This window comes from Achromobacter ruhlandii, assembly GCF_002082135.1.
GTDB classification, from domain to species: Bacteria; Pseudomonadota; Gammaproteobacteria; order Burkholderiales; family Burkholderiaceae_B; genus Achromobacter; species Achromobacter ruhlandii.
This window is the reverse complement of the sequence record NZ_CP017433.1, coordinates 2,302,210-2,532,895: the sequence shown is the minus strand read 5'-3', so window position 1 is coordinate 2,532,895 and position 230,686 is coordinate 2,302,210. Positions and strand designations below refer to the sequence as shown.

Genomic DNA, 230,686 nt, shown 5'->3' with positions numbered 1-230,686 from the left:
AGTATCGTGAAAACCAGCCCTTCGCGCCTGGAGCCCGCCATGTCCGACGACACCCCCGCCATCGAGGCCAGCGCCTCGCAATTGGGCAACCTGACGCAGTTCCTGATCTGGGTTGCCGAGCGCCCTCGCACCTATGCCGACATCATGGAGGCGTGGCGCACTTCGTGTCCGCGCCTGTCGGCCTGGGAAGACGCCACCAGCAACGGCCTGGTGGACCTGGCGCGCCGATCTGCCGGCGACGCCGGGACCGCCGTGGCCACGCTGACGCCCAAGGGCCGCGCCTGGCTGGCCGCGCGCCAGGCCGGCATGATCGCGACGCCGCGCCAAGGCGCTGGTGTCGCGCCGCTTTCGCACTAACTGCGCGGGCGTCGTACCGCTCTCCCAATAAAGGCGCGGGCGCCGCGCCCCGCTTCCGCTAAGGCGCGGGCGTCGCGCCGCTCTCCCGCCAACGCGCCGGCGCCGCGCCGCCGTCCGCTTGCAGTTGCGCGCGCAGGCTGGCGATGAAGGCCTTGGCCGCCTCGGGCAGCACGCGTCCGGCCAGCGTCTGCACCTCGAAGTGGCGTTCGTTCATTTCGCGGTCGCGCAGCGGCAGGGCCACCACCTGCCCGGCGCGCAGGCGATATCGGATCGCCAGTTCGCCGCAGAACGCCACGCCGCCGCCCGCGCCCGCGAACGCCACCAGCGCGTCGACGCTGCGGCTGGAGAACATCGGTTCGCATGACAACTGCTGGCGGCTGCAGCTGATGTCGATCAGTTGCCGCAGCGTCGAATCGGCATCGGGCAAGGCCAGCGGATAGGCCATCAACTGGGCCAGCGATACCTCGGACCGGCCCGCCAGCGGATGGTCGGGCGCCACCACCGCGCGCACCGGCGCCGGCATGCGTAGCTCGACCCGTACGTCATGGTGCGAGGTCAGGCTGAGCGTGACGCCGATATCGGCCGTGCCGTCCCGCACCCGGACGGGCACCTCGCGTTGCGAGCACACGTCCAGCGAAAAACGGATGCCGGCGTATTGCCGGCGGAAAACGGCGATGGCGGCCGGCAGGAAGTCATGCGCGAAGCCTTCGGTGCAGACCACCCGCACCAGCCCCTGGCGCAAGCCACGCAGGCCCATGATCTCGCCGGCAACGCGCTCCACGTCCTGGTGCGCGCGCTTGGCGTGGGCGGCCAGCAGTTCGCCGGCGGCGTTGAGCGCCATGCCGCGCGAGCGGCGCTCGAACAGCAGGGTGCCCAATTCGCGTTCGAGCCGGGCGATCTGGCGGCTGACCGCCGACGGCGCCACGTCCAGCCGCTCCGCCGCGACGCTGACGGAGCCGCAGCGCGCCACTTCCAGGAAGTAGCGCACGGCCATTTCCTGCAGAATTTGCGGGTTCATCGGGTTTGCCCTTGGTTTGCGTAAAACGCAATGAATGATTCTAGCAATTCATATTGCCGCAATACGGAGCCCCCGCCTAGGATGTGACCGTTGCATGACGCTCCCTCTATGGAACACGCAGGCATGACCCCGTCCCAGGCTTCCGTTCCCGCTTTTTCATTGCAGGCGTTGCGCGCGGCGCAACCGCTGCTGTGGACCCGCCCCGATGGCGGCGCGGCCGACACCGGCGTCCCCTTCGGCCTGGCCGACGTGCAGGCGGCCCACGACCGCTTCACGCGCTTCGCGCCGTTGCTGGCGCAGTTGTTCCCCGAACTGGAAGCCTCGGCCGGCGTGATCGAGTCGCCGCTGCGCCAGGCCGCCGCCATGCAGCAGGCGCTGGGCCTGGCGCCGGATGGCGGACGCCTGTGGATCAAGGCCGACCACGCGTTGCCGGTGGCCGGTTCGATCAAGGCGCGTGGCGGCATTCATGAGGTGCTGGAGTTCGCCGAGAAGCTGGCGTGGGCGCAAGGCCTGGTCGCGCCCGGCGATGACTACCGCAAGCTCGCCACGCCCGCGGCCCGCGCCTGTTTCGCGCAATACCAGGTGGCCGTCGGATCGACCGGCAACCTGGGCCTGTCGATCGGCGTGATCGCTTCGGCGCTGGGTTTTCGCGCCGCCGTGCACATGTCGGCCGACGCCAAGGAATGGAAGAAGGCGCGCCTGCGCGCCCGGGGCGTCGAGGTGGTGGAACACCCCGGCGACTACGAAAAGGCCGTGGCCGCCGGCCGCCGCCAGGTCCAGGCCGATGCGCGCGGCTACTTCGTCGACGACGAGCGCTCGCCCTCGCTGTTCCTGGGCTACGCGGCGGCGGCGTTGCGGCTGCGCGACCAGATCGCGCAGGCCGGTATCGTGGTCGATGCCGAGCATCCGCTGTTCGTCTACCTGCCCTGCGGCGTGGGCGGCGCGCCCGGCGGCATCGCCTTCGGCCTGTCGCTGCTGTACGGCGCGCACGCGCACTGCTTCTTCGCCGAACCGGTGCAGTCGCCTTGCTTCTTGCTGCGCATGATGGCCGGCCATGGCCAGTTGCCCGGCGTGCCGGTGCCGCCGTCGGTCTACGACATCGGCCTGACCAACCAGACCGAGGCCGACGGCCTGGCGGTGCCGCGCGCCTCCGACCTGGCGTATGCCGCCGTCGGCCAGTCGCTGGCCGGCGTCTACACCGTCGCCGACGACGCCCTGTACGGCGATCTGGCGCGGCTGCATGACAGCGAGGGCCTGCGCATCGAGCCGTCGGCGGCGGCCGGGTTTTCCGGGCCGCGCCACTTGCTGGACAGCCCGGCCGGGCAGCAGTGGCTGCGCCAGCGCGGTCTGCTGCCGCATCTGACGCGCGCCACGCATCTGGCCTGGACCACCGGCGGGCTGTATGTGCCGGCCGAAGAGTACGACCGATTCCTGAGCCGCGGGCAACGACTCGCGGCCGCCCCCCAGGCGCCGACCGACGCGCCGTCCTTCCACCTCTCTCGTCGAGCATGAACATGAAGACTGCCTTGATTGCCCTTGGTGTCACCCTGGCTGGCGCCCTTGCCGCCCCCGCCCCAGCCAGCGCCCAGGCCGGCTATCCGACCCGCCCCATCACGCTGGTGGTGCCATTTCCGCCCGGCGGCGCGACCGACGTGCTCGGCCGCGTCATCGCGCAGAAGCTCGGCCAGGAACTGGGCCAGACGGTGGTGGTGGAGAACCGCGCGGGCGCCGGCACCGCGATCGGCGCCGGCTACGTCGCCAAGGCCGCGCCTGATGGCTACACGCTGCTGGTCAGCTCGGGCACCACCTTCACGGTCAACCCCGCGATCCAGGCCAAGCTGCCGTATGACCCGGTCAAGAGCTTCGAGCCGCTCGGCATCGTGGGCCGCACCGGGCTGGCCTTGCTGGCCAATCCGCAAGTGCCGGTCAAGGACTTGAAGGAACTGGTGGCCTACGCCAAGGCGCGCGAGAAGGAACCGCCCGCCTACGGCTCGTTCGGCGCCGGCACCACCGCGCATTTCGTCGGCGAGGCCTTCCTGGCCGCCGCCGGCATCAAGATGATCCACGTCCCCTACAAGGGCAGCGCGCCGGCCATGACCGACCTGATCGGCGGCCAGATTCCGTTCTCGGTCGACACCGTGGCGGCCGCGCTGCCGCAGAGCAAGCTGGGCAAGGTGCGCGTGCTGGCGGTGTCGGCCCCGACCCGCTCGGCCTTCCTGCCTGACGTGCCGACCTTCGCCGAACAGGGCTATCCGTCGGTGGCCATGGACACCTGGCTGATGTTCACCGCGCCGCGCGGCCTGCCAGCGGACGTCAAGGCCAAACTGGAAACCGCCCTGCGCGCCACGGTCGAATCGCCCGACGTGCGCAAGAGCCTGGAAGCCCAAGGCTTCGAGGCGGCCTTCTCCAGCGCCGCCGAGGGCGAAGCGCTGATCCAGAAGGAACTGCCGCAGATGCGCGACGTCGCGCAGCGCGCCAACATCAAGATCGATTGAAGGAAGCTCTCATGACCCTGGACGATTCGCTCGTCTCATTATCCGCGGTGGAATTGCGGCGCCTGATCGGCGCGCGCCAGCTGTCGCCGGTGGAACTGCTGGAGGCGTGCATTGCACGCATCGAGGCGGTCAACCCGTACATCAACGCCGTCACCGCCACCGCCTTCGACCGCGCCCGCGTCGAGGCGCGCGCCGCCGAGCAGGCGGTGATGGCCGGCGACACGTTGGGCCTGCTGCACGGCCTGCCGCTGGGCGTGAAGGACCTGGAGCCCACCGCCGGCCTGCTCACCACCTTCGGTTCGCCGATCTACCGGGACCACGTGCCGACCGAGGACGTCACGCTGGTGGCGCGCCTGCGCCACGCCGGCGCCATCGTGGCCGCCAAGACCAACGTGCCCGAGATGGGCGCGGGCGCCAACTCGCGCAACACCGTATGGGGCGCGACCGGCAATCCCTTCAACCCGAACCTGAACGCCGGCGGCTCCTCGGGCGGCTCGGCCGCCGCGCTGGCCAGCGACCTGTTTCCGCTGTGCACCGGGTCGGATACCGGCGGCTCGCTGCGCATCCCCGCCGCCAAGTGCGGCGTGGTCGGCTTCCGGCCGTCGCCGGGCGTGGTGCCGAGCGTGCGCAAGCCGCTGGGCTGGACGCCGATCTCGGTGGTCGGCCCGATGGGCCGCACGGTGGCCGACGCCTGCCTGCAGATGGCCGCCAGCGCCGGCCCAGACGCCGGCGACCCGCTGAGCTATCCGCTCGATCCGCTGCAGTTCCTGGCGCCAGGCAACGCCGACCTGGGCCGCCTGCGCGTCGCCTATACGGAAGACTTCGGGCTGTGCGACGTGGACGACGGCATCCGCGCCACCTTCCGCGCCAAGATCGCCGCCATGCGCCACCTGTTCGCGGCCTGCGATCCCATCGAGATCGACTTCGGCGAGGCCCACCGCTGCTTCGACGTGCTGCGCGCCGAAGCCTTCGTGGCCGGCATGCGCGAGGCCTACGAGAAAGACCCGGCCAGCCTCGGCCCCAACCCCCGCGCCAATTTCGAGATGGGCGCGGCCATGAGCCTGAAGGACTGCGCCTGGGCGCAGGCCGAGCAGACCCGCCTGATCAAGCGCTTCCAGCGCGCCTTCGACGACTACGACCTGATCCTGTCGCCCACCACGCCGGTGTCGCCGTTCCCGTGGACACAGCTGTATGCCGAGGCCATCAACGGCAAGCGCCAGGAGAACTATTATCGCTGGCTGGCGCTGACGTATGTGATCACGCTGACCACGCATCCGGCGCTGACGCTGCCTTGCGGGCGGGATCACCAGGGGATGCCGTTCGGGTTGCAGATCGTGGGACGGTTCCGAGGCGATCGCGAGGTGCTGGCGGCGGCGCAGGGGATGGAGTCCGCGTTCGCGGGCAATGAGGAACTGCGGCGCCCACGGCCGGATCTGGCCGGGCTGAAGGCGGCGGAGCCGGCGCTGACGTCGATCGTGACGGCGCCGCCGGGGGTGGCGCGGGGACCGTCGGCGGCTGAAGTTTCGGCGGTATAGGCAAGACCGTACCCCAGCAGACGCGCATGGCACGGCGGCGGACTCGGGCATAATCCCCCCGCCCGCCGGCCTGGCCCGGCTTTGAAAAGACACCGCTCATGCGCGCTCTGCCCCACGCCCTTCTCGCCTGCGCCCTGCTGGGCGCCGCTTTCACCGCCCAGGCCGGTGATGTCGACAAAAGCAGCTGCACCTACAAAGGCATTCCGCTGCGCGGCAAGGTCAAGATCGTCAGCGCGTTTCCCGACATCCGCGTCAAAGTGGTCGACGCCTTCGCCGATATCCGGGTGAAGAAAGTCAGCGCCTTCGCCGACCGCTGCGGCGAATGGAAAATCGTCGATGCCTTCCCGGACTTCAAGATCCAGTTCGTGGACGCGTTCCCCGACGTGACGGTCAAGTGGGTGGATGCGTTTCCGGGCACCGACTGACGCGGGGCCGCCGCGTCAGCGCTGGCCGGCAGCCCGGGGCGGCGCGCAGCAGTGGGCGGTGTCGATCACGCGGTCGCGGCAGGCCGCCAGCTTGGGGGGATTCCTGCACAACAGCGCGCTGGCCGGCAACGTGAACTGGAAGCCCCCATCGAGCATGCACAGCTGCGCGGCGGCGATATCGTTGAGCAGCATGTCGTCGCCCGGCTCGATTACCGAGGCGTAGCCGCACGCCCGCATGGCTTGCTGCACGCGCTGCGCGTCGGCGTCCGGCCGGGTCCATTGTTCATAGGCGGGCGGACGTTGCCGTGACCCCGCCGCCGCGGCGCCGTCGCTTGCCGGGCAGGCCGCCAGATGGGGATGGGCGTCACAGTAGGTGTGGCGCTCCTGGTAGGCGAAGCCCTTGCCGAGCATGCACTGCTCACCCCGTGCATAGTCGTTATTGGTGATGGTCGTGCCGTCGACATGGCTGGCGCTGGGAAAGCCGCAGTCGAGCAGCGCGTCACGCACGCCTTGCTGATCGACGCCGGGCTTGGCCCACAGGGCGTACAGCGGCGGCGGGGGCTGCATCGGCCGGCCATGAATGCAGGCGCCCAAGCCCAGGCAGAGCAGTACCGCCACCGGCCTATAGAGGCGGAGGCGTCCATCCGTGCCGCCTTGCCGGCCCCCCGCCCCAGGCGTGGCGCGCCGCGCGTCCGATACCGGTCGTCCCCTTGCCATGCTTTCCCCATCAAAGTTGCCAGGATTGAACCGCCAGGCGAGGCGTCATGCTATTGCAATTTCCTTTCCCATGAGCAGACGAGCGTTGTGCCGGCAAACAATCCGATAATGTGTTGACTCGACCCTTGGGGCCGCCCCCAAGCTGGCTGCACCTAGTCAACACAAGGACGGTGAACCCATGAGTTCTTCCAATTCGTGGCTGAATGCTTCCGAAGCAGCCAGACGGCTTGGCGTATCGATCAAGGCCTTGCGGCTATACGAGCAGCATGGCTTGATGACCCCCGGGCGTACACCAGCGGGGTATAGAACCTATAGACCTGACGATATCGTCCGCGCGACCGAAATCGTGACGCTGCGCACGCTCGGACTCAGCTTGGCTCAAATCGCGCGCGTACTGGGCGGTGACGTCGAGAGTCTGAGCGCGGCGTTGTCGACACACGAAGCGGTGCTCGACAAAGATATCCAAGCGCTTCTTCACCAATTGGACAGGCTACGAAGTATCCAGGCAAACCTGGCTCGTGGTCGGATGCCATCGGATGGAGAATTAACCGGCTTGCTAGATCGATCGACCGAAACCCGCGCGGCGTTTGCGCTCCCCTGGCCTTGGGGAGGGGAATGGTTCGAAGTTCGGGATGTGCGTCCCCTGAATTACATCATCGGCCCGTTAGGCAGCGGAAAGACCAGGCTGGCCCTTCGTCTCGCGCAGGCCCTGCCAAATGCGGCCTTCGTTGGCCTGGATCGGCTCGACAATGGATGCGCCGCGGCGAAGGCCATGTTGGCAACGGATCCCGCTCTCGGATCGCGCATTGCCAAAGTCATGGCGTGGCTCGTCGACGAGGGCGCAAGAGAATCCGATGCGCTGACGGCTTTGCTCGTTGCATTGGAAACGGAAGGCCCCGCGGTGCTGGTGATCGACATGGTCGAACAGGGCCTGGACCAGCCATCTCAGGAAGCCTTGATGGCGCACCTTCGTCAGCGCGCGAAGGCCGCAGGAAAGCCCCTCTTCCTGATGACGCGCTCGTCGGCGATCCTGGATCTTGCCGCCGTTGGACCCGACGAAGCCATTCTGCTTTGCCCGGCGAATCACAGTCCGCCAAGCCGCGTCGTGCCTTACCCCGGCGCGCCGGGCTACGAGGCCGTCGCGACGTGCCTGGCCTCGCCCGAAGTGCGCGAGCGGATATCGAGGCGCCCCCAACCGGCGTGATCGCGCGTGCGTCTCGTCGTGCTCGAAATCCCCCCAGAGTCCCCCAGCCGGAGACGGGCGGCCCTAGGGTAATCCCGTAAGTCGTTGAAATAACGCGAAGTCATGACAGGGCATAAGGAAATCCCGATTAGGGAATTTGCTTATGCCCTTTAATTATTTGCCGGGCGCATACTCGATACGCAAGAATTCGTCCTTGGCATAAAGCAAGACAGATGGAACTTCGTCAACTCGAGGCCTTCGCGGCCGTCATGTCCACGGGCAGCGTCACCGCTGCCGGGCGTCTGCTTGGCCGCTCGCAACCCGCGATCAGCCGCCTGCTGCAAGAGCTGGAAGCCGAGATCGGCTATGCCCTGTTCGCCCGCAGCGGGCCGCGCGTGACGCCGACCGAGCAGGGCTTCCTGCTCTATGACGACGTCGAACGCGCCCTGTCCAGCCTGCGCCAGATCCGCGACCGGGCCGAGGAAATCGCCCGTGGTCAGGCGCAACCGCTGCTGTTGGCGGCCACTTCAGCGCTGGCCGCCGGGCTGGTGCCGGACGCGCTCAAGCGCATCGAGCCGCACGCCAACCTGGCCCCCCGCATCGAACTGCGTAGCGCCTCGCCCGAGCGCGTGGTGCACGCCGTGCTGAGCGGCGCGGCGCAATTGGGCGCGACCAGCCTGCCGCTGGAGCATCGCGGGTTGACCGTGCACTGGATCGGCCAGGCGCCCTGTGTGGTGGCGCTGCCCGAAAACGATCGGGCCGCGCGCCATGACGTGGTGCCGGTGGCCGAGCTGGCCGGGCGCCGCGTCATCACCATGGCCAATCCCTACCGTCTGCGCCGCCGGCTGGACGCGGCGCTGGGCCATGCCGCCGGCGCCATCGAAACCAATTCGTCCGTCAACGCCCTGGCCGCCGTACGCGCCGGCCTGGGCGTGTCGGTGCTGGAACCCATTACCGCCTACGGCGCGCCGATGGCGGGCGTGGCGATCCGCCCGATCGACCTGGACATCCCCTTTTTCTTCGGGGTCATCACCTCGCAGTCGCAGCCCCTGACGCCGGCCTGCCAGGCCATGGCCGATGCGCTGGCGCAGGCCGCCGCGCAACTACTGCCCGGCTTCGTGCTGCACGACGCCTGCCAGCACGGCGCGCTGCTGCAGTCGATCTACGGCGATGACACCCCTCTTACGGATACCCCCGCATGAACCAACCCCTCGCTCCCGCCCCGCAAGGCCTGGCCGCGCTGGAAGCGCGCCTGCGCCAGGACCTGTCCTGGCTGGAAATCCCCGCCAAGCCCTGGGTCACGCCGCGCCTGGTCGACGGCCAGCCGGTGCTGGACGTGGCCATCATCGGCGGCGGCATGGCCGGCCTGGCCGCGGCGGCCTCGCTGACGCACCTGGGCATCGTCGCGCCGATCTTCGACCAATCGCCCGAAGGCTATGAAGGCCCGTGGGCCACCACCGCGCGCATGGAGACCCTGCGCTCGCCCAAGCAGTTGACGGGCCCCGCGCTGGGCCTGCCCGCCCTGACCTTCCGCGCCTGGTTCGAGGCACAGTTCGGCGCGGAGGCCTGGGAGGCGCTGGACAAGATCCCGCGCCTGCAGTGGATGGACTACCTGCGCTGGTACCGCCGTGTGCTGAACCTGGACGTGCGCAACCAGCACCGCGTGCTGGCCGTGCTGCCGCGCGCCGACCGGCTGGTGCAGCTGGACATCGAAGCGCCCACTGGCCGCCAGACCGTGCTGGCGCGCCGCGTGGTGCTGGCCACCGGCCGCGACGGGCTGGGCGGCGCCTACGTGCCGGACTTCGCGCGCAAGCTGCCGCGCGACCGCTGGGCGCATTCGTCGGACGTGCTGGACTACGCCACCCTGGCCGGCAAGCGCGTCGGCGTGGTGGGCGCGGGCGCGTCGGCCATGGACAGCGCCGCCACCGCCCTGGAAGCGGGCGCGGCCAGCGTCGACCTGCTGATCCGCCGCGACGACATTCCGCGCATCAACAAGGGCAAGGGCGCCGGCAACCCCGGCCTGACCCACGGCCACCTGAATCTGCCCGATGAGTGGAAGTGGAAGATCCGCCACTACATCAACGCCGCCCAGGTGCCGCCGCCGCGCGGCAGCACGCTGCGCGTGTCGCGCCACCCGAACGCCCGCTTCAACCTGGGCTGCGGCGTGCAGGACCTGGCACTGGTCAATGACGAAATCCGCGTCACCACGCCCAAGGGCGTCTTCACGCTGGACTTCCTGGTGTTCTCCACGGGTTTCCGCATCGACTGGACCGTGCGTCCGGAATTCGCCGCGCTGGCGCCGCACGTGCGCGCCTGGGGCGACCGCTACACCCCGCCCGCCGGCGAGGAAGACCAGGAGCTGCATGACTCGCCCGACCTGGGCGCGGCCTTCGAGCTGCAGGAAAAGACCCCGGGCGCCTGTCCCGGCCTGGACCGGGTGCACTGCTTCTCGTACCCGGCCGCGCTGACGCACGGCACCGTGTCGGGCGACATCCCCGCCATCAGCGAAGGCGCCAAGCGCCTGGCGCAAGGTATCGCGGGCCTCTTCTACCGCGAGGACGTGGCCACGCACTACGCCAACATGGAAGCGTTCGCGGAACCCGAGGTGTTCGGCGACGAATGGACGCCGGCCCCGGCGCCCGGCGCGGCCCGGCAGGCGGAGACCGCGCAATGACCGGCTGGCTGCTCCGCCGCGTGGCGCAAGCCGCGGTGGTCGTGTTCCTGATGACGCTGATCGTCTTCGTCGGGCTGCACGCCATCGGCAACCCCGTCGACATCCTGATCGGCCAGGACGTCGACCAGGTCGACCGCGCCCGCATCATCGCCGAACTGGGGCTGGACAAGCCCCTGTGGCAACAGTACCTGGGCTTTCTGAACGGGGCGCTGCACGGCAACCTGGGCAACAGCTTCGTCTACAACATCCCCGCCGTGGAACTGGTGATCCAGCGCCTGCCGGCGACCCTGGAACTGGCCATCGCCGCACTGCTGCTGGCGGTGATCATCGGGCTGCCGCTGGGCCTGCTGGCCGGGCTGTATCCCGACAGCCGCTTCTCCAAGCTGGTGATGGCGGGCAGCATCGTCGGCTTTTCGTTGCCGACGTTCTGGGTCGCGCTGATGCTGATCATGACCTTCAGTGTGTCGCTGGGCTGGCTGCCGGCCAGCGGCCGCGGCCAGACGGTGGAATTCCTGGGCTTCCAGTGGTCGTGGCTGACGGCCGACGGCTGGCGCCACCTGATCCTGCCGGCGCTGAACCTGTCGCTGTTCAAGATCTCGCTGGTGATCCGCCTGACCCGCGCCGGCGTGCGCGACGTGATGCCGCTGGACTTCGTCAAGTTCGCCCGCGCCAAGGGCCTGTCGCCGTTCCGGGTGGTCTGTGTGCACGTGCTGCGCAACACCATGATCCCGCTGGTGACGGTGCTGGGCCTGGAGCTGGGCTCGACCATCGCCTTCGCCGTCATCACCGAAAGCATCTTCGCCTGGCCCGGCGCCGGCAAGCTGATCCTGGACAGCCTGAACGCGCTGGACCGCCCGGTGATCGTGGCCTACCTGATCGTGGTGGTGTGCCTGTTCGTGACGCTCAACCTGATCGTCGACATCCTGTACAAAGTGCTGGACCCGCGGGTACGGCTGGAGGCCGCGGCATGAGCGCTCCGAACACTCCCCAGGCAAATGCCATGCAAACCGCCGCCCCCGCGCTGAAGCGTGAATCGCCCTGGCGCCGCAACCTGCTGGAATTCCTGTCGTCCAAGACGGCGGTGTTCGGGCTGGTGATCGCCACCCTGCTGATCCTGGCCGCCATCCTGGCGCCGTGGATCTCGCCGCAGAACCCCTACGACCTGCTGCAGATCGACGTGCTGGACGCGCGCCTGGCGCCGGGCACGATGAACGGCCTGAACACCTTCCACTACTGGCTCGGCACCGACGGCCAGGGCCGCGACCTGCTGTCGGGCATCCTGTACGGCCTGCGCATCAGCCTGATGGTGGGCGTGGGCTCGGCGCTGATCGCCGGCATTATCGGCACGCTGCTGGGCCTGCTGGCGGCGTACGCCGGCGGCAAGGTCGACGCGCTGATCATGCGGCTGGTCGACCTGATCCTGTCGTTCCCGTCGATCCTGGTGGCCATGATGATCCTGGCCTACCTGGGCAAGGGCGTGGGCAACGTGGTGCTGACGCTGGTGATCCTGGAATGGGCCTACTACGCCCGCACCGCGCGCGGCCAGGCCCTGGTCGAGCGTCGCCGCGAGTACGTCGAGGCGGCGCGCTGCCTGGACATCCCGAACTGGCGGATCATGCTCAAGCACATCCTGCCCAACTGCCTGCCGCCGCTGATCGTCATCGGCACCCTGCAGATCGCGCGCGCCATCACGCTCGAAGCCACGCTGAGCTTCCTGGGCCTGGGCGTGCCCGTGACCGAGCCGTCGCTGGGGCTGCTGATCTCCAACGGCTTCCAATACATGCTGTCCGGCGAATACTGGATCAGCTTCTACCCCGGCATCGCGCTGCTGATCACCATCGTCGCCATCAACCTGGTAGGCGACCGCCTGCGCGACGTGCTGAACCCGAGGACCCACAAATGAGCGCCGCCCGTCCCGTCGCGGCGCCGGCCGCCGCCAACGTGCCGACCCTGGAAGTGCGCAACCTGCGCACCCACTTCTTCACCCGCGCCGGCACCCTGCCCGCCGTGGACGACGTGTCCTTCACGTTGGAGCGCGGCAAGATCCTGGGCCTGGTCGGAGAATCCGGCTCGGGCAAATCCGTCACCGGCTTTTCCATCATGGGCCTGGTGGACGCCCCCGGCCGCGTGGTCGGCGGCCAGGTGCTGTTCCAGGGCCGCGACCTGACCCAGCTGGCCCCGCGCGAGCTGCGCAAGCTGCAGGGCAACCGCATCGCCATGATCTTCCAGGATCCGATGATGACGTTGAACCCGGTGCTGCGGGTCGACGTGCAGATGATCGAAACGGTGCGCGCCCACAACAGCATGAGCAAGGCGCAGGCGCGCGAGCTGGCCCGCGACACGCTCGGCATGATGGGCATTCCCAGCCCGGAAGAACGGCTGCTGGCGTATCCGCACCAGTTGTCCGGCGGCATGCGCCAGCGCGTGGCGATCGCCATCGCCATGCTGCACCGGCCCGACCTCATCATCGCCGACGAGCCGACCACGGCGCTGGACGTCACCATCCAGGCACAGATCCTGTCCGAAGTGCAGAAGCTGGCGCAGCAACACGGCACCAGCCTCATCTGGATCACCCATGACCTGTCGGTGGTGGCGGGCCTGGCCGACGACGTGGCGGTGATGTACGCCGGCCGCATCGTCGAACACGGCAAGGTCGACGACGTGCTCGACCGTCCGCAACATCCCTACACGGTGGGCCTGATCGACAGCCTGCCCAGCAACAACCAGCGCGGCCAACGCCTGCGCCAGATTCCCGGCATGACACCCAACCTGCTCACCCTGCCCGCCGGCTGTGCCTTCGCGGCGCGCTGCGCGCGCGCCACGGCGCAATGCGGCCAGCAGCCCGCCATCACCGACGTGCTGCCCGGCCACCAGGTGCGCTGCTTTCATCCGTCGCGCCAACCGGGCGAGGTGGCGGCATGAGCCAGACGACGATTCCGGACACCCGCGACGGCGCCCACGCGGCGCCGCCCTCGGGCACCACAACGGGCGACGGCGCGCACGCCGCTGCCCATCCCGCACTCGGCGCCCACGCCGATGACCGCGGCAGCGCCACCCCGCTCATCGACCTGCGCCAGGTCAGCAAGCGCTTTGGCGAACGCCCCGTCGGCGCCGCCGGCCGCGCCTTGCAGCGCCTGGGCCTGTCCAAGCCGCCCGCCATCACCCGCGCCGTCGATCATGTGGACCTGCTGGTGCGCCCCGGCGAAGTGGTCGGCCTGGTCGGCGAATCCGGCTGCGGCAAGTCCACGCTGGGCCGCATCGCGGCCGGCCTGCTGACGACGTCCGGCGGCGAGGTGCTGATCAACGGCCAGCGCCCGGCCGACATGACGCCGGCCCAGGCCCACGCCGCGCGCCTGAAGGTGCAGATGATCTTCCAGGACCCGTACGCGAGCCTGAACCCGCGCCTGCGCGTGGACGAGATCGTCGGCGAGGCCGCGCGCATCCACGGCCTGGTCGGCAACGGCGACTTCGACGACTACGTCAGCGCGCAACTGCAACGCGCCGGCCTCGACCCGGCCCTGCGCCAGCGCTATCCGCACCAGTTCAGCGGCGGCCAGCGCCAGCGCATCGGCATCGCTCGCGCCCTGGCGGTGCAGCCGTCGATGCTGGTGTGCGACGAGGCCGTGGCCGCGCTGGACGTGTCGATCCAGGCGCAGATCCTGAATCTGTTCATGGACCTGCGCGAACAGCTCAACCTGACGTACCTGTTCATCAGCCATGACCTGGGCGTGGTCGAGCACCTGTCGGACCGCGTGGTCATCATGTACCTGGGCCGCGTGGTCGAGACGGCGCCGGTGGACGAAGTCTTCCGCCGCCCCAACCATCCGTACACCCAGGCGCTGCTGGCCGAGATCCCCAACCTGAAATCGCGCCACAAGACCTTCACCGCCATCAAGGGAGAGATTCCCAGCCCGCTCAATCCGCCCGGCGGCTGCCACTTCCACCCGCGCTGTCCGCATGCGATGGCGCGCTGCAAAACCGAGGTTCCCACCCTGAAGGGAATCGCCATCAACCACCTGAGCGCCTGTCACCTGAACGACATGGCCTGACGCTCGCGGGCCGCGGCGCCCGCGCCGCGACCCATGGACCCTTTTACTGCTCGTTCCCCCTCACCAAGGACCCCGAACATGAAACGCCTGATTCTCTCGACCCTGACCGCCGCCATCCTGGGCGCGTCCGCCGCGGCCTCGGCCGACAACCTGTCGATCGGCTTTGCCGATCCGCTGTCCTCGCTCGACCCGCAACTGAACAACCACGCCGGCGACCGCTCGGTGGCCCTGCACTTCTGGGACCTGCTGATCGAGAACAAGTGGAACAAGCTGCAGCCCGGCCTGGCCGTGAGCTGGAAGCCGCTGGACAGCACCACCTGGGAATTCAAGCTGCGCGAAGGCGTCAAGTGGCAGGACGGCACGCCGTTCACCGCCGACGACCTGATCTACTCGTACACCCGCGCCCGCGCCGTGCCCGGCAGCGTGGCCACCTACGCCGGCTACCTGCGCACCATCGACACGATGACCGCCAAGGACCCGCTGACCCTGATCGTCAAGACCAAGGCGCCCAACCCCGACCTGCCGCTGAACCTGGCGTCGGTGCACGTGGTCAGCAAGCACGTCGGCGAGAAGTCCACCACCGAAGACTACAACTCGGGCAAGGCCATGATCGGCACCGGCCCCTACAAGTTCGTGTCCTACACCCCCGGCGACCGCGTCATCATGGAACGCAACGACGGTTACTGGGGCGAGAAGGCCACCTGGGACAAGGTCAACTACCGCTACATCAACAACGCCGCCGCCCGCACCGCCGCGCTGCTGGCCGGCGACGTCGACGTGATCGACAAGGTGTCGGTGTCCGACCTGGCCAAGCTGCAAAAGGCTGCAAACATCTCGGTCTATCCGTACGACGGCCTGCGCGTCATGATCCTGCAGCCCAGCTTCAACCCCGCGCCGAATCAGTACATCACCGACAACAACGGTAAGCCGCTGGACAAAAACCCGCTGCTGGACGTGCGCGTGCGCCAGGCGCTGAACCTGGCGATCAACCGCAAGGCCATCGCCGACCGCATCCTGCAGGGCGCCGCCACCGAAGCCAACCAGTGGATGCCCAAGGGCACCTTCGGCTACAACCCCGACGTCAAGGACATCCCCAACGACGTCGAGAAGGCCAAGAAGCTGCTGGCCGAAGCCGGTTTCCCCGACGGCTTCAAGCTGACCATGCACGTGCCCAACGACCGCTACCCGCAAGGCCCGGAAACGGCCCAGGCGGTGGCGCAGTTCTGGACCCGCATCGGCGTCAAGACGCAAGTGGAAGTGGTGCCATGGGCCGTGTACTCGGGCCGCGCCAACAAGAACGAATTCGCGGTCAGCATGCTGGCCTGGGGCAACGGCACGGGCGAAGCCAGCTACGCGCTGGTCAACATCCTGGCCACCGTCGACGCCAAGAAGGGCCTGGGCGCCTCCAACTGGGGCCACTACAGCAACCCCAAGGTCGACGCCGCGCTGGACCAGTCCACCTCGGAATTCGACGTGGCCAAGCGTGAAGCCATCCTGCGCGACTCGGTCAAGATCGTGTCCGACGACGTCGGCATCATCCCGCTGTACCACTACAAGAACATCTGGGCCACCAAGAAGGGCCTGAAGGTCACCCCCATGACCAGCGACCGCACCGCCGCCATGATGGTCACCAAGGACTCGGCCAAGTAAGGCGCGCATCATGGTTCCTACCCTGAGCATCCAACCCGCCGACGCGCTCATCGACGTGCCCCGCCAGATCCGGGTGGAGCACGTCGCGCCCGGCCAGACGGTGGAGATCACCGCCCTCACCCGTCGCAACGGCGTGCTGTGGCAAAGCCACGCCGCCTTCGTCGCGGGCGAGGACGGCGCGGTCGACCTGACGCGCGACGCGCCCGTCTCGGGCGACTACAGCGGCCTCTCGCCCATGGGCCTGGTGTGGTCGCAGTCGCCCGTGGACTCGCCCAGCCGCGAGCACTTCAACCACCCGGTCAGCGAGCCGCTGGTCACCGAAGTAGTGGCGCGCGTGGCCGGCGCCCAGAGCGTGGCGCGCTTCACCCAGCGCCTGGCGGCCGACGGCGTCACCCGCCAGGACGTGCGCGAGGAAGGACTGGTCGGCACGCTCTACCTGCCGCCCGGCGCGACGCCCGGCTCGCATCCCGCCGTCCTGATCCTGAACGGCTCGGGCGGCGGCATCAACGAACCGCGCGCCGCGCTGTATGCGTCGCGCGGCTACGCCGCCTTCGCCCTGGCCTACTTCAAGGCGCCGGGCCTGTCGGACTACATCTCCAACACGCCGCTGGAGTACTTCCAGACCGGCCTGCGCTGGCTGCGCAAGAAGGTCCAGCCCAGGCACGACTTCGTCGCCATCAGCGGCCAGTCGCGCGGCGGCGAACTGGTGCTGCTGCTGGGCGCCACCTTCCCCACGGAAGTGTCGGCGGTCGTGGCCTACGTGCCCGGCGCCGTGGTCCACAGCGGCCAGAACGCCTGCGACCCCAAGATCGGCCGCGAAGGCCCGACCTGGCTGTTGGGCGGCAAACCCCTGCCGCACGTCTGGGAAAACAACCGCACCGCCACCTGGGCGCCGTTCGACGAAGGCCCCGCGCCGCATCGCCACGAAAAGGCCATCCTCACCGCGCTGCAGGATCCCGACGCCGTGGCCCGCGCCCGCATCAAGGTCGAGGACATCCAGGGCCCGGTGATGCTGCTGTCGGCCACCGACGACGGCTCGTGGCCGTCCACCCTGTACTCGAAGATGGTGCGCGACAAGCTGGCCGAGGTGCGGCATCCGTATCCGGTCCAATGGCTGGACTACGAGAACGGCGGCCACTCGATCCTGTTCCCCTACGTGCCCACCACGCAACTGGTCTACGCCCACCCCGTGTCCGGCAAGATCAGCACCAGCGGCGGCAACCCCAAGGACAACGCGCGCGCCGACGAGCAATCGTGGGAAGGCGTGCTGAAGTTCCTGGACGCCGCGGTCAAGGCGCGCGGCCAGGCCGCGCCGTCCGCGAGCCGCGCCGAAGCCGGCGCGGCCGCCACGCCCGGCAACGCCGGCTGAACGACATCCAAGGAGACTTTCTCAATGGCACAACCCCCCATCGTCTATGACGCCGCCCGCGACCTGGTGGACCAGCTCGTCGGCCTGAAGGCCGACAGCGCCACCTACGCCGTGCGCCACCAGCGCGACAAGGTCGCCGCCGCCACTCAGGGCAGCTACGACGCCCTGTTCGACCCGGCCCTGCCCGGCCTGACGCTGGCCGAGCGCCTGCTGGTCGCGCTGTACGCCGCGCGCCTGACGCCGTCGCCGGCGCTGGCCGCGCACTACCGCCAGCGCCTGGTGGACGCGGGCGCCAGCGCCGCCGACATCCAGGTGGCCGAGTCCGGCAAGCCGGCGGACGCCGCCGACCCGCGCCTGGCCGTGATCCTGGAGTTCACCCGCAAGCTGATCGAAAAGCCCGTCGAAGGCGACGAAGCCGCCCTCAAGACCTTGCCGGCCGCCGGCGTCTCCACGCCCGCCGTGGTCACGCTGTCGCAACTGGTGGCGTTCCTGTCGTATCAGGTGCGCCTGGTCGCCGGCCTGCAGGCCATGCTGGCGCTGGAAACCAAGCCGATTGCGGCCGGCACCCCGCCCGCGCCCTTCCCGGCCAACACCGCCGCCACCGAACCCGGTGACGTCATCAAGGCCCACGGCTTCACCAACGAAGTGCTGGAGTGGAAGGCGTGGCTGGACGTGGTCCAGGTCGACAGCGCCACGCCCGAGCAGATCGCGGTGCTGGAAGAAAGCCACCCCAAGGCCAAGGTCTCGGATTACTACCTGTTCCTGGTGCACCAGCCCGAGATCCTGCGCCAGCGCTCCACCGCGTTCAACGCCATCATGTACGCGCCCAGCGGCCTGTCGCGCGCCGAGCGTGAACTGGGCGCGACCGTGGTGTCGCGCGTCAACGGCTGCGTCTACTGCGCCTCGGTGCACGCGCAGCGCTTCGAGCAACTGGCCAAGCGCAATGACGTGATCGCGCAGGTGTTCGAAGACCCGGCCACCGCCGGCACCACCGCGCGCGAACTGGCGATCGGCAAGTTCTCGATCCAGATCACCGACGCGCCGGCCTCGGTGGATGCGGCCAGCATCCAGGCGTTGAAGGATGTGGGCCTGAGCGACGGTGAAGTGCTGGACCTGCTGCATTCGGACGCGATCTTCGCGTGGGCCAACCGGTTGATGTTGAACCTGGGCGAGCCGGTGGTCGTGCAGGTCTGACGATCGCGCGCGCATCGCGCCGCGCAGTACCTCGGCAGGCCGCGTTTTAGCGGCCTGTCTGCTTTGCGGCTCGCGGTTGATGCCCGTCATCCGCAGGCGGCCGACAACGCAGCGGCGTGCCGGTTGAACCGCGCACCCGCCTACTTCTGCCGCGCCTCCACCCGCTGCGACAGCAGGTCGTAGAACAGCCGCGCCACCGGATTCAAGGTCTTGCCGCGCGGATGGATCAGCCCGATCGTGCGGCTCACGGCGGGATTGCGCAGCGGCACGCTGACCAGCGTGCCGTGATCCTCGTCCGGCATCGCCAGCCGCGGCACCACGCCCACGCCCAGGCCCGCCTCCACCATGCTGACCAGCGCCGGCACGTGCTGCACCTCGCAGAAATGGCGCGGCCGGCTGCCGCTGTGCACCAGCGCCTGGTCCATCAGGAAACGATTGCCGCTGCCCTGCGCCAGGGTGATGTACGGATGCGCCTCCAGGTCGGCCCAATCCACCGACTTGCGTTTGGCCAGCGGATGCTTGCGGCTCACCGCGGCCACGAACGGCTCTTCCAGCAGCGGCTTGAACTCGATCTCCGCGTCATTGGCGCCGATGTAGGTCAGCCCGAAATCCGCGTCGCCGCGCGCCACCGCCGTCAGCACCTGCGAGGACGACTCGTCGATGATGCGGATGCGGATGCGCGGATAGCTGGCGTGGTATTCGCGGATCACATCCGGCAGGAAATACGCCACCGCCGACGGCACGCAGGCAATCGTCACCATGCCCGACAGGCGCTCGGCCACGTCGCGGATGCCGACCAGCGCGCTCTCCAGCTCATTCAGCACGCTGCGGGCGCGCGGCACGAAGCCGCGGCCGAGGGTGGTCAGCTCGACCTTGCGCGTGGTGCGCGTCATCAGCTGCACGCCCAGCGCCGCCTCCAGCTTGTCCACGCGGCGCGACAGCGCCGACTGCGACAGGTGCAGCGCCTCGGACGCGGCGCGGAAACTGCCCAGGTCGGCCACCGCCAGGAAGGCGCGCAGATCGGCAAGATCGAAATTCATGCGTTTTCATCAAGAATTGAACGAATTTTTGCACTTTACTCGATTCCGAGGGCGGGGCACGATGTCTCCCAGCCGCAACCAATAGCGGCCCGAACAGGAGACCCACCCATGAAGCCGTTACGGAGAGCCTGCCTGCGCACCGCGCTGGCGCTGGCCGCCGCCCCCTTGTTGTCGTCCGCCCCCTTCTCGGCCCACGCCGACGCCTGGCCGCAACGCCCCATCCGCCTGCTGGTGCCCTACGGCCCCGGCGGCAGTTCCGACGTGGTGGCGCGCGCCGTCGCGGTTGAAATGTCGCGCGACCTGGGCCAGCAGGTCATCGTCGAGAACAAGGGCGGCGGACAGGGCAGCATCGCCACGGTGGAAGCGGCGCGCGCCCGGCCCGACGGCTACACGCTGATCCTGGGCCACGTCGGCACCCTCGCGGTGAACCCGACCATGATGCCCAACCTGTCGTATGACCCGCGCCGCGACTTCGCCCCGATCATCCTGCTGGCCAAGCTGCCCATGGTGTTCGCCGTGGGCGCCAAGGTGCCGGCCGCCACCCTGCCCGAATTCGTGGCGCTGGCGCGCGCCAAGCCGGGCGTCCTGAACTACGGCTCGGCCGGCAACGGCAGCGCCGGCCACCTGGCCTTCGAAATGCTGAAGACCGCCGCCGCCATCGACGTGGTGCATGTGCCGTACAAGGGCACCGGCGCCCAGGTCACCGACCTGCTGGCCGGCAACATCGACGCCGCCGCGGCCGGCATCCCCGGCCTGCTGCCGCATGCGCAGGCCGGCAAGATCAAGATCGTGGCCGTCGGCTCGGCCCAGCGCCTGCCGATCCTGCCGGACGTGCCCACCGTGGCCGAGCAGGGCTACCCCGGCTTCGAAAGCTCGCAGTGGTTCGGCCTGCTGGCCCCGGCCGGCACGCCGCAGGAAGCGATCTCGCGCCTGCAGGCCGCCGCCCAGCGCGCCCTGCGGACCGACGCCGTGCGCCAGCGCCTGGCCCATGACGCCGCCGAGCCTTCCGGCGCCGGCCCGGCCGAATTCGCCGCCTTCATCGACGCCGAAGAGCGCCGCTGGAGCCAGGTGGTGAAAGACGCCCGTCTTTCCGCCGAATAAGTCCCCCTCTTTTCTCACACAAGGATTGCTGATCATGGCCGCCACTGCTGGCTCCCCCTCCCTCGTCCCGGAAACCGAACTGCGCGAGCTTGGCGTGCGCGCCTTCGAAGGCCTGGGCCTGCCGCGCCAGGACGCCGTCGACGTGGTCGACATCCTGGTGCTGGCCGATCTGTTCGGCCTGTCCACCCACGGCCTGTCGCGCATCGAGTCGTATGGCGAGCGCCTGCAGGTCGGCGGCATCAACCGCCAGGCCCGCATCCGCGTGGACAGCCCCGCCCCCGCGCTGCGCCTGGTCGACGGCGACAACGGCGTCGGCCCGCTGGTCGGCATGCACGCGCTGCGCGCCGCCATGCAGGCCGCCAGCGAATGCGGCGTGGGCCTGGCGTTCGCCCGCCAGAGCAACCATTTCGGCCCGATCTCGCCCTACGGCCTGATCGCCGCCGAGGCCGGCTACGCCAGCATCATCGGCAGCAACGCCACCACCACCATCGCCCCCTGGGGCGGCACCGACGCGCGCGTCGGCAACAGCCCCATCGGCTTTGCCGTGCCGAACCCGGACGGCGCCCACTTCCTGCTCGACATGGCCATGAGCGTGGTGGCCCGCGCCAAGATCCGCAACGCCCTGAAGGCCGGCCAGGCCATCCCCGACACCTGGGCCACCGACGCCCAGGGCTGCCCCACCACCGACCCCAAGCAGGCGCTGGACGGCTTCCTGCTGCCGATCGGCGGTCACAAAGGCTACGGCCTGGCGCTGATGGTGGACCTGTTCGCCGGCCTGCTGTCCAACGCCGCCTACCTCACCCACGTCAAATCCTGGGTCGACGCGCCCGACGAACCGCAGAACCTGGGCCACTTCTTCCTGCTAATCGACACCCGCCGCCTGGGCTCGACCCAATGGCTGGCCGAACGCATGAACGACTTCGCCGCCATCCTGCACGCCAGCCCGGCCGCCGACCCGGCCCGCCCCGTGATCCAGCCCGGCGAGATCGAACTGGCCAAGCTGGCGCGCCAGCGCGCCCACGGCATCGAAGTGGCCGCGGACGTCCTGGCCCTGCTGCGCCAACACGCCGGCCAGGGCTGAGCCGGCATCCCGGAGGAGACCGACAACATGAAGAACATCGCCCGACTCACCCTGGTCCTGGCGGCGGCGCTGGCCGCGCCGCTGGCCGGCGCCGCCGACTATCCCAGTCAGCCGATCCGCCTGATCGTGCCCTACGTGGCCGGCGGCGCGGCCGACATCACCGCGCGCGTGGTCGCCGCCCGCATGGCCAAGACCCTGCAGGGCACCATCGTGGTCGAGAACAAGCCCGGCGCCAACGGCATGATCGGCACCGACTTCGTCGCCAAGGCCGCGCCCGACGGCTACACCCTGCTGCTGGACGCCAGCGGCCCGCTGGTGGTCAACCCGTCGCTGTACAAGAAAACGCCCTATGACCCGCTGAAGGATTTCGCCCCGATCAGCCAGATCACCAGCTACCAGTACGCGCTGGTGGTGCCGCGGCAATCGCCCGCGCACAGCATCGACGACCTGCTCGCCGCCGCCCGCAAGAAACCCGGCGCCGTCACCTACGGCTCGGCCGGCCTGGGCGCCGGCGGCCACCTGGCCGGCGAATTGCTGGCCCTGCGCACCGGCACCCAGCTGACGCACGTGCCCTACAAGGGCAACGCCCAGGCCCTGACCGACGTGCTGGGCGGACAACTGTCCTTCACCTTCGACACCACCGTCACCGCCACCCCGCACATCCAGTCCGGCAAGCTGCGCGCCTACGCCGTCACCGGCCCGCGCCGCGCCTCCAGCCTGCCCGACCTGCCCACCATGCAGGAACTGGGCTACAAGGACTTCGTCATCACCCAGTTCCAGGGCCTGTTGGCGCCCGCCGGCACCGATCCGCGCATCATCGCCACCCTGCATGACGCCGTGGTCCAGGCGGTGAAGGACCCGGAAGTGGTGCGCAAGCTGGCCACCGAAGGCGGCAACGAAATCATCGCCGGCACGCCCGAGGAATTCACGCGCCAGTTGCGCGACGACCTGCAACGCTACCGCCAGCTGATCAGCGAAGCCCACATCACCGCGGAGTGACCCCATGTACCAGATCGACATCCTGATCCAGGGCTACCCCGGCCGCGCCGTCTGCCATGGCGGCCTGGGCTGGAGCACCAGCACCCTGCTGCGCTCGGACCGCCACAGGATCCTGGTGGACGTCGGCGCGTTCGGCGTGCGCCACCTGCTCGGCCGCCACCTGGACGCCTGCGGCGTCGCGCCGGCCGACATCACCGACGTCGTCCTCACGCACGCCCACTACGACCACGCCGTCAACTTCACGCTGTTCCCCAACGCCACCGTCTGGATCGGCGCGCGGGAAATGGAATGGGCCGCCGCGCAACCGCCCGGCTTCAACCCGCTGCCCGAACTGTACGTGCGCGAACTCGACCGGCTGGACCGCGTGCGCCGTATCGGCGACGGCGACGCCTTCCTGCCCGGCATCACCGCCATCGCCGCGCCCGGCCATACCCCGGGCCACCTGCTGTTCTACGTCGACGATCCGCGCCAGCCCATCCTCTTCACCGGCGACGCCGCCAAGAACCGCGCCGAACTGGTCTCGGGCCAGGTGGTCGACACCGCCGACGCCGCCGCCAGCCATGCCAGCCTGGAACGCATCTGGGAATGGTGGCGCAAGCGGCCCGGCACGCTGCTGGTGCCGGGCCATGACCTGGGCATGAAGCTCGACGCCGATGGCGCGCCGGTCTATGTCGGCGAGCGCCGCGCCGCGATCAATGCGTGGTTCGGGGATGACCTGGAGCCGCAACGGATCGACCTGTGCTGTGCGCCGGGTGCTGGGCGGTACAGCGTGTGAGTTGGCGGCTAAACGGAGGGGGCCATCTGCTATCACCCTTCAGCCGTCGTTGTCGCCTCGTGAACTATCCGCTATGGCCTTGAGCCGTCCGCAGCCGCCTGTGAGCCTTCCGCCACGGCAGGCTGCCATCCGCAACCGCCTTTGAACCTCCCACTGCCCTCCGCGAACACCACCATGACTGCGCTTTCCAGTACCGCCGCCCTTTCCAACGCACCCGCCCATTCCGGCGCCGCCAACATCCCCGCCGACATCGTCCAGGCCTTCACCCCCACCGGCGTGCTGCGCGCCACCATCAACCTCGGCAACCCCATCCTGGCCACCCGCGACGCCAGCGGCGCGGCCGCCGGCGTCTCCGTCGACCTGGCCCGCGCCTTCGCGCAGCGGCTCGGCGTCGCCCTGGAACTCATCGTCCTGGACAGCGCCGGCAAGGCCGTCGACACCGTCAGCCAGGACGCCGCCGACATCGGCTTCTTCGCCATCGACCTCAAGCGCGCCGCCGGCATCGCCTTCACCGACGCCTACGTCCTGATCGAAGGCGCCTACCTGGTGCGCAACGATTCGCCCCTGTGCGAGATCGCCGAGGTCGACGACCCGCGCCATCGCGTCACCGTCGGCCTGGGCAGCGCCTACGACCTCTACCTGACCCGCGAACTGCAACGCGCCGCCATCACCCGCGCCGCCACCTCGCCCACCGTGGTCGACACCTTCCTGCAGACCGGCACCGACGTCGCCGCCGGCGTGCGCCAGCAACTGGAAGCCGACGCCCGCCGCCTGGGCGGCCTGCGCCTGCTGCCCGGCAGCTTCATGACCATCCGCCAGGCCATGGGACTGCCGCGCGGGCGCGGCGAAGCGGCGGCGCGCGTCCTGGCCGACTTCGTCGAAGACATGAAACGCAGCGGCTTCGTGGCCCAGGCCCTGGCCCGCCACGGCATCGACGGCGCCGCCGTCGCGCCGGCTGCCGGCCGATAGCCACCGGCTAGTCGGCCGACCCGCGCACGGCTCAACGCCGAGCAGGCCCGCCCTGTCGGCTGCCGGACGGAAAGCCACCGGTTTCGTTAAAATGACGCTTTCCGCCTTCCACTGCGCCCCGCCCCACGCGGGGCGCATTGCCTTACCCCCATGTCCGACAAAACCCACGACATCCGCCCCGGCCAGTCGATCGAACTGCTCAAGGCCCTGCACATCCTGACCCGCGACGGCAAGATGAACCAGGACAGCCGCCGCAAGCTCAAGCAGGTCTACCACCTGTTCCAGTTCATCGAACCGCTGCTCAAGGACGTCCAGCAACAACGCGGCGCCGTCACGCTGGCCGACCACGGCGCGGGCAAGTCGTACCTGGGCTTCATCCTGTATGACCTGTTCTTCAAGGAACAGCCCGAGGCGCTGAAGAACGGCTCGCACATCTACGGCATCGAAACCCGCGAGGAACTGGTCAAATCATCGGAAGAACTGGCGCAGCGCCTGGGCTTTGGCGGCATGTCGTTCCTGAATTTGTCGGTAGCCGAATCCATCACCTCCGACAAACTGCCCGCCACCATCGACGTGGTCACGGCCCTGCACGCCTGCAACACCGCCACCGACGACGCGATCCATTTCGCGCTGGAGAAAAAGGCCAAGTACATCGTGGTCGTGCCCTGCTGCCAGGCGGAAGTGGCGTCGGTGCTGAGGAAGAACAAGGCCAAGGCGCTCGCCGATCCGCTGGCGGAGATCTGGCGGCATCCGCTGCACACGCGGGAGTTTGGCAGCCAGATCACGAACGTGCTGCGATGCTTGCAGCTGGAAGCGCATGGGTATCAGGTCAGCGTGACCGAGCTGGTGGGGTGGGAGCATTCGATGAAGAACGAGCTGATCATCGCGCAGTACAAGGATCTGCCGCGTCGGAAGCCGGCGGAACGGCTGACGGAGATGCTGGATCGGATCGGGTTGCAGGAGTTGAAGGATCGGTTTTTCCTGCCGCAAGCGGCTTGAGAATTGAAAAAGGACCTTGCGAGGTCCTTTTCTTATTGAACGCTCGTCTCGGATAGGGATGAGAATGTCACCCTTGGCATTGCTGCCAATGTGCGTCACGCCCATACTCATCTTGCGATCGCAACAACGATCGTCCGGATTGACAGCCGGAATAGCAAAGGCGGATACCCGCCGCAATAGCGGCGTTTTCATATCCGAAGGCTGACGCACGTCCCTCCATGGGCGAGCCTTGGCTGGGGCACGTTCGCGTGCGCTGGTTGCCTTTGCTACCGGTCTGTCAACCCGGCCTTGCGCTCGCCCGCCCCGACCGAGGACGGGGCGCGAGCTTAACGACAGAGGCAGCCGCGATGAACGACCACTCCTATACCCTTGACCGCTGGGCCACGCCGGATGATCCGGAGAGCGTCCCTATTCGGTTTGCTGATCTTCGGAAGATTGAGCGAGCTTGCCAGGGAATCTGGGCCATCGCCCGGATTGTGGGAAACAGCGCGACGGAACCCGAGAGTACCGGGGCGGCGCCACTGGAGCCTTGGGTCAGCGCCAACTTGCTGGGTGGGGTCGAGAGCCTGTGCGATCACATCATGGATCTTGTGGACACGGCGCTTGATGGGACAGGGTTGGAGCTTGGGGGCGTGGCGCCGACGGGGTCAGTGCATTGAAGGGCGTGGCGGCGGCGGGCCGGAATTATCTTGAGGCCTGCCCACCGCAATAGTGAGCGATCCCGAGGATCGGAGGTCAACCGTCGCGCCACCCGTCGCCTCGATAACGACGGCCTGAACACGACGGCCGGAATACGCCTGGATTCAATCCCCAGAGCTTCGACGCAACCGATCCGTCGACTGCTTGTTCAGCCGCTTCGCCTCGGCTTCCGCGTAGTCTTCCTCGCCCTGTTCGTATTTCCCGTCATACATGCAGCTACTGCGAACCAAGCCGCATTCGCCGATGATTGAAGAACAGCCCGAGCTCAACGCAGCGAGAAATAGCACGATACCGTAACGGCCTAGGTTTTGAATCGACATGGAACTCCTTGGTTGTCGAAGTAGTGTACGGGATGGGCGAGAACGGCAACGAGACCCGCACTTACGCGTCGGTCTCGGATCAAAAAAAGAAAGCGTTTCATCACCCGGCGTATGTATTTTGCTGGACAGGCGGGCCACCTCTGCAAATGCAACGCCAATCATTACATTTGGAATTCTTTTTTGTAATTCGTGGTTTTGATTTTCTACCGTGGGCCGCAGATCAGGCATCATCTGCGCCACTGTCCCCCGATCGGCTCCCACTCGTCAGGTAGATCCTTGCGCACGCTCACCACCATCCGCCAAGACCTCCGCGCCCTGGTCCAATCCCGCGCGTTTTCCCAAATCGACGCCTACTACGCCGACCTGGAACAACAGGATTGGTCGCTCCCTGCCAACCAGATTTCGGCGTATTCCGAAGCCGTCCTCTCCGGCACCCTCTTCGACTACAGCACCGTCCCCTACCCGCAAGCCGCCGACTTCCTCCAGGCCTGGATCGCCGCCTGCCCCGACTCCTACCACGCGCACCTGGTCCTGGGTAACTTCTGCTTCGGCCGCGCCGCGGATATCCGCGGCTTTGGCTGGGCAGACAGCGTGACGCAGGATCGCTGGATCGGCGCCGCCCTGGCCTGCGAAACCGCCGCCGCCGCGTTATTGAAAGCCATGACGCTGTCGCCGCGTCCCGTCGCGGCCTGCGTGACCCTGATGCAAATGGCGGCGCATTTCAAAGAGCCGTATTGGCTGCGCCAGTTGTTCGAAGGCAATCCTCCGGAAACCATTACCCACGACGATGTCGAGGAACCCGGCCTGATGGACGCCGCGCTGGCGCATCTGGCGGAATACGGCGTGCCGCGCCTGCAACCGGATCAGGCGCCGCAGTCCCTGCCCGCATGGCTCGCGCCGCGCGCCGAGCACGAAATGGAACAGGGCAAGGATTACTGGCTGCTGCGCGCGCTGGAATTGCGCCCCGGCCACCTGGAAACGCTGATCGCGTATGCGCAGTATCTGCAACCGCGTTGGGGCGGCAGTTACGAGGATATCGACGGCCTGGCCAGCGGCCCGCTGTGCGAGACGCTGACGGAACCGCAGCGCAACGCGATCCGCTGGATCGGCCTTTGGGACGAGCTGAGCGATTTTCCGGAATCGGAAGAAACGCAGGCGGTGCAAGCCCATCGCCAGGCCTTCGAATCGTTCCTGCAGCGCGATCTGCGGCCCCAGGAACGCGGCGAGGCGCTCGGTCGATTCGCGAATTTCGTCAGTTATTCGCTGGGCGACCATGCGCGTGCCCGCGAGCTGCACGCGCAGAGCGTGGCGGCGTTCCCGGGAAATATGTATTTTGACGAAGTGGACGGGCCGTTCCGCAGTTTCGCGCACGTGACGCTGATTCACCACATCCCGGACGACGACGGCGCGTTCAAGCGCGTGCTGGAATGCATGAGCGGCTGGAACCGGTTGGCGACGCCGCTGGGGTTGGTGGCGGTGGCGCATCAGTTCGGGCTGTGGGGATTTGAAAAGGATCCGGCCAAGGCGCAACAACTGCTGGACCGCGCCGCCGAACTCGGCCGCGACCAGACGGACGACAGTTTCAACGTGCTGGCGGCCGCCGCGATGCTGTGGGATGGCGGCGCGCACGAGGAAGGTTATTTCCTGACACGCCAGTTGGCGGATCGGCGTTTTCCCGACGCGGCCAGCAGCATGTACGACATTCACCGCGGCTTCCGCGACAACACGCCCGACCATTATCTGGACGAGGCGGTGCGCGACGAATGGCTGCAACGCGCGGTGGACGATGGTTCGCCGCTGGCCAAGTACAACATGGCGCATCGGCACCTGTTCGACGGCAAAATGGATTTCTCGCGTCGCGAGAATGTCGAGACGGTATTGCGGCTGCTGCAGGAATCGCGCGAAGAACCGCGCGCCGACGGTCTGGCGCGCTTGCGCATCGGGGTGCTGCTGCGCGACCACGGCACCGACGCGGAAAAACAGAGCGGTGTGCGCGATTATCTGCGGCCGCTGGTCGACGAAGACGACGACTGGCGCGCCGCCCGCGCCAGCGCCGAAATCGGATTGGCCTATGCGCGCGGCCACGGCGCCAAGAAGAACCGCTTTGCCGCCATCGAATGGGTCGGACACGCCAGCAAGCTGCAACCGGACGACGAGGGTATCGACGAGATCCATGGCGAGGTGATGAACTCGCATAGTCTGGTCAAGACCATCGGCACGGTGTTCGGGGCGTATCTGGGACGGGGCGGCGTGACGGCGGAGGATCTGCCGCCGAAGCCGGCTGAATAAACTGTCTGGCGGGAAAACGGAGGCGCCTTTCACGGCGCCGCCAAAACAGAACGGCAATCCGGCTCGCCCGGCATTGCCGTTCTGCTTTATTGTTCTACCCTTCGACCATGCCTGTCCCGCTGTCGCCATGCTCGCGCTGCCGACAGACGTAATGACTCCGGAGCCCGTATGTCGCCAGTTTCGTTTTCAACGCCCCAACCCGGCCGCGACGAGCGATGGCTGTTGATGCACAGCCGCCAGGCCGCGCAGGCGCATGGCTCGGATCAAGTGCTTTTCTACGATGCGCCGCCGGATGCGGCCACGCTGGCGACGATCGAATACGTCCATCTATGGGCGCCACCTCTGGACCCGGTGCAGGAATTGCCGGACTTAATCTCCCGACTACCAGCCCTGACCCATCTGTCCATCGGACCCGGCAATATCCAGGCCTCGGTGGTCAAGAACCTGCGCGCCGAGATGCTGCCGGCCAGCCTGCGGCATCTGTCGATTTTTGATTGCCCGGGGTCATATACCTGGTCGGCGGGGCCGATGCCGCAGTTGGAGTCGCTGGAGGTCAACGTTCCGATGCGGTTCAAGGCGGAGGATTTTCCGGCGCTGAAGTCGCTGTCGATGTTGCCGGACAAACCCGGCAAACTGCTCGATCAGGCCTTGCGGCTGCCGCTGCAGGAATTGAAGCTGTTCAATGTCCCGTTCGATGAATCGCTGTTTGCGCGCATTGCGGCGTTGCCCCTGTTATCGCTGGGCCTGATGGCGGGGCGCTCCTTGAAAACGCTGGCGGGAATCGAACAGCTTTCCGGACTGCGTTCGCTACGGCTCAAGAATCAAGGCCTGTTGGAAACCATCCGCCCGATTGCCGCCCTGCCGGCGTTGGAACAATTGAATATCCAGTATTGCAAGCGGATCACCGATATCAATACCCTGGAGGCGCTGCCCGCCCTGCAAGACCTGACCCTGGTGGGCTGCGGCAATATCGGCCTGGGTGTACTGGAAGCCAAGCTGAAAACCAAACTACGACATTCCAACATCGCGGCAACGACATAGCTGCATGAGCGCTCGGCCCCCGCATCATGGATTCGAAAACCTCGAACGCGGGCCGTCCACCGACGCGCCCGCCCCGCCATCAATCCGCCAGCCTCACCACTGATACCCCACCTTCAAACTGACCACCCTTCCCGCCCCCGCGAAGCAGCCGTTATCCAGGTCATAGCATCCCCCGCTATACCGCTTGTCCGTCAAGTTCGACACATTCAACTGCACCTTCGTCCCTTTCAAGCTGGGCACCTGCCGCCCCAGGTCGTAATGCAGTTGCGCATCCACCAAGGTGTATCCCGGCACGCGGAAATCCTGCAACGTCTGGTACCCGCCCCAGCTTCCCCCGTTATGCCGCACCCCCAGCGCCGCGCCCAGGCCGGAGGGCGCATCCCACGCCAGCCAGACGCCGCCAAAGCGCGTCGGCACGCGCGAGGGCGTCCTGCCCACTTCGTTGGCATTGCCTTTGGTGTATTCGACGTTCTGCCACGTGTAGACCGCAATCACGCTCCACTGCGGCGACAGCCGCGCATGCGCTTCCAGCTCCAGCCCGCGCGAGCGGACCTCGCCCGACTGCACGGATAGGCGCGGGTTGGCGGGGTCGGCGCTCAGCACGTTGGTCTGGGTCAGGTGGTAGATCGCCGCGGAGAACAGGGCGTCCCAGTTCTCCGGCTGGTACTTGAGGCCGGTTTCGAACAGCTCGCCCCGGGTCGGTTTGAACGGCTCGCCGCTGGCGGACAGGCTGTTCACGGGCTCGAAGGACTGCGCGTAGGTGGCATACGGCGCCAGGCCATTGCCGAAGCGATACAGCGTGCCGACGCGCACGGTGGTTGCCTGGTCCTTCTGGGTGAAGCCGCTGTGCCATAGCCTGTCGGTGGAATCGATGGTAGACCAGTCCTGGCGCACGCCGACGGTGGTGTGCCAGTTGCCCAGTGCGATCTGGTCCTGCACGTAAAGGCCGGTCAGCGTCGAGCGCATGCCCTTGTCCATGACCGTGGGCGGGACGGGCTGCGGCGCGCCGTAGACGGGGCTGTAGAGATCCAGCTTGGTGCCGTTGTAGGTCGTGCGGTAGTCGCCGTCGCCGCGCATCTGCTCCCACACCAGGCCGGCCAGCAGTTCGTGGCGCGCGGCGCCGGTGGCGAAGCGGCCTTTCAACTGGTTGTCCAGGGTGAAGCTGTCGTAGCGCTCGGTGGAACCGAGCACCTGGCGGTCGATGGTGCGCAGGTCCGGTTGCAAGGCCGCCAGGACCACGGCGTCATAGTCGCTGTCGACGCGGGTGTAGCGGCCGTTCAGGCTCATCGACCAGTCGCCCGCCAGCTTCTGGTCGAACTGGTAGCCCACGGCGCGGATGGTGCGCGCGAATGTGTCGTAGCCCGGCTCGCCCACGTTGAAGCGGGGCGGCAGTTGGCCATGGGGGTTGGGCAGTACGCTGCCGATGCCCGGCACCGACGAGATCATGCCCAGGCCGGGATCGTCCTGGTAGCGCGCGTACAGCGTCAAGCGGGTGGCAGCGCTGGGTTGCCAGGTCAGCGAGGGCGCGACCGCGCGGCGGCGCAGCCAGGTGCCGTCCAGTTGGCCATCGCTGTTCATGGCGGTGCCGACGACCCGGAACAGCAGCGAGCCGCGTTCGTCGGCCTTGCCGCCCAGGTCGAACGAGCCGCGACGGTAGCGGCGGGTGCCGCCCTCAAGCTCAATGAGGCGCACGGCGTCTTCGCGCGGCAGCTTGCTGGTCAGCGCAATGACGCCGCCGGGCGTGGAGGTGCCGTACAGCACCGAGGCGGGGCCGCGCAGCACTTCCATGCGTTCGAGCAGGAAAGGATCGACCTGCTGGCCGCCGAAGACGACGCCGCGGTTCAGGCGCATGCCATCCAGGAAGGTGTCGACGGGGCCGTTGCCCGTGCTGAAGCCGCGGATGCTCATGTCGTCGTAGGCGGTGACGGCGCCCCAGGATTCGGTGGCGACGCCGGGCGCGTAGCGGAAGGCCTCGTTGACCGAGCGCACGTTGCGCGCGTCCATCTGCTCGCGGGTGATCACCGAGAGGGACTGCGGCGTCTCGATCAGGGGCGTGTCGGTGCGCGTGGCGGAACTGGAGCGACGCGGCACCACGCCGTCGTCCTGCGGGATGCCGACGACCTCGACGGACGGCAAGGTGCGCGCGTCCCCCGCCTTGGCCGCTGCGGCCGCCTGCGCCGCGCCGGGCTGGGTCCAGGCCAGCAGCAGCAAATGAAATCCGACGGTAAGAACCCGGGGCGATGCGCATCTGGCGCGGGATTGGAAGATCATGAGCGTGGTCCGTTTGTTTGATGGCATGCATCCCGAGACCCGGCGCGTGTCGCCGGGCGCGATGTATGGGCATTGCTTGGAAGCCGCTCCATTTAATATTGCGTCTCATTCCTTTAACTACCCGGATCGGGTCGTCACCCCCGAAACGGTTCCCCGGCACCGCTTTATGAAGACCCACCCCGACATGCCGCGCCACGTCGCCCCTTCCACCCCGCCCGACTTGCCCACGTCCTCGATGTTCGACACGGACTTCCTGGCGCACTTCCTGCCGGGACAACGGCACCGGTTGGTCTACGTGCAAGTGGCGGAAGGCATCGAGCTATGCCATTGGCAAAGCGCATTCGAGCAGCCGTTCACCGTGCACACGCGTGACGACGGCGACCGCGTATTGCTGTCGTACCAATTGCGCGGCGAGACCGATTGCTGGCTGGAAGGCGGCGTCGCCGGACAGGGCGAGGCCATCAGGGAAACGTCGGGCTGCTTGTACTACACGCCAGATCGCCGTGGACACTTTGCCCAACATGGGGTGTGCGAGAGCCTGACCGTTGCGCTGCGGCCGGACGTGCTGCGCACGTGGATCGAGGACGAAGAGGACGCGGCGCTGCGGCGCTCACTGGACTCCGGCAGTTGCTTTCGCACTGGCTACCGCGGCGAAAAGCTGCATCGAGCCGCGCTCGCCATCAGCCGCGAGTTGAAGCACCTGCGCACGCCCGTCTGCGACACGCCCGGCGCGCGGCTGATCCGCGAAGCGCAGGCCATGATGCTGACGGGGCTGTTTCTAGAAGCCGGCCACGCGGACCTGCGCCGCGCCAATGCCGCCGCGCCGCAACGGCAACGCCTGATGGCGGCGCGCGACTATCTGCTGGCCGACCTCGCCCACCCGCCCACGCTGGCGCAGATGGCCGCGGAGACGGGCTTGAGCGCCATGCGCATCAAGCGCGGGTTCCGCGAGTTGTTCGGGCACAGCGTCTATGGCTTGTTCCAGCAGACGCGGATGCGCGAGGCGCAGCAGCGGCTGCGGGCGGGCAAGGTGACGGTGATGGAGGTGGCGTTCGACCTGGGGTATTCGAATCCCAGCCACTTCGCGGCGGCGTTCCGGAAGGAGTTTGGCGTGGGGCCGGGGGAATACAAGCGTGGCCTGTCGCTTACCCCGGCTGGCTCAACGCCTTCGCAATCCGATGCCGCCCCACCGTCGTCTTCGGCACCTTGAACGGAAACCAGCTTCGCACGTCCTCGTCCAGCCCGATCCCGTGCATGTAGTTATAGATCGCCTTCTTCAACGCCCGCCCCAGCGCGTCGTGATCCACCCCGGTCGGGTCGTCGAAGCCGATGTCGTTCTTGGCGAACGTCACCTCCGGCAGCGGCCGCAGCGTCACGCCGTATTCCTCGGGGTTCAGCCCCACCGGGGAATGCACCGTACAGGCGAAGCGGTGGAAGAACCCGCTCTGGATACAGCCGTTCTCGAATAGCTGGCGCACGTACTCCAGCGCGTCGACCGTGTCCTGCACGGTCTGCGTGGGAAAGCCGTACATCAGGTAGGCGTGCACCAGGATGCCGGCGTCGGTGAAGGCGCGGGTGACGCGCGCCACCTGGTCGACCGACACGCCTTTCTTCATCAGGTTCAGCAGGCGGTCCGAGGCGACCTCCAGGCCGCCGGAGACGGCGATGCAGCCGCTGTCGGCCAGCAGTTCGCACAGCTCGGGAGTGAAGGTCTTCTCGAAGCGAATGTTGCCCCACCACGAGATGCCGGCGTTGCGCGCGATCAGTTCGGTGGCCAGGGCCTTGAGGGACTTGGGCGGCGCGGCCTCGTCGACGAAGTGAAATCCCGTCTGGCCGGTTTCCTGCACGATGGCCTCGATGCGGTCGGCCAGCACCGTTGCCGAGGCGCCTTCGTAGCGGCCGATATAGTCGAGGCTCACATCACAGAAGCTGCACTTCTTCCAGTAGCAGCCGTGGGCCACGGTCAGCTTGTTCCAGCGGCCGTCGCTCCACAGGCGGTGCATGGGGTTGAGCATGTCCAGCAGCGACAGGTAGCGGTCCAGCGGCAGGCCGTCCCAGGTGGGCGTGCCGACCTCGGCGAAGGCGACGTCGGGCTCGACCAGGTTGACGTAGCGCACCGCGCCGCTGTCGGCGTCGCGCAGGAAGGTGCGCACCAGGCGCTGGCGCGAGCGCTTGCCTTCGACGTGCTCCATCAGCGCCAGCAAGGGGCGCTCGCCGGCGTCGAGGCTGACGAAGTCGAAATAGTCGAAAACGCGCGGGTCTTTCAGTTCGCGCAGCTCGGTGTTGACAAAGCCGCCGCCCAGCACGGTGATGATCCTGGGGTCTTGCGCCTTGATGGCCTGGGCGATGCGGAAGGCGGCGTAGACGGCGCCGGGGAACGGCACCGACAGCAGAACCATGGTGGGCTGGTGGCGCGCCAGGGCCTCCAGGGTCAGGTCGCGCAGGGTGTCGTCGACCAGGTTCAGCGGCGCGGCCAGCGCTTCGGCCAGCGGGTCGAAGGTCGGCTGGCTGCCGGCCAGCGACTCGGCGTAGCGCACGAATTCAAAACGCGGATCGATGGCGTCGCGCAGCACGTCGGCCAGGTCGTTCAGGTACAGCGTGGCCAGGTGCTTGGCGCGATCCTGCAGGCCCAGGGCGCCGAAGGCCCAGCCCAGCGGGTCGCCGCCCTCGTCGTCGACGTACACGTCCAGCGAAGCAAAGCGCGGGCCCTCGGGCAGGAAGTGGCGGCCGACGATGCGGTGCGCCAAAGTCGAGTCGCGTCCCTGCAGGAAGGCGATCACCGGGGCGATGGTGGCCAGGTAGCGCGGCTGCATGGCGACGAAGGCCTGGATCGCGGGGGTGTGCTTGTCCAGCGGCAACGCGTCCACCTTGGCCGCCACGGCGCGCAGGCCGTCGGGCGACAGCAGGCGCAAGACCAGCGCCAACGCCAGGTCTTCCTGCGTGGCCGTGACGCCGCGGGAGCGCAGGAAGCCGGTCAGGTAGGCGGTGGACGGGTATGGCGTATTGAGCTGCGTCATCGGCGGGATGACGGACAGCACGCGAAGGGGCGTGGCGGACATGAGACACGGCGGGAAACGCCGTCAAAGCGGGGATCGAGGGGGGATTATAGTTACCGGCGAGTTCTCATCGGCGTAACACGGGAAATCAAGGGGCATAACGTGGGCAACCGGCTTCCCCCATTCTTCCCTCGACCACGAGGAGTGTTTCGTGCCGAACCGGGAACGACATAAACAGCGATTTATGATCCTGCATTGGAAACAGAGGCGAGCAGTCGAGATATGAAACCACTCACCGTTGTATCAGTAGAAAGATACGCACCAGACGACGATGCTGCCTCGGTCACGCTTCGCAGCGACCAAGGGGAAGTCACCGTTTTCTGCTGGCCCTGCTCCGTCAAGGCCGGTGACGTCGTCATGAATCGCCTGTCTGCAATGGATGGTGAAGTCGGCGGCGCCTACGGAGTTGACTGGCCTCAGGGTGAGAAAGACGCCGCGTCGGCGGAACAACTGGAGCGTACCGGACATTATGCCTATCGAGGCCGCGGGCGCGTAGCCAAGGCGTCTGAAGGCTTGGTTGAAACGATGGGATTCTTGATCGAATTCGGAGAAACACCCGAGACCGGACACGTCGAATTTGATATTGCCCGGCTCGATTGCGGGTGCGATACCCTCGATTGACGCACCCTAACTCTCTCGCTATTCGTACAGGACTTCCCGTCGTTTCAATTCATGCTGTATTTGACGATACTGCAGCAGTAGGGATTCGGTACTCACGCGAGTCAGATCTGCGTCACCCATCGACGACCCAAGCCCTTCAAGAATCGAGCCATAATTTTTGAACAGGAGTTGATCCAAAAATGCAGGCGTGATGCCAAGCGGTTTGCATACATCCTGCGCGAGAAGAGTCTCGACGGCGGCATATGAGGTTGCAGGTACCTTTGTTGGAAGTTCAGGAACGATTCTGTTCACCACTCCCATGACCCGGCTATCCAATGCAATGCGATCAGTGGCCAGACCAAAGCCGGATGTAAGAAAGTCACGCGCTCCCTTGTTCTTGACATAGGCCAGAGACTTCGCAACATATTGCCAGCGTTCCTCTGACGTTTTCAGCGCCACCACGTAGCGTATGAAACCGCTCGGCCCGCCCTTGTACGCCTTCAGAAAGGCGAAGTTCTTTATCAGGGCAAGGACCTTTGGCGAAAGCTCCGGATTAACGTCGGACACATAGCGCGCACCTATTTCACGCAACACTTCGCCAAGCACCATTGCCACCTGGGCTTCGGGCATGGCACATAGACGTTCGTAGTTCAATTTTTCCCGGATGGCGGCCTCGGAAAGCCGCTTGGCGGGATCGGATTTTCCCACCACGACAACCTGGCTTACGACGCGGATCCAAATATCGGTATCGGACATCGTTTTCCAATGATCCGCTGGCGGCAGTCGGATATCGTGCCCAAAGCGTTCGCATATCCATCGGAACTTGCCGACTTGTTCTTCCGTAAGCGTAGGGAGCTGCATAAGCTTGCATTATTAGGAAAGCGAGCAATCTTACACTGCCAACATCTAAGCGCTATGGAATTCCCATTATCAGGCAGATAACGGTATCTGTTCGCCATTCGCGCCTAAAACCTCAATTTCCCCCGCCAAACAAATCCGCCCCCCGCACCTCCGCCGGCTCCAACACATACCCAATTTCCCCCGCCACCTCGCGCAGAATCCCCTGCGCCAGGTTGAACGCGGTATTGGCCGCCGGCACGCCCGCGTAGATCGCGTTCTGCAGCAACACCTCCTTCAGTTCATCCGGACTCAGCCGCGACTCGTCCTTCGCCGTCAGCGCGGCGCGCACGTGCAGCTCGAATTCCTCCCAGCGGCCCAGCGACAAGGTCACCGCCAGCACCATCATGCGCCGCGCCTTGTGCGGCAGGCCCGGCCGGCTCCAGATGTCGTGCCAGGCGTAGCGGGTGATCAGGTTCTGGTAGTCGGCGGTGAAGGTGGTGGCGCGGTCCAGCGAGCGCTGCACCCATTCTTCTCCCAGCACGGCGCGGCGGTTGGCCAGGCCGCGCTCGAAATCGTCTTCCCGGCTCATTGCGGCATCTCCCCTTGGGTGCTTGCGTCGGCGGGGCGGGCAACGGCGCTGCCCCGCCCCGGCCGATCAGTTCACGGTGATGTTATTGGTTTTCACGACCTCGGCCCAGCGGACCTGTTCGGCGTCGACGAACTTGGAGAAGTCCGCGGCGCTGCTGCCGACCGGGGTCAGGCCGAGCTTGGCAAGCTTGTCGCGGGTTTCGGGGCGGGCCAGCGCCTTCTGCACCAGCTCCTGCAGCTTGGCGACGACCTGCGGATCGGCGCCGGCCGGCAGGAAGAAGCCATTCCATTCGACGACGTCGAAGGCCTTGACGCCGCCTTCGCTGACGGTGGGCACGTTGGGCAGGTCGGGCATGCGCGCGGCCGACGAGACGGCCAGCGCCTTGAGCTTGCCGGTGCTGACGTAGTTCAGGCTGGACGCGGCGTTGGCGAAGTACACGTCGACCTGCCCGCCCATGACGTCGACGATGGCGGGCGCGCCGCCCTTGTACGGCACGTGCACAATGTCGATCTTGGCGTCCTTCTTGAGCAGTTCGGCGGCCATCTGCGCCAGGCTGCCCGGACCGTACGAGGCGTAGGTGTAGCGGCCGGGGTTGGCGCGCGCGGCCTTGACGAAGTCGGGCAGGCTGTTGAAGGCCGAACCGGTGGCGGCGACCAGGATGTTGGGCACGCTGACGGCCTGCGAGACGGGAATGAAGTCCTTCTTGGCGTCGTAGGGCAGCTTGCGCAGCACGGGGTTGATGGAGAACGCGGAGGCGTCGTACAGCACGGTGTAGCCGTCCGGTTTGGCGCGGGCCACGTAGGCGGCGCCGATGGAGCCGCTGGCGCCGCCCTTGTTTTCGATGACGACGCTCTGGCCGGCGACTTCACCCATGCCTTGCGCGATGATGCGGGCGGCGTTGTCGGCGCCGCCGCCGGCCGAGTACGGCACCACCACGGTGATGGGCTGGTCGGGGTAGCCGGCGGCCTGGGCCGCGCCCAGCGTGGAGGCCAGTGCCAATGCGGCGGCCACGGGGCGCAGTGCGGCCAGGGCCGCGTGACGGGTTTTCTTCATGTGTGCTCCTCACGTCTCCCCTGCGGGGGATGTTGAATCGATCAAGGATCGTGGCGCGGTCCGTCCGAGGTCAGACGGTCGCGATGGGGTTGACCGGCGCGCCCACCAGGCCGGGCACGTACATCGGTGCGGCGGTCAGGAAGAAGGCGTGGCGGTCGTGCTGGCGCAACCAGTGCGCCAGCGGGGTCAGGTGCCAGAGTTCGCCCAGCGGCAAACCCAGCTTGAACAGGCATTGTTCGTGCAGCGGCAGGAGCGGCCCGCTGCCGCTCTCCAGATGATGATTGCGCAATTCCACCGCGTGGTTGTCGGCGGCGATCGCGGCGATGCGGCTGTCCCTGATCCAGGCCAGCAATTGCGCGTCGGCGCCGTCCAGCACGCAGCAACTGGTCTTGAGCCGGTCCTGCTCGTCATCGCCCAGCGTGAGCGCGAGGTCGGCCAGGCCGGTATGCAGGCACAGGATGTCGCCGGGGCGCACCTGCACGCCGTCGGCGTGCATCACGTCCATCAGGTCCTGGTACGAGACCTTGCGATGCGCGTCGCCGAAGCGGGCGCGCAGGTCGACCATGACGCCGCGCCCCTGGATGCCGTGCCGCGCCATGGGCGCGATGGACAGGTCCTGGGTGCCGGTGAAGCCGTCGACGCGCGGTTCGCTGACTGTAAAACCGTTGTAGCCGGTCGGCTGCGGCTGGCCTGTGCCGTGGGCGTCGTACATCGCGCCGACGTGACCCAGGGCGTCCCATTGGGTGGAGTACTGCGGCGACAGCGTGACGCGGTCGTCGCTGACGACGTCGGTGGCGCCCGGCACGTCGCGCGCCAGCGGATAGCGGTAGACCGGCACGCCGTTCTTTTCGGCGGGCTGGATCACCGGGCCCTTGCGCCGTGGGTTGAGCACGGGCGCGCGCGGCACCGTCAGCGGCAGGCTCAGGGAAAACGACAGGCCTTCGCGGATTTCCGCGACGGCGGCCAGGCGCGCCTGGCGGTCCAGGTGGTTCAGGGTGCCGAGCTGGTCGTCGTCGCCGAAGTCGCCCCAGTTGGAGCCGTCGGGACGCTGCTGGTAGCGTGGACGCATTTTTTTGTCTCCTCGTTCTGTCTCGGACGAGTCTTATGATCGTTGTGGCGGCTATTGCACCACCGAGGATTGCCGTAAATGGGCGATTTCGGACGCGGTGTATCCCAGGGCGGACAGAATTTTTTCGCTGTGTTCGCCCAGACCGGGCGCGCCGCGCCCTGCCCGGGACTCGCCGCGCGCTGCCTCGGACTCACCGCGCCCTGCTCCAGATTCGCCGCGCCCCTCCCCCGACTCATCGACAGGCGCTGGCGCGGCGCCGCCGAAGTGGGCCCATTGCGCCAGGCCCAGGTAGTCGCCGGCCTGCGGGTTGTGGTACGGCCGCATGAGTCCCATGGCCTCGACCTGGGGATGATCGAACATGTCCTCGACCGGGCGCACTTCGGCGCAAGGCACGCTCTGGCCGAAGCGCTCGGCCCATTCGCGGGCCGAGGCGCGCGCCAGCGCCTGGCGCACCAGGGGCACCAGCACGGCGGCCTGGGCGGCGCGTTTCTTGACGGAGTCGTAGTCAGGGTGTTCGGCCAGCTCCGGCAGGTCCAGGTGGCCGCACAGCGCGCGCCAGAAGTGCGGCGTGTTGGCCGACAGGTACAGGTAGCCGTCGCGGGTGGGATGGATGCCGGTGATGCCGCCCGAGCGCATGTCGCGCTCGATATGGCGCGGTTCGCCATCGGCCCAGACCAGGCGGGCCGACTGCATCGCCAGCGCGCTGCCCAGCAGCGAGACCTCGATCGCCTGGCCACGGCCGGTCTTCTCGCGGCGGTAGAGGGCCGCCGTCACGCTGTTGGAAATCAGCGCGGCGCCGTAGTAGTCGACCACCGAGCCGTACAGCACTTCGGGCGGACCGTCGGCCTTGGCCTGGGCGGCGCACATGCCGGTCATCGATTGCAGCACCTGGTCGTAGCCGGCGTGGCGCGCCATCGGGCCGACCGCGCCATAACCGGTCATGGCGCAATAGACCAGGCGCGGGTTGACCGCCGACAGCGTGGCGAAGTCGATACGCAGGCGCTCGGGCACGCCCGGCCGGAAGTTGTGGACCAGCACGTCGGCCTCGCGCACCAGCCGCAACAGGATCTCGTGGCCGGCGGCTTCCTTCAGGTTCAGGCACAGGCCGCGCTTGTTGCGGTTGATGCCCAGGAAGGCGCGGCTTTCGCTGGCCAGCGTCGACGGGTACTTGCGCAGGTTGTCGCCTTCGGGCGGCTCGACCTTGATGACGTCGGCGCCCATGTCGCCCAAGAGGGCGCAGCCATAGGGGCCGGCGATGTAGGCGCTCAGGTCCAGGACCTTGATGCCGGCCAGCGGCAGGTCGGCGGGGGATGCTTGTTGCATTGCGGATTCACTCAAAATCGGTAGCGCGGCCGCGTCAGGCGGCGCGGCCGGCGGCCAGCAGCATGTCCTGGGCGCGCCGCACGAAGGGGGCGTCGATCATCTTGCCGTCGAGCACGAAGGCGCCGACGCCGTCATGCTCGCGGCTGGCGGACACGATGCGCTCGGCCTGGGCGATCTCGTCCGCGCTGAAGCCGAACACTTCGTTGGCGATGGCGATCTGGCTGGGATGCACGCACGACTTGCCCAGGAACCCGAGCGAGCGCGCCAGTTGCGCCTCGGCCCGAAAGCCCTCGGCATCGCGCACGCGGGCATAGGCCGCGTCCATGACGTACTTGCCGGCACAGCCGGCGGCCAGGCGCAGGGACAGCATCACCGCGCGCAGCGTGTCGGGCTGGTAACGCTCGATGCCGAGCGGCTCGAACAGGTCGGCCAGGCCCAGTTGCAGGCCGGCGACGCGCGGATGGGCCGCCGCCAGTTGCGCGGCGTCGGCCAGCGCGCGCGGGGTTTCGACGGTGACCAGGAATTCACCGGCGAAGCCGACGTCCATGGCCTCGTCGATCGCGGCGCGCAGCGCGGCGACGCTTTCGACCTTGGGCAAGTTCAGCACGTCGATGGGCAGGCCGCGCAGCGCGGCCAGGTCGGCGGCAAAGTCGGGCGTGTCGACGGCGTTGACGCGGACGATAATTTTCTTGGGATGTTGCTCATGGTCGGCGGCGAACGCGGGTGCGGCCAGCCAGGCCGCCAAGGCGGCGCGGGCCTCCTGCTTGCGGGTCGGCGCGACCGCGTCCTCCAGGTCGAAGGACAGCGCATCGGCCGCGCTGGCCATGGCCTTGTCGAACAGTTCCGGACGCGAGGCGGGAACGAAAAGCTTGCTTCTCATTGATGTCTCCTGGCCGCATTGTGGCGCTGGAGACGCGTGATCGGGGACAGCCAAATTACGATAAGACGATAGAATATCTATCATCATGAACACCGACTTCCTGCACACGCTGGCCGCCGTGGCGCGCCATGGCTCCATGGCCGAGGCCGCCCGGCGCCTGGGGCTGACCCACGGCGCGGTGGCGCAGCAGATCCGCAAGCTGGAACAGGAGCTGGGCGTGGCGCTCGTGGCGCGCGCCGGCCGCACCGTGCACCTGACCGCCAAGGCCACCGAACTGATCGGGCCGATGCGCGAGGTGCTGGAACGGATCGAGAAGATCCGCTACCTGGCCCGTTCCGACGAAATGATGGGCGAGCTGCGACTCGGGGCCGGCAATACGGCGCTCAATTCGATGGTGCCGGCCATCCTGGAACACCTGGTGCGGCGCCATCCGCTCATCAACGTCGAGATCCAGCCGGGCCATTCGGCGCGCTTCTACCCCGCCATCGAAAGCGGCGAACTGGACGCCGCCATCGCGCTGCAAGCGCCCTACCCGCTGTCCAAGAGCCTGGGCTGGCAGTTGCTGCGCGAAGAACCCTACGTGCTGGCGGCGGCACCGCGCCATGCCGGTCGGCACCCGCACAGCCTGCTGACGGCCGAACCCTTCATCCGCTACCAGCGCAGCGACTGGGGCGGCCAGCACATCGACGATTACCTGCGGCGCGTCGGCATCACGCCGCGCGAGCGCTTCGAGCTGAACGCCATCGAATCGATCGCGGTGATGGTCAGCCGCGACCTGGGGGTGGCGATCCTGCCGCGTTCCACCAACGGCGCGATCGAACGGCTCGGCCTGCTCGCCCTGCCGCTGCCCGAGCCCTGCGAGCCGCGCCGCTTCGGCCTGATCTGGTCGCGTGGGTCGCCACGGCTGGCGCTGATCCGCGCCTTTCGCGACATTGCCGTTGTAGAGTATGCCAACGCGGGCGGCTGACCCGCGCTCTACAAGGGGAAAGCATGAAGAAGACCATTCTGTCGACGCTCGTCGGCTGCTCGATGTTCGCACTGCCGCTGGCCGCCAGCGTGGCCGGCCAGATCGGCTACCTGGGGCCGGCGGGTTCGTGGACGCACCAGGCCTGCCTGGATCTGTTCGGCCCCGCTGACCTGGTGCCGCTGACGCGCGACGACCTGTTCAAGGGCTACCAATCCGGCAAGATCGAACGCGCCTGCGTGCCCGTGACCACGTCGGTGGTGGGCGTGACGCCGTACCTGGACGCCGTGCTGGACCTGCCGGACGTGATGATCGTGGCCGAATATCCGAAGATGCTGGGTTACAGCCTGCTGGCCAAGCCGGGCACCAAACTGGCGGACGTCACGGAGGTGCTGGCGCACCCGGTGGCGTTCGAGGAGGTCAAGCCGTGGGTCGACCGCGAGATGCCCAAGGTCAAGCGCACCGAGGCCGCCAGCGGCGGCGCCGCCGCCAAGACGGTGGCCGACAGCCCGGGCCATGACAAGGCGTCGTTCGGCCCCAAGGTCGGCGCGTCGGTCTATTCGCTGGTGTCGCTGGTGGACGGCATCGAGCAAGGGCCGCACAACGTGACCCGCTGGTGGGTGCTGGGCCGCGCGATGCCGGCGCCGACGGGGCGCGACAAGACCTCGCTGCTGGTCGATGCGTCCGACGACACGCTCAATGGCGCGCTGGCGGCACTGATCACCGCCAAGGTGCCGGTGCTGACGATCTACGAACGGCCCAGCAAGAAGACGCTGGACACGCATCGCTACGTGATCGAGGTGGCCGGCCACGCCCGGCAGGAGCCGTTGGCGTCGGTGCTGGCGGCGCAGCCGGGCATGCGGGTGCTGGGCTCCTACCCGCGCCAAGCCTCGCCGCGATAACAGGCGCGCCCGGCTATGGCCCGGGCCGTGCGCGCTCGCCCGGGCCCGGGTCGTCGAGAAAGGGGCGCACGGCCTCGACCCGCATGTCGGGCGCATCGGCCTCAATACTGATACCGCATCGTCAACGTCGCGCTGCGCCCCGCCGCCCACGCGCCCTGGCTGTAGAACCCGATCTGCGAGTAGTACTTGCGGTCCATCAGGTTGTTGATATTCAACTGCGCCGACAGGCTCTTATCGAACCGGTAGCGCGCCATCAGGTTGACCAGCGCGTAGCTACCCTGCCCCACGCGCTCTTCGCCATTGGGGCCGTTGGCGATCGTGTAGACGTGGCTCTGCCAATTGACGCCGCCGCCCACCGTCAACCGGTTCCAGTCGCCCGGCAATCGGTAGGTGGTGAACAAGCGCACCAGGCTGCGCGGCTGGTCGGTCTGGATGGGGCTGCCGTCGCCGTCGCGCGCGGTCCAGTGCGACCACCCCGCCGCCACGTTCCAGCCGGGCGAGACTTCGCCCGACACTTCCAGATCGAAGCCCCGGCTGCGCGTGCCATTGGCGGCGCGCGAGGCCTGGTTGAGCGTGCCGGGCACCAGATAGCCGACGTCGTCCTGCGCCAGATTGTCCTGGTTGATCTGGAATACCGCCGCCGAGGCATTCAGGCGGCCTTCGAGGAATTCACCCTTGATGCCGGCCTCGTAGGCTTTGCCTTCCAGCGGATCGAGCCAGTTGCCGTTGCGGTCCTGCTTGTCCTGCGGGTTGAAGATGCCTGTGTAGCTGACGTACGCCGTGTAGTTCTCGTTGATGTCGTACAGCAGGCCGGCGTACGGCACGAATGCGTCCTTGTCGAAGGCCTGCCGGCTGCTGCCGCCCCACCCTACCGCATCCGTCTTCCACGTGCTGTAGCGGCCGCCGACGATCAGCTTGAGCGGATCGGCCAGGCTGAAGCGCAGCGCGCCGTACCAACCGGCCTGCTTGGTGGTGTAGCGGCTGGCCAGGGTGGAGGTGTCGCTCCACTGCGGTTCGGGATACGAGCCGTCCCAGTCCAGGAAATTGCCGATGGGCGCCGGCGAGACCGCGCCACGGTTGCGGAAATCGGCGTATTGGCGGGTGAAGCTGGCGCCGACCACCGCTTCGTGCTGGCGGCCGAACAATGAGAATGGGCCGGAAGCCTTGAGGTCCAGGCTGTTCTGCTTGCGGTCGCCGTAGTAGCGCTGGGCCGAGGCACCCATTCCCAGGCCGGTGACGCGGTCGGGCCAGCCGGTCAGGTAGAGCAGCTTGCCGTCCATTTCGTGCTTGGAGTGCGAACCGACGGCCTGCACGCGCCAGCCGTTGTCGAAGCGGTGCTCCAGGCTGGCAAAGGCGCCTTCGGTGGTGCTGGCCCACTTGGTCCAGTCGGCGCCGGTGTTGAGCGAGCGTTTCCAGTCGGTGCGACCGCCGTCGGCGTACCACAGCGGGAACCCGCCCCAACTGCTGCGTTGCGGGTCGTTGTCCTGATGGTTGAAGCCGACGCTCAGGGTGGTGCGCGCGGTCAGGTCGGCGTCCACCACGCCATAGAAGATCTTCTTGCGGTTCTGGTAGCCGTCCAGGTACGAGTGGTTGTCCTGGTAGGCCGAGACGATGCGGCCGCGCACGCTGCCGCTGGCGTTCAGCGGCGAGGACAGGTCGGCGGTGGCACGGTAGGTGTCCCAGGTGCCGGCGCTGACGCTCAGGTCGGCGGTGAATTCGCGGCTGGTGGCGTGCTTGCGCACCAGGTTGACGGACGCGGACGGGTTGCCGGTGCCGGTCAGCAGGCCCGTTGCGCCACGCACGACTTCGACGCGGTCGTAGATGATGGGGTCGATGGATGATTCGCCCGCCGAATAGCCGGTCTCGAAGCTGGTGGGCACGCCGTCATACAGGTAATTGGTAATGGCGAAGCCGCGCGAGCTGAAGGTGTAGCGTTCGCTGTCATAGTTCTGCACCGAGATGCCGGGCGTGTTGCCCAGGATGTCGGTCAGCGAGCGCATGTCCTGGTCTTCGATGCGCTGGCGCGTGACCACGGTGACCGATTGCGGGGTTTCGCGCAGCGTCAGCGGCAGACCGGTGCTGGCGGCCGTGGCGCGCGGGGTGTAGGAACCCGTGCCCTCGGTGGTGGTGGGGTCGCCGTCGGCCTGGACCTGCACGGCGGGCAAGGTGGCGACGCCCGACTCCTGCGCCAGCGCTGTGCCGCTGGCCAGCGCCATCAGCACCAGGCTGGTGGTGCGCCGCAGGGCGAGGCGTGGACGAATGGGGAAAATCAGGCTGGCGGGCCGCGGGTCTTGCATGACGCTTCCTTGCAGGGTTGGTGAATAATTGGCAAGGAAGTGTAATGCGAACTCTTATCATGTGCATTTGTGTTGCGGATATGCACAATAGGGATTGTCCCGATTTGGCCGGGCCTTGTAGGAGATTTCGACGCGTGGCACGCGCGCGTCCGGGCTATGGTGCCGCTGTCCTGGTCGCGTCGGGCCTGGCTTGGCAGGAACTACTTCCCAACACCCTTCGGAACAAATAATGCGTGCGCGCCATTGGCCAGGTATGCCCCGTTCACGCCATCGAATCTGCGTGCCGCGTCCGGCCATGCAATGAATTTCCGGTCGACCCTGGTTCCACGCTGACCGGTAGCCGCGTCTATGGATACCAACTTCTCCGCGCGCGCCTTTGCCTCGCGCAGCACGATCGCCACGAATGCCTCGGTATCCTCGTCATCCGCCGGAATTGACGCCCGCAGCTCGCCGTTGAGAAGGGAATCCGGAAGAAAGTCCGCCGCTCTTGACCTCAAAAGGCTGACCAGCCCTGACCCAACCAGCGCGTAGATCCAGCCCTTTCCCGAGGGATGACGTTTCACGTAGCGATCGTGAAAATCCGCTTCGGAGATGATGGAGGAATCCACGATCGTTACATGAACCCCTTCACACGCATCGATTCGAGTCCTGTATCCCGGCCGCTCGACGTCCGGCTGCTCCTGCATGTTGATGAAGCGGATCGAGGGGCGGGCTTTCATGAGCGCGCCGGCGAATTCAGCCTCATCCACTGAAGTCATGAATAAGCACTGTTGAATCATCTTGGGGCCGGCCACGGGTCGCCCTATTCCGGTTGCGCAATGGATGCCCGCGCCAGGATCACCGGCATGAACCCTGCCCTCACCGATCCACCGACTTCATGTCGCAGGTCGTCTCCTGCACGTCGCACAGTCCCCGGAACCACGCCCGCCCCGCCAGTCGCTCGCCCTTGGCGCGCTCGACGATCTCGTCCTGCGGCGAGCGCTTGCGGTCCACCAGGTAATCCAGCAGCACCCAGTCCTCGTGGCAGGCGCGGATGCCCTGGATCTTGCCCATTTCGGTCAGCCAGTCGCTGCCCAGGTCCACCAGCCGCTGGCTGGCGGCGTCGGGCTTGGCATAGCCGCGCGCGGATTGGATGCCGACCCGCGCATCGTCCGCGAGGATCCAGCCTTCGCCCTTGTAGAGCTTGCGCGGCGCACGCTCCGGATATTCGTCATCGTTGTAAGCGTCGCTGGCATTGGCGATCCTGAGCCAGCCGTCCTTCGCTTCCTTCACGTCGAAGGTGACGCTGTAGGAATACTCCGGCTCGCCGGCGGCGGGCCTGGCGGGGATCTGGCCCAGGGCCTTGGCGCTGGCGGACGGCGCGTCGCGCACGGTGATCGACGGCTTGTCGTAGTTGGCCCAGGCGCTGAAGGCGCACGCGGTCGCGCCCGCGGGGGCTTCGGCTTGGACAGGGGCGGCGATGACCTGCGGCGCGGCCAGCAGCGCCAGCGTCAGCGCGGCGATCGAAGCGGTCAGACGGGGACGAATGTGCATGAAAACTCCAAAGCGTCGACGATCCGGGCCCGGGCGGTCCCCGACATCCCGCAAGCCGGATTGCTATCCAACTGACGGGCGGCGGTCCACCGGCAGGGTGTTTCTGTTTATCGGGCAGTTGCGCGACTGTATCAAACCCGCCGCCAGCGGCCGCTTCAGCGGAACCGCAGGTGCCGGCGCTGCAGCTCCGCCACCGTCCGGCAGCCCATCAGCTTCATCGCGCGCTCGATCTCCACGCGCATCTGCTCCAGCGCCCGTTCCACGCCGGGCCGCCCGGCGGCGGCCAGCGGGAACAGGTAGTAGCGGCCCAGCCCCACCGCCTTGGCGCCCAGCGCCAGCGCCTTGAGCACGTGCGTGCCGCGCTGCACGCCGCCGTCCATCATCACGTCGATGCGGTCGCCGACGGCGTCGACGATCTCGGCGAGCTGGTCGAAGGCGCTGCGCGAGCCGTCGAGCTGGCGGCCGCCGTGGTTGGACAGCACGATGCCGGTGCAGCCGATGTCGACGGCGCGTTCGGCGTCCTCGACCGACATGATGCCCTTCAGGCAGAACTGGCCGCCCCACTCGCGCACCATGGCGGCGACGTCGTCCCAGGTCATGGCGGGATCGAGCATCTCGGTGAAATAGCGGCTGATGGACATGGCGCCGCCGCCCATGTCGACGTGGCCGTCGAGCTGCGGCAGGCGGAAGCGCTCGTGGGTGGCGTAGTTGATGGCCCAGGCCGGCTTGATGGCGAACTGGGCGATGCCGGCCAGGTTCAGGCGGAACGGGATGGCGAAGCCGGTGCGCTTGTCTCGCTCGCGGTTGCCGCCGGTGATGCTGTCGACCGTCAGCATCATGACCTGCACGCCGGCGGCCTTGGCGCGCGCCATCATGTCGCGGTTCAGGCCGCGGTCCTTGTGGAAGTAGAACTGGTAGACCTGCGGGCCGCCGCTGATCTGGCGCGCCTCTTCCAGGCTGACGGTGCCCAGCGACGACACCCCGAACAGGGTGCCGAACTTGCCGGCGGCGGCGGCCACGGCGCGTTCGCCGTCATGGTGGAACAGGCGCTGCAGCGCGGTGGGCGAGCAATAGACCGGCATGGCCAGCTTCTGGCCCATGACGGTGACGGACATGTCCACATCCGCCACGCCGCGCAGCACGTCGGGCACCAGGTCGCAGGCCTCGAAGGCCTCGGTGTTGCGGCGGTAGGTGGTCTCATCGTCGGCGGCGCCGTCGATGTAGTTGAAGATCGGGCCGGGCAGCCGCTGACGCGCCATGCGGCGAAAGTCGTGGAAATTCTGGCACTGGCTCAGGCGCATCGGGGGACCTTTGTCTACGCTGCACGGACTACCGGAATGCCCCTTGCGACCCGGGCATGATGGGCCAAATTGTACCGGGGACGGCGTCCCATCACGCATAACAGCTTTGCCATCCGGGTGGAGCCTGCCGCGGCGCGGAAATCCTAGACTGGCCGCACTTCACAGCAGTCAAGGAGAAGGCGTTGCAGCCGCTGTTATCAAACCTGAAAGTGCTCGACCTGAGCCGCGTGCTGGCCGGCCCCTGGGCCAGCCAGATCCTGGCCGACCTGGGCGCCGATGTCATCAAGGTCGAGCGGCCCGGCCAGGGCGACGACACCCGGTCCTGGGGGCCGCCTTTCCTGAAGGACGAGCAGGGCCAGGACACGGCGGACGGCGCCTATTTCGTGGCCACCAACCGGGGCAAGCGCTCGATCACGCTGGACCTGCAGACGGCCGAGGGCCAGGCGCTGGTCAAGCAGCTGTGCCGCGACGCGGACGTGGTGCTGGAGAACTACAAGGTCGGCACGCTGGCGCGGCTGGGGCTGGACTATGCGTCGCTGTCGGCGATCAATCCACGCCTGGTGTATTGCTCGGTGACGGGGTTCGGCCAGACCGGGCCGCGCGCGGCCGAGCCGGCCTACGACTTCCTGATCCAGGCCATGGGCGGGCTGATGAGCGTGACCGGCGAGCGCGACGACCGGCCGGGCGGCGGGCCGCAGAAGGTGGGCGTGCCGATCGTCGACCTGACCACCGGCGTGTACGCGGCGCTGGGCATCGTGGCCGCCCTGCTGCGGCGCGCGCAGACCGGCCAGGGCGAGTACATCGACGTGGCCATGCTGGACGTGCAGGTGGGCCTCCTGGCCAACCAGGCCATGAACTTCCTGCTGGGCGGACGGGTGCCGCGCCGCACCGGCACCGCGCACCCGAATATCCAGCCGCAGCGCACCTTTGCCTGCGCCGATGGCGACATCGTCATCGTGGTGGGCAACGACGCGCAGTTCGCCACCCTGTGCGAGGCGCTGGGCCAGCCCGGCCTGGCGCGCGATCCGCGCTATGTCAGCAACAGCCAGCGCGTGAAGAACCTGGACACGCTCGATCCGCTGCTGGACGCCATTTTCATCGGCGAGCCGCGCGCCCACTGGCTGGACCTGCTCAAGCGGGCCGGGGTGCCGGCCGGCTCGATCAACACGGTGCCCGAGGTGTTCGAGGACCCGCAGGTGCTGCACCGCGGCATGCTGCGGCGCCTGCCCCACCCCGCTGCCGGCGAGGTGCCGCAGGTGATGAACCCGCTGCGCTTTGGCCAATCGGCGCTGCGGGTGGACCGCGCGCCGGCGCTGCTGGGCCAGCACACCGACGAGGTGCTGGCCGAACTGGGACTGAGCGCGGCGCAGATCCAGGACTACCGCGACCGCAAGATCATCTGACCGGCCCCACAGACCGGACCACAAGGAGACACACCATGACCATGCCGGAAAACCTGGCCGGGCCCTACACCGCGCTGGACGTCAGCCTCGACGGCGGCGTCGCCACCATCCTGCTGGCCAATCCCCCCGTCAACGCGCTCAGCACCGAGATGATGAACGAGCTGTCGTGGGTGCTGGACCGCATTTCCGAGACGCCCGAGGTGCGGGCGGTGGTGCTGTCGGGCCAGGGCAAGACCTTCTGCGCCGGCGCCGACCTGAAGAACCGCGCCGCCACCATCAAGGGGCCGGGCGACCTGCCGCAGCATTCGCGCCGCACGCGCGAGTGCTTCCATGCCATCCGCGAATGCGCCAAGCCGGTGGTGGGCGCCATCAACGGCGCGGCGCTGGGCGCGGGGCTGGCGATCGTGGCCTCGTGCGACATCCTGCTGGCGGCGTCCGACGCGGTGGTGGGCCTGCCCGAGATCAACGTCGGGCTGCTGGGCGGCGGCCGCCATGGCATGCGGCTGTTCGGCCATTCGCGGCTGCGGCGCATGATGCTGACCGGCCTGCGGGTGGACGGCAACGAGCTGTACCGGCTCGGCGTGGTCGAGGAAGCGCTGCCGGCGGACGCGCTGATGCCGCGCGCGCAGGAGCTGGCGCGCGAGCTGGCGTCCAAGAGCCCGCTGGCGACCATGCTGGCCAAGCAGACGCTCAACGCCATCGAGGACATGAGCCTGCGCGACGGCTATCGCTACGAGCAGGACATGACGGCGGCCATCGCCAAGACCGAGGACGCCATGGAGGCCCGCCGCGCCTTCCTGGAAAAGCGCGCGCCGGTGTTCCAGGGCCGTTAGCGGCACGGACCCCGCGCATAACAGCTATTGCGGCGGCGCCGTAGGTGCAAGGCCCGGCGCTGCCTACACTTCGCAAAAAAAGACAAGGAGACGACATGACGAGCGCGTTGGACGGCGTGAAGGTGCTGGACCTGAGCCGGGTGTTTTCGGGGCCGTGGGCGGCGCAGATGCTGGCCGACTTCGGCGCCGACGTAATCAAGGTCGAGCGCCCCGGGCGCGGCGACGACGTGCGCCACCAGGGCTATCCGCTGCCCGGCCGCGACGGCGCGCCGAGCCCGCAGACCTCGTCGTTCGTGGCCATGAACCGCGGCAAGAAGTCGCTGACCATCGACATCTCCCGGCCCGAGGGCCAGGCGCTGGTGCGGCGGCTGGCGCGGCAGGCCGACATCGTCATCGAGAACTTCAAGGCCGGCGACCTGCGCCGCTACGGGCTGGACTACGCGGCGCTGGCGGCGGTCAATCCGCGCCTGGTGTATTGCTCGATCACCGGCTTCGGCCAGAGCGGGCCGTACAGTCACCTGCCGGGCTATGACCCGATCTTCCAGTCCATGAGCGGGCTGATGAGCGTGACCGGCGTGCCCGACGGCGAGCCGGGCGCGGGGCCGGTCAAGGCGGGCTACTCGGTGTCGGACCTGACGGCGGGCTTTTACGCGGTGTGCGCCATCCTGGCGGCGCTGCGGCACCGCGACCAGGTGTCGGGCGCGGGCCAGCACATCGACCTGGCGCTGCTGGACGCGCAGATCGCGGCGCTGTCGCACATCGGCATGAACTATCTGGCCAGCGGCCAGTTGCCGGCGCGCATGGGCTCGGCCTCGCAGATCACCGCGCCGTTCCGCGCCTTCGAATGCCAGGACGGCCACCTGATGGTGGCGGTGGGCAACGACTCGCAGTTCCGCGCCTTCTGCGAGGTGATCGGGCTGCCCGAGCTGGGACGCGATGCGCGCTTCGATACCAACCCCAAGCGCGCCGCCGCGCAGCCCGAACTGTCGCGGCTGATCGAGCCGGCGCTGCGCGCCCGCGGCGTGCGGGACTGGAATCAGGCGCTGGCGGCGGCCAACGTGCCTTGCGGGCCGATCTACACCATGAACCAGGTGTTCGAGGATCCGCAGGTGCGCCACCGCGGCGTGCTGGGCAGCGTCGAGCATCCTCGATTGGGCGCCGTGCCAGTCATCCGCAACCCGATCCATTTTTCCGGCACGCCGATCACGGGCGGCCTGCCGCCGCCGCTGCTGGGCGAGCACACGGCCGAGATCCTGCGCGCCGAACTGGGGCTGTCCGACGACGAGATCGCCCGGCTGCGGGCGGAGGGCATCGTATGAGCGGCGTCGACCATGACCTGATCGAAGAGATCCGCGACAGCGCGCGCGACTTCCTGCAGCGGCGCGACCAGCGCCAGCGCAAGCGCGCCGAGGCGCCGCCGGACCGCGACTATTGGCGCGAGATCGCGGGGGTCGGCTGGCTCGGCATGAGCGTGCCCGAGACGCTGGGCGGCCTGGGCCTGGGCTGGCGGGCGATGGCGGCGGTGCTGGAGGAAGCGGGCCGCGCACAGTTGCCCGAGCCGCTGGTCGGCGCCGGCGTGCTGCCGGCGGCGCTGCTAGCGCGGATCGCGCCCGTCGATGCGGCGCGGCGCGACGCGCTGCTGCAGGCCGTGTGCGGCGGCGAAACGCTGCTCGGGCTGGCCTGGCAGGAAACCGAGGGCCAGTTGGAGGCCGGCGAGGCCGCCACGGCCTTCGGCGTCAGCGTGATCGAACGCGAGGGCGCGTACGTGCTCAATGGCGAGAAGCGCCACGTGGTGCCGGGGGCCGGCGTCGATGGCTGGCTGGTCACGGCCGATGGCGAGCGCGGCACCGCCCTCTTTTTCGTCGCGGCCGGCACGCCGGGCGTGACCGCGCAGGTCCACGCGCGCGCCGACGGCGCCGCCGCCTGCCACCTGGCGATCGAGTCGGCCGTGGTGCCGGCGGACGCGCTGCTGGCGCGCGACGGCGTGCTGGACGCGGTCGACGAGGCGCTGGACCTGGGCCGCCTGATGCAGTCGGCGGAACTGGTGGGGGTGGCGCGGCAGGCGCTGGCCGATTCGGTGGCCTACCTGAACACGCGCCAGCAGTTCGGCCGGCCGCTGGCGTCGTTCCAGGCCTTGCAGCACCGGCTGGTGGACGCGGCCATGCAGGTCGAGCTGGCATCCAACAGCCTGCTGGACGCGCTCGATACGCTGGCCGCGCAACCGGACGACGCCACCCTGCGCAAGACGCTGGCCAGCCGCGCCAAGGCCCGCGCCGCGCGCGCCGGCCTGGAGGCGGCGCGGCTGGCGATCCAGCTGCACGGCGCCATCGGCTACACCGAGGAATGCGACGTCAGCCTGTACTTCCGCAGCGCGCTGCACCTGGCGGCCTGGCTGGGCAATGCCGCCGCCCATCGCCAGCGCTACGGCGCGCTGGCGGCGCTGCCCGCGCCCAGCGTGGATGATGACGACGCCGCGCCCATCACGGACTTCCCGCGCGAGGCCGACTGGAACGGCATGCCGGAAGCCGACTTCCGCCGGCTGGTGCGCGGCTTCTTCCGCGCCCATTACCCCGAGCACCTGCGCCACGTACCGTGGCGGCTGCATTGGGACGAAATCAAGGACTGGTATTTCACGCTGTCGCGCCAGGGCTGGATCGCGCCGTCGTGGCCGCGCGAGCACGGCGGCATGGCGCTGTCGCCGGCGCGCCAGATCGCCTTCATCGAGGAAGCCGAACGCCACGGCGTGGCGCGCGCGCCGGACCAGGGGCTGGTGATGCTGGGGCCGATCCTGATCCGCCACGGCACCGAGGAACAGCGCGCCCGCTTCCTGCCGGGCATCCTGTCGGGCGAGGCGGTGTGGGCGCAGGGCTATTCGGAGCCGAATGCCGGCTCGGACCTGGCCTCGCTGCGCTGCGAGGCGCTGGTGGACGGCGACGACCTGATCGTGAGCGGCCAGAAGACCTGGTCGACGCTGGCGCAGGACGCGACCCACATGTTCATGCTGGTGCGCACCGACAAGACGGTCAAGAAGCAGGCCGGCATCAGCTTCCTGCTGGTGGATCTGGCCAGCCCGGGCGTGAGCCGCCGCCCCATCCGCACGCTGTCGGGGCATGAGGAATTCTGCGAGGTGTTCTTCGACCAGGTGCGCGTGCCGCGCGCCAACGTCGTTGGAGAGCTGAACGCCGGCTGGGGCATCGCCAAGGCGCTGCTGGGCTTCGAGCGCCTGTTCAGCGGCAGCCCCAAGCACGCCAACCATGCCCTGCAGCAGATCTTCAGCATCGCGCGCCAGCGCGGCCTGCTGGCCGACCCGGCGTTCGCCGACCGGCTGGCCGAGCTGCGGCTGGACGCGGCCGACCTGACCGCCATGTACTGCGTCTTCGCCGAGCTGGCCAAGGCCGGCCGGCCGCTGCCGCCCGAGCTGTCGCTGCTGAAGGTCTGGGCCACCGAGACGCACGAGCGGCTGGGCGCCCTGCTGATCCAGATCGCCGAGGAATACGGCGGCGCGGCGATGCGGCTGGGCTATGGCAACGGCCAGGTGCACGCGCTGGCGCCGTATGTCAACGCGCTGGCGGCGACCATTTTCAGCGGCACCAACGAGATCCAGCGCAATATCTACGCCAAGCAGTTGGGGCTGGAAGGCGCATGACAACGACGCGCCGGCCGCCAGCCGGCGCCACAGGAGAGAGACAGAATGAACAAAGCTACCGCACTGACGGCGGCCGCCCTGCTGCTGGGCGCCGCCTTTGCCGCCCCGGGCCAGGCCGCCGCGCCCTGGCCGAGCCAGCCGATCCGGCTGATCGTGCCCTACCCGCCCGGCGGCTCGGTCGACAACCTGGCGCGGCTGCTGGCGCCGGCGCTGGGCCAGCGGCTGGGCCAGACCATCGTGATCGAGAACAAAGCCGGCGCCAGCGGCACCATCGGCGTGGACGCGACGGTGCGCGCCACGCCCGACGGCAACACCTTCGGCTTCGGCGTGCCGGGCGCCATCACCGGCCTGCCGCACGTCATGAAGGTGCCGTACGACGTGTCCAGGATCCAGTACGTGTCGCTGGTGGCGCGCATCCCGCTGGTCATCGTGGTCAACCCGTCCCTGCCCGACGCCACGCTGGCCGACTTCGTCGCCAGCGCCAAGCGCCAGCCCGGCAAGTACAACTATGGCTCGGCCGGCAACGTCACCACGCCGCACCTGGGCGGCGAGCTGCTCAAGCAGCAGACCGGCATCGACATCATGCACGTGCCGTACAAGGGCGCCTCGCCCGCGGTGACGGCGCTGCTGTCCAACGAGGTGCAGATGTTCCCCGGCGACGCCTCGGCGGTGCTGGGCTTCATCAAGGCCGGCAAGCTGCGCACGCTGGCGGTGGCCAGCCCGACGCGCTTCGAGGGCCTGCCGGACGTGCCGACCACCAAGGAGGCGGGTTTTCCCGATGTGATCGTGGAATCGAACTACGGCATCATCGCCCCCACCGGCACGCCGCCGGAGATCGTGCAGAAGATGTCGCGGGCCATCGCCGAGACGCTGGCCGAACCGGCCCTGCGGCAGAAGATGATCGACCAGGGCGCCATCCCCACGGCCACCACGCCCGAGGCCTACCAGGCGCTGATGCAGGCCGAGTCGAAGAAATGGGGCGAGGTGATCCGGCGCGGCAAGCTGGGGCTGGAATAGTCCCATGCCGGCCCGCTTTTGCCGTACCCTTATGCCGTCTCTTTCGTTGCCGCGTTATCCATCATGCCGCCTGCCAAAGCCACGGGCCTGAGCCTGGACGTCACCGCCGACCTGCACAAGTGGCGGGCCTTCCTGGCGATCGCGGAACTGGGCAGCATCTCGCGCGCCGCCCTGTATCTGGACCAGGACCAGTCGGTGCTGAGCCGCCGCATCAACGCGCTGGAACGCGAGTGCAACGCGCGGCTGTTCAACCGCACCGGCCGCGGCGTGCACCTGTCGGAAGTGGGCGAGCGCCTGTTTCCGCTGGTGCGCACGCTGCTGGGCGACGCCGAGCGGCTGGAACTGGAGCTGAACGGCGAGGCGCGCGAGCCGGCCGGCGAGGTCACGCTGGGGCTGCTGCCGTCCACCGCGCATCCGCTGATCCGGCGGCTGTTCTCGCGGCTGCGCAAGCAGTTTCCCAAGGTGCACCTGAAAATCCTGGAAGGCTCCAGCGGCCAGATCGAGGAATGGCTGACCGACAGCCGCGTCGACATCGCCATCCTGTACCGCTATGGCGACAAATGCCCGCCGGGCGAACAGGCGCTGGCCTCGGTCGATTCGTACTTGGTGGGCGCGGCCGGCGACCCGCTGACGCGCGGCGGCGAGGTCGCCTTCGAACAACTGGACGGCCTGCCCTTCATCCTGCCCGGCGCGCCCAACGGCCTGCGCAATGCGCTGGACGGGCTGGCGCGGGCGCGCAAGATCAGCATCGCGCCGCTGATCGAGGCCGATTCGCTGCCGCTGATGAAGTCCATCGTCGAGCACGAGCACATGTACACGGTGCTGCCGCTGCACGCGGTCTGGCAGGAGGTGCAGGAAGGCCGCCTGGGCATCGCGGCGCTGCGCGATCCGGCCATGGGACGCATCATCTCGATGGCGTTCGCCCGCGCCAAGGGGCCGGGCCGCACCGTCACCGAGGTTGCCGCGCAGATCCAGAGCCTGGTGCGCGAGATCGGCGGCGAAGGCGTGTGGCACGCCAGCCCCTGACGGGGCCGGCGCTTCAATCGAAGCCGTAGAGCCGCGCGGGATTGTCGACCCAGACCTTGCGGCGCAGGGCGTCATCGCCCAGCCAGCGCTGCGCCACCGCCACCAGGGCGTCGGCGGACGGCGCAGACGCGCCCATGCGCACGAACGGCCAGTCCGAGCCCCACAGCACCTGGTCGGGGTTGGCGGCGACGAAGGCGTCGTGGAGGAGGCGCGCATTCTCGTAGTCCGGCGCGCTGCCGACGCGGCACAGCGTCAGCTTCATCCACAGGCGGCCGTCGGCCAGCAGGCCGCGCAGCAGCTGGAACGCCGGGTCCTGGTCGCCACGCGCCGGGACCAGGCTGCCCAGGTGGTCGATCACCAGCGGCAGGTCCAGCTTCGCCAGCGCCGGCAGGTGGCGCAGATAGGTATCGCACGGCGCCCACAACTGTGCATGCAGGCCGTGGTGTTTCATGCGCGGGGCCAGCGCGGCGACCTGGTCGAACCCCACGCTGCCCGGAAACAGATTGCCGGCGGGGTTGCGCGCCTCGACGAAGCGCAGTCCGCGCACGCCGCCGTCATACAGGGCCCGCAGTTGCGCGTCGCTGACCGACGGGTCGGCCACCGCGATGCCGCGCAGGCGGTCGCCGCCCTGCGCCAGCGCGTCCAGCAAGGCATCGGGATGCGTGCCATAGGGCGCCGGCTGCACCAGCACGCCGCGCGCGGCGCCCAGGGTGTCCAGCATGCGCAGGTAGCGCTGCGCCGACGCGTCGGGCGCGGCGTAAGAGGACGGATGCCACAGCGGGAAGCGCTCGTAGGGGCCGAACACGTGGCAATGCGCGTCGCAGGCAAGAGGCGGCAACGGTTCGGCGGGCGCTTGTGGCATGCGCGGCGTCTCGACGCTGTCGGGCGCGTAGGGTTGCGTGGAGTCGGCGGACGCGGTCATGCCTTGCCCTCCCCGGCCAGCGGCGCCAGCCGGCTCAGCGCCGGCCAGCCGTCCTGTTGCGGCACGTCCAGCGGCGCGGGCGCGTCGTCCGGCATCGGGATCTCGTGCGCGTTCAGCGTCATCGACACCATGGTGTAGTAGCCGATGACGGCGGTCAGTTCGACCACGCCGACGGCGGCCCAGCGCTGCACCGCCTCGGCGTACAGGGCGGGCTCGACCTGGCCGGTCTCCTGCAGTTGGCGGGCGTAGGCGTAGACGATCTCGTCGTCGCGGTTGTCGAATACGGGTTCGCGCCGCGCCTGGATGGCGTCCAGCACCGCGTCGGCAATGCCGGCGGCCCGGGCGGCCTGGGCGTGGATGTGCCATTCAATCTGGCTGTTCCAGCGGCGCGCGGTGACCACGATGGCCAGTTCGCTGACGCGCGGCGGCAGGCTGGTGCCAAAGCGCAGCAAGGCGCCCAGCGCCTGCCAGCGCTCGGCCAGCTCGGGGTTGTGCAGCGCGGCGCGCAAGGGGCCGACCAGCCGGCCGCGCGGGCCGGAGACGATGCGCTCGTAGACGCGCTTCTGGTCGTCGCTCATGCTGTCGGGCGTGGGCAGGGGAATGCGGCTCATCATGGTCCTTCGCTCAAGGCGTTTCGTCGGGTTGACTGCGCGCAACGGAGGGCCGCGCGCTGAAGTCCTGGTGCCAGGCGGCCAGCGCCGAATGGCCATCGCGCCAGGCCAGGTCCGGGAAACGATAGTCCAGATACGACAGCGCGCAACCGATGGCGATCAGGCCCAGGTCGAAGCGGCTGGCGCGCAGGGCCGGCGCCTCGGCCTCCAGCACGGCCAGCACCGCGCGGGTCTTCAGCGCGAAGGCGTCGAGCCAGGCCTGGGTCTGCTTCCCGGCCGGCTTGTTGCGTTCCTGCCGGTACAACAGCAGCGCGTCCAGGAAACCGTCGCCCAGCGCCTGGCGCCGCTCGGCCAGCAGGCGCGCGGCCGGGTCCGCCGGCAGCAGGCCGGCGCCGGCCAGGCCGTCCAGATAGGCGCAGATGACGCGCGAGTCGTAGACCGGCGTGCCGTCGTCCAGCACCAGCGTCGGCAGCTTGATCAGCGGGTTGTCGGCCACCAGGTCGAGGTTGGGCTTATCCATGGCGACCGGCGTGCGCACCAGCGTCACGCGGTCGGCGATGCCGGCTTCGTACAGGACGATCATCACCTTGCGCACGAAGGGCGAGCGCGGCGACCAATGCAGTTTCATCAAGAGGCTCCCAGGAAATTCGATATCGTGACGCGGTTCAATGGCCCTGCGCGGGCCGCACCGCCGGATCATTGGCGGCGTCCGGCGCGCGCATCTGGAACAGGTCGCTCGTGTGCGCGTACCAGCCGGCGCCGTGCATGCGGCCCAGCAGGCGCAGCGCGGGGGTGTCCACATGGAAGCGCTGCGCGTCCAGCAGCGCGTCGTCGCGCAGGTACAGCGCCACCACCCGCGCCAGCACGATGACGCGCTGTGGCGCGGCATCCAGCACCTGCCACACGCGGCATTCCAGCGCCGCCGGGCTGAGCGCGATGCGCGGCGGCGCGACCACCCGCGAGGGTTCGGTCGCCAGCCCGGCGCGGGTCAGCTCATCGACGTCGGCCACGTAGTCCAGGCTGGTGTGGTTCATCTGCGCGGCCAGTTCGGCCGACACCAGGTTGATGACGAACTCGCCGGTCTCCAGGATGTTGCGCGAGGTATCCTTCAACTGCCCGCCGCGCGGGCCGATGCCCAGCGCCACGATGGGCGGGTCGCTGCTGACCACGTTGAAGAACGAGAACGGCGCGGCGTTGCGTTGGCCCTGCGCCGACTGGCTCACCACCCAGGCGATGGGGCGCGGCACCACCACGCTGGAGAGCAGCTTGAAGGCGTTGGTGGCGCTGAGTTCGCTGAAATCGAAGTTCATGGATGCGTTCCTGGTGGCCGGCGCCGCGTCCGCGACTGGCCGGCGGCCGTGGGCATGCGGGGTCGTGTGTCCAGTAGCCGTGTTTTCATTTGGCCAGCAAGCCCAGCGTGCCCAGCAGCCTGCGCATGTCGGCCTGGTCCTTGGCGACGTAGGCGTCCGCTTCCCGCGGCGACAGCGCCATCAACGCTATCGCCTGCTCCTGCATGACGCGGCGGTAGTCGGGATCGTCGTTCACGGCCCGGACGGCGTCGCTCAGGGTGTGCACGATGTCCGCGGGCGTGCCGGCCGGCGCGGCCAGGCTGTACCAGGTGGCCGCGTCCGCGCCCGCCACGCCGGCCTCGGCCAGCGTCGGCACGTCCGGCAGCAGCGGCGAGCGCTTGTCCGACGCATAGGCCAGCGCCAGCAGGCGCCCCTGGCGGATGAACGGCAGGCTGGCCGACAGGTTCAGCATGGCCAGGTCGGTCTGGCCGCCGACCACGTCGTTGATGGCGGGCGAGGCGCCGGCATAGGGAATGTGGTTCAACTGCACGCCGGCGACCTGCTGGAACAGCTCGGCGCCCAGGTGCGTGGCGCCGCCCACGCCGGCCGAGCCATAGCTCCACTTGCCGGGTTCGGCCTTGGCGCGGGCGATCAGCTCGGACACCGAGCGGATGCCGCGCGACGGATTGACCACCAGCATGATGGGCTGCACCGCCACCACCGAACAGAAGGCGAAACCCTTGACCCCGTCGTACACGGTCTTCTGCATCAGCGGCGTGACCACGTGGCCGGCCGAGGTGCCCAGCAGCAGCGTGTAGCCGTCCGGCTTGGCGCGCGCCACGAAGCCGGTGCCGATGGAGGCGCCGCCGCCGGGCTTGTTCTCCACCACCACCGGCTGGCCCAGGCGCTTTTCCAGCGCCCGCGCCAGGCTGCGCGCCACCACGTCGGCGGGGCCGCCCGCGGCGTAGGGATTGACCAGGATGACGGGCCGGTCGGGATAGGCCGCCGCCGCGGACGCGGCGCCGATGGACAGGGCCACCGCCGCCAGCAGGGATCGAAGCATCAATCGCATGGGATTTCCTTCCAGGGGCCCGGCCGCCGGGCGGGCCGGGAGCCGGGGCCTCAATCGGCGCGCGCGCCGGACTGTTCGATGATGCGCGCCCATTTCGCCGTATCGACGCGGATGCGTTCGGCGAAGGCTTCGGGCGTGCTGTGGGTGGTCTGGATGCCGTAGCCGGCCATGCGCTCGACCATCCGCGGCGACGTCATCACCGCCTTGATGTCGGCGTTCAGGCGGTCGATGACGGGACGCGGCGTGCCCGCCGGCGCCAGCACGCCGGACCACAGGCTGACCTCGTAGTCCTCGAACCCCGGCGTCTCCGACATCGACGGCACGTCGGGCAGCGCCGCCAGCCGCTGGCGGCTGGTCACCGCCAGCGCCCGCACCTTGCCCTGCCGGACCTGCTCGATGAAGTTGGACGAGGTGTCGATCATCATCGAGATGCGGCCGGCCAGGAAGTCGTTGATGGCGCCCGAGGTGCCCTTGTAGGGAATATGGCGGATATCGGCATGCGCCGCCGTCTTGAACATCTCGCCGGCCAGGTGGCTGGTGGTGCCGTTACCCGAAGAGCTGAAGGTCAGCTCGCCCGGCCGCCGCCGCGCCAGTTCGGCCAGTTCGGCGACCGAGTTGACCTTCAGGTCGGGGTTGACCACCAGCAGGTTGGAGGTCAGGTTGGTCATCGAGACCGGCGCGAAGCTGCGCTGCGGGTCGTAGCGCAGCTTGGGGTACAGCGACGGGTTGATGGTCAGCACGCCCATGGTGGAGTACAGCAGCGTGTAGCCGTCGGGCGCGGCGCTGGCCACGGCCTCGGCGCCGATGGTGCCGCCCGCCCCGCCGCGATTCTCCACCACCACGGTCTGGCCCAGCTTTTCGCCCAGGCCCAGCGCCAGCGAGCGCGCCATCAGGTCGGTGGCGCCGCCGGCCGGGAACGGCACGATCAATTTGACCGGCCGGTCGGGATAGGCCCCGGCCGCCACGGCCGCCGATATCAGGCCCGCGCCGAGCCACAGGCTGACCGCGGTCAGCGCACTTGCCATTCTCATGCTGTCTCCACCCTGGGGGTTCTTGTGTTTGCAGCATGGTAGGCGCGGGGCGGCGATGGCGCTATGCGCGGGATCGCATATCTGCTTTGTGCGGACACCGCGCGGGCCGGCGCCCGCCGGCGTGGGTAACGGCTACCCCTGAACGGCCTGCGGCCGGGATCGGGTATCGTCTGAACCTGGCCCATCCGCCCGCGCCGTTCGCAATGCCCCAACGCCCCGACCTGTTCTCGCCCCCCTCCCGCCAACGCGCCGCCCGCGCCAATTCACTGCTATGGATCCTCGACCCGCTCGAGCGTGATCCCGGCTATCTGCGCCGCAAGATGTTCGGCTGCGACGCCGCCTACCTGGACGGCGCGCTGTACCTGGTGGTGGCCGACCGCGACATCCCCTGGAACGGCGTGATGGTGTGCTCCTCGCATGACCGCCACGCGGCGCTGCTGGCCGATATGCCGAGCCTGCTGCCGCACCCGGAACTGGGCAAGTGGCTGTACCTGCCGCAGACCGACGAGGCGTTCGAGACGCTGGCGGCCCGGTTGGTGGAACTGGCGTTGGCGCGCGATCCGCGCCTGGGCGTGGCGCCCAAGCCGCGGGCGCGGCGGCGCAAGTCCTGGCGGGGCGAGGAATAACGCGGGCCGGCGCGCCCTTGCGCCGCGCGCCATGCCCTGACGGCTGCCACCATGGCGACGGGCGCGAAATCATCCGAACGCTGCGGTGAAACGATAAAGCGGCCGAATTGGCTCACATCGATCCGGCCCGGTCGCCAAACACCTCGCGCCAGGGCCGCGACAGCACCTCGGCGTCCACCGTCGACAGGTATTGCGGCGCCCCCCGCGCCATGGCGGCGAACAGCAAGGCGTCGCTGGCCCCGTCCCACGGCGCCGCGAGCGACTCGTCGACCTCGCCGTCCTCGTCCACTTCGCGAATGAACGCGGCGTCGCCATCGACGGCCTGGGCGCGTTGCCGCAGCAGGCCGTGGATCTGCAGCAAGCCGCCATGCACGGGCGAACGCGCCCCGCCCCGGCGGCGCGCGGCGGCCAGCACGCCATACCATTCCGATTGCGGCGGCGCATCGGCAGGCGTGGAGATGCCCTCTTCGTCTTTCGACCAGCGTTCCCAGGCGCGGCCGTAGCGCTCCCAGCCGTCGGCAGGCAGATCGGCGCCCAACGCCCGCGCCTGTTCGCGTGTCAGTTCGGGAATGCGGGCCAGGATGTCGACCACCGCCTCGCCGTGCGGGCCGAACAGCGCGCCCAGCGGCAGCGGTTGCAGCAGTTCGATCGCGGCGGCGCGCCAGTAGCCGGGTTGCGCCACCAGGCCGGACATGTCGCCCAGCTGCGTCACGCGCACGCGCCACAACTGCCCGGGCCAGCGGCGGCCCAGCGTCATGGTGGCAATGGATTGATCGACGACCAGCCAGGGCGCTTCGGCGCGCGCCAGGCGGACGAGGTTACCGGCACGTTCAAGCGCCATGTCGGGATCGGCGGCGTCGAACCAGAAACCGTCGCGGTCGGAGGAAGCGGAATCGGTGGGAGGCGTCATGGCCGTCATTATCGATGCAAAGCGTCGATGCAAAGCGTCAGGGCAAAGCGTCAGGGCAAAGCATAGGCCCGTCCCTGAACGGCCCCGGGCATTTCGCCGCGCGGGCCGCGCCTCTGGCCGCGACGGCGGCGCCTCAGTCCGCGGCGGCGCGCTCGGGCGCCAGGGCCGCTTCCAGCCGGTTGCCGCCCAGGGACTTGGCGCGATACAGCGCCAGGTCGGCGCGCGCCAGCGCATCGGCCAGTGGCGGCACATCCTCGTCGAAATAGGCCAGGCCGATGCTGACCGTGGCGGCGATGCCCAGGCCGTCGGCCGGGTTGGCGATGGTGGTGGCAAAGCGCCGGGCCGCCGCCGCCCCCAATTGATGGGCGCGGCGCGCGTCGTCGCCCGCCAGCAGCGCGGCGAATTCCTCGCCGCCAAGGCGCGCCAGGATGACCTGCGGCCCGAGCGCATCCCGGGCTACCGTGGCGAACGCCGCCAGCACCAGGTCGCCGGTGTGGTGGCCGTAGCGGTCGTTGATGGCCTTGAACTGGTCCAGGTCGAACGCCAGCACGGCGACAGGCTCGCGCCCCGCGCTGGCCGCGATGAGGCGCGCGCCCTGCTCGAAGAACCAGCGGCGGTTGCCCAGCCGCGTCAGGTAGTCGGTCTGCGACTCGTGCACCAGTTGCACGTGGGTTTCCTCGCGGATCAGCTTGATCAGCGTCATCGGCAGCAGCACCGAATACAGCACCCCTTCGTACATGGTGATGTTGCTGGCCAGCAGTTGCACCCAGGGCCCCTCGGCGGCCACCCACCACGGCAGCAGGAAGGCGCGGCCGAAATAGATCAGCGCGTGCACGCCGGCCACCGCCACGGCGAAGTTGCGGGTTTTCGGCATTCCCATGGCATCGCAGCGCAGCAGTTCCCACGCGGTCAGTGCGCTGACGAGGGCGATGGGCAAGGCGCTGACGTATTTCCACACCACGTCCTGCCCCGGCACGCCGGCCGCCAGCCAGATCAGCGCCATGACCGCCAGCAAGCCCATCGAACGCTTGCGGTAGTGGCGCCCGCTCAGCGAAGCGACGCTGTCCAGCACCAGCAGGTAACCGCCAAGGATCACCAGGTTGCTCAGCGGCGCGCCGATCGCGGCCGGCAGGTCGGCGCGGAACAAGGCGCAGATACAGCCCAGCGCCAGCGTGCCGAAGCCGACCGCCAGGATGCCCAGCGAGCGGCTGCGGTGGGGGTGGGTTCGATACTCCCAGAACGTCAGGCCGGCACTGGCCAGCAGCGTCCCGATAGTGATGAAGTACAGGGTGAGGAGATCGACGTGCATCTCGGCCGGAAAGAGGTGGCACGCCAGGAGGAAATTGCGGCGGCGTTCGCAATTTTAGGGGGAAATCCGCCGCGGATAGGTGACGGGAAAGCGGTCGCCCCGGGGTCATAAGTCCCCAATTTGACCGCGCTCCCGGCGGGACGTCAGAACCGGTAGGTCACGCTCCCGATCACCGTGCGGCGGGTGCCGAAGAAGCAATCGCCGCGGGCAAGGCAGGTACCCACGTACTGTTTGTCGAACAGATTGGTGACGTTCAGCGCCAGGCGCATGGGGCCCGCGTCGTAGGCCAGCACGGCGTCATAGAGGGTGACGGCTGGCACGCCGTTCTGGCCGGTGCCGTCATCGCTGCTGCCGTTGTAGCGCACGCCCGCCCCCGCCAGGAAGCCCGGGGTTCCCATCACGCTGAAGCGGTAGTTGGCCCAGAACGACGCCATGTGTCGGGGAATGCTGGCCAGTTGGCGCCCCTCTTCGGCCGGCGTGCCCTTGGCCACCTTGGCGTCCAGGAAAGTGTAGGTGGCCACCAGATCGACATTGCCCAGCGACGCCAGCGCTTCCAGTTCGGCGCCCTTGGTGCGGGCCTCGCCCACTTGCACCGTGTCGGCAATGCCGTTGACCACGCCGGCGACCTTGCGGTTTTTCTCGGTCATGTCGAACACGCTGGCGGTGACCGTCAGGTTTTCGCCCGGCGGCTGGTACTTCAGGCCTGCCTCCCATTGCTTGCCGCGCAGCGGCTTGAACGCCTGGTTGGCACGGTTGAAGCCGGCCAGGCCCTGAAACGATTCCGAGTAGCTCAGATAGGGATTGAGGCCGGCCTCGGAGCGGTACATCAGGCCAAAGCGCTTGCTCATTTCGCTGTCATCGCGCGACCCGGACGGCGTATCGTCCACCGACGCGCGCGAGCGGTCATGGCGCAGCCCCAGCATCAGCAGCCAACGCTCCCATTCGAGCTGGTCCTGCATGTAGAGGCCCAGCTGGTTGCCGCGCGAGGTCGGCGCGCCGACCGTCGAGGTGGGCGGCGTGAAGTTGCCGTACACGGGGTTGTGCACGTCGATGGGCGCGACCGTGCCGCCCACTCCCTGGCGCGCATCCAGCACGGAACGCTGGTAGTCGATGCCGGTCAGCAGGGTGTGGCGGATCGGGCCGGTCTGGAACTTGAACTGGCCCTGGGTGTCGACCACGAACTGCTTGAGGGTCGGCTGGTTCTGGTAGATCACGCGGCGCAGCAGCGTGTCGCTGCCCGGCACCCAGCCGTGGCCGGCGCCGTTGAAGCCGGCGGTGTAGATGCTGCGATAGTCGACCTCGCTGTGCGTGTAGCGCAGGTTCTGCCGCACCGTGACGTTGTCGTTGAAGGCGTGCTCGAACTGGTAGCCCACCGCGCTCTGCCGGGCGGTGTACTTGTCGAAGTCGGGTTCGCTGACAAAGAAGTCCTGCGGGATGCGGCCGGCCGGCATGCTGGTGAGCGTGCCGCGCCAGGGGAAGAAGCCGACCATCGATCCGCTATTGTCTTTCTGGAAATTGGCCAGCAGCGTCAACGAGGTGGCGGCACTGGGCCGCCAGGTCAACGACGGCGCGATGAAATAGCGATCATCGTCAACGTATTTGACCGAGCTGTCGCTGTCGCGCCCCAGCGCGACCACGCGATACAGCCACTTGCCGTCTTCGTCGATCGGGCCGGTGAGGTCGGCCTGGATCTGCTTGCGGTTGTGGTTGCCGTAGCTGACGCCGATCTCGCGCATCGCCTCGGGCTGCGGCCGCTTGCTGATCTGGTTGACGATGCCGCCGATGGCGCCCTGCCCGTACAGCATGCCCGACGGCCCGCGCAGGATCTCGATGCGCTCCAGCGCGTAGGGATCGGGCCGGGTGTTGTTGTAGGACCCCACGGCGTTGAGCAGGCCGTCGAGGTATTGGGTGGAATCGGTGCCGCGGATCTTGATGGAGTCGCCGCGATTATCCGGCCCGAACGCGCCGGCCGTGACGCCGGCGGTATAGCCCGCCGCCTGCTGCACCGACTGGGCGCCCTGCAGCGTCATGCGATCCTGGGTGATGACGCTGATCGACTGCGGCGTTTCCATCACCGGCGTGTCGGTCTTGGTGGCGGTGGCGGCGCGCTTGGCGACAAAGCCCTGCACGGGGCCGACCGCGGTCTGTTCGACATCGCTGCCCGTGACGGTGACGGCGGGCAAGTGGACCTCGGCAGGGGCGGACTGCGCCAGGGCGGCGCCCGGCAGGCCCAGGCTGAATACGATCAAAGGCAATTGCCGGGCCCGGAAATGCACCGGGCGCCGGCGGGACGAAAGGCGTACAGCCATGGGAACTCCGCTCGCAAGTGAATGGCAATAAGAACCAGTCTTATTACATGTTGAGGCGGAATTATGGTCACACTGTTTCAGCTAAATGCCAGGGACGGGCCGTCCGCGCCAGAAATACCTGGTGGCAAATCGTGGCAGTCTGCAACCGTGCGCCAAGGCCGCCGCGGTTCAATAGCGCCTCGCGGCGGCCAGCGCCGCATCCGTGCCGCGCCCTTCCCCGGAGCCGGCGTCCCGTTTTCCTTCCCACGCGCCGCGCCCCCATGGCCAACCGATCCTATCTCTACAGCCTGAGCAATCGACCCGCCGCCTACGCCGACCGGCCCGAGACCATCACCGGGCTGTCCGAATGGCCCTACGCGGTGCCGTTCTCGTACCGCCTGCTGATGTCGGGCGATCCACAGTTGTGCGCCTCCCTGATCTCCGACGGCCTGGATAACGACGAACCGGAACAGCGCACCCCGCTGCACGCCATCAGCAGCCGCTTCGAGCCGGGGCTGGCGCGGATCAAGCGCTTTGCCGACATCGTGCGGACGACCGTGGCGCCGGGCGGCGCATCAGCCCCCGCGCCCGCCGCGCAAGACGTGGCGCAGAACCCGGAGCCGTCACTGCTGGAGGGCCTGAAGCGCTTGTTCGCGCCGGCCCGCGCGAATACCGAACCGGGCGCGCGGGCGCCGTCCGGACTGCTGGCGGCGCTGGACGAGACCATCGCCTTCCTGGAGGCGCATCGCAACGACTATCTGCTGCTGGAAACGGTCGAACTGGATCTGATGGCGGCGGCGGACAAAGCCGCGCTCAAGACCCAGGTGGAACGGGAGCTGGCGCGTTGCCGGCGCGCGGGCGAAGCGCTCGACGCCTTGCCGGCGGACCCGGCCGAGGCGGGCCGCCAATTGCTGGCGGCCACCCGCGAACGCGGCGCGGCGCCGCTGGACGCCTTCCATGGCCTGCGCCTGGATGACGGCTTCGACGGCGGCGGTAACCAGCGCGTGGATTACATCCTCGGGCTGGAATGGAGCGAGGTGCTGTACTTCGATCTGCACAACCGCGCGGAATTCGAAGCGCAGCGGCGGGAACCCGAAGCAGAGGCCTGATGGTCCGTGGATTGCCCGGCCCCGCCGAGGGGTCCGGGCCGGGTGCGACATCATGTCCCTTCCGGCGCGGGCGCGGCGCGGCGTGACAAATCCGTCACTCATCTACAATCCGGGGTCACCTTGGCCGGCCCGCATGGCGGCCGGTCCGTAGCCCCCAGGTAGCATGACCCGCGCGAAGAAACCCGCTCCCAGAAAGAGAAGCTCCCCCTCCCGATCCCAAAGCCGCGCCGCCGGCCGCGTCCCGCGCTTCCTGCGCGCGCTGATCGTCACCTCGCTCGCCAGTTTCGGCGCCGCCACCTATGTGCTGCATCCGCAATGGAAGATGCCGGCGGCGGTTGGCGACATGCTGTCGCGCCTGGAATGGCCATCGCTGCAGCGCAGCGCGCCGGTGGCCCTGCCCGCGCCCAACGCGGCGCTGGTGCAGACCGCCTTCAGCGACTGTCCGCAGTTCTTCCCGAATGCCCAGCCGCCCGCGGTGCCCGCCGCGCAACGCTTGCGCGAAGTCTGTTTCTCCTCGTTCGCCATCCTGCACAACGGCTCGACCAAGACGCCGGTGTTCGTGGCCGAGCGGCTGAACCGCGAGAACCTGGCGCAGGCCAAGGGACTGCACCGCACCGACAAGTTCTACGCCGAGGCGCGGGTGCCGCGCGCCGAGCGTTCGGAGCTGGATGACTACCGCGGCTCGGGCTACTCGCGCGGCCACATGGCGCCGGCCGGCGACATGGCCACGCCCGAGGCCATGGCGCAGAGTTTTTCGCTGGCCAACATGGTGCCGCAGGACCAGAGCCACAATGCCGGCCCCTGGAGCCGCATCGAGCAGGACACGCGCCAGTATGTGATGCGGGCGGCCGGCGATGTGTATGTCTTCACCGGCCCGGTGTATGGCGACCGTCCCAAGACCATCGGCGCCGGCGTGGCCGTGCCCACGTATCTGTACAAGGTCGTGTACGACGCCACCACGCACCGCTCGTGGGTGCATTGGCAGGCCAACAGCGCCGGCACCAAGGCCGGGCCGCCGATCGGCTACGACGAGTTCGTCAAGCGCACCGGGCTGCGGCTGCTGCCGCAGTAAGCGCGGGCGGGCCGGCCGACCGCGTCCGGCGGTTCAGTCCGGCGCCGTGTCGTAGATCACCGGCATGCGCCCGCGCCACCGCTCCCACGCCGCGCCGCCCACGGCCAGTTCGGCCATGAAATGCGCAACGTTGATGCGGCTGACGCGGCCGGCGTCGAAGATGGCGCTGCGGATGGGCGAAGGGTGCGTCTCGTAGGCGCTGACGGCGTCCCGGTCGATCAGGCTGTCGGGGCGCACGACGACCCACTGAATCAGGGGATGCGCCTGGCCGATGATGGTGCGCAGATAGTCGGAAGCCGCCTCATTGTCCGCGTGCGGCGGCACCAGCGCGCGCACCAGGGCGACCACGCCACGCTGCGCCAGCGAGACCGGCTCGCGCAGGTCGCGGTTGCTGTTGCCGGCGGTATTCATCAGGACGACCCTGACCGGCCGGGCGGGCGCGCTCGCCACGATGGCCCGGCACAGCCGGCGCAGCGCGTCGAGCACCAGCCGCCTGGGCTGGCCATAGATGCCCCGCAGGCTCATGGGATGGCCCAGGCACGATGCCACCGCCGAGCAACCCGCCACGTGGCGCGCCAACGTGGCCTCGTCCAGATCCAATACGCTGGCCTGGATCAGCGACAGGCGCGAATCTCCCCTTAGCGCACGCAGCGCGTCCGGAGATCGCAACAGAGCCCTTACCGGCTCGCCCCGCGCCAGCAATTGCCCGACCAACAGCCGCCCGGTCGCCCCGCTGGCGCCAAGCACAAGGGTTGTCATCGCCGATCCTCTTATTATGTGAATGTGCGATTGAGAACGGCGTCATTGTAGTGAAGCGCGGCGCGCGCGGGATACATCGTGACATGCTATTTGCGCCGAGGCGGCGGTATGATGCGCGCCGCATTCATGCACTCAGGGAGAACCATGAAGAACGTCATCCGGATGGGCCACCTCACCGCGGCGTTGCTGCTTGCCTGCCTTGCCGGCGGCGCCACGGCGGCGTCAACGCCTGCCGCGCCCGCGTCGCCCGCCCCCCAGGCCGGACCGGCCCAGCCCGACCTGACGGGCGCCGGCAACCTCGGTCCCATGAAAGAGCCGGAATACATGGCCCGCATGGAAGCCGCATTCAACAAGCAGGACATCAACGCCGACGCCTACCTGACGCGCGGCCCGCTCCTGCAGGAAGCCACGGCCGAGCAGATCACGGCCATGGATACCGATGGCGATGGCCGCATCAGCAAGGCCGAATTCCTCGCCTACGCGCTCAAGAATTTCAATAACCGCCCTAAGTTCGAGCAGAACCACAACCTGAAGCGATGACCGGGCGCGCGCCGCGCATTGCCTGTTAATTATTGATACACAAGATGGAATCGGCAATCAAGCGGTCGCGGGTGCGTGCTAAGTTACGTCCCCGTTAGCGGCCGCGCCGCGTGGACCTCCATCCCCGCGCGCTTTCCCTTCCCTTTCACACGACCATCATGCACACGAACCCAGATCGCGCCCCGGCCCCGGCCGGAAAGAAACGGATAGCCGGCCTGCTCGCGGTCGCCCTGGGCCTGGCCCTGGGCGCGACCACCGCCTCTTCGCTGGCGGGCGACCTGCCGCCGCGCGGCGGCGGCGCCACCCAGGCGCAGACGCAGCAACCCACGCAACAGCAAGCGCAGCCGCAGGACGAAGGCCGCCTGCCGCCGCGCGGCACGCCCGCCCAGCAGGCCCCGGCCCGCACCTCCGCCCCGGCCCCCGCGCAAGCCCAGCCGCAAGTCCAGGCCCCCGCCGGCGCGCAGCAGAAGACCGAGATCAAGAGCCAGGCCGCCTACGAACGCCTGCTGCACAACAGCGGCATCAGCGTGCAATGGCTGTGGACCGACGAGCGCGGCAAGCTGAACGCGGTTGACGACAACGACGTGGTGCGCCTGGAAGGCGGCCACGCCAACGAAAACGGCTCGGTGACGATCAAGGGCCAGGTGCTGTCGATCTCGGCGGACCGCTTCACTTTCCGCGGCACCATCCTGATCGTGGACGCGCCGGACAAGGGTCGCCGCTGCGAACGCACCGGTGACTACGAGTTCCGCGCCACCGGCAAGCGCAAGTACTGGCGCCTGCAGCAGATGGAAGCGTGCGGCGGCCTGACCGACTACGTCGACATCTACTATTGATCGACACGGCGGCCGCGATGCGGCGCACCTCCGGGCGCCACATCGGGCTCAACCTCCACGTTTCACAGATGCCGGTGGCTGCACGCCATCGGCTGGTCGACCATCTGCCCGATCGCCCGCGCCAGCGCCTCGGCGCTGCCCTCTTCGAGGCAGTTGGCGCGGATCATGCGGAACCCCAACGCCAGGCTGTAATGCCAGTCCAGGTCGAACAGATGGTATTCGCGCCCGTCCGCCGGGTTGCGCCAACGCACCGCCGGATCCTCGTACGCCACGCCGATGAAATCGACGTGCGAGCCGAACGGCGGCAATGCCTCCAGCGGTTCATCCGAGCCCGGCAGGCTCGGCACTTCCAGGTTCTCGCCCACGCCGACATACGGCTCGGGGCCCTCGTAGGCCAGCATCACCACGCTGAACCCGGCCGGGTCGGCGTCGTAATGCGCGCGCTGCGCCGGGTTGAGCAGCGCGCGGGCCGCCGGCCCCAGGCAGAAGTACGGGCCGCGCCAGCTGCTGCGCTCATCGTCGAACGCGGCATCGGGCGCCACGCCGTGCGCCGCCAGCAATGCCAGCGTTTCTTCCAGGGTGTCGCCGTGGCGCACCGGGATGTCGGACGGCAGATGGCCGGCGGACTGGTAGAGCGCGATCACGTCGCCGGTGGTGCGCAGGCCCTCGCGGTACTGGAACGAGCCTTCCTTCAGCCGGGCCAGCCCGTGGCTGAGGGTGTCCAGCGCCTCGCGCGGCACACGGTCGCCGCGCGGCTCCAGCAGATAGCCCTCGGCCAGCAGGCGCGCCTGAAGCGCCGGCCAGTCGGGCGGCGGCAGATGGGGGTAACGGGGAAAGATGAACTGATGATGTTCGGACATCCGGGGCGAACCTCGTAATAGCGTATTCTCTGACGTTCAGGCAACAGCAAGGATATCTGGAATGAACCCGACCGTAATCAAGTGGCTGTCCAGCGTCGGCTTCGGCCTGGTCATTGGCCGCGCCGCCTACGGCGTCATCAACTCACTACTGCAGATGGCCTTCGGGCTGGACCAGCCCGGCGCGCCGCTCGATCCGGTGGCGCTGGACCGCATGCTGATCACGGGCAGCGTGCTGTGCCTCGTGGTGGCGGTGGTGGTGGCGGCGGCGCTGCTGCGCGTGGCCGACAACCGGCGCCGCATTGCGTGGGGCTGCCTGGTGCTGGGCGTGACGCTGATGCTGACCCTGCTGGCCGCCCTGCCGGGAATGGACCTGGGCGGGCATGCCGCCGGCTCGGCCGAGGCGCGCGACGCCAAGACGGCGCTCTTCTTCTGGTTGTTGATCTTCGGCCTGCCCTATCTGGGCGGCGGCCTGGCGCTGACGATCGGCGGCGCGGTCATGCTGCGCAGGTTCCGCGCCCCGGCGAACCGCGGCCCCTCGGCCTGAAGACGGGAGGCGCCGCTCAGGCCGGCTTGGCGTGTTTGCGGGCGGCGGCGGGCGCCTTGCCGCCGGCGGCATTGAGCGCCGCGGCGGCGCGAATCAACGCCGTCAGCGCCTGCGCGTTGATGACCTCGCCCTCGCGGATGTCGATGGCGCGGCGGGCGTTGCCCTGCAGACTGGCGTTGAACAGGCCGGCGGGGTCGGGCAGCGCCGCGCCCTTGGGAAAAGTCAGCTTGACCGCGCGCTGGTAGGTCTCGCCGGTACACAGGATGCCGCCCAGCGACCACACCGGCACCTGCCACTTCCACTCCTCCACCACGCCGGGATCGGCCGCCAGGATCACCTCGCGCACCCGCGCCAGCAACGGGCCGCGCCAGTCGCGCAACTCGCGGATGCGGGCATCGATCAACTGCGACGGGGCTAGCGCGTTCGTGGCGCTGGGCATGGCGATTCCCTGTGGGCGGCGCCGGGCGCGGCGCCTGGCGATCTTTATACCCAAGCCGCCGGCATGCGTCCATGCGGCGGCGCGCCACGCCCTCCCCCCGCGACGTCCGGTCACCGGGTTTGCAGTCTGACACCATTTCCCCTGGGCACGGCCAACGCCCACCGGGCCATGCCGGTACAATTTCCCCCGCGTTTTCCCCTAGCCGTCCCACCTGTCGTCCAAGCTCCTCGCCCATGTCCAATCTCATCGTCCACGGCGGCACGCCCCTGCGCGGCCGCGTCATCCCGTCGGCCAACAAGAACGCGGTGCTGCCGATCCTGTGCGCCACGCTGCTGACCGACCAGCCGCTGCGGCTGCATGGCGTGCCCGACATCACCGACGTGCGCAAGATCCTCGACATCTTCCGCACCCTGGGCAGCGAAGTGCGGCTGGACGAAGCCACCCGCACGCTGGACCTGCACCACCGCGACACCACCTTCGACGCCGCCCGCCACCGCCTGCCGGAAGAGATGCGCTCGTCCATCATGCTGGTGTCGCCGCTGCTGGCGCGCTTTGGCGTGGCGCGGCTGGAAGACAACGTCAAGGGCTGCACGCTGGGCGTGCGCGAGATCGATCCGCACGTGGACATCTTCCGCTCGTTCGGCGGCGAGGTCGAACGCGCCAGCGGCTCGCTGCTGGTGCGCAGCGCCGGTCCGCTCAAGCCGACCCATCACTGGCTCGACTACGCCTCGGTCACCACCACCGAGAACTTCGTGCTGTGCGCGGCCGCCGCGGCCGGCGAATCGACGCTGACCAATGCCGCGTCCGAACCGCACGTGCAGGAGTTCTGCCGCTTCATGACGATGATGGGCGCCGACATCGACGGCATCGGCACCTCGCGCCTGACGGTGCGCGGCGGCGCCACGCTGCGCGGCGGCGAGTTCACCTTCGAGGAAGACTTCCACGAGATCACCACCTTCCTGGCGCTGGGCGCGATCACCGGCGGCGACGTGGTGGTGCGCAACAGCACGCCGTCGAACTTCCCGCTGATCGACCGCACCTTCGCCAAGTTCGGCGTGAAGATCGTGCATGAAAACGGCTGGTCGCGCGCGCTGCGCGACGGCCCGCTGAAGGTGCAGACGCCCTTCACCAGCAACGTGCTGACCAAGGTCGAGGCCGCGCCCTGGCCGTATTTCCCGGTGGACCTGCTGCCCATCTTCATCGCGCTGGGCGTATGCGCCGAGGGCAACGCGATGTTCTGGAACAAGGTCTACGACGGCGCGCTGGGCTGGACCGGCGAGCTGTCCAAGTTCGGCGCGCACGTGTTCTCCTCGGACCCGCACCGCGTCATCACCTTCGGCGGCAATCCGCTGACGCCGGCGGTGGTCGAAAGCCCCTACATCATCCGCGTGGCGATCGCGCTGTTCATGATCGCCAGCAGCATCAAGGGGCGCTCCGAGATCCGCAACGCCACCCCGATCCGCCGCGCCCATCCGCGCTTCGTCGAGAACCTGCGCAGCCTGGGCGTGCAGGTCGAATGGGCGGCCGAGGAATAGCGCGGGCGGTTTTCTATAATCCCGCGATTCCTTCAAACGGCGCCACGGCGCCTTTTTGCTTCCCAGGATCCCTCCATGCCGTCGATTGCCCGCCAGGATGTCCATGTGCCCACCCCGCAAGGCCGCCTGTTCGCGCGGCGCTGGGATCCGGCCGGGCGCGATGTGGACGCGGCGCCGATCGTGCTGCTGCATGATTCGCTGGGCTGCGTCGAACTGTGGCGCGACTTTCCCGAACGCCTGGCCATGGCCACCGGCCGCGCCGTCATCGCCTATGACCGGTTGGGCTTCGGCCGCTCCGATCCCAACCCCGCCACGCTGGCCACGGGCTTCGTCGAGGCCGAGGCCGACGGCGGCTTCCAGGACCTGCGGCGGGCGCTCGACATCGGCCCCTTCATCGCCTTCGGCCACAGCGTCGGCGGCGGCATGGGCATCTGCTGCGCGGCGGCCCATCCGGCGGATTGCCGGGCGCTGATCACCGAGTCGGCCCAGACCTTCGCCGAGGACCGCACGCTCGACGGCATCCGCGCGGCGCAACGCAACTTCGCCGAACCGGGCCAGCTGGACCGACTGAAGAAGTATCACGGCGACAAAGCCGCCTGGGTGCTGAGCGCCTGGGTCGACACCTGGCTGTCGCCGGCCTTCGCGCAGTGGAACCTCGATGACGCGCTGCGCCGGGTGCAATGCCCGGTGCTGGCGCTGCATGGCGAAGAGGACGAGTACGGCTCGACCGCCCATCCCGGCATCATCGCGCGCCTGGCTGGCGGCCGGCAGGCGCTGCTGGAAAACTGCGGCCACGTGCCGCACCGCGAGCAACCGCACATCGTGCTGGACCTGACCAGCCAGTGGCTGCGGGGCGCGCTGCCGGGCTGATTCCTCCGGCCCTCGCCGCTCCCAACGCCCCGCCCCTGGCGCCGCCCGGCCGGCGTCCGCGCCGTTCGCCAGCGTCCCGCGCGCCGCGCCTCCACCGGAAGGGAAAACCCCAGGGGCGATTTGGCGCAAAGGTTGTATACACTATTTGCACACCATAGTACGCGCCAGGCTCCGTCCAAGTGTTGCTGCTGTATTGGTCGGCCCGGCTTCCTTTACGGCCATGCCCACACGTGGGTCAGGGAGCTCGCCATCGATATCCGAAATCCGTCGCCCGGTCTCTACAACGAGGACCTGGCCCCCACCAAGGAGCGCCGCTGGGGCGCCTTCAGCATCTTCAACGTCTGGACCTCGGACGTGCACAGCCTGTGGGGCTACTACCTGGCCGCCAGCCTGTTCCTGCTGTGCGGCAGCTTCGTCAACTTCCTGATCGCCATCGGCCTGAGTTCGCTGGTGATCTTCTTCCTGATGAACCTGATGGGCTATGCCGGCGAGAAGACCGGCGTGCCTTATCCGGTGCTGGCGCGCGCCTCGTTCGGCATCTGGGGCGCCAACCTGGCGGCGCTGGTGCGCGCGGTGGTGGCCTGTTTCTGGTACGGCGCGCAGACGGCGGCGGCCTCGGGCGCCATCGTGGCGCTGCTGGTGCGCAACGACAGCCTGCTCGCCTTCCACCAGAACACGCAATGGCTGGGGCATTCGGGGCTGGAGCTGATCTGTTATGTCGGCATCTGGGCGCTGCAACTGCTCATCATCCAGAAAGGCATGGAGACCGTGCGCCGCTTCCAGGACTGGGCCGGCCCGGCGGTGTGGATCGCCATGCTGGTGCTGGCGGTGGGGCTGTGCGTGAAGGCCGGCGGCTTCAGCCTGGACCACGGCATTCCGATGGACGTGCTGCTCGACAAGACACGCGACGCGGGCGTGAACGGCGCGCCGGGCAGCTTCTGGGCGCTGATGGCGGTGGGCGCGACCTGGATCACCTACTTCGCGGCGCTATACCTGAATTTCTGCGATTTCTCGCGCTATGCCCGCGACAGGCAGGCCGTCAAGCGCGGCAACCTGTGGGGCCTGCCGGTGAACCTGGTGGCGTTCTCGCTGGTGGCGGGCGTCACCACCATCGCCGCCTACAAGGTCTATGGCGAAGTGCTGCTGCACCCCGAGCAGATCTCCACCAAGTTCGACAGCTGGGTGCTGGCGCTGCTGGCCGCGCTGACCTTCGCGGTGGCCACGCTGGGCATCAACGTGGTGGCGAACTTCGTGTCGGCCGCGTTCGATATCTCGAACGTGTTCCCCAAGCGCATCGACTTCAAGCGCGGCGGCTACATCGCGGCGCTGATCGCGCTGGTGCTGTATCCGTTCGCGCCGTGGGAAGGCGGCGCGGCGCACTTCGTCAACGCCATCGGCGCCACCATGGGGCCGCTGCTCGGCATCATCCTGGTGGACTATTACCTGGTGGCCAAGGGCCGCATCAATGTCGCGGCGCTGTATGACGAGCATGGCGAATACCGCTACCAGGGCGGCTGGAACATCAACGCGCTGATCGCCACCGGCATCGGCAGCGTGTTCTCGACCATCCTGCCCAACTTCACCGACCTGCTGCCGGCCTGGTGGGCCACCTACGGCTGGTTCTTCGGCGTGGGAATCGGCGGCAGCGTCTATTGGGTGCTGGCCACGCTGCGCCCGCGCGCGGTCCCGGCCCTGGCCTGACGCGTCCTTGCCCGAGCCGGCCGCCGGGCGCCGGCGCGGGCAGCCGCGACTCGACGTCCGGGGCGCGCTCGCGGTACCCTGCATGCGATATCCGCCCTACGTGGCATCGCACCCTTGCATGGAGACTGCGCCCCCATGAGCCACCTGGTTTTGCTGCTGCTCGGTGTCGACTATCTGCACAAGCGCGCCCGCGCCCTGATGATCGGCGGGTGGCTGATGCTGGGCGCCGGCGCGTTCGTGTTCATCGACGCGCTCGATAACGCGCTCTACTTTCCGCTGAATTTCTTCGCCGCGCTGCTGGTGGTCGAAGGCATCGCCACGCTGGCGATCGCCAAATCGGGGGTCGGTGGCCAGCGCGTGCTGCGCTACACCAAGGGCGTGTTCGTGCTGGCGGCCGGCACCCTGGTGCTGGCGGGCCAGCACCACGGGCATTTCGTGCTGTCGATGATCTTCGGGCTGCTGTTCCTGGTGGACGGGCTGATCCAGTGCATCGCCGCCTACGTGGTGCGCTACCAGCGCTGGCGCGTGGTGTTCGCCTCGGGCGTGGCCGAGGTGCTGCTGGCGATCTTTTTCTTTCAGCCCTACCCCACCCACTACGTCGGCACGGTGCCGTACTGCATCGGCCTGTTCCTGGCGATCTCGGGCGGCAAGCTGCTGTGGCTGGCGCGCCGCGTGCGCAACCTCGATGCCAACCCGGCGCTGGCCGCCAATCCCGATCCCGCCTTCATGCCGACGCGCGCCGACGGCCCGGCGCAGAAGGTGTTCGATGGCCCGCCCCAGGCCAGCGAGCGCGCCCTGACCGTGCATGTATGGACGCCGTCGGGCTCGGCCAGGACCGCAACCCGCCACTACCCGGTGGTCGACCGCTACATCGCGGCCGTGGACATCAATGGCGTCGTGTCCACCGGCCATGCCGCGCTGGAATCGCCCGAGGGCATCTACATCAGCCTGTACCCGGCGGTGGAAATCGACCACTCGCCCGAACAGTTCGGCACGCTGCTGCGCGCCACCGCCGACAACAACGTGCCCGGCGTGTACCAGCCCGACTACGCCACCGAGTCCCAGACCTGGTGCCCGTCGACCATGCAGGTGCGCATCCGCAATTACGACGCGGCCAAGCTGGCGGCGTTCTGGGACGAATACCGCAAGACCGAGATCTACAACCTGACCCACCGCAACTGTTCCAGCTCGGTCTCGGCCGCGCTGGAGGCGGCGCTGGATGGCGTGGTCGGCCGCCTGCATGGCCCGGATGCCGGCTGGGGGGTGATGTGGCGCCTGCTGTTCACGCCCGAGCTATGGGTGGCGGCACAGATCCGCAAGCGCGCCCTGACCATGGCCTGGACCCCGGGCCTGACGCTGGACTATGCGCGCGCGCTCAGCATGCTGGCCGACCCGCGCCCGTTCGGCTGGTGGAAGATGTCGCAGGCGGCGCTGCGCCAGATCGCCGCGCTGCGCGCCGGCTGGCGCCGCCAGGACCGCGAGGCCGTCGCCCGCAACGCCCAGACCCAGTCATGACGGGGCTGCTGGCGGCCGTGGTGGTCGCGGGCGCGCTGTGGGGCGCGCTGGCGCTGTGGTTCCAGTCGCCCGGCGGGGGCCGCGCGCGCGTGCTGGCGCCGCTGGCCTGGCTGGCACTGGCCGCCGCCGCGCTGGCCGGATTGGCCTGGGGATATCGGTTGCCCGCCGCGGTGTTCGCGGCAATGCTGCTGATTCTGCTGGCCTGGTGGATCTGGGGCATGCGGCCATCCAACGATCGCGACTGGATGCCGGAAGTGGCCCGCACCACCTACGGCGAGGTGGACGGCGACCGCCTGACGCTGCATAACGTGCGCAACTTCGACTGGCGCTCGCGCACCGACTTCGACGCGCGCTGGGAGACCCGCCGCTACGATCTGTCGAAGCTGGCCTCGGTGGACCTGGCGCTGTCGTATTGGGGCCGGCCGGCGATCGCGCATGCGCTGGTGTCGTTCGGGTTCACCGATGGCCAGTACGTGGTGTTCTCGGTGGAAATCCGGCGCAAGCGCAATGACACATTCTCGGAGATCGGCGGATTCTTTCGTCAGTACGAATTGTCGGTGCTGGCCTCGGCCGAGGAAGACAGCCTGCGCGTGCGCACCAACGTGCGCGGCGAGGACGGCTACCTTTACCGCGTACACATGCCGGCGGGCGCGCCGCGCAAACTGCTGCTGTCGTACGTGGACACGGCCACGCGCCTGCGGCGCCAGCCGCGCTTCTACAACACGCTGACGGCCAACTGCATCACCATCGTGTACCGGCTGGCCGACAAGATCGTGCCGGGACTGCCGCTGGATTACCGCCTGCTGCTGTCCGGGTATCTGCCGGAATACCTGTACCGGCTCGGCGCCCTGGCGGGCGCGGACAGCTTGCAGGCCTACCGCGACGCCGGCCGCTACACCGAACGGGCCCGCGCCACGCAGGACGCGGCGCGGTATTCGCGCAACATCCGGCGCGGCGTGCCGGGCGTGCCGCCGACCGAAGCGGGCACGTGACCATGGCGCTGACCGCGCGTCAGGTCAGGATCAGGCCGCCGTCCGACAACAGGATCTCGCCCGTCAAGCCGCCCCATCCGGGCGGCGGATGAACGCGGCGATGCGCGCGGTGAAGTCGGCGGGACGCTCCAGGCTCGGCAGGTGCGCGGCCCCTGCCACTTCCCAGGGCGTGCCATGGGGCAGCCGCGCCGCGACCAGGCGTGCCCGTTCCTGTATGTGGGGAAAGTCCAGGCTCCCCCAGGCCACCAGCGTCGGCGCCTGGCATTCGGACAAGCGATCGAAGGCGGGCACCGCATCGGCGCTGACGCCGACCGGCGCGGCCCGCAGCACGCGGCCGTTCATGTCCAGGAACTGCTCGCGCAGCACGCCGCCGACCCGGCCTTCGGCGGCCAGCGGACCATCCAGGAACAGCCGCGCCTTGAGCGCGTTGACGCGGTCGATGTCGCCGGCCGCTTCGGCGGCCTTCAGCGACTGCATCAGCGCCTGCATCGCGGGCGCCAGGTCGGCCTCGGGCGCGCCGGCCACCGTGGGCGATATCAACACCAGGCCCCGTACCCGGGCGGGGTGCATCAGGGCCGCGTCCAGGGCCACGCGAGCGCCTTGCGAACACCCCACCAGGACGGCGGGCGCGTCGCCCGTGGCCGCGTCCAGCACCGCGATCAGGTCGGCAACGGCCGAATGCGTCGCGGGCTCGGCGCGGGTGTCGCCGGCGCCGCGCCGGTCATAGGCGATGGCGCGATAGCCGGCGCCCAGGCCGTCGAGCTGGGCGCGCCACATGCGGCGATCGCATACCGCGGCGTGCAGGAAGACCACGGGAATGCCATCGCCCACGGCCTGCGCGGCCAATACGGCCTGGCCGCTCATCACGTCAAATACGGAATGCACGCATGACCTCGTCAAGGAGCCGGAGAGCGGCCATCTTACTCCCGCGCCGACGGCCCGCATGAAGGTCGCCGCGGCGCGGACCGCCGGGCTACTTGCGGGCCTGCCGGCGCGCCGGACCGGCGCCGCCCGCCAGGCTGTCGAGATACGCGCACAGCATATCGGCCAGCGCGTCCGCGTAGGTCTCGATCTCGGCCTCGGTGCGCGGGCTTTCCGAGAACTGCTTGCCGACGGCGCTGAGCGTGTGGGTGATGAGATCGCCGGCCAGCGCGCGGGTGGCGTCGCTGGCCTGAGGCAAGGCCTCGCCGAGAAAGGCGAGCACGATGCGGCCGCCCTCTTCCTTGGTGGCGCGCGCCTCGGGTGCGTCGCGGTAGAGCGGCGCGGCGTCGTTCAGGGCCACGCGCATCACGGCTTCTTCGCATTCCGAGCGCACGAAGGCATGCACCAGGTTGCGCAGCCGCCGGGGCGGCGCGTGGCGGGTGTCTTCGAGCAGGCGTCGCAACAGGTCGGAAGTCTGCTGCCATTCCTGCGTCTGCAGCCGGTACAGGATGGCGGCCTTGTTGGGGAAGTATTGATAGAGCGAACCGATGCTGACGCCGGCCTTCTCGGCCACGCGGGCAGTGGTAAAGCGCGTGGCCCCCTCCTTGGCCAAAACCTGAGCCCCCGCCTGCAGGATGGCCGCGACCAGCTCGGCCGAACGGGCCTGCTGCGGCTGTTTTCTCTCGGAAAGCCGGGTACTGCGGCGTGGGGTCATGGCGGCGCGCGAAATGCGAATAGGGAAATGCGACGAATTCGTCGTATTCTAAACCGGTGCCCTCGCCCCTTCAACGCCGACGCTTTCGCGCCGCTGGAGGGCGTTCATCCCACAGGCCGCGGCATCGCCCCGGCCGCCTTGCCCCCCGACTGGAAACGCATCACCATGACCAACACCCTGACTTCCGCTCCCCTGGCCCCGCTGCTCGACCGGCTGTTCACGCAGGCCGAGGCCTCCTGGGCCAGTGCCGACCCCGCCCTGGCCAACATGTCCGACGCCGAACAGGCGCGGCTGATGCGCAGCAAGACCGAATACCGCGAGTTCTACGGCCGCATGAAGGACCTGCCGCTGGCCGTATCGCCCGAGACCGGCACGCTGCTGTACATGCTGGCGCGCAGCACGCAGGCGCGGTCCATCATCGAGTTCGGCACCTCGTTCGGCATCTCGACCCTGCACCTGGCGGCGGCGCTGCGCGACAACGGCGGCGGCCGGCTGATCACTACCGAATTCGAGCCGTCCAAGGTCTCGCTGGCCAGCGGCCACCTGGCCGAAGCCGGCCTGGCCGACCTGGTGGAACTGCGCCAGGGCGACGCGCTGCAAACGCTCGCCACCGGGCTGCCGGACCGCATCGACCTGGTCCTGCTCGATGGCGCCAAGGCGCTCTATTCGGACGTCCTGGCATTGCTGGAGGACCGCCTGCGGCCCGGGGCGCTGATCGTGGCGGACAACGCCGATCATTGCCCGGAATACCTGGCGCGGGTGCGTTCGCCGGCGTCGGGCTACCTGTCGACGCCCTTCGGCGGCGACGTGGAACTGTCGATGCGGCTGGGGTAGGACGCGGCGCCGGCTCACGCCACCGGCATGCGCTCGCACAGTTTGCCGATGGCCGCGAGATCGCCCAGCCGCGCCAGGCGCTGCACCTGCTGGCTGAAATCCGCAAAGGCCGGATCGCGCGCCTGCACGGCGCGGGCCCAATCCATCAGGTCCGAGATGCCGCCGATGTCCAGCAGGCGCTGCACCTGTTCCAGTTCGGCGCGCGACAGGCGCGGCATCGGTGACGGCGCCGGGGCCGGCTCGCCGGCCGTCGAGGGCGTCGGCAGATGCAGCAGGCGGCCCAGCAAGTGGCGCAGCTCAACCAGATTGATGGGCTTGAGCAGGCTGGCGTCATAGCCGACGCCGTCCAGGGCCGCGGTCTCTTGCGGCGTGGCCGATACCGCCACCACCGGCAGGTCCGGCCAGCGCGCGCGAGCCGCCCGCAGCACGGCCGAGCCGTCGGCGCCTTCCATGCGGTGATCGGTCAGGATCAGGTCGGGCCGGCGCGCGTCGTCGGCCTGGATGCGCGCCACCATGCCGCGGCCGTTGGCCTCGCTTTCCACCTGGAAGCCCAGGCTGGCCAGTTCCTCGACCAGGAACTCGCGGATTTCCGGCGTGTCCTCGGCCAGCCAGATGCGCCGCCCGGATCCGTCCAGCTGGGGCAGCACATGCGCCGCGGCAGCGATGTAGTGGTGCGAGACGCGCGATTCGTCCACCTGCCTGAGCGGCAGCGACACGCTGATGGTGGTGCCCTGGCCCACTTCGCTGTCGACGTGGATGCGGCCGTTCATGCGCTGCACCCATTGCTGGACGATGGCCAGGCCTAGCCCGACGCCGGGCTGGCTCTCGGCCGCGCCCAGCCGCTGGAACGGCTCGAAGATGTGCTGCCGGTCGGCGGGCGCGATGCCGCATCCCGTATCGCGCACCGACAGCGTCAACCAGCCCGTGGCTTCGCCCGCGCCCGGGGCGGCATAGTCCGCCGTCAGCGTGAGCACGCCGCCACGCGTGAACTTGGCCGCGTTGTCGACCAGATTGGACAGCACCTGCCGCACCCGCTTGCCATCCATCTCCAGCACGGCGGGCAGCGTGTCCGACAGCCGCAGGTCGAAGCGATTGTCCTGCCGCGCCGCGATCGGCGCCGCTTCCTTGGCCACGGCGTCGAGCAGGGCGTGCACGTATTCGGGCGCCAGGCGCAGGGCCTGGCCGCCCGCGCCGGCGGCATAGTCGATCAGGTCGTTCACCATGCCCAGCATGTGGTCGGCGCTGCGGCGGATGACGGCGCCGCGCGGCGCGTCGTCGCGGCCGCCGGCCTGGATCAGGTCGGCGAAGCCGATGATCGAGGTCAGCGGCGTGCGCAGGTCGTGGCTGATGCGCGCCAGGAAGTCCTGGCGCACGCGGCCGGCCTCGTCGGCCAGGATCAATGCCGCCTGCAGCGCCTGGGTGCGCTCGGTGACGGCCTGATCCAGCCGCTGGTGTTCGCGTTCGCGCGCCTGCGCCAGTTCGCGCTGGGCCGCCAGCCGTTCCTGGCGATGCTGGCGCGAACGGCCATGCAGCAGCACGGCCAGCATCAGCGACACCGACAGCAGATCCCAGGCGACTTCCGGCCCGCCGATCCAGCGGCCCGGCAGCAGGCCCTGGATATAGGCCACCCGCAGGAACAGGCAGGAACAATAGATCGCAAACGACAGCAGGAAGATGCGCGCATTGGCATGGCCGCGGCGCCAGCCGTCCGCCATGGACACCAGCCATACCAGCGCCCACAGGAAGATCAGCCCGATCAGCGCCTGCGCCGCTTCGCGGTAGTCGCCCAGCGCGGCCCAGACCGCGCCGGCCACGCCCGCGGCAATCAGCGCCAGATAGACCCGGCGCCAGATGCGCACCCGATGCAGGTCGGCGAACAGCATCGCCATCAGCCCGAACAGCGACGCCGCCAACGTCGCCAGGACGCTGGGCGCGCGCAGCACCAGTTCGCCGCCGCCGGTCAAAACATACCGATACAGCAGCCCCTGGAACGACAGGCTGTAGAGGATTTCGACGAAGATGGCGCAGGACAGCAGCAGGTAGACCGGATCGCGCTGGGCCGCGCCCAGCACCCCGGCATACAGGCCCACCATCATGAGCGCGCCGATCAGCAGCGCCACCACCATGGTGTTGCGCTGGGTCACGCCGACGAAGGCCGCGGGCGTGCGCAGGGTGGGCTCCATGCTGATGGCCGAACGGCTCTGCACCCGCACCAGCACCGTCATGCGCTGGCCCGGTTCGAGCCGCAGCGGCACCACGGACACCGTGGCCGGCACCTCGCGCCGCGCCAGGGGCTCGCGGTTGCCCGCCAGCAGGATGCCCGACGGCTGCCGCTGCCCCGGCGCGAACAGATAGAAGCGCACGTCCTCCAGCCGGGGCACGCCGAACGAGAGCCAGCGTTCCTGGGCGCGGTCGGAGGTATTGCTGACCTCCAGCCTGAGCCAGAACGCCGAGGCGGAATACCCCCGGTTGAGCCAGCGGGCGGTCACCGGCTGCCAGGCGCCGTCCAGGACCTGACTGGCTTGCTGGTCGGCGGCCTTGTCCTCGATGCCCCGCAGCTCGCCGACCAGCGGCAGCGTGCCGCCCAACGTGCTCAGGTCGATGACGGGCTGCGCATCCTGCCCGCGCGCGGGCAGGCTCAGGCAGGACAGGGCCAGCCACAGCAACCAGGCCAGCCAGCCCAGGCGACGATCAGGCATGGGGATCCTGCTCCTGGCGCAAGGCGGTGGGCGCCATGCCGAAACGCTCGCGGAAAGCGGTGGAAAAATTGCCGCGGTTGCCATAGCCCACCGCCTGCGAAATGGCCTGGATGTCCAGGCCGGTCTCGCACAGCAGGCGGCGCGCCTCGCGCATGCGCTCTTCGCGCAGGAACTCGAACACGGTGGTGCCGGCGCAGCGGCGGAACGCCTGGTTCAACCGACGGGCGTTGGTGCCCAGCGCCTGGGCCAGGGCCACCAGCTCGGGCGTGTGGTCCAGCCGTTCACGCAGCAGCTTGCGCGCGGCGCGAAACAGCACGCCATCGAGCGACGTGCCGGTGGCGGCGGACGACGTCCCTTCCTCGGGCGCCTTGGCGGGCGGCGCCGCGGCTGGCGCGGGCGCCACCCGCAGATGTATCAGCAGGCGCAGGCGCACTTCCTCGAAATCGAACGGCTTGGCGACGTAGTCGACGGCGCCCGCCGACAGGCCCGCCACCCGGTCCATGGGCAGCGACGCGGCGGTCAGGAAGATGACGGGGATGGCGCGCGTGGCCTGGTCGGCCTTCAGCAGCCGACAGGCCGCGAGGCCGTCGCAGCCCGGCATGTTCACGTCCATCAGGATGATGTCCGGCTGCACCAGCTGCGCCTTGCGATAGCCGTCGTTGCCGTCCTCGGCCACGTACACCCGGCAGTCCTGGCTGGTCAGGAAATCCACCAGCAGCATGCGGTCCTCGGGGCGATCCTCGACGACCAGCACGCGCAGGCCGGCAAGCTGGCCCGGGATAAGCGGATAGGAGGCGTCATTCATGCCGCGCATTCTTTCATGCCGGCCGGCGGACGCGTTGGTACCAAGCGACAAAACCATGCCGGTTTTGTGAATATTTTTCCTTGTGGCAAACGTGCCGTGCATTCCGGCAAACCTCGCAGGCGCAATCATTATTCACACATGATAGTGTTTGTTACACGAAGCTACTCGTCCGTAATGGCGATTGCTTTCGTCCCCGGGCCGCTGTAGACCACGCCCTTCTCCGGGGGAAAACCCCAACCGGGCCGGCCGAATGGCCGCCGGCAAGAATCCCGCACTGCACCGTACTTGTAAAGAACTTTAGAAAGATTGTTTATAGAAGTCTAAGAAATATATCAAAAAATATCATTTAAATCCGAATGTAACGATTGCTGTCCGAGCACCCATGCGCCGCCTATCCGAACCCCGCCGTCCCGCCGTCCATTGCCAGCCCCCCTCTTCCCTGCGCGCCGGCCTTGCCGCCGTGCTGCTGGCGCTAGCCGCCGGACCGGTGGCCGCGCAGAACGTGCCCATCCAACTGCCCTCGGGCGCCGAACCGGGCCGCCAGTTGCCCCAGCCGGTGATGCCGGAAAGCACCCCCACCGCGCCGCCGGTGACGGTGCAGCAAGGCGGCGCCACCGAGGCGCCCGCCGGCGCCGACAAGCTGACCTTCACGCTGACCGACATGCGCATCGAAGGCATCACCCGCTACCCCGCCGATACCGTGCGTCCGCTCTACCAGGACCTGATCGGCAAGACCATCACGGTGGCGGACGCGTTCAAGGTCGCCAATGACATCGAGCTGCGCTACCGCAACGACGGCTACGTCACCACGCGCGTGATCGTGCCGGCGCAGACCATCGATGACGGCCATTTCCGCATCGTGGTGGTCGAGGGCTACATCGCCGACGTCAAGTACGACGGCGACATCGGCCCGGCGCAGGCGGCGATCGAAAAGCTGGTGCAGCGCCTGCGCGGCGTGCGTCCGATCAACGTGGCGGAAGTCGAGCGCCAGCTGCTGCTGGCCAACGACCTGAACGGCATGACCGTGCGCGCCTCGCTGGAAGCCTCGCCCAAGGACGTGGGCGGCTCGGTGCTGGTGGTGCACAGCGAACGCAAGGCGGTGGACGCGCGCCTGGGCATCGACAACCGCGCCTCGCCCTACCTGGGCTGGAGCGAAATGACCGGCCAGGTCACGCTGAACTCGTTCGGCGCGCGCGCCGACAGCCTGACCCTGACCGGCCGCGTGGGCTTTCCGGCCTACCGCAGCAAGGCCGTGGGCGCCAACTACGACATGCTGGTCACCGACAGCGGCATGACGCTCGACATCGCCGCCAGCTACGCCAAGAGCGAACCGGGCCGCGACCTGGCGCCGCTGAACGTGGCCAGCGACGTGCAGGCCTATTCGGCCACCGCCACCTATCCGCTGATCCGCTCGCGCCTGCAGAACCTGCGCGCCTTCGGCATGCTGGACGTGCGCAACGTCACCACCGACATCACCGGCATCCCCTTCACGCGCGACCGCCTGCGCGTACTGCGCGCCGGCCTGAGCTACGACCGCACCGACAGCTGGAACGGCATCACGGCCGTGCGCGGCACCGTGCACCAGGGCCTGGACGCCATGGGCGCCTCCAAGGAAGGCAACGAACTGGCCTCGCGCGCCAAGGGCCGTCCGGATTTCCTGAAGTTCACCGCCGAACTGACCCGCCTGCAGCAGTTGTCCGACCGCTTCAGCCTGGTGGCCACCTTCGCCGGCCAGTACAGCGCCAACCCGTTGCTGGCCAGCGAGGAATTCGCGCTGGGCGGCCCCAACTTCGGCCGCGGCTATGACGACGGCGAAATGTCGGCCGACTCGGGCATGGCGGCCTCGCTGGAACTGCGCTACGCCGTGTCCTCCGACCGCTTCCTGCCCAGCGGCGCGCACGTCTACACGTTCGTGGACGGCGGCCGCATCTGGTCGCGCAGCGAAAGCGCGCCGCTCACGCGCGCCAAGCTGTCCTCGTACGGCGCCGGCATGCGCGCCAACCTGACCAAGAACCTGTACGCCACGATCGAAGTGGCCAAGCCCATGAGCTCCGATGTGCTGACCCAGGGCAACAAAGATCCCCGCGTGTTCTTCAGCCTCTCGGCCCAGTACTAATCCGCGACAGAAAAGCGACCGACCATGACTCGTCAATCCCGCATCCTCGCCCAATCCGCCCGCCGCCAGGCCCTGAAGGCCCCGCCCCTGCCCGCGCTCACCACCATGGCGATGGTGATCGGCTCGCTGGTCTCCGGCGGCGCCCACGCCAACCCCACCGGCGGCAACGTCGTGGCCGGCGGCGCGACCATCAATGACCGCGGCAACGGCACGCTGGACATCAACCAGTCGACCGGCAAGGCGATCATCAACTGGAAGGGTTTCAGCATCGGCGCCAACGAGACGGTCAATTTCCGTCAGCCGGGCAGCAACAGCGTCACGCTGAACCGGGTGGTTGGCAATGATCCGTCGGCCATCTTCGGCCGCCTCAACGCCAACGGCAACGTGGTCCTGGTCAACCCGAACGGCGTGCTGTTCGGCAAGGGCGCGCGCGTGGACGTGGGCGGGCTGATCGCCACCACCGCCAACATCAGCGACAAGGACTTCCTGGCGGGCAAGTACAAGTTCGACCAGCCCTCGTCCAAGGCCAATGCCATGATCGTGAACGAAGGCACGATCAGCATCAAGGACAGCGGCCTGGCGGTGCTGGTGGCGCCGGCGGTGCGCAACTCGGGCGTGATCGAGGCCAAGCTGGGCCGCGTGGCCCTGGCCGGCGCCAAGACCGTCACGGTCGACTTCCACGGCGACGGCCTGCTGAGCTTTGACGCCACCTCGGCCGTCAGCGAGCTGCCCAAGGACGCCGATGGCAAACCGGTCTCGGCCCTGGTCGCCAACAACGGCGTGATCCGCGCCGACGGCGGCACGGTGCTGATGACGGCGCGCGCGGTCAAGGGCGTGATCGACAACGTGGTCAACACCGACGGCATCGTCAGCGCCAAGGCGGTGGGCACGCAGAACGGCAAGATCGTGTTGTCCGGCGGCGACGCCGGCACGGTCAATGTGGCCGGCACGGTCGAGGCCACCGGCGTCAACGCCGGCGAGCGCGGCGGCAAGGTGGTGGTGACCGGCGAGCACGTCAACGTGGCGCGCGGCGCCGCGATCGACGTGTCCGGCGCAGCCGGCGGCGGCGAGATCGCGCTGGGCAGCCTGGGCGTCGCGCCCGACAACGGCTCGGCCGCGTTCAGCGGCAAGTCGTCGACCGTCAAGGTGGCGGCGGGCGCCACCCTCAAGGCCGATGCGCTCATCAATGGCAACGGCGGCAGCGTCACGATGTGGTCCAACGACGCCACCGCGTTCGCCGGCAGCCTGTCGGCGCGCGGCGGCGCCCAGGGCGGCGACGGCGGCTTCGCCGAAGTCTCCAGCAACAAGAACATCGGCCTGACCGGATCGGCCGATCTGCGCGCGCCCAAGGGCAAGACCGGCCTGCTGCTGATCGACCCGACCGACCTGCGCATCGTCGACTCCGCCAGCGGCGGCGGCTCGCAGGACGGCGCGGCCGGCGACGGCACCATCAACGGCGGCGACGCCAACACCGCCAACAACACCGTGTCGCGCGGCCTGCTCGAAAGCCTGGCCGGCACCACCAACATCAAGCTGGAAGCCACCGGCCAGATCACGGTCGCGGACATGGCCGCGATCAACCTGAAGACCACCGCCGGCCACAGCTTCACGATGCGTTCGACGCAGACGGGCGGCATCCGCTTCGAGAATTCGAACACCGAGATCAGCACCCAGGGCGGTTCCATCACGCTGGAAGCGCTGGGCGTGGGCAGCACGCTGGACAACATCGGCAAGCTGACCAGCCGCGGCGGCGCGATCACACTGAACGCCACCGGCGACATCAACCTGGCCAACGTCATCGACGCCGGCACCGGCGCGGCGCTGGTCCGCACCAGCGCCGGCTCGATCCGCAACACCGGCGGCGCCAACCAGGTAGTGGCCGGCAACAGCGTCAAGCTGGACGCCAGCGGCGGCAGCATCGGCGACCTGGCCGCCCCGGTCAACACCCAGACGGCGCTGCTGTCGCTGGCGACCGGCGGCAACCTGGCGGTGGCCAACCGCCAGACCCTGACCTCGCTCGACATCACCAGCCGCCACGCGCAACCGAACGTCAACAACAGCTTCCTGCTGACCTCGCCGGACCTGGCCTTCGCCCTGCAGGACAACGGCGGCTACCAGCTGAACACGGTCAACCAGTCGGGCCTGAACTTCTCGTTCGCCGGCGACCGCACCATCACTGTCGGCGACGTGGCGCTGGGCGCCGGCACGCTGGCGCTGACGTCGACGGCCGGCCATATCCTCGGCACCCCGACGGGACAGTTGAGCGCCAGCCAGATCACCCTGAGCGCCGCCGGCAGCGATGGCCGCGCCGGCGCCATCGGTTCGTCGGCGCAGGCGCTGCGCACGCAGACGGCCGCCCTGATCGCGACCAGCGGCAGCGGCGGTGTGTACGTGGAAAACAGCGGCCCGCTGAACCTGAAGGCGATCGACACCACCGGCAACCTGGTCGCGCAGACCAGCGGCCACCTGACCCTGGGCGACATCAAGGCGGGCTCGGCCACGCTGACCTCGTTCCTCGGCAACATCGTCGACGATGGCAACGACGCCACCAGCATCGCCGCCGCGTCGCTGACGCTGTCGGCCGAGCGCGGCATCATCGGCGGCGCCGCGCGCGCGCTCAAGACCAACGCCAGCACCCTGTCCGCCACGGCGGGCGCCGGCGGCGTCTACCTGGACAGCTCCAGCGCCAACCTGAACATCACGCAGGCGCAGGCCGACACGGGTCCGATCGTGATCACCGGCGCGGGCAGCGTCTCGGCCAACAACGTCGGCTCCGGCGGTGGCGCCATCAACCTGACCGGCAACAGCATCGTCGCCGGCCAGATCAACGCGGGCGCCGGCAATGTCACGCTGACCGCGCGCGCCGGCAACATCACCGGCACCTCGGCCTCCCTCATCACCGGCAACGTCGTCACCCTGCTGGCCCCGGCCGCCAACACCAGCTATACCGTCGGCACCGCGGGCACCTACCTGCGCACGGCCGCCGGCGTGCTGAACGCCACCGGCGGCAGCATCTACCTGAACCAGGCCCAGGGCTCGGTGCTGCTGGACGACCTGAAGGCCAATAACGGCATCTTCGTCACCGGCGTGGCGAACCTGAGCGCCAACATGCTGGATGCCGGCACCGGCACGCTCTCGCTCAATGCGCAGGGCGGCAATATCGTGCGCGCCAATGCCAACAGCGCGCTGGCGGGCAACAGCATCGTCCTGCAAGCCCAACAACACATCGGCACGGCCAGCGACCACCTCACGACGGCCACCACCAGCCTGACGCTGGGCAGCGGCGGCGACATCTACGTCGACAATCCCGCCAAGACGCTGAACTACCTGGCCATCACCAATGCGCACGCCGACCCGGCCCGCCGCAACACCATCCAGGTGGCCGCGCCGTTCCTGAATTTCGACGTCAATGACGACCTGGGCAACGCCTACGAGCTGCGCCAGGTCTACAGTTCGCTGCTGAGCCAGTTCTCGTTCACCGGCGACCAGAGCCTGAAGCTGGGCAACCTGCGCGCCGGCAGCAACATCACGCTGGTCTCCAACCAGGGCAGCATCCTGGACGACGGCATCGCCGACACGCGCGTCACCGCCAATAACGTCAGCCTCCGGGCCGCCCAGGACATCGGCACCAGCGCCAATTTCGTCGCCGTCAACGCGCCGGGCCTGACGCTGGACACGCGCGGCAACCTCTACGCCACCGACATCGCCGACCTCACCTCGTTGACGGTGTACGCGCGCCACAAGGACGTGGACGACCGCTACACGCTGGACGTGCGCGCGCCGTCGCTGCTGTTCAACATCACCGACGATGTCGGCGGCCACACGATCCACGAGGTCCGCGACAGCAACTGGGTCAACTTCAGCTTCAACAGCGACCGCGACATCACGGTCGGCAGCATCGACGCCGGCTATAGCGGCAGCATCACGCTGAACGCCGCGGGCGACCTGCGCGACGACGGCAACAAGCAGACCCGCCTGCTGGCCAACTCGGTCAACCTGATCGCCGGCAAGGCGGTCGGCGCGACCGGCACGGGCTATCTGGACGTGCTGACCGGTTACCTGAGCGGCACGGCGAGCAATGGCGGCTTCTATGTCCAGTTGCCCAATCCCACCGGCTACGCCAATTACACCGGCATCGTCACCCTGAACAACATCACCGCCAGCGACGCGGTGCAGATCGACCTGCGCCAGGGCGACGCGCTGCTGTCCGGCACGGTGCGCAGCAACGCCGGCAACGTCACGCTGAACGTGGCCAACGGCTCGCTGTACGGCAGCGGCGGCGGGGTCTATGCGGGCGCCAACGACATCACGCTGTCGGCCGCCGGCACGATCGGCGGCCTGTACGGCGGCACCCTGCGCTATGTCGGCGTGGGCGCGGCGGGCCAGGCCAACGTGCAGGCCACCGCCGGCACCGACATCTACCTGAACGGCACCACCGGCAACATCAAGCTGACACGCCTGCAGGCCGGCACCGGCCAGATCGGCTACACCCAGTCCTCCGGCACCACCACCATCGGCAGCCTGAGCGCCGGCGGCGCGGCCACGGTCACCAATTCCGGCGGCTCGCTGCTGGACGACGGCGACGCCGCCACCGTGATCCGCGCCAGCAACATCGCCCTGACGGCGGGCGGCGCGATCGGCGCGGCCGGCGCGGCGCTGACGCTGCAGGCGCCCGACGTCAGCCTGACCAGCGGCGGCAACATCGCCGTGGACAGCCTCACCGGCCTGACGCGCCTGAACGTCACGCGCAATGGCACCGCCAATGGCGTGTACGGCATCACCGCGCCCAACCTGACGGCCTTCACGCTCACGGACGACGGCCTCGGCATCCACCTGACGGACATCGCCAGCTCGACCAACCTGGACTTCGGCTTCACCGCCAACAACAAGAACCTGCTGGTCGGCAACATCGACGCGGGCGCCAACGGCAAGGTCAGCCTGGCATCGGTCCAGAATATCAGCAACGACAATCCGGCCAGTCCCGGCGTCATCCGCGCCGCGACCGTCGCGCTGACGGCCGGCTCGAACGGCTCCATCGGCTCGTCCATCACGGGCGGCACGCTGGCCCTGAGCGGCACCTCGGCGCTCAGCCTGACCGCCGGCAACAACATGTACGTCGGCAGCGACACCGTGCTGCGCAGCCTGGCCATCAACAGCCTGAAGAACGCCGGCAGCGCCAGCACCTTCGCCATCGGCGGCGGCGCCGGCCAGGTCATCACCCTCAGCGACGACGGCACCACCCAGTACCTGGAGCAGGTCACGGGCGGCCTGACCGACTTCAGTTTCAGCGGCCGCAAGAACATCCAGGTCGGCGCCATCACCGCCACCAATTCCGTCAGCCTGACCACCGCCGGCGGCGGCGTCTATTCCAGCATCACCAGCGATGGCGGCACCGGCCGCATCACGGCCGGCAGCGTCACGCTGTCCGCCACCGGCTCGGACAGCTACACCGCGCGCGACGCCAACACCGGCGCCATCGGCGCCGGCAGCCGCGCGCTGCGCCTGAGCACCAGCAACCTGGCCATCACCAACAACGGCGACATCAACCTGAACAACGGCGGGCTGGCGCTGAACAGCCTGAACCTGTACCTGTCGCGCCGCGACGCCGGCAGCAGCGTCAACTTCGACACCAACAGCTACGCCTTCGGCGGCCTGGGCAGCCAGACGCTGGCCATCTCCGGCGGCACCAACCTGTCGATCGGCGCCAGCATGGCCGGCGCGGCGCTGACCATCAACACCGATACCGCCATCACCGCCAACGCCATCAACACCGGCACCGGCTCGGTGTCGCTGACCTCGCGCTACGCCAACACCGACCTGGCCCCGACCATCGGCGGCTCGGGCCTGATCACCGGCAACAACGTCAGCCTGAGCGCGCTCGGCACCAATGGCAGCGTCTCGGCGCAGACCAGCGCGTCCAACCTGTCGATCGCCTCGGCCGGCAACGTGTCCGTCGCCAACAACAAGGCGCTGACCGCGCTGTCGCTGACGGCCAACCACAACAGCAGCAGCGGTTCGATCAATAACACGTACAACATCAGCGCCAGCGGCATGACGGCGTTCTCGCTGAGCGACTCCACCGGCGTCGCCGGCCTGACGCTCAACAACATCACCAATACCGGCAACCTGGCGCTGTCGATCTCGTCGGACCGCGCGCTGACGGTCAACAACGTCAGCACCGCCGCCGGCGGCTCGGTGACGCTGGCGAGCAGCGGCACCATCTATGGCAACAGCTCCAGCGCCAGCTCGCCCAACATCACCACCGGCGCGCTGACCCTGAACGCCGGTTCGGTCACGGGCACCTACGCCACCAACCAGCCGCTGTTCGTCAGCGTCGACTCGCTCTCGTCCAACGTCCGCGGCAGCCTGTGGGTGTCGAACAACAGGAACCTGACGCTGCTGGACAACAGCGCCACCAGCTCGGCCCAGGTCAACGTGACCAACGGCTCGATCACGCAGGGCGCCGGCCGCTTCGTCACGCCGGTCCTGACGCTGACCGCCACGCAGTCGATCGGCGCCGCCGGCAACGCGATGCAGACCGACACCCGCCAGCTGACCACGCAGTCGGGCGGCAACCTGTACGTCAACAACGCCAGCGACCTGTTCTCGCTGAACATCACCGCCAACCACGCCAACAGCGCCGTGGACAACGTGGTGCAGGTGGCGGCCAAGGGCCTGACGTTCAACGTCACCGACGCCGGCGTCTACACGATGACCGAGGTCAGCGACCTGACCGGCCTGAACTTCTCCTTCAACGGCGACCGCACGCTGTACGTCGGCAACGTCGACGTCGGCCCGGCCAACACCGTGAGCCTGGGCGCCTTTGGCTCGGGCGCCCACATCCTGAACCTGACGCCGACCTCGCACATCACCGGCGACGTGGTCACGCTGGGCGCCAGCGGCCAGATCGGCGTGGCGTCGGGCGACAACTCGGGCTCGATCCACACCACCACCGGCGAGCTGTACCTGACCGCCGGCAGCCACGTCTACCTGGACAACGACCGCGACCTGGCCAGCCTGTCGCTGTACGCCACCGGCTCGTCGGCGGCCACCTACCAGATCCTGTCCAACGAACTGCTGTTCGACGTGGCCCACAACGGCAGCCGCCTGCAGGTCAACGAGGTGCGCGACAACACCGGGCTGAACCTGATGCTGTCGAGCAACGTCGGCCAGGACATCGGCATCATCGACACCACCGAGAACGGCACGGTGCGCCTGTCGAGCAACAACAGCATCCTGGGCAGCGCCGACGACAGCCAGCGCATCACCGCCGCGTCGGTGCAGATCACCACCCAGGGCTCGGGCGCCATCGGCGCCGTGGGCCGCGAGATCAACCTGTCGGCGCCGCTGGTGAACATCCAGAACGCCGGCGACGTCTACATCGACTCCGACCGCCACATCGACGCGCTGACGCTGTATTCCACCGGCAACAGCGCCCGCAGCTATGGCATCACCTCGCCCACCCGCGACGGCGGCAGCATCGTGTTCCAGGCCGCCGACGGCGGCAGCGGCAGCAGCGCCGGCCTGGTCCTGACCAAAGTCGAGGATGCGGGCGGCCTGAACCTGAGCGTGACCAGCGACCGCAGCATCACCGTCGGCGCGATCAATGTCGGCTACGACAACGTGGCGCTGTACTCGCGCGGCGGCTCGCTGCTGGGCGACGGCGACGCCAACAGCAAGATCGACGCGGCCGGCCTGACCCTCACGGCGGCCAACGCCATCGGCGCCGCCGGCACCGGCAACGCCATCGACACCCGCGTCAGCACGCTGAGCGGCCGCGCCGACAACGGCGGCGCCTTCATCACGGTGGAGGGCAACACCAGCCTGCCGAGCCTGACCTCGACCGGCGCCAGCTCGGTCAGCAACACCGTCGGCGACATCGAACTGGGCACGGTCAACACCAATGGCAACGCCTTCTCGGTCAACAACACGGGCGGCTCGATCCTGAGCGGCACGATCAACAACGCCACCACCGTCAACCTGACGGCCAACGGCTCGATCGGCAACAAGAGCGCCATCCGCACCAATGCCCTGAACGGCGGCACCACCACGGTCACGCTCAGCGCCACCAAGACCGACCGCGCCGATGGCAGCATCGCGCTGAACGAGACCTATGGCCTGCAGGCAACCTCGGTTACCGCGGCCGGCGACATCACGCTGGCCGCCGACACCGGCGGCAACGGCCGCAACCTGACCGTGGGCACCGTCACGTCAACCGACGGCGCCGTCACCCTGTCGACCGCGCGCGGCAGCATCACCGGCATCAACAACAGCAACCTGGTCACCGGCAAGAGCGTCAACCTGACGGCCAACTACGGCACGGCCGCGACCATCGGCGCGTCCAACTCGGCGCGCCTGCACCTGAACACCGGCAAGCTGACGATGGCCACGCCGGGCAGCATCTACGTCGACAACCTGGCCGACCTGTCCGACCTGACCATCATCCGCACCAACGCGCAGGGCTCGAACCTGGGCAGCGCCGGCTTCCTGACCATCGACGCCCAGAACCTGACGTTCAGCGGCGCCGACACCGGCAACGTCACCACCCTGACCACGGTGCGCGACACGACCGGCCTGAACTTCACCTACCAGGCCGTGGGCGCGATCAAGCTGCACGACATCGACGTCACGCAGAACGGTTCGGTGACCCTGTCGACCAATCCGTACTACTACACGGGCGGCTCGATCCAGGGCCTGAACGCCTCCTCGAAGATCGTCGCCGGCGACCTGACGCTGTCCACCGGGTCGGGCGACACGCCCAACACCATCGGCTCGTCCGGCCTGGCGCTGAACACCCAGGTCAAGAACATCGCCGCCACCGCCTCGGGCGGCATCTGGCTCAAGCAGACCGGTTCGATCAACCTGGGCAACCTGCGCGCGGGCGGCGACCTGTCGGTCACCACCACCACGGGCGACATCCTGGTCGGCACGGTCAGCTATGGCACCGGCAACGCCCTGACCCTGAACGCCCAGACCGGCAGCATCCTGTACGGCGGCGGCACGCTCTCGGGCGCGGGCGCCGGCGCCATCACGCTGACGGCGCAGAACGGCATCGGCACGCGCGACGCGGCCATCAAGATCGCCGCGCCCAACAGCCCGGTGTCGGCCACCGTCACCGGCGACGGCTCGCTCTACCTGGAGAGCAGCGGCAACCTGCTGGGCGGCCTGACGACCTCGGTCGCCAATGGCGAAACGCGCATCACCGGCAACGGCAGCCTGGCGCTGACCAGCGTCACCTCGGGCACCGACGCCACCGGCAACGACATCTCGGTCAAGACCACCTCGGGCAACATCACGGTCAAGAACGTGCAGGCCGGCGCCAACCACGGCCAGGTCACGCTCAACGCCGAGAACGGTTCGATCCTGGCCGACGCGGCCGGCGCCACCGTCAAGGCCTACGGCGTGGCGCTGAACGCCGCCAACGCCATCGGCGCCAGCAACGGCCGCATCAACGCGACCGGCCAGCGCGTCGAAGCCACCACCAGCGGCGGCATGTACCTGGCGGCGGACAACAACTCCGTCTACTCCTACCTGTCGGGCAACATCATCGACATCGCTGCCGCCGGCAATCTGCAGATCGCCAACGCGATCTCGTCCAACGGCGCGATCAAGATCACCGGCAACGGCGCCAACAGCCAGCTGGTGGCCGGCAACATCGACGCCGGCGCCGGCAGCGTCAATATCGACTTCAGCAAGGCGGGCAGCACCATCGTCGACGACCGCGAGGAATCCACGCGCATCATCGGCAACAACGTGGTGCTCAAGGCCGGCGCGGGCATCGGCGGCGCCACCGGCTCGCCCGACAACCTGCAGACGACCGCCGCCAACATCACCGCGGAAGTCACCGGCGCCGGCTCGATCTACCTGAACGACAACCGCGCGGCCGGCACCACGCTGGCGTCGGTCATCACCCAGAACGGCGCGATCGGCATCACCACCGCCGGCCCCACCCTGGTCACCAGCGCCATCAGCCGCAACGGCTCGGCCAGCAACAACATCTCGATCGCCACCACCAGCGGCGACCTGTCGGTCAACACGATCGACGCCTCGGCGGGCGGCGACATCAGCCTGAACGCGGCCGGCTCCATCCTGGGCGCGGTGGCCAACAACCTGGTCCTGGGCAACACGCTGACGGCCGTCGCCGGCGGCAGCATCGGCTCGGCCGCCTACCCGGGCAATGGCTCGGGTGGCATCGCGCTGCGCACCAACCTCGGCGCCCTGGGCAACCTGTCGACCGCCGCCGACGGCGCGGTCATCGTGGTCAACAACATCGGCACGCGGGCCCTCAGCGCCAACAGCGGCAACATCCAGCAGAGCGGCGCCAACAGCTCGATCTACCTGACCACGGCCGGCGATCTGGACGCCAGCGGCGGCATGTCGAACACCGCCGCCAACCTGCTGCTGTCCTCGGGCGGCAAGCTGACGCTGGCCAGCGCCGGCGTGCAGGCCAACGGCACCATCACGCTCAAGGGCACGCAGGACGTGGTGGCGGCCGGCGCCACGCCGCGCACGATCAATGTCAAGGGCACCACGGTCAGCTTCAGCAGCGGCGCCGCGGGCGGCAACACCAATCTGGTGACCGAAGCCAGCTCCGTCGCGGCCAGCCTGACCGGCACCACCACGCCGGCCAACCTGACGCTGACCAACACCGGCGCGCTCGACGCATCGCTGAGCGCCGCCAACGGCGACATCAGCGCCACGGCCACCGGCTCGCTGAACGCCTCGGCCACCGCCGCCGGCAGCAACCGCACCATCGCGCTGACCTCGCAGCACGGCGATGTCGAGATCGGCATCGTCAACGCCGGCGCCGCCAGCGGCACCGTGATCCTGAGCGCCGCCGAGGGCTCGCTGCTGGGGCTGGACAACACCCTCACGGCCAACAGCCTGGACCTGACCAGCAAGACCGGCATCGGCACCCAGGCGGACCACTTCACCACGTCGGCCCGCAACCTCAAGGCCAATGTCCTGGGCAGCGGCGACATCTATGTGGACGGCAGCGGCGCGCTGACGTTGGACCGCATCGCCACCGCCGATGGCAGCATCGGCATCAGCGCCGCCGGCAATCTGGTCAGCGCGGTCGGCCTGTCGGCCGGCAACGGCGGCAATGTCGCGCTGGCCTCCACCGCCGGCAACGTCACCGTCAGCCACGATATCGCCAGCGCCGACGCGCATGACCTGTCCGTGAGCGGCGCGGCCATCGCCATGGCCGCCGCCAACACCAGCGGCAGCCAGACCTACACCGGCAACGTCACCCTCAACGGCGACCTGACCGGCAGCGCCATCGGCATCACCGGCAACGCCACGCTGGCCGGCGGCACGCGCACCCTGACGGCCAACGGCGCCAACGGCGGCGTCGCCCTCTCGGGCACGCTGAACGGCGGCGCGCAGCAGGCGGTGATCGTGGCCGGCGACGGCGACGTCACGCTGGGCGGCAATGCCTCCAACCTGGCCAGCCTGACCATCACCGGCAACAACATCGACCTGCGCCAGGTCGCCACCACCGGCGCCCAGCAGTACAACGGCGCCACCACGCTGCGCGGCGCGTACACCACCGCCAACGGCGCCTTCGGCGTCGACGGCGCCACCACGCTGGCCAGCACCGTGAGCGTGACCACCGGCAGCGGCGCGGTCGCCTTCACGGGCGCCATGTCGGGCGCCAACGCGCTGACCGTCACCAGCAGCGGCACCACCACCTACGGCGGCGCGGTCGACATCGCCTCGCTGAACCAGGCGGGCTCCGGCGGCACGGCCATCAACGGCGGCAGCGTCACCACCAGCGGCACGCAGACCTACGTCGGCCACGTGACGCTGGGCGACGATGCGGTGCTGACCGGCGCCACCGTCACCCTGGCCAACGGCGTCGACGGCGCCCATGCGCTGGAAATCGACGGCACGGCCCTGCTGACCGGCGCCATCGGCGCCACCACCAAGCTGGCCAGCCTGACGCTGGACGGCGCCGCCACGCTCAACGCGGGCAGCATCGCCACCACCGGCAACCAGCATTACAAGGGCCCCGTCACGCTGGTCCGCGACCACACGCTGAGCGCCACCACCGGCGGCGTGGCCTTCGACGGCGCGCTGGACGGCACGCATGACCTGCACGTCGTGTCCACGGCCGGCGGCGACGTCAGCTTCGACGCGGTCGGCAGCGCCACGCAACGCCTGGGCAGCCTGACGGTCGACACGGCCGGCACGACCGCCTTCAATGGCGCGGTCTACGCGGCATCGGTGCAGACCGATGACCCGGGCGCCGTGACCATCAGCGGCGAGCGCATCGACACCACCGGCGTCATGCGGTTCGGCGAACTGGTCACGCTGGGCGCCAACGTCACGCTCAAGGGCGCCAGCGTCACCCTGGCCGGCGGCGCGAACTCGACCGATGAGCGCCAGGGCCTGACCATCGAAGGCCCGGCCACGATCAACGGCCCGGTGGGCGCCGGCGCCAATGGCCGCCTGGCCTACCTGACCGTCGACGGCGACGCGACGCTCGGCGGCGGCCCGCTCAAGACGGTGGGCGAACAGTCCTACCTGGGCAAGGTCGAACTGTCCGGCAATGCGCAGCTGAGCACCGCCAACGCCAAGGTGACCTTCAACGATACGGTCACCAGCGGCAACGGCAGCGGCCTGACGGTCAGCAGCGGCGCCGGCGCCGTGCGCTTTGCCGAACAGGTCGGCGACGCCACCACGGGCCGCCTGGGCGCGCTGGTCGTCAACAGTGACGGCGCCACCACCTTCGACAAGGCCGTATACGCCGCCTCGGTCGGCACCAGCGCCGGCGGCACCGTGGCGATCAACGGCGGCCTGGTGGACACCACCGGCACGCAATCCTACGGCGAACGCGCGGTGTTCGGCACCGACACCGTGCTCAAGGGCAGCACCGTCAGCCTGCTGGGCGGCGGCGACGGCAAGCACGACCTGACCATCGATGGCAACGCCGTGCTCAAGGGGCCGCTGGGCGCCAACGACCCGCTGGCCAGCCTGACGGTCAAGGGCAACGCCACGCTGGGCGCGGGCAGCATCGTCACCGACGGCGAGCAGTCGTACCAGGGCAACGTGACCGTGGGCGGCGACGTGTCGGTGACCAGCCGCCAGGGCGACATCGGCTTCGACCGCGCGGTCGATGGCGGCCACGGCCTGACGGTCGTGGCCAATCAAGGCGAAGTGACCTTCTCCGGCCCGATCGGCCAGGGCTCGCGCCTGGGCGACCTGAAGGTCAGCGCCGCGGGCGACATCGTGCTGGACGGCCCGGTGCGCGCCGCCTCGGTGCAGACCGGCGGCAACGGCGACGTGCTGATCAACGGCGGCTCGGTGGACACCACCGGCACGCAGCAATACGGCCAGCACGTCATCCTGAGCGGCGTGGACACCACCCTGACCGGCACCAACGTGCAGCTCAAGGCCGGCGTCGACGGCACCGAATCGGGCAAGCAAGGCCTGGTCATCGCCGGCAATGCCGACATCCAGGGCGATGTGGGCGCCACCACGCCGCTGCGCACCGTGGCCGTCAGCGGCACCACCACCCTGGGCGGCGGCAAGACGCACACCACGGGCGACCAGGTCTACAACGGCGCCGTGACCCTGAAGGGCGACCGCGATCTGACCAGCGACACCGGCTCGGTGATCCTGGGCAGCAAGCTGGACGGCGGCAACGGCAGCAACCTGAACGTCAACGCCGGCAAGAACATCCAGGTCGCGGGCGACGCCACCGGCCTGGGTTCGCTGACCCTGCGCGCCGTCGACACGATTGTGTTCAACGGCGATGTCAGCGCCTATCGCGTGCAGCAGCTGGAAGCCAAGACCGCCAGCTACAACGGCGCGGTGCGCGCCTCCGGACCGGACGGCATCGACATCTCGGGCGGCACGCTGTCGTTCGGCAAGGACGTCACCGCCGACACGGGTTCGATCCGCATCGCCAACACCAGCCCGACCGGCACCACGTCCTTTGGCGCGGGCAGCACCGTAAAGGCCGCCACCGGCTTCACCCAGACCGGCGGCGCCGGGCTGACGCTGCCGGCGCAATTGCTGGTGACGCAGGGTCCCATCAACCTGGGCGTGCCGGCGAAGCTGCAAGGCGGCAACGCGGTCATCCAGACCAACGGCGACATCACCGCCGTCGGCCTGAGCGGCCCGCAGACCTCGCTGACGCTGGCCTCCGGCGTGGGCGCCCTGCGCATCGGCCTGAACGACGCCGACCCGAGCCACAAGCTGGACGTGGCCAGCCTGACCGTGCCGAACGCCGGCTCGGCCGACATGTGGGGCGCCATCGGCGGCAAGACCGGCTCCATGGCCGCCACCATGGTCCGCAGCTCGCTGGTCGGCGCGCCGTACTATATGAACGGCGCCACCTGGGGTCCGACCGACGTGATCGACCGGCTGGCCGCGGTGACCGCGCCGCGCACGGTGATCCCGACCACCCCCAACGCCAACCCGCTGTTCCAGGGCACCGTCCCGTCCAAGGGCTTTGGCCCCGATGCGCTGGGCGCGTATGCCGATCCGCAGGTGCTGAAGGTGGCTTCGGCCTTTTCCTGGCAGCTGCCTTCCGGCGACAATGCGGTCCTGACCGTGCCGAACGGCAACAACCCGGTGCTGCAAACGACCGGGGGCAATCCGCAGCGCCCGGCCGTCGAGGGCAACCCGTCATCCGACGACGCGCGCCGCGACACCGAGACCCAATCCCAAACTCTCTGACCCGAACACCATGACTACGCAGACCTCGCTTCCCCTGTTCTACGAACAACCCCGTCCGCTCGCCGCCGGCGTGCACGCCAACCTGTCGCTGGCCGGCAATACCGGCTTCGCCTACGCCGCCAAGACCAACGCCGTGCCGCTGGTGGCCACCGAGCTGCCGACCGCGTGCCGCCACTTCCCCATCGTCTTCACCGATGGCGAGCAGCCCACGCCGGTCGCCGTGCTGGGCGTGCGCGGCCAGGAAAACCTGTTCGTCGACGCGCAGGGCCAATGGCGCCCCGGCACCTACATCCCGGCCTACGTGCGCCGCTATCCCTTCATCTTCATGGAGAACGAAGACCGCAGCCAGTACACGCTGTGCGTCGACGAGAAGGCCGCCGCGGTGGTCGAGGGCCGTGACAACCCGTTCTTCGACGAGGCCGGCGAGCCGACCGCGCTGGCCCGCAGCGCCCTGGAATTCTGCCGCGACTACCAGAACCAGCACGCCTACACACTGGAATTCGCGCGCGCCCTGGCCGACGCCGACCTGCTGATCGAGAACCGCGCCGACATCACCCTGGCCGACGGCCAGCGCCTGGCCATGTCCGGCTTCAAGGTGATCGACGAAGCCAAGTTCAACAAGCTGCCGGAAGCGGAATTCCTGCGCTGGCGCGCCAATGGCTGGCTGCCGCTGGTCTATTGCCACCTGCTGTCGATCAACACCTGGCCCAGCCTGATCGATCAGGTGCAGCCGGTGGTCGCGACCGAGGAAGCCGCCGCCGAGGCGTGATCTTCTGGAACGCTCAAGGGCCGGCGCACGCGCCGGCCCGCGCCCCCCACGGCCCCGCCGGCCTCGCCGGTCGGGGCCGTGTGCGTTACTGGCCTTGCCCGGCCGCGCGCGCCAGGAAGGCCAGCACCGCGCGATAAGACCCCTCATTGCCGGCCGCGTTGGCCGGCGGCGTGCCGCCCGCGTCCAGCAACAGGCCGGACATGGCGTGCGGCTTGCTGATCAGCGTGGCCGGCAGGCACGGATAGTGCACGTGATGCCCGGCCCCCTTGCAGACGTAATGCGACGTGGGCAGCCCGTGCGCCTCGCGCTGGCGCATGACGATCTCGGAATACGCGGTGCTGGGCCAGAAGCCGTCGTCCGACGCGCTCACCAGCAGCACCGGGCCCGGATAGCGTTCCACCGGGATGCGGGCGCGTTCGAACGCGGCGGCATCGCGGCTGGCGCTCAGGAACGCATGGGTCTGCCGGTACGGCGGATCCGAGGCGTAGGCCGCCTCCCAATCGGCGCTGGGATTGTCCTGCCACAGGTGCGGCAAGGGCTCGCCGCCCTTGCGCCATACCTGCGCATTGCGTCCCGTGCCGGGCTCGCCCGCGCTGACCACGCCGTGCGTCACCGGCGACGGCACGTAGGCCACCACCGCGCTCACCAGGTCGGGATAGTGCGACGCCACCAGCAATGAGGTCTCGCCGCCGCGGCTGATGCCGGACAGCGCCACGAAGCCGTCGCGCGGCTTGAGTTCGGCGCGGGCCCAGCGCAGCGCCTGCTCGAAGTATTCCAGCGGCATGTCGTTCAGGTACTTGGGCCGGCCGTCGTAGTTGAAGATGGCCAGCGCCAGGCACTGGTAGCCGCGGGCCGCGAACAGCGCCGCGCGCGGCGCGTTAACGCCGCCGGACGAGCCGTTCATGTAGATCACCAGCGGGTGCGGGCCGGGGCCGGCGGGCGTGTAGAGCTCGCCCGACAGCGTCATGCCGCCGACCTGCTCGCGCACCGCGCGGTGCGCGACGCCCTCGGCCACGAAGGTCTGCACCAGCCGCGCGGTGGCCTCACGCTGGCCGTCGGTGGCATGCAGGTCGACCGCCAGCGGCTCGGTGCGATCGGGCGGGAACACCACCCGGTCCATCTCCTCGCAGGTCATCGACCACACCAGTCCCATGGCGGACGGCTCGGCGTAGCTGCCGGACACTGGGCAATCGCGCGCCAGATCCAGGCTGCCGTCATGGCCGGCCATGAACACCGCCTGCGAACGCCACGGCACGCCGCTCATCCGCATGCGGGCGGTGACGGTGACGAAGGCGTAGGCGGGAAAGCCGTCGATGCGGATCTCGCGCGGCACGTCGATCAGCGCGGATTCGGGGCTGACGGTGATGCGGGTTTGTTCGGTCATGGCGCGTCCTCAGCCTTTCAGGTCGGTCTTGGGCACGTTGTTGGCGCGGATCACGCCCGCCCACATGGCGGACTCTTCGGCGATGACCCGGTCCAGGTCGGCCGACGAGGTGAACTCCACGGTCACCCCCTGCTCGGCGAACTGCTTGACCAGGCTGGGGTCGCGCGTGCCTTCGCGCACCGCGTTCTCCAGCGTCGCGGCGACCGCCGCCGGCATCGCCGCCGGGCCCGAGATCATCATGCGGGTGTATAGCTCGAAGCCATCGACGCCGGCCTCTTTCATGGTCGGCACGTCGGGCAGGCTCGACAGGCGCTGGTCGGCCGTCACCGCCAGCACCTGCAGCTTGCCGGACTGGATGTTGGGCAGCGCCGAGGTCGGGAAATCGAAGGTGCTCTGCACCGTGCCGGCCATCAGGTCCAGCAGCGCCGGGCCGCTGCCCTTGTACGGCACGTCCTGGAACTGGGTGCCTGTCCTGGACTGGAAATGCAGCAGCGCCAGGTGGTTGATGACGCCGCGCCCGGCATGGGCGCAGGTGATGTCGCCCGGCTTCTTCTTGGCCAGCGCGATGAATTCCTGCACGTTCTTGACGCCCAGCGCCGGATGCACGATCAGCAGCATCGGCGACTTGCCCATCGACCCCAGCTGCTTGAAGTCCGACTGCTGGTACGGCAGGTTGTTGTAGAGCAAGGGGTTCAGGATCATGCCGTTGGTGCCGGCAAAGCCCAGCGTGTAGCCGTCCGGCTCGGCCCGCGCCACCGCCACGGTGGCGATGATGGCCTGGCCGCCCGGCCGGTTCTCGACCACCACGCTGCCCTTGAGGATCTTGCCCATGCGCTCGGCAAGCGCGCGCGCGGCGATGTCGGTCAGGCCGCCGGGCGCGAAGCCGACCAGCAGGCGCACGGGGCGGGTGGGGAAATTGGCCTGGGCCTGGGCAAACGCCAGGCGAGGCAGCAACGGCAGCGCGGCAAGCGCGCCCAGGGCGTGGCGGCGGGTGAACGGCATAAGGCTCTCTCCAGACAGGCGCGCACGACGTCCGCGCGACAGGCGGCCGCGCGAGCCATGCGATGAACAAGGGGGAAGGAAGCACAGGCCGCCCGCCGAACGGCGGGGGGTCTCAATGACGGTATCTTGTATGCAATATGGCGCGGGGGCTATCTAGGGATATCCCGGTGCCGGGTTCGCGCCGGCGCCGCGCGCCTGCACAGTCCCGCGCAGGATAGGCCCGCCTGGGACGGGAGCAAAGCCCGCTCAGAGCTTGCTCATCAACCGCTTCCAGCCTTCCAGGCCAAGCCGCTGCATCGTGTCGATGTTCTTCTCGTAGATCTCGGCGGCGTCCGGGAAGGACTCGACCGCGCGGTCGATGCTGTCCTCTCGCAGCAGGTGCAGGATGGGATACGGCGACCGGTTGGTGTAGTTCTCGATATCGTCCGGCTGCGTATCGGCGAACTGGAACCGGGGGTGGAACGTGGCCACCTGTAGCTCGCCCACCAGACGCATGCGCTTGAGCAGGCGGTCCGACAGGTCCTCGAAGTCGTTGAACTCCAGGAAATCATCGAGCGCGTCGGGGATGATCAGCAGCGTGGTGTCGATCTTTTCCGGATCGGCCTCGGCCAGCAGCGCCAGCTCGTCCTGCAGGTCGGTCAACACGCCTTCGGCATCGGTCGCATCGCTGACGGCAAAGCGGATCTGGTCCTTGACCTGGACCGCCTTGGCGAACGGACAGAGATTCAGGCCGATCACGGCCTGGGTGAGCCAATGGCGGGTTTCGGCAACCACGTTGGCGTAGGCGTCGGAAGTGGAAATCATGGCGGGTCATCCTGGCAAAACGCGAGTATAGGCGACCCGGTGGAAGGCCCCGCGACCGGGTTCACCCTGGGCCAACGCCCTGCCGCCGCGCCTGGGATACAATCGATCGCAATGGGAATGGAGCTTCCCAAAACCGCCGATCCCTCGGCTGATGGCTCCTGCTGACCGGGCAACATGCCCGCAGCGGGTGCCGTCCGGACAAAACCCGCCGCGGCGGGTTTCTTGTTTTTCGGGCCGCGACCTCGTCGCAGGCCGCCCGCGCCTTCAACCGGCGCGGTCCGCGGACAAGCCCCAGGCTGTTGCTCTCCATCGTTTCACCTGGAGAGAAATCTTGAATCTATTGCTGGTTTTCATCGGTGGCGGCCTCGGCTCGGCCGCCCGCTACGGCATGAGCCTGGCCGCGTTGCGCCTGGGCTGGATCGCCTTCCCCTACGCCACCCTGGCCACCAACGTGATCGGCTGCTTCGTCATGGGGCTGATCACCGAACTGCTGGCGCTGAAGTTCTCGGTGTCGCAGCCGACCCGGCTGTTCCTGACCACCGGCATTGTCGGCGGCTTCACCACCTTTTCGACCTTCGCGCTGGAGACCGCGCTGCATGTGGAACAGGGTCGCATCGGCACCGCGCTGCTGTACGCCGGCCTGTCGCTCGGGTTGGGGCTGGCGGCGCTGTTCGGGGCGATGGCGCTGGCGCGGACGCTGTGACGGCGGCGGCCGGTGCGCCCTTGACGGTCGCGCTCACCGTCTACCTTTCGTCCGACATCGCCGGCGCCTGTGGCGCCGCGAGACGGGGCTGTGCTAGCGTGGCGCCACGCCCCCCACGAGAGAAACGGATGGCCATCGCGCTCACCTATTTCGCCGACTGCCCGTCCGACGAAGCGCTGGCCGCGCTGCTACGGCGACGCGAAGACTTCTACATCGAGAACATCGATGCCATGAATAGCCTGACGGCGCGCATGCAGGCGTTGCTGGCCGACGACGGCTTGCACAGCGTCGTGCGGCTCGCCCCCCAAAATGAATCTCCCGGCACGCTGCTCACCCTCGTGTTCGTGGAAGCCGCGTTCGTGCTTGTCTCGCTGCGGCTGTTGCTGCGGCGGCTTGCCCACTGTCTTTCAGGCCGCCCGCGCGCGAACGTGATCCTACGCGTGACCTCCAACGCTTCGCTCCACGTGGTCTTCCGCCCCTCGGCGCGCGGCGCCGCCGCGACGCCATGAAAAAAGCCCGGCCAGGCCGGGCTTTCTTTCCTGCGCCAACGCCGATCAGGCCGCCGGCATCGCCGCCATGGTCTGCGCGACCGCGGCGGTCAGCTTCTTGCCGTAGGGCACGTGCAGGAATTCATTCGGGCCGTGGGCGTTGGACTTGGGGCCCAGCACGCCGCACACCATGAACTGGGCCTTGGGGAAGCCCTTCTGCAACATGCTCATGAGCGGAATGGTGCCGCCCTGGCCGATGTAGCCGCAGGGCGCGCCATAGTACTGCTGCGAGGCGGCATCCAGCGCCTGCGTCAGCCACGGCGCCGAGGCCGGCGCGTTCCAGCCGGTGGCGGCGCCTTCGTTGGCCTTGAAGAGGACCTTGGCGTTGTAGGGCGCATCGGCTTCCAGCAGGGCCTTGATTTCCTCCGAGGCGGCGACGGCGTCGACCAGCGGCGGCAGGCGCAGCGACAGCTTGAAGGCGGTGCGCGGGCGCAGCACGTTGCCGGCGCTGGACAGCGGCGGCAGGCCTTCGGCGCCGGTCACTGACAGGGTCGGGCGCCAGGTGCGGTTCAACAGGGCCTGTTCCGGCTCGGTGGTCATGGGCAGCACGAAGCCGCCGTCGGCGCCGCAGCTCCAGGGGAAGCGGCGCCACACTTCGTCGCCCAGGATGCGGGCGGTGGCGTGCACCTGCTCGATGCGGTCGGCGGGAATTTCGCAATGCAGGCTTTGCGGCAGCAGGCGGCCGGTGGCGCTGTCTTCGAGGCGGTCCAGCAGATGGCGCAGGATGCGGAACGACGACGGCACCACGCCGCTGGAGTCGCCCGAGTGCACGCCTTCGTCCAGCACCTGCACTTCCAGCGTGCCCGACACCATGCCGCGCAGCGAGGTGGTCATCCACAGCTGGTCGTAGTTGCCGGCGCCCGAATCCAGGCACACCACCAGGGCCACGTTGCCCAGGCGGTCGCGCAGCGCGTCGACGTAGGGCAGCAGGTCGTAGCTGCCGGATTCCTCACAGGTCTCGACGATGCCGACGCAGCGCGGGCGCGGGATGCCCTGCTTGTCCAGCGCCATGATGGCGGTGAGCGAGGCATACACGGCATAGCCATCGTCGGCGCCGCCACGGCCGTAGAGCTTGCCGTCTTCGTACTTGGGGGTCCAGGGGCCGAGGCCGGCGCGCCAACCCGAGAATTCCGGCTGCTTGTCCAGGTGGCCGTACAGCAGCACGGTGTCGCCGTTGTCGCTGCGGGTGGCGGGCGCGTCAAAGAAGATCACCGGCGTGCGGCCGGGCAGGCGCACCACTTCCAGCTTCAGGCCCGAGACCTTCTGGGCTTCGACCCACTGCGCCGCGTCGCGCACCACGCGCTCGATGAACGCATTCTTTTCCCAGTCGGCGTCGAACGCCGGGCTCTTGGCCGGGATGGCGATGTAGTCGGTCAGCGCGGGGATGATCTCGTTGTCCCACTTATCGTCCACAAAAGCCTGCAGAGCCTTCGGATCGAGGGTAGGAGGAAGTGCGTCGTCGGGGATGCGTGCGTTCATGGCGCGGGATCCTGTGATCGGGAAGCGGAATAATCCGCCATTTTATGCCTGCCGGGCGCCGCCGGCATCTTTTGTCCCTGTTTGCCGCGCGGCGCCGGAAAAACGGTGCCGGCTGGCGCCGCCCTTCGCCCCTAGCGCGCCGCGTAGGCCTCGATCCGGCTCCACACCTGGCGCGCCAGCGGCTTGGCGTTATCCACCGACTGGTAGAGCCGGATCTCCATGTGGATGTCGTTGCGCGCGCTGTCGGCGCGCACCAGGGCGCCGGCGCGCAGGTCGGATTCGACCAGCGTGTGCGGCAGCCACGCCAGGCCGAAGCCCTGCCGCGCCATGGCATGCAGCGCGTCCGCCAGGTCGGATTCATACATGGTCTGCAACCGCGCCGGCACGCACAGGCCGCGCAGGCGATCGCGCAGGATGCGGCCCAGCGACATGCTGTCGGCGTAGGCCAGGAACGGCACGGCCGGATCCGAGGCCAGCTTGGGCACGGCATGGCGCGGATGGCGGCTGCCCGGCGCCAGCGGCGCGCTGACCGCCACCAGCTTGTCGGCGCCGACCCGGCGAAAGCGGTAGTTGGGGTTGTCGATCTGCGCGTACAGCGGCTCGTGCGCGTGGCACAGCAGGAAATCGACCTCGCCGTCGGCCAGCATGTCGATGCCAAAGTTGAGCGTGGTGGTGACCACCTTCAGCTGGAACGGCTGCATGCCCTGCTGCACCCTGGCCATCAGCCCCGGCAGCACCGAATGCGCCAGCGTCTTGCCGGAGGCGATGGCGATGCGGCGGACACGCTCCTGTTCCGGCTTCTGCAGGCCCTGGCGCGTCTCGCGCAGGATGTCCAGCACGTCGATGGCGGCCGCCAGCATGCTGCGCCCGGCCGCGTTCAGCGTCGACACCTGGTGGCCGCGCTCGACCAGCGGCACGCCGGCCCAGTCCTCCAGCGCCTTGATGCGGCGCCCGAAGGCCGGATGCGTGACATTGCGCGCCTCGGCCGCCTGGAACAGGTTGCGCGCCTTCGACAGCGCCACGAAGTCCTCCAGCCACTTGATATCCATCCGTCTCCCCTCTTTTTGTGTGGCTGTGCCGGATCGGCACAGGCCCTGCGCATTTTGCACAAACCCCGCGCTTGTTACAACTAGTATTACGGCGTCTTCTGGAGATGCCGATGTCCGACGCCCCCGTCCTGCTGAAATCCCTGCGCAGCCATTTCCTGGGCGGCCGCGAGGTCGCGGCCAGCGGACTGCCGGTGCTGCGCAAGCAAGTGGTGGGCAACGGCGCCGCGCGCGCCATCGACATGAACGGCAGCTACTGCGCCGGCCAGTTGTACGTGCAGGAGTACCGCCTGGCCGAGCCGCGCCACCCGCATCCGGTGCTGCTGTGGCACGGCGGCGGCATGACCGGCGCGCAATGGGAAAGCACCCCCGACGGCCGCCAGGGCTGGCTCTGGCGGCTGCTGCAATCCGGCTATGACGTGTTCGTGGCCGACGCGCCCGAGCGCGGCCGCGCCTCGTGGGCGATGTACCCGCAGATCTACGACGCGGCGCCCATATTCCGTTCCAAGGAAGAAGCCTGGCACCTGTTCCGCGTCGGCCCGGCCGGCGGCTACGCGCCCGCCGGTCAGCCGCGCCGCATCCATGCGGCGCAGCAATTCCCCACCGAGGCCTTCGACACCTTCGCCAAGCAGTTCGTGCCGCGCTGGCTGGCGCATGACGCCATGGCGCTGGATGCCTATCGCGAACTGCTGGACCTGGCCGGCCCCTGCATCGTCATCGGCCACAGCCAGGGCGGGGGCTACGCCACGCAACTGGCGCGCGAATGCCCCGGCCCGATCCGCGCGGTGGTGGCGGTGGAACCGACCGGCACGCCCGAACACGTCGACGGCCCCCTGCCCCCGCAACTGCTGGTCTGGGGCGACCACTTCGACCAGCACGACACCTGGCAACGCTACCGCGCCCAGACCGACGCCTACTGGGACGCCCTGCGGCGGGCCGGCAGGCGCGCCGACGTGCTGGACCTGCCCGCCGCCGGCATCGGCGGCAATTCCCACTTCTGCATGCTGGACCGCAACAGCGACCGCATCGCCGAACTCATCGTCGACTGGCTCAACGGCCTCGACTAACCTTCGCCTGGAGACACCATGAAACTGACCAAAACCGCAATCGCCGTGGCGTTGCTGAGCGGCGCCTCGCTGATCGCGGGCGCGGCCTCGGCGCAGCAGGCCGACTACCCCAACAAGCCCGTGCGCCTGATCGTGCCGTTCGCCCCCGGCGGCACCGCCGACATCATCGGCCGCGTGTTCGCCGCGCAGTTGGGCACCGAACTGGGCGCCACCGTGGTGGTCGAGAACAAGGCCGGCGCGGGCGGCTCGATCGGCACGCGCTTCGTGGCCGACGCCGCGCCCGACGGCTACATCCTGCTGCTCGCCTCGTCCAGCACCCACGGCACCAACCCGGCGGTGTACAAGAACCTGACCTACGACGCGGCGCAGGACTTCACCGCCATCACCCAGCTGGTGACCGTGCCGGGCGTGCTGAGCGTGACCAAGGACTTCCCCGCCGCCGACCTGAACGGCCTGATCGCCGCCGCCAAGGCCAACCCGGACAAGTACACCTACGCCTCGTCGGGCGCGGGCGGCCTGGGCAACCTGGCGATGGAGCTGATGAAATCGATGACGGGCGCCAAGCTCATGCACATCGCCTATCGCGGCGCCGGCCCGGCCTTCACCGACGTCATCAGCGGCCAGGTCTCGATGATCTGGGAACCCGTGCCGGCCTCGCTGCCGTACATCAAGGGCGGCCAGATCCGTCCCATCGCCATTGCCGCCGACACCCGTTCGCCCGAACTGCCCGACACGCCGACCTTCAAGGAAGCCGGCCTGCCGCGCTACGAGGCCAACGCCTGGAACGGCCTGCTGGCGCCCAAGGGTCTGCCGGCCGACGTGACGCAGAAGCTGCACGACGCCTCGGTCAAGGCGCTCAACAACCCCGAGGTCAAGGCCAAGCTGGCCAGCCTGGGCGGCACGGTGGTGGCCGGCACGTCCGAAGCGTTCAAGAACGTGATCGCCAGCGACGTGAAGAAGTGGAAGAACGTGGCGGCCGACGCCAAGATCCAACTGGATCAGTAAGGCTGTCAGGCGCCAGCGGTCTCGCGCCCGCCCCGCCGCGCTACAGGCGGCCGAGCGGTCGCGGTCCCTGCGCTTACTTGAACCGCGTCAGGTGGATCAGCATCGTCCGATCTGAATTGGCGCGCAGCAAGTCGGTCAGGCCCTGGGCGTAGTCAGGCATGGTCAGGTTGTGGAATGCCGTGCTGCCGCCGCCAACGCGCATTTCGAAATTGGCGGTCGTGTCGCCCACCTGCAGGGTGGGAACGCCTACGTCGCCGCCCGTTCGCCGCGGCACGATCGCGGCAATGATCGCATCCTGGCCGACCCTGGCCACCGAGCATTCCGTACTGACCGTCGGATTGAGCAGCAGGCCGCCCAGGCCCTCCTGATCCTGTTGGTCGAGCTTCTTTGGATCGATGATGAGGATCGCGGTGTTGAACATGCGAGCCGACAATATCTGCTCCGAGGGCGCGGTCAGCTCTCCCTGCCGTTCCGCGGCGACCGCAAAGCAGCCCCGGGCGGGATTGTGGGTGAGTGATTGGACCACCCGCTCGAGGCGAGCGGGATCCTCGAGATCCTGCGCCGAAATACGCACCAGGTTGTTGCAGACCACCTGGCTGCTCGACTCGTCGGCACTGACGATGGCGCGCGAGCCCAACTCGCTGCCAGGCTGCAACCCCTCCTCGATACGACGGCTCACCGCGTAAGAGGTCGGCACGGGGAACGCCGAGGTGGATGGCGCCACCGTGCCGCCCACGGGAATCTGGATATCCCCTTCCGTCCGCATATTGTCCAAGGCCTGCCGGGGATCCCGCACCGGCGGTGGCACATTCGGCGCCTCGGCCTTCAACTGGCCAATCATTTCCATCAACGCGGCATTGGCCTGGAGCGTCATCTGATGACGGTCGGCCATGGCGGAAACGTCGTCGCGCACTTCCTGCAGATGGCTGCGCAGCCGGGTCGCATCCTCGACCGAAGGCGTATGACCATGCCGGACCAGCGCCAAGGCGTCGCGCAGGCGCTCGTTGACGCGATTGAGCTGTTCGCCGTGGAGCTGCTCTTCTTCGCTCAACGCTCCCACCAGGGACAGGCATTCGTGGACCAATCGCTGCTGCCGCAGGATTTCGTCGGCGCCCTTGGCGACCGCCTCGCCATTCCTGGCATCGGGCTGGAACGCCGTGGGGTATTGCGCCTCAAGATTGGTCCGGTGTTCCTGCTTCGAAGCGGCGATGCCGTCCAGCAGTTGGGCCAGCCGGGAGTAATTGTTGGCCGTCTTGATATGGTCTTCCTGCAAATCGCTAACTTCATGCTGCAGATAATTCGCGCCTGACCGCAAGGCCGCAATGTCGTTCATGGAACTCCTCCGCGCATCGTTGTCCACGGGCAGGGAGCTGCCCGCATCTCGGTGAGTAACGAAGCAGCCGGCGAGGTTCCCTCGCCCGGTGCATGGCGGCCAAGCGTCAGGCCGACGCGAAGTTGCCGGGGAACGTGACCGTCAAGCCCACGCCGCGCCCGTTCAGGCCTGGCGCGAACGCCACGACCGCGCCATGGCGCGCGGCGATCTGCGCCACCAGCGACAGGCCGATGCCGCTGCCGCCGCCATTGGCGCCCGGGGCGCGGTAGAAGCGGTCGAACACCCGCGCGCGTTCGGCCGGAGCGATGCCGGGGCCATCGTCGGCCACCCGCAGCCAGGCCCCGCCGCCCTCGCCCGGCCCACACGCCACGGCGATCTGCCCACCCTCGGGGGTGTAGCGCAGGGCGTTGTCGAGCAGGTTGCGCACCAGCACCCCCAGCGTGTCCATGTCGCCGCGCGCGCCGCAGGCCTGCACGTCCAGCTGGATGCGCTGGCGCTTGCGCGCCGCTGCCGCTTCGCAATCGCGCACCAGCAGCACCACCAGCGTATCCAGCGCCACCGGTCCGGAATCCGCGCCGGATTCGCTGGCCGCGTCCATGCGCGCCTGGTCCAGCAATTGCTCGGCCAGGCGGGCGGTGCGCTGCGCCACCGCGCGCAGTGGCAGGGCGGCGTCGGCGGCCGGCGTGCCGGCGATGCGTTGCAGCAGCACTTCGGTCTGGGCGCTGAGCGCCGCCAGCGGCGTGCGCAGTTCGTGCGCGGCGTCGGCCAGGAAGCGGCGCTCGTGGTCCATGGCGGCCTGCAGGCGCAGCAACAGGGCGTTGATGGATTGCACGTAGGGATGCAGTTCGCCCGGCAGGCGGTCCAGCGGCAGGGGCGCCAGATCGAACGGCGCGCGCCGCAGGATCGCCTCGCCGGCCTGGTTGACCGGCCGGAAGGCCTGGCGCACCACGATCCAGGTGGCCGCCGCCAGCAACAGGAACAAGGCGGTAACGATGATCAGGCCGCGCTTGAACGCGGCCACCGTCTCGGCCCGCAGCACGCTGTCGGCGCGGGCCAGTTGCACCTGCACCTGGCCCGAGGCGTCGCTGAGCGAATACACGCGCCAGCTCTCGCCATGGATCACGCTGTCGCGGAAACCATCGTCGAAATGCGGATTGAGCGGCTGGGCCGGCGATTCCGGCGAGCGCAGCGCCAGGCGCCGGTCCGCCAGCGACCAGATCTGCACCGTGGTCCGCTCGCCACGGAAATGGCTGGACGGCGGCAACTTGAAACGTTCGTCCGGCCGTTCATCGAGCAGGCCGCGCCGCAGCGACAGGATGGTCTGGTTGGCCGAGTCGACCAAGGTCTGGTCGCGGATGCCGGTACGCGCCTCGTTCATGGCGTACTGCTGGCACAGGAACACCGCGGCCCAGGTCAACAACAAGGTCAGCAGCAGCGTGACGGTCAGGCGCTTGCGCAGCGTCTTCATGGCGCGTCCCCCGCGGCAATGCGATAGCCCAGGCCGTGCACGGTGGCGACCAGGTCCTCGCCGAGCTTGCGCCGCAATTGGTGCACATAGACCGCCACGGTATTGCTTTCGATGGTGCCGTTGCCGCCATAGACCGCGGATTCCAGCTGCTCGCGGCTGACGGTCTGGCCGGCGCGCTCCATCAGCGCCAGCAGGGTGCGGTATTCGCTGGCGCTGAGCGTCACCTCGGCGCCAGCTCGGGTCACCACCCGCCGCGCCGGGTCCAGCAGCACGTCGCGGCAGCGCAGGACCGAGACCACCGAATTGCTGCTGCGGCGCACGACGGCGCGCAGCCGGGCCAGCAGTTCGTCCAGCTGGAACGGCTTGACGATATAGTCATCGGCGCCCGCATCCAGCCCCTGCACCCGCTCGCTCAGGCGATCGCGCGCGGTGATGATGAGGACCGGCGTGGCGTCATAGCGTCCGCGCAGATGCTTGAGCACGGCCAGGCCGCTGCCGCCGGGCAGCCCCAGGTCGAGCAGCACGGCGCCATAGCCGTGGTCGACCAGCGCCAGCCGGGCCTCGGGCACGTCGCGCACCCAGTCCACGCGCATGCCCGCCTGCGCCATGCTGGCGCGCAAGGCGTCTCCCAGCATCGCATCGTCTTCCACCAGCAGAACTTGCAAGAACGCTCCCTGACTCTCCATGGCGTCGCATTGTGCCGCCCTGGATTTAAAGAATTTTTAAAAGCCGGCCCCGACAATGGCGCCTTGCCGCGCTCCGGCCATCGCCGGGCGCCCGCCCACGAGAAAGGAAAGTTCCCGCAATGAAGCTGGCTATGTTAGCAACTGGCGCCGCCACGGCCGCCGCCCTGGCCTGCGCCGCCGCCCCGGCCCAGGCCGATCAACCTGGCACCAATTTCATCGGATTGAGCGTCGGCTATGTGCCGGTCTACGAAGGCTCGCGCGAATACCGCGCCCTGCCGGTGCCGTTGGTCAACTACCACTCGGGCAATTTCTTCATCTCGCCACGCGCCGGCCTGCCTGCGATGGGCCTGCAGACCGCACTGGCGCCCGACTGGAAGGCGGGCGTGTTCGTCGGCATGGGCCTGGGCCGCGATTCCAGCGACGCCGACCGCACCAAGGGCCTGGACGACATCGATTTCCACGGCACCTACGGCGCCTTCGTCGAATGGGCGCCCGGCCCCCTCTCCCTGGGAGCCGCCTACCGCCAGGCCGCGCGCAGCGGCTACGGCGGCACGCTCGAACTGCGCGCCACCTACGCCGCCTGGCAGGAAGGCGCCCATCGCGTCAATATCGGCGCCAGCACGCAGTGGGCCAGCCACGACGCCATGCAGACCTGGTACGGCGTCACCTCCTCGCAGGCCGCCAGCAGCCGCGCCGGGCTGTCGACCTACTCGCCAGGGTCCGGCTTCAAGTCGGCGGCGCTGTTCGCCACCTGGTCGTACCGCATCAACCCCAGCTGGAGCACGATCACCACGCTGGGCGTGAACACGCTGCTGGCCGACGCGCGCGACAGCCCGCTGACCGAGCGCCGCGCCAATATGTTCGGCAGCGTCGGCGTGGTCTACGCCTTCTGAGCGGCCCCGGCCGCGCCTTCCCAGGAAACCCGCACCATGAAACCGCTGCCCAGGATGGAAGTGTTCGCCAAGGTCACCAGCGTCGGGGCTTTCGGCCGCGCCGCCGCGGCGCTGGGCATTCCACTGACACCGCTGCCGCGCCAGGTGGCCACGGCGGGCCGCGACGCCGGGCCGCTGCGCGTGGACCTGCCCGACGCCGGCACCCGGCAGGCGCTGGCGCCCCTGCTGGCGGCCTTCGCGGCGTGCCATCCCGGCCTGCGGTTCCAATTGCGCGTGACGCGGGCCGCGCCCGCGGCGCCGGATCGCCCCGATCTGACGATCCGGCTGGAACCGCCCACCGACCCGTCCTGGCTGGCGCATCGCCTGGGCACCCTGCGCGCCGGGCTCTATGCCGCCCCCGACTACCTGGCGCGGCGGCCCGCCCCCGAACACCCGGCGGACCTGGCGGCGCACGACTGCATCGGCGTGCATGCCGACGACCACGGCGCGCCCGCGCGCTGGCAACTGCGGCGCGGCCAGGACCGCGCCATCGTCATGACGCGCGAACGTTATTGCGTGGAGGATCCCGAGATGGCGCGGCAGCTGGCCGCGCGCGGCGCCGGCATCGCGCCGCTGCGCGACGGCGCGCCGGGGCTGGTGGCGGTGCTGCCGGATTGGGAGCTGGAACCGGTGGCGTTGTATGCGTTGACCAGCGCGCCCCGGCTGCCGGCGCGCACCCGCGCCTTGATCGCGCACCTGACGCGGGCGCTGGCGGACTGACCGCAACGACGGCGCGGCGCCACCTCATCAACAAGGCGCGGCACGCACAGGCGTCCCGCGCCCCGAAGGACGGCGATTCAGGCGGCCATTCAGGCGCCAAGCAGCGCCGGCTCGGCGCCGTGGCCCAGGGCCGGCGCCTCGGCATCGATCACGCGGCCGGTCTGCAGCTTGAACACCGCCACCGCGTCACGCAGGCGTTGCGCCTGGGTTTCCAGCGACGCCGCCGATGCCGCCGCCTGCTCGACCAGCGCGGCGTTCTGCTGCGTCACGCTGTCCATCTGCGACACCGCCTGGTTGACCTGCTGGATGCCCTGCGACTGCTCTTCCGAGGCGCTGGAGATCTCGTTGATGATGTCGGTCACGCGGCGCACCGACGCCACGATCTCCTGCATGGTGGCGCCGGCCGCTTCGACCTGGTCGGAACCGATCGAAACCTTCTGCACCGAATCGTCGATCAGGCCCTTGATCTCCTTGGCGGCCTGGCCGCTGCGCTGCGCCAGCGCGCGCACTTCGCTGGCCACCACCGCGAAACCCTTGCCCTGCTCGCCGGCGCGGGCCGCTTCCACCGCCGCGTTCAACGCCAGGATGTTGGTCTGGAAGGCGATGCCGTCGATCACGCCGACAATGTCGGCGATGCGGTTGGAACTGTCGGCGATGGCGCGCATGGTGCCCACCACATCGCCCACCGCCTGGCCGCCGCGCGTCGCCACGTCGGATGCCGCCGAGGCCAGTTGCGAGGCGCTGCGCGAGCTGTCGGCGTTGTTCTTCACGGTGGACGACAACTCGTCCATGCTGGCGGCGGTTTCCTCCAGCGAGGCGGCCTGCTGCTCGGTGCGCGAGGACAGGTCAATGTTGCCGGCCGCGATCTCGCGGGAACCGGTGTGGATCTCTTCCACGCCCTGGCGCACGGCGGCCACGGTGCGCGCCAGGCTGTCCTGCATGCGCTTGACGGCTGCGTACAGCACGCCGATTTCGTTGTTGCCGCGCTGCTCGATGCGGTTGGTCAGGTCGCCGCCGGCGATGCGATCGAACAGGCGGCCGGCCTCGTGCAGCGGCCGGAACACCGAACGCGCGAACACCGCGTACAGGCCCACCACCAGCACCGCCACCAGCACCAGCAGGCCGATCAGGAAGGCGATGGCGCCGTTGATGCGGGCGTTGGCTTCGCGCGCCACGCGCTTGCCGATTTCGTCGGCAAAGTCCACGTACTTCTGGATCGCCTGGGTGAAGGCGATGCCCAGCGGCGTGACCTTTTCCAGGTTCAGGCGGCTGGCGTCATGCGCCTTGCCGGCGCGGATCGCGGCGATCATCGGCGTGATCGCATCGCGCTGATAGACCTCATAGGCAGCCAGCGCCTCGTCGAACAAGGGCTTGCCGACGGGCGAGGTCTCGGGATTCTGGCGAGCGCTCTGGATCAGGTCGGCGGCCTTCTTGGTGTAGCCGTCCAGGCGCTGCATGCTCGCCAGGCTGTCGATGCTCTTGCCTTCCAGCAAGGTGGTCTGGGCCGCCAGCAGCACCAGGCGCGCCCGCAGCAGTTCGGAACCGGCATCGTCCACGGCGTTGGCCCGCACCAGGTTGGTGTCCAGCATCACCTCGATCGAGCTGCGGTTGGAGGTCAGCTGTTGGTAGACGGCGATGCCGGTGACCAGGAAAAGGGCGAAAAAAATACAGAGCGCGGTCGTCAGGACGGCGCGGATACTCAGATTCTTGAACATGGGGAGGGCCACTCGGGGGTTGCGGAGGGCAGCCTTGGGCGGCTGTCGGACTGTTTACGGCTTATTGCAATGAAAAGTTAAATATCTCATTGGGTTACATGGGTGGCGCCCCATAAGCCCGCCGACCGCCCATGAAAAAGCCCCACCGATACCGGTGGGGCTGTTGGTTGCCTCACTGCCTGCAACAGGCCGCCGCGGCGGCCGTCTTGCCTTATTTCAGCCAGGCGCGCGCGTTGCGGAAGATGCGCATCCACGGACTGAACTGGCCGCCGCTGTCGGCGTTGCCCCACTTCTCGGGCGCCCACGACATCATGACGTTGCGGGTCACGCGTTCCGGGTGCGGCATCATCACGGTGAAGCGGCCGTCGGCGGTGGTGACGGAGGTCAGGCCGCCCGGGCTGCCGTTCGGGTTGAACGGATAGGCCTCGGTGGCGTTGCCGCGGTTGTCGATGTAGCGCGCCGCCGCCAGCACGCGGCCGGCGTCGCCCTGCTGCGAGAAGTCGGCGTAGCCTTCGCCGTGCGCCACCGCGACCGGGATGCGCGCGCCTTCCATGCCGGCAAAGAAGATCGACGGCGACTTGGCCAGTTCGACCATCGACAGGCGCGCCTCGTACTTCTCGGACAGGTTGCGGGTGAAGCGCGGCCAGTGCTCGGCACCCGGGATCATCGGGGCCAGCGCGGCCATCATCTGGCAGCCGTTGCACACGCCCAGCGCGAAGGTGTCGGGGCGGGCGAAGTACGCCGCGAACTGATCCGACAGCTTGCTGTTGAAGCGGATGGTGCGGGCCCAGCCCTCGCCGGCGCCCAGCACGTCGCCGTAGCTGAAGCCGCCCACGGCCACCAGGCCCTGTACCTGCGCCAGGTCGACACGGCCCGACAGCAGGTCGGTCATGTGCACGTCGACCGCGTCGAAGCCGGCGGTGTCGAAGGCCCAGCCCATTTCCACCTGGCTGTTGCAGCCCTGCTCGCGCAGGATCGCCACGCGCGGGCGCTTGCCGCTGTTGATGAACGGCGCGGCCACGTCTTCCTGCGGGTCGAAGGCCACGTTCGGGCTCATGCCCGGATCCTGCGTGTCGTTCCAGACGTCCAGCTCGGCCTGGGCGCACGCGGGGTTGTCGCGGCGCGCCATGATGCGGTAGGAGACTTCGCTCCAGGCGCGGCCGAGGTCGGCGCGCGGCTGGCCCCAGACCTTCTTGCCGTCGCGGTAGAACTCGACCTCGTCGCCGCCGTTCAGGCCGCCGATGACGTGCGAGTGGGCCGACAGGCCGGCGCCGCGCAGCACCTGCATGACGGCGTCGCGCTGGGCGGCCGGCACCTGGATGACGGCGCCGGCTTCCTCGGCGAACAGCGCCTTGAGCGTCAGTTCGTCGCGCTGCACCGCCACCTGTTCCGGACGGATCTTGTAGTCGCCCCAATCGGCCGATTGCGGGTCGAAGGTCAGCATGTCCAGGTTGACCGAGATGCCGGTGCGGCCGGCGAAGGCCATTTCCACCAAAGTGGCGAACAGGCCGCCGTCGGAGCGGTCGTGGTAGGCCAGGATGGTGCCGGCCTCGGCCAGGGTGCGGATGGTGACGAAGAAGGCGCGCAGCGCTTCGGGCGAGTCTATGTCCGGCACGGTTTCGCCGACCTGGTTGTAGGTCTGCGCCAGGATCGAGCCGCCCATGCGGTGCAGGCCGCGGCCCAGGTCGATCAGGATCAGCACGCTGTCGCCGGCGTCGGTGCGCAGCTGCGGCGTGAGGCTGGCGCGCACGTCGCCGACCGGCGCGAAGGCCGTGACGATCAGCGACACCGGCGCCACCACCTGGCGCTGCTCGCCGTCCTGTTCCCAGGAGGTCTTCATGGACAGCGAGTCCTTGCCCACCGGGATCGACAGGCCGGCGGCCTGGCACAGCTCGCTGACAGCCGACACGGTGTCGTACAGCGCGGCGTCCTGGCCGTCGACGCCGCAGGCGGCCATCCAGTTGGCGGACAGCTTGATGTCTTCCAGACGCGCCACGTCGGCGGCGGCCAGGTTGGTCAGGGCCTCGGCCACGGCCATGCGGCCGGAGGCCGGCGCGTTCAGCATGGCGATGGGCGTGCGTTCGCCCATGGCCATGGCTTCGCCGCGGAAGCCCTGGTAGTCAGCCAGGGTGACGGCGCAGTCGGCCACCGGCACCTGCCACGGGCCGACCATCTGGTCGCGGCTGGAGAGGCCGCCGACGGTGCGGTCGCCGATGGTGATGAGGAACGACTTGTTGGCCACCGTGGGGTGGCGCAGCACGCGGTAGGCCGCTTCGGTCAGGTCGATGCCGGCCAGGTCGAGCGGCTCGGACACGCCCGGCAGGCGGCGCACGTCGCGCGTCATGCGCGGCGGCTTGCCCAGGATGACGTCGATCGGCACGTCGACCGGACGCACCTCGGCCTCGCCCTGCGGACGGATGGTGTCCAGGCCGGGCAGGCCCTCGCCGTCGACCACGCGCAGTTGGCGTTCCTCGGTGGCCACGCCGACCACCGCGTAGGGGCAGCGTTCGCGGCGCGCGATGGCGTCAAAGCGCTCCAGGTCCTTGGGCAGGATCGACAGGACGTAGCGTTCCTGCGATTCATTGCTCCAGATCTCGGCGGGCGACAGGCCGGATTCTTCCAGCGGCACGCGCTTCAGATCGAAGATGGCGCCGCGGCCGGCGTCGTTGACCAGTTCCGGGAAAGCGTTGGACAGGCCGCCCGCGCCAACGTCATGGATGGCGATGATGGGGTTGTTCTCGGCCTGCTGCCAGCAGCGGTCGATGACCTCCTGGGCGCGGCGTTCCAATTCGGGGTTGCCGCGCTGGACCGAGTCGAAATCCAGCTCGGCCGAGTTGCTGCCCATGCTGATGCTGGAGGCGGCGCCGCCGCCCATGCCGATGCGGAAACCCGGGCCGCCCAGCTGGATCAGCAGCGCGCCGGGGGGAATCACGTCCTTGTGCGTCAGGCCGGCGTCGATGCTGCCCAGGCCGCCCGCGATCATGATGGGCTTGTGGTAGCCCCAGCGGGTGCCGCCGGCGGTCTGCTCGAACGAACGGAAATAGCCCAGCAGGTTGGGACGGCCGAATTCGTTGTTGAAGGCGGCGCCGCCGATGGGGCCGTCGATCATGATGGACAGCGGCGAGGCGATGCGGTCCGGCAGGCCGTGGTGGTCGGCTTCCCAGGGCTGCGTGGCGTCGTCGAAGCGCAGGTGCGAGACGGTGAAACCGGTCAGGCCGGCCTTGGGCTTGGAGCCGCGGCCGGTGGCGCCTTCGTCGCGGATTTCGCCGCCCGCGCCGGTCGAGGCGCCGGGGAACGGCGCGATCGCGGTCGGGTGGTTGTGCGTCTCGACCTTCATCAGGGTGTGCACGGTGGTGTCGCGGCGGATGTACTTGGCGCCGTCGACGCCCTCGCCGGTCACGCCCGGCACGCCGGCCTGGAAGCGCTGCGCCGGACCGCCGGCCATGATGGCGGCGTTGTCCGAGTAGGCCACCACGGTGCCTTCCGGCTGCGCCTTGTGGGTGGCGCGGATCATGCCGAACAGCGTGTTGGGCTGCTCCTGGCCATCGATCACCCACTGGGCGTTGAAGATCTTGTGGCGGCAGTGTTCGCTGTTGGCCTGCGCGAACATCATCAGTTCGACGTCGGTGGGATCGCGGCCCAGGTCGCTGAACGACTTGGCCAGGTATTCGATCTCGTCATCGGACAGGGCCAGGCCCAGGGTGCTGTTGGCCTCGACCAGGGCGGCGGCGCCGCGCGCCTGCACGTCGACCGTGCGCATCGGCTTGCCGGCCAGCGGCTGGAACAGCGCCTGGCCGTCGAAGCTGGCGTCGACCACGGTTTCGGTCATGCGGTCGTGCAGGCAGTCGGCCGCGCGCGCCAGCATGTCGGCGTCGAACGTCTTGCTGCCCAGCAGGCCGCGCTCGGGCGTGATGACGTAGCGCACGCCGCGTTCGATGCGGTGCACGGCCGACAGGCCACAGTTGTGGGCGATGTCGGTGGCCTTGCTGGCCCACGGCGAGATCGTGCCCAGGCGCGGGATCACCAGCAGCGCCAGGCTCTTGGCCGGCGCCTCGCCGGTGGCGGGGGTGCCGTAGTCCAGCAATTGGGCCAGGTGCTGCTGCTGCTCGGCCGTCAGGGCGGCGTCGGTGCTGACGAAGTGCTCGTAGCGGGCGGAAATGTCGGCCACCGGCAGGCCGGCTTCCTTCAGTTGCGCCAGCAGGCGGTCACGACGAAAGGAGGACAGGACGGAGGAACCAGGCAGATGCTGAACAAGGGACACGATGCGGGCGCCGTATATAAGGAGGGAAGCAAAAGCAGGATTTTACCCCGCTTGGCGGGTTTTCCCGGACGGAAGCACGGCCCTGTCCCGATCCGGCCCGAATTCGTCCGGCTTTGGCCATTGTTACAAAAGAATTCCGCGACGTAACGTCCGACCTGCTGCACAGCAATATGACGGGCAAACCCCTGCCGCCATCACGGGTTATGGCGCATCGCCGCCCTGCCGGCGCGGCCCGCCTATTGCGACGCACCATGTTGCACCCATACCGCAGCGCGGGAAAACACGAACACCCCTGCCCTTGCCCCGACGGTAGGATGCAGCGACCCCATACCAAGAAAGCGCCCCGCCGCGCTGGCCGTCGCCTCACATGTCACGCCCCGAAGCCCCCGCCGAGCCTGTCGAACCGATCATCCCCGCCGAAACAGACCCCGCCGTGAAAGTGCCGCTGGCGATCGAGGACTGGCTGGCCGTGATCCTGCTGGCGGCGCTGGCCCTCATCACCTTCCTGAACGTGCTGGTGCGCTACTTCACCGACCAGTCGTTCGCCTGGACCGAAGAGATCTCGGTGTTCCTGCTGATCGTGCTGACCATGGCCGGCGGCAGCGTGGCCTTCGTGCGCAACCACCACATCCGCATCGAGATCCTGGCCGACAACGGCTCGCCGCGGCGCCAGCGCATCATGGCGCTGATCGCCAACTTCTGCGTGCTGGCGTTCTTCGTGCTGCTGACGGTGCTGTCGGTCAAGCTGGTGTCCGATGAATTCATCTACGAGGAAACCTCGCCCGCCATCGGCGTGCCGACCTGGTGGTATTCGATCTGGCTGCCGGTGATGGCCGCCGCCATCTCGCTGCGCACGCTGGGCACGCTGCGGCGCCTGTGGAAAGCGCCGCTGCCCAAGGCCGACGGAGGCCAGGCATGATCGCCGGCATCCTGTTCGCGGTCTTCATCGCGCTGATGCTGATCGGCGTGCCGGTCGGCGTGGCGCTGGGCATCGGCGGCACCGTGGCCATCGTGCTGTCCAACCTGGACACGCCCTGGTATGGCCTGCTGACCGTGCCGCAGAACTTCTACGCCGGGCTGGCCAAGTACCCGCTGCTGGCGATTCCCATGTTCGTGCTGGTCGGCTCCATCTTCGACCGCTCCGGCGTGGCCAAGCGGCTGGTGGATTTCGCCATCGCCATCGTCGGGCGCGGCCCGGGCATGCTGCCGCTGGTATCGATCGCCGTGGCCATGTTCCTGGGCGGCATCTCCGGCTCCGGCCCGGCCTGCGCCGCCGCGGTGGGCGCGGTGATGATCGCGGCCATGTCGCGCGCCGGCTACCCGGGGCCGTTCTCGGCCTCGGTGGTGGCGGCGGGCGCGGCCACCGACATCCTGATTCCGCCGTCGGTGGCCTTCATCATCTATTCGGTGCTGGTGCCCGAAGCCTCGGTGCCGGCGCTGTTCGCCGCCGGCATGGTGCCGGGGATCCTGGCCGGCCTGGCGCTGATCGTGCCGGCCGTGTGGCTGTCGCGCAAGCACAAGATGGGCATGCTGGAAGCGCACCTGCCGCGTCCGCCGTTCTGGAAGAGCCTGCGCGAGGCCTCGTGGGGCCTGGCCGCGCCGGTGCTGATCCTGGGCGGCATGCGCATGGGCTGGTTCACGCCCACCGAGGCGGCCGTGGTGGCGGTGTTCTACGGGCTGTTCGTGGGCATGTGCATCCACCGCACCATCAAGCTGCGCGACCTGTACGTGATCCTGCGCGAGGCCGCCGAGCTGTCGGCCGTGATCATGCTGGTGGTGACCCTGGCCGGCATCTTCGCCTGGGCCCTGTCCACCCTCAGCGTGATCGACCCGATCACCCACGCCATCGTCAATTCCGGGCTGGGCGAATGGGGCGTGCTGGCGCTGCTGATCCTGCTGCTGATGACCGTCGGCATGTTCCTGGACGGCATCTCCATCTTCCTGATCTTCGTGCCGCTGCTGATGCCGATCGCCAAGGCCTACAACTGGGATCCGGTGTGGTTCGGCGTGATCCTGACGCTGAAGGTGGCGCTGGGCCAGTTCACCCCGCCGCTGGCGGTCAACCTGATGGTGTCGTGCCGCATCGCGCGCGTGCCGATGGAATCGACCGTGCGCTGGGTGGTGTGGCTGCTGGGCGCGATGTTCCTGGTGCTGGTGGCGGTGCTGGTGTTCCCGCAGCTGGCGCTGTGGCTGCCGCACAAGCTGGGCTATTGAGGGACCCGGACCGGCTCGTCCGGCATGCATTCATGACAACAACAGACAGACCCGCAAAGAGAGGAGACGCAACATGAATTTCCGCAAGCTGATCGGCGCCACCCTGTGCGCCGCCGCCGTGGTTGGCCTGCCCGCCGCCGCGCAGGCGCAGAACTACAAGCCCGAATACAAGCTCTCCATCGTCGTCGGCACCACTTTCCCGTGGGGCCAGGGCGCCGAGATCTGGTCCAACCTGGTGCGCGAGCGCACGCAGGGCCGCATCAACATCAAGGTCTACCCCGGCACCTCGCTGGTGCAGGGCGACCAGACCCGCGAATTCACCGCCATCCGCCAGGGCGTGATCGACATGGCCGTCGGCTCGACCATCAACTGGTCGCCGCAGATCAAGCAACTGAACCTGTTCTCGCTGCCCTTCCTGATGCCGGACTACGCCGCCATCGACGCGCTGGTGCAGGGCGACGTGGGCAAGGAGATGTTCAAGCTGATCGAGAAGGCCGGCGTGGTGCCGCTGGCCTGGGGCGAAAACGGCTACCGCCAGCTCAGCAACTCCAAGCGCGAGATCAAGCGGCCCGAGGACATGAAGGGCATGAAGCTGCGCGTGGTCGGCTCGCCGCTGTACATCGACACGTTCACCGCGCTGGGCGCCAACCCGACCCAGATGAGCTGGGCCGACGCCCAGCCGGCGCTGGCCAGCGGCGCGGTCGACGGCCAGGAGAACCCGCTGTCGATCTACACCGGCTCCAAGCTCTACACCGTCGGCCAGAAATACCTGACGCTGTGGAACTACGTGGCCGATCCGCTGATCTTCGTGGTCAACCGCGAAGTGTGGAATTCGTGGTCGGAGAAGGACCGCGACATCGTGCGCCAGGCCGCGCTGGACGCCGGCAAGCAACAGATCGTGATCGCGCGCAAGGGCGTCACGCCGGAAGACCCGTCCTTGCTCAAGGAGATCGAAGGCCACGGCGTCACCGTGACCTCGCTGAGCCAGGCCGAGCACGACGCCTTCGCCAAGGTCACCCAGCCCGTCTACGACAAGTGGAAGAAGCAGATCGGCGAGGACCTGGTCAACCTGGCCGAGAAGTCCATCGCGGCGCGCAAGAAGTAATCCGGCCAGGACACGATACCGAACAAGCAGCAAGCCCCAGGGGAACGGCGGCGCAAGCCGCCAACCGAGGCAGGGACGTCAGATCCCGCCCACCAAAGACGGGCGCCGGCCACAAGCCGGCGCCCGTCGCCTTTTGGAGAGTTCGTTCCGGCCCGTGGGATCGCCCTTCGGCGCCTTCCCACTCATCGCCCGGCGGCGGGCGCCGCAACGCCGCCGCGTGGCATCGCGCTACCCCGGGTAGCGCACTTCCAGGATGTCCAGCTCCTCGATCCCGCCCGGCGTGCGCAGCACCACCGTGTCGCCCTCCCGCGCCTTGATCAGCGCCCGCGCCACCGGCGAAATCCAGCTGATCTTGCCGGCCAGGGGCTCGGCCTCGTCCACGCCGACGATGGTGACGGTATGTTCCTCGCCGGCCTTGTCCGAATACAGCACCGTGGCGCCGAAGAAGACCTGGTCGCGGTTCGGCTGGGCGGCCGGGTCGACCACCTCGGCGATGTCCAGGCGCTTGGTCAGGAAACGCATGCGGCGGTCGATCTCGCGCAGGCGCTTCTTGCCGTAGAGATAGTCGCCGTTCTCGGAACGGTCGCCGTTGGATGCGGCCCACGACACCACCTGCACCACCGCCGGCCGCTCCACGTTCATCAGGTGCGTCAGCTCGCCGCGCAGGCGCTCGTAGCCTTCCGGCGTCATGTAGTTCTTGGTGCCGGCCGGCAATGCCTGGGCCTGCGGCAGGTCATCGTCGTCCTCGTTGTCGGATTCTTTGACAAATGCTTTGTTCATGGCGGCGGCGCGGTCGACGCGCGATCAGTCAATTCAAGGGCGGCATGGACACGCCATGCCAGGAGCCGGGCGGCGGCGTGCCGCCCGCGCTAGAACCAGTCGTGCCAGACCGGTTTCAGGTCCGGCGGCAGCGGGGGCAGCCGGCCCAGGTCCATGCGGCTTTCCTTGGGGCTGTGGAAGTCCGACCCGCGCGAGGCCAGGAAACCATAGCGGCGCGCCACCTCGGCATACTGGCGCGCCTCTTCAACGGTGTGGCTGCCGGTCGTGACTTCGATGCCCACGCCCCCCAGTTGCAGGAATTCATCGAACAGCGCGGCGAACTGCAACGGCGTGTACTTGTAGCGCCCCGGATGCGCGATGACGGCCATGCCGCCGGCGCCGCGGATCCAGCCGACGGCCTCGGCCAGCGTGGCCCATTGCATGGGCACATGGCCGGGGCGGTCATCGCCCAGGTGCTTGGTGAAGACGGTCTGCACGTCGGGACAGTAGCCGGCTTCGACCAGATAGCGTGCGAAGTGCGTGCGGCTGATCAATTCCGGGTTGCCAGCGAACGGCAGCGCGCCTTCGTAGGCGCCGGGCATGCCCATGTCGGCCAGGCGCTCGCCGATGCGGCGGGCCCGCTCCGCGCGGCCTGAGCGCGTCTTGCGCAACCCCTCGACCAGCGCCGCGTTGGACGGATCGAAACGCAGGCCGACGATGTGCACCGTCAGGCCGGCCCAGGTCACCGAGATCTCCACGCCGGTGGCAAAGCGCATGCCGAGTTCGCCGGCCATGGCGGCCGCTTCGGCCAGGCCGCCGACTTCATCGTGGTCCGTCAGGGCCCAGACATCGACGCCGTTGGCGTGCGCGCGCTGCGCCACGTCGCGCGGCGCCAGGGCGCCATCGGACACGGTGGAATGGCAATGCAAATCGATGTTGAGGACGGGCGTGTTCATGAAGCCTATTGTAGAGAAGCCCCGCCCCCCTGGGTAGCGGCGCCGGCCAGCGGCGTCCCCAATATGATGGCCGCGGCCGTTGCGGAACAACTGAAGCGCCGCGGCGGCCGTCACGCCAACAGGAAATCCGCCACCGCCGTCACCTGGTCGTCGGCCATCAGCGTCGGCGCGTGGCCGACGCCCCGCACCTCGTGGACCTGGGCGCGCGGATTGCGCTGGCGCATTTCATCGACGGTGGCGCGGGTCAGCAGATCGGAATGCTCGCCGCGCACGATCAGGATCGGGCAGTCGACCGCCTCATACGAACGCCACAGGATCTGCTCGCCGGCGGCCAGTTCCTCGCCGGTCTGCAGCGCCATCGGCTGCGCCAGCGCCAGGTCGTAGTGCTTGACCCATTGGCCGCCCTGCTCGGGATAGACAAAACGCGCCAGGTGGTCCCACTGCGCGTCCGTGTGCGGGCCGAAGGTCTCGGAATTGGCGCGCATGGCCGCCACCGCCTCGGCAAACGAGGCGAAGGCGCCGGGCTCGCCCACGTACTGGCCGATGCGCGCCAGCGCGCCGGTCTCCAGGCGCGGGCCGACGTCGTTGAGCACCAGCTTCGACAGCCGGATGCCCTCCTGCGGCGGCAGCATGCCGGCATGCGGGCGCAGCGGCAGCATCGCCCGCGCGAACGCGGCGGCGCCGGCCAGTCCCAGGCCGATCAGCCCGCCCATGGAGGTGCCGACCCACGCCAGCGAGGCGGGACGCAGCCGGGCCACCAGGGTCGTCATGTCGGACACGTACTGCGGCACGGTGTAGAAGGCCGGATTGACCAGCCAATCGGAACGGCCGCGGCCGACCACGTCCGGGCACACCACCCGGTATCGACCGGCCAGGCGCCGCGCCAGCGTGTCGAAATCGCGGCCGCTGCGCGTCAGGCCGTGGACGCAGACCAGCACCTGGTCATTGGCCGGATCGCCCCACTCCCAATACGCCATGCGGTGCAGGCCCGCCGGGCTGGCACAGGTGACGAATTCCAAACGGGGTTCCAGGCTCGCATCCAGCATCGTTGTGCTCCATCAGACCGGCGCGCGCCGCCACGGCGGCGCCGCGCATGGTCGGTATCTTATCGGAAGCGCAGCGCGGCCAGCACCTGGTCCGCCAGGTCGTCCACGCTGGCGCGCGTGTCCAGCGTCAGCACCGGGCAATGCAGCTGGCGGATCCATTCCCGGTGCTGCGCCAACGTGCGCGTGCCCTCGGCGCCCGTGTCGTAACCGGCGGCCCACTCCAGGAAAAGGCGGCTCTTCTCACGCACCGCGGGATCGTTTTCCAGCGCCGCGCCGTAGCGTTCAACCTCGCGCCGCCGCAGCCGCGCCATGCGCTCGGCCGCCGGCAGCCGCAGGAACACCACCAGCGTGAACGCGGGAATCAGGCCCTCGCCCCAGTGATACACCGAGCCGCCGCTGAGCACCCAATCGTCGTGCCCTTGCAGCCGTTCGCGGATGCGGCGCCAACGCTCCTCTTTGGGATACTTGTGGGTGAACGGCGGATCGGTCGGCAGCCAGTAGTAGTCATCGGCCTCCAGATGCGGCACGCCGAGGCGTTCGCCCAACGCGGCGCCCAGCGTGGTGGCGCCACAGCCGGACGCGCCGAAAAGATGTATGCGCGCAGCCATGCGACTCCCCTTGAAACGGATGCGACAGGGCGGATCGCGGATCCGCCGGCGGCAGGCACGGGCCTGGCAACCAGTGTAGCGGCGATCGCGTGGCGCCGGCGCGCAGCGACGCATTCGCCATGCGGGCGCGCGGGCCCGCCGCCGCACTAGAATGGCGCCTGGCCTGGCGGCGCATTGCCGCCGCGAGCCAGGCGCCTTTGAAAGCCGCGACGTTCCAGGAACTCCAGACACCATGCCCGGTGGCTACATGCTCAACGGCGGCTACGTTGCCGCCGCCCTGCTCTTCATCGCCGCCCTGTTCGGCGTGCTGGTGGTCGGCCTGGTGGCCGGCTGGCGCGCCGGCCGCGGCAGCCGACTGCAACTGGTGCTGGCCTGGCTGCTGGCGCTGGCGCTGCTGCCGCCGTGGCTGCTGGCGCTGGCCGCCGACGGCGACATCTTCGGAGTGGTCCTGATTTCCCGCTACGCGCTGGCCCTGCCGGCGCTCGCCGCGCTATGGTGGCTGCGGCGCAGCATCCGCCTCTTCACCGGCCTGCGGCCGGGGCTGGAACGGCTGCCGCGCACACCCTGGCTGCTACTGCTGGCCGCGGTGCTGCTGTACAGCCTGTTGGGTTATTGGTCAGGTCATCGTTACGATTATTCGTTCGACATCAACGACACCATTACTTCCATGGTCTTTATCGTAGCCACCGGCCTGTTGGTGGCAGGATGCGCATGGGCCTTGCGCAGCAGCATACGTTGGTTAAGATTGGCGGGTCCCGGTTCAGTGGCCGAGGTAGCCCGGCGCTGACGGCCCGCTGAAATTAGATTGCCTATCGGCCCGATTCAATCATTAAATTGGATTCCACGCGCCGGTCCGGGCGAGAGTTATGCGCTTCGAGCATTGCCAGATCAGTCAGTCCAGAATTGATATGGAGCCACTATGCACCAAAGCAGTCCGACTACTCCGCTAACCCACTCCCGCCCGGAGGCCGCCCCGCCGCCCGAACCGCCCAAGGTCCTGCAGGACGTGCTGGCGCGCGCGGATGTCCGGATCAACGGCTCGCGCCCCTGGGACATCCAGGTCCATGACAAGCACATGTACGAGCGCGTCTTCGCCAGCTGGTCGCTGGGGCTGGGCGAGTCCTACATGGACGGCGAGTGGGACTGCGAGCAGCTCGACGAACTCTTCACCCGCCTGCTGCGCGCCGACATGGGTTCGGCCGCGCTGGGCCTGGCGCGCGTCAAGCTGATCGCCGAACACCTGCGCCACAAGCTGTTCAACCTGCAATCCCGAAGCCGCGCCTTCGAGGTCGGCGAGCAGCACTACGACGCCGGCAACGACGTCTTCGAGGCCATGCTCGACAGCCGCATGATCTATTCCTGCGCCTTCTGGGAACAGGCCGACACGCTGGAAGCCGCGCAGGAAGCCAAGCTCGACATGATCTGCCGCAAGCTGCAGCTCAAGCCCGGCGAGACGCTGCTGGACATCGGCTGCGGCTGGGGCGGACTGGCCAAGTTCGCGGCCGAACGCTACGGCGTCAAAGTCACCGGCATCACCGTCTCCAAGGAGCAATTGGCGCTGGCCCAGGAACGCGTGCGCGGCCTGCCGGTGGAACTGCTGCTGCAGGACTACCGCGACCTGCAAGGCAGCTTCGACAAGGTGGTGTCGGTCGGCATGTTCGAGCACGTCGGCCCCAAGAACTACGACACCTACTTCAGCAACGTGCAACGCCTGATGGCGCCCGGCGGCATCTTTTTGCTGCACACCATCGGCATCGCCTCGACCAGCCAGAGCACCGATCCCTGGATCGACCGCTACGTCTTCCCCAACGGCAAGCTGCCCTCGGCGCGCGAGATCAGCACCGCGGTCGAAGGCCGCTTCATCATCGAGGACTGGCACAACTTCGGCGCCGACTACGACCGCACGCTGATGGCCTGGTGGGACAACTTCCAGCGCGCCTGGCCGCGGCTGCAGGAACGCTACGGCACGCGCTTCTACCGCATGTGGCAGTACTACCTGATGTGTTGCGCCGGCTTCTTCCGCTCGCGCGAAGGCCAACTGTGGCAGGTGATCCTGACGCATCCGCAGCGCCAGGAGATGTACCGGTCGCTGCGCTGAGGCGGACTCGGGGAGCGCCTTCCGGGGACCCGCTCCCTCTGGCAGGCGCCGCCCGGGCCCAGGCTGGAAATGTCTGGCCTGGCCGCCCCCGCCTCCAACGCGCCACGCCCGGATCGCCACGGGCGCGTCCCGCTCCGCGTCACGCCACCAGCTCGGCCGCCCGCGCCTCGGCGCCGACGCGCACCGCATCCTCCAGAATCATCCGCGCCGCGCGCTCGGCGATCATGATGGTGGGCGAATTGGTGTTGCCCGAGGTGATCGTCGGCATGATCGACGCATCAGCCACGCGCAGCCCCTGCAAGCCGTGCACGCGCAGGCGCGCATCCACCACCGCGCCGTCATCGGCGCGGCGGCCCATGGCGCAGGTGCCGACGGGATGGAAGATGGTGGTGCCGATCTTGCCGGCCGCCTCGCGCAGCTCGGCCTCGCTCTGGTAGGCCGGGCCCGGCAGCCATTCCTCCGGCTGGTAGCGCTGCAAGGCCGGCGCCGCGCTGATGCGCCGCACCAGCCGGATGGCGTCGGCCGCCACCTTCAGGTCCTGTTCTTCCTTCAGGTAGTTCGGCGTGATCACCGGCGGCAACGAACCGTCCGCGCCCTGCGCATGCACGCTGCCGCGCGACACCGGCCGCAGATTGCAGACGCTGGCCGTGAAGGCATCGAAACCATGCAGCGGCTCGCCAAAGGCGCCCAGCGACAAAGGCTGCACGTGGAATTCCAGGTTGGCGCGCGCCTGGCCCGGGTCCGACTTGGCGAACGCCCCCAGCTGCGACGGCGCCATGCTCATCGGCCCGCTGCGGTTCAGCAGGTATTCCAGGCCGATGCCGGCCTTGCCCCACCAGGTCGAGGCGATGCGGTTCAGCGTCTTCACGCCGCGCACCTTCAGGATGACGCGCAGTTGCAGGTGGTCCTGCAGGTTCTCGCCCACGCCGGGCAAGGCGTGATGCAGCGCAATGCCGCTTTCGCGCAGCCGCGCCGGCTCGCCGATTCCCGACAGTTCCAGCAGTTGCGGCGTATTGACGGCGCCCGCCGCCAGCACCACCTCGCGCGCCGCGCGGACGCTGACGGACTGCCCCTCGCGGCGCACCTGCACGCCGACGCAGCGCGTGCCCTCGAACAGCAGGCGTTCGGCGTGCGCGCCCGTCATCACCCGCAGATTGGGCCGCTCGCGCACCGGCCGCAGGAACGCCTTGGCGGTATTCCAGCGCCAGCCGCGGCGCTGGTTCACATCGAAATAGCCGACCCCGAAGTTGTCGCCCCGGTTGAAGTCCGCCACGCGGGGAATGCCCTCCTGCTCCGCCGCGTCGGCGAAGGCGTCGAGGATGTCCCAGCGCAGCCGCTGCGCCTCGACCCGCCACTCGCCGCCGACGCCGTGGAATTCGTCGCCGCCGCGATAATGGTCTTCGCTGCGCTTGAACACCGGCAGCACCTCGTCCCAGCGCCATGACGGATCGCCGGCGATCTCGGCCCAGTCGTCGTAATCCTGGCGCTGCCCGCGCATGTAGATCATGCCGTTGATCGACGAGCAGCCGCCCAGCACCCGGCCGCGCGGATAGATCAGCGACCGCCCGCCCAGCCCCGGCTCGGCGCCGGTGCGGTACATCCAGTCGGTGCGGGGATTGCCGATGCAATACAGGTAGCCGACCGGGATGTGGATCCAGTGATAGTTGTCGCGTCCGCCCGCCTCCAGCAGCAGCACGCGCGCCGCCGGATCGCGGCTCAGGCGGTTGGCCAGCACGCAGCCGGCCGACCCCGCGCCCACGATGATGTAGTCGTATGTCTCCATTGCGCTTCTTCTTTTGAGTCTCAAGGGCTGTGCCACTGTCGCGCAGCCGGCCGCCCCTGTCCAATGAATTGTTGAAAAGCGCTTTATAAGACTCTTTAATAATGGGTATCGCCCTGACGGGACCGGAGCCATGGACCTCAAGCACATCCGCACCTTCGCCGCCGTGGCGCGCGTCGGCAACCTGACGCGCGCGGCCGAACGCCTGCACCTGACGCAGCCCGCGCTCAGCCTGCAGCTCAAGAGCTTCCAGGAGGCCCTGGACCTGCCGCTGTTCACCCGCACCGCCCAGGGCCTGGCGCCCAATGCCGATGGCCGCGCGCTGCTGCCGTCGGCCCAGCGCGTGCTGGACGCGCTGGAGGATTTCGAGCGCGCCATCGGCGCGCTGCGCACCACGGTGCAGGGCGAACTGCGCCTGGGCACCATCCTGGATCCGGAATTCCTGCGGCTGGGGGCCACGCTGCAATACCTGGTGCAGCACTATCCCAAGATCCGTCCCACTCTGCGCCACGGCATGTCCGGCTCGGTCGGCCGCCAGGTGCGCGCGGGCGAACTGGACGTCGGCTTCTTCCTCGGTCCGCGCGATGCCGCCCGCGGCCAGCCGGCGCTGCACGCCCTGCCGCTGGCCGACTTCTCCTACTACGTGGTGGCGCCCAAGGGCTGGGGGCCGCAGCTGGCCGGCCGAGGCTGGCACGACATCGCCGCCCTGCCCTGGATCTGGACGCCGCCCGACTCGGTCCACCACCGCCTGCTCGCCGCGAAATTCGCCGAGCTGGATGTCACGCCCAACACGGTTGCCGAAGTGGACCAGGAAGCCTCGATGCTGGACCTGGTGCGTTCCGGCGTCGGCCTGACCTTGGCCCGCGACTCGATCGCGCTGCGCGAATCGCAGGCCCATGGCCTGGCGCTGGCGCCGGGCCTGGCGATCCAGGCCGAACTGGCCTTCATTACGCTGGCGGCGCGACGCGAGGAACCGCTGGTGATCGCGGCATTCGATGCGGTGCGGGCCGCGTTTGCCTAGGCCGGGCGGATGCGCGCCGGCCTCGTCCGCGCCAGGCGCGCCACTCGGGTATGCTCGCTGTCACATTCTGCCGGCCCCGCCGGCGCCGCCCCTGACCGGAGACCCGCGTATGCGTTGGCGCGTGCTTGCCTGTAGCCTGACCCTCATCTTGGCGTGCGCCGCGTCGCCCGTGTTCGCGGCCGCGCCCGCCAACCAGGCCGAGTGGAGCCAGGCCGTGCAGCGGCGCATGATCAGCACCTTCCTCTTTCCGCCCGAAGCCCGGCGGCTGGATGGCCCGATCAGCCTGTCGCTGAAGATCATCGTGCTGCGCGACGGCAGCATTGCCGATATCCGCGTCGATCGCTCCTCCGGCGACGACGCGGTCGACCTTGCCGCCACCCGGATGGTCAGGCGCGCCGGACCGCTGCCCGCCTTTCCCGCCGACATGACCGGCGAAAAGACCACGCTGAGCCTGCCGCTGCGATTCCAGCAGGAGCAAGACGAACCGGCCGGCGGCCGCGGCGATGACCGGGGCCCGCCCGCCGACATCGTGCCGCGCCGCTACGCCGACACCGCCACCGGCCTGGCCGTCACCGTGCCGTCGCCCTTGCGTGCCGGCCCCGCGCCGGCACGCGGGCGCTTCGACGCCTTGATCGAAATCGCCGGCCCCGACGGCTTCCCACCCCGAGCGCAAGACGCCAAATACCTGTGCCGCGTCGGCTTCCTGGCCGCGCCCCCCATGGAACGGGGCGCCAAGGCGCCCGCCGCGCCAACCTGGCAGGCGCAGGTCAAGGCCGCCGAACGCCGGCAACGCCAGCGCCGCGCGAGCATCGAGCTGTACGACCACTACCTGCTGGCCGGCCGCCAGGGCATCGACTACGTAGTCGCGCCCGGCGCCGGCCCCGGCCACGCCGACACGCTGGAGTACTACGCCGAGCTGCCGTTGCCGCAGGGCCGCATCCGCATGGCCTGCGCCACCCAGCGCGACGCCATGCCGGCCGCCCTGACGCTGTTCAGGCAGGTGCGCGACGGCATGGCGCTGGCGCCGCGCTGACACGCCGCCCGTCGGCCGCGCGCATCAACGTGGCGGCACGTTATCGGACGCCAGCCGCTCTGCCATGGTGAACCCATCGATGTAGTCGCGAAAGTGCGTCAGGAAGGCGGTTTCGGCGGGGCTGCGTGGCGCATCGCGATGCCACAGCAGGTGCAGGTCCACCGAGCACACGCCTTCGCCGGGCGGCAGGCGCCAGAGCCGGCCCTCGGCCAGATCGCGACGCACGCTGTGCTCCGGCAGGCAACCGATGCCGAAACCCGCGATGAGCAGGCGCTTGACTTCGTCATGCTGCGTCGACGTTGCCACCACCCGCCCTGAAAAGCCGCGCTGGTCGCGAAAAATCGTCAACGGCGACAGGCTGTCGCCCAGCGCATCGCTGGCGAAGGACACGAAGTTCTCGCCCATCAGATCTTCGATGCGCAGGTCCTGCCGTCCGAACAGCGCATGGTTGCGGCCGCAGAACAGCGCATAGCGCTGCTGCAGGAATACCTTGTTGTCCAGGCGCTTGGGCATCTGCCGGCACAACGCAATGCCCGCCGTGGCCGCCCGCTGCTGCATCAGCGTGACGATCTCGCTGCTGGGCAGCACGTCCATCTGCACCTCGATGCGCGGATAGGCCTGGTGGAACCGCGCCCAGAAGTTGTCATAGACCTGCGAATGAATGCGGCTGGCCACCAGCAGGTGGATACGGCCGGTCGCCTCGACCTCCGTCTGCGACACATCGGTCAGCAACTGCGCCACGTTGCCGTAGATGGCCTCGGCCGCGCGGCACACTTCCTCGCCGGCGTTGGTAACGGTGAAGGCCTGGTTGTGCCGTTCCACCAGGCGCCGGTCCAGTTGTTCCTCCAACCGCTTGAGCGCCTGGCTGACGGCCGACTGCGTCAGGTGCAGCTTGGCGGCCGCGCCGCTGATGCTGCGCTCCCGCACGATCACCAGGAAGGTACGCAGCAGATTCCAGTCCAGGCGGTCGCCGCCGCGGAGGTCGGGGTGGGTGTTCTTCATCGGCGCCCTGCGCTGAGATTGCCAGAACATCAATTTTACTTAAGTGAAAAATTAAAAATCATAAATTGACGTTATATCGAGGCGGGAGCGATAAACACGCCTTCGAACAACGACAACACCCAAGAGGAAAACCATGACCGCTTCCGCCCCTTCATCGGCGGCGCGCCAGCCCGTGCGCGCCGCGACCGCCGCCTTCGTCGGCACCACCATCGAGTGGTATGACTTCTACATCTACGCCACCGCCGCCGCGCTGGTGTTCGGCAAGGTGTTCTTCCCCACCGCCGACCCGTTCGTCAGCACCATGGCGTCTTTCGGTACCTTCGCGGCCGGCTTCCTGGCGCGTCCGCTTGGCGGCGTCGTCTTCGGCCACCTGGGCGACCGGGTCGGCCGCAAGAAGGCGCTGATGGCAACGCTGGTCATCATGGGCCTGGCCACGGTCGGCATCGGCCTGCTGCCCAGCTACGCCAGCGCCGGCTTGTGGGCCCCCGCCCTGTTGCTGTTGCTGCGCCTGGCGCAAGGCCTGGCGGTGGGCGGCGAATGGGGCGGCGCGGTGCTGATGGCGGGTGAACACGCCTCGCAACGGCGCCGCACCTTCGCGGCCTCGTTCGCGCAACTGGGCAGCCCGGCCGGCCTGATTCTGTCGCTGCTGGCCTTCCGTCTGCTGACCGCGCTGGACGAGGCCGACTTCGTCAGCTGGGGCTGGCGCGTGCCATTCCTGATCAGCGCGGTATTGCTGCTGGTCGGCTACTTCATCCGCATCGGCGTCAACGAATCGCCTGACTTCGCCCAAGTGCTGGAACGCCAGGAACGCGCCGAGATCCCGGCCAAGGAAGTGCTGCGCACGGCCTGGCGCACCGTGCTGCTGTGCATGGGCGTGTGCACCGTGGCGATCGGCGGCATCTATTTCACCAACACCTTCATGCTGTCGTACACCACCCAGACGATGGGCCTGGACCGCAAGCTGATCCTGGACTGCCTGTTCGTGGTCGCCATCATCCAGTTCTTCGTGCAACCGCTGGCGGCCTGGCTGGCCGACATCCTGGGTCCGACCCGCGTGCTCATCACCGCGGCGGTCTGCTCGGTGCTGGCGCCCTACCCCATGTTCATGCTGGTCACGCAAGGCACGGCCTACAGCATCGTTGCCGGCATCGCCATCGTGCTGGTCTTCATGGCCGCGATCTACTCGGCCATGGCCGGCTACATCAGCGCGGCGTTCCCGGTGCACGTGCGCTATTCCGGCATTTCGCTGTCGTACCAGCTGTGCGGCGCGGTCGCCGGCGGCATGACGCCGCTGATTGGCACTTGGCTCACCTATCACTATCCCGGCCAATGGCTGCCGCTGGCGATCTTCTATTCGACGCTGTCGGCCATCACGCTGGTATCCATCTGGGCACTGGCGGGGCACAAGCGCCGCCTGGCACAGGACACGCCGCGCGCCGCGCACGCGCCGGCCGCTTGATTCCGCATTCGACCACTCAAGGAAACACGATGACGCAAGACACCTCCACCCCGCCGGCGCTTTCCGAGGAGCAGACCCGCCGCATCCTGCAGGCGGTCGACGCGCAATTCGATGCGCAGCTCGCCTTCACCCAGGAACTGGTGCGGTTTCCATCGCTGCGCGAACAGGAACACACCGCGCAGGACTTTCTGTTCGAGGCGATGCGCGGGCGCGGCTTTGCCATGGACCGCTGGAAAATCGACGTCCGCGACATCGAATCGCATCCCGGCTTCGGTCCGGTGACCGTGTCGTACGAAAACGCCTTCAACGTCGTAGGCACCTATCGTCCCGAGCGGCAGACCGGTCGTTCGCTCATCCTGAACGGACACATCGACGTGGTGCCGACCGGACCGGTCGACATGTGGAGCCGCTCGCCCTGGGACCCGGCCATCATCGACGGCTGGATGTACGGCCGCGGCGCGGCCGACATGAAGGCCGGACTGGCCGCCAACCTGTATGCCTACGATGCCGTGCGCGCGGCCGGCTACGCGCCCGGTGCCCCCATTTATTTCCAGTCGGTGGTCGAAGAGGAATGCACCGGCAATGGTGCCCTGGCGGCGCTGCTGCGCGGCTACCGCGCCGATGCCGTGATCATTCCGGAACCCGAGGAGAACATGCTGGTGCGCGCCAATGTGGGCGTGCTGTGGTTCAAGGTCCGCGTACAGGGCCATCCCACCCACACCCGCGAAATGGCCAACGGCTTCAATGCCATCGATGCCGCCTATGCCGCCATCGAAGCATTGCGCCGCATCGAGGCCAAGTGGAACGCCGAACATCACTGCCACCGCCATTTCGAGCACCTGGATCATCCGATCAACTTCAACATCGGCAAGATCGAAGGCGGCGACTGGCCATCGACGGTGCCGCCCTGGTGCGAGTTCGATGTGCGCGCCGCGATCTATCCCGGCACCACCGCAGACGAGGCCCGCGCCCAGATCGACGCCTGCCTGCGCGACGCGGTCGCGGATCCGCGCCTGGGCGGCACGCCGCCGCAAGTCACCTACACCGGCTTCTACGCCGAAGGCTACGTGCTGGAAGAAGGCAGCGCCGCCGAGAACACCTTGCGCGCCTGCCACCAACAGGCTTTCAGAAGCGACCTGCAGAGCTTCACCACGCCCGGCTATCTGGATGCCCGCGTGTTCGTGATCTACGGCGACATGCCGACGCTGGTGTACGGCCCGAAGTCACTCGATATCCATGGATTCGACGAACGCGTGCACCTGGAGTCGCTGCGCCTGATCACGAAGACCATCGCGCTGTTCATCGCGCAGTGGTGCGGCGTGAAAGAAGCGGCTGTCTGAGGCGCTTGCGGAACCCGAGCGACCGGCGCAACCGCGGGGGCGCGTGGCCGGAGGCGCCGGCAGGCCTTGGACGCATCGGGCGCGCGGGACGCCCGACGACGCGCCGCGGCCGGCCTGTCCGAGCGACGGCCTCGCCGGCGCCATTCAGCGGCCGTGCCAATAGCGCTGCCGGCGCTCGCGCTGAGCCCACACCCGCAGCCCGTCCGCGCGCGACTCGGCCAACACCGCGCCGTCGCGATCGCTGCGCCAGAAGCGGGCGCCGGCGCGCAGCCAGCGTCGCTGCACCGCCGGCGCGGGATGGCCGAAGCGGTTCAGGTAGCCGCATTGCGCAATCGCATGGCCTGCCCGCGAGGCCATCACCAGCTCGCGGCCCGAGGACCCGCCCGATCCGTGATGCGGCGCCAGCACGATGTCGGTCGGAGGCAGGCCCAGCGCGGCCAGCTCGCGCTCCTGCGCCACGCCGATGTCGCCGGTCAGCAACAGCGAATGGGCTGCCCCTTCCACCCGCAGCACACAACTGCTGGCATTGCGGTCGCCGCCCGGATCGGCGGCGCCCGCCGCCGGATGCAGGAACGTGAAGGTGACGCCGTCGATGCGCCAGCCATCGCCGCGTTCGCAACGCAGCATAAGGGCCGGCGGCACATCGCGCACGCCGGCCGGCCACAAGCGGGCGTCGCGTCGCAGCCACGCCGCCAGATCGAACGACGCATAGCTGCGCGCCACCGGCGCCGCCGCCAGCACCGAGCGGGTGCCGCCCACATGATCCAGGTCCGCGTGCGACAGCACCAGCACGTCGAGCCGCCCGATGCCGCGCGCCAGCAACTGCGGCCCGATCACGCGCTCGCCCGCGTCGCCCCCGCCGAAATGACGCGGGCCCGCGTCGAACAACAGCGACTGGCTGGCGGTTTCCACCAGGATCGCGCTGCCCTGGCCGATATCCATCGCGCTCATGCGCCAGTATCCCGGCTCGGGCCGCTCCGGCCGCCAGCACAGCAGTGGCAGCATGCACAGCCACCCCAGCCGGCGCAGCGGCCAACCCGGCGCCTGCAAGGCCCAAGCCATGCCCGCGACCGCCCACGCCAACCACGGCCACGGCGCCGCCGCCACCGCGAAACTGGCCCAATCGGCGTGGGCCACGCGCGCCACCACCACCATGGCCGCGCCGAACACGCCCGCCCCCGCCTGGCCGGCCAGCGCGGCCACCGCCGCCATGCCCGGCGTCACTGACAACAGCGCGCACAGCAGCGCCAGGGGCGTGACCAGGAAGGTCACCGCGGGAATCGCCACGGCGTTGGCCAATGGCGACCCCAGAGACACCTGGTGCACCAGGAACGCCAGCAGCGGCGTCAGCCCCAGCGTCACGGTCAGTTGCAGGCGCGCGGCCTGCGCCAAGGCCGCGGCCCAGCGCTGGCGCCAGCCGGCCTGCGCGTCGCGCGGCGCCTGCGCCACGCGCAACAGGATCGCCACGGCGCCGAACGACAGCCAGAAACCCGCCGCCAGCGGCGCCCAGGGATCGAGCAGCACCACTGCCGCCGCCGCGAACGCCAGCACCCGTCCCGCCGAGACCCGCAAGCGCGACCCCAGGGCCGCCAGCGCCAGCAGCAACATGAAGAAGCTGCGCCGCGACGGCACGCCCCAACCCGCCAGCAGGCAATACGCCAACCCCGCCACGGCCGCCGCGGCGCCGCCCGCGACGCGGGCCGGCACGAACTCGGCCAGGCCCATGCCGCGCCAGCGCGCGCGCCGCCACCAGGCCGCCAGCAGCCAGGCCGCCAGTCCGGCGATCGAGGTCACGTGCATGCCGCTGATCGACACCAGATGGGTGATGCCGGCGCGATTGAAAACGACCCAGTCTTCGCGCGCCACGCCCGCCTGGTCGCCGATCGCCAGGGCGACCAGCACCGGCGCGTAACGGTGGCCATCCAGCGCGCGCCGCATGCCCTCGCGCACCCGGTGGCGTGCCCGTTCGATGGCAATGCCGGCCGACGCCCATGGCCGGTCGTCCAGCAGACGGGGTTGCCCGCGCACCGTGCCGGTGGCCCGCAGGCCGCGCGCGAACAGGCGCGCCTCGCCATCCGGGGCATCCGGGTTGAGCGGCGCGTGCGGCCGGCGCAGCACCAGCGCCATGCGCCATATCTGCCCGGGAATCACGCGCGGCGCGCCCGGCGTCCCCCGCGCGGGCAGGCTTTGCGGCCCGCCCGGCCGCCCGCCCGCCGCCGCGCCTTGGGGGGACAGCCACGAGACCAGAATGCGTCGGGGAATTCCCGGCTGCGCCGGCTCCACCTGCTCGGCGGTGAAGCGCACCCCGCGCGCGTCGTCGTCGGGCAGTTCCACGACGCGCAGCGCCAGCCGCGCCACGGCATTCTGGTGCACGTCGGCCAGCGCGTCATCCAGGCGCCGCTGCGCCTGCCACGCGGCATCGAGCGCGCCGACCAACAGGCCCAGCAGCAAGGGCGCCATCACCCCGGCCAGGCGCCCCGGCCAGCGGCGCGCGGCCAGCGGCACCAGCGCGCAGGCCGCGCCCGCCCCTATGTAGAACCCCACGCCCGGCAAGACCGCCAAGCCCTGCACCGCCCCCGCGCCTGCCACCACGGCCAGGCAGAATATGCGCCCTTTGATGTCCGTCTCCTGCAACACGGACCAGCATAGGGTCGGGCCACGCGCGGCGGATGCGTCAGTGAACGCGCTTGTCCACCTCGGCAAACCGCAAGCGCGAACGGCGCCTCGCCGTCACCCGCGACAGCCGGCGCCCGGATGATTCAACGCGCTTGCCGCGCCGCGCTGGCCAGCAACCGCACTTCCGCCAGCGCCGCGCCGATCCCGCCCGCCGCCAGGGTCTCGACCAGACGCGTGCCCACGGCCACCAGATCCGCATGGCGGCCCACCGCCCGCGCCTGCTCCGCGGTGCGCACGCCGAAACCGGCCGCGATGGGCAATGGCGTGCAGGCCCTGACGCGCGCCAGCGCTCGCGCGATCGCGTCATCGGCGGGCAGCGCGGCGCCCGTCGTCCCCGCCAGCATGACGTGGTACACGAAGCCGCTGGCGCCGGCCAGCACCCGCTCCAGGCGTTCGTCCGGCGTGGTCGGCGCGGTCATCCTGATGATGGCGATGCCGTGGCGCCGCGCCAGCCGTTCGATGCCGGCGGCGTGCTCGGGCGACAGGTCCACCACGATCAGGCCATCGACGCCGGCCCAGGCCGCGTCGGCCATGAAGCTGGCCGCTTCGTAGCGCATCAATGGGTTCAGATAGCCCATCAGCACGACCGGTGTCCGCTCGTCTTCCTCGCGGAAGGCGGCGACCAGCTCGAGCGTGCGCCGCTGCGTCTGCCCCGCCTTCAGCGCGCGCGCGTTGGCCCGTTGCAGCACCGGGCCATCGGCGATCGGGTCGCTGAACGGCATGCCCAGTTCGATCACGTCCGCGCCCGCCGCCGGCAAGCCCCGCAGCAGGGCCAGGCAATCGTCGTAGCTGGGATCGCCCGCCGTGAAATAGGCCGCCAGGCCCGCCCTGCCGGCGGCGCGCAGGTCGGCCAGGGTTCGTTCAAGCCGATTCATCGCGCTTCTCCCGTGAATTGCAGCACCGAATCCATGTCCTTGTCGCCGCGTCCGCTCAGGCACACCACCAGCGCCTGATCGCGCGCCATGCGCGGCGCGAGCTTGCGCGCATAGGCCAGGGCATGCGCGCTTTCCAGCGCGGGAATGATGCCCTGCCGCCGCGTCAGCCAGACGAATGCGTCGACCGCCTCGGCATCGGTGATCGACTCGTAGACCACGCGCCCGGTATCGTGCAACAGCGCGTGCTCCGGTCCGACGCCCGGGTAGTCCAGGCCCGCCGAGATCGAGTGCGCGTTGCGGATCTGGCCATCCGCATCCTGCAGGAAATAGCTGCGGCAGCCATGCAGAACGCCAGGCGCCCCCTCGCCGATGCTGGCCGCATGCTCGGCGGTACCGGTGCCGCGGCCGCCGGCCTCGACCCCGAACAACCGCACCCCGGCGTCGTTCAGGAAGGGATGGAAAAAGCCGATGGCGTTGGAACCCCCGCCCACGCAGGCCACCATCGCGTCCGGCAACCGCCCCGTTTTCTCGATGATCTGCGCCCGGGTTTCCTCGCCGATCACCTTCTGCAATTCACGCACCAGCCAGGGATAGGGATGCGGACCGGCGCCGGTGCCCAGCAGGTAATAGGTGTCGTCGGGATGCGCGATCCAGTCGCGGATGGCGGCGTTCATCGCGTCCTTCAAGGTGGCGCTGCCGTCGCGCACCGGACGCACCTCGGCGCCCAGCATCTTCATGCGCGCCACGTTGGAGGATTGCCGCGCCACATCGACGGCGCCCATGTAGACCACGCATTCCAGGCCGTACAACGCGCACACCGTGGCCGTGGCCACCCCATGCTGCCCCGCGCCGGTCTCGGCGATGATGCGGCGCCTGCCCATGCGCCGGGCCAGCAGCGCCTGTCCCAGGCAATTGTTGATCTTGTGGGCGCCGGTGTGGTTCAGGTCCTCGCGCTTGAGGAACAGGCGGGCGCCGCCCAGCTCGTCGCTGATCGCCCCCGCGTACAGCAGCGGGCTGGGACGACCCACATAGTCGGCCAGCATGGCGCGGTACTCGGCCCAGAAGCCGGGGTCTTCCCGCGCGGCGCGAAAGGTCTGCTCCAGCGCGTCCAGCGCCGGGGCCAGCGTCTCGGGCATGTAGCGGCCGCCGTAGCCGCCGAACTGGCCCGCCGCGTCGGGAAATTCCGGATGTGAGGTAAAAGACATGGATTCAGCCCTTGGGGAACATGGGCACCATGGTATCCAGGGAAATTCGCGGAATAAATCATAGATTTCTTGCGCACGGATATCAGATTTTCTAATATCCATAGCATGCGTAATCTGCCCCCGATGAACTCGCTGCGCTTTTTCGACAGCGCCGCCCGGCACCTGAACCTGTCGCTGGCGGCGCAGGAATTGGGCGTGTCGCACAGCGCGGTCAGCCAGCAGATCCGGCAGCTTGAGACCTGGCTGGGCTGCAAGCTGTTCGAGCGCCATTCGGAAGGCGTCCGCCTCACCGCCGCCGGACAGGATCTGCAACGCGCGTGCCAACCGGCATTCGACATGCTCGAACAGCGGCTGGCCGAACTGCAGGGCCGCGCGGCATCGCCCCATGTGGTGGTGGGCGCGCCCGCCAGCCTGCTGTCGAACTGGATCATCCCCAGGCTGGAACATTTCGAGCGCGATCACCCCGCCATCCAGGTGCGGTTGCAGACTGCCACCGACATTGCCCTGCTGGAGCGGCGCGTCGTCGATGTGCTGATCGTGGCCGACGCGCACCAGTCGCCCACCATTGAGGCGCTGCCACTGTTCCTGGAAGCCATCGGGCCGGTCTGCACGCCCGAACTGGCCCGACGCATCCGCGAACCCGCCGATGTGCTGGGCGCGCCGCTGCTGCACACGGCCTCGCGCCCCGCCGCCTGGGATCACTGGGCGCACGCTTGCGGTGCGATGCTGGACCCGCGGCAAGCCGGGCGGCGGTTCGATCAACTGGGCCACATGCTAGAAGCCGCGGCAGCGGGCCTGGGCATCGGCATTGCGCCGCGAGAACTCGTGCAGGCGGACATCCGCGCGGGCCGGCTGGCCGCGCCGCTAGGCTTCCGGGAAACCGGCGGCCGGTTCAGTCTGTATGCCCGGACCGATGCCGGACCGATCGTGGACGACCTCAAGCGCTGGCTGGCGGGGGAAGCGCAGTCCGGCGCGTCCTGAGTCGATATCGGATCGATCCTGCATTTGCCTGCGCGGCAAGACGCGGGACGGATCCTCGGCTTAGCATTTTTGGAATGATCCATTCCGGATCGGACAGACGAACCCGTGCACGCCCGGCCCGACCCGGGGCATTGCGCAGGGGCTGCTTGCCCGTATCGACCCTACATCGGTCGCCGCATCGAGCCGCCGCGCGCAACGCCGTCCACGGCGGTTCGAATCGACGCCTACCAACCCGTCCGCGGCAAGCAGCACATCAGGCCGATTGCGATCGCGGCAGGGCCCTGCCGCAATATTGCATTGGAGAAAACATGCCCTCGATCAGAAGCCAGTCCCTGTCGCTGCGGGCTCGCGCCAACCTGGGCAAATCGGAGGCCGCGCAAGGCGTGGCCATCGAGCGGCTATCTTCCGGCCAGCGCATCAATCACGCGGCGGACGACGCCGCCGGCGAAGCCATCGCCAGCCACTTCACCGCGCAGATCCGCGGCCAGCACCAGGCCGCGCGCAACGCCAACGACGGCATCTCGCTGGCGCAGACCATCGAAGGCGCGCTGGGCGAAATGGACCGCAGCCTGCAACGCATCCGCGAACTCTCGGTGCAGGCGCAGAATTCCACCAACTCGCTCAGCGACCTGGAATCCATCCAGGCCGAGATCGACCAGCAACTGGGCGAAATCGAGCGGATCTCGCACCATACCCGTTTCAACAACCTGGACGTGCTGGCGCGGGACGCCGGCATCTCGATCCAGGTCGGCGCGCATGACGGCGAGACCATCGACCTCAATACAAAGCTCGTCAATACCAAAACCCTGAATCTGGACGGGATCGACGTGGTGCACGATCCGCGACTGGGGGGCGCCACCGACAAAACCATGCTGGACACCCCCGCGCCGACCGGCCCCGCTCCGGTCGTTCCCGGTCCGGCGACGCCCCCGCCCGCCACCATCCCGGCAACGCTGGCCATCAGGGACGGAGGCAGAACCTTCACCATGTTCCAGGCATTTCTCATCCAATATGACTTCAACGGCACCACCAACTACGTGGTCCGAATGATGGGTGCGCTGGCGAACCCCTTGGGAGACTCCTACCGGGTCACGCTGCCCGCCCCGGTTGGCGGCGCCCTCGATATCGACATCACCGGCTTGACGCCCTTCAACGTGGCGTCGGTCAGCACCGCGGAACAGGCCCAGATAGCCGGCAGCACCGCCTACCTCATCGGCCAGCAAGTCCCGGTGCCGGTGACACCGCCTCCCGCCACGGCCCCTGCGCCGCCCGCGCCTCCCATGCCCCCTGCCGCGGCCGATGCCGTCAGCAAGGGCACGCCGATCAAGCTGTTCGATTTCCTCCAGCGCCTCGCGTCCGTGCCCGCCGCCGACGACGGCCGACCCTTGTTCGACCAGAACAGCAAGGTTCATTACCTCACCGACGCCAGCGGCAACGCCAATGGCGACTATGTCATCAGCGGCAGCGACGGCAATTTCTACGACATCAGCATTTCGGCCTCCGGGCAGGTGGAATTCAAGCCGAAGGACGCGCCGCCCACGGTCAACATGAAGGTCATGCCCATGAAGCGGGTGAGCAACGCGCTCGGCCAGGTGGACGACCTGCGCGGCGAACTGGGCGCGATGCAGAACCGCCTGGGTTCGGTCATCACCAACCTGAACCACACCGCCGGCATCCTCAGCCAGGCCCGCAGCCGCATCGAGGACGCGGACTACGCCATCGAAACCTCCAACCTGACCCGGCAACAGATCCTGCAGCAGGCCAGCAAGGTGGCGCTGACGCAGGCCAACCAGCTGGCGCAGAACGTGTTGGCGTTGCTGCAGGAGGATTGAGGCGTCATTGGCAAGCGCCATCGGCAATGACGCCATGAACCGAAAAGCCGTCCCGGCGGTCGGATGTCAATTCCACCTTTGGGGCGCTTTTCATTCGGGACGGTCACACGCCGATGACGCAAGCCGGCCTAATGCGCATCCGCCACGGAGGCCAGGGGCTTGACTGGCGGTTGCTCGTGCTGCAACGCCTGCCACAGATCGTAGTTCGCCTGCATCGCGACCCACGCCTGCGCGGTACCCGCGCCCGCCTGCTCCAATCGGACGGCGAGGTCCGGGCTGATACCGGCCTTGCCGTTGAGTACCCGCGACAGCGCCACCCGCGACATCGCGAGGCGATCAGCGGCGTCTGTCACCGACAGGCCCAAGGGGGCAATAACGTCTTCCCGCAACACTTCGCCCGGATGCGGAGGGTTATGCATCATGATGATTCCTAATGGTAGTCGCGATAATCGACCAGCTCGACACCCGCCTCGGTAAAGCGGAATGTCACGCGCCAATTGCCATTGACCCAGACTGACCATTGGTTCGCAAGCTTGCCTTTCAACGAGTGCAGCTTATAGCCGGTGATTATGTTCACCGCGCGGCTTCCCAATCGGCATCGCGTCTGCAAGGACCCATCCTGCGCACCGAACACCGGACCGTCAACGATGACACGCCGTTTATCAGTTTGAGTCCGGGCGCGCGCAAAAAGACAGGCGGGACCATCGCCGGGCAACACGGCACGGCAGCGAGAAGCTGAATGGCGTGTGTGTGCAAGCCGCGCCACCGCAGCGGCGCCACGCCCGCTCAGTCAGTTACCAGATACGCCTGCCCCCCCGGCTTGAGGTAGGGCCGCAGTGCCTTGAACGGCACGCTGACGTGGGTGCCCAGGCAGGCGCCCGAGGCGTGTCCCACGCCGGACACCGACAGGCTCAATGCCCCCGGCGCGGTGGCGCCCAGGGCCAGGTATTGCGGCCAGAGGTCGGCGCAATCTTCCAGGTTGGGATGCTGCTCGGCGCGGTCCTCGGGCGGGCCGGCCTTGACCACCTGCTCCACCAGCCCCCGCAGCGCGGCGCTGGGCTCGCGGCCGAAACTGCGCTGGCCCGGCGCGTAGGCGTCGAACACGCGGTTCCAATCGAGGTATTCGCCGCGCAGCAAGTCGAAGGTGTATGGCTCGAAATGATTGGCGGGATGTGCCCCGCCGCAATCCAGGCTGCCAGCTTCGGTCACGGTCAGCAGCGCGCGCGACAGCCAGGTGACGTTGATGTTTTCATCGTCGAAGCCGCCCAGGGTGCCCGCGCCGGGATTCGTGCTGGTATAGGCGGACGCCATGCATTCCAGCGCGCCCAGGCTCTTGCGCCAGTGGCGCTGCTCCAGCAGGTCATTGACGCGCCGCATGACCTGCGGATCGGGGTGACGGCTGAGCCGTGGATAGGCGAACCTGGTGCGCGGATCCACCCACATGCGGTAGGCCACCGCGGCCGAGCCGGCTTCCTTGCCCACCGGCTTGGCGTGACCGGCCAGCTTCAGCGTTTCGTAGGGCGCGCGGGTGGCATCCATGCCCGCCTTGAGGTCGATGTCGCCCAGGTCGACCTGCGTGGCCCGCGCCTGGGCGCGGTCGCGTTCGAGTTGGGCGGTGTCGTAGCCGGCCACCCGCTGCAGGTCGAAGCGGCGTTGCTTGCCGGTGCGCGCGTCGGTCCATTGGCCCCGATAGCCCTTCTCATCGCGCGTGCCTTGCCAGCTGGCGGCGCGATCGGCGGCATCGATCGTGGCCGTGTCCGAGGCGGGCGGCCGTGCCGGATTCGGCTTGGGCTCGTACAGGACTTCGCCCGTGCCGCGCAGGGGAATGTCGACGCCGCTCCTGGGATAGAAATAGCGTCCGCTTACGACCCCGTCGGCGCCAGCCGCGTCATCCAGTTCCAGCACCACCTCGCCGGCGCCTTGCAGCGTGCCCTTGTAGACGGTGCGCTGGGCGGCATCGGCCTGCGCACCCGGCAGCGACAGGAGGGCCATCGCCAGGGCCCCGAGGGAAGGAATATGAGGACGAAAGATGGACGATGGCATGGAGTGGGCGCAGCCGGAAATTGGGGTAGCCAAATATACCCGAGCCATCTCTGTGCCTTCCGATTGCGACCTACGGACGCAACACGCGAGCGCGCGCCACCAAGCCGGCGATTGAAGCGGGGCCGCCGGGCCGGCGCCTACGTGCTCTTCAGCGCCGCCAGCACCCCGGCCAGATCCAGCGCGCCGGCGCTGGCGGACCGTTTCATCGATTCCAGCCCGCGGGCCACCCAGCCCGCCACCGCTGCATTCGCGTCCGCCTCGTTCACCGCCATCGCCTCCTGACGCGGAACCTGGATGACAACCGCAAGGACCGCTTTCTTGCCCGAGTACTTCGCCACGGCGCTGAACCCCGACTCGGCGTAGTCGCTGATGCTGCCTCCCACGAAGAGTTCGATATCCAGCGTGGCGGCGCCAAGCACCACGACCGGCGCCAATGCCGCCTTCAGTCTGGGCCGGTACGCGACGACGGCGGGCAGGAACCGCAGGCCGGCCTCCGGCCCGCCCATTCTTGCGCCGAGTGCGACATCCATGAAAACTCCTTTCCCGGGCTGGCCGGTCGTATGCGGACGGGGCATCGGCCGGGCACGGTGCGCCGGCCGCGCCGGGCGTCACTTGTTTCGCTTGACCATATCCAGGATGGTCCGGAAGAGTTCGTCGCGCGCCTGCGCCTCGGGGATTTCACCGGCGACGGCCGCATTCGAGAGCGCGTCAGCCGCGCCCAGCATGGCCCACAGGCTGGCCGTGGCGATGCCTTGCGGCCCGGCGAAGGGCGCGAAGAGGCGCCGGCATTTTTCGATGAAGGCATATTGGTACTGCCTTTTCACGGCGGCCAGCTCCGGCGAGCCGTCCAGCGCCGCGAGCACCCCGGCAATCTCGCGCCCTTGCGCCGATACGCACGCGACGTATCTCGCGGCGATGACGCCGGCCTTGTCCTTCAGGGTCGGCTTGCTGGCGGCGATGGCGTCGTCGATGATCGCCGTCTGGCGCGCATCGAAGTCCTGGTACAAGGCGGCCAGCAGGCCATTGCGCGTGCCGAAGTGATCGTAGACCACCGGCTTGGAAATCCCGGCCTCTTCGGCCAGGCGCCCGAGGGTCAAGGCGTCGGAGCCTTCCTCGCTGACCAGTTTCCAGGAGACTTCCAACAACTGGCGCGAGCGCTCGTCTTTCGACAGGCGGCGGCGTGGCGGCGGGGCGGGAGCGGCGGACATCTGTATTCTCGGGTATCGATCAGGACGGCACGGCAAAGATCCGCTGGCCGATAGCGTGCGCCGCGTCGAGATGGGACGCCGGCGAGCCGGTATCCGAGGGAAGCAGCAATTCCGATGTCGCGACGCGCGCGCCGCAGTAGCCAAAGATGCCGTGGTCGATCTGCGTTTTCATGGCGCCGAAATAGCCATGCTTGTCGTAGGTTCGCATATCGGCGCCGCCGATGGCAACCAGGTGCACCGGCAGGCGCTGCAATTTCTTGACCAGCTTGCCGTCCGCGCTGGCGTCATAGGCCCAGCCGTTGGTGAACACGCGGTCGATCCAGCCCTTCAACAAGCCGGGAAATGACCACCAGTAAACCGGGTAGACCAACGCCAACGCATCCGCGCGGTCGAGCCGCGCATGCTCGGCGAGGACGTCCGGCGGCGGCGCCGCCTGCTTCAGGTGCAGGGCCACGTCGGCCTGGGTGAATCTAGGATCGAACCCCTGCGCGGCCAGATCCGCGATCTCGAAAGTGTGTTCCGTACCGGAGGCGGCAATGCCCTGCGCGAGCCGGGCGGCGACGGCGTGGGTCAGGGATGCCGGATCGGGATGTGCGACAACAATAAGGGCATGCATGCGGGGCCTTCCGTATCAGAGTTTCTATATACCAATCGTAGCCTACTTTTAGTAGTTTATGAAAACTTCTTTGCCCGCGGCCGCGATGGCGGCCGCGGAGATGTCCGCCGACCATGCCCGCCGCGATCTTGAGCATGGGCGCCCGAAGCGATAAATTTGCTGCAGCGAAATCGTTGCCGCGGCCTGCCCCGCAGGCCCGACGTTGGAGTCACACGCATGGATATCATCGAGACGATCGCTGCGCACACACGCGCGCTGCAACGCCCGCTGTACGCCGTGACGGCCAGCGCCATCCGCAAGGCCGACACTCCTCTCATCCTCACCCTGCACTGGCACGGCTTTCACCGTGATGGCGAGCCCGGCCGCCGGCTGCGCTCAGTCGCCGGTTCGGCGGTGCAGCTCAACCTGCGCTGGCACGAGTTTGCCGTGCTCGACCGCGCGATCATCGACGCCGGATGGGCGCTCGGCGCCTGGGACGTCGAGCGCGTGGCGCGCCCACCCTGGTGGCGCCTGAACGCGCCGGTCGCGGAAGCCGTGGCCGGCCACCGCGCCTTCGCCGATTATTCCGACCTGCCGTCCGCGGACGACCCGGTCGTGGTGGAAGCCCCGGACCAGCGGGACCTGATCGCGCTGGCGGCGCGCAAGGGCTACGTGCGCTGGCTGTTCAGGCCGCGCAAGGGGGGACTATGGCGCCAGCTGGACGGCGACGACAGCACGCTGGATGCCGACGGCGGACGCCCCCTGCCCTGCCCGGTTCCGCTGCAACCGGACGGCCGCGAACTGCGCCGCAAGGTGCTCTACCGGCTCGGGCGCGGGAATGGATTTTTGATTCTTTAAGTTTCATTTTGATGCATTTTTGACTCTTGAAGCGCCTTTGGCGCGCCCATAAATTTTTTGCGCATCCCGATCGCGGATGCCCGGCGCATGACGGCGCAATGCCGTGACGACGCGCCGGCGTTCACTTTTTGATGATCAAGACTTCAGGAGATAGAGTCATGAAGATCCGTCCCCTCTACGACCGGATTGTCGTCAAGCGAATCGAACAACAGCGCCAGACGGCGTCCGGGATCGTCATCCCCGATGCGGCCGCCGAAAAGCCCGAGCAAGGCGAAGTCCTGGCCGTCGGGCAGGGCAAGCGCAACGCCGACGGGTCCCTGCGCGAGCCCGAACTCAAGGTGGGCGACCATGTCCTTTTCGGCAAGTACGCCGGCCAGACCGTGAAGGTCGACGGCGAAGAACTGCTGGTCATGCGCGAGGACGACGTCTTCGCCGTGCTCGCGCCGCGGGACAAGCAACTGAAGAAGGCCGCCTGAGGCCCGGCCATCGCGAACTGAGGAGCAAGACATGAGTGCCAAAGACGTCAAATTCCACGATAACGCCCGCACCCGCGTGGTCAAGGGCGTCAACATCCTGGCCGACGCCGTCAAGGTGACGCTCGGCCCCAAGGGCCGCAACGTGCTGCTCGAACGCAGCTTCGGCGCGCCCGTCATCACCAAGGACGGCGTCTCGGTCGCCAAGGAAATCGAACTGAAGGACAAGTTCGAGAACATGGGCGCGCAGATCGTCAAGCAGGTGGCCTCGAAGACGGCCGACGTGGCCGGCGACGGCACCACCACCGCCACCGTGCTGGCGCAGGCCATCGTGCAGGAAGGCATGAAGTACGTGGCCTCCGGCATGAATCCGATGGACCTGAAGCGCGGCATCGACCAGGCCGTATCGGGCGTGGTCGAGGCGCTGCGCAAGCTGTCCAAGCCGATCTCCACCAGCAAGGAAACGGCGCAGGTGGCGGCGCTGTCGGCCAACGCGGATGAAGCCATCGGCAAGATCATCGCCGACGCGATGGACAAGGTCGGGCGCGAAGGCGTGATCACCGTCGAGGACGGCAAGTCGCTGGACAACGAGCTCGATATCGTCGAGGGCATGCAGTTCGATCGCGGCTACCTGAGCCCCTACTTCATCACCGATCCCGAGAAGCAGGTGGCGCAGCTCGACGACCCGCTGGTGCTGCTGTACGACAAGAAGATCTCCAACGTGCGTGAGCTGCTGCCCGTGCTGGAAAGCGCCGCCAAGGCCGGCAAGCCGCTGCTGATCGTGGCCGAGGATGTCGAAGGCGAGGCGCTTGCCACGCTGGTGGTCAACGCCATGCGCGGCGTGCTCAAGGTCACCGCGGTCAAGGCGCCGGGCTTCGGCGACCGCCGCAAGGCCATGCTGGAGGACATCGCCATCCTCACGGGCGCCACCGTCATCTCCGAAGAGACCGGCAAGCAGCTCGACAAGGCCACGCTGCAGGACCTGGGCAGCGCCAAGCGCATCGAGGTGCGCAAGGAAGACACCATCATCATCGACGGCGCCGGCAAGCAGGAAGCCATCGACGCCCGCGTCAAGACGCTGCGCAAGCAGATCGAGGACGCCACCAGCGACTACGACCGCGAGAAACTGCAGGAACGCGTGGCCAAGCTGGCGGGCGGCGTGGCGGTCATCAAGGTGGGCGCCGCCACCGAAGTCGAGATGAAGGAAAAGAAGGACCGCGTCGACGATGCCCTGCATGCGACCCGCGCGGCGGTCGAGGAAGGCATCGTGCCCGGCGGCGGCGTGGCGCTGCTGCGCGCCCGCGCCTCCATCCAGGACCTCAAGGGCGCCAATGCCGACCAGGATGCCGGCATCCGCATCGTGCGGCGCGCGCTGGAGGCGCCGCTGCGCGCCATCGTGGCCAACGCTGGCGAAGAACCGTCGGTGGTGGTGGCCAAGGTGGCGGACGCCAAGGGCAATTTTGGCTATAACGCGGCCACCGGCGAGTACGGCGATCTGGTGGAAATCGGCGTGGTCGACCCGACCAAGGTCACCCGCACCGCGCTGCAGAACGCGGCGTCGATCGCCGGCCTGATCCTGACGACGGACGCCACCGTCGCGCAGGCAGCCGAAGAGACCAAGCCGCAGGCGGCGCCGGCCGAAGCCATGGACTTCTGATCCGGCTCGGACCGGGGCAGCGTGAAGGCATCGCGCCACGGGCGCGGTGCCTTTTTTTTGCGTCGCGGCGCGCGACCTGGCCACCGCCGCCGCGTCCTCGCCGACCGGTCTTCAATGGCGTCTATGCATTCGCGCTAACCGATTTCACGAATCAAAAACGCGGGGTCTTGAATCCGCGCGGACCGCACTTATATCTCTGTTGAAGCGGTCGAGCGGCTGGCGATTGCGACGCATGAAGCGGCCCCGATCCTGTCCAACCATCTTGGGAGGTAATCATGGCGAACTACCCATTCACCGATACCGGTGTCGAATCCTTCTTCGACGCGGTCCAGGAACAGATGGACCGCATCCTGCGCGGCGCGGGCCTGCCCGCCAACCTGCGCGCCCTGCCGCGCGGACATTTTCCGCCGGTCAATATCGGCGTGTCGGACGAGGCCGCGGTCGTGGTGGCATTCATTCCCGGCATCGACCCGGACACCCTGAAAGTGTCCATCGAGAAGGGCCTGCTGACGATCAGCGGCACGCGCGAGACGCAGGCACTGCCCGAGAACGCGCGCTATTACGCGCGTGAACGCGCCGACGGCTCATTCACGCGCGCCATCGAACTGCCGGCCGACGTCGACGCCGACAACGTGCAGGCGCGCTATGTCGATGGCTGCCTGCTGGTCTCCATCAAGAAGAAGGAGTCCTCCAAGCCGCGCCTCATCCCGGTGCAGTAACGCCCGCCCGTCGCATTGTTCAGGAGATACCATCATGAATACGCGTAACGAACTCGTTGTCGAACAAGAAGGCCACGCCGCGCAGCGGCGTCCCGCCACCCTGCCCGCCGTGGACATTTTCGAGGACACCGCCGGCGTCACGGTGCTGGCCGACCTGCCGGGCGTCACCAAGGAGCGCCTGAACATCAAGGTCGAGGCCGACGTGCTGGTCATCGAAGGCGAGGCCGCCGTGCCGGTGCCGCGGGAACTGCGCCTGATCCACAGCGAACTGCGCGAGCCGCTGTTCCGCCGCTCGTTCCGCCTGGGACCGGAATTCGACAAGGACGCGATCAGCGCCAACCTCAAGCAAGGGGTCCTGACGCTGCGCGTGCCGCGTGTGCGCGAAGCGCAGCCGCGCCAGATTCCGGTGACGGTGGCGTAAACGATGCGCCGCGCCGCGGGGCCGCCGGGCCGCCGCGGCGCGGCGCCTTCATGTCCTGACCTGCCGCGGCCGGCGTCCCCTGCCGCCATGGATTCAGAAGCGATATCTCACTTCCAGCGACCCGGTGTTCTGCCGGTTGCCATCGCCGAACTGCCCGCCGTACAGCGCGCTCACCGTGGTGCGCTTGCTGACGTCGATGCCCACGCCAAGCTCGACCACCGCGGCGTCGCGCGCCACAGGCGCGCCCGTCACCGAAAACGCGTCCCCGCCCTGCACGAAGGACATCGTGCTGAGCGGATTGCGGTCGCCGAAGGCGTGGCGCCATCCCAGCGTGCCCCGCACCGCGCCGCGCGCGCCGGCGCTCTCGAAATCGCTGCGCGCATGCAGGCCCAGCGTGGTGGTCGTGATGCGGCTGCGGCCGCTCTCGCCGCGCAAGGCCGCGTCGCCGCCGGATTCGGAAAAGCCGCGCGTGCGCAGGTCGCTGAAGTTGGCGCCGACGAAAGGCTCCAGCGTGATGCGGTCGTTCAGCGGCATGGCATAGCCCAGTTCGCCGAAGACCTGCCCGGTGCTGGCGCCATAGCCGGCCTTGAGCGTCTGATCGAGGCCGGCGGCGGCGGTGCTGCGCCGGGTGTCGACGTCGTGCCACGTATAGGCGGCCCCCAGGCTGAGATTGATCCGGCCCGCGCCGGCCTCGAAGGCCCGGCCGCCATACAGCGTGACGCTGTAGCTGTCGACGTCGGCGCTGGAGGCCCGGTCGCTGGTGCGGCTGCGGCTGCTGGTGTAGCCCAGGGCGCCGCCCAGGCGCCATTGCGCGCCGACCGCCACGTCGCCGCCGAGGATCACGCCCGAGTCAGTCTGCGTGGTACGGGCGGCGTTGCCGTCGCCGCCCAGGGTGCTCCAATTGCCGAACACCTGGGTCCAGAGCGGTTGCGCATTCGATTGCGGCAGCGACGCGGCATCGCCCCTGCCCAGCTGCGCCGTCGGCGCGCCCGGCGCCCAGCCCGCGCCCAGGTTGGCGCGCAGCCGCGACAGCGGCATCTGCGCCATGGCGCCGGTGGCGCCCTGCAGGATCGACATTGCGCTGGCATGGGCTTCGCCGGAGAGCGCATTGAACGCCTGCGCGGGCATGCCATCCGGCAGGTTCAACACGTGCCGGTATAGCGCGCTATCAGGCGCCAGGCTCTGCAGGGCCCGCGCCACCGCGCGCTGGTTAGCGCTGGCCGCGGCATCGACAAACTGGATCGGGCGCGAGCCGCCGCCATCGGACGGAACCTGCTTGAGGCTCACCACCAGATCGACGCGCTGGCTGTCGTAGGCCAGAGAAGGCGTCAGGAACGCCAGGTTGCTCGACACGCTATCGAAACGGCCCTGCACCCCGTTGTCCGCCGTCAGGATGGAATAGACCGTGGCAGGCGCATAGTTGCCGTTCTGGCCGATATGCAGCACGGATCCCGCCAGGTTGGCGCTGCCGGCCACCCGCACGCTGCTGGCCAAGCCATCCGGCGTGGTGGCGACGCGGTAGACGGCTCCCGGTTGGAAGGTCAGGTCCCCCTGCACGTTCATGCGGCCCGTGGGAAGGTTGGCGCTGCCCGGGGCCAGGGTGGCGCCGGATGCGATGGTCACCCCGCCCAGCGTTCCGGAGCCGGACAGCGTCGACCCGCTCGCGGCAAGCACCTGGCCGCCGAGCTTGCCGTCCACCTGCAACGTGCCGGCCGCCACCTGCGTCGCGCCCGTGTAGGCGCTGCTGTCGCCGGTCAGCGCCAGCGTCCCGGCGCCCAGCTTCGTCGTTGCGCCCGCGCCGGAAATCGCGCCACCGTAGGCGGAGTCGTCCGCGCGATCGAACCGCAGGTTGGCGTTGTTGACGATATTGCCGCTCAACGAGCCGCGATTGCCGCCATCGCCCACTTGCAGCGTGCCCGCGTCGACCACCGTGGTGCCCGCGAAGGCGTTCTCGCCGGCCAGCACCAGGGTGCCGGCGCCGGCCTTGCGCACCTGTCCGGCGCCGCGCAGTATCCCGTCGAAGCGGATCGCATCGCCGCGATTGAAGACCAGCGCCGCGCCCGCCGCGATGTCCGCGTCGCCGGCCAGGCTGCCCGAGTTGGCGCCGTTGCCTATCTGCAGGGTGCCCGCTTGCACGAAAGTGCCACCGGCATGGTTGCCGGCGCCGGTGAGGATGACGGTGCCGCTGCCAGTCAGGCTCAGCCCTCCCGCGCCGGACAGCGTGCCGGACAGCGTCATGCCGTTGGCGCCGGTGACCGTCAGCCCGCCAGGGCCCAGCACGAAGTCATTCGACATGCTCAACGCCCCCGGCACACCGGCGGCGGCGATCGCGCCCCCATTCGCGTTGATCGGGCCGAGTCCTAGCATGGCGCCGTGCTGCAGCGTCGCCAGGCCGCCGTTGAGCGTCACGCTGCCGCCGGAGACCAGGGGCGAATCCTGCAATATCCAGGAACCGCTGTTGATACGCAGGTTCTGGAAGTTGACGTAGGTCAGCCCCGAGATGGCGGTGACCGCCCCTCCCGTGCCGCTGCCGGTGCCGGCGGATGGCAGCGCGTTCTGCAGCACCAGCGTGTTGCCCCCGCCCACGCCGCCATCGACCGTGCCGGCAGGCGCGAAGGCAAGCCCGGGCTGACCGGCCACCGGCAGGTCGGCTGACGAGGATCCCGAACCGCGAAACACGACGGAACCCGAGACGGCGGTGAAGGTATTGTTGCCGCCCTGGCCCAGCGACACGCCGCCGACGATGGTCCCGGCATTGGTGAAACTGTGCCCCTCGCCGGGAATGCCTGCGGCTTCGAACGCGACGCGGCCGACGATGGTGCCGGTACGGTCGTTGACGAATTCCACCCTCGCGCCGCCGTAAGCGGCAATGACGGCCTTGTCCGCCGCCGCGGTGACGGTGCCGTCCACATCTCTGCTGCTTATCATGCCAGCGTTGGTGAGGTAGCTCGTCCCGCCGCTGCCGTTCTGCACGGCCAGGGCCATGCCCAGGAGCGACGGCAGGCTGGCGCCGCCGCCGACGCCGGGGGTGACGCCGACGATCGTCCCCGTCACCCTATTGTTCACCCGTGTGACGCCGGCCGAACTGTTGCCGACGAACACGCCGGTCGACCCGGCCGAATTCACGCCAAGCGGGTTGGGGTCGATCCTGCCATCGTTCAACACGGTCACGTTGCTGCCGGTCAGGCTGAGCGCGGTGCCGCCGCCGGGCGGTATGACGCCCAACGACCCCGTGCCAGTCACGGTGACCTCCAGGTTATTGGATGCATCCGCGTAGGACGGCGTGACAGGATTGGCCGGCGAGGCGCATTGGACGAGAAGGCCGACGCGGATACAGTCCGCCTGGGCCGCCCCGCCGGTCCCGGCCAGTGCCAGCGCGAGCGCGGCGCCCAGCGCATGACGGCGCGGCAGGCAAGGCAGGACGGGACCGGGCGAGATCCCGCCCGCGCGCGCTTGCGATGCCAGCTCCGACGCCGCTTGCCAGACGCGCAGACGGCGGTTCCATACCAGACGATAGATGTGGTTCAAAGCGGGATCCCTTGTTTTTGCGATGGCCTGCGTCATCCTGGCCCACTGTGAAGAAGGCACGGACGCATGCGATCGGCGCGGCGCATCCACGACTGGACGAGCCGACCTTTTTTTGGCCGATGGGCGAAATATTTGCGCACAATATAGCCTGCGCCAGGGCGGCTGAAGCGAAAAGAAAAGGCGCAATCACTGGTCAATTCCTGCCCACCGCGAAGATAATCGCACCTTTGCCGCCAATGCCGATTTATAAGGAGCGACCTTCTTGGGCCCGACCGCCGACCGCGCCGCCCCGCCGTTGACCGTCCGCGAGGCCATCACCCTGGCCCACACGCACTGGAACGCCGGTCAGGCCGCGCAAGCCGAAGACCTTTGCCTGCGGGTGCTGGACGCGGTTCCGGACCAGCCTGACGCGCGGCATTTGCTCGGCCTGATCGCGCATGCGTACGGCCATCCAGCGCTGGCGCTGGCGCATCTGCGCGCGGCCTGCCAGCCGCCCGCGGCGCCGGCCGCCTATTGCAGCAATCTGGCGGAAGTGTGCCGCCAGCAGGGACGGCTCGACGAAGCCGAGGCGGCCGCCCGCCGCGCGGTGGCCGCCGACCCGGGATTGGCCGAAGGCTGGAACAACCTGGGCATCATCCTGCAGGAGGCAGGCCAGCTGGCCGCCAGCCTCGATTGCCTGCAGCGCGTGGCCGCGCTGCTGCCCGACAGCCCGCAGGCCCACAACAACCTGGGCAACACCTGCAAGCGCCTGGGCGACAACCCGCAGGCGCTGGCGCATTACCGCCGCGCCCTTGAATTGGACCCGGACTACGCGCAGGCCTTGAGCAACATGGCGGTGGCGTTGGGCGACGAGGGCCGGCACGAGGCCGCCCTGGCCGCCATCCGGCGCGCCATCGAGATCGATCCGCTGCTGCCGCAGGCGCACCTGAATCTGGCCGCGCTGGAGCGCGCGCGGCCACGGCCAGGCCAGGCCCGGGCAATTCCCGGCGGGGCCCCGGCGCCGGCCGCGCCGCCCGATGAACATACGCTGGGCGAGGCCGAGGCGCTGCTCCGCGCGGGCCGCTACGCCGAGGCCGAAACGTTGCTGCGCGACGCACTGGCGCAGGCGGGGCGTCATGTCGCGCTATTGCGCCTGCTGGTCCAGGCCCTGCGGCCGCAAGGAAAGCTGCGGGAAGCGCGCGCCGCCCTGCAGCACGTGCTGCGCGCGGAGCCGGGCGACACGGGGTCGCGCTTCGAGCTGGCCGAGGTGCTGCTGACGGAGGGCGATTTCGATGCCGGCTGGCGCGAGTACCGCTACCGCTATCACCTGGCGCACACGGCGGCGCTGGCCCGCCACGTGCAAAAGCCGCGCTGGGATGGCCGGCCCATCCCCGGCCAGACGCTGCTGCTGCATGACGAGCAAGGCTACGGCGATACCTTCCAGTTCCTGCAATTGGTGGCGCTGGCCCGCGCGCGCAGCGGCGCGCGCATCGTCCTGGAGGTCAAGGCGCCATGCCACGCACTGGCGCGGCGCGGCGACGGGATTGATGAAGTCATCGTCGCCGGTTCGCCGCCGCCGCCGTTCGATCAGCACTGCGAGCTGATGAGCCTGCCGCTGGCGCTGGGCCTGCGGCTTGAGGACCTGCCCGTGCGCACCGCCTACCTGCGCGCCGACCCGGCCCGCGTGGCCCGCTGGCGCGCGCGGCTGGCGGGCCTGCCGCGCCCCCTGGTCGGGCTGGCCTGGGCGGGCCGGCCGACCCATCCGCGCGACGCGCAGCGTTCCCTGGCCCTGGCCGATCTGGCGCCGCTGGCACAGCCCGGCATCACTTTCATCGGGCTGCAGGTCGGCGAGGCGTCCGCCCAGGCGGCCTCGCCCCCGCCGGGCCTGAACCTGGTGCCGTTGGGCCAGGATATCCAGGACTTCGACGACACCGCGGCCATCCTGACCCTGCTGGATGTGCTGGTGTCGGTGGACTCATCGCCGGTTCATCTGGCGGGCGCGCTGGGCTGCCCGGCCTGGGCGCTGTTGCCCTTCGCGTCCGACTGGCGCTGGCTGCGTGAGCGCCGCGACAGTCCCTGGTATCCGTCGCTGCGCCTGTTCCGCCAACCGGCCCCGGATGCGTGGCAGCCGGTGTTGGAAGAGGTGGCGGTCGCGCTGCGCGCCTTGCAGGCGGCCCGTTCCGCCGACGAATGACGTTCCGCCCCTTCCTCGCGGGCCGCTCCAAAACCTGACGACCCGCTCCTCGGCAAAGCCGCGCGCTTTGGCGCCGAACATGGAGCGGCCGGAAATACCACGCAGGTCGCCCGCGAACCGCGACTGCGTCGGCTCCCGCGCGCGGCGCCGCGGCCGCCGCAATGCCGTCACGCAGGCGCCGGACCGCGTCAGGGCAGCCCGATTCCCGTGGCGCCTTGCAGGGTTTGCAGCAGACGCGCCTGGAAGGCCCCGTCATGCGTGGCCGGATGCGGTTCGCGCCGCGCCTGGTGATGCCAGTAGCCACCGCTGCGCAGCGCGTCGGCATCATCGGTCGTCGCCAGCCAGGCTTGCGTGACGTGCCCCAGGCTGAGATCGTCCGGCGCGTTGGGCCCGCCCATCTTGGTGGGCACCCAGCCGGGATCGACCGCATGGCTGATCACATCCGGCCAGCGGCGCGCCACGGCCGCCATCAACGCCGTCACGAACAGCTTGCTGTCCGAATACGAGCCGCTTTCGCGGCCGCCATCCCAGGCCATGCCGTCCAGGTCCGGCCTGCCGTCGTAGTGCATTTCGCTGCTCAGGTACACCAGCCGTCGCGGCCGCGCCATCAAGGCGGTCAGCACATACGGCGCGATGACATTGACTGGCAGGATGGCCGGGCCGGTGAAGACGCCGGCATTGTGGATGACCGCGTCCATCCGACCCAGCGCATTGAGCTGGTCCGCCAGCTCCCGCGTCTGCGCCAGGTCGGCCAGGTCGCCCACCACGGCCAGCGCCCCTTGCGACAACAATTCCCGCGCGGTGCCCAGGCGCTCGCGGTTGCGGCCGTGCACGACCACCATGTGGCCGTCCGCCAGCAGCGCGCGCGCGGCCGCCAGCCCCAGGCCATCGACCGAACCGGTGATGAAGATGCGTGCCATGAATCCACTCTTTGAAAACCGGGCGCGGGCTGGGCGAACCCTGCGCAGCCGCCGTCGACACCGCGCCATGCGCAGGCGACTGCAGTGTATCGGCATCGCCCGCCCGATGACGCCTTGACCCGCCGGCGCATCCGGGAATTCCGGCGCCCGTCGCGTGTGGCAGCCTTGGATGCGCGGATTCGCGCGAAGTATAGTGACCGGCGCGGCGCAGGCGCGCCCGAGGTCCCCCATCCCGAACTTCGCAGCAGGAGCCCCTTTTCATGGCCACCGAATCCCAAGCCCCCGTCATCCTGATCACCGGCGGCAGCCGCGGCGTCGGCGCCGCCACCGCGCGGCTGGCCGCCGCGCAGGGCTACGACGTGGCGATCAGCTATGTCTCGAACGAGGCGGCGGCGCGGGCGGTGGTCGCCGACGTCCAGGCCCTGGGGCGCCGCGCCCTGGCCGTGCGCGCCGACAGCGCGGACCCGCAACAGGTCACCCATCTGTTCGCCGCCATCGACCAGGCATTCGGCCGTCTGGACGTGCTGGTGAACAACGCCGCGATCATCGCGCGGCAATCGCGCGTGGAGGACCTGACGTTCGAACGGATGCAACGGGTCTTCGCCGTCAACGCCATCGGCCCCATGCTGTGCGCGCAGCAGGCGGCCCGGCGCATGTCCCAGCGCCACAACGGCCGGGGCGGCGCCATCATCAACGTGTCATCGGGCGCGGCGCGGCTCGGCAGCCCCAATGAATACGTGGACTACGCCGCCTCGAAGGGCGCGCTGGAGAGTTTCACGATCGGCTTTTCCAAGGAAGTGGCGCGCGAAGGCATCCGCGTGAACTGCGTGCGTCCCGGCCACATCTATACCGAGATGCACGCCAGCGGCGGCGAACCGGGGCGGGTGGACCGCGTCAAGGACACCGTGCCCATGGGCCGCGGCGGCCAACCCGAAGAAGTGGCGCGCGCCATCCTGTGGCTGGCCGGCGCCGAGGCCTCGTACGTCACCGGGACATTCGTCGACGTCACCGGAGGCAAGTAACCGGCGGCGCCGCGCTAGCGCAGCGCGGCCACGTCCATGACGGTCGCCCCGCAGGCCTGCACCAGTTCGGGATCGTGGCTGGCGAACAGCACCACGCGGTCCCGGCCCCAGGCCATGAACAGCTCGGCCAGTTCACGCCGCGCCGGCGTATCCAGCCCGTTGCTGGGGCCGTCGGCGATGACCACGGCCGGATCGCCCAGGGCGGCCGCGGTCAGGTAGACCTTGCGGCGCGTGCCCGTGGACATCTGCTCGAAGCGCTTGTCCAGGTGCGGTTCCAGCCCCAGCCGCGCGGCCAGGTCGAGCACCGCGTCATCCACCGCCACGCCCTTCTCCGCCGCGACCTGCTGGAGCAACCCGCGCCCGGTCTGCTGCGGCGACGCCAGGCAGTTGTCGGGCACGTAGGCGAGGCGGGACTTGGCCAGCTGGGGCGACCCGCCCAGCGAATGCCCCTCGATCCAGACCTCGCCGCCATCCGGCGCGATCACGCCCGCGATGATGGCGAGCAGGCTGGATTTACCGGTGCTGTCCTCTTCGCACAGCGCCACGCAGCCGGGGCCGAAGGTGTGCGTCAGCCCCTGGAAGACGAGATGGTCGCCGTAGCGTTTGGTGAGATGGTCAATGCGCAGCATGGCGCCAGTGTACGCAGGAACGTGCCGCCCCGCCAGGACCGCGCGGTGCCTGCCGCGCAAGCCGCCGGGCCGCCCCCGACCACGCGACGACACGCCAGGCCCCGGCCATGCGCGACGGCGCGGCCAGCGCCGCCCGCCCCCGCCCGGCCTCGATGGCGAAGGTCTGGAAGCGCCTGAAGCGCGAGGCCGCGTGACGGCAGCGCGTCACTTCCTCAGGTACGACTTTTTCCCGCTGTCCGAATAGCAGAAGGTTCCGCCGCGCGGGCCCGTACAGTATTGGCCGTCGCGGCAGTGGCACGAGCCGCTCGAAGCGGCCGCGGGTGGCGGCGACACCAGGGATTGGGCGCCGCCGTCCGGCCCCGTGCAGACACGCTTCGATGCGCTGCTCGAGCCATCACGGCAAAGGAACTTCTCCCCCACGCAGCGTTCCACGCCGCCCTTCTTGCCGGAACAGGGAGTGTTCGCCGAATGAGCCGTGGTCGCGAACGATACGGCCAGCGCGGCCAGCGCCAGGATCAGCGCGCGCATCGTCAATGCGCCGCCGGTCGATCGCCGACCCAGGCCGAGAAGCGCAGCAGATAGCCATCGGGGTCCTGCACCAGGAACTGGCGCACGCCCACTTCGATCGCATCGCTGCGATACCAGCGCGCTTCGGGTTCCCGGTACAACGGCCAGCGGGCGGCCGCCAACCGCTCCAGCAAGGGCTCGATGGCGGCCACCTTGATCTCGAAATTGACGCCCCGCCCGCGCGGCGCCTCCAGCGCGCCCGTGATCCAGTTGTCATCGCCACGCACCTCCTCAAGCATGAACTGCGCGCCGTCCAGGTCCAGGTATGCAAAGCCCTCCGCCTCGCGTCGGTAGGCAATCTGGAAGCCGCACAGGTCCATCCAGAAAGCCAGGCTGCGCGACAGATCGGCCACCAGCAACTCCGGAACCATTCGGGCTCGGCGTAATTCGGTCATGCGTGTCTCCGCTTTTTTTGAGTATTCGACATGATGACAGAAACGACGCCGGCCGCATCCCGTCCCGGCAACGTCACGCCCCTGCCGCCCAGACCCACGCCGCCAGCACCGCCACCGCCGCCAGCAGATACAGCCACGCCCGCCGCGCGGCGAACACCCACATCACCGCCAACCCATAGAACAGGAAGGCGCACAAGGTGCCCGCCACGACGGCCACCGACCGGCCGCCCCAACCCACCGATGCCAGCCATTGCGCCAGGGCGATCGCGGCCAGGGCTGCCAGCGCATAGCCGCCCGCCACCGCCACCGCAACGCGCGCCAGGACGCGCCAGCGATAACCAGGCGGCGCGGGTGGCGTGCGGCCCGCCAGCGGCGGCGACCAGCGTGCGCCCCCCACCTTCCCGGCCAACCACAGGAACAGCAAGCCGGCGAGCAGAACGACGCCCTCCACCGACGCGGCAATCATGTCGCCCGCCCCGACATAGGTATGAATCGACTGCCCGGTGGTCATGCCATTGACGAGCGGCAGCGACAGGCACAGCAGCGCCGCCATGCCGAACTGCTCCCGCCATGCGCGCGACGGCGGCCGGACCAACGCGTGCAGCAAGGTCGCCAGCCACACCAGGAAGAACGCCCGGATCTCCCAGGATTCGCGCGCCGGCCAGTCCGCCGGGATCAGGCGATTGCCGTGGAAATAGGCGATACAGGCCACCGCGCTACCGGCGATGCCCGCGACATTGAGCGACTCGACCACCCGCTGGAAAACCGGCGTGGCCGCGCCGAATGCGCCATCGTGCCGGGCGCGCCGCTTCACGGCGTACAGCACCGCGCCGGTGGCGATCATCACCGTGCCCGCCAGGCCGAACAGGAAGTACAGCCAGCGCAGGGGCCAGCCGCCATAGGCCGCCAGATGCAGCCGCTCCATCACGCCATGCGCCACGTCGGCGCCGGGCGGGGCGTCGGCCCGGCGCAGCTCGGTCATCTCGCCGGAGGCCGCGCGGAACGCGGCGCGGCCAACTTGGGCGGTGAAACGCCGCACGGCGGCGTCCTCGTCGACGCGGCCAAACACGCGGATCGTCTCGTTGGGCTGGCCGGGACGCTCAACCATGACCATCCGAGCCGGACCGCCCATCGCGGCCTGCGCGGCATCCAGAAAGACGCCCAGTTGCAGGCGCGCGGGCACGCCCGGCGCCAACCCGGCGTCCACCTTGGCGGCGCCCGCGTCGGCGCCCGGCCCCGCCGCCGCCAGTTCCGCCCGCCACCGCGCCATGCCCTGTTCGCCGTACAGGACCCGCAGCGGTCCCGGCATGTAGCTGGTATAGAAGATCGCCAGGCCGGTATAGACGATCATCAACTGGAACGGCAGCGTCAGTACCGCGCTGGCGTTGTGGCCGTCCAGCCAGGCACGCGCGCCCCGGCCCGGCCGGAAGGTGAAGAAGTCCTTGAAGATGCGCTTGTGCACCACGACGCCGCTCAGCAGCGCCACCAGCATGCCGACCGACAGCCAGCCCACCAGCCAGAAGCCGAAATCGCCGCCATAGAGCGTGTAATGCAGCACCATGAAGTGGCGGCCGCCCTCGGTCTTGCGGCCCCAGGGCTGGGGCAGCCGCTCGCCGCTGCGCGGGTCCATTGCCGCCTCGCGCGTCACGCCGCTCGCATCGCGCCAGATCAGGCGCAAGGCCCGATCCCCCGCCGGCGGCAGCTCGATGCGCCAGAAGCGCGCGCCCGCGCTCTCCTGGTCGAGCAAGCGCCCGGCGGCGGCAAGCACCGCCGGCATGCCGAGGTCCCGCGCCTCGCGCGGCAGGGTCGGTTCGGCGCTCATCCAATGCGAGATCGGCGCGCGGAACACACTGAGCGTGCCGGCCAGGAAGATCACGCACAGCAGCCAGGCGCAGACCAGGCCGCACCAGGTGTGCAGCCAGGCCATGCGCTGGCGCAGCCCGCCCTGGCGCATCAGAACGTGCCGCGCAGCGTCAGCATGGCATTGCGGGGATCGCCATAGTGCACGCCGTTGACCATGTTGCCGATGGCGCTGTAGTAGGTCTTGTCGAAGATGTTGTTGAGGTTGAGCGTGGCGGCCCAGTTGCGGTTGATCTGGTACTTGGCGTAGGCGTTCCACACCGCGCGGCCGCTGGCCTTGGCGGTGAGCGCGCCGATCTGGCGCGACTGCCCGCTCTGCACGTTGACCCCGCCGCCCACCGTGAAGGCGTTCAGGTCGCCCGGCAACTGGTACGTGGTCCAGAGCCGGAAGATGTGCTTGGGCGTGTGCCAGGCGAACGCCTGCCCCTCGCTGCTGACGTCCTTCAGGTAGCGGGTGGTGTTGAAGGTATAGCCGGCATAGACGTTCCAGCCGCGGGTGACTTCGCCGTTGATTTCCGCGTCGAAGCCCTGGCTGCGCACCTTGCCCGCGTCGGTGTAGCAGTAGTAGTTCTCGGCGCAGGTCGGGCTGGAGCTGAAGTCCACCTGGGCGCGGTTGCTCTGGTCGATGCGGAAGATCGCGAACGCCGTGTTGACGCGGCCGTCCAGCAGCTCGCCCTTCAGGCCCAGCTCGTAGTTCTCGCCAACGATCGGCTTGAGCGACTGGCCGGACGCGTTGACCTCGCTCTGCGGCTGGAAGATGTCGGTGTAGCTGACGTAGGTGGTCCACTGCGGCGACAGGTCCAGGATCAGGCCCGCATACGGCGTGAAGTGGGTGTTGGCCTGCACCGTCTGGCCGTTGGTCAGCCGGCCGGCGCTGGTGGTGTCGGTGGTCCAGATGCGGTTGGAACGGCTGAAACGGCCGCCCAGCACCAGTTTCAACGGATCGGTCAGTTGCAGGCGGGTCGCGCCGTAGAAGCCCAGCTCGCGGCTCGTGCCGAGGCGGACTTCGTCGGTGAACGCGCGCAGCGCGGCCGTGGTCGGCTCGGGCAGGTCCGGATTGAACTGGAAGGCGTTGAAGGTGGCGTAGTTGGTGATGTACGAATACGACGTGTCGATCTTGGTGTGGGCGTAGTTGGCGCCCACCACTACCTCATGGGTGCGGCCGAAGGCCCGGAACTTGCCGGTCAGGTTGGCATCCATGCCGGAGGCGTCGAGGTCGGCGACCGTGCGCGCGACGTTGACCTGGGCCATCTGCGTGACCGGATTCACGCCGCGGCTGGACGCGGTGTACTTCAGGTACTGCTTTTCCTGCACGTAGGCGCCCGTGGCCTTGAAGCGCCAGTCGTCGTTGAAGGCATGCGTGAAGTCGGCGTAAAAGCCCTGGTTCGAGGTCCGCTGCCGGTTCCAGTTGGCGCCGTAGCTGGTGGAGCGCTTGAAGTCGATATCCTCGCCGTCGCTGTAGCGCGGCAGGCCGGAAATCGACGGGCGGCCGCGCAGGTCTTCATAGCTGTAGCCCAGGTTCAGTTGGGTGTATGGCGTGAAGTCGTACTCGATCGTGCCGTAGAAGGTCGTGTTCTTCATGTGGACGCGGTCGACGAAAGAGTGGTTGTCCTGGCGGTCCACCAGCGCGCGGCCGCGCAGGCTGCCGTCGGCATTGAGCGCGCCGCTGCCATCGACCTGCAGGCCATAGCGGTCCCAGCTGCCGGCCTTGGTCTCGACCATGTAGCGGTCTTCCGCCAGCGGACGCTTGCGCACCAGATTCACCGCGCCGCCTGGCGAGCCCGAGCCTTGCAGCAGGCCGGCCGCGCCGCGCAGCACCTCGACGCGGTCATACATGGCGGTGCCGCCCGAGTAATTGCTGGCGCGGCCGTAGAAGCCCCGTTCCAGCGGCACGCCGTCGTACTGGATGACGCTGTCCTCGAAGCCGCGAGAATAGATGTACTTGCCGCCCTGCGGGCTCTGCTGCAGGGTCACGCCGGTGGTGTTTTCCAGCGCGTCGTAGACCGAGGTCAGGTTCTGCTCGTCCAGCCGCTGGCGCGTCACCACGCTGACGGACTGCGGGATGTCGCGCAGGCGCTGGTCGCCCTTGCCGATCATGACCGAGGGCACGGTGTAGGAGCCGGTGCCTTCGGACATGCCGCGGTATTCCTGCCCGGTCACGGTCACCGCGTCCAGCGTGACGGCGTTGCCGCGCGCGGCGCGGCGCACCGTGTAGCCGCCGCTGGGTTGGCGCACGCCTTCGAAGCCGGTGCCGGCCAGCAACGCCGCCAGCCCCTGCGCGGCGGTCCAGCGGCCGTTCAGGCCTTGCGTCTGCGCGCGCTCGACCTGCGATGCATCGAATGACACATTCACTCCGGCGGCGCGCGCGAACTGGTTCAGCGCCTGGTCCAGCGGGCCGGCGGCGATGGCGAAGCCGTGCGCGGCCTCCTGCGCCGCCGGCGCGGCCTGCGCCCACGCGGCGACGCCAGGCCAGGCGGCCAGGGCGGCGCCGCACAGGATGCCGGACAGGGCCGTGCGCAGCACGGTGGGAACGGGCGCCAGGCGCGCCGTCTTCGGGGTACGAGCGAGTGTCATTGCGTAGTCTTGAAGGCCAGGTTGAAAGGTGTCTTTCCCTGTAGGCCGGACAAGAACGCCAATCCCCTCATTTTTTCAGCAACTTTTTTTGGGCCTTGCGTTGGCCTTTCTTTGTTCTTCCAGGCGCCGTGTGCCGCCGACTTGGCCGCGGCCCAGTCCTGGCGCGACATCAACACATCAAGCCGGACCGACCGTCACCCAATACCGGGTCCAGTAACGCACCCGGATCGGCAAGGTCTGGACCAGGAAGGCCAGCGCCCGATCGGTGTCGTCGACGTGATAGGTGCCGGATACCCGCAGGTCGGCGACCTCCGGCGCACAGCTGATGCGCCCACGGCGGTAGCGCGACAATTCCGTCAGCAGGCTGGCCAGCCGCATGTTCTTGCCGACGATCGCGCCTTCAACCCAGGCCGCGCCTTCCATGGCCGGCGGCGGCAGCGGTTGCGCGCGCCGGCGGTCGAGCCACCCCTGCTGGCCCGCCGGCACAATGAGCGGATCCCCCCCGTCGGCCGGAGTCAAGGCCACCGCGTGTTCCTGCACGCTGATCCGGACGCCGTCATCGTCCACCCGCACGACGAAACGCGTGCCCAGCGCCTCGATGCCTCCATAGGGTGTGCGCACCCTGAACGGCCGCCGCGTCGGCGACCCGGCATCGCTGCCCGTGTTCAGCGAGATCTCGCCGCGATGCAGCACCACCACGCGCTCGGGGCCATCCAGTAGCAGGCTCACGGCGCTGTCGGTGTTCAGGACCAGGTAGGTGCCATCGGAAAGCGTCAAGGCGCGTCGTTCGCCCAGGCCGGTACTGACGTCGGCAACCAGGCGCTGCCAAGGCGCCTGCTCGCGCATCGCCCAGCCCGTGCCCAAGGCGCCACCGGCGACCAGCAGGCTCTTGAGCACGACACGGCGGTGACGCCGGCGCGTGCCGTTCAGGGTCGTCAACGCATCCAGTGCCAATCCTTGCGGGACCGCGCTGAAATCCGCGTTCAGCGATTGCACCCGGGTCCAGGCCAGCTCGTGCTCGGGCGCGGCCCGGCGCCAGCGCTCGAACGCCGCGCGGGTGCGCGCGTCGGCCTGGCCGAAGTTGAGCTTGACCGACCAATCGATGGCTTGGTCGACAATGGAGGCGGCAATCGGCGCCGCCGCGCCCGGCGCTCTCATGTCGGCTCGAAGCGAAACAGGTAGCACTGGCGCAGCCCGCTGGCGACGTAGCGCTCGGCGGTGGCCAGCGACACGTCCAGCCGCTCGGCGATCTGCCGGCAGGTCAAGCCTTCGAGCTGGGCCCATAGGAAGGCCTGGCGCACCTTGGGCTTGAGGGTGTCGAGCATCTGGTCGATCTTGATCAGCGCCTCGAGGATGAGCAGACGGCTTTCGGGCGAAGGCACTTGCGCTTCCGGCGTGCGGGCCAGCACGTCGAGCCAGGCGCGCTCCAGTTCGCGCCGCCGCCAATGGTCGACCAGCAGGCCGCGCGCAATGGTGCTCAGGAAGGCCCGTGGCTCGCGCGCGTCCGCCGCCGCCGGCCGGCGCAGCAGGCGCACGAACACATCATGCGCCAGGTCCGCGGCTTCAAACGAATTGCCCAGTTGCCGGCGCAGCCAACCGTGCAACCAACCGTGGTGATCCACATAAAGCGATTCGACTCGATCCTGCATCGTGGGGGGCATGGCCGCGCGCCCTTGCGGGCTAATGAATGATAACCATTCTCCATTGTAATGAAGGGAGACAGACATCGGCAAGCGCTCGGCCCGCGCAGCTTGACATTCCCCCTCCCCCCTCCGAACATAGCCCCATCCACCCGGGGAGCTTCGGCAAGAAGCTGAGATTCCGATGGCGGCCGCGCCCAGCGCGGCACGCGGCGCGCGAGACCCGTTGAACCTGATCCAGACAATCCTGGCGTAGGGAAGGTGCGCATCCCGCCGGCCCGCCATGCCGCGCCACGCCGCCTCGCCCCGCCCGTTGTCCCCTTGCAAGGACCCGCCGGCATGGCTTCCCTCACTCCTACCCTGTCCGACCTGGCGCTGGCTTCGCGCGACCTGTATATGGCCGTGCGCCGCGACGCGCCGCTGGTGCAGTGCCTGACCAACTTCGTGTCGATGAACACCGCGGCCAACACGCTGCTGGCGATCGGCGCCTCGCCTGCGATGGTGCACGCGGTGGAGGAAGCGCCCGAATTCGCCGCCATCAGCGGCGCGGTGGTGATCAATATCGGCACGCTCTCGGCCCCCTGGCTGGACAGCATGCTACGGACCGCCGCCGCCGCCAGCCAGGCGGGCACGCCCTGGGTGCTGGATCCGGTGGCGCACCACGCCACCGCGTTCCGCCGCGACGCGGTGCGGCGTCTGCTGGACCTGCGGCCCGCCGTGATCCGCGGCAACGCGTCGGAGATCATCGCGCTGGGCGGCGGCCAGAGCGCCAGCAAGGGCGTGGATGCGCGCGATCCGGTGCGACAGGCCGAGCAGGCCGCGCGCGAACTGGCGCGGGCCCGCGCCACGGTGGTGGCGGTGACGGGAGAAGTGGATTTCGTGACTGACGGCCAGCGCGAGGTGCGCGTGGCCGGCGGATCGCCGCTGATGCCGCTGGTCACCGCCACCGGCTGCGCGCTGACGGCGGTGGTCGGCGCCTTCGCGGCGGTGGCGCGCGCTGACGCCTACACGGCGGCGGTGGCGGCGCTGTCCTGCTTCGGCATCGCCGGCCGGCGTGCCGGGGCGCTGGCGGAAGGCCCCGGCTCGTTCGCGTGGCGCTTCCTCGACGCGCTGGCGGCGCTGGAGACGGACAGCCTGACGGCCGAATCGCCACTGCGCTGAATCCACATCCGCGCGCCCTGCCGGCGCGCGGATGCCTTTCCTTTTACATGCGGTACTGCAGGCTCAGCATGGCGTTGCGCGGCGCGCCGGGCATGTTCAGGTTGGCATTGCTACCGTGCGCCGACACGATATACCCGGCATCGAACAGGTTGTAGACGTTCAGCTGCACCGAGTAAGGTCCCTGGCGCCACCAGGCGGCGGCGTCCGCCGTGACGTAGCCGGGCAGCTTGACGGTGTTGCCCGGGTTGGCAAAGCGCGCGCCCACCAGGTTCAAACCGGCGCCAACGCCGAAGCCCTCGCCCAGGTCCTTGGTGATCCAGACGTTGCCGGCATGGCGCGGCGTCAGCGTGGCGCGCTTGCCTTCCACATCCTTGCCCGCATCGCGCGCCACCGACTGCGTCACGCGCGCGTCCAGGTAGGCATAGCCCAGCATCGCGCGCCAGCCGTTGGACAGGTCGCCCGACAGGGTCCACTCGGCGCCATCGGTGCGCTGCGTGCCCACCGGCACCAGCGTGTTGGTCACCGGGTTGGTCACCTTGATGTCGGTGCGCTCCAGGCGGAACACCGACACCGTGGTCGACAGCTTGCCATCCAGGAAATCGTACTTGGCGCCGACTTCATAGTTGGTGGTCTTCTCCGGCGCCAGGTCGACGTTATTGGCGGCCAGCGCGAAGGCCTCGCCCGAGGGCTGGTAGGAACGGCTCCACGACACGTAGTACGACTGCACGCTGTCCGGCTGGAACACCAGGCCCAGGCGCGGGCTCAGGTTGGAGTCGGTGCGCTGCAGGTTCTGGCCGCTGCGGCGGTCCTCGGTCTTCTGCTCGAAGCGGTCATGGCGCACGCCGCCCAGCACCTTCCAGTGCTCGCCCAGCGACACCATGTCCTGCACATACAGGCCGAGCGTGCTGAAGCGGCCCAGGTTGTCGGAACCCGGCGCGCCCACGGCCTGCCGCCGCAGCGTCGGCAGTTGCGGATCGAACAGGTTGACCACCGCCACGTTGGGATTGGAATAGCTCACCAGGTCCTTGTTCTGCTGGCCCACCTCGACGCCGTAGAGGATGTCGTGGCGCACCGATCCCCACTGCACGCGCTGCATCAGCTCGGTCTGGTTGGTCCAGCCGTGTTCGTCGCGCAGCACGTTGCCGTGGGTCAGTGACACGGTCTGCGCGGCTTCGTTGACCGAACCCGGCAGCGTGTTGTTGCGGTTCAGCGTGTAGTGGTAGTAGCGCGTGGCGTTGCGCAGCGACCAGTTGTCGTTGAAGCGGTGCGTCAGCGTGCCGGCGTACGACTGCACGCGAGTCTGGGTGTAGTCGGTGTCGCGCGCGTTCTGGGCGCCGTAGTAGGTGGACGGGTCCACGTCCACCGGACGGCCATGGTAGGCCGGGATGCCGAAGTCGGTCAGGCGGCGGTCTTCCAGGAATTCGGTCTGCAGCAGGAAGGTGGTGTTCTCGCCCAGCTTGAACTGGGCCGACGGCGCGATCGCCTTGCGGTCGATGAACTGCTTGTCGCGGTAGCTGTCGCCCTTCTCCACCGCGCCGGTCAGGCGCCAGGCCATGCTGCCGCTCTCGTTGGCGCGTCCCAGGTCCAGGTCGAGCCGGCGATCGTTCCACGAGCCGTAGCTCAGGCCGACCTGCGAGATGTCCTCGCCCGGCTTCTTGGTGACGCGGTTGATCAGGCCGCCCGACGAGCCGCGGCCGTACAGCACCGCCGCCGGGCCCTTGATGACGTCGATGCGTTCGACGTTGGACAGGTCGCGGAAGTACAGCGCGTCATCGCGGAAGCCGTCGACGAACTGGTCGGCGATGGCGGTGAAGCCGCGTATCGACACCTGGTCGCGCTGGCCGTCGCCGGTCGAGAAGCTGACGCCCGGCACGTTCTTGAGCGCGTCCTGCACCGACATGGCGTGCTGGTCGCGCAGCACCTGCGCCGGCACCACGTTCACCGTCTGGGGAATGTCGCGCAGCGGCGCGTCGATCTTGGTGGCGCTGGTGGACGCGGGCGGGTTGTAGCTTTGCGCGGTGTCATCGGCGCCGACGACGCTGATCGCGGGCAAGGTGGCGGCGGGCGCGGCGGCCTGGGCCTGGACGGCCAAGGGGGCCGCGGCGAACAGGGCGGCGGTGAGGGGGCGGAGGACGTGCATGGCCTGCGGGTCTTTTCGAAGTCGTTTGAAATGGAAGAAACCGCCATTCTCTTGACAACGAGAATCACTCGCAATGCTTTTATCATTACGTTGTCTGGGGGCCACGATAAATAAGACATGCGTCCAATTCAGATGTTATTCAGCATGTGTGTGCAAAGCGTGCGCGGCGGGCCGGATGTCCCAGCCCGGTCGCATTCCGTCCCCGGAAATTTTCCGCCGCGCGCCGGCGCTGGCGTCGTCCCGCGAACCAGCGCGCTCCCCGTGACCGTCAGCGGTAATACACGCAGATGCGCTTGCCGCCGATCTCGTGCACGTCGATCGGCAATTCATACAGGGCGCCCAGCACCTCGGGGCGGATCAGTTCGGCGGGCGTGCCGCAATGCGCCACCCTGCCCGCCTTCATCGCCACGATGCGGTCGGCGTAGCTGGACGCGAAGTTGATGTCGTGCAGCACCAGCACCACGGTCTTGCCCAGTTCGTCGGCCGCGCGCCGCAGCGTGCCCATCATGGCCACGGCGTGCTTCATGTCGAGGCTGTTCAGCGGCTCGTCCAGCAGCACATAGCGCGTATCCTGGCACAGCACCATCGCCACGAACGCGCGCTGGCGCTGGCCGCCGGACATCTCGTCCAGGTAGCGGCCGGCCAGCGGCTCCAGGTCCAGGTAGGCGATGGCCCGGTCGATATGGACCTTGTCGTCCAGCGTCAGGCGGCCTCCGGAATGCGGATAGCGCCCGAACGCCACCAGGTCGCGCACCGTCAGGCGCAGCGGCAGGTGGTTGTCCTGCCGCAGGATGGCCAGGCGCCGCGCCAGTTCGCGGCTGTCGCCGCGCGTCACGTCCAGGCCGTCCACCTGGATGCGGCCGGCGGACATCGGCAGCAGGCGGCTGATCATCGACAGCAGCGTCGACTTGCCGGCGCCGTTGGGGCCGATGATGGCGGTCACGCCGCCGGCCGGCAAGGCCAGCGACACCTGGTCCACGATCACGCTGTCGCCGTACTGTTTGCTGACTTGTTGGATATCGATCATTGGCGTCCCCTGCGCAAGATCAGGGCCAGGAACATCGCTCCGCCCACGAATTCGATGACCACGCTGACCGTGGTGCTCAATTGCAGCACCCGTTCCAGCAGGGTCTGCCCACCCACCAGGAAAATCACGCTGAGCAGCGCGGCGGCCGGCACGGTATGGCGGTGCCGATCCGACCCCATCGCCTGGTAAGCCAGGTTGCTGACCAGCAGGCCGAAGAAGGTCACCGGTCCCACCAGCGCGGTGGACACCGACACCAGCACGGCGATGGCGGCCAGCGTCAGCAGCAAGGTGCGGCGGTAGTCCACCCCCAGGTTCAGCGCGATCTCGCGGCCCAGCGCCAGCACGTCGTAGCGGCGCCGCATGCGCCAGACCAGCAGCGTCGCCGCGGCCACCGCCGCCAGCGCGATCGGCAGCAGTTCGGTGCGCACTGAATTGAAGTTGGCGAACATCCGGTCCTGCAGCACCAGGAACTCGTTCGGGTCGATCAGGCGCACCACGAAACTGGACAGGCTGCGAAACAGCAGCCCGAAGATAATGCCCACCAGCATCATCAAATGCAGGCTGCGCACGGCGTCGGTGAACAGCCAGCGGAACAGCAGGCAAGCGAAGGCCGTCATCGCGCCCACTTCCAGCACGAAGGCCGCCACCGGATGGTTGACCGCGCCCGCCGCCTGGCCGAAGCCGAACACCACCAGCGACTGGATCAGCAGGTAGAGCGCGTCAAAGCCCATGATGGCCGGCGTCAGGATGCGGTTGTGCGTCACGGTCTGGAACAGCACCGACGACACCGCCACCGCATAGGCCACCAGCAGCATCGCCGCCAGCTTGCCGCCCCGGAACGGCAGCACGAAAGCCCATTGGCCATTGGCGCCCAGCGTCATGAAACCGACGACGCACAGCAACGCGGCGGTGGCCAACAGCGCCAGGCGCCAGGCCTGCGGCGAAGGCAACAGGCGCGATACGGATTCAGCCACGGCGCGCTCCCCGGCTGCGCAGCAGGCACAGGAACAGGACGCTGCCGACCACGCCCACCACCGTGCCCAGGGGCACCTCGTAGGGATGGATCACCAGCCGGCCGATGATGTCACAGGCCAGCACGAACACGCCCCCCAGCATCGCCACCCACGGAATCGCGCGGCGCATGTTGTCGCCCAGCATCAGGCTGACCGCGTTCGGCACGATCAGGCCCAGAAACGGAATGCCGCCGGCGGTCACCACCACCACGGCGGAAATCGCCGACACGATCAGCAGGCCCGCCAGCGTCAGGCGCGCGTGGTTCAGGCCAAGATTGGCGGCGAACTCGCGGCCCATGCCGGCCACGGTGTAGCGGTCCGCCGCCAGATAGGCCGCGGCCGCCAGGCCGAAGCCGATCCACAGCAGTTCGTAGCGGCCGCGCAGCACCCCGGAAAAATCGCCGGTGGTCCAGGCGTGCAGTGACTGCAGCAGGTCATAGCGGTAGGCAACGAAGGTGGTGACGGCGTGGATCACGCCGCCCAGGATCAGGCCGATCAGCGGCACGATGAACGGCGTGCGCAGCGGCACGCGCCGCAGCAGCGCCAGGAACAGCAGCGTGCCCGCCAGCGCGAAGCCGGTGGCGGTCAGCATCTTGCCGATCACCGGCGTGTCCGGCGCCAGCAGCGTCACCACCAGGATGCCGAGCGTGGCCGACTCGACGGTGCCGGCCGTGGTCGGCTCGACGTAACGGTTGCGCACCAGCATCTGCATGATCAGCCCGGCCACCGCCAGCGCCATGCCGGCCAGCAACAGGGCCAGCGTGCGCGGCACGCGGCTGACCAGCAGCAGGCGCCAGGCGCGCTCGGCATCCGGCCCGCCGGCCAGCGCGGCGAACGAAAACGACCCCGCGCCCAGGCTGACGCTGGCCACGCACAACGACAGCAACAGCAGCAACAGGGCCGCCAGCCCGGCCCAGCCGGTCATCATCCCGCCCTGCTTCACCCGGCCGACTCCGACGCCATCCGATGGACCATGCGCTTACTTGGCGTCCGGCTTGGCGCCCGACAGCGCGCGGGCGATATCGTCCACGTTCTGCTGCATGGCGGTCAGGCCGGCACTGCCCAGCAGGTACCAGTTGTAGCCGTTCAGATAGACCACGCGCTGCTGCTTCCAGGCCTTGGTGGGGCGGATCAGGTCGTTGTCCAGCATCCGCTGGGCCGAGGTGCCCTCGCGGCCGATGGCGGCGTCGCGGTCGATCACGAACAGCCAGTCGGGATCGGTCTGGGCAATGAACTCGAACGAAATCGCCTGGCCGTGGTTCGACACGTTCAGGTCCTTGGCGGCGGGCGCGAAGCCGAACGCGTCATGAATGACGCCGAAGCGCGAGCCGGGACCATAGGCGCTCATCTTGCCGCCGGTGGTCAGCACGATCAGCGCGGTGCCTGCCTTGCCCGCCTGGCCATGCAGCGCCGTGATCGAGGCGCGCAGCGCGTCCAGCTTTTCCCTGGCCTGGGTCTGTTTGCCATAGATGGCGGCCAGCGTTTCGGTGTTGCGCGTGACGCTGCCGACCAGGTCCTTGGCGTCAACCGTCAGGTCGACCGTGGGCGCCAGTTTGGCCAACTCGTCGTACTTGGGCGCCGAACGGCCGGCCACGAAGATCACCTGCGGCTGGGCCGCGTGGATTACCTCGTAGTTGGGCTCGAACATGCTGCCGACCTTGAGATAGCGCTTGTCGGCGTACTGGGCGAGCTGCGGCGGCAGCTTGGCGGCGCTGGGCACGCCGGCCACGTCCACGCCCAGTGCGTGCAGGGTGTCGAGCACCGCCAGGTCCAGCACCACGGTCTTGGTCGGGTTGGACGGCACGGCGGTCTCGCCGCGCGCGTGCTTGACCGGCACGCTCCGGGCCGCGTCCTGGGCCAGGCTCGGGGCGCTGGCGGCGCCCAGGGCCATGGCCGTGGTGGCACACGCCAGCCAGCGGCCGGCGCGCCCTGCCAAGGTTTGCTTCATCGTCATGCTTGTCTCTCCAGGTTGCGGGAACGCCGCCAGGCGGCGGCGCGTCCCGGTTGTTGCGCGCGGGCTCAGAACTTCACGCCCACGCCCAGCCAATAACGGCGGCCGTCCTCGACGTAGCCGTAGTCGTCGTAGCCGACCTGCTTGTCGAACAGGTTGTAGATGCCGGCGTACACCGACACCTTCTTGTTGACGGCGTAGGAGCCGCCCAGGTCGACGAAGGTGTACGACGGCGCCACCAGCGAGGTCGAGGACGGGCCGGTGATCGGCTGGCTTTCCTTGCCGCGGTAGTTGACGCGGGCCCACGCTTCCAGCGCGTCGGAGGCCTGCCAGTTGACCGTGGTGGTGAACAGGTGCTTGGGCAGTTGGTTCAGCGGCTGGCCCTGGTACTGGCCGGACTTCTGTTCCGACTTGGTGAAGGTGTAGCTGCTGGTCAGCGACCAGTCGCGGCCCAGCGGCAGCTTCAGGTTGGCCTCGACGCCGCGCGACACCGCCTTGTCCACGTTCATGTAGGTGGTGGGGTTGGAGCCGAACTGGTTGGGGCCGTCGGTGCATTGCGATAGCGGGCAGGCAACGCGGGTGATCTTGTCCTTGAAGTTGTTGTTGAACAGGGTCAGGCCGGCATTGAAGCCCTCGCCGTCGTCATACAGCAGGCCGAGTTCCTGGGTCACCGACTTCTCGGGCGTCAGGTCGGGGTTGCCGTACATGTTGCCGCCGCGGCTGACCTGGCCCCAGCCGGCCACGGTCTGGCGCAGGTCGGGCGCGCGGAAACCGGTGGATACGCCGCCCTTCAGGGTCCAGCGCTCGGCCATGTGCCACACGCCGTACAGGCGCGGGCTGAAATGGCTGCCGAAGTTCTCGTCCTGGTCCATGCGCAGGCCGCCGGTCAGCGCGAAGCTTTCGACCAGGCGCCATTCGTCCTCGGCGAACAGCGCCCACTGGTAGCGCTCCACCTTGCTGGGACCGCCGGCGAGCTGGTTGCCGGTCTGGTCGGTCAGGCGCTGCGTCAGGTAGGTGCCGCCCAGGGTCAGCATGTGCGAACCCAGCGGCAGCGTCCAACTGGTCTGCAGGTCCAGGTTCTTGATCTTCATCTGGCGCGAGCGGTTGTCGAACTCTTCCTGCTGCACGTAGCTGTCGGACACGCCCCAGCCCCAGCGGCCGGTGTGCGACAGCGCCCATTTGTTGCTGCGGTAGTCGGTTTCCGACGAGGCCGGGCAACCCGTGCGCGCGCAGGCCACGCCCGGGGCCAGCGGGGCCACGGTCTTGCCCAGCGTGTTCTCGTATTTCTGGCGGCTGGACGTGGCTTCCAGCACGATGTCGTGGTCGCGGTTGGGTGTGAGCGCCAGCTTGGCCGTGATGTTGGTGGCGTTGCGCTTGCGGTAGCCGTCGACGATCCTGTCTTCGTCGCGCTGGGTCGCCTGGCCGTAGATCTGCAGGCCCAGCAGGTCATTCTTGATCGGGCCCGCCAGGTAGAAGTTGCCCTGGTAGATGTCGCCGGACCTGCTGCTTTCCTGGATGGTGGTGTCCATGCGGACTTCACCGCCCCACTCGTTGGGCACCTTGCGGGTGATGATGTTGATCACCCCGCCCATGGCGTCGGAACCATACAGCGACGACATCGGCCCGCGCACCACCTCGATGCGCTCGATGGCCGAGATCGGCGGCGTCCAACCGCCTTCGACGCCGCCGGAATCGGAGTTGGTGCGGGTTTCCCGCGAGTTCTGGCGCTTGCCATCGATCAGGATCAGCGTGTACTTGGGGCCCATGCCGCGCAGGCTGATGTCCTGGCGGTCGCCGCCGCCGGTGACCACCACGCCCGGCACTTCGACCAGCGCGTCGGTGACATCACGGTAGAACTTCTTTTCGAGATCCTGGCGCGTGATCACGCTGATCGAGGCCGGCGCGTCCTGGATCTGCTGCTCGTAGCCGCTGGCCGTCACCACCACGGTATCCAGCGTCCTGGCGTCAGCCGGCGGGGCCGATTGCGCCAAGACCGGATGACCGGCGGCAAGGCCGCTGGCGCACAAGGCGACAGCCAGGCCGGTACGCGGGCCGAATGCGCGGCGCGCGGCCAGATCGTTGCAGCTCATGATTTCAGACTCTCCCGTCCCGGAAGGGCCGCGCCCCGCGCGCCGCCCTGTCCGCTTCAATTTTTAATGAAAACTATTCTCATATTAGAATTGAGGCAAACCGTGAGCTGCAACACGCTTTCCGCAACTTTTACTTTCTTCGCACTTCTTGACACTTCTGCCGCCGGCGACCCGCTATGCTGCCGTGGCAACAGCACCCAAGCGCATGCCCATACCCACCCCCATGGCCACACGCCGCATCCTGTTGATCGACGACGACGTCGACCTGGCATTGATGCTGCGCGAGTACCTAGAGCCCGGCCACATCGAACTGACCCTGGCGCACAACAGCGCCCAAGGTCTGCCACTTGCAATGCAAGATTGCTTCGATCTGGTGCTGCTCGACCTGATGCTGCCGGACGGCAGCGGCCTCGATCTGCTGCGCCATCTGCGCCGCCACTCGCGCCGCCCCGTCATCATGTTCACCGCCCACGGCGGCGAAACCGACAGGGTGCTGGGACTCGAACTGGGCGCGGACGACTACCTGGCCAAGCCCTTCGGTCCGCGCGAACTCAAGGCCCGCATCGGCGCCGTGCTGCGCCGCTTCGAGGAAAAGCCCGCCCCCTCCCCGCCCGAGCTGAACGTCGGCGCGCTATCGCTGGACGCCGCCAGCGGCCTCGCCCGCCTGGGCGAGCAGGAAGTGCTGCTGACCGGCGCCGAACAGCGCATCCTCGAAATCCTGATGCGCGCCCCCGGCCAGGTAGTGCCACGCGAACAGATCAGCCTGTACGCGCTGGGCCGCGCCGCCGAACGCTACGACCGCAGCATCGACACCCACATCAGCAGCCTGCGCAAGAAACTGCAGCTGGACCAGGCCGCCGACGCGCCCGCCATCCGCAACCTGCGCGGACTGGGCTACGTGCTGGCCGGCGCGGCCTGATGCGCTGGCTGCCCGTCCGCTCCCTGTTCTGGCGCGCCTTCCTGACCTTCTGGGGCGCGATGGCCGTCATCACGGTCTGCGGCATGATGCTGACCGCCGCGGTGGCCTGGTACCGCGTCGATTCGCTCGACGGCCTGAACCCCGGCAACCTCACTCGCGACGCAGCCCAGATCGCCCGCGGCGAAGGCGCTGACGGCCTGCGGCGCTGGGTCGAGGCCATGGATGCGCGCTATTCGGCGCTCAAGATTTATATCGTCGACACGCACGACCGCGACATCCTCGGCCGCCGATTGCCGACCCGCCTGGACGACTGGCTCGCGGCCTTCCGCGCCGCGCCCGATCCGGGCCTGATCGCCGCCTCCATCGACGTCCCCGCCGATCCGGCCGCGGTGCGCGTGTCATGGTGGGATCCGCAATTGCTGACATTGCCGGATAACCGTGAACTGCTGATGCTGTTCCTGCCGTTCGACTCCTCGCACTGGGAAGTGCTGGGACTGACGCCGGTGGCGCTGGGCCTGCTGCTGTTCGCGCTGGCCATCACCGCCCCCTTCTGCTGGGCGCTGACGCGCCACGTGGCCGCGCCGCTGGAGCAAATGCGCGGCGCCGCGCGCGCCCTGGCCGCCGGCCGGCTGGACACCCGCACCCCCGACGCGCTGTCGCGGCGCCAGGACGAACTGGGCCTGCTGGCGCGCGACTTCGACGCCATGGCCAGCCGCCTGCAAGCGCTGGTCGATACGCGCGAGCAACTGCTGCGCAACATCGCCCACGAACTGCGCTCGCCGTTGGCGCGGCTGCGCCTGGGCGTGGAACTGGCGCGCCGCAAGGACGAGCGCCAGGACCTGCAGCTGGACCGCATGGAACGCGAATGCGAGCGCCTGGACGGCCTGGTGGGCAGCACCCTGCGGCTGGCGCGCATGGGCGCCCTGCCCCTGCCCACCGAAACGCTGGACCTGGCGGACGTGGTCGACGACGTGGTGCAGGATGCGCGCTTCGAGGCCGGCGAACGCCAGATCGCCATCGGCTGGCACCGTCCGCCGCCGCTGCGCATCGCGGCCGACCGCGACAGCCTGGCCAGCGCCATCGAAAACACCCTGCGCAACGCCCTGCGTTTCGCGCCGGCGGGCGGCGCGATCCAGGTGCGCCTGCTGGCCGACGCCGGCGAAGCCTGCCTGGAAATCGAGGACAACGGGCCCGGCGTGCCGGAAAAGGAACTGGCCTACCTGTTCGAGCCGTTCTACCAGGGCGCTCCGGCCGCCGGCACGCCCCACGGCGGCGCCGGGCTGGGCCTGAGCATCGCGCGGGCCGCCGTGGCGGCCCACAAGGGTCGCATTTCGGCGCGCAACGTCGCGCCGCGCGGGCTGAGCGTGCGCATCGAACTGCCGCGCATGGCCGCCTGACCCGCGCGGCGCTTCGCCAGTCGCCGGGAATCCGTCGTCAGGAATCGGTCGTCGGGGACCCGTCGTCGGTGATCGGTCGTCGGTGGTCGGTCGCCGGTGATCAGTCGTCGGTGATCAGTCGCCGGTGATCGGTCGTCGGTGATCTGCCGCCCCGGATCAGACGTCGGCGAGCAGTCGCCGTTGAGCAATCGCCAGGGATCAGGCGTCGCGGATCAAGCGCCAATGATCAGTGGTCAATGAGCAGTCGCCCGGCATAGGGCGTCGGTGAGCAGTCGCCCGGCATCAGTCGTCGGCCAGGATCGCGGCCGACAGCCGCGGCAACACCCGCAGCGCATTGGCCGTGGTCGCCTGCGCCACCTGCGCCGGCGTGATACCGCGCAGTCCGGCCAGCACCTGGGCGATGCGGGCCAGCTCGCCAGGCCGGTTGCGCCGCTGCGGCGGATGCAGCCAGGCCGGGGGGATATCCGGCGCGTCGGTCTCCAGCACCAGGTGGCGCAGGTCGACGTCGGTGGCGTGGCGGCGGATCTGCAATGCCCGCTCGTAGGTCATGGCCCCGCCCAGCCCCAGCGCGAAGCCTTGCTCGACAAAGGCCTGGGCCTGCTGGGCGCTGCCATTGAAGGCATGCGCGATGCCGCCGATACGCTCGTGGCGCCGCAGGTACTTCAGCAGGATGTCCTGCGACTTGCGCACATGCAGCAGCACCGGCAGCTTGAATTCCGCCGCCATGGCCAGTTGGGCGGCGTAGAAACGTTCCTGCCGCGCGCGCGGCTCGCCCGAGGCGATTTCCGGCACGAAGAAATCCAGCCCGATCTCGCCAATGGCGACGAAACGCGGATCGCCCAGCGACTGCCGGATGGCGTCGCGCAGGGCGTCCAGATCGGCATCGTCGGCGCGCTGCACATAAAGAGGATGGATGCCCAGCGCGTAGGCGCCGCCGGCCACCTGCCCGGCAAGCTCCCGCACGACGGCAAAATTGGCCCGTTCAACGGCGGGGATGACGATGGCCTGGACGCCGGCTTCAAGCGCGTGTCCGATGACCTCGCTACGATCGGTATCGAACTCGGCGGCGTCCAGGTGGCAATGGGTGTCGATCAGCATGGGCGCGGCCTCCTTGCCCGGGTTTCCTGCACAATCATCGCGCCGCCCGGCCCACGGACCGGCCGAGGGCGTCAGCCCGAGACCAGCCGGCCGTTTTCCATCAGCAGCTGGCGGTCGGCGCGCGCCGCCAGCTCGGGATCGTGGGTCACGATCGCAAATGCCGTGCCCGACTCGCGGTTGACGCGGGTCAACAGTTCGAACATGTTATGCGCGGTGTGGCGGTCCAGGTTGCCGGTGGGTTCGTCGGCCAGCACGCACACCGGCCGCGTCACCAGCGCGCGCGCCAGCGCCACGCGCTGGCGTTCGCCGCCCGACAGCTGGCCCGGGTAATGGCCTTCGCGCGCCGCCAGGCCGACCAGGCCCAGCACCTCGCGCGCCGCTTCGCGGGCCTTGTCGCGGTTCTCGCGGCGCACGATCAGCGGCATGGCGACGTTGTCCAGCGCCGAGAATTCCGGCAGCAGGTGGTGGAACTGGTAGACGAAGCCCAGGCTGCGGTTGCGCACCTGGCTCTTCCTGGCCTCGGACAGCCCCACGGCCAACTGACCGTCGACCGACACCGAACCGCTGGTGGGCACGTCCAGCAGCCCCAGGATATGCAGCAGCGTGCTCTTGCCGGAACCGGACGCGCCGACGATGGCGACCATCTCGCCGCGCGCCACGCTCAGGCTGACATTGCTCAGCACCTCGATGCGGGCCGGCCCCTCGTCGTAGACCTTGACGAGGTTGTCGGCCTGCAGCGCCGGAGACAGGGAATCAATCATGGCGCAGCACCTGTGCGGGTTGCAGGCGCGAAGCGCGCCAGCTGGGATACAAGGTCGCCAGCAGCGACAGCACCAGGGACGTTACGCCGATGGTCACGATGTCGCCCACCTGCGGGTCGGACGGCAAGGCGCTGATGAAATAGATCTCGCGCGGCAGGAAATGCACGCCCAGCAGACGCTCGATGAACGGCACGATCACGTCAACGTTGTAGGCGATCAGGATGCCTCCCGCCACGCCCAGCAGCGTGCCGATGACGCCGATCAGCGCGCCCTGCACCAGGAAGATGCGCGCCACTTCGCCCGGCCCCGCGCCCAGCGTGCGCAGGATGGCGATGTCCGATTGCTTGTCCTTGACCGCCATCACCAGCGACGACAGCAGGTTGAACGCGGCCACCGCGACGATCAGCGCCAGGATCAGGAACATCATGCGCTTTTCGGTCTGCACGGCGGCGAACCAGGTGCGGTTGTTGCGCGACCAGTCGCTCGCCATGACGTACGGCGGCAGCACGTTGCGCAGCTCGGCCGCCACCTCGGGCGCCTTCTGCATGTCGGCGATGCGCAGGCGCACGCCGGCGGTGCCGCTCTCGCGGAAGACCTTGGCGGCATCGTCGTTGTCGACGAAGGCCAGCGAGGAATCGTATTCGTAGTGGCCCGACGAGAACACGCCGACCACGGTGAACTGGCGCATGCGCGGCGCGAAGCCGGCCGGGCTGATGGAGCCCTGCGGCGCCAGCATCAGCAAGGTGTCGCCCACCTTCACGCCCATGCCGTCGGCCAGCTCGTTGCCCAGCACCACGCCGAAGCCGCCCGGCTTCAGGTCGGTCAGCTTGCCCGCCACCATCTGCCGCGGCAGGTCCGAGACGTTGCCTTCGGTGGCCGGGTCGATGCCCCGCACCTGGACCCCGCGCAGGGCCTGGCCGCGCACCAGCATGCCCTGAGCCGCCACGAACGGCGCGCCGGCCTTGACCTCGGGGTTGCGCTTGGCGGCGTCGGCGAACTGCTGCCACTGCTCCAGCACCCGCTCGGGCGCGGCGCCCGGGATGTAGAGCTCGATGTGCGGCAGCACCGACAGCATGCGGTCACGGACCTCTTTCTGGAAACCGTTCATGACCGACAGCACCACGATCAGGGCGGCGACGCCCAGCGCGATGCCTGCCATGGAACTGGCGGCGATGAAAGAGATGAAGCGATCGCGGCGGCCGCGTCGCTGGCGGATGCGGGCCAGCCCGGCATAGCGGGCGCCGATCCAGAGTTCGTAGGGTATTTTCAGCACGAGCGCATTATGGCATTAACCAGCCGCAAAACCGTCCCCGGAATGCGGGAATGGAAGACAAGCCGTGACAAGCTATGGCAGCCGGGGCCGGGCTTAGTTCCCGGCCTGGGTCCGGGTCCGGCCAGCGACTACAATCCCGGCCATGCTGATCGTCATCCCGGGCGCCTTGCCCACCCTTCCCGTCGCCGCAGAACTGGCCAAGCTGCTGCCCGAGCGCGCGCCCACGCTGCACCGCTGGCTGCAGGCCGGCAGCGCCCGGGTCCAGGCCCACGACATCCGTACCCAGGGCTGTACCGCATTCGAAGCCTGGCAACTGCGCCGGGCCGGCTACGCCACGGAACCCGGCCTGCTGCCGGGCGCCGGACTGGGCCCGCTGCTGGCCGGCGGCCAGGCCGGCGACGGCCCCGTCTGGCTGGCCGAACTGGTCCACCTGGCCCTGGGCACCGACCAGGCCACCCTGCTCGACCCGGCCCAGATGGACCTGCGCGACGCCGAAAGCGCCGCGCTGCTGGAGACCGCCCGCCCGCTGTTCGAAGACACCGGCTTCGCCGTCGAACCGTTGACGGCCGCCCGCTGGCGCCTGCGCCTGCCGGACGGCCTGCGGCCCCAGACCGCCAGCCCGCTGGCGGTGGCGGGCCAGCGCCTGAACGACTGGTGGCGCCAGGATGCCGAAACCCGGCCCTGGCGTCGGCTGCTCAACGAGATCCAGATGTCCTGGCACGAGCATCCCGCCAACGAATCGCGCGCCGCGCGCGGCCTGCCGCCCGTCAACGCCCTGTGGCTGTATGGCGGCGGCAAGCCGTGGGCCATGCGCCCGGCCGGCCCGGAACAGGTCATGACTGAACTGGATGCCCCGCAACGCGCCGGCGACTGGGCCGCCTGGCTCGATGCCCTGGCCGCGCTAGAGCAGCGCCTGCAAGCGCTGGCCGGCCCCAAGGGCCTGCCGGACCAGCCCGCCGAGCTGCTGCTGCTGGGCGACGATCGCAGCGCCACCCTCACCCTGAAACCGCGCGGGGGCCTGCTCGGCTTGCTGCCCGCGCCCAAGAAAAACTGGAGCGCCTGGTGGTCTCACCCCGCTTAACCGTCCGCCGCGCCGACCTCGCCGCCTGCCACGCCTTGGAAGCCTCGGGCATCCACCCGCTGCTGGCGCGCCTGTGGGCCGCGCGCGGCGTCACCCATCCCGACCAGACCAAGCTGGCCTGGCCCGCCCTGCTGCCGCCGGCCGGCCTGACGCATTCGGCGCACGCCGCCGGCGTGCTGGCCGACGCCATCCAGGCCGGCAAGAAACTGCTGATCGTGGCCGACTACGACTGCGACGGCGCCACCGCCTGCGCCGTCGGCCTGCGCGCCCTGTCGGCCATGGGCGCCGACGTCGACTTCCTGGTGCCGAACCGCTTCGAGACCGGCTACGGCCTGTCGCCCGCCGTGGTCGAGCTGGCCTGCCGCCATCGCGCCGGCAAGCCCGACATCATCATCACCGTGGACAACGGCATCGCCAGCGTCGACGGCGTGGCCGCGGCCAACGCCGCCGGCATCGGCGTGGTGATCACCGACCACCACCTGCCCGGCGACACGCTGCCGGACGCCCTGGCCATCGTCAACCCGAACCAACCGGGCTGCGGCTTCCCGTCCAAGAACCTGGCCGGCGTCGGCGTCATCTTCTACATGATGCTGGCGCTGCGCGCGGAGCTGCGCCGCCGCGGCGTCTACGCCCCCGATGGCGGGCCGCGCCTGGACGCGCTGTCCGACCTGGTGGCGCTGGGCACCGTGGCCGACGTGGTCAAGCTCGATGCCAACAACCGCCTGCTCGTGACGCAGGGGCTGCAGCGCATGCGCAGCGGCCGCCTGCAGCCCGGCCTGCGCGCCCTGTTCGCCGTGGCGGGCCGCGAGCCGCGCGCCGCCAACGGCTTCGACCTGGGCTTCGCGCTGGGCCCGCGCATCAACGCCGCCGGCCGCCTGGCAGACATGAGCCTGGGCATCGCCTGCCTGACCACCGACGACGAGGCCCAGGCGCTGGAGATGGCGCGCGAGCTGGACAACATCAACCGCGAGCGCCGCACCATCGAGGCCGAGATGCGCGAGCAGGCGCTGGCCGCCATGGAGGCGCCCGACGCCGCGCCCGGCGCCACGGTGTGCGTGTTCGACCCGGGCTGGCATCAGGGCGTGGTCGGCCTGGTGGCCTCGCGCCTGAAAGAGAAATTCTGGCGCCCCACCCTGGCCTTCGCGCCGGCCGGCGACGACGAGATCCGCGGCTCGGGCCGTTCGATCCCCGACGTGCACCTGCGCGACGTGCTGGACCTGGTGTCCAAGCGCCACCCCAACCTGATCCGCAAGTTCGGCGGCCACGCCATGGCGGCCGGCCTGACGCTGGGCTGCCAGGATTTCCCGGCCTTCGCCCCCGCCTTCGATGCCGCCGTGCGCGAACTGACCGGACGCGACAGCTTCGAGCCGGTCATCGAGACCGACGGCTCGCTCGAATCCGGGTACGCCAACGCCGAAGTCGCCGGCCTGCTGCAGCAGCAGGTCTGGGGCGCGGGTTTTGCCGCGCCTTTGTTCCTGGACGAGTTCGTGGTGCGCAACCAGCGCCTGGTCGGCGAAAAGCACCTGAAACTGTCGCTCGAACGCGGCCAGCAGCGCTTCGACGCCATCTGGTTCGGCCACGACCAGTCCTTGCCCGAACGCATCCAGGCGGCCTACCGGCTGGAGCAGAACGTGTGGAACGGGATGGTGTCGGTGCAGTTGGTGATTGAACACGCCGGGTGAGGTTGCCCCGCCCGGCGCCCGCCGCCGCGCGGACTGGCTGTGTCCCCTCGCAGCCATGAGGATGCGCCCTGGCTGGGCGCATCCTTCCCGGCTCAGAACCGGTACTTCAGGCTCAGGCCGCCCTGGGTGTCGCGATAGCCGTGGTCGCCCTGTTGATGGGTGACGTTGGCTGACAGCGCGAGGTTGTCGCTCAGGTTGCCCGAAACGCCGATCCTGGCTTCGCCGACGTTTTCCGCGCCCAGAATCCAGTTGCGATTGGCGCCCATCGCGACCCCATACTTGTTGGTGTTGTGCAACCAGTTCAATTCGAGCGCGGTTTCGACCTGGCCGGCAAGGCTGGCGCCAGCGGCGGCCGATTTGCTGACCATGGCCAGGCGAGCCCCGAGGCGCGTCTGGATGTTGCCATCGCCTTCGCCCTTGACCACGGTCGGGCCCGCGTCCTGCTGCACGAAAGTCCTGGCCTTGACGCCGCCATACATGATCTGCGCCTGGGGCCGCACGCTCAAGCGGTGTTCGCGGCCGCCGCCATTGCCGAACGACGCCATGTCGATGGCATAGCCGGCCTCGATCGAGGCGGTCACACCCTCGGCCTTGTACTTCTCCTTGAGGCCGCTGCCTTGAGCGCTGTTGTTGAAGTCGTTGTAAAGCAGCCAACCATCGACGTAGGCGCCGCGATGGCTTTGGCCGTCCTGGTACCAGGTGCCATACACGCCGGCGCTATAGCCGTCCACCTGGCCACGGGCGTTGCCGGTGGCGGCGTTGCGGGTCTTGCTGCGTTGCTGGCCATGGCCCGCCATGATGCCGAAACGCCATGCATCCCGGCCGTTGATACTGCCGGCGATGATCGAGCCCCCCAATTGCAGCAGGCTGCGGTCGGCACTGAAGCGGTTTTCACCGTCGAACATCATGCCGTGCGTGGTTCCCCCGGCAACCCGGGCCCACACCCGGCCGCGCGCGCCGGTGACCGGGTCCACGGATTCGCCGCTTTCGCGATCGCTCAAGCTGGTGTTGAACAGCGTGTTCGCCGCAAGCAGGTTGCTGGCATAGGCGCCGAACAAGGGGCTGACGTTATGATCGCGGATGTCGTCGGAGCCCGGTGACGCTTGCTTGGCGCTGGTCAGATACCAGATGCCGTTGGCTTTATTCTCGCTGTTTTCCTTGCTGTTGAGCGAATAGACATACCCGCCCGCGGTGACGTCGTTGGCAAGCACGAAGGTATCGGTGCCGCTCGCGCCCCCGGCGACGGTGATAAGGGTGATGCCGTCCACGGTTTGACCACCCGCGCCGCCTTCATTTTCGACGGTCACCAGGGTCTTGCCGCTGGCCACGCCTTGAATGATGAGCTGGTCGGCGGGGCTGCTGTCGTCGCCCAGCACCGCGCCCAGCGTCACCGCGCTGCCGTCCCTGCCTTCCCAATCGCCATCGATGGTAAAGGTCTGGAGGGCGCACGTGTCGCAGTTCTTGAGGTTGAGCGTGCCGCTGTTGAGGAACTTGCCCCGCACGCCGTCGGTGCCGAGTTTAAGGGTGACCGGCGTGGATACCGGCTTCCCGTTGGCTTGAACGTCGTTGAATACCAGGGTCCCCTGGTTCTCGATCCCGGCGAAGTTCTGGTTCGTCGCCCCCAGATTGAGCCTGGCGCCCGGCCGGATGGTCACATTGCTGGTCTTGGCAATTGCGTTGGCGACCGCGGTCTTGAGCGTGCCCGCCTCGACGGTGGTGGCGCCGGTGTAGGTGCTGGCGGCCGCCAGCTCCAGCGTGCCCGCGCCCTTTTTGGTCAGGGTCTTGCCGTCCCACTTGAAATCGTTGGTGGTCGCGTCAACCCCCGCCACATCGGCCAGCGCCGTCGCCAGTTTGAACGCGCCGTTTTCGGCGATGGTGAAGTTGCCGCTCGATTTGTTCTTGTCGTCCTCATTCCAACGGAGCTTGTAGCTGAGCTCCAGCTTCTTGGCGTCGCCCGTCGCGACCTGGAGACGAGGCGTCAGGTAATCGATCTCGGTCGCGCGCGCATCGAAGACGGTGACGCTGGGCGTGCCGTTGAGATGAATGCCGTTGGTGTCGTTGCCGGCCGGCCCCGTGGCTGGCAGGGTCAGGATCACCTGGGGCGTGTCCAGCGCTTCGCTGCTGGCAGGCGGATGGGCGTCGGTCAGCTTGATGGGGTCGCCAGCGGCGATATTCAGGTTTCCATCTTCATTGATGTAATCCTTCAGGTTGTCGGCGCCAAGCGCCTCCCCTGTCGTGAGGGTGAGCGGCTTTGTTGACGGAATCGTCGAAATGAACGTGTCCGCCAAGCTGCTCAGCACCCAAATGCCCTCGTTGATCTTGCCCGTTGCGTCCTTCCTGCCTTGCCGGAGCTTGTAGACGAAGCCGCCCGCGGTGACCGGGCTGTCCAGCACGAAGGCATTGGCCAGGCTGCTGCCGGTGGTGATGAGGGTGATACCGCCATCGGCGGTGGTTTCGCCCCCCGCGCCGCCGACATTGCGGACCTTGACCCGGGTGGTGCCGGTGGCCGCGCCAGTGATGTCGACTTTGTCGGTGATGCTGTCGTCGCCGGCCAGCATGGCGGTCAGGGAAATCAAGCTGCCGGCGCCGCCGACCCAATCGCCCTGGACCTGGAAGGTCTTGCCAACGGTGCCGTCGCCGGTGTCGAGTTCGAGCGTGCCTGCATTGCTGACGTTGCCGGTCAGGCTCATCGGGCTGGCGCCCTGCGTGCCCTCGCCCCTGTCGTTGAACGCGATGATGCCGCGATTGGTGATGGTGCCGGGAGTGTTGCCGCCCACGGATTGCGCATAGCCGCCCAGGTTGAGCCTGGCCCCCTCCGCAATCGTCAGATTGGCGCTGCTGGCAAAGGCATTTTCGGCGCCGGCTTTCAGTTCGCCCTGGTTGATGATCGTGTCGCCGGTGTAGCGGTTGCGGGCTGCCAATACCAGCGTACCCGCGCCGTTCTTGGTCAGGGTCTTGCCATCCCAGGGCGTGGCGCTGATGGTGTTCGCGCCCGCGTCGGCCAGCGCCGCGCCAAGCGCGAAGCTGCCGCTGCCAACGGTGAAGGTGCCGTGCGCCTGATCGGCCGTTTCGTTCCAGCTGAGTTTGTAGCCGGCTTGCAGGGTCTTGCCGTCCTGCGATTTGGAGACATTGGCCGTCAAGTAGTCGGGCTGCGCCGCGCCATTGAGGGTGACCTTGGGCAAATCGCCCTTGATGGCGCCGGTGACGCTTGCGATCCCGACGCCGCTTTTCTCTGCCTCGGTGATGCCGGGCATCGTCATGTCGAGGGTCACGCCCTCGGCGAAGATCATGTCTCCCTCTGCATTGACGGCGTACTTCGCCTTCTCTTCGGCGGTCAGCTCCCTGGAGAAATCGAACGGCAGCGTGGTGCCCGCCGCGATCGTGGGAAGGGTGACATTGTCAAGGTCCGGCTGCGGGGCTGCAGGCGGGACTTCCTGCGACCCGGGAACAGGTGGGGCGGCCGAAGGCACATCGCCATCCTCATCCTTGGCGCTGCTCAGATACCAGACTTTCTGGTTGGCCGAATCGGCCTTGTTCAGGAGCGAATAGACCAGGCCGTTGGCAGTGAGGGGGCCGGCGCTCAAGGTGAAGGCGCCGCTCGCGCTATCTTCGCCAGCGGTGATCAGGGTGATGCCGTTTGTGGTGCCGGTCGTCCCCGCGCCATTGATATTGCGCACCTGGACTTTGGTGGAGCCGGTGGCGGCGCCCGTGATTTCGACTTTGTCGGTGACACTGGCGTCGCCGTTGCCGAGGGCGGCGGCCAATTTGATCAGGCTGTCGGCACTGCCAGTCCAATTGCCAATGATCCGCAACGTCTTGCCAACGGTATCGTCGCCGTTGTCGAGATCGAGCGTGCCGGCATTGATCAGGTTACCGGTCAGGCTCACCGAATTTGTGCCCGCCTTGCCGGCATTCAGGCTGTTGAACAGGATGCTGCCGTTGTTGGTGATGACCCTGTCTTCGCTCCCGGCCTGGGAGAATCCGCCAAGGTCCAACGTGGCACTTGGGCCAATCGTCAGCTCGCTGCTTTTTGCAAACGCGTCCGCGATCCCGGTCTTCAGCACGCCCCCGTAGATCGTGGTGGCGCCGGTGTAAAGGTTCGCCGCCGTCAACTGCAACACGCCCGGGCCGGCTTTGGTCAGGCTCTTGCCATCCCATTTGTTGGAGGCCGGAAGGTCCTTGATGTCGCTCAGCGCCGCGCCCAGGGTAAAGTCGCCGCCTTCGGCAATCGTGAAGGTACCGTGTGCCTTGGCGGGGTCTTCGAGCCAACTGAGCTTGTAGGAGGCCTGGTAGCCGATGGGATGGGCCGGTATCACAGGCAGGAGCGGGAGCATCCCGCCGAATGTATCCTGCTTATCGACCTCCTCTTGGGTCCGCTCCCCGCCCATTGCAATGCCGGATGCGAACGTCAGGTAATCAACCGGCGAGGTGTCGGTGACGACAATGCCGCCGACGGCGGTCTTGGCGAAATCGCCCTCGACGAAGACTTCCGATTCGACTTGATCCTGGGTAACAAACAGCAACTGATCGGTCGCGCTGCCATCGGTGATACCGGCCAGGTTGAACGTCGTGCCGGTTCTACTGATGGTGGCCTTGCTGTTATTGAGGATAAGCCGCAGACTTTCCGGACTGCTGGATTTCGTGCCGTCGCCTTTGAGCGTGCTGCGGGCAATGACAGAGAAGTTGCTGCCATCCTTGAAGACCAGGTCGCCGATCCGGGTCAAGCCCTTTCCCGACACCATCAGCGTAGCGCCCTCGCCAATGGCGAGTTGCGGCATGCGCATGCGATTTATCACGGCAGCCGAATCGTCGGCGGGAAACAAGGTGGCCGCCAGCTTACTGCGCTGTGGCCCTTGCTTGATGTCGGCGAAACCTGTTTGGTACGTTCCATTCAAATCAATCCACTCTGCCGCATTATTCAAGATATGCAGCGAACTGCTGGATGAGCCGACAGGCGCATCCAGCACCACGCTGCCGTTGATGGTGGATCCTCGCTCAAGCATGAGCAGGTTGTTGCCGCCGGTGAAGTGGAGAGCCTCCCCATAGCGGCCATGGACCCCGCTTTCCTGGGCCTCGCCTCCTGCCGTACCAATGCCCTGCCGCCCAAAACCGGGCGTTCCAGCGCTGATTGATCCTGCGGGCGTGGCATCGGTAAACACAATGTCCAGGTCGCTGCCCACAATGGCGGCACCGCCATCGCCACCATTGCCGCCCTTCACCGGCGAAGCGCCTCCCTCGACAGCGCCGCGGCCATTCATGCCATGGCTGCCTGCGCCGCCCCTGACTGAACCGCCACCAATGACGATCCGAAGATTGCTGCCATGAATGGCGTCTGCGCCGCGGGCGCCATTTTCGCCAGCCTTGACGGCCGCGTTCCCCGCCGCGCCACCGACCAGCGGGCCGTTTACCCGCACCACGTTATTGCCGCGCAGCGAACCGTCTTGCGTGGTGAAGACATACGCCGTCTCGCCATCGGTCGCGGACGCATAGGGCAGCCCGGCACCACTGCCGTTGCTGCCATTCAGTCCGGGGGGCTGCGCCGCCAAGAACGGCGTGTTGTCCTTGGTCAGCAGGATGTTCTGCGTGGCGGCACGGTTCGCGGGCGTTTCCCCTGGCACTTCCGCCGCATGCACGCCCGCCGCCTGTCCCGAGAGCGCCAGGGCGACGTAGAGGGCAGTGGTGGTTTTGCGGGGAATGAAACGCCTGGAGCCGGTGTGACTCCGGGTGGACCGGGTCGGTGGGCGGAAAACGGCGCGCGAGGAAGCAGGGGTCATGATCGTTTTGAACTCCGCGGCCGCTGCGGTCAGAATGACCGCGGCCGGGCCGCAAAATTGCCGGAGGAAAATGTGTTAATGAGAATGATTCATTAACGCAATACGCCTCGGCATTTTCGGCACAAAACGGGCGGAAAGTTTCGCTGTCGCCTCGAAGCCAGACCAAATGACGCTCGGCGCCGTAAAAGAAAACGGGCGCATCCTTGCGGATGCGCCCGTTTCGCTCGCGGCCCCATCAAGCGGCGGCCCGCGCGCGCGGCTACGCTACTTGTTGACCAGCCTGGCCGGCTGCGCCAGCGCCACCAGCGCGCCGACCACCAGGCACGCCGACAGCATGTACAGGCCGGTGTTGGTGGTGCCGGTCATGTCCTTGAGCCAACCCACCAGGTAGGGGCTGACGAAGCCCGCCAGGTTGCCTACCGAGTTGATCAGCGCGATCCCGGCCGCGGCGGCGGTGCCGCCCAACAGCGCGGTCGGCAGGCTCCAGAACAGCGGCAGCACCGTGCAGATGCCGATGTTGGCCACCGTCAGCGCCAGGATGGCCAGCACCGTGTTGCCGCTCCAGACCGCCGAGAACAGCAGCCCCAGCGCCCCGAACAGCGCCGGGATCGCCACGTGCCAGCGGCGCTCGCGGTTGCGGTCGGAGTTGCGCGCGATCAGGATCATGCCGATCACCGCGAACAGGTTCGGCACGGCCGTCAACAGCCCGATCGCCAGCGGGCTTTGCACGCCGGTGCTCTTGATCAGCGTCGGCATCCAGAATCCCACCCCGTACAGGCCCATCACGAAGGAGAAGTAGATCAGCGCCATGGCCCAAACGCGCGGGCGCGCCAGCGCGGCGCGGATCGGCGGGTCCTCCTTGTGCTGCTCCTCGGCCGCGATGTTGCGGATCAGCACCGCCTTCTCGCTCGCGGTCAGCCACTTGGCCTTGTTGATGCGGTCATCCAGGTAGATCAGCACCAGCACGCCGATGATCACGGAAGGAATGCCTTCCAGCAGGAACAGCCATTGCCAGCCCGACAGGCCATGGTCGCCGTGGAACGTATTCATGATCCAGCCGGAGATCGGGCCGCCGATCAGCCCGGACATGGGCACCGCGGTCATGAAGAAAGTGGTGATGCGCCCGCGCCGGGCGGCCGGATACCAGTAGGTCAGATAGAGGATGATGCCCGGGAAGAAACCCGCCTCGGCCGCGCCCAGCAGGAAGCGAAGGAAATAGAACATGTGCACGCTGGTCACGAACATCATGCAGGCCGAGATGATGCCCCAGGTGATCATGATGCGCGCGATCCACACCCGCGCGCCGACTTTGTGGAGAATGATGTTGCTGGGAATCTCGAACAGGAAATAGCCGATGAAGAATATCCCCGCGCCCAACCCGTACACCGTCTCGCTGAACTGGAGTTCCTGCAGCATCTGCAGCTTGGCGAAGCCCACGTTGACGCGGTCCAGGTAGGCCACGACATAGCAGACGACCAACAGCGGCACCAGCCGCCACCCCACTTTGCGGTAGATCCGGTCCTCCTCAGCCGCCGGGATCGCCGGCGAGACCCCGGGGGCCATAGTGTGTTCCATCAACGTCTCCTCCTCTCACGGGAAAGGCCGGCTGTTTGCCGGCGCCTTGCCGGTCCCGCGCCCCCAGCGGGGACATATGGGCCGGCAGACCAAGCCTAGAACCCCATAGTTGACAAAAAACTGAACAAATATGCGCTCTGCGCGCAAACCCCTAGAACGAACCGACGGAATCGGGCGGCTCCTTGCCGGGACGGTTTTTGCCGTCATCCGTCCCCCCGGTGGCCCGGCCGGCCCCACGGGCCGGCGTCTTACACGGTAAAATGCCCGGTTTCGCACAAAAGTCATCAGGAATCATCATGGAAGCCGAACGTCAGAACCAGCTCGCAGCCCGCCTCGCCGACTACGCGGAGCGCGAACAGGCTCTACGGAGGTATCTTTGACTACGATGCCAAAACCGAACGCCTGCAGGTCGTAAACGCCGAGCTCGAAGACCCGGCGGTCTGGAACGACCCCAAGCACGCCCAGGATCTGGGCCGTGAAAAGAAATCCCTCGAGGACGTGGTCGAGACCCTCGCCGCGCTCGGCACGGGCCTGGCCGACGCCAACGAACTGTTCGAACTGGCCGCCGCCGACAACGACGACGCCACCCTCGAATCCATCGAGCAGGACGCCAATGGCTTCCAGGAAAAGCTGGAAAGCCTGGAGTTCCGCCGCATGTTCTCGAACCCGGCCGATCCCCTGAACTGCTTCCTGGACATCCAGGCCGGCGCGGGCGGCACGGAAGCGCAGGACTGGGCCTCGATGCTGCTGCGCCAGTACCTCAAGTACGCCGAGCGCAAGGGCTTCAAGGCCGAAGTGCTGGAAGAATCCGAGGGCGAAGTGGCCGGCATCAAGTCCGCCACCATCAAGCTCGAGGGCGAGTACGCCTTCGGCTACCTGCGCACGGAAACCGGCGTGCACCGCCTGGTGCGCAAGAGCCCGTTCGACTCGTCGGGCGGGCGCCACACCTCGTTCGCCAGCGTGTTCGTCTACCCCGAGGTCGACGATTCCTTCGAAGTCGAAGTGAACCCGGCCGACCTGCGCGTGGACACCTACCGCGCCTCGGGCGCGGGCGGCCAGCACATCAACAAGACCGACTCGGCCGTGCGCCTGACGCACATCCCGACCGGGATCGTGGTGCAGTGCCAGAACGACCGCTCGCAGCACCGCAACCGCGCCGAAGCGATGCAGATGCTCAAGTCCAAGCTGTACGAACTGGAAATGCGCAACCGCATGGCCGAGCAGCAGAAACTGGAAGACTCCAAGACCGACGTGGGTTGGGGCCACCAGATCCGCTCGTATGTGCTGGACCAGAGCCGCATCAAGGACCTGCGCACCAACGTCGAAATCTCCAACACGCAGAAAGTGCTGGACGGCGACCTGGATCCCTTCATCCAGGCCAGCCTCAAGCAAGGCGTGTAAGTTCCGCGATACTTCCGTCCACCGTCCCCCGAGGGTTCACGCATGTCCGACACCATCGCAATTCTCACCGGCGCGTCGCGCGGCATCGGCGCCGCCATGGCGCGCGGCCTGGCCAAACCGGGCACCCGCCTGATCACCCTGGCGCGCCGCGAAGACCCCGAGCTGGCCGCCTACGCCCGCTCGCAGGACGCGCAGCTTGAACAGGTGTCCGTGGACCTCTCGGACCTGGCCGCGGCGGAAGCGGCCGCGCGCCGCATCTGCGACACGCTGCCGCGCGACGCCCGCCGCTACCTGCTGATCAACAACGCCGGCACCGTGCACCCCGTGTCCGGCACCGACGCGCTGATCGACGGTCCGGCGATTGCCGCCGCCTTCAACCTGAACGTCACGGCCGTGATGCTGCTGACCGCGCGCTTCCTGGCCGCGGTCGAAGATCTCCAGGCCGACCGCCGCGTGCTCAACATCTCGTCCGGCGCCGGCCGCAACCCCAACGCCGGCTGGGGCGTGTACTGCGCCACCAAGGCCGCGCTCGACATGTACTCGCGCGTGGTCAAGCAGGAACAGGGCGAGAACGGCGCGCGCGTCGTCTCGCTGGCCCCCGGCATCGTCGACACCGACATGCAGGCCGCCATCCGTTCCAGCGATCCCAAGAGCTTCCCGGCGCTGGCCAAGTTCCAGGACTTCCACGCCACCGGCAAGCTGTCTTCGCCCGCCAACGTGGCCTCCCGCATCCTCGCCTACCTGGATCGCGACGATTTCGGCGCCACCGAAATCGACGACATCCGCAATTACGACTGATCCCCCGACCATGACCGACCACACGACCGCTCCGGCAACCGCCCAGGATGAAAACCGCTTGATCGCCGAACGGCGCGCCAAGCTGGCCAAACTGCGCGAAACCGGGGTCGCGTATCCCAACGATTTCGTCCCCGACGCCCGCGCCGCCGCCCTGCACGACAAGTACGACGACCAGACGCAGGAAGCCCTGGCCGCCGCGCCCGTCACCGTCAAGGTCGCCGGCCGCATGATGCTCAAGCGCGTCATGGGCAAGGCCAGCTTCGCCACGCTGCAGGACAGCACCGGCCGCATCCAGATCTACCTGGACCGCGGCACGCTGGGCGAAGACAGCTACGCCGCGTTCAAGCAATGGGACATCGGCGACATCATCGCGGTCGAAGGGTCGGTCTTCAAGACCAACAAGGGCGAACTGTCGGTGCACGCCGCCACGGCGCGCCTGCTGTCCAAGTCGCTGCGCCCGCTGCCGGACAAGTTCCACGGCGTGGCCGACCAGGAACTGCGCTACCGCCAGCGCTACGTCGACCTCATCATGACCGACGCCACGCGCCGCACCTTCGAGGCGCGCAGCAAGGCCGTGGGCAGCATCCGCCAGTTCATGCTGAACGCCGGCTTCCTCGAAGTCGAAACGCCCATGCTGCACCCGATCCCGGGCGGCGCGGCGGCCAAGCCCTTCGTCACGCACCACAACGCGCTGGACATGGAAATGTTCCTGCGCATCGCGCCCGAGCTCTACCTCAAGCGCCTCATCGTCGGCGGCTTCGAGCGCGTGTTCGAGGTCAACCGCAACTTCCGCAATGAAGGCGTGAGCCCGCGCCACAATCCGGAATTCACGATGATGGAGTTCTACGCGGCCTTCGCGGACTACCGCTGGCTGATGGACTTCACCGAGGAACTGATCCGCCAGGCCGCCATCTCGGCCACCGGCAGCGCCGTGCTGACCTACCAGGAACGCGAGCTGGATCTGTCCAAGCCGTTCGACCGCCTGACCATCTGCGAAGCCATCCTCAAGTACGCCCCGGGCTACACCCAGGCGCAACTGGACGACCCGGCCTTCGTGCGCGCCGAGCTCAAGAAGCTGGGCGCCGACGCCGACGGCCCGGTGCTGTCGCGCGCCGGCCTGGGCGCGCTGCAGCTGGCGCTGTTCGAGGAAACGGCTGAAGCCAAGCTGTGGAACCCGACCTACATCATCGACTACCCGGTCGAAGTGTCGCCGCTGGCGCGCGCCTCCGACACCCGAGAGGGCATCACCGAGCGCTTCGAGCTGTTCATGACCGGCCGCGAGATCGCCAACGGCTTCTCCGAGCTGAACGATCCCGAGGACCAGGCCGAGCGTTTCCGCTCGCAGGTCGAGGCCAAGGACGCCGGCGACGAGGAAGCCATGTACTACGACGCCGACTACATCCGCGCGCTGGAATACGGCATGCCCCCGACGGGCGGCTGCGGCATCGGCATCGACCGCCTGGTCATGCTGCTGACCGACAGCCCCAGCATCCGCGACGTCATCCTCTTCCCGCACCTGCGCCGTGAAGACTAAGACGCGGGCGGCATCATGATCGTCAAGATCCTGATGCTGGCCGCGGTGGTTGCGGCACTGTTCTTCATGGTGATGCAACCCCGCCGCGGCCGCGGCGGCTACGCCACGGGCCCCGCGCCCGCGCGGCGCACGCCGCTGTTCATCGCGCTGTGCCTGGCCACCGCGCTGGCCCTGACCGGCACGCTGGTCACCGCGGTGATCTGGATGGGCAGCGTTGCCGGCGGCGTGACCGGCGGCGGCTACCATGGCGAAGCCGATTTCCTCCTGACCATCGCCGGCGCCCTGCTGGCGATCGCCGTGGCCTGCGGGGTCGGCGCCTTCCTCAAGCGCAAGGGCTGATTCCGCGCCTCGGGCCGTCCGCGGGCAACCGCCTTCCGCGGCGCCAGGCCCCCTCCTACCCCTTCTTCCTTAACGCGACCGCCAGGCGCCGCATGGCCAGGTCGATCTCGTGCGCGCTGAGCGAGGCATAGCCCAGCAGCCAGCCCTGCAGCGCGGGCGGTCCCGCATACAGGCGCGCCAGGCCCGGCAGCACCAGGCCGGCCTGCGCGGCGCGGCGGATGGTGTCGGCCTCGGACCATCCCGGCTCCAGCAGGCACGGCACCTGCAGTCCGCCTTCGGGACGCAGCGCGCGCGCCACGCCCGCCAGGTGTTTGCCGACCGCCTCCAGCATGGCCTCGCGCCGCCCGGCGTACAGCTTGCGCATGGCGCGCACGTGGGCGTTGTAATGGCCATCGGCCATGAAGCGCGCCAGCGTCAGCTGCAGGACCTGCGGCGTATGGCCGTCGACGATGCTGCGCGCGCGGCTGAAGGCGCCGACCAACTCGTCCGGCAGCGCCATGTAGCCCATCCGCAGCCCAGGATAGAGCGTCTTGCTGAAGGTGCCCAGGTAGATCGTGCGGCCATGCCGGTCCAGGCCTTGCACGCACGCGGTCGGCAGGCCGTCGTAGTGGAATTCGCTGTCGTAATCGTCCTCGATGATCCACTTGCCGTTTTCGGCGGCCCAGCGGGTCAGGTCGAGCCGGCGCGCCAGCGACAGCGTCGCCCCGGTCGGATACTGGTGCGACGGCGTCACATAGACGCAACTGGCGCCGCTGCGGTCGGCCCGCAGCAGGTCGGTGCGGATCCCGTGCGCATCGACGTCGATCGGCACCACCCTGGCCTCGGCGAACTCGAACGCCTTGCGGGCGCCGAAGTAGCCCGGGTTCTCCAGCAGGATCGGCTTGCCGGCATCCGCCAGCAACTGCGCGCACAGGAACAGCGCCTGCCGCGTGCTGCTGAGCACCACGATCTGCTCGGCACGGATCCGGGCGCCGCGCTCCAGGTTCAGATAAGTCGCGATCGCGCGGCGCAAGGGCTCGGCGCCCTGGGGATCGCCGTGCAGCAGCACATGGCCGCGATGGTCCTTCATCACCTGCCGCTGCAAGCGCTCCCACACGTCCGTCGGAAAGGTGCGGGTCTCGGGCAGCCCGGTGGCGAATGCCTGGATCGTCTGCTGGTCGGTCACGCCGCCGCTGTCGAAGATCGCGCGGCCGCGCCGGCTCAGGCCGGCCGCCGGCGCGGACGGTTGCGCCGTCGCCCGGCGTTCGCGCTGCGGGGCGCGGCGCCGCGCCGAACCGCGCAGTTCGGTGCCGATGGTCTCGGACACATAGCTGCCCGAGCCCTTGCGCCGCGCGATGAAACCGTCGCGCTGCAACTGCACGTAGGCATTCTCGACCGTGTCGCGGGCCACCCCCAGCAACTGCGCCAGCGCGCGGGTGGCGGGCAGCTTCACGCCGGGATCCAGGTCGCCGTCCAGCACCAGCGCGCGCAAGGCGCGCTGGATGCGCAGGTGCAGGTCGAGCGGCGCCAGGTCGGCGTCGCCCATGCGGATTTTCAGCGTCTCAAGCGCGAATGTCTTGCTCATGTAGCCTGCCCGCAGGCGGAGAAAGTGTCACTGGCAGCCTGCCATTCCAGGCGAGGCAGAAGTCGTCGCGCCGAAAAAGTGGTCTGGCACGTATTGCCAAAGTGTACTGCCTTGACAGTCCAATGCCGCGCTACAAAGTGGTCTGCCGTTCAACCTTTCCCGCTTCCCACCGCCCCCATGTCATCGCCTAGCGCCTCTTCCCTGTTCCCGCGCGATCTCGTCCATGCCATCGTCGCCGGCCTGATCTCGGTCATCGTCAACTACGGCGGCACCTTCATCCTGGTATTCCAGGCCGCCAAGGTCGCCGGCCTCAGCCCGGCGCTGACCGCCTCCTGGGTCTGGTCGGTGTCGATCGGCGTGGGCGTCACCGGCATCCTGCTGAGCTGGCTCAGCCGCGAACCGGTCATCACCGCGTGGTCCACGCCTGCGGCCGCGTTCCTGGTCACGGCCCTGGCGACCACGCCCTATGCCGAGGCCATCGGCGCCTACCTGGTCTCGGCCGCCGCCTTCGTCCTGCTCGGGCTGTCCGGCTGTTTCGACAAGGCCATCCGCTTGATTCCTCCGGGCGTCGCCGCGGGCCTGCTGGCGGGCATCCTGCTGCCCTTCGGCATCGGCGCCTTCGGCGGCATGAGCCTGGACCCGCTGCTGGTGGGCTGGCTGATCCTGGCCTACGTCGCGCTCAAGCGCTACACCGCGCGCTACGCCGTGGTCGGTATCCTGGTGTCCGGCCTGGCGCTGCTGCTGGCGCAGGACCGGGTCGACCTGTCGGGGCTGCGGCTGGAGTTCGCCGCCCCCGTCTTCACGGCGCCCGAGTTCTCCCTCAACGGCCTGCTGAGCGTGGCCCTGCCGCTGTTCCTCATCACGCTGACCGGCCAATACATGCCCGGCATGCTGGTGCTGCGCAATGACGGATTCAAGACCAGCGCCAACCCCATCGTCACCCTCACCGGGCTGGGGTCGCTGCTGATGGCGCCCTTCGGCTCGCATGCCTTCAATCTGGCCGCCATCACCGCCGCGATCTGCACCGGCCGCGAAGCGCATGACGATCCGTCCAAGCGCTGGATCGCTGGCATCGCCGCGGGCATCTTCTATATCCTGGTCGGCGTGTTCGGCGTGACGCTGGCCGCCGTGTTCATGGCGCTGCCCGCCACGTTCATCACCACGCTGGCGGGCCTGGCCCTGCTGGGCACCATCGGCGGCAGCCTGGCCAGCGCGCTGGCCGACGCCAAATCGCGCGAGGCCTCGCTCATCACCTTCCTGGCGGCCGCCGCCAACATCAAGCTGTTCGGCATCGGCGGCGCCTTCTGGGGCCTGGTGATCGGCTTGCTCGCCCACGCCGCGCTCAATGGCCGCCTGCCGCGGCGCATCCGCCCGCCCCGCCACATTGATCTGCCGCGTCCTGAGTCCGCCGGCAAGGACATGGTGAAATGATGACGCTCCCGCCCGATTCTTCCGAGAACGCGCCCGGCGCCCCCGATACGCAGACCCATCACGACCAGCACGGCCGCTATCCCCAGGCCCTCAACGTCGAGGACTTCCGCCGCAACCTGGCCGCGATCCGCGCGCGCATGGACGCCGCCTGCCGGCGCGTCGACCGCGACCCGGCCAGCGTGCGCCTGTTGCCGGTCAGCAAGACCATGGACGAATCGCGCATCCGGCTGGCCCATGCCGCCGGCTGCCGCCTGCTGGGCGAGAACAAGATCCAGGAAGCCCATCGCAAATGGGAGAACACCACGGACCTGGCCGGCCTGCGCTGGTCGGTCATCGGCCACTTGCAGACCAACAAGGCCAAGCTGATGGCGCAGTTCGCCAGCGAGTTCCAGGCCCTGGACAGCCTGCGCCTGGCCGAAGCGCTGGACCGGCGCCTGCAGGCGGAAGGCCGCGCGCTGGATGTGTATGTGCAGGTCAACACCTCCGGCGAGCCAAGCAAATATGGCCTGGCGCCCGACGAGGTGGCCGCCTTCCTCCAGGCACTGCCCGCGTTTTCTTCTCTGCGGGTACGCGGCTTCATGACGCTGGCGCTGTTCTCCCGCGAGGCCGAACGCGTGCGCCAGTGCTTCGTGCTGCTGCGCGGCCTGCGCGACCGCCTGCGCCAGGAGGCGCCGGCCGGCATCAGCCTGGACGAACTGTCGATGGGCATGTCCGGCGATTTCGAGATCGCCATCGAGGAAGGCGCCACCGTCGTGCGCGTCGGCCAGGCGATATTCGGCGCGCGCGCGTTGCCGGACAGCCACTACTGGCCCGGCGCGGCCTAGCCTGCGCGGCGGGACGGCGCTAGGCCACCGGCCAGCGCCCCGCGCCCTCCGGCAACGCCGGCAGGCTGGCCCGCAGCATCTCGTCGATGAACGCCGCGGGCCGCAGCCGGCCGTCGGGCTTGTACCACTGGACCGTCAGGTTCATCGCCCCCAGCACACAGCGCTTGATCACGCGCGCATCGCCGCGCAGCACACCCGCGGCCACCGCCGCCGCCACCGCCTCCTGCCACATGGCTTCGTAGCGGTCGCTCAGCGCCTTGACGCTGGCCTGGCTTGGCGCCGACAGGCTGCGCCATTCATAGACCAGCGCGTTCATCGCATCGCCGCCGGCGCCGTGCAGCATGCTCCACATATGCACCCGGAACAGCGCCGCCAGCCGGTCGGCCGGCGCCTGGTAGCGAGCCAGCGCCCGGCGGCCTTCGTCCAGCACCTCCTGGATGCCGTTGTTCATCACCGCCACCAGGATTTCCTCCTTGCTGCGGAAATGATGGAACAGGCTGCCGGACTGCAGGCCCACGGCGCGCGCCAGTTCGCGCACCGTGGTGCGTTCGTAGCCGTGCTTGCGGAACAACCGCGCCGCCGTCAGGATCACTTCCGCGCGGCGCAGCGATTCCGCGCCGTCTTCGTGACCGGCGTGTGCCGGCTGCGCCGCAACCTTGCTCGACCGGCTCATAACCGCTCGACGATGGTGGCGGTCGCCATGCCATGCCCGATGCACATGACTTGCAGGCCGAACTGGCCGCCCGTGGCGCGCAGCCCGGCCAGCATCTTGGCCATCAACGCCGCGCCCGTGGCGCCCAGCGGATGGCCGTGGGCGATAGCGCCGCCCCACGGGTTGACCTTCGCCGGATCCGCCTCCAGCGTCTTCAACCAGGCCAGCACCACGCTGGCGAAGGCCTCATTGATCTCGATCCAGTCCACGTCTCGCAGCCGCAGGCCGGCCCGCTCCAGGGCGCGCTCAGTCGCGGCGATCACGCCGGTCAGCTGCAACACCGGATCCGAGCCGATCGCCACCCGGGCGCGAAAGCGCGCCTGCGGCCGCAATCCGTCCGCCAACGCAGCCGTCCGATCCGCCAACAGCACCGCCGCCGCGCCATCGGCCAGCTGGCTCGACTGCGCCGCCGTCACGTTGCCCTGTCCCGGCGGCCGCAGGGCCGGCGGCAGCGCCGCCATCTTGGCCGGATCGGCGTGCTCGCGTATGCCCTCGTCGCGCGCCGGCGTGCCCGGCGGACCAGGCAGCAGTTCAGTGTGGCGTCCAGCGCTGGCGGCGGCCCAGGCGCGGGCATGGCTCTGCATCGACCAGGCATCCAGCTCGGCGCGCCCCAGCTGCCACGTCTCGGCGATACGTTCAGCGCTCTCGATCTGGTGGATCAGCGGATAGCGCCGCAACAAGCCGGGATTGAGCGATTCGAAACCGCGGAATTCGCGCTGGCCCAGCGTCACGTCCAGGAACATCGGCACGCGGCTCATGCTCTCGACGCCGCCAGCGACCACATAGCGCATGTCGCCGGCCGCGATTGCCTGCGCCCCGGCATGCACCGCCTGCTGGCTCGATCCGCACATGCGGTTCAGGGCCACGCCCGGCACCGTCTCCGGCAGGCCGGCCAGCAGCGCCGCCAGGCGGCCGATGTTGGCGCCCTGCTCGCCCGCCTGGCTGACACAGCCGGCGATCACATCATCGACCTGGCCGCCAGGCAATCCGGCGCGCGCCAGCAATCCCTGTATCACCTCCGCCAGCAAGTCATCAGGCCGGGTATCGGCCCACCAGCCGCCGCGCCGCCCGAACGGCGTGCGCACCGCCTCCACGATCACCGCTTCATTCATGCTGGCGTCTCCTCGGCGTAGAGCCGTTCGATTTCATCCGCATAGGCGCGGTAGATGCTGGCGCGGCGCACCTTCATGGTCGCGGTCACCTCGCCATCGTCGTGGTCCAGTTCCTTGGTCAAGAGATGAAAGCGCTTGATCTGCGCCACCGGCGCCAGCCCCGCGTTGGCGCGCGCCACTTCATCGGCCACCAGGTCGCGCACCTCGGCGCATTCGGCCAGCGAACGGAAATGGGTGAAGGCGATGCGACGCGATTCGGCCCACTTGCCGACCGTCTCGAACTCCAGCTGGATCAGCGCCGCCACGTAGCGCCGGCCGTCCGCGACGATCACGCACTCCTTCACGTAGGGGCTGCCCTTGACCGCATTCTCGATCTCGGATGGCGTCAGGTTCTTGCCGCCCGCCGTGATCATGATGTCCTTCAGACGGTCGACGATACGCAGCTGGCCGTCGCGCGCCTCGGCCACGTCGCCGGTATGCAGCCAGCCGTCGCGCACCGTCTCGGCGGTCGCGGCATCGTTCTTGTAATAGCCGGCGAACACCATCTCGCCGCGCACCTGCAATTCACCCTGCTCGCCCAGGCGCCAGTCCACTCCCAGGATAGGCTCGCCCACCGTGCCCGCCCGCACGCGGTCCGGATGCTGGCCGAAGATCATGCCGGTCGACTCGGTCAAGCCATACACCTCCACCAGCGGCACGCCGAGATTGCGGAAGTAACGCACCACCTCGGGCGCGATCGGCGCCGCCCCGGTCATCGCCACCCGGACCCGCCGCAGGCCGATGAAATTCTGCAAGGCGCGCAGCACCAGCCAATACCACAACGCATAGGTCAGCCGCTCGCCGGGACCGCGCTGGCGCGCCGACTTGTGCGCGAATGGCGCGCACGCCGCCAGCGCGCGCCGGTACAACCACCGTTGCAATCGGCCCGCTTCCTGCATCTTGATCGAGATCGACGCGTGCAGCTTCTCCCAGATGCGCGGCACGCCCAGGAATACGGTCGGCGCCACTTCGCGCAGATCCTCCTGCACCGTGCGAATCGATTCACCGAAATTGACCTGCGCGCCCAGGTAGATCGGCACGAAGGTCGACAGCATCTGCTCGGCCACGTGGCACAGCGGCAGGTACGACAGATGCACGCTGCGCGCATCCATGCCCAGCCTCTCGGCAATGCCGGGGGCCACGCCGCGCATGTTGCGGTAACTGAGCATCGCGCCCTTGGGCTTGCCAGTCGAACCCGAGGTGTAGATCATCAGGCCCAGGTCATCCAGCCCCTGCGTGTCCAGCAACTCATTCAACGCCTGCAACCCTTCCGCCTCCAGCCGCTGGCCGTCCGCCTCCAGCTCGGCGAAGGCGATGATGCGCGCGCGTTCGGCCGGCGCGTAGGAACGCAGCCCCTTGGTCTCCATCACCACGATGCGCCGCAACAGCGGCAGCCGGTGCGCCACCTGCAGCACCTTGTCGGTCTGCTCCTGGTCCTCGCACACCACCAGTTCGACGTCGGCATGCTCCAGCACATAGCCCATTTCCTCGGCCGGGCTCGTGGCATACACCCCCACCGCCACGCCGCCGACCGCGCCCGCGCCCAACTGCGTCAACAGCCATTCGAGGCGATTGTCCGCCACGATCGCGACCCGGCCGCCGCGCGACAGGCCGGCGGCCCGCAGCCCCAGCCCCACGCGGCAGGCGCGGCGCCAATACTGCGCCCATGACACCGGTTGCCAGATGCCAAAGTCCTTCTGCCGCACCGCGATGCCGTCGGGCTGGCGCCGCGCCTGTTCGCGCAGCATCTGCGGCAGGGTCAGCGCCGGCCAGGCCTCCCCGGCCCGGCCAAGGTCGATCGGCCCGTTCATGACAGCCAGCGCTTGCGGCGCTTGTAGTGCTTGATGTCGCGAAAGCCGCGCGCCTCGCCCGCGCCGCCCACGCCCAGGTAGAACTCGCGCACGTCGGGGTCAGCCGCGAGCTTCTCGGCCGTGCCGTCGATCACCACCTTGCCCGTCTCCATGATGTAGCCGTAGTGCGCCACCGCCAGCGCCACGGACGCGTTCTGCTCGACCAGCAACATCGACACCCCCTGTTCGCGATTGATGCGGGCGATGATGGAAAAAATGGTTTCCACCAGCATCGGCGACAAGCCCAGCGACGGCTCGTCCAGCAGCATCAGCTTGGGCTGCGCGATCAGCGCCCGCCCGATCGCCAGCATCTGCTGCTCGCCGCCCGACAGATAGCCCGCCAGGCCGCGGCGGCGCTCGTACAGGCGCGGAAAATACCCGTACACCAGATCGAAATCGGCCTTGGCGCCGCGCCTGCCGCTCAGCGCGTAGGTCGCGGCCACCAGGTTTTCCTCGACCGACAGATCCTCGAACACGCGGCGCCCTTCCATCACATGCGCGAGTCCGGCGCGCACCAGGTTCTGCGGCCGCGCGCCGGCGGTGTCGCCGCCGTCGAACAGGATGCGCCCGCGCGCCAGCTCGCCGTCCTCCAGGTCGAGCAGCCGCGACACCGCCTTCAGCGTGGTCGACTTGCCGGCGCCGTTGCTGCCCAGCAGGGCCACGATGGCGCCGGCCGGCACCGACAGCGACAGGCCGCGCAGCACCTGCACCGCCTTGTTGTAGACCACCTCGATGTTGTTGATGTCCAGCACCGTGGATGGCGACGCGGCGTGTCCGGGATTCACGGGCGCCTCACTGCAGCACGATCCAGTCGGAAGCCGGCACCATCTGCTTCTGCTTGGTATCGGCGCGATAGATCCGGCCCACCGGAATCGAATTGCCCTTGATGCTGATCGGCACGCCGATCAGTCCGCCGGTGTCGAAGTCCTTGATGCCCTCCAGCGCCGCCTTCATGTTGGCGCTGGTCAGCTCCTTGCCCGCATCCAGCGTGCGCTTGGCCACCTCGGTGAACAGCATCGCCGCCAGGAAGCCCTGCATGTAGCCGGTGCTCTGGTATTGCGGCCGCATCTCGCGGATCTTCTTGAGCATCGGCGCGTCGGCCGTCTCGTCGTAGTAATAGCGGTACGGCATCACGCCCATGAAGCCCTCGGCGTCCTCGCCCATCTGCATCACGGTGGAGTTGTCCATGGTCCAGAACGTGCCCATGTAGCGCGTCTTCAGGCCCATGCGCTTGCCCTGCCCGACGAACTCGGGAATCGGCGCCAGCACGTAGCCGTGGAAAATGGTGAAGTCCGGATCGGCGCGGCGTAGCTTGATGACCTCGGTCGACACGTCGACGCTGCCCGGCGGCGTCATGATCTCGGTGGCCACCGTCAGCCCCAGCTTCTGCGCCACCGCGCGCGAACTGGCGATCGGGTCGCGCCCGAACTCCGTGTCCGAATACACGAACGCCACCTTGGCGCCCGGCTTTTCCTTGGCGATGTAGCGCAGCAGGATGCCGAACATCTCCGTGTAGTCCGGCCCCAGCATGAACTGCGCCGGATACTTGGCCGGGTCATTCAGCTCGGTCGCGAACGACGCGCCCGTCATCAGGATGTTGCCCGAACGGTTCAGCTCGGCATTGATGGTCTTGGAGAACCCGGTCGAATCGCCATAGTAGAAATTGACCTTGTTCTGGCTGGTGATCTTCTTGAAGGCCGCCACCGACGCGTCCACCTTGTAAGCGGTGTCCTCCGGCACGTAGCGCAGCTTGCGGCCCTTGACGCCGCCCTGGTCGTTGACGATCTTGACGTAGTCGGTAATGCCGGCATGGATGCCCTGCCCGGCGAACGCGAACACCCCGCTCAGCGGGATCGAGCCGCCCAGCACCAGGTCCTCCTCGGCCTGGGCCGCCGGCGCCGCGGCCAACGCCAACGCCACGCCCAAGGGCGCCAGCAACTTCGATAAACCGCTGCCTATCCGGATGCGCTTCATGGTTTCGTCTCCTGGTTCTCTTGGGAATACGCGGCCGCCGTCTAGGTGCGGAATGGCCACAGATGGAAGTAGCGGCGCACGCGGCGCCAGATTTCCGCGAGCCCGTGCGGCTCGAAGATCAGAAAGCCCACGATCAGCAGGCCGAACACAATGGTGCGCACCGGCGAGATCAGCCGCAGGGCATCGCCCCCAACAGGCAGCCAGCCCACCACCAGCTTGAGCAGTTCGGGCACCATGGTCATGAACACGGCGCCCAGGATCGATCCCAGGATCGACCCCATGCCGCCCACGATGATGGCCGCCAGGAAGAAGATCGACATAATCAGCGGAAAACTCTCCGGCGTGACCACGCGGAAGAAATACGCCCACAGCCCGCCCGCCACGCCCGCGTAGAACGACGACAGCCCGAACGACAGCAGCTTGTAGCGCAGCAGGTGGATGCCCAGCACCTCGGCGGAAATGTCGCGGTCACGGATCGCGATGAACGCGCGGCCGATGCGCGTGCGGAACAGGTTGGCCGCGCCCAGCACCATCAGCGCCGTTAACGGCACGATCAGCCAATAGATCTTGAACGACGTGTCCAGATCGATCCCCAGCAGCCGCGCCGGCGGCACCTGCAAACCGCCGGTCCCGCCCGTGAAGGCCCAATTCGCGAACACGAAGTGCGCGATGAAAGACGCCGCGATGGTCGAGATCGCCAGGTACAGCCCCTTGACCCGCAGCGACGGAATCCCCACCAGCAGCCCGCCCAGCATCGCCACCACGCCGGCCCCCAGCAGATTCAGCAGCACCGGCGTGCCCAGCCGCAGTTCCATCACCGCAACGGTGTACGCGCCCAGCCCCATGAACGCGGCCTGCCCCAGGCTCACCAGCCCGGTGTAGCCCGTCAGGATGTTCAACCCCGTGGCGCTGGCCACGTTGATCGCCACCAGGCACGCCAGGTACAGCCAGTAGGCGTCGGCCACGAACGGAAACAGCGCCAGCGACGCCGCCAGCAGCGCCAGCCACAGCCGCTGGGTGCTGGTGTCGAACAGCGCCTCGTCGGCCCGGTAGGTCTCTTTCGCGGTCGCGATGCGCATGGCTACAGCCTCTCGATTTCGCGCGTGCCGAACAGCCCGTAGGGCCGCATCATCAGCACCGCCACCAGCACCACGAAGGTCGCCAGCAGTTTGTATTCGCCGCCCAGGTAGGCGCCGGCCCAGGCCTCCAGCAGCCCGATGAAAATGCCTCCCACCAAGGCCCCCGCCACGCTGTCCAGCCCGCCCACGATCACCACCACCAGCACCGACAGACCGAACACGCCCATCGACGACGAGATGCCGCCGATCGCCCCCACGATCACTCCCGACACCGCCGCGATCGCGCCCGCCGCCGCCCACGACAACGAAAACACCCGCGGCACGTTGATGCCCATCGCATACGCCGCCCCCTGGTCCGACGCGGTGGCGCGCAAGGCCACCCCGCCACGCCAGTAGCGGAACACCGCCAGCACCAGCAGCACCAGCGCCAGCGCCACCCAGAAGCCATAGAACACCTTGGGCGCGACAAACGCCTCTCCCACCATCACCGGCGCGCGCGGCATGAACTCCGGCAGGCGGCGCTGGTCCGCGGTCCAGATCAGTTCCACCACGCCCACCAGGATCGACGCCAGTCCCACGGTGATCATGAACACCGAGATCGGCGACTCGCCCAGCATCGGCCGGATCGTCAAGCGTTCCACCAGCGCGCCCAGCACGGCCGACAGCGCCACCGCTCCGGCGATCGCCGCCCACACCGGCCAGGCCATGCCGGCGGCGAAGGCATAGAACACGTAGGCGCCCATCATCAGGAATTCGCCGATGGCGATGTTCACTACCCGCGTCGCCTTGTAGACGATCACGAACGCCAGCGCCGCCAGCGCGTACAGGCCGCCGCTGCCCAGCCCCGCCAGCGTCACCTCCAGAAAGAACAGGCCGTCCATCAGGCCGCCTCGCGCAGCCGCCGGCGCAGGTCGCCGACGTCGCCCGCGCCCAGATAGGCCTTGATGACCTCGGGATCGGCCTGCACCGCCGCCGGCGTGCCATCGGCGATCACCTGGCCGAAGTTCAGCACCACCACGTGGTCCGACAGGTCCATCACCATGCCCATGTCGTGCTCCACCATCAGCACCGTCACGCCCCACTCGGCGCGCGCATCGAGGATGAAGCGCGCCATGTCGTCGGTCTCCTCGCGGTTCATGCCCGCCACCGGCTCGTCCAGCATCAGCACCTTGGGCTGCATCGCCAGCGCCCGCGCCAGCTCCACCCGCTTGCGCAGCCCGTACGACAGCGCCGCCACCGGCGCATGGCGGATGTGGTCGATCTCCAGGAAGTCGATGATGCGTTCTTCGATATCGGCGCGCAGCGCCATCTCCTCGCGCCGCGCCCGGCCCAGGTACAGCAGCGCATCGAGCACATTGGTGCGCAGGTGGGCGTGGCGCCCCAGCTTGATGTTGTCCAGCACCGTCATGCCGCGGAACAGCGCGATGTTCTGGAAGCTGCGCGCCAGCCCCAGGCGGGCGCGCTCGGGCGCCGCCACGCGCGTGATGTCGCGGCCCAGGAAGCGGATGGTGCCCGCGGCCGGACGGTAGAAACCCGAGATGGTGTTGAACAGCGAGGTCTTGCCCGCGCCATTGGGGCCGATGACCGTGGTGATGGATCCCGGCGCGACGCGAAAGCCCACGCCCGTAAGCGCCTTGACCCCGCCGAACGCCAACGTGACCCCATCCACCTCCAGCAAGGGAGGGCTATCGGATTGATCCACCTTTGTCTCCTCGCTGTTTATCGCGAAGCTGTTTTTCTATTGGCGGTGAATCAGCGTAGCCCCGAGGCAGGCGATGCGGCGAACCTGTCTTTACCTACGCTGTACAGCGCCGGAAAATCGTTCTATGCGTTACGCTTGCGTGGCGGACGGCAACCGAGCAAGCGCTTGGTTCCGACCATAGCATCGTGGTTTTTGGATCGAAAGTTGGTATTTACCCGATAACGGAGACAAGCCATGAACCCACCCCTGCCCGTCTTTCCCACCCTGCTGCTGGAAGCCGGCGACGGCATCGCCACGCTGACGCTGAACCAGCCCGCCACGCTCAACGCCATCGACGTCGCCATGGCGCTGGACCTGCAGCGCGCCGCCCAATGGCTCGAGACGCGCGCCGACATCCGGGTCGTGCTGCTGCGCGGCGCCGGCAAGGCCTTCTGCGCCGGCGGCGATATCACGCTGTTCGAAGGCGACGTCAACGCGGTGCGCGGCAAGCTGCTCGACCTGTTCACGCCCCTCAACGATTTCGTCGCGCACGTCGCGCGCATGGACAAGGTGTGGCTGGCGCAGATACACGGTGTCGCGGCCGGCGCCGGCCTGTCGCTGGTGCTGGCCTGCGACCTGGCCATCGCCGAGGCCGACACGCGCTTCATGACGGCCTACCTGAAGCTCGGCGCCACGCCCGATGCCGGCATGACGCATGGCCTGAACCGCCTGCTCGGCCCGCGCCGCGCGCTCGACCTGCTGCTGCGCCACGACGCCTTCAGCGCCGCCGATGCATTGGGCTGGGGCCTGCTCAACCGCGTCGCCGACGCCGGCCTGCTCGCGCAACAGGCGCAGGCCTATGCCAGCCAGCTCGCCAGCCACGCGCCGCACGGCATCGCCGGCGCCAAACACCTGCTGCGCAACGCCGCGCACGCCCCGCTGGAAACGCAGCTGGCCGAAGAAACCGCCTGCTTCCTGGAAACCGCGCGGCGCGAGGATTTCGCCGAAGGCGTGCGCGCCTTCCGTGAAAAACGCGCGCCGCGCTTCCAGGGCCGCTGACGCCCCGCGTCAGAACTTGTAGGTGACGCTGGCGATCGCGCTGCGGCGCGCGCCGTACCAGCAATCGCCGCGCGACAGGCACGTCGCCAGATAGGTCTTGTCGGTCAGGTTGTTGACGTTCACGGCGTAGCGCCAGTGACTGGTCTCGTACGCCATCATGGCGTCCACCAGCCACACCGGCGCCAGCTTGGGCCCGTCGCCATCACCGGGCTGGTCGCCGTCTCGGCGCTGCATTCCACCTTGACCGACGGCAACATGGTCGGTTCGACGGGCGCGGACTGCGCCGCCAGCGCGGCCGGCAGCAGGCTCAACGCCGCCGCCAGGCTGGCGCGGCGGGACATGGCAGGATCAAACATCGACATGGCTCCCCTTGATGAATTTTGAAGAGCCAGATGTTCTCTCGTTATTGAAGTGGTTCCTTTTCCCCACGAAAAGAAAGACTTCCCTGTTTACAGCAGGTCGCCCAAGAGGGGCGCGCCGCGGGCGCCCCCCTCCCAGGGAAAACGACAATAAAAAAGGCGCCCAAAGGGCGCCCCGTCGGCATGCTACCGGCTCAACCGCGTCCGGCCCGCAATTCCACCGCCTTGGCCCAGCGCCGCGCCACCGACGGCGAGGTCGCGCACGTGGCCGACTCCGTCACCACGCGCACCGCGCGTTCCAGCAACTGGATGTCCGCCTCGTGCTGGCGCGCCACATGGGGATCCTCGAAGAAGATGACCCGCTGGCACTGGTGCTCCAGCACCAGTTCGGCGATCTGCGCATCGCCGCCCAGCGGACCGCTCAGGTAGCGGTGCACCCACGGCGTGTCCTTGGGCCAGCCGCGCGACCACGCCAGTTCGTTCAGGCGGCCACCGGTGGTGCCGGTCGCCACGCGCCGCGCAAACTGCGACAGCACGTCGAAGTGCTCGGCCGCGAACGCCACCATCTCGTCCTTGAGCGCATCGTGCGCGATCAGCGCCAGCGTCTGGCCGGTGTAGTTGAACAGCCGCGACGCCGCCATGTCCGGCGCCAGGCCCGCATGCACGCGTTCGACCTCCATCCACTCGATGGCGCCGGCCAGCGTTGAAATGAAGGGACGGCCATGCGTGATGCACTGGCGCTTGAGCGCCAGCGCCTCGGGAAAGATCGACGACGGGTCCACCGGATCGATCAGGTAGATCGCGCCATCGAACGGCTCCTGTCCGTCGCGGCCCTCGGTCACGCGCGCCACCAGCTTCATCAGCCCGCCTTCGCGGCCATACGGATAGCGGATCAGGCCGGAATAGCCTTGCAGCATGCCCTCGCGCACGATGGCATCGTGGGTGCGGCCCACGGTATGCAACTGCACGCCCAGTTCGCGGATGGTGGACGAACAGGCCCGCAGCCAGGTGAACAAGGCGGCGTCGGGCGATTCATGGTGCAGTCGGTTGGCGGCCAGGCCAAAGCGCAATTGGGCAGCGGGCATCGGTAGACTCGGATGGCAAGGACAACGAAAGAGTCTTGATGATACCCCGCCGCCCGCGCCCCCAATGCAAAAACGCTCCCGAAGGAGCGTTTCGCTGGAGGATCAGTCGGCCTCGTCGATCCAGGCCATCTGGATGGCCTCCAGGATCTTCTCGCCGCTGCGTTCCGGGTCGTCATTGAAGCCCGGCAAGGCCAGCACCCATTCGCGCAACTGCGTGAAACGCAGCGTCTTGGGGTCGACGTCCGGATGGGCGTCCGCCAGCGCCTCGGCAATCTGGTAGGTATCGGTCCACTTCATCAATGACCCTCTTTCGCGTGGTTGATGGTGTACTTGGGAATCTCGATCGTCAGATCGGCATCCTCGACCCGCGCCTGGCACGACAGGCGCGAGGTCGGCGTCAGGCCCCAGGCCTTGTCCAGCAGATCCTCTTCGTCGTCGGTCGCGTCTTCCAGCGAAGCATAACCCTGCTTGACCACCACGTGACAGGTCGTACACGCGCACGACAGTTCGCAGGCATGCTCGATGTCGATGTGATTGTCCAGCAGGATGCGGCAGATCGACACGCCCTTGGGCGCGTCCTCGATCACGGCGCCCTCGGGGCAGTAGTCGGGATGAGGCAGTACGGTCAGTTTCGGCATAGCGTCTTATCAGGCGATTTCGTCAAGTTTGCGGCCGGCCAGCGCGGCGCGGATGCTGCGGTCCATGCGGCGCGCGGCGAATTCATCGGTCGCGGCCGACAAGGCCTCGACCGTGGCCTTCACCGCGTCCACGTCCTGCGCCTCCTGGGCGCGGGCGGCCGCCTGCAGGCATTCATCGACCCGTTGGCGTTCCTCGGCGTTCAGCAGGTCGCCGTCCACCGCCAGCGCGGCCTGCACCGATTCGACCAACTGACGCGCTTCCACCTGCTGCTCGCGCAGCATGCGGGCGCGGGCATCGTTGTCGGCCTGCGCCACGCTATCGGCCAGCATGCGCGCGACTTCGTCGTCGCTCAGGCCGTACGAAGGCTTGACCGACACCGCCGCTTCCACGCCCGTGCTCTGCTCGCGCGCGGTCACGCTCAACAGGCCGTCGGCGTCCACCTGGAACGTCACGCGGATGCGCGCGGCGCCCGCCACCATCGGCGGGATCCCGCGCAGCTCGAAGCGCGCCAGCGAACGGCAATCCGTCACCAGGTCGCGCTCGCCCTGCAGCACGTGGATGCTCATGGCCGTCTGGCCATCCTTGAACGTCGTGAATTCCTGCGCGCGCGCCACCGGAATGGTGCTGTTGCGCGGAATCACGCGCTCAACCAGCCCGCCCATGGTTTCCAGACCGAGCGACAGCGGCGTCACGTCCAGCAGCAGCCAGTCCTCGCCCGGGGCGCGGTTGCCGGCCAGCAGATTGGCCTGCAGCGCGGCGCCCAGCGCCACCACCTGATCCGGATCCAGATCGGTCAGCGGCTCGGTGCCGAACATCTCGCCCACCGCGGCGCGCACCACCGGCATGCGCGTGGCGCCGCCCACCATCACCACGCCGCGCACGTCGGCGGGTTTCAGCGCGGCGTCGCGCAGCGCCTGGCGCGCGCTATCCAGCGTGCGCTGCACCAGCGGCTGGGCCAGCGCCTCGAACTGCGCGCGGGTCAGCGTGTGATCGATCACCTGGCCATTGGCCAGCGTCAAATTCAGATTGGCGTCCTGCGCGTCCGACAGCGCCTCGCGCGCCACGCGCGCCACCATCAGCAGGCCGCGCCGGTCGGCGTGCGTCAGTGCTTTGGCGCCCGCGGCCGCCACCACGTGATCGACGATGAGCGAATCGAAGTCGTCGCCGCCCAGCGCGGTATCGCCGCCAGTCGAGATCACTTCGAACACGCCCTGCGTCAACCGCAGGATGGAAATATCGAACGTGCCGCCGCCCAGGTCATAAACAGCGTAAACGCCTTCGGCGGCATTATCCAGACCGTAGGCGATCGCCGCGGCGGTCGGCTCGTTCAAGAGGCGCAGCACGTTCAGGCCGGCCAGGCGCGCCGCGTCGCGCGTCGCCTGGCGCTGGGCGTCATCGAAATAGGCCGGCACCGTGATGACGGCGCCCACCAGGTCGTCGCCCAGCACGTCCTCGGCGCGCTGGCGCAGCACCGCCAGGATCTGCGCCGACACTTCCACCGGGCTCAGGTCGCCCTGCGCGGTGCGGATGCGCACCATGCCGGGCGCGTCCACGAATTCGTACGGCGCGCGCGTGGCGCGCGCCTCTTCCAGCGAACGGCCCATGAAACGCTTGACCGACACCACCGTGTTCAACGGGTCTTCGGCTTGCTGCGCCAGCGGTTCGCGCCCCGTGGTGACCTTGCCGCCGGGGAAATAGCGCACCGCCGACGGCAGCAGCACGTGGCCCTGCGCATCAGGCAGGACCTCGGCGACGCTGCTGCGCACGGCGGCAACCAGGGAATTGGTGGTGCCCAGGTCGATCCCCACCGCCAGCTTGCGCTGGTGCGGCGCGGGCGATTCGCCGGGCTCGGAAATCTGCAATAAGGCCATGATTGTTTTTTCTACTCAGTAGGCGGCGAAGTCCGGGCGCCCCGCGGCCGGGCCATCCTGGGGGACTAGGAATCGGGATGGGCCTGGGCCAGCTCCTGCGCCAGCTTCTCCACGAACATCCATTCCCGCACCTTGAGACCCGCCGCGGCGTAGTCGCGCTGTTCGTCCAGCAGGCGCGTCAACGCGGCGCGCATCTGCTGCCGGGCATCCTCCAGCTCGGTCCGCAGCTCGGCCAGCACGCCGGCGTCATTGCGCGCGTCGTCCATCATTTCGCGCCAGGTCATCTGCTGCATCAGGAAAGCCGTGTCCATCGACGTATTGCTCTCGGTCTGCAGATCCACGCCGGCCTGCTCGCACAGATAGCGCGCCCGCAACAGCGGATCGCGCAACTGGCGGTAGGCCTCATTGGCGCGCGCCGCCCACTGCATGGCCACGCGGCGTTCCGCGGGACTGGCCGTGGCAAAGCGGTCGGGATGCACCTGCGCGGCGACGGTGCGCCACGCCGATTCCAGCGCCTGGGCGTCCAGGTCGAAGCGTGCCGGCAAGCCGAACAGGCTGAAGTGATCGTCTCCAGCCAAGACTTACACCGTGAACGACTCGCCGCAGCCGCAGGTCGCCTTCTCGTTGGGGTTGCGGAACTTGAAACCTTCGTTAAGGCCTTCGCGGGCGTAGTCCAGCTCGGTGCCATCCAGGTAGGCCAGGCTCTTGGGATCGACGAACACCTTCACGCCGAAGCTCTCGAACACTTGGTCTTCGGGCGCCGCGTCGTCCACATACTCCAGCTTGTAGGCCATGCCGGAACAACCCGTCGTCCTAACGCCGAGGCGCAAGCCGATCCCCTTGCCGCGCTTTTGCAAGTAGCGGCCGATGTGGGTGGCAGCCTGTTGGGTCAGGGTAACGGACATGTTCAGCTCGCAACAGCTTCGGCCGGAACCGAATGCTTTTCCTTGTAGTTCTGCACGGCGGCCTTGATCGCGTCTTCGGCCAGGATCGAGCAGTGCACCTTCACGGGCGGCAGGGCCAGTTCTTCGGCGATCTGCGTGTTACGGATGTTCATGGCTTCGTCCAGCGTCTTGCCCTTGACCCACTCGGTCACGAGCGAGCTGGAGGCAATGGCCGAGCCACAGCCGTAGGTCTTGAAGCGCGCGTCCTCGATGACGCCGGCTTCGTTCACCTTGATCTGCAGCTTCATGACGTCGCCACAGGCCGGCGCGCCGACCATGCCGGTGCCCACCGAGTCGTCCGACTTGTCGAACGAGCCGACGTTGCGGGGGTTTTCGTAGTGATCCAGGACTTTGGTGCTGTAAGACATGTTAGTTCTCCACGTATTCTTTGGCGCGGGCGCTCAGTGCGCGGCCCACTGCACGGTATTCAGATCGATGCCTTCCTTGGCCATTTCCCACAGCGGCGACATATCGCGCAGCTTGCCGACACGGCTCTTGAGCAGTTCGATGGTGTAGTCGACTTCCTGCTCGGTGGTGAAGCGGCCCAGCGTGAAGCGGATCGAGCTGTGCGCCAGCTCATCGTTGCGGCCCAGGGCGCGCAGCACGTAGGAAGGTTCCAGGCTGGCCGAGGTGCACGCCGAACCGCTGGACACGGCCAGTTCCTTGATCGCCATGATCAGGGACTCGCCTTCGACGTAGTTGAAGCTGACGTTCAGGTTGTGCGGCACGCGCTGGTCCATGTCGCCGTTGAGATAGACCTCTTCGATCTGCGACAGGCCGGCCCAGAGGCGATCACGCAGCATGCGGATGCGCTCGTTCTCGGTGCCCATTTCCTCGCGCGCCAGGCGGAAGGCTTCGCCCATGCCGACGATCTGGTGCGTGGCCAGGGTGCCCGAGCGGAAACCGCGCTCGTGGCCACCGCCATGCATCTGCGCCTCGATGCGCACACGCGGCTTGCGGCGCACGTACAGCGCGCCGATGCCCTTGGGGCCATAAGTCTTGTGGGCCGAGAACGACATCAGGTCGACCTTCAGCTTCTGCAGGTCGATCTCGACCTTGCCGGTGGCCTGCGCGGCGTCGACGTGGAAGATGATGCCCTTCTCGCGGCAGATCTCGCCCAGGGTTTCGATGTCCTGGATGACGCCGATTTCGTTGTTCACCATCATCACCGATACCAGCACGGTGTCGGGACGCAGTGCCGCCTTGAACACGTCCAGGTCGATCAGGCCGTTATCCTTGACGTCCAGGTAGGTCACCTCGAAGCCCTGGCGCTCCAGTTCACGACAGGTGTCGAGCACGGCCTTGTGTTCGGTCTTGATGGTGATGATGTGCTTGCCACGCTCGGCGTAGAAGTTGGCCGCGCCCTTGATGGCGAGGTTGTCCGACTCGGTGGCGCCGGAGGTCCAGACGATTTCACGCGGATCCGCGTTCACCAGCTTGGCGACTTCCTCGCGGGCGCGTTCAACGGCCTCCTCGGCTTCCCAGCCGAACGAGTGACTGCGCGACGCGGGATTGCCGAAGCTCTCGTACAGCCAGGGGATCATTTTTTCGACGACGCGCGGGTCGACGGGGGTCGTGGCCGAGTAATCCAGATAGATCGGACGGGTGGTCATTTCTACAACTCCTACTGCTTATACGGTGGCATTGGCCGCGACGGTGGTGGTCGGGGCGTTGGCGGCGGTATTGTTGGCGCCTCCCACCCGGTTCACTCGCACCGCGCAGGCCTGCGCTTGATTGTTGGCTTCCTGCAATTGGCGCACACGCTGCTGATCGACCAGATCCTGCAACGACACCGAATCCAGGTAATCGACCATCTTGCGATTCAATGTGGCCCAGAGCTCATGCGTCATGCACTTGCCAGGCTTGCCGTCGTTGCCGCTCGTACAGTCCCGCTTGCCACCGCAGCTGGTGGCATCCAGGGGTTCGTCGACGGCGAAGATGATGTCGGCCACGGTCACGTTTCGCGCCAGACGGGCGAGCGAGTAACCGCCGCCGGGGCCGCGCACGCTGTCCACGAGTTCGTGGCGGCGCAGTTTCCCGAACAGCTGTTCCAGGTAGGAAAGCGAAATATTCTGACGCTGGCTGATGGCCGCAAGAGTGACCGGGCCGCTATGCTGCCGCATAGCCAGATCGATCATGGCAGTCACGGCGAAACGCCCTTTGGTAGTTAGCCGCATGGTGAATTCCCTGTGATTCGGCAATGGCCGTCGGCGAATCCGGCGGTCAATACCCGAGTAATTGGCTCAAGTATAGCAAATTCCCGAGTAATTTGGTATGGCTCCCGGCTAGAAAAAACCGCGCTGTCGCGCGGTTCTTTTCACTGCCAATTTGCCAGGCGTCCCGCAGGACGCCCAAGCACACCGGAGGCCTCTTAGGCCGCCTGGTATTGGGTAGCGCGCTTGCGGACCAGCTCGAGCACGCCCTGACAGGCATCTTCGAGATAATCCAGCACCTTGCCGAAGCCATCGGCGCCGCCGTAGTACGGGTCGGGCACGGTGGCCTCCTCGAACTCATTGGCGAAGCGCATCAGCAGCATCAACTTGTGCTGATAGGCCTTGGGGCACTGTTGCTGCATGGCGGACAGGTTGTCCCAGTCCATGGCGAGGATGAGGTCGAAGTCGCGGAAGTCTTCCGCGGTGACCTGACGGGCCTCACAGTGCGTGATCTCGTAGCCGCGCTTGCGCGCTGCGGCCTGCGCCCGGGCATCAGGCGCCTCGCCGATGTGAAACGCGTGCGTGCCCGCGGAGTCGATGCGAACCACATCGCCCAAACCCGCGTCGTTCACCAAATGGCGAAACACGCCCTCTGCGCTCGGCGAGCGACAGATATTGCCCATGCAAACGAAAAGTACCTTGGTCATCATGGGAGTAAGTGTGCGGGAAAACCCGAGATAAGGCAAGCTTTTTTTGCTCCCGGGCACACCGTTTCGCATCAATGCGTCCCCTAAAATATTCCCTATAAATCAAATAGTTGAAAGCTATATTTAAGGTTATGCAAGAGACCGCCGATCGAATGCTTGTGCAAATTTCACGCCCACTTCGGCGACACTTCGCGCCAACCTGCAATTCAGCAGCCCGTCAGCGAAAAGATACATTTAGATAAGTATCGACCTTCATACCGCGCCATCCAACAGCACCCGTTGCTTGAGGGCCGTCAAGGCATCGCGGGCGGCCGCGGCTTGTTCGAATTCGAGGTTGCGGGCGTGGTCCATCATCAACTTTTCCAGGCGCTTGATCTCGCGCGCCAGGGCCTTTTCGTCCTTCAGCAATTCGGCCGGCACCGCGGCTTCCAGCGCGTCGTGCTGCACCGGCGCGACGATGCCGTCGATCAGCTCGCGCACCGCCTTCTGCACTCCCCGCGCGGTAATGCCATGGTCGGCATTGAACTGCAGTTGCTTGGCGCGGCGCCGGCTGGTTTCTTCCATGGCGCGCTGCATCGAGTCGGTGATGCGGTCGGCATACAGGATGGCGTGGCCGTTCAGGTTGCGCGCCGCCCGGCCAATGGTCTGGATCAGGCTGCGCTCGGAGCGCAGGAAGCCTTCCTTGTCGGCATCCAGAATGGCCACCAGCGACACTTCCGGGATATCCAGTCCTTCGCGCAGCAGGTTGATGCCCACCAGCACGTCGAACGTACCCAGGCGCAGGTCGCGGATGATTTCCACCCGTTCCACCGTGTCAATGTCCGAGTGCAGGTAGCGCACCCGCACCCCGTGCTCGGTCAGGAAGTCGGTCAGGTCCTCGGCCATGCGCTTGGTCAGCGTGGTGACCAGCACCCGCTCCCCCTGGCTGGTGCGCGCCTTGATCTGTCCCAGCAAGTCATCGACCTGGGTGCGTGCCGGCAGCACCTCCACGATCGGATCGACCAGGCCGGTGGGGCGCACCACCTGCTCGACCACGTTGTCGGCATGCTCCTTTTCGTAGGCCGCCGGCGTGGCCGAGACGAACACGCACTGGCGCATGCGGGCCTCGAATTCCTCGAGCTTGAGCGGCCGGTTGTCCAGCGCCGATGGCAGCCGGAAGCCATACTGCACCAGGGTTTCCTTGCGCGAGCGGTCACCCCGGTACATGGCGCTGAGCTGGCCGATGGTGACGTGGCTCTCGTCGATGAACATCAGCGCATCGGCCGGCAGATAGTCGATCAGCGTGGGCGGCGGCTCCCCCGGCGCGGCGCCGGACAGGTGGCGCGAGTAGTTCTCGATGCCCTTGCAGAATCCCAGTTCCTGCAGCATTTCCAGGTCGAAGCGGGTGCGCTGCTCAAGGCGCTGGGCCTCGACCAGGTGGCCGTCGTCGACGAAGCGCTTGGTGCGCTCGCGCAGCTCTTCCTTGATGGTCTCGATGGCGCGCAGCACGGTGTCGCGCGGCGTCACGTAGTGCGAACCGGGGTAAACGGTGAAGCGCGGCAACTTCTGGCGGATGCGGCCGGTCAGCGGATCGAACAGTTCAAGGCTTTCGATTTCGTCATCGAACAGCGTCAGGCGCAGGGCCAGCTCGGCGCTTTCCGCCGGGAAGATGTCGATGGTCTCGCCGCGCACGCGGAACACGCCGCGCGTGAATTCGGCGTCGTTGCGGGTGTACTGCATGGCCACCAGCCGCGCCAGGATCTCGCGCCGCGAGATCTGGTCGCCGGCGCGCAGGATCAGCACCATCGCGTGGTAGTCGCCGGGGTTGCCGATACCGTAGATGCACGACACGGTGCCGACGATGATGGTGTCGCGCCGTTCCAGCAGGCTCTTGGTGGCCGACAGGCGCATCTGCTCGATGTGCTCGTTGATCGACGAGTCCTTTTCGATGAACAGGTCGCGCGTCGGCACGTAGGCTTCGGGCTGGTAGTAGTCGTAGTACGAGACGAAGTACTCCACCGCGTTCTTGGGAAAGAACTCGCGCATTTCCGCGTACAGCTGCGCGGCCAGCGTCTTGTTGGGCGCCAGCACCAGCGCCGGCCGCCCCAGCTGGGCGATGACGTTGGCCATGGTGTAGGTCTTGCCCGAGCCGGTCACGCCCAGCAGGGTCTGGTACATCAGGCCGTCCTGCACGCCCTGGACCAACCCATCAATGGCGCCCGGCTGGTCGCCGGCGGGCGGATAGGGTTGGTACAGGTGGAACGGGCTGCCGGGGTAATCGACGTACCCCGGGCCGGGGGCCGCCGCGGCAGCGCCAGGGGCCGCATCGGCCGCCCCGTCGGTGACGGAGCCAACGGCTGCGGCACCCGCCGCGCTCGGGTCTATTGCGCTCTTAGGCATGCTAGACTGTTCCCAGGGTAAACCCCCCATTATCCACAGCACTTCCGACTGCGTCCACTCACCCTCAGCAGAGTCCCATGAGCACCCTTTTCGATTCCGTCGAACTCGCGCCGCGCGACCCCATTCTTGGTCTGAACGAACAATACAACGCGGACACCCGCCCCGGTAAAGTCAATCTGGGCGTGGGCGTGTACTACGACGACCAGGGTCGCATTCCCCTGCTGGGTGCCGTGCGCAAGGCGGAAATCGCCCGCATCGAGGCCGCCGCCGCTCGCGGCTACCTGCCGATCGAAGGCATCGCCGGCTACAACCAGGGCGCGCAAGCCCTGCTGATCGGCAAGGATTCCCCGCTGGCCGCCGCTGGCCGCGTCCTGACCACCCAGGCCCTGGGCGGCACCGGCGCGCTCAAGATCGGCGCCGACTTCCTGCGCCAGCTGCTGCCGACCTCCAAGGTCCTGATCAGCGATCCCAGCTGGGAAAACCACCGCGCGCTGTTCGAACGCGCCGGGTTCGAAGTCGGCACCTACGCCTACTACGATGCCGCCACCCGCGGCCTGAACTTCGACGGCATGCTGGCCGCCCTGAAGGCCGCGCCGGCCAACACCGTGGTCGTGCTGCACGCCTGCTGCCACAACCCCACCGGCGTCGATCCCACCTTCGACCAATGGAAGCAGATCGCCGCGGTCGTCAAGGAAAACAAGCTGGTGCCCTTCCTGGACATCGCCTACCAGGGCTTCGGCGAAGGCCTGCGCGAAGACGCCGCGGTCGTGCGCCTGTTCGCCGACCTCGACCTGACCATGTTCATCAGCTCGTCGTTCTCGAAGTCGTTCTCGCTGTACGGCGAGCGCGTCGGCGCCCTGACGGTCGTGGCTGGCAGCAAAGACGAAGCCACCCGCGTGCTGAGCCAGCTCAAGCGCGTCATCCGCACCAACTACTCCAACCCGCCCACCCACGGCGGCACGATCGTCTCCACGGTGCTGAACTCGCCCGAGCTGTTCGCCATGTGGGAAGAAGAACTCGGCGCCATGCGCGACCGCATCCGCCTGATGCGCAAGCAATTGGTCGAGAAAATCAAGGAACACGGCGGCAAGCAGGACTTCAGCTTCGTGCTGCAACAGCGCGGCATGTTCTCGTACTCGGGCCTGACCTCGGCCCAGGTCGACCGCCTGCGCGAAGAGCACGGCGTCTACGCCGTCTCCAGCGGCCGCATCTGCGTCGCCGCGCTCAACAGCGGCAACATCGACCAGGTGGCCAAGGGCATCGCCGCGGTGCTGTAAGGCACACCCCCGGCAACAGCCTCCAACGGGACCTTCGGGTCCCGTTTTCATTGCCTGTCACAAAACCATGTCCGCTCAACGCTTGCATTTTTGCGTTATGTCCCCCAGAATGCCGCTGTATATATGTACAGTCCGATTCCAAACGGATCACCGCCATGGCCAGCAAACTCACTGATCGTCAACAGCAAATCCTGGACCTCATCCGGCAAACCGTCGCGCGCACCGGCTTTCCGCCCACCCGCGCCGAGATCGCCCAGGCATTGGGGTTCCGCTCGCCCAACGCGGCTGAAGACCATCTGAAGGCCCTGGCGCGCAAGGGGGCCATCGAGCTCACCGCCGGCGCTTCGCGCGGCATCCGCCTGAAGGATGCCTCGCCCGCGCAGACCCAGGCGCCGCTGCCCCTGCCGGGCCTGGCGCAGTTGCTGCTGCCGCTGGTGGGCCGCGTGGCCGCCGGCAGCCCGATCCTGGCGGCCGAACATGTCGAACGCGAAATCGGTGTCGACCCCGGCCTCTTCGCCCAGGCGCCCGACTACCTGCTCAAGGTGCGCGGCATGAGCATGCGCGACGCCGGCATCCTCGAAGGCGACCTGCTGGCCGTCAAAAAGGCGTCCGAGGCCCGCAACGGCCAGATCGTGGTTGCCCGCCTGGGCGACGACGTCACCGTCAAGCGCCTGCAGCGCCAGAACGGCCGCGTTGAACTGCTGCCCGAGAATCCTGACTTCAACGTCATCGTGGTCGAGGCAGACCAGGAATTCGCGCTGGAAGGCATCGCGGTCGGCCTGATCCGTCCGCACGCGCTGCACTGATCCGCCGCTTCCCTACAGGCGCGCGCCCCTCGGCGGCCGCGCCAAAAAAGAAACCCCGCGCAAGCGGGGTTTCTTTCATTGGGCATCCCTTGCGGGACGCCCCGGGGCCAGGCATCAGTGCTTGAGCACGGGATCCGTCGAACCCGGCTCGGCCGGCTTGGCGACCAGCGGCTCCTTGACCGCTTCGTCTTCAGCCAGCGGCTCCGGCAGGCGTTCCAGGGCCAGTTCCAGCACCTTGTCGATCCAGCGGACCGGCACGATCTCGAGATGGTTCTTGACGTTGTCCGGGATCTCCGCCAAATCCTTGACGTTTTCTTCCGGGATCAAGACCGTCTTGATACCACCGCGATGAGCGGCCAGCAGCTTCTCCTTCAGGCCGCCGATCGGCAGGACTTCGCCACGCAGCGTGATCTCGCCGGTCATGGCGACGTCGGCGCGCACCGGGATGCGCGACAGGGCCGACACCATGGCCGTGGTGATCGCGATACCGGCGGACGGACCGTCCTTGGGCGTCGCGCCTTCCGGCACGTGCACGTGCATGTCGTGCTTCTCGAACACGCTGTCGGCAAAGCCCAGGCGACGCGCCCGCGAGCGCACCACCGTGCGGGCCGCCTCGACCGATTCCTTCATCACGTCGCCCAGCGAACCGGTGCGTTGGATCACGCCCTTGCCGGGCATGTCCGCCACTTCGATCGTGAGCAGGTCGCCACCGACTTCCGTCCAGGCCAGGCCGGTCACCTGACCGATCTGGTTTTCCTTTTCGGCCATGCCGAAGGTGTAGCGGCGCACGCCGAGGTAATCGCTGAGGTTCTCGCCCGTGACGTTGACCGGCTTGAGTTCGAAGGTCTTGCCTTCGGCCTTGGCGCGGTCGCTCTGGGTCAGCAGCTGCTTGATCACCTTGCGGCAGATCTTGCCCACTTCGCGTTCGAGCGCACGCACACCGGCTTCGCGGGTGTAATAGCGCACGATGTCGCGCAGCGCGCTGTCATCGACGGTCAGCTCGGTATCCTTGACGCCGTTGTTCTTCATCAGCTTGGGCAGCAGATGGTCGCGGGCGATGTGGATCTTTTCTTCCTCGGTGTAGCCCGACAGACGGATCACTTCCATCCGGTCCAGCAGGGCCGGCGGAATGTTCAGCGTGTTGCTGGTGGCCACGAACATGACGTCCGACAGGTCGAAGTCGACTTCGATGTAGTGGTCCTGGAACGTGTGATTCTGTTCCGGGTCCAGCACCTCGAGCAGCGCCGACGAGGGATCGCCGCGGAAATCCATGCCCAGCTTGTCGATTTCATCGAGTAGGAACAGGGGATTGCGCACGCCGACCTTCGACATGTTCTGGACGATCTTGCCGGGCATCGAACCGATGTAGGTACGACGGTGGCCGCGGATCTCGGCTTCGTCGCGCACGCCGCCCAGGGCCATGCGCACGAACTTGCGGTTCGTGGCCTTGGCGATGGACTGGCCCAGCGAGGTCTTGCCGACCCCGGGAGGACCGACCAGGCACAGGATCGGCGCCTTGACCTTGTCCACGCGCTGCTGCACGGCGAGATATTCGAGGATGCGTTCCTTCACCTTCTCCAGGCCGTAGTGGTCGTTGTCGAGCACGGTCTCGGCGTTGGCGATGGAGTTGTTGATCTTGCTCTTCTTCCTCCAGGGGAGGTTGATGAGCGTATCGATGTAGTTGCGCACCACGGTGGCTTCGGCCGACATGGGCGACATGAGCTTGAGCTTCTTGAGCTCGGCATCGGCCTTCTTGCGCGCCTCCTTGGGCATGTGCGCGGCGATGATCTTCTTTTCGAGCTCCTCGATATCGGCGCCCTCTTCGCCTTCGCCCAACTCCTTCTGAATGGCCTTGACCTGCTCATTCAGGTAGTAGTCGCGCTGGCTCTTTTCCATTTGCTTCTTCACGCGGCCGCGGATCCGCTTCTCGACCTGGAGGATGTCGATTTCGGTTTCCAGCTGCGTGAGCAGGCCTTCGAGGCGCTCGGAGGTGCCGACGATCTCGAGCATCTTCTGCTTCTGCTCGAGTTTCAGCGGAAGATGCGCGGCGATCGTGTCGGCCAGGCGGCCGGCGTCATCGATGCCGGCGAGCGAGGTCAGGATCTCCGGGGGGATCTTCTTGTTGAGTTTTACGTATTGCTCGAACTGGGCGACGATCGCGCGGCGCAGGGCCTCGGTCTCGGAGCCCTGGACGGCATCCGGCTCGATCGGGGTGACCTGGCAGGTGAAGTGCGAATCGGCGTCTTCGATGCTGTTGATGCGGGCGCGCTGGGTACCCTCGACCAGCACCTTGACGGTGCCATCGGGCAACTTGAGCATCTGCAGGATGCCGGCAACGCAGCCGATCTCGTAGACGTCTTCAGGGGTGGGATCATCCTTGCCGGCGGATTTTTGGGCCACCAGCATGATGCTCTTGCCCGCTTCCATCGCAACCTCGAGCGCGCGGATAGAGCGCGGACGGCCGACGAACAGCGGGATGACCATGTGCGGGAACACCACGACGTCGCGCAGTGGCAGCAGGGGGAGGTCGATCGGGTCGGAAGGCAGGGTCTGGCTGGCAGACATAGGAGGTTCCTCGGTATGACTCGGCGTATCGGGGACAGGATGACCGGGTATACCCGGACAGCCCCGTCAGTTACGTCTGTTATGGGAACAATAGCCGAAAATTCAAGATCCCGGCGGCCGGATAAACAAAACCTTAAAAAAAACGGCGGCCGGCATCCTGTTTCATTGGACACTCTGCGGCAGTGTGCGTTCCATCAGGGGGCCGGAGACAAAAAAACCCGTTACGGAAACGGGTTATCTTGAAATATCCGTCAGGCCGCCGCGTCGCGGACTTCTCCGCGCTCGGGCTTTTCGGCCGCCCCTTCCTCGTCGGCGTAGATCAGCAAGGGCTTGCCCTCGCCTTCGATCGCGCCTTCGTCGAGCACCACGCGCTTGACGTTGCCTTGCGACGGCAGGTCATACATGGTGTCGAGCAGGGCCTGCTCGATGATGGAACGCAGGCCACGCGCGCCGGTCTTGCGCTTGAGCGCCTTGCGGGCGATGGCCTTGAGCGCGGCCGGACGCACGTCCAGTTCGGCGCCTTCCATGGCGAACAGCTTCTGGAATTGCTTGAGCAGGGCGTTCTTGGGCTCGGTGAGGATCTGCACCAGGGCGGCCTCGTCCAGCTCGTCCAGCGTGGCGACCACCGGCAGGCGACCGACCAGTTCGGGGATCAGGCCGAACTTGATCAGGTCTTCGGGTTCGACTTCGGAGAACAGCTCGCCCACGCCGCGCTCGGACTTGGCGCGCACGGAGGCGGAGAAGCCGATGCCGGACTTTTCGGTGCGGTCGCGGATGACCTTTTCCAGCCCGTCGAAGGCGCCGCCGACGATGAACAGGATGTTGGTCGTATCGACCTGGACGAAGTCCTGGTTGGGGTGCTTGCGCCCGCCCTGCGGCGGCACCGAGGCCACGGTGCCTTCGATCAGCTTGAGCAGGGCCTGCTGCACGCCCTCGCCCGACACGTCGCGGGTGATGGACGGGTTGTCGGACTTGCGGGAAATCTTGTCGATTTCATCGATGTAGATGATGGCGCGCTGCGCCTTCTCGACTTCGTAGTTGCAGTTCTGCAGCAACTTCTGAATGATGTTCTCGACGTCTTCACCGACGTAACCGGCCTCGGTCAGCGTGGTGGCGTCTGCCATGACGAACGGCACGTTCAGCATGCGCGCGAGGGTCTGCGCCAGCAGCGTCTTGCCCGACCCGGTGGGGCCGATCAGCATGATGTTGCTCTTGGACAACTCGACTTCGTCGCCCTTGATCTCGCCGTGGCGGATGCGCTTGTAGTGGTTGTAGACGGCCACCGCCAGCATGCGCTTGGGCGAGGTCTGCCCGATCACGTACTGGTCCAGGAACGTCTTGATTTCAGCCGGAGTGGGCAGTTCGGAACGAATCGCCGCGCGCGCGGTCGCCTGCGCTTCCTCGCGGATGATGTCGTTGCACAAGTCTATGCATTCATCGCAGATGAATACCGACGGACCCGCGATCAGCTTGCGGACTTCGTGCTGGCTTTTATTGCAAAACGAGCAATGCAGCACTTTTGCGTCTGCCGATCCCTTTTTTTCAGGCATATGTATTCGTATCTCAGGTAAAGAAGCGCCGGACCGGGTGAAGGGCCCGGCGCTTACTCAAACATGGCAACAGCGGGTGGGACTCAACCGGGAAGTCAGCCTTCCGAACGGGAGGTCATCACCTTGTCGACCAGTCCATACGATACCGCATCTTCGGCGGACATGAAGTTGTCACGTTCCGTGTCCAGGGCGATGCGCTCGATCGACTGGCCTGTGTTGTCGGCCAGGATGCGATTGAGACGCTCGCGCAGGTCCAGGATCTCGCGAGCCTGGATCTGGATGTCGGAGGCCTGCCCCTGGGCGCCGCCCGAGGGCTGGTGGATCATGATGCGCGAGTTGGGCAAGGAAAAGCGCTTGCCCTTCTTGCCTGCCGCCAGCAGGAAGGCGCCCATGCTGGCCGCCAGGCCGGTGCACAGGGTCGACACGTCCGGCTTGACGAACTGCATGGTGTCGTAGATGGCCATGCCCGCGTACACCGACCCGCCGGGCGAGTTGATGTACAGGGAAATGTCCTTGTCAGGATTCTCCGATTCCAGGAACAGCAACTGCGCCACGACCAGGTTGGCCGTGGCGTCGTTGACCGGGCCCACCAGGAAGATGAGCCGCTCGCGGAGCAGGCGCGAATAGATGTCGTAGGCGCGTTCGCCGCGCCCCGACTGCTCGATCACCATGGGAATGTAGCCCAGGCCGGTGGGGGTCACCGACGACCCGCCATTCATTGCCGCATAGAAATCGGTGAATCTCTGCATAGTGTTACGCCATCCCCATCAACTGATCGAAAGGCACCTTTTCGTCGGTGACCTTGGCCTTTTCCAGAACATGCGCGACGACGTTGTCTTCGAGCACGATAGCCTCGATTTCAGCACGACGCTGGCGGTCGGCCAGGTAATAGCTGACAACCTGGGCGGGTTGTTCGTAGTTTTCCGCGAACTCTTCGATGCGGGCGCGGACCTGTTCCGGCTTGGCCTGCAGCTGGGCTTGCTTGACCAGTTCGGACACCAGCAGGCCCAGGCGCACGCGGCGCTCGGATTCGGTCGAGAAGGCTTCGGCCGGGATCGGCACCGACTCGGCGTTCGGCACGCCACGCTGCTTGAGCTCTTCGCGGGCGGCGGCGATGCGGCTTTGCACGTCGTTGTCGACCAGCGCCTTCGGCACGTCGAACTTGCCGGCTTCGACCAGGGCGTCCATTACGCTGGCCTTGGTGCGGCCTTGCGAGCGCACCTTGACTTCGCGTTCGATGTTGCTGCGGATGTCGGCCTTGAGCTTTTCGACGTCGCCTTCGGCCTGGCCGAGCGACTTGGCGAATTCGGCATTCAGTTCGGGCAGCACGCCTTCAGCCACTTCCTTGACGGTGATGGTGAATTCGGCGGTCTTGCCGGCGACTTCCTTGCCTTGGTAGTCATCGGGGAACTTGAGCGGGAAGACCTTGCTTTCGCCAGCCTTCAGGCCGCGGGCGGCTTCTTCGAATTCCGGCAGCATGCGGCCTTGGCCGAGCACGAACGGGAAGTCTTCTGCCTTGCCGCCATCGAACGGCACGCCGTCGATGGTGCCGGCGAAGTCCAGCGTGACGCGGTCGCCGTCTTGCGAGGCGCGGCCTTCGCGGGCTTCGAACGTGGCGCGCTGCTTGC

Annotated in this window: 188 protein-coding genes, 1 pseudogene and 2 riboswitches (1 of these 191 cut by a window edge); of the genes and pseudogenes, 87 read left to right on the top strand and 102 right to left on the bottom strand. The window is 68.3% G+C overall.

Annotated elements, in window-relative coordinates; translation table 11 throughout:
* The first annotated feature begins 39 nt into the window (after window positions 1–39).
* A complete protein-coding gene (locus tag AruCF_RS11420) occupies window positions 40–357 on the top strand; it encodes a hypothetical protein (protein ID WP_049073336.1) in 318 nt (105 codons plus the stop codon).
* Between the two features lie 58 nt (window positions 358–415).
* Here AruCF_RS11420 and AruCF_RS11415 read toward each other — a convergent pair whose 3' ends face one another.
* Window positions 416–1,375, bottom strand: a complete 960-nt coding sequence (locus AruCF_RS11415) for a LysR family transcriptional regulator (RefSeq protein WP_049073335.1) — start codon at window positions 1,373–1,375, stop codon at window positions 416–418.
* A gap of 123 nt (window positions 1,376–1,498) precedes the next feature.
* Between AruCF_RS11415 and dsdA the strand changes: the two genes are divergently transcribed.
* The 4 genes from dsdA to AruCF_RS11395 all read left to right on the top strand — a co-directional run bounded on the left by dsdA (window position 1,499) and on the right by AruCF_RS11395 (window position 5,830).
* Complete coding sequence (gene dsdA / locus AruCF_RS11410) at window positions 1,499–2,887, top strand: D-serine ammonia-lyase (protein ID WP_049073334.1); 1,389 nt, start codon at window positions 1,499–1,501, stop codon at window positions 2,885–2,887.
* Window positions 2,884–3,870 carry a Bug family tripartite tricarboxylate transporter substrate binding protein gene (locus AruCF_RS11405; protein ID WP_049073333.1) on the top strand — a complete coding sequence of 329 codons (987 nt, stop codon included), beginning with the start codon at window positions 2,884–2,886 and terminating at the stop codon, window positions 3,868–3,870. The genes dsdA and AruCF_RS11405 overlap by 4 nt, the downstream gene beginning before the upstream one ends.
* A gap of 11 nt (window positions 3,871–3,881) precedes the next feature.
* Window positions 3,882–5,405, top strand: a complete 1,524-nt coding sequence (locus AruCF_RS11400; protein WP_049073332.1) for an amidase — start codon at window positions 3,882–3,884, stop codon at window positions 5,403–5,405.
* 98 nt (window positions 5,406–5,503) lie between these two features.
* Complete coding sequence (locus AruCF_RS11395; protein WP_049073331.1) at window positions 5,504–5,830, top strand: 7(1) septoil knot domain-containing protein; 327 nt, start codon at window positions 5,504–5,506, stop codon at window positions 5,828–5,830.
* Between the two features lie 15 nt (window positions 5,831–5,845).
* Here the strand turns inward: AruCF_RS11395 and AruCF_RS11390 are convergent, their stop codons facing one another.
* Entirely contained in the window at window positions 5,846–6,397 is a 552-nt protein-coding gene (locus tag AruCF_RS11390; protein WP_235432777.1) for a hypothetical protein, read from the bottom strand.
* A 328-nt stretch (window positions 6,398–6,725) separates the two neighbouring features.
* Between AruCF_RS11390 and AruCF_RS11385 the strand changes: the two genes are divergently transcribed.
* The 10 genes from AruCF_RS11385 to AruCF_RS11340 all read left to right on the top strand — a co-directional run bounded on the left by AruCF_RS11385 (window position 6,726) and on the right by AruCF_RS11340 (window position 18,666).
* Window positions 6,726–7,751, top strand: a complete 1,026-nt coding sequence (locus tag AruCF_RS11385; RefSeq protein WP_049073329.1) for a MerR family transcriptional regulator — start codon at window positions 6,726–6,728, stop codon at window positions 7,749–7,751.
* A gap of 212 nt (window positions 7,752–7,963) precedes the next feature.
* Window positions 7,964–8,932, top strand: coding sequence for a LysR family transcriptional regulator (locus tag AruCF_RS11380; protein ID WP_049073328.1), 969 nt, complete (start codon window positions 7,964–7,966; stop codon window positions 8,930–8,932).
* Window positions 8,929–10,404 (top strand): flavin-containing monooxygenase, encoded by a 1,476-nt coding sequence (locus AruCF_RS11375; RefSeq protein ID WP_049073327.1) that lies wholly within the window; start codon window positions 8,929–8,931, stop codon window positions 10,402–10,404. The genes AruCF_RS11380 and AruCF_RS11375 overlap by 4 nt, the downstream gene beginning before the upstream one ends.
* Window positions 10,401–11,375: an ABC transporter permease gene (locus AruCF_RS11370; protein WP_049077724.1), complete on the top strand. Its 975-nt coding sequence runs from the start codon at window positions 10,401–10,403 to the stop codon at window positions 11,373–11,375. Before AruCF_RS11375 ends, AruCF_RS11370 begins: the two co-directional genes overlap by 4 nt.
* A gap of 29 nt (window positions 11,376–11,404) precedes the next feature.
* Window positions 11,405–12,307, top strand: a complete 903-nt coding sequence (locus AruCF_RS11365) for an ABC transporter permease (protein WP_024069310.1) — start codon at window positions 11,405–11,407, stop codon at window positions 12,305–12,307.
* Entirely contained in the window at window positions 12,304–13,326 is a 1,023-nt protein-coding gene (locus tag AruCF_RS11360; RefSeq protein ID WP_049073326.1) for an ABC transporter ATP-binding protein, read from the top strand. Before AruCF_RS11365 ends, AruCF_RS11360 begins: the two co-directional genes overlap by 4 nt.
* Complete coding sequence (locus AruCF_RS11355; RefSeq protein ID WP_235432775.1) at window positions 13,323–14,453, top strand: ABC transporter ATP-binding protein; 1,131 nt, start codon at window positions 13,323–13,325, stop codon at window positions 14,451–14,453. The genes AruCF_RS11360 and AruCF_RS11355 overlap by 4 nt, the downstream gene beginning before the upstream one ends.
* 78 nt (window positions 14,454–14,531) lie before the next feature.
* Window positions 14,532–16,103 (top strand): ABC transporter substrate-binding protein, encoded by a 1,572-nt coding sequence (locus AruCF_RS11350; RefSeq protein WP_049073325.1) that lies wholly within the window; start codon window positions 14,532–14,534, stop codon window positions 16,101–16,103.
* 10 nt (window positions 16,104–16,113) lie between these two features.
* The gene (locus AruCF_RS11345) at window positions 16,114–17,472 is read left to right on the top strand and encodes an acyl-CoA thioester hydrolase/BAAT C-terminal domain-containing protein (protein WP_049073324.1); all 1,359 of its coding nucleotides are present in this window, start codon (window positions 16,114–16,116) and stop codon (window positions 17,470–17,472) included.
* Window positions 17,473–17,496: 24 nt separating this feature from the next.
* Window positions 17,497–18,666 carry a CMD domain protein gene (locus tag AruCF_RS11340; protein WP_080977404.1) on the top strand — a complete coding sequence of 390 codons (1,170 nt, stop codon included), beginning with the start codon at window positions 17,497–17,499 and terminating at the stop codon, window positions 18,664–18,666.
* 140 nt (window positions 18,667–18,806) lie between these two features.
* Here the strand turns inward: AruCF_RS11340 and AruCF_RS11335 are convergent, their stop codons facing one another.
* Entirely contained in the window at window positions 18,807–19,706 is a 900-nt protein-coding gene (locus AruCF_RS11335) for a LysR family transcriptional regulator (RefSeq protein WP_006387054.1), read from the bottom strand.
* A gap of 108 nt (window positions 19,707–19,814) precedes the next feature.
* Between AruCF_RS11335 and AruCF_RS11330 the strand changes: the two genes are divergently transcribed.
* The 6 genes from AruCF_RS11330 (at window position 19,815) to AruCF_RS11305 (ending at window position 25,630) form a co-directional block, all read left to right on the top strand.
* A complete protein-coding gene (locus tag AruCF_RS11330; RefSeq protein WP_024069315.1) occupies window positions 19,815–20,807 on the top strand; it encodes a Bug family tripartite tricarboxylate transporter substrate binding protein in 993 nt (330 codons plus the stop codon).
* A gap of 34 nt (window positions 20,808–20,841) precedes the next feature.
* Window positions 20,842–21,888 (top strand): Ldh family oxidoreductase, encoded by a 1,047-nt coding sequence (locus AruCF_RS11325; RefSeq protein WP_049073323.1) that lies wholly within the window; start codon window positions 20,842–20,844, stop codon window positions 21,886–21,888.
* A 27-nt stretch (window positions 21,889–21,915) separates the two neighbouring features.
* Window positions 21,916–22,887 (top strand): Bug family tripartite tricarboxylate transporter substrate binding protein, encoded by a 972-nt coding sequence (locus tag AruCF_RS11320; protein ID WP_049073322.1) that lies wholly within the window; start codon window positions 21,916–21,918, stop codon window positions 22,885–22,887.
* A gap of 4 nt (window positions 22,888–22,891) precedes the next feature.
* Entirely contained in the window at window positions 22,892–23,662 is a 771-nt protein-coding gene (locus tag AruCF_RS11315) for an MBL fold metallo-hydrolase (protein WP_049073321.1), read from the top strand.
* Window positions 23,663–23,836: 174 nt separating this feature from the next.
* Window positions 23,837–24,631 (top strand): transporter substrate-binding domain-containing protein, encoded by a 795-nt coding sequence (locus AruCF_RS11310; RefSeq protein WP_235432773.1) that lies wholly within the window; start codon window positions 23,837–23,839, stop codon window positions 24,629–24,631.
* A 150-nt stretch (window positions 24,632–24,781) separates the two neighbouring features.
* Window positions 24,782–25,630 carry a class I SAM-dependent methyltransferase gene (locus AruCF_RS11305; RefSeq protein ID WP_049073320.1) on the top strand — a complete coding sequence of 283 codons (849 nt, stop codon included), beginning with the start codon at window positions 24,782–24,784 and terminating at the stop codon, window positions 25,628–25,630.
* An 803-nt stretch (window positions 25,631–26,433) separates the two neighbouring features.
* Here AruCF_RS11305 and AruCF_RS11295 read toward each other — a convergent pair.
* Window positions 26,434–26,649, bottom strand: coding sequence for a hypothetical protein (locus AruCF_RS11295; protein ID WP_006395668.1), 216 nt, complete (start codon window positions 26,647–26,649; stop codon window positions 26,434–26,436).
* A 276-nt stretch (window positions 26,650–26,925) separates the two neighbouring features.
* Here AruCF_RS11295 and AruCF_RS11290 point away from each other — a divergent pair, with 276 nt between their 5' ends.
* Window positions 26,926–28,938 (top strand): DUF4034 domain-containing protein, encoded by a 2,013-nt coding sequence (locus tag AruCF_RS11290; protein WP_049073318.1) that lies wholly within the window; start codon window positions 26,926–26,928, stop codon window positions 28,936–28,938.
* A 168-nt stretch (window positions 28,939–29,106) separates the two neighbouring features.
* Complete coding sequence (locus AruCF_RS11285) at window positions 29,107–29,979, top strand: leucine-rich repeat domain-containing protein (protein WP_049073317.1); 873 nt, start codon at window positions 29,107–29,109, stop codon at window positions 29,977–29,979.
* Between the two features lie 93 nt (window positions 29,980–30,072).
* On the opposite strand, the gene AruCF_RS11280 is transcribed toward AruCF_RS11285, so the two are convergent.
* Window positions 30,073–32,190, bottom strand: a complete 2,118-nt coding sequence (locus AruCF_RS11280) for a TonB-dependent siderophore receptor (RefSeq protein WP_049073316.1) — start codon at window positions 32,188–32,190, stop codon at window positions 30,073–30,075.
* 58 nt (window positions 32,191–32,248) lie between these two features.
* Between AruCF_RS11280 and AruCF_RS11275 the strand changes: the two genes are divergently transcribed.
* The gene (locus tag AruCF_RS11275; protein ID WP_080977568.1) at window positions 32,249–33,460 is read left to right on the top strand and encodes a helix-turn-helix transcriptional regulator; all 1,212 of its coding nucleotides are present in this window, start codon (window positions 32,249–32,251) and stop codon (window positions 33,458–33,460) included.
* Here the strand turns inward: AruCF_RS11275 and AruCF_RS11270 are convergent.
* A complete protein-coding gene (locus tag AruCF_RS11270; RefSeq protein WP_049073314.1) occupies window positions 33,396–35,309 on the bottom strand; it encodes a B12-binding domain-containing radical SAM protein in 1,914 nt (637 codons plus the stop codon). The two genes, AruCF_RS11275 and AruCF_RS11270, sit on opposite strands and share 65 nt — an antisense overlap.
* Before the next feature lie 219 nt (window positions 35,310–35,528).
* Between AruCF_RS11270 and AruCF_RS29120 the strand changes: the two genes are divergently transcribed.
* Window positions 35,529–35,927 (top strand): hypothetical protein, encoded by a 399-nt coding sequence (locus AruCF_RS29120; RefSeq protein ID WP_144419122.1) that lies wholly within the window; start codon window positions 35,529–35,531, stop codon window positions 35,925–35,927.
* Between the two features lie 18 nt (window positions 35,928–35,945).
* Here the strand turns inward: AruCF_RS29120 and AruCF_RS29115 are convergent, their stop codons facing one another.
* From AruCF_RS29115 to AruCF_RS11245, 6 genes are all read right to left on the bottom strand, one after another.
* Window positions 35,946–36,662, bottom strand: a complete 717-nt coding sequence (locus AruCF_RS29115; protein WP_144419121.1) for a hypothetical protein — start codon at window positions 36,660–36,662, stop codon at window positions 35,946–35,948.
* Between the two features lie 217 nt (window positions 36,663–36,879).
* Window positions 36,880–37,335: a carboxymuconolactone decarboxylase family protein gene (locus tag AruCF_RS11265; protein ID WP_049073313.1), complete on the bottom strand. Its 456-nt coding sequence runs from the start codon at window positions 37,333–37,335 to the stop codon at window positions 36,880–36,882.
* A gap of 66 nt (window positions 37,336–37,401) precedes the next feature.
* The gene (locus AruCF_RS11260) at window positions 37,402–38,388 is read right to left on the bottom strand and encodes a tripartite tricarboxylate transporter substrate binding protein (RefSeq protein WP_049073312.1); all 987 of its coding nucleotides are present in this window, start codon (window positions 38,386–38,388) and stop codon (window positions 37,402–37,404) included.
* 70 nt (window positions 38,389–38,458) lie between these two features.
* The gene (locus AruCF_RS11255; RefSeq protein WP_049073311.1) at window positions 38,459–39,457 is read right to left on the bottom strand and encodes a cyclase family protein; all 999 of its coding nucleotides are present in this window, start codon (window positions 39,455–39,457) and stop codon (window positions 38,459–38,461) included.
* 51 nt (window positions 39,458–39,508) lie between these two features.
* Window positions 39,509–40,780, bottom strand: coding sequence for a CaiB/BaiF CoA transferase family protein (locus AruCF_RS11250; protein ID WP_049073310.1), 1,272 nt, complete (start codon window positions 40,778–40,780; stop codon window positions 39,509–39,511).
* A 34-nt stretch (window positions 40,781–40,814) separates the two neighbouring features.
* Complete coding sequence (locus AruCF_RS11245; protein ID WP_049073309.1) at window positions 40,815–41,660, bottom strand: HpcH/HpaI aldolase/citrate lyase family protein; 846 nt, start codon at window positions 41,658–41,660, stop codon at window positions 40,815–40,817.
* Between the two features lie 85 nt (window positions 41,661–41,745).
* Here AruCF_RS11245 and AruCF_RS11240 point away from each other — a divergent pair, with 85 nt between their 5' ends.
* On the top strand, window positions 41,746–42,627 hold the full coding sequence (locus tag AruCF_RS11240; RefSeq protein WP_049073308.1) for a LysR family transcriptional regulator: 882 nt from the start codon (window positions 41,746–41,748) through the stop codon (window positions 42,625–42,627).
* Window positions 42,628–42,650: 23 nt separating this feature from the next.
* Window positions 42,651–43,526, top strand: coding sequence for a prephenate dehydratase (locus tag AruCF_RS11235; RefSeq protein ID WP_049073307.1), 876 nt, complete (start codon window positions 42,651–42,653; stop codon window positions 43,524–43,526).
* Between the two features lie 101 nt (window positions 43,527–43,627).
* On the opposite strand, the gene fhuE is transcribed toward AruCF_RS11235, so the two are convergent.
* The 4 genes from fhuE to AruCF_RS11215 form a co-directional block, all read right to left on the bottom strand.
* Window positions 43,628–45,823, bottom strand: a complete 2,196-nt coding sequence (gene fhuE, locus AruCF_RS11230) for a ferric-rhodotorulic acid/ferric-coprogen receptor FhuE (protein WP_049073306.1) — start codon at window positions 45,821–45,823, stop codon at window positions 43,628–43,630.
* Window positions 45,824–46,023: 200 nt separating this feature from the next.
* Entirely contained in the window at window positions 46,024–46,581 is a 558-nt protein-coding gene (locus AruCF_RS11225) for a DUF8467 domain-containing protein (protein ID WP_235432772.1), read from the bottom strand.
* Between the two features lie 100 nt (window positions 46,582–46,681).
* Complete coding sequence (locus AruCF_RS11220; protein WP_049073304.1) at window positions 46,682–47,356, bottom strand: hypothetical protein; 675 nt, start codon at window positions 47,354–47,356, stop codon at window positions 46,682–46,684.
* A 155-nt stretch (window positions 47,357–47,511) separates the two neighbouring features.
* Entirely contained in the window at window positions 47,512–48,657 is a 1,146-nt protein-coding gene (locus tag AruCF_RS11215; protein WP_049073303.1) for an alpha-hydroxy acid oxidase, read from the bottom strand.
* A gap of 182 nt (window positions 48,658–48,839) precedes the next feature.
* Between AruCF_RS11215 and AruCF_RS11210 the strand changes: the two genes are divergently transcribed.
* The 6 genes from AruCF_RS11210 to AruCF_RS11185 all read left to right on the top strand — a co-directional run bounded on the left by AruCF_RS11210 (window position 48,840) and on the right by AruCF_RS11185 (window position 56,582).
* Window positions 48,840–50,060 (top strand): CaiB/BaiF CoA transferase family protein, encoded by a 1,221-nt coding sequence (locus tag AruCF_RS11210; RefSeq protein WP_049073302.1) that lies wholly within the window; start codon window positions 48,840–48,842, stop codon window positions 50,058–50,060.
* Between the two features lie 35 nt (window positions 50,061–50,095).
* Complete coding sequence (locus AruCF_RS11205) at window positions 50,096–50,893, top strand: enoyl-CoA hydratase/isomerase family protein (protein ID WP_144419120.1); 798 nt, start codon at window positions 50,096–50,098, stop codon at window positions 50,891–50,893.
* 95 nt (window positions 50,894–50,988) lie between these two features.
* Window positions 50,989–52,212 carry a CaiB/BaiF CoA transferase family protein gene (locus AruCF_RS11200; RefSeq protein WP_049073301.1) on the top strand — a complete coding sequence of 408 codons (1,224 nt, stop codon included), beginning with the start codon at window positions 50,989–50,991 and terminating at the stop codon, window positions 52,210–52,212.
* Window positions 52,209–54,539, top strand: coding sequence for an acyl-CoA dehydrogenase family protein (locus tag AruCF_RS11195; protein WP_083036705.1), 2,331 nt, complete (start codon window positions 52,209–52,211; stop codon window positions 54,537–54,539). Before AruCF_RS11200 ends, AruCF_RS11195 begins: the two co-directional genes overlap by 4 nt.
* Window positions 54,540–54,584: 45 nt before the next feature.
* Window positions 54,585–55,556 (top strand): Bug family tripartite tricarboxylate transporter substrate binding protein, encoded by a 972-nt coding sequence (locus tag AruCF_RS11190; RefSeq protein WP_049073299.1) that lies wholly within the window; start codon window positions 54,585–54,587, stop codon window positions 55,554–55,556.
* Between the two features lie 63 nt (window positions 55,557–55,619).
* The gene (locus tag AruCF_RS11185; RefSeq protein ID WP_049073298.1) at window positions 55,620–56,582 is read left to right on the top strand and encodes a LysR family transcriptional regulator; all 963 of its coding nucleotides are present in this window, start codon (window positions 55,620–55,622) and stop codon (window positions 56,580–56,582) included.
* A 13-nt stretch (window positions 56,583–56,595) separates the two neighbouring features.
* On the opposite strand, the gene AruCF_RS11180 is transcribed toward AruCF_RS11185, so the two are convergent.
* The 6 genes from AruCF_RS11180 to AruCF_RS11155 form a co-directional block, all read right to left on the bottom strand.
* Complete coding sequence (locus AruCF_RS11180; protein WP_049073297.1) at window positions 56,596–57,504, bottom strand: amidohydrolase family protein; 909 nt, start codon at window positions 57,502–57,504, stop codon at window positions 56,596–56,598.
* Window positions 57,501–58,115 (bottom strand): carboxymuconolactone decarboxylase family protein, encoded by a 615-nt coding sequence (locus tag AruCF_RS11175; RefSeq protein ID WP_049052132.1) that lies wholly within the window; start codon window positions 58,113–58,115, stop codon window positions 57,501–57,503. Before AruCF_RS11175 ends, AruCF_RS11180 begins: the two co-directional genes overlap by 4 nt.
* 13 nt (window positions 58,116–58,128) lie before the next feature.
* Window positions 58,129–58,743, bottom strand: a complete 615-nt coding sequence (locus AruCF_RS11170; protein WP_049073296.1) for a glutathione S-transferase family protein — start codon at window positions 58,741–58,743, stop codon at window positions 58,129–58,131.
* A gap of 37 nt (window positions 58,744–58,780) precedes the next feature.
* Entirely contained in the window at window positions 58,781–59,425 is a 645-nt protein-coding gene (locus tag AruCF_RS11165) for a flavin reductase family protein (RefSeq protein ID WP_049073295.1), read from the bottom strand.
* 85 nt (window positions 59,426–59,510) lie between these two features.
* On the bottom strand, window positions 59,511–60,467 hold the full coding sequence (locus AruCF_RS11160) for a tripartite tricarboxylate transporter substrate binding protein (protein WP_080977566.1): 957 nt from the start codon (window positions 60,465–60,467) through the stop codon (window positions 59,511–59,513).
* Window positions 60,468–60,526: 59 nt separating this feature from the next.
* A complete protein-coding gene (locus AruCF_RS11155) occupies window positions 60,527–61,507 on the bottom strand; it encodes a Bug family tripartite tricarboxylate transporter substrate binding protein (RefSeq protein ID WP_049073293.1) in 981 nt (326 codons plus the stop codon).
* 203 nt (window positions 61,508–61,710) lie between these two features.
* Between AruCF_RS11155 and AruCF_RS11150 the strand changes: the two genes are divergently transcribed.
* Entirely contained in the window at window positions 61,711–62,133 is a 423-nt protein-coding gene (locus AruCF_RS11150; RefSeq protein WP_049073292.1) for a hypothetical protein, read from the top strand.
* Window positions 62,134–62,245: 112 nt separating this feature from the next.
* On the opposite strand, the gene AruCF_RS11145 is transcribed toward AruCF_RS11150, so the two are convergent.
* The 3 genes from AruCF_RS11145 to AruCF_RS11135 all read right to left on the bottom strand — a co-directional run bounded on the left by AruCF_RS11145 (window position 62,246) and on the right by AruCF_RS11135 (window position 66,661).
* Window positions 62,246–63,043: a hypothetical protein gene (locus AruCF_RS11145; RefSeq protein ID WP_235432771.1), complete on the bottom strand. Its 798-nt coding sequence runs from the start codon at window positions 63,041–63,043 to the stop codon at window positions 62,246–62,248.
* A gap of 133 nt (window positions 63,044–63,176) precedes the next feature.
* Entirely contained in the window at window positions 63,177–64,352 is a 1,176-nt protein-coding gene (locus tag AruCF_RS11140; RefSeq protein ID WP_049073290.1) for a GGDEF domain-containing protein, read from the bottom strand.
* A 143-nt stretch (window positions 64,353–64,495) separates the two neighbouring features.
* Entirely contained in the window at window positions 64,496–66,661 is a 2,166-nt protein-coding gene (locus AruCF_RS11135) for a TonB-dependent siderophore receptor (RefSeq protein WP_235432770.1), read from the bottom strand.
* A 260-nt stretch (window positions 66,662–66,921) separates the two neighbouring features.
* Here AruCF_RS11135 and AruCF_RS11130 point away from each other — a divergent pair, with 260 nt between their 5' ends.
* Both AruCF_RS11130 and AruCF_RS11125 read left to right on the top strand, forming a co-directional pair.
* On the top strand, window positions 66,922–67,749 hold the full coding sequence (locus AruCF_RS11130; protein WP_049073288.1) for a DUF7822 domain-containing protein: 828 nt from the start codon (window positions 66,922–66,924) through the stop codon (window positions 67,747–67,749).
* A 163-nt stretch (window positions 67,750–67,912) separates the two neighbouring features.
* Window positions 67,913–68,821: a DNA/RNA non-specific endonuclease gene (locus AruCF_RS11125; protein ID WP_080977402.1), complete on the top strand. Its 909-nt coding sequence runs from the start codon at window positions 67,913–67,915 to the stop codon at window positions 68,819–68,821.
* A gap of 33 nt (window positions 68,822–68,854) precedes the next feature.
* Here AruCF_RS11125 and AruCF_RS11120 read toward each other — a convergent pair whose 3' ends face one another.
* Window positions 68,855–69,580, bottom strand: a complete 726-nt coding sequence (locus AruCF_RS11120) for an NAD(P)-dependent oxidoreductase (protein ID WP_049073287.1) — start codon at window positions 69,578–69,580, stop codon at window positions 68,855–68,857.
* A gap of 144 nt (window positions 69,581–69,724) precedes the next feature.
* On the opposite strand from AruCF_RS11120, the gene AruCF_RS11115 reads away from it, so the two are divergent.
* On the top strand, window positions 69,725–70,120 hold the full coding sequence (locus AruCF_RS11115; protein ID WP_235432769.1) for an EF-hand domain-containing protein: 396 nt from the start codon (window positions 69,725–69,727) through the stop codon (window positions 70,118–70,120).
* Between the two features lie 158 nt (window positions 70,121–70,278).
* Window positions 70,279–70,956, top strand: a complete 678-nt coding sequence (locus AruCF_RS11110) for a hypothetical protein (RefSeq protein ID WP_049073286.1) — start codon at window positions 70,279–70,281, stop codon at window positions 70,954–70,956.
* Window positions 70,957–71,018: 62 nt separating this feature from the next.
* Here the strand turns inward: AruCF_RS11110 and AruCF_RS11105 are convergent, their stop codons facing one another.
* Complete coding sequence (locus tag AruCF_RS11105; protein ID WP_049073285.1) at window positions 71,019–71,816, bottom strand: hypothetical protein; 798 nt, start codon at window positions 71,814–71,816, stop codon at window positions 71,019–71,021.
* A gap of 61 nt (window positions 71,817–71,877) precedes the next feature.
* On the opposite strand from AruCF_RS11105, the gene AruCF_RS11100 reads away from it, so the two are divergent.
* Window positions 71,878–72,360 (top strand): hypothetical protein, encoded by a 483-nt coding sequence (locus tag AruCF_RS11100; protein ID WP_049073284.1) that lies wholly within the window; start codon window positions 71,878–71,880, stop codon window positions 72,358–72,360.
* A 16-nt stretch (window positions 72,361–72,376) separates the two neighbouring features.
* On the opposite strand, the gene AruCF_RS11095 is transcribed toward AruCF_RS11100, so the two are convergent.
* Window positions 72,377–72,799 (bottom strand): DUF1801 domain-containing protein, encoded by a 423-nt coding sequence (locus tag AruCF_RS11095; protein WP_049073283.1) that lies wholly within the window; start codon window positions 72,797–72,799, stop codon window positions 72,377–72,379.
* Between the two features lie 233 nt (window positions 72,800–73,032).
* Here AruCF_RS11095 and AruCF_RS11090 point away from each other — a divergent pair, with 233 nt between their 5' ends.
* The 5 genes from AruCF_RS11090 to AruCF_RS11070 all read left to right on the top strand — a co-directional run bounded on the left by AruCF_RS11090 (window position 73,033) and on the right by AruCF_RS11070 (window position 79,412).
* Window positions 73,033–74,334, top strand: a complete 1,302-nt coding sequence (locus AruCF_RS11090; protein WP_049073282.1) for a UDP-N-acetylglucosamine 1-carboxyvinyltransferase — start codon at window positions 73,033–73,035, stop codon at window positions 74,332–74,334.
* Between the two features lie 75 nt (window positions 74,335–74,409).
* Window positions 74,410–75,204, top strand: coding sequence for an alpha/beta fold hydrolase (locus AruCF_RS11085; RefSeq protein WP_049073281.1), 795 nt, complete (start codon window positions 74,410–74,412; stop codon window positions 75,202–75,204).
* 249 nt (window positions 75,205–75,453) lie between these two features.
* A complete protein-coding gene (locus AruCF_RS11080; RefSeq protein WP_049077710.1) occupies window positions 75,454–76,905 on the top strand; it encodes an NCS1 family nucleobase:cation symporter-1 in 1,452 nt (483 codons plus the stop codon).
* A 135-nt stretch (window positions 76,906–77,040) separates the two neighbouring features.
* Window positions 77,041–78,420, top strand: coding sequence for an HdeD family acid-resistance protein (locus AruCF_RS11075; RefSeq protein WP_049073280.1), 1,380 nt, complete (start codon window positions 77,041–77,043; stop codon window positions 78,418–78,420).
* Complete coding sequence (locus tag AruCF_RS11070; protein WP_049073279.1) at window positions 78,417–79,412, top strand: Lnb N-terminal periplasmic domain-containing protein; 996 nt, start codon at window positions 78,417–78,419, stop codon at window positions 79,410–79,412. The genes AruCF_RS11075 and AruCF_RS11070 overlap by 4 nt, the downstream gene beginning before the upstream one ends.
* A 63-nt stretch (window positions 79,413–79,475) precedes the next feature.
* Here AruCF_RS11070 and AruCF_RS11065 read toward each other — a convergent pair whose 3' ends face one another.
* Both AruCF_RS11065 and AruCF_RS11060 read right to left on the bottom strand, forming a co-directional pair.
* The gene (locus tag AruCF_RS11065) at window positions 79,476–80,297 is read right to left on the bottom strand and encodes an alpha/beta fold hydrolase (RefSeq protein ID WP_235432768.1); all 822 of its coding nucleotides are present in this window, start codon (window positions 80,295–80,297) and stop codon (window positions 79,476–79,478) included.
* 88 nt (window positions 80,298–80,385) lie between these two features.
* A complete protein-coding gene (locus AruCF_RS11060; RefSeq protein WP_049073277.1) occupies window positions 80,386–81,048 on the bottom strand; it encodes a TetR/AcrR family transcriptional regulator in 663 nt (220 codons plus the stop codon).
* Window positions 81,049–81,213: 165 nt separating this feature from the next.
* Here AruCF_RS11060 and AruCF_RS11055 point away from each other — a divergent pair, with 165 nt between their 5' ends.
* Window positions 81,214–81,882, top strand: coding sequence for an O-methyltransferase (locus AruCF_RS11055; protein WP_049073276.1), 669 nt, complete (start codon window positions 81,214–81,216; stop codon window positions 81,880–81,882).
* A gap of 14 nt (window positions 81,883–81,896) precedes the next feature.
* Here the strand turns inward: AruCF_RS11055 and AruCF_RS11050 are convergent, their stop codons facing one another.
* The gene (locus AruCF_RS11050; RefSeq protein WP_049073275.1) at window positions 81,897–84,581 is read right to left on the bottom strand and encodes a hybrid sensor histidine kinase/response regulator; all 2,685 of its coding nucleotides are present in this window, start codon (window positions 84,579–84,581) and stop codon (window positions 81,897–81,899) included.
* Complete coding sequence (locus AruCF_RS11045; RefSeq protein WP_083036703.1) at window positions 84,574–85,395, bottom strand: response regulator transcription factor; 822 nt, start codon at window positions 85,393–85,395, stop codon at window positions 84,574–84,576. Before AruCF_RS11045 ends, AruCF_RS11050 begins: the two co-directional genes overlap by 8 nt.
* A 373-nt stretch (window positions 85,396–85,768) precedes the next feature.
* On the opposite strand from AruCF_RS11045, the gene AruCF_RS11040 reads away from it, so the two are divergent.
* The 3 genes from AruCF_RS11040 to AruCF_RS11030 are packed head-to-tail and all read left to right on the top strand — an operon-like array spanning window position 85,769 to window position 102,959.
* Window positions 85,769–87,502 (top strand): ShlB/FhaC/HecB family hemolysin secretion/activation protein, encoded by a 1,734-nt coding sequence (locus AruCF_RS11040; RefSeq protein ID WP_232732868.1) that lies wholly within the window; start codon window positions 85,769–85,771, stop codon window positions 87,500–87,502.
* Window positions 87,503–87,526: 24 nt separating this feature from the next.
* On the top strand, window positions 87,527–102,190 hold the full coding sequence (locus tag AruCF_RS11035) for a filamentous hemagglutinin N-terminal domain-containing protein (RefSeq protein WP_049073273.1): 14,664 nt from the start codon (window positions 87,527–87,529) through the stop codon (window positions 102,188–102,190).
* A 10-nt stretch (window positions 102,191–102,200) separates the two neighbouring features.
* On the top strand, window positions 102,201–102,959 hold the full coding sequence (locus tag AruCF_RS11030; RefSeq protein ID WP_049073272.1) for a SapC family protein: 759 nt from the start codon (window positions 102,201–102,203) through the stop codon (window positions 102,957–102,959).
* 85 nt (window positions 102,960–103,044) lie between these two features.
* Here AruCF_RS11030 and AruCF_RS11025 read toward each other — a convergent pair whose 3' ends face one another.
* From AruCF_RS11025 to AruCF_RS11015, 3 genes are all read right to left on the bottom strand, one after another.
* Window positions 103,045–104,343: an alpha/beta fold hydrolase gene (locus tag AruCF_RS11025; RefSeq protein ID WP_083036701.1), complete on the bottom strand. Its 1,299-nt coding sequence runs from the start codon at window positions 104,341–104,343 to the stop codon at window positions 103,045–103,047.
* Between the two features lie 9 nt (window positions 104,344–104,352).
* Window positions 104,353–105,345, bottom strand: coding sequence for a Bug family tripartite tricarboxylate transporter substrate binding protein (locus AruCF_RS11020; RefSeq protein WP_049073270.1), 993 nt, complete (start codon window positions 105,343–105,345; stop codon window positions 104,353–104,355).
* A 246-nt stretch (window positions 105,346–105,591) separates the two neighbouring features.
* A complete protein-coding gene (locus tag AruCF_RS11015; RefSeq protein WP_049073269.1) occupies window positions 105,592–106,149 on the bottom strand; it encodes a DUF1415 domain-containing protein in 558 nt (185 codons plus the stop codon).
* Between the two features lie 104 nt (window positions 106,150–106,253).
* Window positions 106,254–106,317: riboswitch (Fluoride riboswitch) on the top strand.
* Between the two features lie 163 nt (window positions 106,318–106,480).
* On the opposite strand from AruCF_RS11015, the gene crcB reads away from it, so the two are divergent.
* Both crcB and AruCF_RS11005 read left to right on the top strand, forming a co-directional pair.
* The gene (crcB, locus tag AruCF_RS11010; protein ID WP_049073268.1) at window positions 106,481–106,852 is read left to right on the top strand and encodes a fluoride efflux transporter CrcB; all 372 of its coding nucleotides are present in this window, start codon (window positions 106,481–106,483) and stop codon (window positions 106,850–106,852) included.
* 128 nt (window positions 106,853–106,980) lie between these two features.
* On the top strand, window positions 106,981–107,361 hold the full coding sequence (locus tag AruCF_RS11005; protein ID WP_049073267.1) for a hypothetical protein: 381 nt from the start codon (window positions 106,981–106,983) through the stop codon (window positions 107,359–107,361).
* 45 nt (window positions 107,362–107,406) lie between these two features.
* Here AruCF_RS11005 and AruCF_RS11000 read toward each other — a convergent pair whose 3' ends face one another.
* Together AruCF_RS11000 and AruCF_RS10995 are read right to left on the bottom strand one after the other, a co-directional pair.
* Window positions 107,407–108,879, bottom strand: coding sequence for a M20 family metallopeptidase (locus AruCF_RS11000; RefSeq protein WP_020928243.1), 1,473 nt, complete (start codon window positions 108,877–108,879; stop codon window positions 107,407–107,409).
* 131 nt (window positions 108,880–109,010) lie between these two features.
* Window positions 109,011–109,928, bottom strand: coding sequence for a LysR family transcriptional regulator (locus AruCF_RS10995; RefSeq protein WP_049073266.1), 918 nt, complete (start codon window positions 109,926–109,928; stop codon window positions 109,011–109,013).
* Between the two features lie 110 nt (window positions 109,929–110,038).
* Here AruCF_RS10995 and AruCF_RS10990 point away from each other — a divergent pair, with 110 nt between their 5' ends.
* Together AruCF_RS10990 and AruCF_RS10985 are read left to right on the top strand one after the other, a co-directional pair.
* Entirely contained in the window at window positions 110,039–110,992 is a 954-nt protein-coding gene (locus AruCF_RS10990) for an alpha/beta hydrolase (protein WP_049073265.1), read from the top strand.
* 18 nt (window positions 110,993–111,010) lie between these two features.
* Window positions 111,011–111,997, top strand: a complete 987-nt coding sequence (locus tag AruCF_RS10985) for a Bug family tripartite tricarboxylate transporter substrate binding protein (protein ID WP_049073264.1) — start codon at window positions 111,011–111,013, stop codon at window positions 111,995–111,997.
* Between the two features lie 73 nt (window positions 111,998–112,070).
* On the opposite strand, the gene AruCF_RS10980 is transcribed toward AruCF_RS10985, so the two are convergent.
* The 3 genes from AruCF_RS10980 to AruCF_RS10970 form a co-directional block, all read right to left on the bottom strand.
* On the bottom strand, window positions 112,071–113,330 hold the full coding sequence (locus AruCF_RS10980; RefSeq protein ID WP_049073263.1) for a hypothetical protein: 1,260 nt from the start codon (window positions 113,328–113,330) through the stop codon (window positions 112,071–112,073).
* Between the two features lie 106 nt (window positions 113,331–113,436).
* On the bottom strand, window positions 113,437–114,798 hold the full coding sequence (locus tag AruCF_RS10975) for an ATP-binding protein (protein WP_049073262.1): 1,362 nt from the start codon (window positions 114,796–114,798) through the stop codon (window positions 113,437–113,439).
* A complete protein-coding gene (locus AruCF_RS10970; protein ID WP_049073261.1) occupies window positions 114,795–115,463 on the bottom strand; it encodes a response regulator transcription factor in 669 nt (222 codons plus the stop codon). Before AruCF_RS10970 ends, AruCF_RS10975 begins: the two co-directional genes overlap by 4 nt.
* A 140-nt stretch (window positions 115,464–115,603) precedes the next feature.
* On the opposite strand from AruCF_RS10970, the gene AruCF_RS10965 reads away from it, so the two are divergent.
* Entirely contained in the window at window positions 115,604–116,377 is a 774-nt protein-coding gene (locus tag AruCF_RS10965) for a MipA/OmpV family protein (protein ID WP_049073260.1), read from the top strand.
* 36 nt (window positions 116,378–116,413) lie between these two features.
* The gene (locus AruCF_RS10960; protein WP_080977400.1) at window positions 116,414–117,136 is read left to right on the top strand and encodes a substrate binding domain-containing protein; all 723 of its coding nucleotides are present in this window, start codon (window positions 116,414–116,416) and stop codon (window positions 117,134–117,136) included.
* 89 nt (window positions 117,137–117,225) lie between these two features.
* On the opposite strand, the gene AruCF_RS10955 is transcribed toward AruCF_RS10960, so the two are convergent.
* Window positions 117,226–118,851, bottom strand: coding sequence for a methyl-accepting chemotaxis protein (locus AruCF_RS10955; RefSeq protein ID WP_049073258.1), 1,626 nt, complete (start codon window positions 118,849–118,851; stop codon window positions 117,226–117,228).
* 211 nt (window positions 118,852–119,062) lie between these two features.
* The gene (purL, locus tag AruCF_RS10950; protein WP_049073257.1) at window positions 119,063–123,112 is read right to left on the bottom strand and encodes a phosphoribosylformylglycinamidine synthase; all 4,050 of its coding nucleotides are present in this window, start codon (window positions 123,110–123,112) and stop codon (window positions 119,063–119,065) included.
* A gap of 367 nt (window positions 123,113–123,479) precedes the next feature.
* Here purL and AruCF_RS10945 point away from each other — a divergent pair, with 367 nt between their 5' ends.
* From AruCF_RS10945 to AruCF_RS10935, 3 genes are all read left to right on the top strand, one after another.
* On the top strand, window positions 123,480–124,031 hold the full coding sequence (locus tag AruCF_RS10945) for a TRAP transporter small permease (protein WP_049073256.1): 552 nt from the start codon (window positions 123,480–123,482) through the stop codon (window positions 124,029–124,031).
* Window positions 124,028–125,326 (top strand): TRAP transporter large permease, encoded by a 1,299-nt coding sequence (locus AruCF_RS10940; protein ID WP_049073255.1) that lies wholly within the window; start codon window positions 124,028–124,030, stop codon window positions 125,324–125,326. Before AruCF_RS10945 ends, AruCF_RS10940 begins: the two co-directional genes overlap by 4 nt.
* Before the next feature lie 73 nt (window positions 125,327–125,399).
* Entirely contained in the window at window positions 125,400–126,431 is a 1,032-nt protein-coding gene (locus AruCF_RS10935; protein WP_049073254.1) for a DctP family TRAP transporter solute-binding subunit, read from the top strand.
* Between the two features lie 228 nt (window positions 126,432–126,659).
* On the opposite strand, the gene greB is transcribed toward AruCF_RS10935, so the two are convergent.
* The 4 genes from greB to AruCF_RS10915 form a co-directional block, all read right to left on the bottom strand.
* Window positions 126,660–127,211, bottom strand: coding sequence for a transcription elongation factor GreB (greB, locus tag AruCF_RS10930; protein ID WP_049073253.1), 552 nt, complete (start codon window positions 127,209–127,211; stop codon window positions 126,660–126,662).
* An 89-nt stretch (window positions 127,212–127,300) separates the two neighbouring features.
* Window positions 127,301–128,146 (bottom strand): 3',5'-nucleoside bisphosphate phosphatase, encoded by an 846-nt coding sequence (locus tag AruCF_RS10925; RefSeq protein ID WP_049073252.1) that lies wholly within the window; start codon window positions 128,144–128,146, stop codon window positions 127,301–127,303.
* A 110-nt stretch (window positions 128,147–128,256) separates the two neighbouring features.
* Window positions 128,257–129,192 (bottom strand): alpha/beta fold hydrolase, encoded by a 936-nt coding sequence (locus AruCF_RS10920; RefSeq protein WP_049073251.1) that lies wholly within the window; start codon window positions 129,190–129,192, stop codon window positions 128,257–128,259.
* 59 nt (window positions 129,193–129,251) lie between these two features.
* Window positions 129,252–129,800, bottom strand: coding sequence for an AAA family ATPase (locus tag AruCF_RS10915; RefSeq protein ID WP_049073250.1), 549 nt, complete (start codon window positions 129,798–129,800; stop codon window positions 129,252–129,254).
* Between the two features lie 232 nt (window positions 129,801–130,032).
* Between AruCF_RS10915 and AruCF_RS10910 the strand changes: the two genes are divergently transcribed.
* Both AruCF_RS10910 and cfa read left to right on the top strand, forming a co-directional pair.
* Window positions 130,033–130,587: a hypothetical protein gene (locus tag AruCF_RS10910; RefSeq protein ID WP_049073249.1), complete on the top strand. Its 555-nt coding sequence runs from the start codon at window positions 130,033–130,035 to the stop codon at window positions 130,585–130,587.
* A gap of 132 nt (window positions 130,588–130,719) precedes the next feature.
* Window positions 130,720–131,898: a cyclopropane fatty acyl phospholipid synthase gene (gene cfa, locus AruCF_RS10905; RefSeq protein ID WP_049073248.1), complete on the top strand. Its 1,179-nt coding sequence runs from the start codon at window positions 130,720–130,722 to the stop codon at window positions 131,896–131,898.
* A gap of 139 nt (window positions 131,899–132,037) precedes the next feature.
* On the opposite strand, the gene AruCF_RS10900 is transcribed toward cfa, so the two are convergent.
* On the bottom strand, window positions 132,038–133,681 hold the full coding sequence (locus tag AruCF_RS10900; protein WP_049073247.1) for a GMC family oxidoreductase: 1,644 nt from the start codon (window positions 133,679–133,681) through the stop codon (window positions 132,038–132,040).
* A gap of 130 nt (window positions 133,682–133,811) precedes the next feature.
* Here AruCF_RS10900 and AruCF_RS10895 point away from each other — a divergent pair, with 130 nt between their 5' ends.
* On the top strand, window positions 133,812–134,699 hold the full coding sequence (locus AruCF_RS10895) for a LysR family transcriptional regulator (protein WP_083036700.1): 888 nt from the start codon (window positions 133,812–133,814) through the stop codon (window positions 134,697–134,699).
* 109 nt (window positions 134,700–134,808) lie between these two features.
* On the top strand, window positions 134,809–135,732 hold the full coding sequence (locus AruCF_RS10890; protein WP_049073245.1) for a TonB family protein: 924 nt from the start codon (window positions 134,809–134,811) through the stop codon (window positions 135,730–135,732).
* 24 nt (window positions 135,733–135,756) lie between these two features.
* On the opposite strand, the gene AruCF_RS10885 is transcribed toward AruCF_RS10890, so the two are convergent.
* Window positions 135,757–136,734, bottom strand: a complete 978-nt coding sequence (locus AruCF_RS10885) for a LysR family transcriptional regulator (protein WP_049073244.1) — start codon at window positions 136,732–136,734, stop codon at window positions 135,757–135,759.
* Window positions 136,735–136,867: 133 nt separating this feature from the next.
* Between AruCF_RS10885 and AruCF_RS10880 the strand changes: the two genes are divergently transcribed.
* Entirely contained in the window at window positions 136,868–138,193 is a 1,326-nt protein-coding gene (locus AruCF_RS10880; RefSeq protein WP_049073243.1) for an MFS transporter, read from the top strand.
* A gap of 29 nt (window positions 138,194–138,222) precedes the next feature.
* Complete coding sequence (locus AruCF_RS10875) at window positions 138,223–139,533, top strand: ArgE/DapE family deacylase (RefSeq protein WP_049073242.1); 1,311 nt, start codon at window positions 138,223–138,225, stop codon at window positions 139,531–139,533.
* A gap of 144 nt (window positions 139,534–139,677) precedes the next feature.
* Here AruCF_RS10875 and AruCF_RS10870 read toward each other — a convergent pair whose 3' ends face one another.
* The 3 genes from AruCF_RS10870 to trpB all read right to left on the bottom strand — a co-directional run bounded on the left by AruCF_RS10870 (window position 139,678) and on the right by trpB (window position 144,289).
* A complete protein-coding gene (locus AruCF_RS10870; RefSeq protein ID WP_372363290.1) occupies window positions 139,678–142,167 on the bottom strand; it encodes a DNA internalization-related competence protein ComEC/Rec2 in 2,490 nt (829 codons plus the stop codon).
* Window positions 142,168–142,292: 125 nt separating this feature from the next.
* Complete coding sequence (gene trpA / locus AruCF_RS10865; protein WP_049073241.1) at window positions 142,293–143,084, bottom strand: tryptophan synthase subunit alpha; 792 nt, start codon at window positions 143,082–143,084, stop codon at window positions 142,293–142,295.
* The gene (gene trpB / locus AruCF_RS10860; RefSeq protein WP_049073240.1) at window positions 143,081–144,289 is read right to left on the bottom strand and encodes a tryptophan synthase subunit beta; all 1,209 of its coding nucleotides are present in this window, start codon (window positions 144,287–144,289) and stop codon (window positions 143,081–143,083) included. Before trpB ends, trpA begins: the two co-directional genes overlap by 4 nt.
* 105 nt (window positions 144,290–144,394) lie before the next feature.
* Between trpB and AruCF_RS10855 the strand changes: the two genes are divergently transcribed.
* Window positions 144,395–145,270, top strand: coding sequence for a LysR substrate-binding domain-containing protein (locus tag AruCF_RS10855; protein ID WP_049073239.1), 876 nt, complete (start codon window positions 144,395–144,397; stop codon window positions 145,268–145,270).
* A gap of 308 nt (window positions 145,271–145,578) precedes the next feature.
* A complete protein-coding gene (locus AruCF_RS29830; RefSeq protein WP_049073238.1) occupies window positions 145,579–147,102 on the top strand; it encodes a flagellin N-terminal helical domain-containing protein in 1,524 nt (507 codons plus the stop codon).
* A gap of 128 nt (window positions 147,103–147,230) precedes the next feature.
* On the opposite strand, the gene AruCF_RS10840 is transcribed toward AruCF_RS29830, so the two are convergent.
* From AruCF_RS10840 to AruCF_RS10815, 6 genes are all read right to left on the bottom strand, one after another.
* Window positions 147,231–147,521, bottom strand: a complete 291-nt coding sequence (locus tag AruCF_RS10840) for a HigA family addiction module antitoxin (RefSeq protein ID WP_200904303.1) — start codon at window positions 147,519–147,521, stop codon at window positions 147,231–147,233.
* Between the two features lie 11 nt (window positions 147,522–147,532).
* Window positions 147,533–147,679 carry a type II toxin-antitoxin system RelE/ParE family toxin gene (locus AruCF_RS10835; RefSeq protein ID WP_235432813.1) on the bottom strand — a complete coding sequence of 49 codons (147 nt, stop codon included), beginning with the start codon at window positions 147,677–147,679 and terminating at the stop codon, window positions 147,533–147,535.
* Between the two features lie 209 nt (window positions 147,680–147,888).
* Window positions 147,889–149,145 (bottom strand): hypothetical protein, encoded by a 1,257-nt coding sequence (locus AruCF_RS10830; RefSeq protein ID WP_049073236.1) that lies wholly within the window; start codon window positions 149,143–149,145, stop codon window positions 147,889–147,891.
* 137 nt (window positions 149,146–149,282) lie between these two features.
* Entirely contained in the window at window positions 149,283–149,675 is a 393-nt protein-coding gene (locus AruCF_RS10825; RefSeq protein ID WP_144419119.1) for a hypothetical protein, read from the bottom strand.
* Between the two features lie 78 nt (window positions 149,676–149,753).
* Window positions 149,754–150,353: a TetR/AcrR family transcriptional regulator gene (locus AruCF_RS10820; protein ID WP_049073234.1), complete on the bottom strand. Its 600-nt coding sequence runs from the start codon at window positions 150,351–150,353 to the stop codon at window positions 149,754–149,756.
* Between the two features lie 19 nt (window positions 150,354–150,372).
* A complete protein-coding gene (locus tag AruCF_RS10815) occupies window positions 150,373–150,969 on the bottom strand; it encodes an NAD(P)H-dependent oxidoreductase (protein WP_049073233.1) in 597 nt (198 codons plus the stop codon).
* Window positions 150,970–151,185: 216 nt separating this feature from the next.
* On the opposite strand from AruCF_RS10815, the gene AruCF_RS10810 reads away from it, so the two are divergent.
* From AruCF_RS10810 to AruCF_RS10790, 5 genes are all read left to right on the top strand, one after another.
* Window positions 151,186–151,806, top strand: coding sequence for a hypothetical protein (locus tag AruCF_RS10810; RefSeq protein ID WP_049073232.1), 621 nt, complete (start codon window positions 151,186–151,188; stop codon window positions 151,804–151,806).
* Window positions 151,807–151,964: 158 nt separating this feature from the next.
* Window positions 151,965–152,282, top strand: a complete 318-nt coding sequence (locus tag AruCF_RS10805) for a co-chaperone GroES (protein WP_049073231.1) — start codon at window positions 151,965–151,967, stop codon at window positions 152,280–152,282.
* A 31-nt stretch (window positions 152,283–152,313) separates the two neighbouring features.
* Window positions 152,314–153,936: a chaperonin GroEL gene (groL, locus tag AruCF_RS10800; protein WP_049073230.1), complete on the top strand. Its 1,623-nt coding sequence runs from the start codon at window positions 152,314–152,316 to the stop codon at window positions 153,934–153,936.
* 275 nt (window positions 153,937–154,211) lie between these two features.
* The gene (locus tag AruCF_RS10795; RefSeq protein ID WP_049073229.1) at window positions 154,212–154,655 is read left to right on the top strand and encodes an Hsp20/alpha crystallin family protein; all 444 of its coding nucleotides are present in this window, start codon (window positions 154,212–154,214) and stop codon (window positions 154,653–154,655) included.
* Window positions 154,656–154,689: 34 nt separating this feature from the next.
* Complete coding sequence (locus AruCF_RS10790; RefSeq protein ID WP_049073228.1) at window positions 154,690–155,076, top strand: Hsp20/alpha crystallin family protein; 387 nt, start codon at window positions 154,690–154,692, stop codon at window positions 155,074–155,076.
* A 93-nt stretch (window positions 155,077–155,169) separates the two neighbouring features.
* Here AruCF_RS10790 and AruCF_RS10785 read toward each other — a convergent pair whose 3' ends face one another.
* A complete protein-coding gene (locus tag AruCF_RS10785; protein ID WP_049073227.1) occupies window positions 155,170–158,604 on the bottom strand; it encodes an autotransporter domain-containing protein in 3,435 nt (1,144 codons plus the stop codon).
* Window positions 158,605–158,866: 262 nt separating this feature from the next.
* Here AruCF_RS10785 and AruCF_RS10780 point away from each other — a divergent pair, with 262 nt between their 5' ends.
* Complete coding sequence (locus AruCF_RS10780; RefSeq protein ID WP_080977395.1) at window positions 158,867–160,777, top strand: tetratricopeptide repeat protein; 1,911 nt, start codon at window positions 158,867–158,869, stop codon at window positions 160,775–160,777.
* 188 nt (window positions 160,778–160,965) lie between these two features.
* Here the strand turns inward: AruCF_RS10780 and AruCF_RS10775 are convergent, their stop codons facing one another.
* Window positions 160,966–161,697 carry an SDR family NAD(P)-dependent oxidoreductase gene (locus AruCF_RS10775; RefSeq protein ID WP_049073226.1) on the bottom strand — a complete coding sequence of 244 codons (732 nt, stop codon included), beginning with the start codon at window positions 161,695–161,697 and terminating at the stop codon, window positions 160,966–160,968.
* A gap of 260 nt (window positions 161,698–161,957) precedes the next feature.
* Between AruCF_RS10775 and AruCF_RS10770 the strand changes: the two genes are divergently transcribed.
* Window positions 161,958–162,719 carry an SDR family oxidoreductase gene (locus AruCF_RS10770; RefSeq protein WP_049073225.1) on the top strand — a complete coding sequence of 254 codons (762 nt, stop codon included), beginning with the start codon at window positions 161,958–161,960 and terminating at the stop codon, window positions 162,717–162,719.
* A 14-nt stretch (window positions 162,720–162,733) separates the two neighbouring features.
* Here the strand turns inward: AruCF_RS10770 and AruCF_RS10765 are convergent, their stop codons facing one another.
* From AruCF_RS10765 to AruCF_RS10735, 7 genes are all read right to left on the bottom strand, one after another.
* The gene (locus AruCF_RS10765; protein ID WP_049073224.1) at window positions 162,734–163,348 is read right to left on the bottom strand and encodes an ABC transporter ATP-binding protein; all 615 of its coding nucleotides are present in this window, start codon (window positions 163,346–163,348) and stop codon (window positions 162,734–162,736) included.
* 204 nt (window positions 163,349–163,552) lie between these two features.
* Window positions 163,553–163,876, bottom strand: coding sequence for a YdcA family protein (locus AruCF_RS10760; protein ID WP_049073223.1), 324 nt, complete (start codon window positions 163,874–163,876; stop codon window positions 163,553–163,555).
* Between the two features lie 2 nt (window positions 163,877–163,878).
* Window positions 163,879–164,310, bottom strand: a complete 432-nt coding sequence (locus AruCF_RS10755) for a bleomycin resistance protein (protein ID WP_049073222.1) — start codon at window positions 164,308–164,310, stop codon at window positions 163,879–163,881.
* Between the two features lie 73 nt (window positions 164,311–164,383).
* Window positions 164,384–166,264, bottom strand: a complete 1,881-nt coding sequence (locus AruCF_RS10750) for a PepSY-associated TM helix domain-containing protein (RefSeq protein WP_049073221.1) — start codon at window positions 166,262–166,264, stop codon at window positions 164,384–164,386.
* A complete protein-coding gene (locus tag AruCF_RS10745; protein WP_049073220.1) occupies window positions 166,264–168,744 on the bottom strand; it encodes a TonB-dependent siderophore receptor in 2,481 nt (826 codons plus the stop codon). Before AruCF_RS10745 ends, AruCF_RS10750 begins: the two co-directional genes overlap by 1 nt.
* A gap of 177 nt (window positions 168,745–168,921) precedes the next feature.
* Window positions 168,922–169,902, bottom strand: coding sequence for a FecR domain-containing protein (locus AruCF_RS10740; protein WP_049073219.1), 981 nt, complete (start codon window positions 169,900–169,902; stop codon window positions 168,922–168,924).
* Window positions 169,899–170,405 carry a sigma-70 family RNA polymerase sigma factor gene (locus tag AruCF_RS10735; protein WP_049073218.1) on the bottom strand — a complete coding sequence of 169 codons (507 nt, stop codon included), beginning with the start codon at window positions 170,403–170,405 and terminating at the stop codon, window positions 169,899–169,901. Before AruCF_RS10735 ends, AruCF_RS10740 begins: the two co-directional genes overlap by 4 nt.
* A 122-nt stretch (window positions 170,406–170,527) precedes the next feature.
* Window positions 170,528–170,661, top strand: a riboswitch (TPP riboswitch).
* 62 nt (window positions 170,662–170,723) lie between these two features.
* Between AruCF_RS10735 and thiM the strand changes: the two genes are divergently transcribed.
* Window positions 170,724–171,545 carry a hydroxyethylthiazole kinase gene (thiM, locus tag AruCF_RS10730; protein ID WP_083036698.1) on the top strand — a complete coding sequence of 274 codons (822 nt, stop codon included), beginning with the start codon at window positions 170,724–170,726 and terminating at the stop codon, window positions 171,543–171,545.
* Window positions 171,546–171,588: 43 nt separating this feature from the next.
* Here the strand turns inward: thiM and AruCF_RS10725 are convergent, their stop codons facing one another.
* From AruCF_RS10725 to AruCF_RS10700, 6 genes are all read right to left on the bottom strand, one after another.
* Window positions 171,589–173,685 (bottom strand): TonB-dependent receptor, encoded by a 2,097-nt coding sequence (locus tag AruCF_RS10725; RefSeq protein WP_049073217.1) that lies wholly within the window; start codon window positions 173,683–173,685, stop codon window positions 171,589–171,591.
* A 268-nt stretch (window positions 173,686–173,953) separates the two neighbouring features.
* Window positions 173,954–174,712: an iron ABC transporter ATP-binding protein gene (locus AruCF_RS10720; protein ID WP_049073216.1), complete on the bottom strand. Its 759-nt coding sequence runs from the start codon at window positions 174,710–174,712 to the stop codon at window positions 173,954–173,956.
* Complete coding sequence (locus AruCF_RS10715) at window positions 174,709–175,686, bottom strand: iron chelate uptake ABC transporter family permease subunit (protein WP_235432765.1); 978 nt, start codon at window positions 175,684–175,686, stop codon at window positions 174,709–174,711. The genes AruCF_RS10720 and AruCF_RS10715 overlap by 4 nt, the downstream gene beginning before the upstream one ends.
* Window positions 175,679–176,650 carry an ABC transporter permease gene (locus tag AruCF_RS10710; protein WP_049077700.1) on the bottom strand — a complete coding sequence of 324 codons (972 nt, stop codon included), beginning with the start codon at window positions 176,648–176,650 and terminating at the stop codon, window positions 175,679–175,681. The genes AruCF_RS10715 and AruCF_RS10710 overlap by 8 nt, the downstream gene beginning before the upstream one ends.
* A gap of 54 nt (window positions 176,651–176,704) precedes the next feature.
* On the bottom strand, window positions 176,705–177,679 hold the full coding sequence (locus AruCF_RS10705) for a siderophore ABC transporter substrate-binding protein (protein ID WP_144419117.1): 975 nt from the start codon (window positions 177,677–177,679) through the stop codon (window positions 176,705–176,707).
* Between the two features lie 65 nt (window positions 177,680–177,744).
* Window positions 177,745–179,766, bottom strand: a complete 2,022-nt coding sequence (locus AruCF_RS10700) for a ligand-gated channel protein (protein WP_049073215.1) — start codon at window positions 179,764–179,766, stop codon at window positions 177,745–177,747.
* A gap of 205 nt (window positions 179,767–179,971) precedes the next feature.
* Here AruCF_RS10700 and AruCF_RS10695 point away from each other — a divergent pair, with 205 nt between their 5' ends.
* Both AruCF_RS10695 and AruCF_RS10690 read left to right on the top strand, forming a co-directional pair.
* Window positions 179,972–180,685: a response regulator transcription factor gene (locus tag AruCF_RS10695; RefSeq protein WP_063570041.1), complete on the top strand. Its 714-nt coding sequence runs from the start codon at window positions 179,972–179,974 to the stop codon at window positions 180,683–180,685.
* The gene (locus AruCF_RS10690) at window positions 180,685–182,082 is read left to right on the top strand and encodes a sensor histidine kinase (protein ID WP_049073213.1); all 1,398 of its coding nucleotides are present in this window, start codon (window positions 180,685–180,687) and stop codon (window positions 182,080–182,082) included. Before AruCF_RS10695 ends, AruCF_RS10690 begins: the two co-directional genes overlap by 1 nt.
* Window positions 182,083–182,364: 282 nt before the next feature.
* On the opposite strand, the gene AruCF_RS10685 is transcribed toward AruCF_RS10690, so the two are convergent.
* The 3 genes from AruCF_RS10685 to AruCF_RS10675 all read right to left on the bottom strand — a co-directional run bounded on the left by AruCF_RS10685 (window position 182,365) and on the right by AruCF_RS10675 (window position 185,166).
* Entirely contained in the window at window positions 182,365–183,180 is an 816-nt protein-coding gene (locus tag AruCF_RS10685; RefSeq protein ID WP_049073212.1) for a TatD family hydrolase, read from the bottom strand.
* Between the two features lie 71 nt (window positions 183,181–183,251).
* Window positions 183,252–183,941: an ABC transporter ATP-binding protein gene (locus AruCF_RS10680; protein WP_049073211.1), complete on the bottom strand. Its 690-nt coding sequence runs from the start codon at window positions 183,939–183,941 to the stop codon at window positions 183,252–183,254.
* A complete protein-coding gene (locus tag AruCF_RS10675; protein WP_231891605.1) occupies window positions 183,934–185,166 on the bottom strand; it encodes a lipoprotein-releasing ABC transporter permease subunit in 1,233 nt (410 codons plus the stop codon). The genes AruCF_RS10680 and AruCF_RS10675 overlap by 8 nt, the downstream gene beginning before the upstream one ends.
* Window positions 185,167–185,356: 190 nt before the next feature.
* On the opposite strand from AruCF_RS10675, the gene AruCF_RS10670 reads away from it, so the two are divergent.
* On the top strand, window positions 185,357–186,295 hold the full coding sequence (locus AruCF_RS10670; RefSeq protein WP_049073209.1) for a hypothetical protein: 939 nt from the start codon (window positions 185,357–185,359) through the stop codon (window positions 186,293–186,295).
* Window positions 186,277–187,977: a single-stranded-DNA-specific exonuclease RecJ gene (gene recJ, locus AruCF_RS10665; protein ID WP_049073208.1), complete on the top strand. Its 1,701-nt coding sequence runs from the start codon at window positions 186,277–186,279 to the stop codon at window positions 187,975–187,977. Before AruCF_RS10670 ends, recJ begins: the two co-directional genes overlap by 19 nt.
* 92 nt (window positions 187,978–188,069) lie before the next feature.
* Here recJ and AruCF_RS10660 read toward each other — a convergent pair whose 3' ends face one another.
* Both AruCF_RS10660 and AruCF_RS10655 read right to left on the bottom strand, forming a co-directional pair.
* A complete protein-coding gene (locus tag AruCF_RS10660) occupies window positions 188,070–193,751 on the bottom strand; it encodes an autotransporter outer membrane beta-barrel domain-containing protein (RefSeq protein ID WP_080977393.1) in 5,682 nt (1,893 codons plus the stop codon).
* 264 nt (window positions 193,752–194,015) lie between these two features.
* Entirely contained in the window at window positions 194,016–195,326 is a 1,311-nt protein-coding gene (locus AruCF_RS10655; protein WP_049073206.1) for an MFS transporter, read from the bottom strand.
* 296 nt (window positions 195,327–195,622) lie between these two features.
* Between AruCF_RS10655 and prfB the strand changes: the two genes are divergently transcribed.
* The 4 genes from prfB to AruCF_RS10635 all read left to right on the top strand — a co-directional run bounded on the left by prfB (window position 195,623) and on the right by AruCF_RS10635 (window position 199,398).
* A protein-coding gene (gene prfB / locus AruCF_RS10650; protein ID WP_100503574.1) for a peptide chain release factor 2 occupies window positions 195,623–196,727 on the top strand; the annotation gives its coding sequence in 2 pieces (ribosomal slippage) (window positions 195,623–195,703 and window positions 195,705–196,727; 1,104 coding nt in all).
* A gap of 42 nt (window positions 196,728–196,769) precedes the next feature.
* A complete protein-coding gene (locus AruCF_RS10645) occupies window positions 196,770–197,525 on the top strand; it encodes an SDR family oxidoreductase (protein ID WP_049073204.1) in 756 nt (251 codons plus the stop codon).
* A 10-nt stretch (window positions 197,526–197,535) separates the two neighbouring features.
* Complete coding sequence (lysS, locus tag AruCF_RS10640; RefSeq protein ID WP_049073203.1) at window positions 197,536–199,059, top strand: lysine--tRNA ligase; 1,524 nt, start codon at window positions 197,536–197,538, stop codon at window positions 199,057–199,059.
* Between the two features lie 15 nt (window positions 199,060–199,074).
* Complete coding sequence (locus AruCF_RS10635; RefSeq protein ID WP_049073202.1) at window positions 199,075–199,398, top strand: hypothetical protein; 324 nt, start codon at window positions 199,075–199,077, stop codon at window positions 199,396–199,398.
* Between the two features lie 55 nt (window positions 199,399–199,453).
* Here AruCF_RS10635 and pdxR read toward each other — a convergent pair whose 3' ends face one another.
* On the bottom strand, window positions 199,454–200,962 hold the full coding sequence (pdxR, locus tag AruCF_RS10630) for a MocR-like pyridoxine biosynthesis transcription factor PdxR (RefSeq protein WP_049073201.1): 1,509 nt from the start codon (window positions 200,960–200,962) through the stop codon (window positions 199,454–199,456).
* A gap of 177 nt (window positions 200,963–201,139) precedes the next feature.
* On the opposite strand from pdxR, the gene AruCF_RS10625 reads away from it, so the two are divergent.
* Both AruCF_RS10625 and AruCF_RS10620 read left to right on the top strand, forming a co-directional pair.
* The gene (locus tag AruCF_RS10625; RefSeq protein ID WP_083036697.1) at window positions 201,140–202,393 is read left to right on the top strand and encodes a benzoate/H(+) symporter BenE family transporter; all 1,254 of its coding nucleotides are present in this window, start codon (window positions 201,140–201,142) and stop codon (window positions 202,391–202,393) included.
* On the top strand, window positions 202,390–203,217 hold the full coding sequence (locus AruCF_RS10620; RefSeq protein WP_172803081.1) for a YggS family pyridoxal phosphate-dependent enzyme: 828 nt from the start codon (window positions 202,390–202,392) through the stop codon (window positions 203,215–203,217). The genes AruCF_RS10625 and AruCF_RS10620 overlap by 4 nt, the downstream gene beginning before the upstream one ends.
* Window positions 203,218–203,236: 19 nt before the next feature.
* Here AruCF_RS10620 and AruCF_RS10615 read toward each other — a convergent pair whose 3' ends face one another.
* From AruCF_RS10615 to AruCF_RS10580, 8 genes are read right to left on the bottom strand one after another with little or no spacing between them, the layout of a single operon-like run.
* Complete coding sequence (locus AruCF_RS10615) at window positions 203,237–203,890, bottom strand: TetR/AcrR family transcriptional regulator (protein WP_049073199.1); 654 nt, start codon at window positions 203,888–203,890, stop codon at window positions 203,237–203,239.
* The gene (locus AruCF_RS10610) at window positions 203,887–205,041 is read right to left on the bottom strand and encodes a thiolase family protein (protein WP_049073198.1); all 1,155 of its coding nucleotides are present in this window, start codon (window positions 205,039–205,041) and stop codon (window positions 203,887–203,889) included. Before AruCF_RS10610 ends, AruCF_RS10615 begins: the two co-directional genes overlap by 4 nt.
* Window positions 205,038–206,891, bottom strand: a complete 1,854-nt coding sequence (locus AruCF_RS10605; RefSeq protein ID WP_049073197.1) for an AMP-dependent synthetase/ligase — start codon at window positions 206,889–206,891, stop codon at window positions 205,038–205,040. The genes AruCF_RS10610 and AruCF_RS10605 overlap by 4 nt, the downstream gene beginning before the upstream one ends.
* On the bottom strand, window positions 206,888–207,682 hold the full coding sequence (locus tag AruCF_RS10600) for an ABC transporter ATP-binding protein (RefSeq protein ID WP_049077697.1): 795 nt from the start codon (window positions 207,680–207,682) through the stop codon (window positions 206,888–206,890). Before AruCF_RS10600 ends, AruCF_RS10605 begins: the two co-directional genes overlap by 4 nt.
* 40 nt (window positions 207,683–207,722) lie before the next feature.
* Complete coding sequence (locus tag AruCF_RS10595; RefSeq protein ID WP_049073196.1) at window positions 207,723–208,904, bottom strand: ABC transporter substrate-binding protein; 1,182 nt, start codon at window positions 208,902–208,904, stop codon at window positions 207,723–207,725.
* 41 nt (window positions 208,905–208,945) lie between these two features.
* Window positions 208,946–209,983 (bottom strand): branched-chain amino acid ABC transporter permease, encoded by a 1,038-nt coding sequence (locus AruCF_RS10590; protein ID WP_026384306.1) that lies wholly within the window; start codon window positions 209,981–209,983, stop codon window positions 208,946–208,948.
* Window positions 209,984–209,985: 2 nt separating this feature from the next.
* Entirely contained in the window at window positions 209,986–210,864 is an 879-nt protein-coding gene (locus tag AruCF_RS10585) for a branched-chain amino acid ABC transporter permease (protein WP_049073195.1), read from the bottom strand.
* Window positions 210,864–211,661, bottom strand: a complete 798-nt coding sequence (locus tag AruCF_RS10580; RefSeq protein ID WP_169538040.1) for an ABC transporter ATP-binding protein — start codon at window positions 211,659–211,661, stop codon at window positions 210,864–210,866. Before AruCF_RS10580 ends, AruCF_RS10585 begins: the two co-directional genes overlap by 1 nt.
* 258 nt (window positions 211,662–211,919) lie before the next feature.
* Here AruCF_RS10580 and AruCF_RS10575 point away from each other — a divergent pair, with 258 nt between their 5' ends.
* Window positions 211,920–212,723 carry an enoyl-CoA hydratase/isomerase family protein gene (locus AruCF_RS10575; RefSeq protein WP_049073194.1) on the top strand — a complete coding sequence of 268 codons (804 nt, stop codon included), beginning with the start codon at window positions 211,920–211,922 and terminating at the stop codon, window positions 212,721–212,723.
* Window positions 212,724–212,732: 9 nt separating this feature from the next.
* On the opposite strand, the pseudogene AruCF_RS10570 reads toward AruCF_RS10575, so the two are convergent.
* Window positions 212,733–212,927, bottom strand: a pseudogene (locus tag AruCF_RS10570) (hypothetical protein); the annotation flags it as partial.
* A gap of 36 nt (window positions 212,928–212,963) precedes the next feature.
* Here AruCF_RS10570 and AruCF_RS29110 point away from each other — a divergent pair.
* Complete coding sequence (locus AruCF_RS29110) at window positions 212,964–213,107, top strand: hypothetical protein (protein WP_156524693.1); 144 nt, start codon at window positions 212,964–212,966, stop codon at window positions 213,105–213,107.
* Window positions 213,108–213,276: 169 nt separating this feature from the next.
* Here AruCF_RS29110 and AruCF_RS10565 read toward each other — a convergent pair whose 3' ends face one another.
* The 11 genes from AruCF_RS10565 to uvrB form a co-directional block, all read right to left on the bottom strand.
* Window positions 213,277–214,167: a methylglyoxal synthase gene (locus AruCF_RS10565; protein ID WP_049073192.1), complete on the bottom strand. Its 891-nt coding sequence runs from the start codon at window positions 214,165–214,167 to the stop codon at window positions 213,277–213,279.
* Window positions 214,168–214,269: 102 nt separating this feature from the next.
* Entirely contained in the window at window positions 214,270–214,464 is a 195-nt protein-coding gene (gene iscX / locus AruCF_RS10560; RefSeq protein WP_020928322.1) for a Fe-S cluster assembly protein IscX, read from the bottom strand.
* On the bottom strand, window positions 214,464–214,805 hold the full coding sequence (fdx, locus tag AruCF_RS10555; protein WP_049073191.1) for an ISC system 2Fe-2S type ferredoxin: 342 nt from the start codon (window positions 214,803–214,805) through the stop codon (window positions 214,464–214,466). The genes iscX and fdx overlap by 1 nt, the downstream gene beginning before the upstream one ends.
* A 9-nt stretch (window positions 214,806–214,814) precedes the next feature.
* Entirely contained in the window at window positions 214,815–216,677 is a 1,863-nt protein-coding gene (gene hscA / locus AruCF_RS10550; RefSeq protein ID WP_049073190.1) for a Fe-S protein assembly chaperone HscA, read from the bottom strand.
* A 65-nt stretch (window positions 216,678–216,742) separates the two neighbouring features.
* A complete protein-coding gene (gene hscB, locus AruCF_RS10545) occupies window positions 216,743–217,255 on the bottom strand; it encodes a Fe-S protein assembly co-chaperone HscB (protein ID WP_049073189.1) in 513 nt (170 codons plus the stop codon).
* A 3-nt stretch (window positions 217,256–217,258) separates the two neighbouring features.
* Complete coding sequence (gene iscA / locus AruCF_RS10540; protein WP_006386172.1) at window positions 217,259–217,582, bottom strand: iron-sulfur cluster assembly protein IscA; 324 nt, start codon at window positions 217,580–217,582, stop codon at window positions 217,259–217,261.
* Between the two features lie 2 nt (window positions 217,583–217,584).
* Window positions 217,585–217,989, bottom strand: a complete 405-nt coding sequence (iscU, locus tag AruCF_RS10535; protein WP_006386173.1) for a Fe-S cluster assembly scaffold IscU — start codon at window positions 217,987–217,989, stop codon at window positions 217,585–217,587.
* A gap of 33 nt (window positions 217,990–218,022) precedes the next feature.
* The gene (locus tag AruCF_RS10530) at window positions 218,023–219,234 is read right to left on the bottom strand and encodes an IscS subfamily cysteine desulfurase (protein WP_049073188.1); all 1,212 of its coding nucleotides are present in this window, start codon (window positions 219,232–219,234) and stop codon (window positions 218,023–218,025) included.
* 18 nt (window positions 219,235–219,252) lie between these two features.
* A complete protein-coding gene (gene iscR, locus AruCF_RS10525; protein WP_049073187.1) occupies window positions 219,253–219,798 on the bottom strand; it encodes a Fe-S cluster assembly transcriptional regulator IscR in 546 nt (181 codons plus the stop codon).
* Between the two features lie 194 nt (window positions 219,799–219,992).
* Window positions 219,993–220,484 (bottom strand): low molecular weight protein-tyrosine-phosphatase, encoded by a 492-nt coding sequence (locus tag AruCF_RS10520; RefSeq protein ID WP_006386176.1) that lies wholly within the window; start codon window positions 220,482–220,484, stop codon window positions 219,993–219,995.
* A gap of 249 nt (window positions 220,485–220,733) precedes the next feature.
* A complete protein-coding gene (uvrB, locus tag AruCF_RS10515; RefSeq protein ID WP_231891602.1) occupies window positions 220,734–222,860 on the bottom strand; it encodes an excinuclease ABC subunit UvrB in 2,127 nt (708 codons plus the stop codon).
* Between the two features lie 77 nt (window positions 222,861–222,937).
* Here uvrB and AruCF_RS10510 point away from each other — a divergent pair, with 77 nt between their 5' ends.
* On the top strand, window positions 222,938–224,137 hold the full coding sequence (locus AruCF_RS10510; RefSeq protein WP_049073186.1) for an amino acid aminotransferase: 1,200 nt from the start codon (window positions 222,938–222,940) through the stop codon (window positions 224,135–224,137).
* A gap of 155 nt (window positions 224,138–224,292) precedes the next feature.
* Window positions 224,293–224,943, top strand: coding sequence for a transcriptional repressor LexA (gene lexA / locus AruCF_RS10505; protein ID WP_049073185.1), 651 nt, complete (start codon window positions 224,293–224,295; stop codon window positions 224,941–224,943).
* Window positions 224,944–225,057: 114 nt separating this feature from the next.
* Here lexA and lon read toward each other — a convergent pair whose 3' ends face one another.
* The 4 genes from lon to tig all read right to left on the bottom strand — a co-directional run.
* Window positions 225,058–227,508, bottom strand: coding sequence for an endopeptidase La (gene lon, locus AruCF_RS10500; RefSeq protein ID WP_049073184.1), 2,451 nt, complete (start codon window positions 227,506–227,508; stop codon window positions 225,058–225,060).
* Window positions 227,509–227,759: 251 nt separating this feature from the next.
* Window positions 227,760–229,058 carry an ATP-dependent Clp protease ATP-binding subunit ClpX gene (clpX, locus tag AruCF_RS10495; protein WP_049073183.1) on the bottom strand — a complete coding sequence of 433 codons (1,299 nt, stop codon included), beginning with the start codon at window positions 229,056–229,058 and terminating at the stop codon, window positions 227,760–227,762.
* Window positions 229,059–229,153: 95 nt separating this feature from the next.
* Window positions 229,154–229,807: an ATP-dependent Clp endopeptidase proteolytic subunit ClpP gene (gene clpP, locus AruCF_RS10490; protein ID WP_049073182.1), complete on the bottom strand. Its 654-nt coding sequence runs from the start codon at window positions 229,805–229,807 to the stop codon at window positions 229,154–229,156.
* Between the two features lie 4 nt (window positions 229,808–229,811).
* A protein-coding gene (gene tig, locus AruCF_RS10485; RefSeq protein WP_049073181.1) for a trigger factor crosses the window boundary here: on the bottom strand, window positions 229,812–230,686 show its 3' portion. 436 nt of this gene lie beyond the right edge of the window; the window shows 875 of its 1,311 coding nt (coding positions 437–1,311); its start codon lies beyond the right edge, outside the window; its stop codon occupies window positions 229,812–229,814.

Coding starts and splice junctions, on each gene's coding strand:
- AruCF_RS11420 (WP_049073336.1), top strand. CDS start 40: ATGTCCGACGACACCCCCGCCATCGAGGCCAGCGCCTCGCAATTGGGC.
- AruCF_RS11415 (WP_049073335.1), bottom strand. CDS start 1,375: ATGAACCCGCAAATTCTGCAGGAAATGGCCGTGCGCTACTTCCTGGAA.
- dsdA (WP_049073334.1), top strand. CDS start 1,499: ATGACCCCGTCCCAGGCTTCCGTTCCCGCTTTTTCATTGCAGGCGTTG.
- AruCF_RS11405 (WP_049073333.1), top strand. CDS start 2,884: ATGAACATGAAGACTGCCTTGATTGCCCTTGGTGTCACCCTGGCTGGC.
- AruCF_RS11400 (WP_049073332.1), top strand. CDS start 3,882: ATGACCCTGGACGATTCGCTCGTCTCATTATCCGCGGTGGAATTGCGG.
- AruCF_RS11395 (WP_049073331.1), top strand. CDS start 5,504: ATGCGCGCTCTGCCCCACGCCCTTCTCGCCTGCGCCCTGCTGGGCGCC.
- AruCF_RS11390 (WP_235432777.1), bottom strand. CDS start 6,397: ATGCAGCCCCCGCCGCCGCTGTACGCCCTGTGGGCCAAGCCCGGCGTC.
- AruCF_RS11385 (WP_049073329.1), top strand. CDS start 6,726: ATGAGTTCTTCCAATTCGTGGCTGAATGCTTCCGAAGCAGCCAGACGG.
- AruCF_RS11380 (WP_049073328.1), top strand. CDS start 7,964: ATGGAACTTCGTCAACTCGAGGCCTTCGCGGCCGTCATGTCCACGGGC.
- AruCF_RS11375 (WP_049073327.1), top strand. CDS start 8,929: ATGAACCAACCCCTCGCTCCCGCCCCGCAAGGCCTGGCCGCGCTGGAA.
- AruCF_RS11370 (WP_049077724.1), top strand. CDS start 10,401: ATGACCGGCTGGCTGCTCCGCCGCGTGGCGCAAGCCGCGGTGGTCGTG.
- AruCF_RS11365 (WP_024069310.1), top strand. CDS start 11,405: ATGCAAACCGCCGCCCCCGCGCTGAAGCGTGAATCGCCCTGGCGCCGC.
- AruCF_RS11360 (WP_049073326.1), top strand. CDS start 12,304: ATGAGCGCCGCCCGTCCCGTCGCGGCGCCGGCCGCCGCCAACGTGCCG.
- AruCF_RS11355 (WP_235432775.1), top strand. CDS start 13,323: ATGAGCCAGACGACGATTCCGGACACCCGCGACGGCGCCCACGCGGCG.
- AruCF_RS11350 (WP_049073325.1), top strand. CDS start 14,532: ATGAAACGCCTGATTCTCTCGACCCTGACCGCCGCCATCCTGGGCGCG.
- AruCF_RS11345 (WP_049073324.1), top strand. CDS start 16,114: ATGGTTCCTACCCTGAGCATCCAACCCGCCGACGCGCTCATCGACGTG.
- AruCF_RS11340 (WP_080977404.1), top strand. CDS start 17,497: ATGGCACAACCCCCCATCGTCTATGACGCCGCCCGCGACCTGGTGGAC.
- AruCF_RS11335 (WP_006387054.1), bottom strand. CDS start 19,706: ATGAATTTCGATCTTGCCGATCTGCGCGCCTTCCTGGCGGTGGCCGAC.
- AruCF_RS11330 (WP_024069315.1), top strand. CDS start 19,815: ATGAAGCCGTTACGGAGAGCCTGCCTGCGCACCGCGCTGGCGCTGGCC.
- AruCF_RS11325 (WP_049073323.1), top strand. CDS start 20,842: ATGGCCGCCACTGCTGGCTCCCCCTCCCTCGTCCCGGAAACCGAACTG.
- AruCF_RS11320 (WP_049073322.1), top strand. CDS start 21,916: ATGAAGAACATCGCCCGACTCACCCTGGTCCTGGCGGCGGCGCTGGCC.
- AruCF_RS11315 (WP_049073321.1), top strand. CDS start 22,892: ATGTACCAGATCGACATCCTGATCCAGGGCTACCCCGGCCGCGCCGTC.
- AruCF_RS11310 (WP_235432773.1), top strand. CDS start 23,837: ATGACTGCGCTTTCCAGTACCGCCGCCCTTTCCAACGCACCCGCCCAT.
- AruCF_RS11305 (WP_049073320.1), top strand. CDS start 24,782: ATGTCCGACAAAACCCACGACATCCGCCCCGGCCAGTCGATCGAACTG.
- AruCF_RS11295 (WP_006395668.1), bottom strand. CDS start 26,649: ATGTCGATTCAAAACCTAGGCCGTTACGGTATCGTGCTATTTCTCGCT.
- AruCF_RS11285 (WP_049073317.1), top strand. CDS start 29,107: ATGTCGCCAGTTTCGTTTTCAACGCCCCAACCCGGCCGCGACGAGCGA.
- AruCF_RS11275 (WP_080977568.1), top strand. CDS start 32,249: ATGAGCGTGGTCCGTTTGTTTGATGGCATGCATCCCGAGACCCGGCGC.
- AruCF_RS11270 (WP_049073314.1), bottom strand. CDS start 35,309: ATGTCCGCCACGCCCCTTCGCGTGCTGTCCGTCATCCCGCCGATGACG.
- AruCF_RS29120 (WP_144419122.1), top strand. CDS start 35,529: ATGAAACCACTCACCGTTGTATCAGTAGAAAGATACGCACCAGACGAC.
- AruCF_RS29115 (WP_144419121.1), bottom strand. CDS start 36,662: ATGTCCGATACCGATATTTGGATCCGCGTCGTAAGCCAGGTTGTCGTG.
- AruCF_RS11265 (WP_049073313.1), bottom strand. CDS start 37,335: ATGAGCCGGGAAGACGATTTCGAGCGCGGCCTGGCCAACCGCCGCGCC.
- AruCF_RS11260 (WP_049073312.1), bottom strand. CDS start 38,388: ATGAAGAAAACCCGTCACGCGGCCCTGGCCGCACTGCGCCCCGTGGCC.
- AruCF_RS11255 (WP_049073311.1), bottom strand. CDS start 39,457: ATGCGTCCACGCTACCAGCAGCGTCCCGACGGCTCCAACTGGGGCGAC.
- AruCF_RS11250 (WP_049073310.1), bottom strand. CDS start 40,780: ATGCAACAAGCATCCCCCGCCGACCTGCCGCTGGCCGGCATCAAGGTC.
- AruCF_RS11245 (WP_049073309.1), bottom strand. CDS start 41,660: ATGAGAAGCAAGCTTTTCGTTCCCGCCTCGCGTCCGGAACTGTTCGAC.
- AruCF_RS11240 (WP_049073308.1), top strand. CDS start 41,746: ATGAACACCGACTTCCTGCACACGCTGGCCGCCGTGGCGCGCCATGGC.
- AruCF_RS11235 (WP_049073307.1), top strand. CDS start 42,651: ATGAAGAAGACCATTCTGTCGACGCTCGTCGGCTGCTCGATGTTCGCA.
- fhuE (WP_049073306.1), bottom strand. CDS start 45,823: ATGCAAGACCCGCGGCCCGCCAGCCTGATTTTCCCCATTCGTCCACGC.
- AruCF_RS11225 (WP_235432772.1), bottom strand. CDS start 46,581: ATGACTTCAGTGGATGAGGCTGAATTCGCCGGCGCGCTCATGAAAGCC.
- AruCF_RS11220 (WP_049073304.1), bottom strand. CDS start 47,356: ATGCACATTCGTCCCCGTCTGACCGCTTCGATCGCCGCGCTGACGCTG.
- AruCF_RS11215 (WP_049073303.1), bottom strand. CDS start 48,657: ATGCGCCTGAGCCAGTGCCAGAATTTCCACGACTTTCGCCGCATGGCG.
- AruCF_RS11205 (WP_144419120.1), top strand. CDS start 50,096: ATGACCATGCCGGAAAACCTGGCCGGGCCCTACACCGCGCTGGACGTC.
- AruCF_RS11200 (WP_049073301.1), top strand. CDS start 50,989: ATGACGAGCGCGTTGGACGGCGTGAAGGTGCTGGACCTGAGCCGGGTG.
- AruCF_RS11195 (WP_083036705.1), top strand. CDS start 52,209: ATGAGCGGCGTCGACCATGACCTGATCGAAGAGATCCGCGACAGCGCG.
- AruCF_RS11190 (WP_049073299.1), top strand. CDS start 54,585: ATGAACAAAGCTACCGCACTGACGGCGGCCGCCCTGCTGCTGGGCGCC.
- AruCF_RS11185 (WP_049073298.1), top strand. CDS start 55,620: ATGCCGCCTGCCAAAGCCACGGGCCTGAGCCTGGACGTCACCGCCGAC.
- AruCF_RS11180 (WP_049073297.1), bottom strand. CDS start 57,504: ATGACCGCGTCCGCCGACTCCACGCAACCCTACGCGCCCGACAGCGTC.
- AruCF_RS11175 (WP_049052132.1), bottom strand. CDS start 58,115: ATGAGCCGCATTCCCCTGCCCACGCCCGACAGCATGAGCGACGACCAG.
- AruCF_RS11170 (WP_049073296.1), bottom strand. CDS start 58,743: ATGAAACTGCATTGGTCGCCGCGCTCGCCCTTCGTGCGCAAGGTGATG.
- AruCF_RS11165 (WP_049073295.1), bottom strand. CDS start 59,425: ATGAACTTCGATTTCAGCGAACTCAGCGCCACCAACGCCTTCAAGCTG.
- AruCF_RS11160 (WP_080977566.1), bottom strand. CDS start 60,467: ATGCTTCGATCCCTGCTGGCGGCGGTGGCCCTGTCCATCGGCGCCGCG.
- AruCF_RS11155 (WP_049073293.1), bottom strand. CDS start 61,507: ATGAGAATGGCAAGTGCGCTGACCGCGGTCAGCCTGTGGCTCGGCGCG.
- AruCF_RS11150 (WP_049073292.1), top strand. CDS start 61,711: ATGCCCCAACGCCCCGACCTGTTCTCGCCCCCCTCCCGCCAACGCGCC.
- AruCF_RS11145 (WP_235432771.1), bottom strand. CDS start 63,043: ATGACGCCTCCCACCGATTCCGCTTCCTCCGACCGCGACGGTTTCTGG.
- AruCF_RS11140 (WP_049073290.1), bottom strand. CDS start 64,352: ATGCACGTCGATCTCCTCACCCTGTACTTCATCACTATCGGGACGCTG.
- AruCF_RS11135 (WP_235432770.1), bottom strand. CDS start 66,661: ATGGCTGTACGCCTTTCGTCCCGCCGGCGCCCGGTGCATTTCCGGGCC.
- AruCF_RS11130 (WP_049073288.1), top strand. CDS start 66,922: ATGGCCAACCGATCCTATCTCTACAGCCTGAGCAATCGACCCGCCGCC.
- AruCF_RS11125 (WP_080977402.1), top strand. CDS start 67,913: ATGACCCGCGCGAAGAAACCCGCTCCCAGAAAGAGAAGCTCCCCCTCC.
- AruCF_RS11120 (WP_049073287.1), bottom strand. CDS start 69,580: ATGACAACCCTTGTGCTTGGCGCCAGCGGGGCGACCGGGCGGCTGTTG.
- AruCF_RS11115 (WP_235432769.1), top strand. CDS start 69,725: ATGAAGAACGTCATCCGGATGGGCCACCTCACCGCGGCGTTGCTGCTT.
- AruCF_RS11110 (WP_049073286.1), top strand. CDS start 70,279: ATGCACACGAACCCAGATCGCGCCCCGGCCCCGGCCGGAAAGAAACGG.
- AruCF_RS11105 (WP_049073285.1), bottom strand. CDS start 71,816: ATGTCCGAACATCATCAGTTCATCTTTCCCCGTTACCCCCATCTGCCG.
- AruCF_RS11100 (WP_049073284.1), top strand. CDS start 71,878: ATGAACCCGACCGTAATCAAGTGGCTGTCCAGCGTCGGCTTCGGCCTG.
- AruCF_RS11095 (WP_049073283.1), bottom strand. CDS start 72,799: ATGCCCAGCGCCACGAACGCGCTAGCCCCGTCGCAGTTGATCGATGCC.
- AruCF_RS11090 (WP_049073282.1), top strand. CDS start 73,033: ATGTCCAATCTCATCGTCCACGGCGGCACGCCCCTGCGCGGCCGCGTC.
- AruCF_RS11085 (WP_049073281.1), top strand. CDS start 74,410: ATGCCGTCGATTGCCCGCCAGGATGTCCATGTGCCCACCCCGCAAGGC.
- AruCF_RS11075 (WP_049073280.1), top strand. CDS start 77,041: ATGAGCCACCTGGTTTTGCTGCTGCTCGGTGTCGACTATCTGCACAAG.
- AruCF_RS11070 (WP_049073279.1), top strand. CDS start 78,417: ATGACGGGGCTGCTGGCGGCCGTGGTGGTCGCGGGCGCGCTGTGGGGC.
- AruCF_RS11060 (WP_049073277.1), bottom strand. CDS start 81,048: ATGACCCCACGCCGCAGTACCCGGCTTTCCGAGAGAAAACAGCCGCAG.
- AruCF_RS11055 (WP_049073276.1), top strand. CDS start 81,214: ATGACCAACACCCTGACTTCCGCTCCCCTGGCCCCGCTGCTCGACCGG.
- AruCF_RS11050 (WP_049073275.1), bottom strand. CDS start 84,581: ATGCCTGATCGTCGCCTGGGCTGGCTGGCCTGGTTGCTGTGGCTGGCC.
- AruCF_RS11045 (WP_083036703.1), bottom strand. CDS start 85,395: ATGCGCGGCATGAATGACGCCTCCTATCCGCTTATCCCGGGCCAGCTT.
- AruCF_RS11040 (WP_232732868.1), top strand. CDS start 85,769: ATGCGCCGCCTATCCGAACCCCGCCGTCCCGCCGTCCATTGCCAGCCC.
- AruCF_RS11035 (WP_049073273.1), top strand. CDS start 87,527: ATGACTCGTCAATCCCGCATCCTCGCCCAATCCGCCCGCCGCCAGGCC.
- AruCF_RS11030 (WP_049073272.1), top strand. CDS start 102,201: ATGACTACGCAGACCTCGCTTCCCCTGTTCTACGAACAACCCCGTCCG.
- AruCF_RS11025 (WP_083036701.1), bottom strand. CDS start 104,343: ATGACCGAACAAACCCGCATCACCGTCAGCCCCGAATCCGCGCTGATC.
- AruCF_RS11020 (WP_049073270.1), bottom strand. CDS start 105,345: ATGCCGTTCACCCGCCGCCACGCCCTGGGCGCGCTTGCCGCGCTGCCG.
- AruCF_RS11015 (WP_049073269.1), bottom strand. CDS start 106,149: ATGATTTCCACTTCCGACGCCTACGCCAACGTGGTTGCCGAAACCCGC.
- AruCF_RS11005 (WP_049073267.1), top strand. CDS start 106,981: ATGGCCATCGCGCTCACCTATTTCGCCGACTGCCCGTCCGACGAAGCG.
- AruCF_RS11000 (WP_020928243.1), bottom strand. CDS start 108,879: ATGAACGCACGCATCCCCGACGACGCACTTCCTCCTACCCTCGATCCG.
- AruCF_RS10995 (WP_049073266.1), bottom strand. CDS start 109,928: ATGGATATCAAGTGGCTGGAGGACTTCGTGGCGCTGTCGAAGGCGCGC.
- AruCF_RS10990 (WP_049073265.1), top strand. CDS start 110,039: ATGTCCGACGCCCCCGTCCTGCTGAAATCCCTGCGCAGCCATTTCCTG.
- AruCF_RS10985 (WP_049073264.1), top strand. CDS start 111,011: ATGAAACTGACCAAAACCGCAATCGCCGTGGCGTTGCTGAGCGGCGCC.
- AruCF_RS10980 (WP_049073263.1), bottom strand. CDS start 113,330: ATGAACGACATTGCGGCCTTGCGGTCAGGCGCGAATTATCTGCAGCAT.
- AruCF_RS10975 (WP_049073262.1), bottom strand. CDS start 114,798: ATGAAGACGCTGCGCAAGCGCCTGACCGTCACGCTGCTGCTGACCTTG.
- AruCF_RS10965 (WP_049073260.1), top strand. CDS start 115,604: ATGAAGCTGGCTATGTTAGCAACTGGCGCCGCCACGGCCGCCGCCCTG.
- AruCF_RS10960 (WP_080977400.1), top strand. CDS start 116,414: ATGAAACCGCTGCCCAGGATGGAAGTGTTCGCCAAGGTCACCAGCGTC.
- AruCF_RS10955 (WP_049073258.1), bottom strand. CDS start 118,851: ATGTTCAAGAATCTGAGTATCCGCGCCGTCCTGACGACCGCGCTCTGT.
- AruCF_RS10945 (WP_049073256.1), top strand. CDS start 123,480: ATGTCACGCCCCGAAGCCCCCGCCGAGCCTGTCGAACCGATCATCCCC.
- AruCF_RS10940 (WP_049073255.1), top strand. CDS start 124,028: ATGATCGCCGGCATCCTGTTCGCGGTCTTCATCGCGCTGATGCTGATC.
- AruCF_RS10935 (WP_049073254.1), top strand. CDS start 125,400: ATGAATTTCCGCAAGCTGATCGGCGCCACCCTGTGCGCCGCCGCCGTG.
- greB (WP_049073253.1), bottom strand. CDS start 127,211: ATGAACAAAGCATTTGTCAAAGAATCCGACAACGAGGACGACGATGAC.
- AruCF_RS10925 (WP_049073252.1), bottom strand. CDS start 128,146: ATGAACACGCCCGTCCTCAACATCGATTTGCATTGCCATTCCACCGTG.
- AruCF_RS10920 (WP_049073251.1), bottom strand. CDS start 129,192: ATGCTGGATGCGAGCCTGGAACCCCGTTTGGAATTCGTCACCTGTGCC.
- AruCF_RS10915 (WP_049073250.1), bottom strand. CDS start 129,800: ATGGCTGCGCGCATACATCTTTTCGGCGCGTCCGGCTGTGGCGCCACC.
- AruCF_RS10910 (WP_049073249.1), top strand. CDS start 130,033: ATGCCCGGTGGCTACATGCTCAACGGCGGCTACGTTGCCGCCGCCCTG.
- cfa (WP_049073248.1), top strand. CDS start 130,720: ATGCACCAAAGCAGTCCGACTACTCCGCTAACCCACTCCCGCCCGGAG.
- AruCF_RS10900 (WP_049073247.1), bottom strand. CDS start 133,681: ATGGAGACATACGACTACATCATCGTGGGCGCGGGGTCGGCCGGCTGC.
- AruCF_RS10895 (WP_083036700.1), top strand. CDS start 133,812: ATGGACCTCAAGCACATCCGCACCTTCGCCGCCGTGGCGCGCGTCGGC.
- AruCF_RS10890 (WP_049073245.1), top strand. CDS start 134,809: ATGCGTTGGCGCGTGCTTGCCTGTAGCCTGACCCTCATCTTGGCGTGC.
- AruCF_RS10885 (WP_049073244.1), bottom strand. CDS start 136,734: ATGAAGAACACCCACCCCGACCTCCGCGGCGGCGACCGCCTGGACTGG.
- AruCF_RS10880 (WP_049073243.1), top strand. CDS start 136,868: ATGACCGCTTCCGCCCCTTCATCGGCGGCGCGCCAGCCCGTGCGCGCC.
- AruCF_RS10875 (WP_049073242.1), top strand. CDS start 138,223: ATGACGCAAGACACCTCCACCCCGCCGGCGCTTTCCGAGGAGCAGACC.
- trpA (WP_049073241.1), bottom strand. CDS start 143,084: ATGAATCGGCTTGAACGAACCCTGGCCGACCTGCGCGCCGCCGGCAGG.
- trpB (WP_049073240.1), bottom strand. CDS start 144,289: ATGTCTTTTACCTCACATCCGGAATTTCCCGACGCGGCGGGCCAGTTC.
- AruCF_RS10855 (WP_049073239.1), top strand. CDS start 144,395: ATGCGTAATCTGCCCCCGATGAACTCGCTGCGCTTTTTCGACAGCGCC.
- AruCF_RS29830 (WP_049073238.1), top strand. CDS start 145,579: ATGCCCTCGATCAGAAGCCAGTCCCTGTCGCTGCGGGCTCGCGCCAAC.
- AruCF_RS10840 (WP_200904303.1), bottom strand. CDS start 147,521: ATGCATAACCCTCCGCATCCGGGCGAAGTGTTGCGGGAAGACGTTATT.
- AruCF_RS10830 (WP_049073236.1), bottom strand. CDS start 149,145: ATGCCATCGTCCATCTTTCGTCCTCATATTCCTTCCCTCGGGGCCCTG.
- AruCF_RS10825 (WP_144419119.1), bottom strand. CDS start 149,675: ATGGATGTCGCACTCGGCGCAAGAATGGGCGGGCCGGAGGCCGGCCTG.
- AruCF_RS10820 (WP_049073234.1), bottom strand. CDS start 150,353: ATGTCCGCCGCTCCCGCCCCGCCGCCACGCCGCCGCCTGTCGAAAGAC.
- AruCF_RS10815 (WP_049073233.1), bottom strand. CDS start 150,969: ATGCATGCCCTTATTGTTGTCGCACATCCCGATCCGGCATCCCTGACC.
- AruCF_RS10810 (WP_049073232.1), top strand. CDS start 151,186: ATGGATATCATCGAGACGATCGCTGCGCACACACGCGCGCTGCAACGC.
- AruCF_RS10805 (WP_049073231.1), top strand. CDS start 151,965: ATGAAGATCCGTCCCCTCTACGACCGGATTGTCGTCAAGCGAATCGAA.
- groL (WP_049073230.1), top strand. CDS start 152,314: ATGAGTGCCAAAGACGTCAAATTCCACGATAACGCCCGCACCCGCGTG.
- AruCF_RS10795 (WP_049073229.1), top strand. CDS start 154,212: ATGGCGAACTACCCATTCACCGATACCGGTGTCGAATCCTTCTTCGAC.
- AruCF_RS10790 (WP_049073228.1), top strand. CDS start 154,690: ATGAATACGCGTAACGAACTCGTTGTCGAACAAGAAGGCCACGCCGCG.
- AruCF_RS10775 (WP_049073226.1), bottom strand. CDS start 161,697: ATGGCACGCATCTTCATCACCGGTTCGGTCGATGGCCTGGGGCTGGCG.
- AruCF_RS10770 (WP_049073225.1), top strand. CDS start 161,958: ATGGCCACCGAATCCCAAGCCCCCGTCATCCTGATCACCGGCGGCAGC.
- AruCF_RS10765 (WP_049073224.1), bottom strand. CDS start 163,348: ATGCTGCGCATTGACCATCTCACCAAACGCTACGGCGACCATCTCGTC.
- AruCF_RS10760 (WP_049073223.1), bottom strand. CDS start 163,876: ATGCGCGCGCTGATCCTGGCGCTGGCCGCGCTGGCCGTATCGTTCGCG.
- AruCF_RS10755 (WP_049073222.1), bottom strand. CDS start 164,310: ATGACCGAATTACGCCGAGCCCGAATGGTTCCGGAGTTGCTGGTGGCC.
- AruCF_RS10750 (WP_049073221.1), bottom strand. CDS start 166,264: ATGCGCCAGGGCGGGCTGCGCCAGCGCATGGCCTGGCTGCACACCTGG.
- AruCF_RS10745 (WP_049073220.1), bottom strand. CDS start 168,744: ATGACACTCGCTCGTACCCCGAAGACGGCGCGCCTGGCGCCCGTTCCC.
- AruCF_RS10740 (WP_049073219.1), bottom strand. CDS start 169,902: ATGAGAGCGCCGGGCGCGGCGGCGCCGATTGCCGCCTCCATTGTCGAC.
- AruCF_RS10735 (WP_049073218.1), bottom strand. CDS start 170,405: ATGCCCCCCACGATGCAGGATCGAGTCGAATCGCTTTATGTGGATCAC.
- thiM (WP_083036698.1), top strand. CDS start 170,724: ATGGCTTCCCTCACTCCTACCCTGTCCGACCTGGCGCTGGCTTCGCGC.
- AruCF_RS10725 (WP_049073217.1), bottom strand. CDS start 173,685: ATGCACGTCCTCCGCCCCCTCACCGCCGCCCTGTTCGCCGCGGCCCCC.
- AruCF_RS10720 (WP_049073216.1), bottom strand. CDS start 174,712: ATGATCGATATCCAACAAGTCAGCAAACAGTACGGCGACAGCGTGATC.
- AruCF_RS10710 (WP_049077700.1), bottom strand. CDS start 176,650: ATGACCGGCTGGGCCGGGCTGGCGGCCCTGTTGCTGCTGTTGCTGTCG.
- AruCF_RS10705 (WP_144419117.1), bottom strand. CDS start 177,679: ATGACGATGAAGCAAACCTTGGCAGGGCGCGCCGGCCGCTGGCTGGCG.
- AruCF_RS10700 (WP_049073215.1), bottom strand. CDS start 179,766: ATGAGCTGCAACGATCTGGCCGCGCGCCGCGCATTCGGCCCGCGTACC.
- AruCF_RS10695 (WP_063570041.1), top strand. CDS start 179,972: ATGCCCATACCCACCCCCATGGCCACACGCCGCATCCTGTTGATCGAC.
- AruCF_RS10690 (WP_049073213.1), top strand. CDS start 180,685: ATGCGCTGGCTGCCCGTCCGCTCCCTGTTCTGGCGCGCCTTCCTGACC.
- AruCF_RS10685 (WP_049073212.1), bottom strand. CDS start 183,180: ATGCTGATCGACACCCATTGCCACCTGGACGCCGCCGAGTTCGATACC.
- AruCF_RS10680 (WP_049073211.1), bottom strand. CDS start 183,941: ATGATTGATTCCCTGTCTCCGGCGCTGCAGGCCGACAACCTCGTCAAG.
- AruCF_RS10670 (WP_049073209.1), top strand. CDS start 185,357: ATGCTGATCGTCATCCCGGGCGCCTTGCCCACCCTTCCCGTCGCCGCA.
- AruCF_RS10660 (WP_080977393.1), bottom strand. CDS start 193,751: ATGACCCCTGCTTCCTCGCGCGCCGTTTTCCGCCCACCGACCCGGTCC.
- AruCF_RS10655 (WP_049073206.1), bottom strand. CDS start 195,326: ATGGAACACACTATGGCCCCCGGGGTCTCGCCGGCGATCCCGGCGGCT.
- AruCF_RS10645 (WP_049073204.1), top strand. CDS start 196,770: ATGTCCGACACCATCGCAATTCTCACCGGCGCGTCGCGCGGCATCGGC.
- lysS (WP_049073203.1), top strand. CDS start 197,536: ATGACCGACCACACGACCGCTCCGGCAACCGCCCAGGATGAAAACCGC.
- AruCF_RS10635 (WP_049073202.1), top strand. CDS start 199,075: ATGATCGTCAAGATCCTGATGCTGGCCGCGGTGGTTGCGGCACTGTTC.
- pdxR (WP_049073201.1), bottom strand. CDS start 200,962: ATGAGCAAGACATTCGCGCTTGAGACGCTGAAAATCCGCATGGGCGAC.
- AruCF_RS10625 (WP_083036697.1), top strand. CDS start 201,140: ATGTCATCGCCTAGCGCCTCTTCCCTGTTCCCGCGCGATCTCGTCCAT.
- AruCF_RS10620 (WP_172803081.1), top strand. CDS start 202,390: ATGATGACGCTCCCGCCCGATTCTTCCGAGAACGCGCCCGGCGCCCCC.
- AruCF_RS10615 (WP_049073199.1), bottom strand. CDS start 203,890: ATGAGCCGGTCGAGCAAGGTTGCGGCGCAGCCGGCACACGCCGGTCAC.
- AruCF_RS10610 (WP_049073198.1), bottom strand. CDS start 205,041: ATGAATGAAGCGGTGATCGTGGAGGCGGTGCGCACGCCGTTCGGGCGG.
- AruCF_RS10605 (WP_049073197.1), bottom strand. CDS start 206,891: ATGAACGGGCCGATCGACCTTGGCCGGGCCGGGGAGGCCTGGCCGGCG.
- AruCF_RS10595 (WP_049073196.1), bottom strand. CDS start 208,904: ATGAAGCGCATCCGGATAGGCAGCGGTTTATCGAAGTTGCTGGCGCCC.
- AruCF_RS10590 (WP_026384306.1), bottom strand. CDS start 209,983: ATGCGCATCGCGACCGCGAAAGAGACCTACCGGGCCGACGAGGCGCTG.
- AruCF_RS10585 (WP_049073195.1), bottom strand. CDS start 210,864: ATGGACGGCCTGTTCTTTCTGGAGGTGACGCTGGCGGGGCTGGGCAGC.
- AruCF_RS10575 (WP_049073194.1), top strand. CDS start 211,920: ATGAACCCACCCCTGCCCGTCTTTCCCACCCTGCTGCTGGAAGCCGGC.
- AruCF_RS10565 (WP_049073192.1), bottom strand. CDS start 214,167: ATGCCCGCTGCCCAATTGCGCTTTGGCCTGGCCGCCAACCGACTGCAC.
- iscX (WP_020928322.1), bottom strand. CDS start 214,464: ATGAAGTGGACCGATACCTACCAGATTGCCGAGGCGCTGGCGGACGCC.
- fdx (WP_049073191.1), bottom strand. CDS start 214,805: ATGCCGAAACTGACCGTACTGCCTCATCCCGACTACTGCCCCGAGGGC.
- hscA (WP_049073190.1), bottom strand. CDS start 216,677: ATGGCCTTATTGCAGATTTCCGAGCCCGGCGAATCGCCCGCGCCGCAC.
- iscA (WP_006386172.1), bottom strand. CDS start 217,582: ATGTCCGTTACCCTGACCCAACAGGCTGCCACCCACATCGGCCGCTAC.
- iscU (WP_006386173.1), bottom strand. CDS start 217,989: ATGTCTTACAGCACCAAAGTCCTGGATCACTACGAAAACCCCCGCAAC.
- AruCF_RS10530 (WP_049073188.1), bottom strand. CDS start 219,234: ATGACCACCCGTCCGATCTATCTGGATTACTCGGCCACGACCCCCGTC.
- iscR (WP_049073187.1), bottom strand. CDS start 219,798: ATGCGGCTAACTACCAAAGGGCGTTTCGCCGTGACTGCCATGATCGAT.
- AruCF_RS10520 (WP_006386176.1), bottom strand. CDS start 220,484: ATGATGACCAAGGTACTTTTCGTTTGCATGGGCAATATCTGTCGCTCG.
- uvrB (WP_231891602.1), bottom strand. CDS start 222,860: ATGCCTAAGAGCGCAATAGACCCGAGCGCGGCGGGTGCCGCAGCCGTT.
- AruCF_RS10510 (WP_049073186.1), top strand. CDS start 222,938: ATGAGCACCCTTTTCGATTCCGTCGAACTCGCGCCGCGCGACCCCATT.
- lexA (WP_049073185.1), top strand. CDS start 224,293: ATGGCCAGCAAACTCACTGATCGTCAACAGCAAATCCTGGACCTCATC.
- lon (WP_049073184.1), bottom strand. CDS start 227,508: ATGTCTGCCAGCCAGACCCTGCCTTCCGACCCGATCGACCTCCCCCTG.
- clpX (WP_049073183.1), bottom strand. CDS start 229,058: ATGCCTGAAAAAAAGGGATCGGCAGACGCAAAAGTGCTGCATTGCTCG.
- clpP (WP_049073182.1), bottom strand. CDS start 229,807: ATGCAGAGATTCACCGATTTCTATGCGGCAATGAATGGCGGGTCGTCG.